This window comes from Cohnella candidum (assembly GCF_003713065.1).
Classification (GTDB): domain Bacteria; phylum Bacillota; class Bacilli; order Paenibacillales; family Paenibacillaceae; genus Cohnella; species Cohnella candidum.
In genome coordinates this window covers 4,715,858-4,943,037 of sequence record NZ_CP033433.1, presented here as the reverse complement: position 1 = coordinate 4,943,037, position 227,180 = coordinate 4,715,858, and the positions used below count along the sequence as shown (strand labels likewise).

Sequence of the window (227,180 nt, the reverse complement as noted above, 5' to 3'; positions counted from 1 at the left end):
CTTGCCGAAATGAGACTCAGCCAGCTTGTTCCGGCGATCGCGATTACCAATCCGAAAATCAATACTTTAGCGTTCCCGAATCGGGCCAAGAGCTTGGGCATGGCATACATTATCCCGAACTGAACGGCCGTGAACGGCATAATTGCAAGCCCGGCCTCCAATGAATCAAAATGAAGGACGTTCTGCAAAAATTGCGGGACGAAGAAAAAGATCGGATAATTTCCGCACACGAGCAACAGCCTCCCCAAGTAAGCTCCCGATCGCGCTCGGCTCACGAACAAGCGAAGAGGTGTAATCGGCTCTTTTGCCCGTGATTCGGTCTGTATGAAAGCCGCTAACGAAACTCCTCCAAATGCAAGCGAGCCCCATACTTCCGGTGCTCCCCATCCGTCAGACGCTGCTTGAACGAAGCCGAATGCCAGCGCCGTCATTCCGATTACCGATGTCAATGCACCCATGATATCCAGATGACCCTTTTTCGTATCTGTCTCCCGCATATATCGAGGCACCATAAGGAGCAGAGCGAGGCCGATCGGCACGTTGAGGAACATCCCGGCGCGCCAAGAAATCACGTCCGTAAGCAATCCGCCAACGATAAGGCCGACGCTTCCTCCGGCTCCCGATACAGCGCTGTAAACAGCGATAGCCTTCACCCGCTCCCGGGCTTCCGAGAAGGTAACAGACAACAAGGCGAGCGCCGACGGCGTCGCCATCGCTGCCGCCAATCCTTGCAAAGTGCGGGCGGCCAGTAGAAGCGAAGCAGACGGCGCCAAGCCTGCGAGCAACGATGCCAGCGTAAACAAGGCGATCCCCGCGATGAATGTTCTTCTCCTTCCAAAAAGGTCCCCCACTCGAGCGCCTAATAACAGGAAGCCGCCGAATGCCAAAATATAAGCGTTCTGCACCCAAGTCAATACAGCCGTCGAAAGATGGAGTGTACGGCCGATTTCAGGTATCGCGGTAGTCAAGATGGAAGCGTCGAGCACCATCATCAGTTGACTGGCGACGATCATCACCAGAATGATTCGTTTCGAATGTTCATTCAAGAGGATAACCTCCCTTTCCTATTCTAACGACATTTTGGCACGAATCGCTTTCGCGAAATAGCTCGTTCCTGCTTAAAAATTGCTCAATACTGCAAAACGTAAATATTAATCATTCGATAACCCGGTTGGTGCTCTTCGGGGTGAGGTGTATAATAGGAGGATAAAAATAAGAACGGGGGGTTGACTCCCATGCAATCGGATTTGGATCAATTGTTGGAAATGGTGAATTCTCTAAATCTTGCGGAGGGACGAACAGATACGGTTGTCCCCTTTCTTTCGCTGGTCCGGCGCAGCCAGCCGACGGCGATGATGCCAGGCGTTCTCAGACCATCTTTTTGCCTGATTCTACAAGGCACTAAGAAGTTCCATCTCGGTCAAGACACGATTTATTATGGTGCGGGCGACTATTTGGTCTCGTTGTTTGATATTCCGGCCTCCGGTCAAGTCGTCGGCGCTACGCGGCAATCGCCGTATATCGGCTTACGCATTGAATTAACGCCTGAGGAAATTTCCTCTGTCATGACGGAAGCTGAAATCAATGTGAAGCCGCCCAACCGAAAGATGGGCCCGGGAGCCTATGTAGGCAAATCCGATGAGCACTTGCAGCTCTTATTAATCCGGCTGTTGGAGCTGCGAGGCAAGCCCGAGGCCGAGATTCGCTTTCTGTCTTCGCTGATCAAACGCGAGATGATTTTCCGTTTGCTTACGGGAGATTACGGGCACTTGTTTGTCCAACGAGTCTTCATGGACCAGCAGAACGAGGGGATCAGCAGAGCCATTGAATGGATCAAGGAGAACTATAACAAAACCTTTACCATCGATGAGGTTGCGAGATCGTCCAACATGAGCGTATCCGGACTACATCACAAATTCAAAGCTGTCACGGCGATGGCTCCTCTGCAATATCAGAAGCAGCTCCGTCTCCAGGAAGCGAGACGCCTCATGCTGAACGGCTCAGCGAACGCGACGGCCGCCGCGCTGGAAGTCGGATACGAGAGCCCGGCTCAATTCAGCCGGGAGTATCGTCGGCACTTCGGGCTTCCTCCGCTTCAAGATATTAAGGCTTTTCAAAGATTACCAGTACCGGAAGCGTTCGAGACCAGCTAAAAACCTTCAATTCCGCGAAGCAAATAAAACGGCGGCATTCTAGGACCGGAAAATAAAGTCCTAGACTGCCGCTAGTATAATGAACAAGCTGATTCATATCACCAGGAATGAGTTTCATCGGATATCCGCCGCGTTCATTTTCCAGATTTCCATCACGATGACACGAACCACTCCGTTGGCTCGCAATTGAATGCCCTTACTCTCGTCCAAGGAAGGATATACCCTTGCCGACAAACAGGTATCGTCATCGACAAACACTTCTATTGTTGATCGGTCTACGTAAATTCGCAGCTTGATCGTTTCCGTAAAATCTTCCAAGTTGAGTTTGCCGGTAACGGCGGTCTTGTGCACGCCCGGGAACAAACTTGATCTCGAACGGTCGATCGCGATCGTTCCCGTCGCGAAATCCAATCGCACGTCCGTTCGTTCCCGGCCGCAGGCAGAAACGAGTACGGAAACGGACAATTCGCCCGATCCTTCGGATGGCTTCTGGATTTCCATCATGCATTCAAAGCTTGACGAGAACGCTCCTATATCCCATGCAGCCGTAGTCATGAGCAAATCCGCAAATTTGAGGCACTCGCCTCTTAACGTTTCCAACTCGGGAATCGGAGTCATCGAGATCGCGCCGTTCGGTTTCAAGTTTACGAGACGCGGCAGCGCCAATGCTCCCGTCCAGTCCAGTTGAATCGGGAATTCCGCTCCTCTTCCTTCCGGCATCCAGCCGAGCAGTATGCGGCGGCCCTGCTCGTCGACGAACCCCGTCGAAGCGTAGAAGCCTTCCCATCCGCCATAATCGACGGTTCGGGGAACGGATGCTTCCGATAACCCGCCGGCACTATACGTTCCGGAGACGTATTGAACGGGGCCGCTCGGGGAGTAAAACAGGACGGCCTTGCCGCCGAACCGGAACAAATGGGGACGAAAGCTTGTCGCGCCTTCAAACGGAATATATCGATATCATGCAGTTTCACGGCGGTTACTTAACGGAAGAAGATTATCGGCGAGTCGTCAACGACGGCCCTTTGGATGCCTTGAAGGAGTGCCGGAAGCAAGGGAAAATTCGCTATATCGGCATTACGAACGAAGTTCCGGACCATACGGTGCTTTGGGCCGTTCAATCCGGACATTTCGATCTGATCCAGATTCGATATAATCTGTTCTATCAGGGAGCCGCCGACCCCATCATCCCTGAAGCCGCGAAAAACGATATCGCCGTAGCCGTCATGAGGCCGTTGACGAGTCAGTCCTTACTTCGATTTATGAAGCGGATTGCTCCCGAGGCGCTGGAAAAGATCGACGTGCATCAAGTCGCTTTGGACTTCTTGCATTCAACCCCGGATATATCCGTCGCCATATGCGGCATGCGGAACGAAAACGAAGTTTTGAGCAATATCAGAACGGTTGAAAAGAAAGAATGGCGCTGGGACTTTAAGCTTGATCGAGGTCAAGGCGGCGTTCAGTTCTGAGCGAGCAGAAAAGAGGATTAAACAAAGGCCACCGCTCCCATGGATCTGTGCGTAATGGTTATAACTGAGACTAAAATGGCGCTAAAACTTTGGAATCTACCGGTTATTATTTAGACTTAATACAAGATCATTTGAGACTTTCCGTAAAATAGACATGTCCAATCGAGACTTTCCCAAAAATTCTCGAGATGCTAATAAGACACCAAAGTGACCGCAAATAAATCTAATTCGACAGAAATGAATTGGTTATACGGAACGGCCCGATATGAAATATAACTCAGATGTGTAGGCAGACTTCAGAATCCGCAATCGCAATAACCGCACAAGATACCATCCTTTACGTCCTCAATGTTCTCAGGATCAACGTACCGAATGATTTCTGCCAATTCCTATCTCTCCCAAGGTAGCGGTTTCGGCTATATAGAGGTATTGTTTAATGTCCTCTACGCTCATCTGGTTTCGCGCAGGCATTTGATGGAAATAGAAAAAGCCACCCGTATCCGACGGATGGCTGCATAATTGGATTCCAATTATTCTGCCTTATTCGCTCACATCCATGGCAGATAAGCCTAGCGCCAGTGCACCGCATAGACCCGCATCATCGCCTAGAGCCGGTTGAACGATGTATGGGGTTATGTTGGATAACACCTGCTCTGATCCAACGTAGCCATTTAGAGTCCTCTGCACTTCCGAATGGATTAACGGGAACAATTGCAACTGCTTCATAACGCCGCCACCTAAAATGATCTTGTTCGGGGACAGCATCAGGATGCTGCCGCAGAGCGCTTGTCCGATGTAATACGCTTGCATAGCCCAAGCCGGGTGATCGGGCGGCAATTCGCTGCATTTGACTCCCCAGCGGTTTTCGATAGCCGGACCTGAAGCCATCCCTTCGAGGCAATCGCCGTGATAAGGACAACACCCTTCATAACGATCAGCGGCATGCCGCCGAACCATGATATGTCCTGCTTCGGGGTGCATCATCCCGTGCACGAGCTTGCCTTCCGCGTAAATTCCGGCTCCGACACCTGTCCCGAACGTATAGTACATACAGTTGTCAACTCCGCGAGCAGCCCCCCATGTCACTTCGCCAAGCACCGCCGCGTTCACATCGGTGTCCCAGCCACAAGGAACGTCGAACTCACGCTTGATCACGCCAAGGATATCGTAATTCGACCATCCCGGTTTAGGCGTCGTCGTGATATACCCATAGTGCGGGCTTCCGCGATTCAAGTTTATCGGACCGAATGAGCCAATACCGATTGCCTCTACCTTCGTTTTTCGAAGAAATTCAATTACTTTACCCATCGTCACTTCCGGCCGTTGCGTCGGAAAACTGATCCGAGTCAGAATTTCCCCTCGTTCATTACCGATCCCGCATACGAATTTCGTTCCACCCGCTTCAATCGCTCCTATGACCATCCAGCCATAAATCCTCCTTGTGCGATGTTGAAATATTCAACATTTCATAAAAAAACGCCATTCGCAGGCGTTTTTTTCAGCCAATCTATCCATGTCGGAGCGCTCTTACCATCGCATTCAAGTACCCGTCGCGTGCGCGTTGACCGATTTCCGACTTCGGATTTACATGCTCGAAACCGTGGTAGCCGCCGGGATAAAGAGTAAATTCTACATCCACGCCAGCCTGCGCCAATTGGGCTACATAATGCAGCGTTTCGTCTCGAAACGGATCCAATTGCCCCACGCAAGTATAAGCGGGAGGCAATCCCCGCAGATCCGTCGCGCGGCTGGCTGCCGCATAGGGGGAAATCTCTCCGAAAGCATGATCACCGAGATACAGCTTCCAAGCCTCTACGTTATTGGCTCGATTCCACACCACGGGATACGTAATTTCGTGGCTTGAAGGCGTGACGTTGCGATCGTCGATCATCGGATACAACGGCATTTGGAAACAGACGGCCGGCCCTCTGCGATCACGTGCAAGCAGGGCCAGCGCCGCCGTCAGGCCCCCTCCCGCGCTAGCCCCTCCGATCGCGATTCTGGAAGGATCGATTTTCAAATCTTCCGCGGCCTCCGCCAGCCAGACCAAGGCGGCATAGCAATCTTCGATCGGCGCCGGGTACGGGTACTCGGGAGCCAAGCGATAGTCCGGCGAAACGACGACGCAATCGGCGGTTTTGACGAAATCTTCGCAGAGACCGTCGTCGCCGTCAGGGTGGCCGAGCACGTATCCTCCCCCATGAATCCACAGCAGTGCCGGCAACCGGCGTCCCTCTCTGCCGGCCGGTTCGTAAATTTTTATCAGCATCTCATTTTCATCCCCGCCGGAGATATATCGCACCGTCGTAAGAACGGCATCGGATTTCGCGAACGGAGGCGGGGTGAATTGCCGGGCCATCGGCAGATCGTCGGGCAGGCGAAGGGTGAGCAGCGCGTTCAAACCCTCCTGCAATTCCGGATTTACGCGACTGAGAAAGTCGTCCATGTTCCATCCTCCGTTTTTCCATGCAGGTTTAGAGAACTTCTATCGATTCCTTTTCGCCCAAGTATGAGATCTCAAATTCTTTCGTCCGGAAGTCCGCGCGAAGAGTGGTCCAATTCTCTTGGTTTCTCCAGGTAATGCCTAACTTTCCGTCTCCCGCGAATTCGTCGATCTCGATCTCGCCGTCGAAGGCCGGATACGTATTCCGGAAGCGCATGATTTCATACAACCGCCGCAACATCGGAATCTGCACCTGTGCCTCGATTTCTTCATGCGAATAATTGTGACGGTTGAGGCTTCTGGGCTCGCCAAGGCGCTTTAAGGTTTCCATGTCGTTCTCACCGGCTAATAAACCCACATAATAAACCTGGGGAATTCCCGGCGCATACAACTGCACGATCCGTGCCAGAAGATAAGAGGCATCGTCTTCGTCAAGCGCGGAGTAATACGTGGACATCAGCTGATACTGCTTGGCTTTGGCGCCGGACATCTTCACGATGCCGGGCGGCGCTTTGATGAACTTCTGGGCCTCCGCGGTTTTCTCATTGACCTTGTCCCTTACCAAGTCGATCTCGTCCTCGTCCAGCAGACCGGCTACGTCAACGACTCCTATGCCGTCGTGTGTATCCAGGGTGGTGAATTGTTTGCGAGGACAGATTTTCAGCCAATGGATCAATCGGTCCGTGCGACCGGTCATCAAGCCGTGAAGCATCAGCATGGGCAAAGCGAAATCATACACCCAATGCCCCCGCTCCGCCATTTTTAGCTGGATTTTATAGTTCTCGTGGATTTCCGGCAGCATTTCCGTCCCCAAGGCCCTCAAGGGTTTCATGCCGATATCCAATACGTCCCAAACCTCCGGTTCCACGAAGAAACAGCTCGTCCCCGGCTTCTTGGAGGCATAGGCGAACGCGTCAAAACGAATCAGGGGAACGTATTCCGCAATGCGCGTTAGATTGCGTTCATAGTATTGCTGCGTAGCAGGAGCCCATGGATCGATGTCGACCTGTTCCTCGAAGAAGGTGTTCCACAGCTTGACGGTCTTCCCGTCCTCGCGGGTGAATGACAGATATGGACCCTGCAGCTTGCGCCGATACAGGGTTTCCAGCTCCTCTTCGGTCGGCTCCCCGTTCGGCCAGAACTCCTCCCAATGGATGAAAATGTCCCGGTACGGCGATGCGTCGCCATTTTTCATGTAATCCTTGAATTCTTCGCTGCGGATGGATACGTGATTGATCATGAAGTCCGCCATCAGGTAATATTTCTCCGAGAATTTCCGGATATCTTCCCAATCGCCGAAATTCGGATCCACGCTATCGTAGTTGATGACCGCGAATCCGCGGTCGCCCGAAGAAGGGTAGAAAGGAAGGATATGAACGCCGCCGATGACGCCTTCGAAATGCTTGTCCAAAATCCCGTAAAGTTCCTTCAGATCGTTTCCCATGCTGTCCGCATACGTGATCAGCATGACCTGGTTGGTGATGTTCTTCATTGCTCTCCTCCATCTTGTTTATCTGGTAACCCCATTCTCTCAAGTCACGTTCCGCCATCATCGCCCGGTAAAGGGCATGATCGCAGTCTCCGACCCGGAAAAACACTTGGGGAAGCTTTTTCCTTCTTCCACGTTTCGTTTCGCCACGGCATATACGTCATTGACGGTCCACTGGATGTAGACAGGATCCTCCAATTTCTCCCGGATCACGCCGCCGACGGGGGTCGGAATGTTCGCATCGAAATGAATCTCGCCGTATACCGCCCGGACTATACTCGGTACTCCGGGACGATAGGACGTTCCCGACATAAACAGGACGGCCGCGAGTTTCTCCGAATGGTTCATCGCGACCTTCATGGCGCCATGAGACTCCGTGGACAATCCCGCGATGAAGGTATCTTCCCGCCGCGTGGAAAGTTTCGCAGACTCTCGGCAATTCCTCCGCGATGTAGGTAAAACAGTTGACTCCGTCGTCCAGATCGGTATAGCTTCGATGCGTTCTTTTCAGACCAGAATGTCGTCGCGAATGATGCGAGCCATGTTGAGGGAAAGCTCGGCGTCATGATCGGTAATATAGAGCACGTCTTCGCATGTCGACGTGTGATGGTTAAACAGCCGCCGGCAGACCCATTCAATCGGAACGTACAATTCTCCGTCTCTGAATACCGCTTCGCACAACATGGAATGAATCCGGTTGTCCACCACGCATCCGATACTTCCACGCGCGAATTGCAGCACACGGCCGTCCGGAAGGGCCACCTCGGCGGCAAAGCCTTCATGGGATTTCGAACAGGACGCGCCGAATACCTCTGCCACGAAGGACACCGGTACCATGAAGTAATCGCCCCTGACGATGGCCCCCCCGTTCAGACCATGATACTTGAGCTTCTTATGCCGGGTGGCCGGCCCGCTCATCGTGACAAGCCGGTTGCCCACGAAAGCCTTCGCGCTTCCGTCGGCCAATGCGATGGCAAATTCGTCCCCCTTGCGCGGAGACAGCGGTTCGCGGTTCACGATTTGGCCCTGTTCGTCCCGCCTTATGCCGGAGAACAGATAATCCCACACCAGCTCCGCATCATCGAAAGTCTGGCCGTGGTCGCGGTTCTTCACGTCGCGGAACACCAGATCGGCCTGTTCTCCCCTGTAGAAGGCGAAGTTGTCCTCGCCTTCGATCTTGAGTTCGGGCAGCCCTCCGCAACCGTTGATCCGCTTCCAGTATTCCAGGTTCTTCATGACCACGTAGTCCATATCCCCATGGAAGGTATCCTGGTCATGCTCAAGCCGGGTCTGCCACACGGCCAGCGGGCCTCCCCGATTGAGGATCTCCCCTGCTTGATCGAACAGCAGACTGGGATTGCTCGGAGCGCCGGAACCGGCCATTCCCGCAAACACTTTGCCATGGTAGCGTGCCATCTGATTCGACATCATCTCGCCCATCGACATGCCCTGGATGAATATCCGGCCCTCATCAATGTTGTACTTCTGCACCATCCGTTCGATCAATCCGAGGATGAAGTTCATGTCGTGGTTGTCAGCCGGGTCTTCAGGAGGCCGGTTCAAGTACATTCCGTCCTCGCGGGGAGCGGTAATCTCCTCGAGTTTTTCCTTCTCGATGTCGATCATCCAGAACCGTCTCCGCCCGGCGCTGGGGAACAGCACGATAAAACCTTCGCGGTCCGCCACCAACGTCCAGGACGTGTAGATCGCCTGTCCCCACCCCGTCATTAGGCCGCCGTGCATAGAAACCACCAACGGCACTTTGGTTGTCCCGTCATAAGATGCCGGCACGTACTCGTACCATGTATCCGAAATTCCGTCCGTTACGGCATCTGTATATTCGATCAATCGCTCGGGGTAGACCTGAGAGTTGTTGCCGTTCTCGTTGACGACCATATCCGAACCCTTGATCGCCTCCGGCAGGTAATGCCGGTTCTCGTCATTAGGAGACCCGGGTTGAATGAACACTTTCCTTTGCATGCTGTCTCGACCCTTTCTTCATGAATTAGTACGGGCTTGCGCCGGTATCCTTCAGGCCGAAAAATGCAAGGGCATGCTGAATGGCAAGGTCCCAGAATCTCCACTCGTGGCCGTACCCGTCAAGCGTCCAAAACTCGGCCTCGATGCCGATCTCTTCGGCATGTGCCTTGAAAAGCTTCAAGTTATCGTATATCATCGTATCCCCGGTTCCGCAAGCGAACAGGAGCCGGGGAAGCTTGCCGCTTCCCGCAAGCGAATCCATGACTCGCCATGCGTTCTCCTCGGATTGAATGAACGCGTCCAACCCGCCCGCATTCTCTACCATTCCCCGCAGCCGCCGGGATTGGATGTCGTCCTGCCGCAATTCTTCTTCTGTCAGAAGGCTGTAATTCACCGGTGCCGCGGACAGGACGGCCGCCGCGGCAAACTTGTCGGGGTGGCTGGCCGCGAACTTGATCGTTCCCCGCCCTCCCATGGACAAGCCCGCGATAAAGTTGTCCTCCCGCTTCGATGATGCGGGGAACCAGTTGTAGATCAGTGGCATGAGTTCCTCGGTCAGGTAATCGTACATGCCGAACCCCGACTTGCTCCCGTAATAATTGGAGTGATTGCTGCCGTTCCAATTGGAGTAATTGCTGTTCAGCGCGCTCGGCATGACCACGATCAGGTCTTTCTCGCATGCATACAGCTCGATGTTCGTCTTGCGAATCCAGTCCGTATGGTCGCCGAGCGTGCCGTGCAGGAGCCATAGCACCGGGTATTTCTTTCCGCTCCCGTAATAGTCTTTCGCCGGAACCTCCCGGGGCTTGTTCGGAAGAATAATGCTGATCTCGTGGTTGTTATTCAAATATTCGCTCTCAAAGTTCATCGTTACGATGGACATGCATGTCCCCCCGTTTCGCAATTTTCGTCGCTTAACCGCTCTGCTCCGACTTCGCTTTCAATTCCTTTTTCTTGAACAAATAGATGACCATCGCGATGGCGATCGGAATCGTCATGACCCGGTACATGACCGCATAGCCGAGGGTCAGATTGCCGCTATGGGTTTGCACCATGGTGGTTACCCCTCCCGCAATGGAGGGCGCGATCAAATAGCCTAGATCCACGCCGATGTAAATCGTGTTGCCCGCTACCCCGCGACGGGCGTTCGGAACGAGTCTCATACACAGAGACTGAATGACCGGCTGGCAAATGCCGTAACCGAAAGCCGATACGGCCCCCGCGATTAGAAACATCGGAAGCGTGCGGGAGTAGCTGATCATCACGAACGACAAGGCAAAGCAAACGATGCCGGGAATCAGGATCTTATCCAACCCGTATTTATCCGCAAGCTTTCCGCTGAACGGTCGCGAGAACAACAAGCAGACGGCGTATGCCGTGAAGAACAGCCCGATTCCGTCGATGCCCTCGATCCCACCATAGATCAGAATGAACGAATTAATGCTGGAGTACGCGCCGGATAGAAAAAACATCAGGATGGACGGCGTCAACACCTCGAAGGCGATGACATCGCGCAACGTGATTCTAAACTTGCCCGTCCGCATCGGCGTTTCCGTCTTTAGCCGCAAAGACATGACGAGAACCAAGGCCATCGACAAGGCGCCGATCATGAATGTCATATTATAGCCGATCAGGCGTACCAACTCGAGCCCGACCGACGGCCCGATGGCGGTCGCGATGGCCTGTCCCAGCGAGAAATATCCGATTCCCGCCGTCATTTTGCCGCTTGGCAAGGACTCACTGGCCAGCGCCAGGCTGAGCGGGGCAAGAAACCCCATCCCGATGCCGTGCAGCAATCGTCCGATGATGATCATGGGAAGGCTGTGGGCCATTCCATAGAAGAGGAAGGCCACAATAATGATGCCAATGGCAGCGGCCAACAATCGATTTTTCTTGAAATACCCGGTGGCCGGGCCCACCACGGGGCGAATCCCGAGCGCGGTGACGGCGAACATGCTGGTGATCATCCCCACGATAGCGGCCGTCGCCCCCATATCCGCCGCGAATTTAGGGATCAGTGAAGACATCATGAACTGTCCCATGTTCAATACGATGTTCACGATGAATATATTGATAAACTGCAGATTCCAAATGACGCTTGCACCGTCTGCGGATTGTTCAGGGTTTCGATCAAACTCTTGGTTGGTTTCAATGCAATGCCCCATATCTAAACCCATCCTCGTTGTGTATCCTCTCTTGCCGACTTCGAGTCATGCCCTTTCAAATTGCTTCCTGAATGTCTTATCTCAGAAACACTTGCGTTGGTTCTATGTCATATACAAGATTTCGTCGCGAATAAGCCGCGCCATGCTAACCCGTCCATGATGACATCGGTGAATTCCTTCAGCCCGGCAGGGTAGACCTGCGAGTTGTTCCCGTTCTCGTTTATGACCATGTCGGATCCCTTAATCTCTTAGGGAAGGTATTCCCTGTTCTCATCGTTCGGCGTTCCCGGCAAGTTTACGATTTTCGATGTTACGTGTTTTCATCCTTTTATAGGAATGCATGGAGATTACCCTTTGACAGCTCCACCCATAATTCCGCTGGCAAAGTATTTCTGCAGGAACGGGTACACGACCAGAATCGGCAGAATGGCCACGAATGCGATCGCCATGCGGATGGATTCCTGGGGAAGCGTCATGGCTGCGGTCTGGTTCACTAAACCGGCGTTCGAAATGACCGCCTGGATATTCTGGCTCATCTTGTTCAAGAGAACCTGAATGCTCAGCATGTTGGAATCCGAAATAAAGTACAGACCGTTCTGCCAATCATTCCAGTAACCGAGTCCTGCGAAGAGGCCGAGCGTTACCAGGATCGGCATCCCGAGCGGAATTACCATCTTGAAGAAGATTCGGGTGAACCCAGCGCCGTCCATCTTCGCGGATTCATAAATATCGACCGGAATGTTCGCGGCAAAATAAGACCTCATTAAAATAATGCTAAACGCATTGGTAAGCAAGAAGGGAAACACGTAGGCCCAGAGCGTGTTACGGATGTCCAGGCTGGTCCACAGAATATAAGAGGGGACCAATCCTCCGTTGAACAGCATCGTGAAGATGACAAAGAAACTGATGACCTTCCTTCCCGGCAGGTTCTCGATCGAGATCGCAAAGCTCATCATGGCCGTGATCAGGATGCTCAATATAGTCCCGATGAACGTCACGAAGATCGTGATTCCGTATGCGTGCAAGATCGTGGAGGAGTTGGCTATCATGTATTCATAGGCTTTGGCGCTCAGCTTGGTAGGAATGAAGGAATACCCGTTCGCAATGAGCGCGCTCTCGTCGGTGATGGATGATATAAAGAGCAACAGCAGCGGCCCGACCATGATGATCACCATGATGATCAGAACGATGTGATAGAAGATTTGGTATGATTTCTTCTCAATCATCTTGAGATCCCCCCATCCGTCTATTAGAATATCGCGTCTTTGGCACTTACTTTGCGGACGATGGCATTGGCCAGCATGACCAACAGGAAGCCGACCGCGGATTGCATAAAGCCGGTGGCGGCTGATCGTCCGATTCCTCCGGGGCTCGTCAGTGAGCTGTACACGTAAGTGTCGATGGTAGACGTTACATTGAACAAGGTGCCGGAATTTTGCGGAATCAAATAAAACAGGCCAAAATCGGAGTAGCATATTCTGCCCACGCTCAGGATGAAGAGAGTGATTACGGTCGGAATCAAGGAAGGCAACGTTATATGCCAGATTTGCTTCCATTTGCCGGCTCCGTCGATGGCCCCCGCCTCGAATAATGAGCGGTCGATGGCCGCTATGCTTGCGATAAAGATCAAGGTACCGTAACCAACATATTTCCAGCAATTGACGATGATCAGGATGAGCGGCCACCACGTCGAGTCGGAGTACCACTCGACGGGATGATGCTTTAGGATTCCGTTATTGAGCATACCGTGCTCTTGGCTCAGGAAAGCGAATACCACGTAACTGATGACCACCATCGATAACGTAAAGGGGAGCAAGACGGCGCTTTGGTACAGCTTCTTCAAACGTTTGGCCGTGACCTCGACGATCAGGATGGCGAGAAAAATTCCCACGGCGTTATTCACGATGATGAATGCGGCATTGTACAACAGCGTGTTGCGCACGATGGTTATCAGATCATGCGAATGAAACAGGTAGGTAAAGTTGTGCAAGCCGACCCAGGGACTCCCGAACATGCCGTCCGATGCCCGGAACCGCTTGAAGGCCAACACGATCCCGGACATCGGAATATAGTTGTTGATAAGTAGATAGATCGCGCATGGGAGCATCATCAGATACAGTGGGACAAAGGGCCGCAGGTTCTTCAACTTTCTATTCATGATTGCTTATTCCCCCACGTCAATGAGTTGGAGGTGACTTTGTCTCTCGACAAAGCCACCTCCGTGTAAAAGCCGGTCGGTTACTTGCCTTGTTTCGCCAACCACGCGTCGAGCTGTTTTTGTTTTTCGTCGATGACCTTCTGCAGGCCGGCGGCCTTTAATTCACTGTTCAGCTTCGCGATGTTCTCCTCGGGATCGACGGACCCGAAGCTGATGGGAGTCTCATATTTCGCCAAAACCGTATTGAGCTGAGTCAACTCGTCGGATACCGGAGTGGGATCAAAGTTAAACCCGAACGCTTTGGAGACGATCGCGTCGTCGCTGAATTGCTTGTAAATATCCCAAATGTTCTTGGGGTTTCCGGCCCATGGATGCATCAAATATTGGTTCGGATAGATGAAGCCGAAGTCTTCATGGTAGTTCACTGTCGCTGCCGTGACGCCATCCGGATAGTCCGCAAAACCATCCTTATTGACAACCCAGTCTTTTCCCGGTACTCCCCAGTTCAGCAGATCGTTGAATTCGGCATTGTTATAGGCCCAGTTCAGGAACTGGAAGGCCTTCACCTTATCACGGGATGTGCTCATGACGGCATTCATAGAACCGCTGACAACCGTCGTACTCTTCAACTTCTCGGAGACCGGGATCATGACCGTATCGTACCCGGTCTGGGACTTCATGGCCGCTTCGGCATTAGGCCCGTAGGAAGCGAAGAAGGCGAACGTTTTCCCAGCCTTCATTTTCGCTTGGCCTTGCGTCTTATCCACGACGATATCCTTAGACGAATACCCTTTGGAGAACCATTCCCGGTTCAGGTCGGCAAATTGCTTGAACTGATCCGATTCGTACCAGTTGGTGACTTTCGTGGTCTGTCCGTAGTTGTCTAAAACGCCAAAGTTGTTGCCCAAGATATCTACGTACGATACCTGATTGAGGCCCAAGGTGCGATAGCCATCGAACGGGGTGATATCGGGATATTTCTCTTTCACTTTGGCGAACAGCTGCGTCAATTGGTCGAAGCTGGAATAGTCATCCGTCGTCACGTGGAAGTCGGAGGCTTTGTAGCCCAGCGTATCGAAGATGTCTTTCCTGACAAAAAATGCCGAAGGCGCTCCCCGGGAATTCAACATCGGAAAACCGGCTTGAATATTGCCGACATATCCGGTTTTCGCATCATCGCCCAGCACTTTATAAATGCCTTCGGTGTATTGGGAATACTTAGAGGCATCCACGATATACCCTGAAGAAAGATACGTCGGCAGATCGAAAGTGAAGACGAACGAGATATCGATCGGTTCGTTGGACGCCAACATCAGAGACAACTTCTGCTGGTAAGAATCCCAGGTAAGCGGAATCAGATTTACTTTCATGTTCAATTCTTTCATCGTCAACTTGTTGACCAACTCGTTGACTTCTTTCTGATTGCCTTCTTTAGGGGCGTGATAAACGAAATTGACCGTATACGGCTCCCCTTTCTTGTCGGACGAAGCTTGGTCGGTCGTGTCATTCCCGGATGAGACCGCCGTATCCTTCTTGGCTCCTCCGCATCCAGAGAGAACCGATAAGACAAAAACCAGAATCAGCGTTAGATAAAGCGCTTTCACCTTCATGTGTATAAATCCCCCTTTTTAAGTTCCGGTCGTCACAGGTTGAATGGATGTTCTTATAACGCTGCCTAGTCTGCGTAGGTGGGCGCGTGCTTAAGAAGCATGACCTTATTCTGCTCGGCATAGCGCTCTAAGCGGGTGTATCCGCATGGAACGTATCGTCTTCACCTCCACCACGAAGTAAGTAGACAATCTGGAACTTCACCCCGGGCACCTAGGCATGCTTGTCTTCTCTCCCGGGTAAATCCGGATCCCGAAAACCCATTCCTATCGAAGCGGCAATTAAAACGAATAATCCCCAATGTCACCCAAACTCCTCGAGCGGATTCTTTGCGAGTTGCAAGGTGTCCACATAGGTTCGGATGACCCCCATGTAACTCTCGTCGATGGTAAGGATGGCGAACTCGAAGTACCCGGAAGTCTCCAACGTGACAAACCCATGGATCATGCTGCGATAGGCCCTAAGCTTCATGAGGTGATCTTGTTGATTCTCCGAGAATGGCTTCAACGCTTCGGACATCAGATTCAGAAGGACTTGCACATGTTCTTTGCCGTGAATGGAGGGCATGTTGATCACGACCTTGTAAAGTTCCGGATGCTGAACCACGTATTTGCGATAGGCGGTGGCGATCTGCATCAGGACGAGACGCTCGTCCGTCACCCCCTTCGTTGCCAGTTCTATGGCTTGGCACAACTGGGAGATCGCAAACTTGCCAATCTCCATACTCACTTGAGCGACGTTCTCGATGTAGTTGTAGAGCGAGGCTGTCTTGACCCCCAGTTTTTTCGCCAACGTATGTAAGGAGAAGTTTTCGTACCCGATCTCTTCAATCAGGGATACCGCTTCCGCGATAATGCTGTCGGAGCTCAAGCCTTTTTTAGCCATCTGCCATTCCTCCTAAGATGTTCCTAATGCTATTAATTATATTCAATAACTAACATGTATAACAAACAAATAAACACCGATAAAACACATTATCATAAGCTACTTTGTTGTTGAAAACCAAAACTAACGGTATTTGATTTTAATTATAACTAACACTATTTGTTTGTCAATATACTTCTTTATTCCCTGAAGAAAGTCGGGAACGAATACGAAAGGCACGCCCTGTCGGGCGTGCCTTTCCGAATGGTTCCGGCCAGTAGGGGGTCTTTACCGCCTGTCTTTACCGCCTGTTGCTACGATTATATCGTAATGTTAATCAACGCCTTGTCCCTTTATCCATAATGAAAAGGATTTATAAACTAATACTATTAACTCACAAAAAGCAAAGTCGCGATGAGCTTATGCTCATAGCGACTCCCTTGCATCCATGACTTTCTTTATTGTTACAGAGATCATGTGGGATAAGTAATTCTCGGTAGTCGCGAGTCTGGACTAGTCCCTGTTGGGCGATGGAGGGGGGGCAATTGGTTCAACTGCAGCCTGCCTTCTTAAACCTTGTACGCTTTCATCGCCTTCATGAGCTCTTTCACCGACGGGCGCTTGCCGTACATGAGCACGCCCGTGCGGTAAATCTTCGCGGACAGCCAGCCCAGCCCGAGGATCGCGACGATCAGGATGCCGAGCGACAAGGCAATCTCCCACCAGCCCGGGTTGGAGAGTCCGACCCTCAACACCATGAGGAACGGCGAGAAGAACGGGATGAACGAGCAGACGACGATCAGCGGGCTTTCCGGATGGGTCAAGCCGAATATCGCGATGTAGAAGCCGACCAGCGTCAGCATCGAAATCGGCAGCACAGCCTGGCCGAGATCCTCGGTGCGGCTCACGATCGAACCGACCGCCGCGAACAGCATCGCGAACAGGAAGAAGCCGGCGAGGAAGAAAACAATCGCATAGACGATCATTGCGGGATCGATCGTGTCGAGTCGGATGCCGAAGCCTTTGAGCGCATCGGAGTTCTGCGGCATCGTCAGGTTGATGACGAGCGCGCCGACGATGGCGGCGATCTGAATGACGGACACCACGAACGTTCCGATGACTTTGCCGAACATCTGAACGAGCGGAGAGACGCTGGTTACGATGATTTCCATGACGCGCGAGCTCTTCTCGGCGGTGATCTCGGTCGCGATCAGCTGCCCGGAGATCATGACGCCCATGAACAGCAGGATGACGACGACGTAGGTCAGGCCGATGGCAGTGCCTTGCTCGTCTTCGGTTTTTCCGTTCTCATTCGTCAAGCTGATTTGCTCGTTCTTCAGCTCGACCGGCGTCTGGAGATTCCGTATTTGCGTTTCCGTCAATCCGGCGTCTTTCACCAGCATATTCGTTTTAACGATTTGCAAGGTCGATGCCAGCGACGAGGACGTACCGGAGCCCAATGCGCTCTTGGAGTGGTAAGTCACGTCGGGAAATCCGTTTTCGGCATTATCTTTAAACGAAATATATCCGTTCAGCGAGCCGTCCTCGACCATTTGCTTGAGCTTCGTCTCGTCGGTAGACACTTCGAGCTTGACTTCCGTCTTGTCTTGCAACCTTTCTTGCTGGGCGTAATACATCTGCATCTGCTGCACGATTTCCGGATGCTGTCCTTCGACGTAGCCTACGCTGCTGGCTTTGTCCCCGCCGCCGAGCTTATTGATGAGATACGGCACGTTGCCGCCGACCACGACCAGCACGATCAGCACCAGCGTGGTAATGATGAAGGCCTTGCTGCGTACTTTGTTGCGCATCGTGAACCCGATGACCGTTCCGAGTTTATTCATGGCTCTCACCTACCGTTTTAATGAAGATTTCGTTCAGCGTCGGCTCCATCAGCTCGAACCGGCGGACCGGGCCTTGGGCCAGCGCGTGGCGAAGCACCGCTTGCGCGACGTCCGGCTCCCGAACTTTCATTTCATAGCTGTTCTCGTGGCGAACAACCGAAGCTACTCCGGGAATGGACTCGAGACCGGAGACTTCCCCGTCCGCTGCCAGAATGACCCGCTCCTGCGGGAACTTCTTCTTGATCTCCCGGATCGGCCCCTGCAGCACGGGATTGGACTTGTGCATGATCGTGATGTTGCGGCACAGCTCTTCGACGTGTTCCATCCGGTGGGTCGAAAACACGATGCTCGTGCCGTTGTCGCGAAGTTCTTTGACGGTCGTTTTCAGCAGCTCGACGTTAACCGGATCCAATCCGCTGAAAGCTTCGTCCAAAATGACGATACGGGGATTATGGATGACCGCGGCGATGAACTGGATTTTCTGCTGGTTGCCCTTGGACAGCTCTTCGACTTTCTTGTCGTAGTTTTCGGGCACCTGGAACTTCTCCAGCCACTTCCGCAAATTGGCCTCCGCGTCCTTGCGGGACATGCCGCGGAGCTGCGCCAAATAGAGAATCTGGTCGCTCACTTTGATTTTCGGATACATGCCTCTCTCTTCGGGCAGATACCCGAGCATGCTGAGCTGCTCTTTGCTGTAGTTCTTGCCGAAATAACGGATGTCCCCGCCATCGGGGAAAATAAGTCCGAGAATCATGCGCATGGTCGTCGTTTTGCCGGCGCCGTTCGCGCCAAGCAAGCCGTAAATTTCGCCTTCCGCTACTTCGAAGCTCAAGCCGTTCACTGCCGTTTTGTCGCCGTACTGCTTGACGACGCGTTCCACTTTAAGCGGGTTCAACGTTCGCTTCCTCCTTTGCGATCATACAGCCCAATATATCTTCCAGTTCCAAAGGCCGGTTCTCCAGCACCTGGAATCCGCAAGCCGCCAAATAAAATTCCTGCTCGCCGCGCTCGGCGCCGCTTACCACAATGCTATATAAGTCCGATCCGCCGCTCTCCATCCGGCAGCAGCCCGGGGTCCCTCTCAACTTACCGGGGTCCGCACCCGCTTCCGACCTTCGCACCAGCAGCGAGCGCCATTCCTCGAACAGCCGGTCTTTCTCGTAGAATCCGAGTGACTGCCCCCGGTGCAGAAACAGCACGTTGTCGGCAAGCCGCCTGACTTCCTCCGTCACGTGGGTGGCCAGCAGCAGCGTCCGATCGCCGTTCTCCAGGTAACTCTGCAATTCTTCCAGCCATATTTTCCAAATGAAAGGATCGAGGCCGGAAGAAGGCTCATCGAGGAGCAGCAGCTCGGGATCATGGGCCATGGCGATCGCCAGCTCCGCTTTCCTGCGCATTCCCTTGGACAGCTTCGAAAGCCTGGCGCTCACGTCGATATCGAACCTGTCGACCAAGCGGCGATAACGCTTGCGATCCCACCCGGGGTACCAGAGCGAGGCGAATTCCGCCTTCTCGGCCACCGTCATCGGATTCTCGTAGGCATGGGGATTTTCCGCCACGAAGCCGATTCTCGCTTTATAGCTTTCCTCGCCATTCGGCAGGATGGGCGAGCCAAGCACTTCCAGCCGCCCACCCGTGACCGGCTCCAGCCCGAGCAGCGTTCGGAAAAGCGTGCTCTTGCCCGAACCGTTGGCCCCGACGACTGCCGTGACGAGTCCCTGCGGGATTTCCAAATCGAGCGGTCCCAAGCGGAATTCCCCGCTCCCTGTCGTCATGCCCGCGAACCGAATCGCCGGCCGTTCGAAATCATTCATCGCGGTTCCCTCCCGACTGTCCTTCCGCTCGAGCCTTCATAACATCCCGGAAAAGCGTCTCGATCTCTTCGATGGTGCATTGAAGCTGCAAGCCGGCGTCGACGGCTTTCTCCAGCTCCTCCGCGGCCCGGCTCAAACGGTGCTTCTCGCGTTCCGTCAGATCGACGCCCGCGACGAACGTCCCCGCACCTTGCCGGGTGCGAATCAATCCTTCCGTCTCCAAGTCCTGGTATACCCGCCTGATCGTGATGACGCTGCATTTTAAAGACACCGCCAGCTCCCGGATGGAGGGAAGCGCCGTCCCCTCCGTCAACTGCCCTCCGAGAATCAGCCCGCGAAGCTGCGACTCGATCTGGTGGTAGAGCGGCTCGGGTCGCTGTTCGTCAATTTTGATCGGCAGCCACACGGGACCACCTCCTTCGCTGTACCGCATGCAAAATCGTCTTTGGCTAAAAAACCGTTAAAAAACGTACGAGCGCTCCCGCATCCTTTTCAGGGTCAACCGATAACCGGCATACAGCGCGGCCGCCGCGATCGCCAAACCCGCCGGTAATATGTAATAGTGTCCCGCGTCGATCTGAATCATCGTCTCCCGAACAAGATGGACACCGCCGAATGCCAGAATCGCGGAAACGATCATGCAAGCCGCGACGAATCCCCAATAGTACCAGACGTAGCGTTTGCCGCTGCATCCGAGCTCGAGCCAGATCAGCACGGCGTTCATGGCGAACGCGTAACACATCCAGACGAAACCGGCGGCCAGCCAACCGACAAGGGACATGCGATCGCGTAAAGCCGACGAAACCCCGTATTGCAGCAGGAGGAAAGCCAGCCCGATGATCGGAACCATGAGAAGCGCATTCAGCATCCGGGCCTTCACGATCGTCTGCAGAGGGATGGGCATCGTGCGCCAATGGGCGATTTTCTTCGTATAGACGTCATCCCGGCTGATTTTGAAAGCCGTCCGGTTCATGAGCAGGCCGAACGCCGGAAAGACCATCAGGTACATCCAATCGACCATGACGAACATGCCGGAACTCCCCGCCGGATCCGAGAGAAGCTCGTTCAGGCTGACCCCCGTCATTCCCCCGCAGTAAAGAGCGAACAAGAAAGTAAACAGCATGCCGAGCCATTCCTTTCTCCATCCGAACATCGCCATCGCCCATGCCGCTTTCCATCCGGACATTCCTCTTCCTCCTCCATGCCGTTAAACGTAAGGGACGTTAACGATTCGATCAACTGTGTATGTGTATATGCACACTATACATAAAAGAATTTTAATCGTCAATATGCGAAAAAACGATGGACCTGCCACGTTTCATAGATGACAATAATGGTTAATAGACTTAATTTTATAGAAAGGCGTGAGCTAGATTAATCGATTTCTCACTAAGTTTGTCCTTGCCGCATCTTTGTTCTCCGCAACCGTTGCTCTGCCCCATGCTCCTATAGCCGCCGTCGCCTCCGCTGCTTCCGTCGAAACGGACACCGGTCTTCCGGTCCGCACCGCCGACGAAGTCGCCGCCATGTGGCGTTCTTATATGTCACCGAAAGCCGATTACACCCATCCTTACGTCACGGCGCCGGCCGTTACCGCCCCCTACTCTGCGGGTACGCTGAAGACGGAGTATATTCAGGACGGTTTGAACGCCCTGAATTTCTATCGCTATATCAGCGGATTGCCCGGCGATGTGACCGCGACGGATGATTTGAACCGCAAAGCCGCCTATGGCTCGGTTCTGCTCGCCTCGGAAGGCAATTTCGGACATACGCCGCCGAAGCCGGCCGACATGGCCGACGATTTCTACAAGCTGGGGTACGCTTCCACGTCGAGCGCTAATATATTCGCTTCTTATGGTTACAATAATCATATCTTGTTCGCGTCTATCGAAGCCTATATGGAAGACTCCGATACTTCCAACCTGGACAGGCTCGGACACCGCCGCTGGGTCCTGAACCCGCCGCTGCAATATACGGGGATGGGACTCGCGAAGGGCAAGGACGAGTTCAGCTACACCGCTCTGCAGGTGTTCGACAAGAGCAGAAGCGAGAAGGTCAACTTCCACTACATTCCGTACCCTGCGCGCGGAGCGTTTCCGGTGGAGGTCATGCAGCCGACGACCGCTTGGTCCATCAGCCTGAATACCGCCGAATATGCCAGGCCGTCCCTGGCGTCGGTCACGGTTAACCTGAAAAGGAAAAGCGACGGACGCACGTGGCAGTTCGGAGCCTCGCAAAATACCGTCACCGAGAAGGGGAATTACTTTAACGTCGAAAACAGCGGCTACGGCACAGGTTCGGCGATTATTTTCCGGCCGGCCGGCATTTCCGAGTACCAGCCCGGCGACGTGTACGACGTGACGATCAACGGTTTGGCGGGCAAAGACGGATCGGCCAAAACGATTACCTACTCGGTCGATTTCTCAAGCGCGCTGGACCCGGCGGCCACCCTTCCGAAATTCGCGGATACCGCCGGACACTGGGCTCGCCAAACGATCGATTGGGCAGCGGGACTGAACATCGCCTCCGGTTATCCGGACGGCACGTTCAAACCCGACAATACGGTCACGGAAGCCGAGTTTCTGAAAATGTTCACGGTGGCGATGGGAGCGAATGTTACGCCGAGCGGTTTCTGGTCCGATGCCTATTACGCTTATGCGGCCGGACACGGCTTTAACCTTCAGGGGTTGAAGGACGCGAAGCTCAAGTCGAAATCGTTGAACCGTACGGCAGTGGCCGAGCTCTTCGCGTCGGCGGCCGGGCAAAAGCTGACCGGCTACGACGCCATCCGTTACATGCTCACGAACGGTTACTCGAAAGGCAAAACCGCTGCGACCGTCGTGGGCTACCGGGGAGCGGATACGCTGACTCGCGCCGAAGCCGTGCAGTTTATCAAGAACGCGCTCGACGCGAAGTACGCTCTCCCATCCGTATCGTAACTTTATCCCAGTGAGAGGAAGTCAATCCCTCGTGAAACGTCCACCATTCAAAAAAGCGCCCCCCGCGGGCGCATCCGCTAAAAGCAGCCCGACGTCTTCCCGTACCTTCACGGTGCGGGAACCGTCTGAGCTGCTTTCTTTCCTGTTCAGCCAGCATCCCGGACAGGGCCGCAACTCCGTGAAAGCGATGCTGTCTCGCGGCCAGGTGTCAGTCGGAGGCCGTACGGTCACCGCCTTCAACCATCCGTTGAAGCCGGGCGACGCAGTGGAGGTACGCAAAGGACGGCCGCCGGAAGCGGTACGCTTCGTCGGACTGTCCGTGCTCCACGAGGACGCGGACATCATCGTCATTCGCAAGGACGCCGGGCTGCTGTCCGTCGCGACGGAGGAAGAGCGCGAGTTGACCGCCTACCGCCAATTATCGGATTACGTGAAACGGGAGGATCCCCGCGCGCGGATCTTCGTTCTTCACCGGCTGGACCGAGACACGTCCGGCGTCATGATGTTCGCCCGCAGCGAGCAAGTGCAGAAGAAGATGCAGGACGCCTGGAAGGACGTCGTCACGGAACGGACGTACACGGCACTCGTAGAAGGGCAGGTCCGCGAGCCGGAGGGCAAAGTGGAGTCGTGGCTCAAGGAAAACGCCGCGATGAAAATGTATTCCAGTTCCCAGCCGAACGACGGCCAGCACGCGGTGACGCACTACAAGCTGCTCCGCTCGAGCCGCCTATATTCGCTGCTGGAAATCCGACTCGAAACCGGCCGCAAAAACCAAATCCGCGTTCACATGCAGGACCTCGGCCATCCGATTGCCGGGGACAAGAAATACGGCGCCAAGACGAAGCCGATCGGCCGCCTCGGCCTTCACGCGAGCGTGCTCGCTTTCGTCCATCCGACCACGGGAGAGCGTCTGCGCTTTAAGGCCGACGTGCCGAAGTCGTTCCTTAGCGTGTTTAAAGATCAAGAACCTAAATAAGTAAGAGCGGGTACGGAATTTCCGTACCCGCTCTTTTAACATGCCTGAACCCCACCCCCGCGTATTTAAGTAACGCTGGACTACTTAACCCTCCTCCTCGCACGCACTCTCTGGCAATTAAGTAACTCTGGTTTACTCATTACGCCACAACTTCCGTATCTCCACGCACTTAAGTAACACCGGACTACTTATCCGCCTCCTCGCACACACTTTCTCGAACTTAAGCAACTCTGGTTTACTTAACTCCCGCGCTCCAACTGGCTGTAGCATTATTGAGACTGGTCTACGGTTAGAGTTGTGTAAGAAAGTTACATATCTCCTCGCTTAGACGGGGTTTCCATCGGAATTATGCAACAAAGTTAAATAACTCCGTACCTAGACGGGGGTTCGGGCAGAATTGTGTAAGAAAGTTACATAACTCCGCGCCAAACCTCTGCTCCCAACACAAAAAAGGCTTGGAACCGAGGGATCCAAGCCTTTTCGCGCACAACCAAACTCGCTTACCCCTTAACCGAACCGCCGAGCAGGCCGCGAACGAAGTAGCGCTGCAGGCCGAAGAAGACGGCGAGCGGCATGAGCATCGACACGAAAGCGGCTGCGGTGAGCAAGTGCCAAGCATCGCCGCGGGAACCGACCATGTTGGCGATCCGCATGGACAACACCTGGACGCTTTCCTGCCCGCCCAGGAAGATGAGCGAGACGAGGTAGTCGTTCCACACCCACAGGAACTGGAAGATGCTGATCGACGCGATCGACGGAACCGCGAGCGGCAGAATCAGCCGCGTGAAAATCGTGAAGTTCGTCGCGCCGTCCATGTAGGCCGATTCGAACAGATCCTTCGGCAGCTGGCTGATGTAGGAGTACATGAAGTACGTCGCCAGCGGCAAGCCGAAGCCCGCGTGCGCGATCCAGATGCCGAGGAAGTTGCCGTTCAGCCCGAGCGCCGCGAAATCATTCGACACTGGAATGAGCGCCACCTGCAACGGAACGACGAGCAGCATGATCACCATCACGAACAGCGTTTTGCGGAACGGGAATTTGAGCCAAGCGAACGCATACGCGGCGAAGCTTGCGATCAAGATCGGGATGACCGTCGCCGGGATCGACACGACGATCGTGTTCAGGAACGCCCGCGACAGGTTACTGCCCTTCTCGGTCCGCTCGCTGCCGTCCGGCTGCACGAGCTTGTAGGTTTTGCCGGTCAGAACGCCTTTGTAGTTATCCAGCGTAAAGTCGGCGTTCATTTTCCAGCCGGGCTTCTGTATGTCAATCAGGCGAGCGCGGCGGTTTTCCCAAACCAGCGTGGAACCGTCGGGCGCCTTGACTCCTTTGCGAAGTTCAGCGTCGGTATACGTTTTGCCCTGCACTTCGATCGGCTGCCTCAAATCCGTGTCTTTCGGAAGCTGGATTTTATCCTTGGTGACGTTCTCCCGATGAGGCGCGACCGTCCACCAGCCGGTTTTTAAAATATCGCTGGCCGGGCGGAACGAGGAAACGAGCAGTCCTACCGTCGGGATGAGCCAAATGAGACAGATGACGGCGAGTATCGTGTTGACGAGCGTTTTGGAGCCCGTGCGGCGTGATTTCCTTCTTCTCATCTCAGATCTCCCCCTGTTTCCGGATCTGGCGCAAATTGAACACGATCACGGGAATGACGGCGATCAGGAGGACGATGGCAAGCGTCGAGCCGTATCCGAAGTTTTGGTACATGAAGAACTGCCGGTAAAACTGGGTCGCCACGACCTCGGTGTCATATTGACCGCCGGTCATGACCATGACGACGTCGAAAATTTTGAGCGTGAACACGATGACCGTCGTCGTGACGGACAACAGGGTTCCCGAGATGAACGGGATGATGATGCGGAAGAAAATGCGGATTTCCCCGGCGCCGTCCATGCGGGCGGCTTCCAGAATATCCTCCGGCACGCCTTTCAAAGCGGCCGACAGAATGACCATCGCGAAGCCCGTCTGCATCCAGATCAGGATCACGATGAGGAACAGATTGTTCCAAGGCTGCGTCATGCTGGTCCAAGCTTGCGGATCTCCGCCGAAGTGGACGACGATGGCGTTCAGCAGGCCGATTTGCTCATCGCCCGGCTGATAGTAGTAAATGAACTTCCAGATCACGCCCGCCGCGACGAAGGAAATCGCCATCGGCATGAAAATGATGATTTTCGCCAAACGCTCGAAGCTGCTTCGATCAGCCAGCACGGCGATCAACAGACCGAGAATGATACACGCAGTCGCACCGAACACGACCCACAGCAAGTTGTTCCGCAACGCAGTCAGCAGAAGCCGGTTCGTGAATACCGCCGCGTAGTTGGCGAAGCCGACGAATTTGCTGGAGCTCGCGTCCTGAAAGCTCATGATGAACGTGCGGATCGTCGGAATGAGCAGCAGCCAAGCCAGCAGCCCGATCGCGGGACCGATGAACAGGAACGGCTGGATTCTCCTTTTCCAGACGTCCGAATATTGCTCGATCACCCAGTTAAAGGACCAATAGATGGAATATACGCCTCCGACTCCCCACAGAATGGCCAGAATCGCGTATAAGACCGGAGGCAGCGCGCTGTCCCGCAGGAACACGAAAATGGCGGAGTGCACGGCCACGTTGAACAGAGGCACGAGAACCGACCATAAGGCGATTCGAGGCATGCTGCGTTTGGCAGCGGAAGCTGTTGACATCGCGGATCTTCCTTTCTTGTCTTTCCGATATGGCGCAAAGAAAACGGAGGGCAACACGCGTCGGATGCCCGGGAGTGCCCTCCGTTACTTTGCTTGTTTCAAAGGAATCGAATCAAATTACTTCTTCCAGCCGGCCTGGATCTCTTCCATCGCTTTGTCGAGATTGACCGTGCCGCTCACGTAGTCGGTCATGCCCTTCCAGAACGTGCCTGCGCCTACTGCGCCCGGCATGAGGTCGGAACCGTCGAAACGGATCGCGGTAGCGTCTTTCACGAATTGAGCCATGCGGCGCTCGACGTCCGTGGAGTACCAGGAAGGATCGGCATCGTTCATCGGAGCGATAACGCCGCCGGATTGGACCCAGGTCTTGATGGACTCGCCCGTCGTGAAGAATTCCATGACGGCGCGGACTTCCGGACGGTCGTTGAACATCGCGTAGATATCGCCGGAGACGAGAGCCGGAGTGCCGTATTGCGGGTCGATCGAAGGCAGCGGGAACCAGTCGTAGTCTTCCCCGGCCTTCAGGCCTTCCGGGAAGAAGCTGGTAATGAAGCCGGCTTGGCGATGCAGCCATGCTTTCGGCGGGTTGTCGAACAATACTTTCGGAGCGTCGCCGAACGCCGTCGTCACGATGGACTTGCGGCCGCCATATACGGCTCCGTCCTTAAACCAGATGTCGGACATTTTTTGAACCGCGTTTTTCACGATCGGATCGGTGAACGGAAGCTCGCCTTTGACCCACTTGTCGTAGTTTTCCGGAGTCGTCGTGCGCAGCATGATGTCTTCGATCCAGTCGGTTGCCGGCCAGCCGGTTGCCGCGCCGGATTCGATGCCGATCGCCCAAGCCGGGTCGCCGTCTTTGGCGATTTGATCGGTCAGCTTGAGCAGTTCATCCCACGTTTTCGGAATGGTGTAACCTGCTGCGTCGAATTGTTTCTTGTTGTACCAAACCAAGCTCTTCACGCTGCTGCGCGCCCATACGCCGGCCATGATTTTGCCGTTCGCGCCGTCCATGGTGGCCATGTCGAGCCAGCTCTTGTTGTACTTCTTCTCCATCGTCGCTTTGTCGAGGAACGAGTTCACGTCGATGACTTTGCCCGTTTTCGCGATGTTCGCGAGCAAGCCCGGCTGCGGGAAGTCCGCGATGTCCGGAGCGTTGCCGCCGTTAACGCGGACGGAGATCGTCGCTTCGAATTCTTTGGAGCCTTCGTAAGCGATGTCGATGCCGGTTTTGTCTTCGAAGTCTTTAATCGCGGCTTCGAACTTCACTTGGTCGACGTCCACGAAAGGACCGAACATCGTGACTTTCGTTCCTTTGAACTTGCCGGCCAGTGCGTCGGCCAATGCTCCGCCGCTTGCGGCGCTGGCGCTCGGGGAAGCGCTCGGCGATGCGGATTCGGTGCTTGCCGGCGTGCTCGCGCTTGCGCTCGCGCTCGGAGAAGCTTCGTTGTTGTCTTTCTTGCTGCCGCAAGCCGCCAGCAGCATGGAGAACGCCATGATCAGTACCAATGTGATCGCAAAACTCTTTTTCTTGATCAATCCATTCAACCCCTTGTCGCGAATAGTAAAATTCCAAAGTCTTTACGCATTGCCGTCAAATACGCTTACAATTGGAATTCCGATCCACCTCCCCACATCATTAACCTCGGCAATTGAGTTTGAAAAGCTTTTCAAACTGATGCATAAAAATTCACTTCAACCTCCGGGTAGACCCTCTTACGATGATTTCGTGAGGCACCAATTCCCTGAGCTGCGGATCGGCTTCCCCGCCGATGCGGGCGTCCAGCTTCTCGACGGCCCGGTAACCGATCTGGTACATGGGTTGAGCGACCGTCGTCAGCTTCGGGATCGTGAGGCTCGACACCCGGATGTTGTCGAATCCGATAACCGAGATCTCATCCGGGACCTGAATTCCTTTCTCGTACAGGTAACTGAGGAGCCCCATGGCGAGAACGTCGGAAGACGCGAAGACGGCGGTCAGATTCGGAGCTTGACGGAGCAGGCTCTCGGCCGCGACATACGGATCATGGTAGTATTCTTGGATGAAAAAGACGTTGTCTTTGCTGAATTCGAGGTTATGTTCCCTTAAGGCGCGGACGTAACCTTGGTACCGCGTTTGCCCCGCGATGCTGTCGCTGAGGTCGAAGCTGATCATGCCGATGCTGCGGTGTCCCGCTTCGATCAGAAAAGCCGTGGCATCGTAAGCGGCTTGCTCATCGTCGATCTTCACCGAAGGAAGCTCATACTCCATCGAATGGGTAGAGACGAGAACGACGGGCATCCGCAGCCTTTTCAGCTCTTTGTAGTAGTCGGGGAAAACGGCGTCGCTCGTGTAGAGCAAACCGTCGACTTGCTTTTCGTAGAAGGTGTTGAGGTAGGAAAACAGGCGATTGCGGTCGGCATCCGTGTTGCAGATGATCAGGCTGTAGCCTAGTTTCTTGGAGGCATCCTCCATCCCTCGGATGATTTCGGCGTAGTAGGCGTTCCGGATGTCCGGGATAACCACGCCAAGCGTGTGCGTTTTCTTGGAGATCAATCCCCTGGCGAGTGCGTTCGGTTTGTACTTCAGCTCTTCGATGGCGCCAAGCACGCGTTGTTTCTTGCTCTCCACGACGGATTCAGGCGAGTTCATCACGCGTGAAACCGTACTGATGGAGACATTCGCCATCTTGGCGACATCTCTGATGGTGGGCTTCATGCTGAACTCCATCTCCGTTTGAAAAGGTTTTCAAGTTGTTGTACGCTCATGTTACCGCTTTCATTTTGTTCTGTCAATAACTTTTTGGCCCTGCTCATCCAACTCCGATTTTGAAAATGCCGCCGCTCTGCGACACGACGTAAATTTCCCCCGCTTCATCCGCTCCGAATGACGTAATTTGCTTGCCCGTCTCCAGCAGGGTCCGGTTTTCAACGCCGCCTCCCTCTTGGCGCCGCAGTCCCCAAACCGTTCCCGTGGCATAATCGGCGTACACGTACAAGCCGGCCCACTCCGGAATGGATTCGCCTCGATAAACATAACCGCCGGTCACGGATACGCCGAGATCATGGCCATACACGTAAACGGGATCGATCAAGCCTTCGGCCGCACAGCCCTTCGCAGGCTTGTAACAGGCTTTGCCTTCGCGGGTATTCCAACCGTAATTGCCGCCCTTCCGGATGACGTCGATTTCCTCCCATTCGTTCTGTCCGACGTCCGCGGCCCAGAGCTCCCCTGTCTGGGAATCGAAGTTGAACCTCCAAGGGTTGCGGAGCCCGAAGGCGTAAATCTCCGGTGCGCCTCCCCCGCCCGCGAAGGGGTTGTCCGACGGGATCGCGTACATGCGCCCGCCTTCCCCGCGGCTCACGTCGATGCGGAGAATTTTGCCCAGCAGCGACATCTTGTTCTGGCCGTTGCCTTTCGGATCGCCCGCCCCTCCGCCGTCGCCTGTCCCAATGTACAGCAAACCGTCCGGCCCGAACGCCAGCTGGCCGCCGTTATGGTTCGCGTATGGCTGCTTGAAAGTCAAAATAACCTGCTCACTGGCCGGGTCCAGCCTGTCCTGGGAAGCAGGATCCGCATTGAACCTGGCAATGACCGTATGCGTTGCGGTCGTATAGTTGACGTACGCTTCCTCCGGTTTGGCAGGGTCAAAAGCCAGTCCCAGCAGCCCTTGCTCGTTGCCGTCGTCCTTCACGCGGTCGGTGATGTCGAGCACGACGGGAGGCTTGTCTTTCGGGCTTCTCAAGTCCAGCAGGCGGATTCGACCGGGTTGCTCCACAATGTAGGCCTTTCCCGTTGCTCCGCTTCGGAGCGCCATGCCGACGGGGCGGTCGAAGGTTCCCTCGTCGGCAGCAGCCATAAGGCGGACTTCTCCCCGGGCCTCCGATGCCGATACCGACGGAGAAGAGGAAGAAGTAGAAACGGCAGGCTGCGAATCGTTTTCCGTACCTTCGCAAGCAGACAGAAGCAAGACCAATCCGATCAATCCGCTCAAACCCCACCGTCTCATCCTCGATCATCCTCCCGATTTTGTGCTGCAAATATCGTTCTTAACAAAAGAAGCTTTCCCGGTGAGGGAAGGCTTCTTCAAACGTCTCTTATGGGCATTGTAGCAGAATCTCTGGAAGATTTTAAGCGGATCGCGATGGAGCCAGGTGATTCCGCTGCTTCTTTTTCTCCTTGAAGCATTGCAAAAGCCTTCCGATTTCCTCGACGCTCATTCCGGAGCTACGGGCGTTTTTGACCAGCTTCACCCATTCCTGGTCCATCTCGGCAACTGCCCTGACATTGGACATTTGAAATTTGACCTCCACGAACGATACATACTGTAACTGTCGCTTCTCTTAATTTAAGTTACAGTCTGTAACGTGTCAAGCGCGATTTTCATGTGGCCGGCGATAAATCCATGCCACCCTCCCGCCGCAAGCAAACCGGGACTACTAACATTTCATACATAGATTTAACATGATGACTCACGTTATTTAATCCTGGAAGTGCATATTGGATAGATAGGAGATTAAACGGAGGGATGTCATGAACGCCGCAACGCCCAAAGTATGCATCATCATTCCCGCCTACAACGAGGATAAGTCCATTTTCTCCGTCATTCGCACCATTCTCCGGCTGCAGCCGGATTTCACCGTATTAGTCATCGATGACGGCTCCGCCGACCGAACCTCCCAAGTATCCAAAGCCGCCGGAGCGCGAGTCATCCGGCTTCCTCAAAACCTCGGCATCGGAGGAGCCGTCCAGACCGGCTACCGGTATGCCGCCGCCAACGGTTTCGACATTGCCGTACAGGTAGACGCCGACGGCCAGCATAAGCCCGAGGAGCTGCCTAAAATCCTCGAACCGCTGCTCCGTAATGAAGCGGATATGGTCATCGGTTCCCGTTTCGTGGACAAGACCGACTTCCGCTCGACGGTCAGCCGCAGGACGGGCATCTACATCCTGTCCGCTCTGGTGACGTTCTTCACCCGGCAGCCGCTCAAGGACGTGACCTCGGGTTTCCGGGCCGCCAACCGCCGGGTCATCGAGCTGTTCGCCGAAGAATACTCGTCAGACTACCCGGAGGTCGACTCGCTCGTCATTGCGAAGCGGAACCGCTGCCGAATCCGGGAAGTTTCCGTGCAGATGGAACCCCGCCAAGCCGGGTCATCTTCCATCACCTCGCTTAAATCCGCTTATTATATGGTGAAGGTTTCGCTTTCCGTCATGGTTAAAAGCTTCCGCTAACGGGGAGGAAACGGTTATGGAGAGAGTACAGGCACTGTCGATCGTCCTTAGCGCAGGTCTCGTGTTCGCGGTTTTCTACTTGATGCGCCGAAGGCTGCTTCGGGAACAATATTCTCTTCTCTGGCTGTTATTCGGCCTCATTCTCTTCATTCTGTCTTTAAGCACGACTTTGCTGGAGGGCGCCGCTTCGCTTCTCGGGGTTAAATACGCTCCCGCGCTGCTGTTCCTTGTCGGGATCATGGTCTGCCTGGTGCTGATCCTGCACTTGACCGTCGTGGTTTCCCGCCTGACGGAGCGCGTCATCCGGCTGACCCAGGAGCTGGGCATGGCGAAGCACCAATTGGATCGAATCCAAGTTGAAGAGGGACAGTAACCATGGTGTATCTCGCGCTCCTGCTCAACATCGTGCTGCTCGTAGCCGGCCAAGTTGTCTGGAAAATCGGCTTGTCCAAAGCCGGCGGACTCCAACTCGAAAACGCGCTTCACGTGCTGTTTTCGCCTTTGATTATCCTGGGCGTATTCCTGTACGGCGTTGCGACGGTCATTTGGCTGTACGTGCTATCCCGACTGCCGCTCAGCTTCGTTTACCCGCTCCAGAGCTTCGCCTATGTATTCGCGCTGATCGTCGCATTCGCGCTTTTCAAAGAGAGCATTCCTCCGACCCGCTGGATCGGCACGGTCATCATTCTGGCCGGCATCGCCGTGCTCAGCTGGAAATAACGGACCGCCGATAGAGAGGAGAACGCATGACGATTTCGAAAAAATGGGTTTGGGCCGCATTCGCCGCCTTTTTCGTTCTGGCCGTCTTCCTACGCGTTGATTTTCTGAGATCGGTGCAGCATCTCGTTCCGCACGACACACTCCAATACGATAAAATGGTGCGCCAATGGCTGGATACCGGAGTTTACGGCTATAAATCGACCCAGTCGAACGCCCAAGTCACTCCCGGTTATCCGCTCATCATGGCCGCCGTTTACAAGGTCGTGGACTATCACACTCACGATCCGTATCCCTACTTGCGTTATCTCAACGTCGTGTTTAGCATGGCGAACCTCACGCTGCTCTTTCTGATGGCCCAAAGATGGGCGAACGACCTCACTGCGCTATTCGCAGCTGCGATTGCCGCCGTATATCCCTCATTCATGTGGACCAACGGCGCCGTCCTTACCGAGGTGCCCACGGCCCTCCTGTTGACCGCTTATCTGTATGTGCAAATGATCGCTTTCGAGACGCGAAAGCCGCTCCATGCGGGGCTGGCCGGCATACTGCTCGGATTAACCGCGCTCATTCGGCCGGAGTTCATGCCGCTCTGCCTGCCGCTGTACGCACTCTATTGGCTTCAAACCCGTGACAGATCCTTTTGGAAACCGTTGCTCGCGACGCTGGTCGGCCTTGCTCTCGTCATGTCCCCATGGTGGATCCGGAACGCGGTGGTCATGGATAAGCTCATCCTTACCGGCACGCAGGAGAATCCTTTCTATGCCGGAACGTTCCCGTACAAGCAATGGGGCGACGGGCTCGTGGACGAGAAGGGGAAAACCCAAAAGGAGATCGCCCTCGAGAGAATCCGGGTCGGCTTTACGGAGCACACGGGCCTCTTCCTGAAATGGTTCACGGTCGGCAAACTCGAATACACGTACGGCAGGATGTTCATGGGGGCCGGTCATATGCCGTTCTACCGGATCCTCCCCCAGCAAAATCTGTTCCACCTGGCGATCATCTTGTCCGGCTTGCTGGGCATGATTTTCTCGCTGCGGCGATGGCGGCACCCGCTCGTGATGCCGGCCGCCGTCATCGTGGTGATGTCGGGCGTCAGGCTGATGTTCATTCCGGAGTACCGGTATAATTTCACCGTCATGCCGCTCATCATCCTGTTCTCCGCCTATGCCGCAGCAGTTGTCATTCATGGGCTGACCGCCCGGTTCTCCCGGGCCGCCCCGCCCCCGCAGCGACTGGGTAATTCTTAAACAGACGAGGGCTGCCGGATTCCGGCAGCCCTCCTTTGATTTATGAAGCGACGGACTCTCTCGCCCGAGCGCCCGTGCGTTCGGCGAATTGCCGCGCCCCCGCCCCGTAGAACACGGATGCCGCGAGCACGATGACGCCCATGACGGCGAACATCACCGTGCCGTTGTAGGCGCCGAGCAGATAGCCCCCGATCCACGGACCGATGAACTGTCCCAAATTCCCGAACGTCTGCGCTCCGAAATAAGTCCCTCTCATCCCCTCCGGAGCCAACCGGTCCAGCAGCACGCTGCCGGCCGGGTAGTTCAAAATCTCTCCGAGCGTGAAAACAACCATAGCCGCGGCCAGGCCCATCCAGCTCTTGGAGAAACCGAAACCCAACAGCCCGGCGGCGAACAGCGCGTTGCCGACGTGGATGGCGAGAAGAGGCGACCTTCGTTCCGCCCAACGGCTAAGCGGGATTTGCAGCGTCACGACCGTCACGGCGTTCACCGAGATCAAGGCTGCGAACAGCCGAACCCCATTGTCGAAGCTTTCCTCCACGTATTGCGACAGCGAGAAGGTCATTTGGCAATAGCCGATGCCGACGACGATGGCGCCGAGCAGGAACATTTTGAGGCAGAAATCGCGGCGGATCACTTGCCATGCGGAAGCCAGCGTGATTTTCTCCCTCTGGTTGCCTTCGATCTGCTTGATGCCGAACGCAACGAGCAGGAAGTATAGAACGGCGCCATACAGCAAGTAAATGCATCCGGTCACGAAGAAGGGCAGCGCGCCTTTTCCCATGCCCAGCCAAGCTCCCAGCAGCGGTCCGACCGAGACTCCGATATTCGCGGCCAAATAGCGCATGGAGAACACCTTGATCCGTTTGTCGGGTGTCGTCAAATCCGCCATCAGCGCTTGCGAGACGGGCTCGAACCATGAGCGGCACAGCCCGTTCAGCATGTTCAGCAGCAGGAAGATCAGCGGCAGTTTCGCCACCGCGAAGCCGATGAAACATACCGCCCACAGGAACATGGCCGTCAGCATAATGACCCGCCGTCCGACCCGGTCCGACAGCGCGCCGCCGATGAACCCGCCGAACGTGCCGGCCAGCGCGCCCGCCCCGGAGACGATGCCGATCATGGCATGGCTCATCGTGGTGGCGTGGGACAAGTAAAGCGCGAGAAACGGCAAGCTCATCGAGGAGCCGATTCGGGATAACCCATGCCCGATAACGAGCGTCAGCACGATAGGGTGATAGGAACGGAAGAAGCGGTTGATCGGATTCATGAGGAAGTCTCCTGCAAGCATCGAATTGGTTTCATTATGTGAAACGCTGTTTCATCTTATAAGTAGACTCATTCTACATGATCATTCGAAAAATGACTAGCGGAAATTTCCCGCGCTCCCTCCTCCGCGCCCACCAATAAATAAGCACCCCGCGGATAGCGGGGTGCAATGGTGTGGACCGTAGCCGGCCCTCCTTATGAGAACAGTGCAAGATCAATCTTAACGACCGCTTTGCGGATGGCGGAAGATACCTCGCCGGGCGTGCAGCAAGGGCGGTGGATATCCTTCGGGAAAAATACCGCGAACATCCCGGGCTTCAACAGGAGGCGAGATTCATCGCTCACCTTGCCATACGCGAGCTTATCTTTCGAATCCAGCTCGTCGGCCACGATTTCGCCGCTTCCGTCATCCCTTGCCGCGAGGATCAACTCTTCGCCGCGGAGAAGCAGCTGTACGTCCGCATATTTCCTATGAGCCTCGGCCAACCGGCGTTCCGGAGGCTCGGTTTCCAAGTACTGGACCAACGCATACATGCGGCTGCCGTCAATCTCATACCGGCCGGCAGGCGTATTCTCCGTCACTTCCTTTTCCAGCCACTCCAACGCTAATCGCAAGGACGGGCTCAACCATCCAGCCTCTTGCCTCCAACTCCGCAGATCCCCGATGATCATCGCGAGAAGAACGCCTCCTCAAACTTTCAATCTCGTGCCTCCGATGTAGCGCACGCCGCCCCGCTGCTGAATCGGATCGTCTTTATCGTTGAAATAATAGGTCGCGAGGATTTCGCCCGGCCGGACTTCGACGGCACGCGGATAGCCCAGGTCGTTGCTGCCGCCGTCGTCGCGCAAAATCATTTCAGGCCCCCAGGTCAATCCGTTGTCCTCGCTGATCTTGGCCCGGATACCGAACGGGAGTCGCCGGTATCCGTATACGGCAAACAGCCTTCCGTCTTGCATCAGCGTCAAATGAACCGTGTCGCCGTGATCGTTGATGCGGGAGACGAAACGCCAGGTCAAGCCCCCGTCGTCCGACGCGTACAACTCGTCCCAGGCGGAGGTCATGGCAGGCTTCACCCGGACCGCGACCAGGATCGTCCCGTCCTTCAGGATGACGGGTGACGGGCAGATCATCCGGTATTCCTGGGCGTTCGGCATCATGGATACGAGAGACCAATTCCTGCCATCGTCGAACGATGCGAATACGACCGGCCGGTCGTGCGGATTGTTATTCGGCCGCGCGGTCAGAAACAGCAGCACGACGCCGTCCGGCCGCACGATATACGAAGGCCGTCCTTGATATCGAGGAATTCCGCAATCGGGCAGCATCACGGCCTCGCTCCATGTCTCTCCCCCGTCCCGGGACATTTTCACCCAAGGCTGCGCCCAGTCGACCGCCGAGTTCGGCGTGCACCAGCACTCCAGCAGCGTATTCTTATCTTGGAAATCGAAAGGTTCGCTGAATTCGTGCCGGCTTCCATAACGAAGCTCGTCCTGCAGGCGGATGTTATCCGCGATCTCGATCGGACCGCTCCACGTGCGCCCGCCGTCGCGGGTCCGGACGGCTTTGATTTTGCCGAACGTCTCCACGCGGTCATGATGCATCGTCCCCGGCACGGAGTAGTCGCAAGAAATATTCATGAAGCCGACCAGGATATTGTTTTCGTCGATTTTCCACATGCCCGCGTTAAACGGCCATGAACAAAACTCTTTGCCGTTTCGATAAAGCTCGATCTGCTCCATGCCCTCAGGCTTGAACGGTTTGGCATACTTCATGTTGAATCCCCTCCCGGTCTTGGATGACGCTGACCTGCTTATAAATCCGCCAACAGTCCCTTGCGCTTGTAATTCTCCACCATCTGCCGAACCTCTTGGTCGGCTGCCGGGGTGAGCGGCGCCACCGGACGTCTAGCCGGTCCTGCTTCGACCCCGATGTAATTCAGCACCGCCTTCAGGACGGAAGGCAGCGTGCCGAGCCCGAATGCGCTCCGCAAGTCGCGAAGGACCCGCTGGGCTTCCTCCGCCTCGGCGAAGCGGCCGGCTTTCCAGTGCTCGTAGATGGACGCCACCGCTTCGGGGAAGACGTTCGCCGTCGCCGCGATCGCGCCTTTGCCTCCGGCCATCAGGGTAGGCAAGATCAGGGAATCCGTGCCGGCAAGCACGGAGAACGAGTCCGGCGTCTGATCGATGTATTGCAGGATGTTGTCGAAACTCCCGCTGCTGTCTTTGATTCCGATGATGTTAGGCACTTTCGCCAACTGGCCGACCGTCTTGGGCGTCAGCGCGTTCCCCGTCCGGGCCGGAATGTTGTACAGGATCACCGGGATGGACACGGAAGAAGCGACGGTCTCGAAATGGGAGATCAGCTCCTGCTGCGTGTAAGCGAGAAAATACGGAGTAATAACGGACAGCGCGTCGACGCCGACCTTCTCCAGCCGGATGGCCAATGCCGCGGTTTCCGCGGTACCCGCGCAGCCGGCCCCGGCATACACCGGCACCTTGCCTCCGGCTTCTTCGACGATGATTTCCGCGATACGTACTTTTTCGTCGAACGTAAGGTTGAAAAACTCCCCGTTCGTCCCGAGGCAAAACAGCCCGTGTACGCCCGCCGCGACCAGCCGCCGGGTCATCGCCCGAAGAGCCGGCTCATTCAGTTCTTCCCGCTCGTTGAACGGCGTCACCATGGCGGGAATGATGCCGGTGGACAGCTCGAATGGTTTCGTCATGTTCTTCTTCCTTTCTCCACGGTCAGGTCAGTTTAAAAGCCGTATGCTTGCGTGTCGATGCCGAGTTCGTCCGCGATGCCCGCCAACTGCGCGATCAGCGCCTCCGGAATCGGCACGCCGGAAGCCTGTCGTTCGCGTGCCGTGTCCGCGCCCTTCTCGCCCGGCAAATAGATCCGGTTCGCCCCCTTGCCCGAGGAGAGCACCATACCGAGCAGATCTTCCAGCCGCTCCCCGAACAAATCAGGCGGCAGGATCCGAGCCAGGTTCAAGACGATCATGGAGCAGCCGATACCGGTAGGCACGGCGGAATCCGCCATGCGGCCGACGTTTTTACCATAATTGGAGCCGGAGAGCACGCCCGCCAGAATATCCATGATAAGAGCCAATCCGTATCCTTTATGTCCCGCGATCGGCACGAGAGAACCCCCGCCTTGGAAACCCTCATAGGGATCCTCGGTCGGGTTGCCGTTCTTGTCCAACGCCCATCCCAGGGGAATGGACTCCCCTTTGTTCTGCGCCATGACCAGCTTGCCCATCGCCACGTTGCTGCAAGCCATGTCGAGGATGACCGGATCGCGATCCTTCCTCGGCACGGCGAAGCAAATCGGATTGTTTCCCAGCACGCGCTCGGTCCCGCCGGTCGCGGCCATCAAGGCGGCGGCGTTGGACGTAACGAAGCCGATCATTCCCGCGTCGGACGCCATCTTGGCATAGGAGGACGCCGCTCCGAAATGGCTGGCGTTGCGGATGGTTACGAAGCTGATCGTATGGGAACGCGCCTTTTCGATCGCCTTCTCCATCGCCAAATGGGCCGAATAATGCCCCATGCCGTGATCCCCGTTCAACACTGCCGATTGATCGGTTTCCTGCTCCCAAACCGGATTCGGGCTTCTGTTGATGCCTCCGTCCCGGATTCGCCGGGCGTAGACGGGGAGCTGCATGATCCCGTGCGTATCCGTCCCCCGCGCGTCCGCGAAAGCCATGTGCCGGGCGGATATTTCCGCATGCAACGGCTCGAGTCCCAGACGGACCAAACACGCTTCGATAAATATCCGTACAGAGTCGACCGGAACGGTAATCATCGATCTGCCTCCTTCTTCGAATCCCGGTTACATCCCATTCACGACGGAGCGCGGGCGCAGACCGCGCACCAAGACGTCGGAGACGTTCCGGGCGCAGGCGATGCCGACGTTCGTGATCGCTTCCCGGGTATAACCCGCCGCATGGGGAGTCGCGATAAAGTTATCCAGCGAGAATAAGGAATGCTCCCGGGCGGGCTCGTGCTCGAACACGTCGAGCGCGGCTCCGGCTAAGCGCCCTTCCTTCAGCGCGTCATAAAGCGCGATTTCGTCGACCAATCCGCCCCTGGAGGCGTTGATTAGGCAGCTGCTAGGCTTCATGACCCCGAGCTCGGCGGCCCCGATCAGATGGCGGGTCGTATCTGTGAGCGGCATGTGAAGCGATATGAAGTCGCTATGCCTAAGCAGCTCCTCCAACGCCTTGAACGACACTCCGTTCTCCCTGGCGAACCCGTGATCGGGGTACGGGTCGAAGGCGAGGACGTTCATGCCGAAGCCTCCGGCACGCCGAACGACCTCTTTCCCGATCCGCCCCAAGCCGACGACGCCCAGCGTTTTCCCGCCGACTTCTCCGCCCACTACCTGCGGCCATTCTCCGGCTTTCGTGCGGCGGCTCGTTTCTTCGACCCGCCTCGCCAGCGCCAGCATGAGGCTGAACGTGAAGTCCGCTACGGCCGTCGTGTTACCGTCCGGGACGTTGGTCACCCACACGCCGCGCTTTCTCGTCGCTTCCAAATCGATGTTGTCCACGCCGACGCCGTGTTTGCAGACGATTTTCAGCCGTGGGACCCGCTTCAGCAAATCTTCGTTAATCGGCGTATAAGCCACGATCAAAGCATCCGCATCTTCAACGGCCGCCCAAAATTCCGGCCCTTCGACCTGCGGCGGAATGCGGACCACTTCGATCCCTTCCGCCTCAAGCAGCCGGATCGGTTCTTCGGAATAACGGGCGAACGTAGGAGAAGTCGAGACGACTTTCATGCGGTCACATCCCCCTTTGACTGCCTGATGGAATCCGGAACTTTACGGCCTGCCGCGGCTTGCCACTTGGACATGAGCCGCATGAAGAGCAGGCTCGCCAGCACGCCGAAGATTCCGTAGGCGACGAGCGCCATATCGATGCCGAGCCCCGACTGGACCACGGACAGCGAGGCGGACACCAAGAATCCGATGCCGGCCGACATGACCTTAAAGATGCCGAATATGGTGCCGAACTGCTGCTTGGCCATTTCGCCCAGCCACAGGCTGGTCGGCGCCATGGTCACCGTGTACAAGGCCGAGGACAGAATAAACAAAACGATCGTCAGCCACACGCTCGATTCCAGCCCCGAAGCGAAATTGCAGGCCGCACTCAGCAGCATCGGCATGGTAATGAGCCTTGACAAATGTTTCTTCATTAAAAAGCCGGCCGCGATCGTGAACAGCAGTCCGATGATCGAGCTTACCGTCATGACCCGGGTGTAATCGCGGCTGCTGACGCCGAGATCGTCCATGAGCTTCACGGGAACCAAGACAAGATTCACCATCACCGTATGGTTGAGCAGCCCGTTCATCAGCATGTACGTCAGCAAAGGCCTGTCGCGGAGCAAGGACTTCCAGCCCTCGGCCATCCGGGCCGCGGTCTGCCGGACCGTTTCCTTGGACGCTCCCGCCTCGCGCCGGTCTTGCGGGTAGAGCGACAACGCGGCCAGGCTGAAGAGCGCGATCGCGGCGAAGGCCAGGAAAGCGGCGGGAAACCCGAATCCGATGAGCAGGCCGGCCGACAGCGGACCCGCAATGGAAAACCCGATGAACGTAGAGCGGTACAACGTGTTGGACAAACCCCGAAGCTCGTCTTTTACGCCCTGAGAAAACACGTTCATGCTGACGAGCAGGATGGCGGACATGCCTCCGTACAGCGGGAAAGTCGCGAACAACATTCCTTTGCCCGGGATGGCGACCGTCAGGACGGACGCGGCGGACATCACGACGATGGCGGCCGTCGCCGTCTTTTTCTGCCCCCATGCATCCGCGATCCCGCCCATCGCGAGAATGAACGGAATGGTAACCGCAAGACGCAGAGATCGAAGCAGCGCCAAGTCCGATGCCGGCAGTTCCAAACGATTGACGGAAAATACGGTAAACGCGACATCCAAACCGCTGAATACGACGGATAACAGCGATGAAATGCCGACGATCGCCCAAAGCTGCCTGCGGGAAACCGAGTCCAGACTCTCACCCTCTTTCCTGCATGCTCCTGGAAGAGGCACGCTTGGCCATGATCGCGCCGCAGCCTACGACCGCCAAGGTCAGGACCGCGGGGACGATCGGCACGCCGTCGATCAGCACCGGCTGCAGCAAACCGTGCACCCATTCGTCTTTCACCAGCATTTCGCCGGCCGTATAGCCGAGCAGTCCGGCTCCCAGCCACACGATGAAAAGATATTTCGTCATCAAACGCATCAACAGGCTGCTGCAGAAGATGATCAGCGGGATGCTGATCGCCAAACCGATCCCGATGAGGAGCCAATTTCCATTCGCCACGCCTGCCACCGCCACGACGTTGTCCAGACTCATGACGACGTCGGCGACGATGATCGTACGGACCGCCTGGCGAATGGAGAGCCCGGCGCCGCCGTTCTCCTCTTCTTCCTCCTGGCCGGTCAAAAGCTTCACGGCGATATAGAATAGCAGAATCCCTCCGCACGCTTCCACCAGAGGCACCTTGAGCAGCCATACGGCCGCTCCGGTCAACACGAGGCGAAGCAGCACCGCCCCCATCGTTCCCCAGAAAACGGCCCGCTTCTGTTGCGCGGGTGCCAATCGGCGGCAGGCCATGGCGATCACGACCGCATTGTCGCCGCTCAGCACGATGTTGACCAGCATGATTTTCAGCAGACCGAGCAGCCAATCCCCTTCCATGAGATCCCTCCCGGTCCGGTCAGCCGGTAATCCACTGCTCGGTCAGCACGACATGCTTCATGGCCTGCCGGTTGCCGTACGCGTAAGCGGCATGGATCAATCCGTCATTCGCCTGGAAGAGCCAGGGATACTCGTATGTCCGGTTCAAATGCTTGTTGGCCTCGCCCGTAAACCCGTCGCCCTGCTCAAGCTGCCGGATGTACGGCCAGGTGCGCCCTTCGTCTTCGGACAGCGCGATCGAGACGGGGAACCGGGTTTTCGGCCAAATCGTCGCCGCGGAATCGTCCCCGGCCTGGAAATGATTGTAGATGACGGCGAGTCTGCCGCTCTGAAGCTTGATCGCACGGATCGAGGCGTTGTTGTTCGGCAGCGTCGTGCGTTCCGGCTCCGTCCAAGATCGGCCCCAGTCGTCCGAACGGCTCACGTAAATCCAGTCGGCGGAACGGCTGCGGAAGAATGCGCTGAGCCGCCCTTCACCCCACTCGATGATGTTGGGGTGAACCCGGCCCCGGCTCCCCGGGATCGGAACTTCTTGCCAGGTGCGGCCTTCGTCGCCGGAAATCCGGACCAGGCTGGTGTCGTTGCCGAACACGGTATTGCCGTCCCTGCGGCTAATCCACATCGGGAAAATCCAGTCGCCGTTGCTCAACTCCGCGATCGGCGCCCGGCAAAAAGAACCCGGCGTTTCCGAGAAGGTCTGCGTCGGCTCCCAGGTGTATCCGTTGTCCAGAGACAACCGGGAACGAATCTCCGACGTTTCCTGCCGGGTCGCCGCGTCGACGTTCGTCGCGGGATCGTACTTCTCCTTCTTGTCTTCCCGCGGCGCTTGCGCGGTATGGAGAAGCAGCAGTCCGCCGTCCTTCTTCTGGAAAAGCACCGGGTTCTGTTCCGAACGCACCGGATCTTCCGAAATCGCTACGGGGTCGGTCCATCGGGTCTCTCCCTTGGCCAGCCTCGATTGAACGATGCGGATATCGCTTCGGCCTTCCTCCGTGTCGCCCGCGAACCACACCATGAGCAGATCCCCGTTGTGCAGCTCGATCAGGCTGGGAGCGTGGTTCACGATATGGGGAGTCGGGAGAATCGCTTCGGCGGTTCCTTTCCCCGTCGAACGGAGCACCCCGTCCTTCGGCATCGGCGCGGACAGTAAATCCCTGAATGTCGTCATCTGATGAATCCCCCCGTTCACTATGATTTAAACGTTCTGTTTCGGCGCCAGTTCGACGGCCATCCGGATCGCTTCCAGCAGCGAGCCCTCGTCGGCTTTGCCGGTACCGGCAATGTCGAACGCCGTCCCGTGGTCAACGGAAGTCCGAATGATGCCGCCGTTTAATCCGACGGTAATGTTCACGCCGGCTTCAAGCCCCAGCACTTTGATCGGACCGTGGCCCTGGTCGTGGTAGCAAGCCACGACGATATCGAAATCGCCCCGCACCGCACGAAAGAACAACGTATCGGCGGGCAATGGGCCGTAGACTTCGATCCCTTCCGAACGGGCTTGTTCGATGCCGGGGATCAGCTTCTCCTCTTCTTCGCCTTCCCCGAACAACCCGTTCTCGCCCGCATGCGGATTAATGCCGCAAACGGCGATTTTCGGTTGACGGAAGCCCGCGCGGCGAAGCGTTTCGTCGGCGAGCCGAATCACCTTGTACGTGCGCTCCGGCGTAATCCGGCGGACGGCCTCGATGAGACCGACGTGGGTCGTCAAATGGATGACTTTCAGCTTCGGAGCCGACAGCATCATGGAATAGTCATCCGTACCGGTCAGGTCGGCCAAAATTTCCGTATGTCCCGGATAAAGGTGTCCGCCCTTCTGCAGCGCTTCTTTATTCAGCGGCGCCGTGCAGATGGCGTCGATCTCGTGCGCCGCCGCCAGCGACACGGCTTTCTCGATGTACCGGAAAGCCGCGTTCCCGGCTTCCGCCGAGATCCGTCCCACCGGCAAATCCTCCGGCAGCAGGGCCAGGTCGAGCACGTCGATCGTTCCGCATTCGTACGCTCCTTCGCCCGGATCCGAGACGCTCCGGATCTCCGCCTGGACGCCGGTATATTCTAGCGCCCGGCGAATGATGGCGGCATCTCCGATCACCAGCGGGCGGGAGGTGCTGTAAACCTCGTTAGACCGCAAAGCTTTGACGATGATTTCGGGGCCGACGCCGGCGGCATCGCCCATCGTAATACCAATGATAGGTCTCATCTTCACGATTCTCCCTGCATTTTTTTGAGCGCCTTCGAGAGCGCGTTGGCGGCGCCGAAACCGCCGGCTTTGGTCACGGCATAGACGGGCCAGTCTCCCCTCAACAGGCCGATCGGCATGCCGATCTCCACTTCGTCGATGAGCTGGAACTCCTTCACTCCCAAGTAAGAGCAAACTTGTTTGGCCGTGTCCCCGCCGGTCATGACCAAGGCGTTCAGCCGGAAATCGCGGATCAGGCCTGCGGCCGTTTCCCCTAGCGTACGGGAAATCCGATCGCTGACCTCCCTCGGATCCCATCCGCGGCCGGCGCCGACCCCGTTCGCCAGCGTGATATCTTCCGGATCGCCGGCCGTGTACAACACTACGTGCCGTCCCCGCTTGATCGCATCGGAGGCGAGGGTTGCGATCCTCTCCTTCTCCCGGTTGACCGTCTCTTCTTCTTGAACGGCCAGATGCGATTTCATCTGAACCCCTTCCACTCCGGGAAGTTTCAATAGATGGTCCAATTGGCTGCGGCTGTTCCGGTTGACGCTTCCGACCACCGTCAGCACTTGGGACCGGGAGTGATGATGGTACTTCTGCGTCTGCTGCCTTTTGAGATACGCCTTGCAAAGATGGTTCGCAAGGCCGGCGGAGCCGATCCAGACGACGCGGCGGCCGCTCTCCTGCACGGCGTGGACGATCAAGCGAAGATCCTCTTCCTTCATGGCATCGAAAACGACGTAAGGCGCCGATTGCCGCACGGCCTCGGCCAGCTTCTCCTGGATCTTCGAATAGCCGGACTGCAAATCTTCGGACGTGACTTGATGGATGCTTCGCCCGGATTGCGCGCGGATGATTTCCGCCACGTTCGGGGACGTGACCGGAGTCTTCGGATCGTTCGCCATTTCCGTCTCGTGCAAGAGGGTGCCGTCGAGGTAGAAATCGCCTCCCTTGACGATCCTTTTGTTCTTCGGGTACGCCGGCGCGATGATAACCAGTTCCGGCTGGAACACGTCGTACACGGCGTCGATCTCGGCCCCGATGTTGCCTCTCATGGTGGAATCGATTTTTTTATAAACGAACTCGACGGTGTAGGGCTTCAAATATTCGGATACGGATTTCACTTTCCGGTACGCATCGTCCTTCGGCAAGGAGCGGCTGTCGGTGTCGATCACGACCACGTCGAGATCCTTGGCCGCTTCCGGGTCCGGCTCGAGGAGAACGGATGCGTGCAAACCCCGCCGGGCAAACTGGACTCCCGTGTCGTTGGCCCCCGTCAAGTCGTCGGCAATGATGGCGAACTTCATGTCAAACACCTCGCTGGACGGTAATGCCAATCACCCTTTGACGGATCCGATCAACATTCCTTTGGTGAAGTACTTTTGGGCGAACGGATAAACGATCAAAATCGGCGCAACGGACAGGAAGATCGCGGCGGCCTGCAGGTTTTGCGGAAGCAATTGGACGCCGTGTACCTTGATGCTCTCCAGCGACGTTCCGTCTTTGCTTCCGCTGACGATCAGGTTGTAAAGCACGACGGTGATCGGTTTCAGGCTCTGCTTCTGCAGGTAAATCGCCGGAACCAGGTATTGGTTCCATATGGCGACCGAATAGAACACGCAGACCGTAGCGATCGCGGGCCGCGCCAGCGGGAAATAAATTTTCCACATCGTTTGCAAATCGTTGGCGCCGTCGATGTACGCCGACTCTTCCAGCTCTTCCGGCAGCGCATCCAGAAAGGAACGCATGATGATGAGCAGGAACGTATTGATCGCGTTCGGGATGATCATGACCCAGAAGGAATTGACCAGTCCCAGGCTTTTGTACACGATGAAATTGGGTATGATGCCCGCTTCGAACACGAAGGTGAACACGAAGATCAGCATGATCGTTTTGCGTCCTACGAGCCTCTTTTTGCTGAGCGGGTAAGCGGTGAGGAACGTGAGGATCACCGCCACCAGTGTTCCTACGACGGTATAGGCGAATGAATTCCACAGGCCTTGCGAGACACCCAGCCTCGGGTTGTGGAGAACGTACTTGTAAGTCTCCACGTTCAGCCCTTTCGGGATCAGATAGACCTTGGAAGCCGCCGCGTAAATGCCGTCGCTGAGCGAGACGGCCAGGATATTCCATAAGGGATAAATGCAGATGACGGATACCAAAACGAGGACAACCATGTTGACGTAATCGAAACCTCGAAGTCTGGTTTTCACGTTGTCCCCTCCTTAAAAGATTTGCGAATCCGAGAATTTCTTGGATGCGCGGTTTGCCGAAATCACCAGGATGAACGCCACGACCGACTGCATTAAACCGACGGCAGCTCCGTAGCTGTAATTCGGGAAGCCTTTGGTGGCGAAGGCTTGGCGGTAAACGTAGCTCTGGATGACGTCCGCCGTGTCATAGATGCTGGGGTTGTACATCATCAGGATTTTATCGAGATCGACGGTCATGATTTGTCCGATGGCCAATATGAACATGATAACGATCGTGCCCGCGATGGACGGTAACGTAATGTGGAACATTTTCCCGAACCGGGTCGCTCCGTCAAGCTCGGCCGCTTCATACAGATGCGGGTCGATGTTGGTCATCGCCGCCAAATAGATGATCGAGCTGTAGCCGAAGAGCTGCCACACGTTCAACATGATGTACAACGGGCGGAACCACCCCGGCTCGGCCATGAAGAAGATCGGTTCGACGCCCAACCCCTGAAGGGCCATGTTGACCAAGCCGCCTTGGGGAGACAGAAACGTGTACAGAATGCTGACCGCGACCGCCGAGGAAATGAAATAGGGGAAGAAAGTAACGGTCTGGACGAACCGCTGGACTTTCCGGAACCGCACTTCATTCACCAACAGCGCGAAAATGATCGGGATCGGAAACACGAACAGCAAATTGAAGAAAGCGAGCAGCAGCGTGTTTTTAAGCAGCTTCCAGAAATAGGCGTCGCCGAGAAACTTCTCGAAGTGGGCAAAACCCACCCATTTACTGTCGATGATGCTGTTGATGCCGCCCTTGATCACGTTATAATCCTCGAACGCGATCACCAGACCGAAAAGCGGCAGCAGCTTGAAGAGCAGCATATGGATCAGACCGGGAAGAAGAATGAGATACAGCAACCTGGATCTCCACATTTTGTGCCACACGTTGCTGCGGGCGCCTGGCGATTTGCCTTTCAGGGCGGTATGCATGACGAGCACATCCTTTGAATTCGCTTGGTTGTGTATAAAACGATCCGTCATTCCATCACGGAGACCGCATGGAATGACGGATCGGATGGGTTTACTTCTTGGCGGCGTCGTAAGCGGCTTGGTCGATCGCTACGATCTTGCTGTAGCCTTGCGCGTCCGCTTCTTTGAGGAACGCGTCCCATTCGGACATCGGGCGTTTGCCGGTAATGAATTTCACCAGGTTGGCGTCGATCACGGGCTGTACGTTCGCGATCAATTCGGAACGTTCCTTCAGCTGGTCGGTCGAGTATTTGATCTGGTACGAAACGGCGGCGTATTTGCCGAAGAAGTCCGCGGCGAACGATTTCGTAAGCGGATCCATCCAGTCATAGTAAGCAGCGTCGTTGGACGGTACCGGGAACGACAAGCGGTCCTGCAGGAAGTTCCACACCGGCGTGCCGAGCGGCTTGTTGCCTTCTTCCTCGAATTTGACGATGAATTCCTTCTTATCGCCATTCGTCTTGAAGGATTGGCCTTCCACGCCATAATCCATCAGCGTGCGGCCTTCGTCGGAGAACAGGTAATCCATGAACTTCAGGATTTGCGCCGCTTTATCCTCCGATTTGGCGTTGATGACGAACACGCGGTCTTCGCGGTAACGCTGCTCGGCCATCGGAACTTTGGACGGATTGCCTTGGGAATCGTTCAACGCGTCCATGACCTTGATGCTGTACTTCGGATCGTTCTGGGGACCGCCGTTATTCATGAACCAGGACGGACGGGTGAAGAAGTCGTAGGAGACGGCGCCTTTGCCGGTCAGCATCTTCGTCTGCCAGGATTCCTCGGTCTGCGTGCCGAGCACCCACTCCGGATCGATCAGCTTCTCGATGTACAGCGTGTTGTACCACTGGATCAGGTCCTTAAAGCCCGGCGCCATCAGGTCGTAGTTCTTGCCCACGTTGTAGATGCCGTGTACTTTGCCGTTCTCGTCGATGTTGTCTTTCGCGAGGAACGCTTCCGTGAACTTGATATAGCCGTCGCGTCCGGTGAACGGATAGAAGTCGGACGAAGGATAAGCGGCTTTCAATTTCTTGAGATCGTCCGTGAATTCCTGGATCGTCTTCGGGTTGCTCGTGATGCCCGCTTTCTCGAACATGTCGGCACGGTAGAAGGGCACGTTCGTGATGATCGGATATTGCTGCGGGAATCCGTAAATGTTTCCGTCGGAAGCCGTGATCAGCGATTTGTACGCTTCATCCGAGTCGATGAATTTTTGGATGTTGGGCGCGTCTTTCTTGATCAGATCCTTCAGGTTCAAGAACAAGCCTTGAGAACCGTAAACTTCCGCTTGGGAGAGCGTCACGATCATTGCGTCCGGAAGGTCGCCCGACATCAGCTTCGTGTCGAGGCCCTTGGAATAGGCACTGTCGTCGTCGCCGCCGTTGACCAATTCGATCTCGGCATTGGTTCTCTTCAGAGCTTCGGGGTACCACTTGAGATCTTTGAGCCAGTTGATGTACTTGCCGGCCATCATGTACGAAAACTTGATTTTCTCTTTCCCGGCATCCGTAGAGGATGAGGCCGACCCGGATGGCGAAGCCTCTGAACCCGACTTATTGCATGCCGATAAAAGCAACGTGATGGCGAGAGCTAAAATCCATATTGACCCTTTTTTCCCTGAAAACACGCTGAACTTCCTCCTTTAGAGCGGATGTGAAATGCGCCTTCAAGTGTGTTGCAAAATTAACCAAAATATCCTGTAATGCGGATATTGTTTTAGGTGTATCCGCTTACATAGGTTTATTATAGTTCATGTTAATAAATTTGCAACATTATTTTTAAACATTTTTAAAATTTTAATAAGTGTTGCATTTTTAAACAACTAGACAAAAATAATGCCCCGCGCGATCCGCCAGGATCACGCAGGGCATTGCCCGGATCTTCACTCTTCGCCTTTGACTTTGCGCCACAGCGTCGTGCGATTAATTTTGAGCCTTTTCGCGGCCTTCGACTGATTCATGCCTTCCTCTTCCAACACATACCGAATGATGTCTCTCTCGATCTCGTCCAATGACCGGTTCAAATCGAATGCCGGGATCCCGGCGGAGAGGACCGGTGTTACTGCGGCGTCCGCTTTCATCTCCACATCGACACGTTCGATATATTCGCCTTGCGCTTCGCGTACGGCCTCCTCCATTGTATCCCGAAGCTCGATCAGGTTCCCCGGCCACGTTCTCGCACGCAGCAATTCCCAAACCTCCGGACGAACGCCCACGATCTGCTTTCCATATTTCTCGTTGAACATGGAAATGAACGCCCGGACGTATTCCTCCAATTCGTTCAGCCGCTCGCGAAGCGGCTTCAACTCAATAGCGCCTCGGGAAAGCCAATCCAACACCTTGGCATCCATTCGGATTTCGAGTTTCAAGCGTTTGGGATGTTCGTCGAACGAAAAAAGGACTTTGCGCGTTTTCCCCTTGATGATGTCAGCTATTTTTCTTTGCAGGACCGCGGGGAATCGCTCGAAACCCCGAACGTGCAGCAACGCCCCCCGCTCCGCCACGGAAACCAAATGGCACAATCTGCGGAAAGCCGCTTCGTCTCCGTCGCCGATTTCGACCTCGATCACGCGGACATCCTTACCCATCAAAGCCGCGAGAGCGTCGGCAAATATGCGCTTGCCCGCCCCATGTTCCCCGCATACGGCAACGGGATCGCCGGCCTGCACCTGACTCTTCGCGTTCTGCAAGGTTTGATCCATGACCCCCGTTGCATGAAAGAAGGAAGGAAACGTATCCGCATCGCGGTTGGGATCAACCACCCGAATACCGGCCCACGGATGCTCACCATGCTCCAAGGTCAGAAGGTAGATTTCCGATCGATCGGCTGCATTCAGAAGACGAACGGTAAGTGTAATACGCCGTGCCGGTTCGTACAAGGTTAAAGGCCCGTTTTCACGGATATCCGCCGCAGCGTCTTCGAGCAGTCCGCCCAACAATCCGCCCTCTTCCACACGATAAGGAAAAGAGGTTTGGCCGCTTCTCTTTCCCCATAGGGATTGAATGCCGTCGGTCGCAAAGAGAACCTGTAAGGATCCGTCCAGAACTGCCGCCTCGCGGCCGATTTCCTTCAGCATCCGCTCGTAAATCCGGTTCGTTTTTTTATGTTCGTCCAGCGAACGGAAGATCAATTCGGCCGTCCGGAAAGCTTCGGACACCGATTCCCGGCCGGACGTGATAAGCACGCCTTGCATGCCCAGTTCGTTCGCGAATCTCACGGTGACGGTATCGCCCACGATGACTTGCACGCCGTCTCTTTTCGCTTCTACCAGCGCGTTTTCGACTTCGCTCTCACCATTGATGACCGTATAAGGAAAATCGTAATCCAGCAGGTTGGATACGGACACGAAGCTCTGGATGATGTTCGGAAATCCGATCAGCCGGATTTTGGCCTGGTGCTCTTTCATCAGCGTAAGCATCCGGAGCACGTCGAATCCGGATACTTGAATCTCCACGACCGGAACCTTGGCGTGCATCGCCAACAGCCGGGCCGTGCCCCCGCGGCTGATGACGACATCGTACCCGCCTTCCCCGAAGGAACCGATTTGATCCAAACTTTCCTGCATGTCCGCAACAATAACCTGGATATCGAACCCTTCGTATTGCGGCGTCATCTGCCTTATCAATTCGCCCAATCCTGGATAGGGCGCTACGACCAGCACTTTCATTTTTCCGGAATCTCGAATCGTCGATCTCCCCTTTCTCGGAAGAACTTGTGGGTCAGGGCAGCAACAGACGATAGACGGCTTCCACGTCCTCTACCGTCATCGCCCGCGGGTTGTTCTGCATCAACCGGGTGACCTTCATCGCCGCTTGCGCCAAGGCCGGCACGTCTTCCCCGCTGACTCCGAAAGTCCGCAGATCCTGCGGGATGGCAAGCTCCCGGGTCCATTGCTCGATTTGCCGAATGACCCCCTCGGCGTTCCGGGACGCACCTTCGAGTCCCATGGCCTCTGCCACGTCTCTCAACCGCTCGCCCGCTTCCGCCTTGTTGAAATCCATAACATGGGGCAATAGCATGGAATTCGCCACGCCATGGGGAATATTGAATTTGCCGCCCAGCGGATATGCCAACGCGTGCACGGCAGCGGTGCCAGAACCCGTAAGCGCCATTCCGCCGTACATGGAACCGAGGAGCATGCGTTCGCGAGCGGCCATGTCGCCCCCGTCCCGGTAAGCGGCCAGGATATTCCGGGAGATCAGGCGGATACTCTCGAGCGCGAATGTATCGCTAATGGGATTCGCTTTGTTGGAAATATAGGATTCGATGGCGTGGGTAAAGGCGTCCATCCCGGTAGCCGCCGTATGATGATGAGGAAGCTCTCTCGTCAGAAGCGGATCGAGGATCACCAGGCGGGGAAGCAAATAACGGCTCACCACGCCGATCTTCAGCTCCTGGTCCGGGAGCGTCACGATCGCATTCGGCGTTACTTCCGATCCCGTACCGGCCGTTGACGGAATGAGGACGGTCGGAATACCCGGTTTCTCCACCTTGTCGACACCCAGCATTTCCTCAACGTCCTGCTCGTTCGTCAGCAGCACTGAAATCAGCTTGGCCACGTCAAGGGCGCTGCCCCCGCCAAGTCCGACGATCAGATCGAAGCGGCTGTCCCTGAAACGTCCGCATAAGTCCCGGATATGATCGGCAGTCGGCTCCGGCATGACGTCGCGAATCACCGCGCATACGATCCCGCGCTTTTCAAGTTGGCTCTGCACCTGGGTCACGAATCCTTGTTTAAACATCGACGGTTGCGACATAACAAGAGCGTTTCGAACGGGAATATCCAGCCGCAAGGCTTCTCCAAGCCTGCCCAGCGCCCCGGCTCCCCCGATGATTTGCGGAGCCGTCTGAAATTGGTACGTTTGCGATGAAGCGGTCATGATGTGCGCCTCCCGATTTTTGTTTCATTTTTGAGCTTTATCTATCAATGACACACCTGATAACCTGCATAGTATTGTTATATTAAACATTTATCATAGGTGTCAATGGTGTTTTTCTCAAAAGTACACATAATTGTTTAAAATTTAAACAGTTAAAAAGCATCCCCGCCTTGCGGCAGGAATGCTTCGTCGGTGCGGGTGTCGATTAAGATTCCGCCGGAACGTCCAGACGGAGAGGAAGGGATTCGAGTTTCCCGGCAGATGTAACGGTAATTTCGATCTGACCGAAAGGAAGATTGATGTCATTGATATTCAGTGAAGAGCTGCCGGCGTTTCTCGTGGAAATGTGGTCGGTACCGACAAAATAAATCTTCACCGAGTCTCCGTTGGTTAGGCCCGCGCTGATCGCGATCGAATCATTCGTACCGTTCGGATGGTTCACGATCGTGACGTTTTCTAACAACAGGGCCGTCGACCGCTGAACCTCTGCGCCGAAATCTTTGGCCGTTTTCGGGGACTCCCCTTTGCCCGGACTGGTCACCGATACTTCGATACTGCCCGCGGAGGTCGAAGCCAAATCTAAGGAGATTTTCACGGAAGTATCGGTAGCCGTCGTCGTGTTGATGAGTGCTCCGCCTTTGTAAATCTTAACGACGTCGCCGGCTGCCAAGCCGGAGACCTTTACTTCATCGTCGCTGCCGGCTACATTGGCGACCGTAATGTTTTCGACGCTCGGCGCCGTGGAGACGGCCCCGCCTTCCGGATCGTACGATTTGCTCAGAACCGGGGATTCTTTCTTGCCGGGCGTCGTCACCGTCACGTCGATCGAACCGCCGTTCGTCGCCAAGCCTTTGACCACGAGCTCGATTTCCGTCTTGTCCTTGCCGACCTTGCCCGTCACTTTCGTGACGCCGGAGCCTGTCACGGTAATGGTGTCTCCCGCGCTAACTCCCGTCACCTTCACTTTATCCGGCAATTTGCCGGCGGCGTTCGTGACGTTCACGTTGCTATCCAAAAGTTTGGCGGTCGTCGGTTCTTCACCGATGACGACGGTAGCCGGATTCGAAGCACGTTTGTTCAGCGATGTGACCGTAATCTTAACGGTTTCGCCGGAACCGGAGATGGTGTCTTTTTTGAGAGACACCAAGGCTTCCGTTTTGTTTTTAGCAACCGCAGCTTTACCGATCAACGTCGTACCGTCGTTCCGATATACGCTGACGATGTCTCCTTGGCTTAACCCCGCCACCTTGATGGTATCCGCAAGAAGGTAGTTATTCGTGTAGGTGATGTCGACCGGCGTCGCGGATTTCGGTGCACCCAGGACGATGACTTCCGTCGCAACAGGCTCTTTGGTAACGGTCACGTAAACTTTTCCGTCCGTATTTCCGGCTCCTCCCGCTTCTTTCAACGTGACGGAAGCTTCGGTTTTGTTCTTCCCGACAACGGCTTGTCCCAGCAGTTTCCGCGAGGCTGGATCGGCTTTGTCGTAAACCCGCAGTACGCTGCCGGGCTCCAGGTTTTTCAGGACGATCGTATCGGCTTTGCCCGCGTTGTTCGTAATAATGAGATCGTTGGGATTCCATTTGACCGTAACCTCATCGTACGGCGCCGGTCCGACGTTTAAACCCAGCTTTTCGGACTCCGAACCGGCAGCGCCCTTGACGGTCGCCTGAATCGTTTCCGACCCTGCCGGCAGGTTGAGCCCTTTGATCTGGGCGGTCGCTCCGGTTGCCGTCACCGAGCCGAGCTCGGAACCGTCGGAAGCCAAGTAAATTTTGACTACGTCGCCGGCATTCAGTCCGGAAATGTCGATGGAGTCGCCCGCATCCTCTTTCACGTTGTGAATCGTGAATTGCGACGCGTCCGGTACATTCGTTCCATCCGCGCCGGCCTTCCCGGCCAGCAAAGCGATTCCGGCACCGAGCGCAATTACGGTCAGGCTTTTCGTCATCTTGTTGATTTTCATTTTCGGCAGCTCCCAGCGTTTTGGCTATTTTTGGACGATTTTTGCCATTTAGCGATATATCGTCCATGGAAAGGAGGAAATGAATAGCTTTTCGCGGAGAATGCCTAGTCGGGACAAAAGAAAAATCCCGCCTTTCCGGCAGGATTTTCGAACTTTTATTCGGGAAAAGCTCCTCCTTAAATCTGCATCGGTTCCTGCTTGCGCAAGGACTCCGGCTTCTCCCAGCTGCTGAAATGGTCCTCCCAGACGATGTGGTAAAGGCTTTCAAGAACCTCCACGACAGTGCCCCGAGAGCCGTCCGGCACGTACACCACGCGATCGCCGACCTTCAGCATGCCCTTCCCTCCCGTTATCCGAGTCGAAAGACGATTCCGTGCCCGCCTTTCGGATAAACCCACTTGATGTTCTCGTGCGGGCAGCCGATGCGGCAGCTTCCGCATTCATGGCAGCCCTCGTAACCGACGTGCATGCGGATCTCTTCCCATTTGTACACTTCCGCCGGACAGAAAATGGTGCACAGCTTATCCGGGCACTGGTCCAGGCAGACGTTCGCGTCCATCACGTGCAGGTGCGATTGCGTATCCGCGTTGAAGCGCAGCAAATACTGTTTCTCCTCGATCGTAGTCGCTTTGGGGACGGACGCGGCCTGCGCCGCCGCCGGCTCGCTCATTTCATCACCCTCCAAGCCCGGTACAGGTCGCGGGCGATTTTGAACTTCCGTTTCGCGGGACCGATCTCGCTCCAAATCTTCTTCTGCTTCTCCCGTTTGGGTACCCCGTCTACGGTCAGCATGGTGCTCGCCGCCCGGTTCATCATCGGAATATACTCCTCGAAATATTGCGGGAACTTGTCAAAATGGTGCGTCGCGTCCTTGTATTTCTTCAGGTCCTGCCCCACGAAACTATCCATTAGCTTCTGCCGGTAGGCGTCAAGGGTTGCCTCGGAGAAATCTCCGCGCTCCTTGGCCGCCACGATCGTCTCTGCCGCCAGCCTTCCGGAGGTCATCGCCATGTTGGAACCTTCCCGGTGGATGGCGTTAACGAGCTGCGCGGCGTCGCCCACGACGAGCACGCCGTCTCCGGCGACCTTGGGCATGGAGCGGTAGCCGCCTTCCGGAATCAAATGCGCCAAATATTCCTGCGGCTCGGCGCCTTGGATATACGGCCGGATCATCGGATGCGTTTTCACGTATTCCATCAGCTCGTAAGGCTTTATTTTATGCTTGATCAGGCCGGAAAGTAACGTGCCGACTCCGATGCTCAGCGTGTCTTTATTGGTGTACAGGAACCCGGTGCCCAAAATGCCTTTCGTGGCGTCCCCGAACAGCTCGATCGTGCAGCCTTGGCCTTCTTCCAGGTTGAACCGGTCCTCGATGACCTTGCGGTCCAGCTTGAGGATTTCCATCGTGGCAAGCGCCACTTCGTCGGGACGGAATTCCTTGTGGAAGCCGAGCGACTTGGCGAGCAAGGAATTGACCCCGTCGGCCAACACCACGACATCGGCATAGAGATCTCCGTCCGGACGGTCGGTGCGCACGCCGACGACTTTGCCGTTTTCGACGATGCATTCCAGCGCCACCGTCTCGCAGATGAGCAGCGCCCCCTGGTCCACCGCTTTTTGGGCGAACCATTGATCGAATTTGGCACGCAGCACGGTGAAATTGTTGTAAGGCTCCTGCGCCCACTCCATCCCTTTGTAAGAGAAGGTGATCGCGGAAGCCCGGTCCATCATCATGAAGCGCTGTTCCACGATCGGCCGTTCCAGGGGCGCTTCCTTATGGAAATCGGGGATGATCTCCTCCATCATCTTGCGGTACAGGACGCCGCCCATGACGTTTTTGGAGCCGGGATACTCTCCCCGCTCCAGCAGCAGCACGTTCACCCCGGCTTTCGCAAGCTCATACGCGCAGGCGATCCCCGCGGGTCCCGCTCCGACGACGATCGCGTCAAACTTTTCCGGCATTGGCCTCTTCCTTTCTACCCAGCGCGGTTTCGAACGCCTGGATCAGCATCGGGACGATCTCGAGCGCGTCGCCGACGATGCCGTAATGGCAGGATTGGAAAATGGGGGCCGCCGAGTCCTTATTGATCGCGATAATGAGCCCCGAGTTCTGCATGCCGACGATATGCTGTATCGCGCCCGATATGCCGATGGCGAAGTAGATTTTAGGCGTCACGGTCACGCCGGTCTGGCCGACCTGGTGGTGATGCCCGATCCAGCCCGCCTCGACGACGTCCCGGCTCGCGCCCACCGCAGCGCCGATCGTCTCGGCCAAACGATGAATGAGCTGGAAACCGGCGGGACCGCCCAGGCCTTTGCCCCCTGCGACGATGATATCGGCCTCGTCGATGCGCACGCGGCGGGTCGTCGCCCGGACGATTTCCAGTACCTTCGTGCGCACGTCCTCCTCCCGGAGGGGAATCGATTCCGCGATGATCGTGCCCGTGCGGCCGGGCTCCCTCGGGAGCGCTTTCATCACTTTCGGCCGGACGGTCGCCATTTGGGGCCGGTACTTCTTACATAGGATGGTCGCCATGATGTTGCCGCCGAATGCCGGCCGGCTGGCGAGCAGCAGTCCCGTATCCTCCTCCACGTCAAGCTGGGTCGTGTCCGCCGTCAGCCCGGTCGGCAGGTCGGTAGCCACCGCGCTGGCCAAGTCTTTGCCGGTAGAAGTCGCGCCGTACAGCAGAATTTCCGGCTTGTGCTTCTCCACGCAAGCGAGCACCGCCCGCATGTATGCCTCCGTCCGATAATGGCGGTAGATCGGATCGTCATAGACGAACACTTTGTCGGCGCCATATTCGAACGCGGATTGCGCGAGCGCGGTCACGCCTTCGCCGATCAGCACGCCGGACAACTCCGTTTGCCGCTTGTCGGCCAGTTTCCTTCCCGCTCCCAGCAGCTCCAGGGAAACCGGCGCGATGACGCCGTCCTTCTCCTCAAGAAACACCCATACTCCGCGGTAATCGTCGAAATTCAACTTCGCCCCACCTCCAGCAATTCGCGCCGTTCGAGCAGCACGTTCAGCAGCTGTTGGACTTGGTCCTGCGCCGTTCCTTCCAACATTGTGCCGCCTTGCGGTTTGGCCGGCGCCCATACGGAACTGACGATGGTCGGCGACCCTTTCAGTCCCAGCTGCGGGCGGTCGATGTCGGGCAAATCGTTCACCGACCAAATGTGCGGTTGGTACCGCGCGGCTCTCAGCATGTTCGGCAGCGGCGAATACGGCACTTCGTTGATTTCCTTCTCCACCGACAGCAGGCAAGGGAGCGTCGAGCGGATCACTTCGTAGCCGTCCTCGAGCTTCCGGTGCACGATGGCGTATCCTTCATCCTGATTGATCTCCACGACCTTATTCACCGAGGTCAGCGGTGGAATATCCAGTCTGCGCGCAATGCCGGGACCGACCTGGCCGGTGTCTCCGTCGATCGTCATTTTGCCGCAGATGATCAGGTCGATCGGCCGGATCGTCGCGATTTTCTCGAGCGCCTTCGTGAGGGCATAGCTGGTGGCCAGCGTATCGGCGCCCGCGAACGCCCGGTCCGTGATCATGTACCCTTCGTCCGCGCCGATTTCGATGCATTTCTTGATCGCCTTCACCGCGGGAGGCGGCCCCATTGTCAGCACCGAGACGACGCCGCCGTACCGTGCCCGCAGGCGCACCGCCTCTTCCACCGCGTGGGCATCGTACGGGTTTAGGATCGCGGGCGCACTGGCCCGGTCCATCGTATTCGTTTTCGGATTCATCTTGATGATTTTCGTATCCGGCACTTGCTTGATGCAGGCCACGATATGCAGCATGATGGCATCCTCCGTTTCCCGATTCCTCGATACCCTAATGTATATTAGGCTGGAGGAGCCGTGAGAACTGAGTTTGTCCTTGCGTGTAGGAGTGTAGTGGGCGTGGCTTAGGTTAACGTGAGAATGGGGCGAGTCAGCGCGTGTCACGCGCTAATTCGCCCCATTCTCAGCGTATGATTATTTTTTCACCACGGGTACCCAAAATTCTCCGTAGAATATGCCGTCGCCGTTATCTTGGCGATATGTCGCATTTGGACCGCCGATGTAAGCATAGTCCGTGATTTTAGATAAAACTTCGCCAAATGCACGGTAAGTCAGCTGATCGAACAAAGTTTCCTTGTCGCCTTTTCCCGCGACCACGATGTACTCGCTATCCGGAAACTCAATGATACGCGTTGCGTCAGCCACGGATTTGCTGGCTTCCACCGCGAAATAATTCCACGGTTTGCCTTGATATACCTCGTTGACCGACCATTCGCGATCGTCTTTCGCGGCGTTTTTAAGCTTATCGAAACGCCCGTCAGCCTTGAGCCCGCCCCAAAACTCCGCTTTTTCCTTTTGCATAGCTGCAACGTCTTGGAATTTCGACCGCATTGAAAATCCGTAAGCGGTCAATGTGAATGACTTCTTGTGTTCAAGCGTGTAATCCGCCATGTGAGCGCTCCCTTTAGCCTTCTACTTTTTTCGCGCGAAGCCACATTTCGCCGTAGAATTCACCATTTCCCGCTGCCTTGACGAATGTTGAGTTACCGGGTCCCACATATTTGTAGTCGGTGATTTCTTGCAGCATGCCCCCGAAAACTTTGCCGGTGATTTCGTCGGCAAGGCGGTCTTTGTCAGCGCCTGTGCCAGGCACGACGATGTAGTCGCCGGCGAGGAAATCGAGAACGACCGCGCCTTCCGCGTCGAACTCGCCCATCACGCCGAAACCGCGCCAACCCTTACCGCCGATGACGTAGTTGATTTGATACTCTTGCCCGTCAGCGAGCGCGAGGAGTTCGGCAAGCTTGCCGTTTTCAGTGACTTCGGCTTTTTTCGCTGCCGTTTTTGCCGCATTGCCCGCCCAATCGTTGAAGTCTTCAAGCAAAACACCGTAAGCCGTCATTTTGTAGTTTTCCGTGATCGTTTTGATGGAGTAGTCAGACATCTTATTCTCTCCTTTGAGGTTTTATTTTACAAGATTGATTCTAAATTCCGAATGTATCAAAAAATGATACCTTTTATGAAAAATCAAAGCTACAATAAAAGCATGAAGAAAACAGAACGAGTAAACCTGATCATACGCTATATCAATAACCGCGCGCATTTCACGATTGCCGAGATCCAGCGGGAGTTCAAGATTTCCCGCGCGACGGCGATCCGCGACATTAACGAGATTCAGGAGATGGGTTTTCCGCTGACGACCGAACTGGGCCGCGGCGGCGGCTACTTCGTCATGCAAAATCAGTATCTGCCCTCCGTCCGATTTACGCCTGATGAACTGAGGGCGATTTTTATCAGCTTTATCGCGTCGAAAAATTCGCAGCTGCCTTATCTGCAAAATCGCCGTTCCATCACGGAAAAACTCATCGGCATCGCGCCGCAAACCCAGCAAGACGAGCTGATCGAGCTGAATCGTATCTTGCTTTTTGAAAATACGAATCCCGCCAATCCGAATCTCCTAGAGCTGGATGACGCGGCGCCTGCGGAATTGAACCAGCTGATATCGCTTGCCATGCGGGATAAACACTTGCGTTTGACTTATGAGCAGAGCCCCGGCTGGCCGCAGTTGATGGATGTTTATTTGCTGCATATTTTCAACTCTAACGCTCAGTGGCTGGTCGAGGTTTATGATTTGGATACGGATGAGTTTCGTTATTTGCCGGTTGAAATGCTGCGGGATTCGGCCATTGCCGAGAAAGAGATGAAGGGGTCCGAGCAAGAGATTTTGAGCAAAAAATTGCTTATCGCACGTAACGCCAATCTTGTCGTGAAGCTTGATGCGAGGGGGATTCAGCGTTTTAAACGTTTGCACCCGCCGGGAATCGTTTTGTCCTTTACCGGGATGTTCCAATCGAGCGGGATTTTCAATGTTCAGTTGGATGTGACGGATGAGGAGGCGCTGGCTTATTATGCGGACTGGCTTTTGTTTTTGGGGAAAGGGGTCGCGTTTGAACGGATTCCCGATGAGCTGCGAGTGATTTTGAATGAGCGTTTAGGGGTGCCGCCAACGTTATAAGACGTTTCACAAAGAAAAAACTACCGCCAGGACAGCGCCTGCGGTAGTTTTTCAGTTCGTGATTTTAAAAGGATCGAGGGCGAGAACCGGATCTCCGTTCACCGTAACCCAGTAATAGTAGTAGTTGTAAGAGAGGCCGGTCGGGTTGATCACGTTGTTGTAGAGCGATTGTTGCGTGTTAAACGTCAGGCTGCCCGTGTCTAACTTCGGAAGAGATAAAGGAAGATTGAGATTCACGTATTTATCGCTGGAAGAAGAATACGTTGCAGCGCCGGCCATTCCCGCAAACAGCATCTGGCAAGCCAGAAGGACTGTGCCGATCAGCAGCGTGCGTTTCATTTCGTTTCACCTCCGGTTGTTCGTAAAATAAAAAGCGCCTCTTTCGACAACTGGCTGCCATTCGTCTTCGACGGGAAGGCCCTGTAGTTTTGCGCCCTTATCTTTCGATAAGTTTGCCATTATCGGGAAGTGCTCAATTCTCTCAAAGGATTACCATTACTTGCTTGTTTACTATATCGATTTTTATCGAATAAGTCAATTCGATTACGTCAATTGATCTCCTAGCGATAAAAAGACTTTGACGATTTCCGGATGAAACATCGTACCGCTGCACCGCTCGATTTCTTGCAAAGCGGCCTCCCGCGGCCGTCCTTTCTGATAAACGCGGTCTATCGTCATCGCGTCATAGGCATCGACGATCGAGATGATGGCCGCCAGCTTGGAAATCTGATCCCCCTTCAATCCGTGGGGATAGCCTTTGCCGTCGAACCGCTCATGATGCTGCTCGACCACCTCTCCGACGATTCGCAAATCGGGCATGCCCGTTTCTTGAAGCATTTCTTTGCCGAATGTCGTGTGCAGCTTCATCTGCTCGTACTCGTCATCCGTTAACTTTTCGGGTTTGTTGAGAATGTGCTCCGGGATTTGCGTTTTGCCGATATCGTGAAGAAAGCCGGCCATATTGAGGATAAAGAGTTCATAGTGGGAGAGTCCCATTTTCTCTCCGACCAGCAAAGACAGCCGTTTGATCCGATCGCAGTGGTCGGAGGTGTAGCCGTCTTTTTCTTCGATTTTCACCGCTAGATCGAAATACTTCTGGACGGAACCGCTGTAATTATGAAAATAAGGGCGTGAAACGATATAGAGAAACTCGGTTTCCGTCGAAGCGATAAACAGGGCCATTTCGGTAACCATATGAGCGGTAATGGAGTCCCCTGGCCCGAGCACGACGTCTCCGTCCGACTTCTTCCAAACCAACTCTCCGGAGAGAATATGCGCGTGTTCCAGCGCCATCCAGCCTTCCTCTGGAGCGACCCAAACTTTGTACCCGGCCTCCAGTTTGTGGTGAATGATCTCCGTACCGTCGCCGGAAGCGACCAGGGATAGGACGGCGCCTTTGGTGGATACGCTCTCGATGAATTCGCCATTCCGAATGATGCTGATCCCCATGTCCCTCACATCCTCACGGTGACTTTTTTGTTTTCAGTATAACACTCGAAGGGCGTGGGAAGGGAGATAATACAGAAATCGGGAGCGAGCGTCAGCCGTTACCGACAGGTCGGCTGTCTGCGGACCACAGCCACTATTCAACCTGGTTAAAGGTTAACGCTTCAAAACAGCGGAGCAGGTGTAAAAAAGCCAGCCTCCATAATGGAGACTGGCTTGTCCGCTAACAGCATTTTAGAAAATGGCGTCGATGACCGGCTTGGTATGTCCGCCCGGATAAAACTGATACAGCAGGAAGTACACCGTCACTCCCGTAATCGCGGTGACGAACCAGATCGTCGCGGTGACGCGGCCCCATTTGCGGTGCTTTGCGAACTTCTGGCGGAAGGCCAGCGCGATCGTCGTGATGCCGAATACCGCCGCAACTGCCGCGAGTACGATATGGAACAGCAGGAAGACGAGATAGATCGGCTTCAAACTGTCCGGCCCGCCCCATTCCGTATTCCCTACGAAGATGGTACGGGACAAATAGATGATGAAGAAAATCAGAGCTGCCGCCGCTGCCGCAAGCATGACTTTCCGGTGCGCCTCTCTCTTCTTCCGCAAAATCAAGTTCCATCCGATCGCGACCAAAATCGCGCTTAGCGCAATGAACGACGTGCTGATCGCCGGCAAAACGTTGTACCAATCCATGAGGGAACCACCCGTCCAATCGACCGATTTTCTACGACTCCCATCATTGTACAACTCCGGCCAGCCGTCCACAACGCCAAGCGGCGAAGCGTCACATATTGTTGCTTTTTAGATCGCTCCCGCCGCGTCGTCCAGTCCGGGCTGGTCTTCCTTGTCCCGCTCTTGACGGTACCATCTCATGAAGATGACGAACAACGACCCGATATTCATGAACTCCTGCAGGAATTTCATGATGATGCCGCCGAGCTGTTGGTCCTCTTGGGCCGTCATCAAGTTGAAAAATGCCGGTCCTCCCTTGAACTGGGATAGCAGCGCCGCCGGATCCCCGGACACGCAGTACCGCATCGCCTGCGCCCATACGTTAGGATCGCTGTACACGGCAAACAACGGCTCGCTCGCGAAAATAATCAGCACGCACGCCGGCGTCAGGATCATCCCGTTGGAGAAAATGTAGCCGAGCCGCCAGAGCGGGGAAAGGCGTGCCCATTCCTTGACCGGATACGTGATATGCCACCAGTTCATCATGGCGGCGACGAGCAGCGCGAAATAGAAAAATCCGTGGATCGTCGTATGCACCATGATCCAGTCGTGTACGTTCGGCATGTGGTAGAACGAGAACATCAAGTTAAACAGGAACAAACAGATGAGCGGGTTCATCAAAAATCGGAAAGGCCTCCAAAAGACCCTCGCGAACGCCCATTTCCACAGCCAGTCCGGAATCCCATAGAGCAGCATCGGCGGCACGATAAAATAGGAAACCGCCATGTCCACCATATGGAAAGTGAACATGAGATGGCCCAGCAGACTGAGCGGCCCGCCCTGCGCCAGGTACAATAAGGCAAGCCCGATCAAGAACGTAACCTGCTTCTTGAGCGGCACCGCTTCGCTGCCTTTGAAGTTTGTTCTCCACGGGCCGACCACGAACGTATATAACACTCCGACAGCCATCATGAAGACCAGCAAAAAAGGGCTCCACAACTCGCTGAAAGAGAAATATTCCAATCCCAGCATTTCGCTTTCACTCCCCTAGAAGACTTCCCGAAACTGCGCCTTTCCAAACCGCGCCATCGCCCAAGAAAAATCTCCCGCATTAAAAAAAGAGAGGCGGTACAAGGTCCGCCTCTCTTCGATTCCGACTGAGCTTACCACCAAACCCAAAACAGCGCCGTGATGATCATCGCGCATACGACGAAAACCCCGGCAATGATGCAGATGATCGGGAACAGATGCCCCCGGTCCTTCATGTGCATCCAGAACGCCAATTGAACGAAAACCTGGATGATCGCCATGAGCACCAAAATGAAATACGTGAAATTGGTGTTGATGTCGCCTGCCGCAACGGCCGCGAACGCGATAATCGTCAATGCGAGCGACAGTACGAATGCCACGATATGCTTCTGGGGTCCTTCGACCTTGTGGCGTCTCGTTTGTTCCTCCGAAGCGGAATGGTTGCTTGCCATGAGATTATCCCACCTTTCCCATCAAGTACACGACGGTGAAGATAAACACCCACACGACGTCGATAAAGTGCCAGTAAATCATCGAAAGGTAGATTTTCGGAGCGGTGACGACCGTCAGTCCTTTTTTGAACATCTGGGCGATCAGCAGCGAAATCCAGAGTACGCCGAACGCGACGTGCGCGCCGTGGAAGCCGACCAGCGTATAGAACGAGGAGCTGAAAGCGCTCGTGTTCATGCGATGGCCTTCGGCGACGTAGTTGTTGAATTCGTAAATCTCCAGGCCCAAGAACGAAAGGCCGAGGATGATCGTGACGAACAGCCAGCCGATAAGCGCCTTGACCTTGTTGCGGTGCATCGCCTGGACGGCGAATACGCTCATGAGACTGGAGGTCAACAGGATCATCGTGGCCGCGAATACCATCGGAAGCTCGAACAGCTCCGAGGCGTGCGGTCCGTCCAGCACCTGGTGGCGCAGGGCGACGAAAGCGGAGAACAAAGTACCGAACAGGACGACCTCGGCTCCGAGGAAAATCCAGAAGCCCAGTACTTTATTGCGGCCTTCTAACGTCGCTCTCTCCGGCTCGTGCGGGAGTTGTCCTTCTGCGTGTTGATGTGCGCTCATGCCTGCACCTCCTCTTCCGGATCGATGTGGAAGCCGTGATCATCGTACACCGAACGGAAGAACATGCATACGAAGGTGACGAGAATGCCGCCTGCGGCTAACCAGTGGTGGGCGTACATGAAGCCGAAGCCCGCGATGAACAAACCGACGCTCATGATGAACGGAAGGATCGACGGAGACGGCATGTGGATCGGGCCGAGCGGTTCGGCCGGCGTCATGGCCGTATTGCCTTCGGTTTTCTCTTTCCACCAAGCGTCGATGCCGCGTACGAGCGGCGTTTGTTTGAAGTTGTATTCCGGCGGCGGCGAAGGGATCGTCCATTCGAGCGAACGGCCGTCTTCCCATGCGTCCGCTGCAGCATTGCGCGGTTTGGCCCAGGTGATGATCACGTTCAGGACGAACACGATCGTGCCGATCCCCATTAAGAATGCCCCGATGGAGCTGATCAGGTTCAAGGTGTCGAAGCCTTGGTTCGGCAAATACGTCCAAACCCGGCGGGGCATGCCCAGCAGTCCGAGGAAGTGCTGGACGAAGAACGTCAGATGGAAGCCGATGAAGAACGTCCAGAACGTCAACTTGCCGAGACCTTCGTTCAACATGCGTCCGAACATTTTCGGCCACCAGTAGTGAAGGCCGGCGAAAATGCCCAGGATCAGACCGCCTACGATTACGTAATGGAAGTGCGCTACGACGAAGTAGGAGTCGTGATACTGGTAGTCGGCCGGCGCGGACGCCAGCATGACGCCGGTTACGCCTCCCAATACGAACGTCGGGATGAAACCGATGGCGAACAGGTTGGCCGTCGTGAAGCGGATGGATCCACCCCAGAGCGTGAACAACCAGTTGAAGATCTTGACCCCCGTCGGAACGGCGATCAGCATCGTGCCGATCGAGAACAACGCGTTGGCGACAGGGCCGAGGCCGGTCGTGAACATGTGGTGAGCCCAGACCATGAAGCCGAGGAACGCGATCAGGACGAGCGCGAACACCATCGAGCTGTAACCGAACAGCCGTTTGCGCGAGAACGTGGCGACGACTTCGGAGATGACGCCGAACGCCGGAAGGATCAGGATGTAAACCTCGGGGTGACCGAACACCCAGAAGACGTGTTCCCACAATACGGTGTTCCCGCCGCCGCCTACTTCGAAGAAGTTGGCTTGGAAAAGCCGGTCGAACATCAGGGCGACCAGGCCGACCGTCAGAACCGGGAACGCGAATACGATCAGGACGGACGTAATGAAAATCGCCCAGGTAAACATCGGCATGCGCATGAAGGACATGCCCGGCGCACGCATGTTGATGATCGTCGCCATGAAGTTGATGCCGCCGAGCAGCGTCCCGATCCCCGCGATCTGGAGACCGATGACGTAGTAATCGACGCCGTGGGTGCCGTTATAAGTAGGTCCCGCGAGCGGTACGTAAGACGTCCAGCCGGCATCCGGCACTTGGCCGGCGAACCAGCTGATGTTCAGCAGCAGGCCGCCGAAGAAGAACGTCCAGAAGCCGAGCGCGTTCAGGAACGGGAACGCGACGTCCCGGGCGCCGATCTGAAGCGGAATGACCGCGTTCATCAGCGCGAACAGCATCGGCATCGCCGCGAGGAAGATCATCGTCGTGCCGTGCATCGTGATCAATTCGTTAAAGGTATCCGCCGCGACGAAATCGTTCATCGGCTTCATGAGCTGGATCCGGATCAGGATGGCTTCCAAGCCGCCCACCAGGAAAAAGATAAATCCAGCGAGTAAATAAAGGATACCGATCTTCTTATGGTCGACGGTAGTCAGCCAGTCCATCAAACCCTTGTAGCGTTTGACCTCATGCCCGTGGGCATGAGTATGTGCATGTGCAGCATGTGTAGCCAAAGCCGCGAACCCCCTTCTTAAGCCGTTTCATTAATAATCGAGCTTGTAGCCGGCCAGATACTTGGCGATGCCGTCGATTTCATCCTGGGTCAGTTGGTTGTCGGCCGCGCTCGGCATTTGGTTGCCCGGCTTCACCTTCTGGGGATTCGTGATCCATGTTTTCAGGTTTTCCTCGACCGTTTTATCCTCCGATTGCGGATCTTTAACGACGTCGGAGTTGTACAGGATGCCCGCGACCGTCTGGCGGCCGCCGATACCGGTAAGGTTAGGCGCGCCGTTCGTGCCTTGGTCTCCCACGGCGTGGCAAGCGAGGCACTTGGAGCGGAACGTTTCGGCGATATGCGCGTCTGCCGGCATGACGGCCGGAGCCTTCATCGCGGCGACCCATTTGTCGAAAGACGCGGGGCTCACGGATTTCGCTTTGAAGTCCATCAAGGCGTGGGAAGGACCGCAGAGCTCGGCGCATTTGCCGCGGTATACGCCTTCCTTCGGGAATTCTAAGTACATCCGGTTGGACATGCCCGGGTTCGTATCCATTTTGCCGCCGATCGACGGAATCCAGAACGAGTGCTTCACGTCCGCGGACACGAGTTCGAAACTGATCTTCTTGCCGGTCGGTACCACCAGCTCCTGGGCGGTGGTGACGCCGAGCTGAGGATATTCGAATTCCCACCAGTACAGATGGGAAGTGACCTTGACTTGGATGGCGTCCTTGTCTTTGGAGTAGTCCTTCGCCATGCCGAACACGGATTGAATGGTCGGAACGCCAAGAATCAGAAGGAGGATCAGCGGAACGACCGTCCAAATGATTTCGAGCTTATGGTTGCCTTCGACTTGTTTCGGGATCGTCTTATCTCCCTTGCGGCGGCGGAACTTGATCAAGACGTAGATACAGATGGCGAATACCACCACGACGACAAGCGTCATGATGCTGATCGAGATTTTCATCAGATCGTATTGCCGTTGCGCAATCGGCCCTTGCGGGTCGAGAGCGGAGAGATCCGACCGTCCGCAGGCGGACAGCAGCAGCGCCATACCCGCGAGCAGCGGAAGAATGCGCTTCATCACGTTCCATCGATTCATCTTATCAACCCCAATTTTGCGTATTGGCGGAGGCCCAAAACCCAAGCGGCTCTAAGCTTTTCGCCCTCTGTACGAATGTTGGAACGACATCACGCACACGTTCATCCACACCTAACTAATATAAAGATTCGTTCGTCATTTTGTCAATGTTCACAAAGCAGTTCACAAATTGTTCTCAAAACTGTCAAATCCGCGCCGCTCTAGGGATTTTCGCACTTGACCGACGTGCGGAGAGGGACTTGAAAGCGCCTGTCCGGCACCCTTCTCGCGCAACGTTTCTCATCTCATCTTTTTGCCAATCGTGGCGCGTTTTATGTACCGGAGCGTCCGCATAGTTTCTTGCCGCCGGCAAACCCTAAGCTTACTTAAAGCGAAACAGCGAGGAGGTTCGCGCCCATGCTTTGGCTTCGGCTCGGAAAGCTGTCCGTCGTTTCGGTCGTTATAGCCGGCTGTTTGGCCGCCTGCAACTATACCGGGTATTATAAAAAATCGAGCGGTTACGACTACGGCAGCCGGGACGGCGACGATCCGAAAGTGAACCAAATCCGGTCGTACGGCGCATATTCGGCGGACTTGCAGCAACACGACAACCGGTATTTCGAATACAGCGGAGCCTTGTCCCGTCAAGTATCGTCACTTCCCGGCGTTTATACCGCCTACGTGTTTCTGACGGACCGCAACGCTTACGTCGGCATCTTGACCGACTGGTCCGCGGGCGGCACCCAGGCTCGCGGGGGCAGGTCGATGCGCGAGCAGGAGAACTCCGGCACGATGGAAGGGGTCTACAACGTGGATACCGGCAGTTCCCAATGGGACAACCGCCATGCCGCCACGCCCTACAATTCCTATTTTACCCACAAAGACGTTTCTGATTTATCGAGCAAGCTGAAACAGACGATCGCGGACGAAATTCGCCGTTCCGCTCCGGGCGTGACCGAGGTGCACATTTCGGCCAACGGAGAGTACGTCAACCAATTGGTCGAGTTCGCCAAAGAAGCTTGGGCCGGCAGGCCGCTGGCGCCTTTAACCGCCGATTTCAACCGGCTCGTCCAGTACATGTTCGCGCTGGGCAAGGATATCCCGCTCCCGCTTTATGAACGCAATCCGGGCGCCGATTCTCCCGGCGGCGTCGGGTCGGAACCGACGTCCGGCTCGAAGTGATACTTTCGAAGAAAAAGCCGGCTGCGAAATTGCAGTCGGCTTTCTTGGCTCATAAACCCGATTTGAACAGCTTGGCGAGCGAGCCGCCCTGCGTATTGATTCGGATGGCGTCGGAAATCAGTTGGGATATCGAAATCACGTGCAGCCGTTCGCCGCCCGTATCCGCATGGGCGACGGAATCCGTCACCGCGACTTCGCGGATGTGCGGATGATCGAGCAGCTCCAGCGCGCGGTTCGTGAACAGCCCGTGGCTGGCGATGACGTAACAGGGCAGAGCTCCCTCCCGCTGCATCAGATCGACGGTCGGGCGCACGGTTTTGCCGGTATCGATGATGTCCTTGATGATGATAGGCGTCATCCCTTTGACGTCGCCGACCAGCTTAAACCCTCTCGCGTCGGCGCGGTCTGCCGGGTCTCCGACCACGATGGCGAACTGCGCGTCCACGTAATTGGCCAGTTTCTCGGCCATGCTCGCCCTTCCCGGATCCGGGGACACGACGACCGGGTTCGGGATCGATCGGCTCCTCAGATATTCGGAGAAGCTGTCCAGCGAGGTCAGATGGTCCACGGGGATATTGAAGAAACCTTGGATCGCGTCCGCGTGCAGATCCAGGGTGATGATTCTCGTCGCGCCGGCCATGCTCAGCGAATCCGCGATGAGCTTCGCCGAAATCGCCTCGCGCGGCGCCCGCTTCCGCTCTTGCCGCGCGTACCCGTAATAAGGAACGACGATGTTGATCGTTTTGGCCGAAGACCGTTTGGCGGCGTCGATCATCACGAGCAGTTCCATGAAGTGGTCGTTGATCGGATGCGACAGCGACTGGATGATGAAAATGTCGCACGTGCGGATCGGTTCCTGATACGCGACGTAAACCTCTCCGCTCTTGAAACGCGAAAGTTTGACCTTGCCGAGCGGCAAACCCAATTGCTCGCATATTTTCTCGGCCAGCGGAATGTTCGAGGAACCCGAAAATATTTTGACTTTCTCTTGGTTCAAAGAAGCCGACCTCCCAAGTAGACTGCGGTTCTTCCCATTGTAACAGAGCCTGCCCCCCGTTTTAAATGAAAAATGCCCTTTCCGGCTCCTCGATGAGCGGACAAGGGCATTTTTTTCATGGTTTGGAGCTTGTCAACCAAAAACATTCTAATGGACAAATTTCGCCTATCTAAGAAACTTACCCCCTAAACAAGGGTCTAAAACAACGAAAACATCATCCAGATGGGAAAGTGAGGACATCTCGATTGTGAAAAAGTTGTTTGCCGTATTCTGCTTCTCTCTACTGTTGGCCGTGATCCTGTCCGGACATAAATCGTATGCCGCGAGCGCTTCCCCGAGCCTTTATCTCGACGGAACCAAGCTGAATCCCCCGCAGCCGTCCACCATTGTGAACGGAACGACTTTCGTGCCGGTGCGCACCATTTCGGAATCCCTCGGCTATACCGTAGGCTGGAACGGCACGGACCGCTCCATCTCCATCGTGAGCGACTCCCGAAGCCTGCTCCTTCGACTGGGCAGCGCCAAAGCGGTGATCGCCGGCAAAACCCTGGCGATGCCGTCCAAGCCGCTCATCGTGAATAACCGCAGCTTGCTGCCTCTCCGTTTCATCGCCGAGCAGTTCGGATTGCAGGTTTCATGGGACGCCAAGAAAAACGCGGTACTGCTGGTAAAGGCGCCGGCGGCTCCCGTCGTCGTGGAACCGGCACCGGTCCCCGTCGAGACGGAAAAGAACGTCATTCAAAGCGTTCTTCCTTCGTCGGATAGCAGCTTCATCCTGGCTTACGACGGCGATGTCTCTTATTCTTCTTTCTATTTGCAAAACCCGGACCGAATCGTCATCGACATGCCGAATGCCGCATTCGCGAACGGGTTTAACGGCAGCGTGAATGCCGATGATCCCGCCACGTTCAGCGGCACCATCCCGGTGAACGGTCCGCTCGTGAAACAGATCCGTTACAGCCTGTACGACGAGAAGACATCGACCACCCGATTCGTGCTGGATCTGAACGGCGCTGCGACCCTGTCCGCGGCTCAGAAGAAAGAACTTGGCCAAATCGTATTCAACGTGAAGGAGGGCACGGCTCCACAGCCGACGACTCCCGCCCCCTCCAAAAAGTTTAAAGTGGTCATTGACGCGGGTCACGGCGGAAGCGACCCCGGTGCAATCTCCGTCACCGGCAAGGCCGAGAAAACGTTCACGCTCGCCGTTGCGAAGAAAGTGCAGGCACTGCTCGCCAAAGAGAGCGGCATCGAAGTGCTCATGACCCGTACGGGCGACACTTATCCGACCTTGAACGATCGGACCAATCTCGCCAACAACACCGGCGCCGACGTGTTCGTTTCGATCCATGCGAATATCGGCCCGTCATCCGCTAACGGCACGGAAGTGTATTACCTGCAAAACAACAGCAAAACGCTGGCCAATATCATGCACGACAACATTCAGAAAATGGTGGGCTTTAACGACCGCGGCGTGAAGACGGCGAACTACCACGTCATCCGCGAGTCGGACATGCCGTCCGTCCTCCTGGAAATGGGGTTCCTCTCGAACCCGTCCGATGAGAAGAAGCTGTACACCGACAGCGTTCAGCAGAAAATGGCCGAAGCGATCGCGCTTTCCATCAAGCAATTTCTGAAGCTGGCCTAAAACAAGCGAAAGCCCCCGATGCGTCGGGGGCTTTCGTCTTTAATAATTGCGGTATACATACGGATCTTTCGGCGCGGGAATCGTCTTCCAATCCGTCACCTTCAGCACCGGGATCGTCTCCTTGAAAGGCTGGTACAGCTCGGAGCTCAGCTTGCCCGTAACATGGACCCACTGGTCGTCCGACAGCTCCGTTCCTTTCGGGAAATCCACCAGCATGCCGAACACGCCGGAATCGGCCGCGCAGTGAATGAAGCCGAAGCGGAAAATGAAATAGTGGTCGTTGTCCGCTTGCTCTCCTTTATAAGCGAAGCCATCGAACGAGATGGTCCGGTCCATGAAAGTGCCGGGGAAGTTGTAGATGACCTCCATGCCTTTCAAATAATTGTCGTCCGTCAGCGGAATTTCCCGAAGGTCCTTGAACTCGGCATAGTCTTTGTTCTTAACCTCCGCGTAGCCCTCCGCCCCGTAATACACGCTCGTGTCCGGCCTCAGGAACTGATGCTGGCCGGGATTGTCCGCCGAGACGTCAATCTGCTTGAACGAGAATCCTTTGGCCTTGACGAAGCTGGAATCGAGCGTCGCGACCGGCAGGAAGATCCCCGCCAAGATCGGGACGAACAAAATCGCGTAGCTGAGCGTCCTCTTCCATTTGACCGGACTTTCATGCGAGTGGTCGTGCCCATGCTCATGATCGTGGTCATGACCGTGATGCGCATGCGCGTGTGCATGATCATGGTCGTGCCCATGTTCATGGTCGTGCGAATGGCCCTCCGCTTCCCCGGCTTTAAGCCTTTCCGCTTCTTTCTCGGAGCGGTAGAAACGGATGAACTCGATCAAGCTCAGAACGGTGAACAGCACGATCGCGATGGTGGACAAATAACTGTATTTCGTGTTGATGTATTTGTTCAGGTTCCCTTGGAGACGAATAAACGAAAACATGAGGGCGAACCCGAATAGGATCAGAAAACGGCTCATCCGAACAACCTCCCCACGACCAAGGATCCGATCAACGTAAACAACGTAACGAGTCCGATCAGCACCGCGACGAAGCGGCCTTTGAACGTACCCAGCAGCATCAGCGTGTTTTTGATGTCGATCATCGGGCCGTACACGAGGAAAGCGGATAAAGCCCCGATCGAAAAGGTGCTGCGGAACGAAGCGGCGATGAACGCGTCCGCCTCCGAGCACAGCGACATCGTAAACGCGAGGCCGATCATGACGAGCGAGGACGTCACCGGGTTGCTGCCGAGGTGAAGCAGCGACGACGTCGGGATGTACGTCTGCATGCAGGCGGCGATGAACGCGCCCAGCACCAGGTACTTGCCGACGGAGAAAAACTCCTCGATCGCATGGGTCAGCACGCCGTACAACTGCGGCCACAGCGGTTTGCGGGGCTGCGCCGGCGGCAGTACGCCAAGCTCCGTCGAGGCCGCGGCCTGCTGCCGGTACTCCATTCCGTCGCGGAAAGGCAGTTTCGGGTACAGGAACGAAACGACGAGCGAGACGAGGAAAGCGACCGCGATGGCCGTACCCGCCCGGATCCATACGAATTTCCAATCGTTTCCGAAGGCGATGTACGTGGAAAACAGCACGATCGGATTGATAACCGGACCCGTCAACATGAAGGCGATGCCTGCGTTCAAGGGAACCCCTTTATTCAGCAGCCTTCTGGTGATCGGCACGATTCCGCATTCGCACGACGGAAACAACACCCCGACGCTGCAACCGAAGAGGGAAGCGAGAAACCGGTTGCGGGGCATGACCCGCGCGATCCACCGCTCGGTGACGAAGATCTGGATCAAGCCGGAGATCAGTACCCCGATCAGAACGAACGGGATCGCCTCCATCACCATGCTCAGAAAGATGGTGTTCATCTGCAGTAACGTTTTCAACCATTTTCACCCATTCCGAGTCTATCTTCTATGAACTCCATTATCCATCATCGAGAACTGAATTGCCACGTGGGAATAACGAAAAAAAATCCCAGCTTGTCCGGAGCGACAAGCGGGATTTTGCGGAGAATCCGATGATGATTATGCTTATTTACGACGGGTCGAGCGACGGCGGCATTTGGACTGTTTAACGATGACAATCACTTTTACTTTCTCTTTGTGACCGTGAGATCGACCTTTGGAGTGACCGCCGGAACGACCGCCTGAATGATGCGGGTGGCATTTGGGGCAATGAGGAATGCCGTGAAATTGACATCCGATCGAGTCGAATCCAAACATATCTATCACCACCTTTTCTTAGAGTTGATATAGAATATGAGATCTTAAGAAGAAAGGTATGGGACAAGGACTGGCATTTTAAAAAATGATGAAAATTACGCTGACACTTTGCCCTTTTCATCCGGTCACCGTACTTTCTCATAAAGGACATCCTTCCCGGAATATAGCTATGAAGATGAGAGATCTTCCGGGAGGTGTGAATGGGACGTGGCGAATGCTTTCGTAGCACGTTCGTTGGATGAAGTCAGATTTTGGTCTCGCATTATGAAGGAACATTCCTTGTTCCTGAGATTAGGTTTCAGGGCCGAAGATACGCAATTGATCAATGAGGCCAATCAATTTTACGCGTTGTTCGAAAACATCCAGAATCGGTCCATGGCGTTTACTTTGGATACGGATCCCCAGGTGATCGTGAGATTCAATTCGGAAGTCCATAACGCGGTTTCTCACATTTGGGTATTCAAAAGAAAAATTTTAGGATTAATACTGACTTGTCAGCTTCCGGGTGCGAACAATTTCCCCTTGTTGGTGGACCATACGAGCAGAGAAGCCAATTATTTCAGAAATCGATTGGACGAATTGAATAACGGAAAGCTCGAGCCTTTGCCCGACGCCATCATCGACGAAAACGTATTTTTCTTGAGAATCATGGCGGACCACGCCAAGTTCATCAGCCATCTGCTCGATCCGTCCGAACGAAAATTAGTGGATATGGCGAATGAATTCAGTCAGGACTTTGACCAGTTGCTGTTCCAAGCACGGGATATTGACTCCATGCGTCCCCAGTCCCAAACCGCTCCGATTCTCACTCAATTTTTGGATCAAAACAGGGTTTCCGTGAAGTCTTTGCGCGACTTTAAAAAGACGGCAAGCGATCTCATCAGCGCATGCAAAATCAAAAGCATCATTCACCCCCTGCTCGCGGATCATGTCTTTCGCGAGGCGGAAAGATTCCTGTTCATTATCGACATGTTCGAACAGCACTTAACCGGCACTCCCGTTACGATGCGTGATTTGGAGGAGCATTAAAAGAAGCGGCGACCTTTCGGGGTCGCCGCTTCTAACTGTTTCAAACTCGTTCTCAATCATGACGCAGTCATAGACCTCGTCTAAGCCGGTCAATGCAGAGCCTCCGCGACGGGGATTTTCTCTATTCCGTTTGCCGGTCGCAACCGCAGCATGGGCAGCATGATGAGCGCGCCGACCGTGAACAATCCGGCCGCGATCAGATATATGGACGATAGAGGCAAGTTCGCTTTCAAAACTCCGACCAAACTCATGTCGAGGACCATAGCCCCCATGAACAACGGGTTCAGGATGCCGTTGACCCTGCCCACGAACGCTTCGTCCGCGTTTTTGAGAATGAGCGTGTTGCACGAAATATGGATGAGCGGTCCCATCAGCCCGGCCGCGAACTGCGCGATGATGGCCGGCCAAGTCTCGTGGACCGATCCGAGCACGGCCACCGAAAGTGCGCTGACGACGAAGCCCGTCAAGAGCATCGCTTGCGGACCCGCTTTTTTGGAGAGTCCCATGGCCATCGCGCCGCCGAAGATCATGCCGATTCCGTTAACGGCCGTAAACCACTGCAAATCTTCCGATGTCAAACCGAGATTTTCCGTCACCAGATAAATGCCCAAAGGGCTAATGAGGCCCATCCCCAAACCCGCGACAAGGAAAAACGCGCCCATGAAGAGAAAAAGCTTGTTGGCAGTTACATATCGGAAGCCCATTTTCATTTCCTGCATCACGTTGGAAGACGGCACGGCCCCGGTCTTCGGGTCCGCGGGAAGAAAAGCCAGCACGAGCGCCGACAGCAGGAACGAGGTTCCCATGATCGCGATCGCCGTATCCATTCCGAAACGGAAGTAAACGAACGTTCCCAGCATCGGCCCAAGCACCATGAAGATGGCCATGATCGTCTGATACATCGACATGCCCATTTGCATTTGAGCCTCGGGCACGTGGAGCTTAAACAATTTCATGCCGGACGGTTGTGAAAATTGCGACAGGATGGACGAGACCAGGGTGGCGAAGAAGATCGCTTGCCAGCCTCCGTACACCAACGCCGCGAGCACCGCGAACACGGAGAGAGCGCTGAGCAGATCGCAGAGCACCATCGTCCTTTTCGGTTTCCAACGGTCCGCGAAGGCTCCCCCGATAAAAGAGAAGAGGAAGATCGGTGCGAATTCGGCGACCGACACGAGCGTGATCGCGAACGGATCCTTGTTCGTCTGCTCCGTCACGAAGAGCAGGATCGCGAAATTCCGTACCCAAATGCCGAGCTGCAGGAAAAGGCCGGACAACAGAATGGCTTGGATGAATCGGTTGGAGAAAAACGAGCGCATTGCAGGCGCCGCCTGATGCTTTTCTTTGGACATGGTTGAACACCTTCCACGATATTTTTTCGCCTCGATATCAGCGAACCGTGAACCCATTGTAGGGGAAGAAGGCCGGGCCGAAACCGCAAGTTTTGCACGTCCGCGCCGCAAATATTTGCGGCCTCCGCGCAGAAACAAAAAAAAGCCGGCGGACTTCAGGCTGGCGCCTTACGTCCGTCGGCTTCATCCCCGGTCAGGATGCCGGAGAATTTAATTTTACCATCTCGCGTTCCACGAGCATCGTCAATTCATCTTCATAACCACCGGTGATCCGGTATTTGCGGATATAATCTTTCACGAACTTGCGGGGGTCCTTGGGGCGGAAAATTCTAGTCAGTTCTCGCAAACTTTCTTGAACTTCATTGTGGCTGCGTTTGGCCATGCAATTCCCTCCCAGTGGAATGGATTCCGCACCGGCGCCCGGCATCTGCTTGCCGGAGCAGAGGCGATTCCCGGAGAACCCGAAGCTTCGGTTCGCCATGCAAGTTTCGATTTCTCCGCCACTCTCGGCAGAACATCATCGTGCCTGCTCTTTCCCATTATACCAGTTATCGGACGGGGATTAAAGAAAAAGTCAATCCCGGACCTCGAACCAATGGGTGCTGCCCGAGAGGGCGAAACGCTGGCCGGACCGCAGTTGGTAGCGTTTCCCCGGCTGAAGCTTCTCTCCATCCGTCAGATAGGTACCGTTGGAGGAGCCGTGGTCTTCCAAACTGAACACTCCCGACTCTTCTTCGTAGCTGAGGGTGCAATGCTTGCGGCTGACTTCTCCGATGTCCACGGGAAACACGACATGGCATACGGCAGGATCCCTGCCGATCGACAGGCGGCCGGCCGCCAGCCGGTAGCTGGCCCCGGCGAACTCCCCCGCGATTCCGCACAGCCTCGGCCCATCGTCCGAAGCCGCGATCAACGCGGCAGGCTCCGCAGGAATACGGCCGAGAGGGATCGTGTAATCCGACAATTCATGTTGGCCCTCGTCGGGATCCGGTTGCCCCTCCGGTTCTTCCCGCCGCTCCAAGCCGAAGCCGCGGCCCGACTCCTCCGGCTCTTCCGGTTCGCCATCGTGGAAGTCCCGGGGATCCCGCCCCTTGGCGGTCATCTGCAGGAAAGCGATGACGGCGGCTACAGCGATCACGATACCGATCCCCAGCGCGGCCAGCAGTGGCAACGTGCCTACGGCCGACTCGGCGGACAACGGCTTGGCGGCGAGGGACGCCGCATCGGCCGGAGACGCGGCGACAGCGGCGGCGATGATGGCTGCCGTGCCCGCGAAAGCCTTGCGGAACAGGCGCCATGCCGCTCCCGTCACGGGTTTCCCCCTTTCCCGTTTCCATAATTGTATGCGTAAAGGCAACGCTGCACCTCGACCTTCTTCCTCGCGGGCGAAATTTATTTGTAAACGCTTTCGGACTTTTTCAAAAAAGAAAGGCGATTCGTTTTCACCTTTTGTTTAGTATAGCGAATTCGTCGTCATCCATCAACGCGCAGTACCAAATTTTAGCTGATTTTAACCTTCATTTCCTTCGGTTTAATAGACTTACCGTTACTTGACATACCCTCCCGCTGCGACGACTTCCCCCGCAATGGCACGGCGTAAACCAACGGCGTCCGCAGGCTCGAAACGGAGGAGTTTCTTTAGCACGGCCAACTGCACGCGAAGGCTCTCGCCCTTGTCGACGGCCGCGAGCAGCGTCCGGGTTCGCCGGGCCGAACGCTCCACCGCCTTATCCGCGAACAACGCCGTCATCCGCGCGGCAAGGGCGGCCGCTTCCGGTCCGCGCCGTTCCCACGTTTTGCGGGTCCGCAGCACGGCGCTCTCCAAAGCATAGACGTCGATCATCACGTCGGCGAGCACCGCGACCAATTCCTGTTCCCGCTCCAGCCTCAGACCGTATTTCTGAAGCGCGAGACCTCCCGACAGCAGAAACACTTTCTTGAGCGCGGACACGATCGCCGCTTCCCTGGCCAGCGGCTCAGGCGACGGCCGGGAGATCTGCAGCGGCTTCAAGATCTCTTCCTGCGCTTCTTCCGCGCGGGCAAGCAAGGGGATCTCCCCCTTGATCCCGCGTTTAAGCAGCGTCGTCGGAATTCTCAGCCGGTTGATCTCGTTCGTGCCTTCGAATATCCGATTCACGCGGGAGTCGCGGTACAGCCGTTCTATCGGCGAACCGTGCGCGTAGCCGCTTCCGCCATGGATTTGCACGGCGTGATCCGCCACCGCATCCAGCGCCTCCGACGCGAACACTTTATTGATCGAGCATTCGATGGCGAATTCGCCCAGCCTTTCCGCGGCGGCGCGTCCGCCCGCTCCGCGAAGGCGGGAGGTCGCGCCGTCCAAATAACCGGCTGTCCGGTAGACCATGCTTTCCGTGACGTAAACCAGCGTGTTCATTTCGGCCAGCTTGGCTCCGATCAGGGGAAACGACGCGATCGGCTTTCCGAATTGCCGGCGGCTTGCCGCATAGGCCGCGGAAAGCCGGACCGCTTCCTTCATCATGCCGACGCAAGCGGCACCCAGCTTGAACCTCCCGAAATTGAGAATATTGAATGCGATGCGGGAGCCGTGATGGGCGTCTCCCAACAGCCTGTCTGCCGGCACGATCGCGTTCTCCATCTTCAGGGAGCAAGTGGACATGCCGCGGATGCCCATCATCCGTTCCTCCGGCCCGACGGAGAATCCCGGCGTGGAACGATCGAGCAGAAAAGCGCTGAACGGTTGGCCGTCGATTTTGGCATAGACGACGAACTGGTCCGCGAACCCCGCGTTCGTAATGTACTGCTTGCTGCCGTTCAGCACGTAATGGGATCCGTCTACCGAACGGGCGGCGGACGTTTTCAAGCCTTGGGCGTCCGAGCCCGCTTCCGGTTCCGTCAGGCAGTAGGCGGCGGCGCGTTCGCCGGACGCCAGCTGCGGAAGGTAAGCCGCCTTCTGCGCGGGAGTTCCGAAAAAAGCGACGGGCAGCATGCCGATTCCCGTATGCGCGAGCGCGGACAGGGCGAACGAGGTGGATGGGGCCAGCGTTTCCGCGATGAGCGCTGCCGTCGTCTGGCCGAGTCCCAGCCCCCCATCTTCTTCCGGCAGCTCGGCCGCAAGCAAGCCGAGCTCGCCCATTTGCCGAAGCAGCCGCCTCGCCAGCCCGTAGTCCGGAGCCTCTAACCGATCGTATGCCGGGGCCACGACATCTTCGCGGAACGACCGGACCATATCCGCGATCCGACGCTGCTCATCCGTGAAATCTTCGGGCGCGGCCGCGTGTTCCCATGCGGCTTCCTCGACCATGAACCTGCCTCCATACGCTTCCGCCGCCACGGGAATCGCCTCCCTATCCGTTCGATGGTTAAAATACTTCCAGTACCGCCGCCGCTCCCATGCCGCCCCATGCCCCCATCGCCGCAACGCCGAAGCCCCCGCCCCTGGCCGATAGTTCGTGGATTAACGAAACGAGCATTCGGGCCCCCGAACAGCCTGCCGGATGACCGAACGCGATCGCGCCACCGTTCACGTTGACCAGGCCGGGGTCGATTTCAAGCCGGTCAATGACAAGCAAGGCTTCGACGGCAAAGCCTTCATGGATTTCCCACTGCGCGATCTGCCCGGAAGCGAGCCCGGCTTGCTCCAGCGCTTTCGGGACAGCTTCCGCGGCGGCCAATCCCGCGGTTTCCGGAGCCGAGCCCGTCACGGCATAGCCGCGCAACGCGGCGAGCGGCCGGACCTCCAGCCGCTCCGCCAGCTCCCGGGTCGCCACGATCAAGGCGGCGGCGCCGTCTGTGGGCGGCGCCGAATTGCCGTCCGTTACCGTTCCGCCGGCGGCGAAGGCGGGCGGCAAGCTGCCCAGTTGGTCCGGTTCGGGTGCTTGAGCCAGGCATTCGTCTTCCTCCACGGAAATCCACTCGACATGGGGGTACCCCTCTTCGTCCGTGACCGTCCTGCAGGCGCCGAGCGGCGCGATCTGCCGACGGAGCTTTCCCGCCGCCGCGGCCTCTCGTGCTTTGCGGAAGCTGTCCGCCGCGTAGCGGTCCTGCGCTTCCCGGCTGATTCCCCGCCGTCTCGCGAGAAGCTCCGCCGCATGCCCGGCAGCCATGTAAGCGGATGCCATCCGGTCCAGCAGTTCGGGATTCGGCGACGGAACGGTTCGCGTGCCCGGCCAACGGCTCATGCTTTCGGCACCGCCCGCGAGCACCGTGCCGGCGGCGCCGGAAGCGACCGCCGACGCTGCGAGCGCCACGGCTTGAAGCCCGGAAGCGCAGGAGCGGTTCACCGTCATGGCAGGAACCGACACGGGGAAGCCGGCGAGCAACGAGCACGCCCGGGCGAAATGCCTAGCCGAGCCCCCGTCGGGCTCGGCACAGCCGATCAGGCAATCGTCCGGGACGTCCGATGCCCATCCCGGAATGCGCCGCACGGCTTCCTTCAGCGCGGCCGCGCCAAGGTCCTCCGCGCGCAGCTCGCGAAGCAAGCCGCTCTTGGCGCGCCCGATGGGCGTCCTGACGGCCGACAGAATGACGGCTTCCCTCATGCATCCTCCTCCCCCCTAATTCCGCAGCCGTTCGCCGGTTGCGAGCCGGTGCCGGATCCTTGCCCGCGTCAGCGGTTCTCCGCACAGGCTGAGGAACGCTTCCCGCTCCAATTCCAACAGGTACGCTTCGCTCACCGCCGTACCCGGAAACACGTCGCCGCCGGCGATCGCTTCGGCCAGCTTGCCGGCCACCTTCACGTCGTGATCGGACCAGCGGCCCTCCCGCCGTTTGAAGAGCGAACGCAGCTTCAGCCCGGCGATCGCTTCCCTTCCGGCCGCCGCTACCCTCCCGGATGGTTCGCATCCGTCGGCATTGCCGCCTCCCGTTTGGCTGGCCGCTGCCGCCAACTGCAGCACCATACGCTTCGCGGCGTCCAGCCGCTCCTCCGGTTCCACCGCCAAGTCTCCGCGGCCGAAATATCCGATGCGGCCGGCAACCGGCTGTGCACCGTAAACCTCCGCTTCCATCATCGCTTCGAACAGCGCGCCAAGCGGAACGGCGGGATCCGCCAATCCCGCCGACCGAGCTCGCCGCTCCGCCAACAGCGCGGCCGCCAAACAACCGCCTGCGGCGGGAACCAAACCCTCCTCCGTTTCCGTCAGACCAAACCGGACGTCCCTTCCAAAGACGATCCGGTCCGCCGCCAAACAGATGGCCGCGGCCGCGCCGAAGGTCCTGCCGTGAGGAGCCGCCACAACCGGCCGCCGCAAAGTCCGAATGGCAACTGCCGCGCTCTGCATCTCCCTCGCCAAGAGGTCCAGCTCATCCCAATCGCCGTTCTCCGCCTCGGTGAACACGAGCAGAAGGTTCAAGCCGATGCCGAAATCCTTCCCGTCGCCGGCGAGTACGAGACCGCGCCAATTCCGTTCGACTTCTTCCCCGGAACGGCGGATGGCCTCCGCGATCCCCGGCCCGACGGCATGGTGCGGGCCGTGGAACCGGAGGCAGGCGACCTCGCCGCCCAGGTCGACCAGACGGGCTCCGTCCCCTATCCAGACCGCGGCTTGCTTCCCTCCGGCCGGCATGCCGATCCCTCCTTGGCGTTCATCCGCTCCTGCCGCTCGTCGCCGCCCTTTTCAAGCTAAATTTATTCTTCGGGACATTCCCCGTATGCTGAAATTTCGTCTAAACGCAAAAACGCCGCCCCCAAGCGGGAACGGCGCAGCCTCTCGGCCATTTAAAGTTTTTCGTTCAAGAGAATATCGCCCGTGCCGGCAAACAGCCATTTGCCATCTTTCTTTGTCACGGGAATGAGAATCAGGGAGCGGCCGGACCGGGTTTCTCCGTCCTGCGTCACGTCGAGCAGCATGGAGGCCAGCAGCAGCGCTTGGTCCCCGGAGTACTCCACGATCGCCGTTCGCTCGACCTTGGCAGACATTCGGTAGGACGCCTGCAAGTCTTTCAAATCCGCGAGCTCCTCCGCCGCGCCGGGCGCACTCGGCACGTACGTGGCCGCGTATGCGTCGAAGTCCTTGTCGTTGATCGCTTGCAGCTGGGCGTTCAGGAGTGCCGCGACCGCTTGCTTGTCTTCGTCGGGCGCTTGGACTTCCTGGCTCCACATGCCGTTCACGTCCAGCCAATCGGAGGACACTTGAGCGATGTAGTCGACCTTCCAAGTCCCGGACGCGTCTTTGCGGAGATGATACTCGTACCGGTCGCGCCGGTCGGGGAAGAAAATCGCTCCGCCCGCTTTGCGGATTTCTTCCGTCGTCGCGACGACCGCTTCCGTCTGGGTCAGCGTCGGGATTTTCCGGGACACGTAAGTCGTCCGGATTTGCACCTGGGAAAACTGCTCCCGGATGCCTGCTTCAATGTCTGCTCTCATTTGCGCGTTCGGAAGGAACTGCGACATGTAAGCACTGGCGTCCCCATCCGCCTCGGCTTTATTCAGCTTGTCCAGCACGCCGAACAACGCGGCGCGTTCCACCGATGCCGATACGGGCGTCGTGATGACGACGATGCGGCTCTGTGCGTTCCAAGCCACGGTTTTGCCGGACAAAGTCGCAATGAAACGGACGCCGACCATCGTACGGCCGCCGATCAGTTTCAGATCGCCGTTCACCTGTTCCTTAGCCCCGTTCACCAAAGCGGTCGTGCCGCCGACTTTCATTTCGATCTTTCGCGCGTTCGATTGGGCTTTGATCGTCTTCGACGAGGCGACGTAGTCGACGGTGTAGCCGAGCGCCTTAAACAACGAGCGGAACTCCACGAACGTTTTTCCGCCGATGATCGTTGGCGGCGCTTGGAACGATAAAGCCTTTCCTTCCAGCGTGACACGGACAGCAGGCGCGTTCGCAGCAGCGGATGCCGTACCCGCTGCCGCGGAACAAACGATAAGAGCGGATAAAACGACGGTTAACCAACGCTTCAATGAGGTCACTCCCATTTGGATGTATTAAACCGTTTTTACCCTACGGCAGGCAGGGCGAACCGGCAATACTCCAAATCCCGCCAATCTACCCGAACAAATCCTTGAGGTCCGAGAGGCTCGGCTTCTGCAGCTCGACGGTCATTTCGCCTTGCCCGAACGTCACGTCTTTGATTTTCAGGGGCTTAGGGAACTCCTGTCCGAGCGGAAGCGACATATCGTCGACGGTGTCGTTCGGCAGATCAATATCCTTCAGGCGGACCGATTCCACGGTCGCCGTCAAATTCGGCGCCTTCCAAGCCAGGCGATACGTCACTCTCAGCCCGGCGGGAATCCTGTCCTTCCACAGCAGGCTCAAATCGGACACGAGCCGGTCGCCCTCCAGCGTAAAACGGGCGCCTTGCACCAAGACGTCCTTGTTTCGGTAGGGGTTTTCCGCGAGCGATTTGATAAGAACGTTATTCACGTCCTCATCGGTCAGCACCATCTTGAAGGACATGCGCTTGACCATATCAAGCGCTTTTTTATTCATGTCGACGTTCCGGTAGTCGAGGGACAGCGTCGGATCCGGCCGTACGTAATAAAGCGCGCCGACACCCCCGGCGACGGCGAGGATGAGAAGGACGATCAGGCAGATCAAAAACTTTTTCACTCGGATTCCCCCATTTAGGTGCCTTGTACGTGCTTCGCGTCATTGACTTAAAATGTAAGAAGGCGTATAAAGAATATTAACAAATTCGTTGACGGGAACAGGCCCCCGGTCATTCGATCCCCAGAGAGCCGGCGCAAGCTGCGAGCCGGCGGTCGAAGCCGCACATGGGCATCCTCCCCGAGAAGCCGCGCCGAACCGGATCCGGGTAAGCGAGGACGGAGCCCCCGTTACGGGCGTCGCGTTAGGATATACGCGCAAGAAGCGCCGCACGTTGCGCCCGCCGGGCGAACGCGCGGAACGAGGGTGGTACCGCGGATGACATCCGTCCCTTTCAGGAGGGGCGGTTTTTTTATTTCCTTAAACATTAGCTTGCTTAATGACTCGATCCCTAAACGAAAGGATGGAATTCCCATGCCGCTGTCCGATTCGCCGAACCGCATCCCCTTGGCCGACGTGCTCCATGCCCACCGGGTGCTGCAGGAAGTCATCGTGCAAACCCCGTTGCAGCCGAACCGGGGCTTGTCCCTCAAATACGGCTGCAATGTGTATCTCAAAAGGGAGGACCTGCAGGTCGTCCGTTCTTTCAAAATCCGGGGCGCCTACAACCTGATTTCCTCCCTGTCCGAGGAACAGCGCCGCCGCGGCATCGTTTGCGCCAGCGCGGGCAACCATGCGCAGGGCGTCGCTTATTCCTGCCATGCGCTCGGGATCTCGGGCATTATTTACATGCCGGCGACGACGCCCAGACAGAAAGTGAACCAGGTGGAGCTGTTCGGCGGCGAGTTCGTGGATATCCGTCTGGTCGGCGACACGTTCGACGACGCATATGAGGAGGCCGTACGGTTGTGCGAGCGGGAAGGCAAAACCTTCGTCCACCCGTTCGACCATCCGTCCATCATTGCCGGTAACGCTACGGTCGGAAAGGAAATCCTCGAAGCCGGCGTGCAGCCGATCGATATCCTCATCGTGTCCGTCGGCGGAGGCGGCTTGTCCGCGGGCGTCGCGTCCTATGTGAAGGCCGTCAGCCCCGATACGTACATCATCGGCGTCGAGCCGGAAGGAGCACCGTCGATGACGCGGTCCCTCGAAGCCGGCGAGGTCGTGACCGTCGACGAAATCGAGAAGTTCGTGGACGGAGCCGCGGTCAAACGGGTGGGAGACCTTACGTACGCGATCGGCAAGGACCTGATCGACGAGGTGATGCTCGTGCCCGAAGGCCGGGCCTGCACGACGATCCTTGACCTGTACAACCAGCACGCCATCGTGGCCGAACCGGCCGGCGCTCTTCCGGTCGCGGCTTTGTCGGCGATCGACCCTGAGCGGCTGAAAGGCAAAAACGTCGTCTGCGTCGTCAGCGGCGGCAACAACGATATCGACCGGATGCAGGAGATCAAGGAAAGATCGCTGATCCACGAAGGGCTGAAGCATTATTTCATGATCAACTTTCCCCAGCGCGCAGGCGCGTTGCGGGAGTTCCTCGACGACGTGCTCGGGCCGACCGACGACATCGTCCAGTTCGAATACACGAAGAAGCTGAACAAGGAGAACGGTCCTGCGATGGTCGGCATCGAGCTCAAAAGCCGCGACGATTATGACCCGCTCGTCGGCCGCATGACCCGCAAAGGGCTGCAGTTCGTCGAGCTGAACAAGAATCCGTTGCTGTTCAAGTTTTTGGTGTAACGGAAATTTATTCACCTTACGTAAAAACAAGAAGAGGCCGGCCCTTCGCCAGCCTCTTCTTGCTTTTACCGCTTCTCTTACCAAGCATAAGCCCGCGGGGCCTCTCCGCCGGGGCCAGGGAAAATTTCGTCGAGCCGGGCCAGCACGTCCGCATCCAGCTTCACTTCCACCGCCCGCAAGCTGCGCTCGAATTGATCCAGCGTCCGGGCGCCGAGAATCGGCGCGGTGACGGCCGGCTGGTGCAGCAGCCAGGCCAGGGCGACGGTGTCCTCCCGCTCGCCCAGCTCGGCGCACAGCTTGGAGAACGCCTCCAGCTGGCCGCGGACCTGCGCGATGCGCTCCCGCTGCGCCACGCTGCGCAAGCCGGCCTCGGGCCGAAGCGCGTTGCCGCCGAGCAACCCGGCGTCCAGCGGAGCCCAGACGGTGATCCCGATGCCAAGCCCCTGTGCGGCCGGAAGCACTTCGAGCTCCGGCAGCCGGCAGAGCAGGTTGTACTTATGCTGTTCCGACACCAGCCCCATCTGTCCGCGTGCCTTGGCTTCGCCTTGCGCGACCGCCAGATCCCAGCCGGCGAAATTGCTGGAGCCGACGTAGCCGATCTTGCCCTGGTGCTGCGCGGTCTCGAATGCTCCCCATAATTCGTCCCAGCCTACGCTGCGGTCGATATGGTGCATGATGTACAGATCGACATGGTCGGTCCCGAGGCGGCGGAGGGAACCTTCCAAATGGCGGCGCACTTTATACGCCGACAGCCCCGCTTCCTTGTTCGGACCGTCCAGCGGATCGTGCATGTGACCGTATACTTTCGTCGCGAGCACGGTTTTTTCTCGGCGTCCCCCGCCTTGGCGAAACCAGCGACCGATGATTTCTTCCGTCAGCCCGGACTTTTCTCCCCCGTAGCCGTTGGCGGTGTCAATGAACTGGATTCCCGCGTCCAGCGCCGCATCCAGGATGCGGAACGCTTCCCGCTCCTCCGTGTCCACGCCGAAATTCATCGTTCCCAAACACAATCTGGATACCCGCAGGCCCGAACGGCCCAATTTCGTATACTCCACTTCCGTTTCCTCCTCTTCCCGGGGCGATACCTCACAAATGTATGAGTTAAACCGGTCGGCACAGAACGCATGCGATTCGATTTCACCTTACGTAACTACCGGCCTAATGTGGTATTTACACAAACATCGCAGAATTGAATTATCCGCCCCGGCGCCTGCCCCGCGCTCGACCACTCCCATTTTCGGTTTGGATAAAGCTAGGGGATTGACTATAATGGAAGAGGTTTACGAAACGCCTGCTAACGGCCAACCGTATTGTTAAAAAGGAGTTCTCCCATGAAACTCGCACCGATCAAAGAGCTACTCCGCTCGGACATGCTGCTCTACATCGTGATCCTTTTTCTCGTGGAATTCGTGCGCGGAGCCGCCTTGATCAGCTTTCTTTCCATCTACGGCACCAAACATCTCGGGCTCGACCTGGACGTCATCGGCGCCGCCATCACCGCCAGTTTCGTCACCGATACGGCCGTGAAGCTGGCCATGGGTTACTTGTTGGACCGGTTTTCGATCCGTTCGGTCGTGAACACGAGCCTGCTGCTGTCGTTCGCGGGCATGCTGCTGATCGGCTTCGCGGGCGTTCCCTGGTTGTTCATTACCGGGGCCGGGCTGCTCGGCTTCGGGCTATCGCCGATCTGGATCGTATGCCTGACCCGCATTCGCGAGGAAAGCCGGGGCACGCAGATGGGCATGCTCTACACCATTTGGCTCGTCGGACTCGGTGCCGGCCCCGTCGCGACCAACTTCGTCCTGGATTGGAGCCTGGGCACGGCGTTCTGGATGCTGGCGGCGATTTCGCTTGGCTGCTGGCTGTTGTCTTTCCTTTTGTCCGGCAATCAGCAAGTTCACATCGACAGAGTCCCTTTCCGCACGCAGCTGTCGATATTAGGGTCTCGGCTGCGCGAAATGAAGGTGCTGCTGCCGGGCATGGTGCTGCAAACGCTGGGCGCGGGCATGCTGCTCCCCATTTTGCCGACGTTCGCTTCCAACAGCCTGGGCATCACGACCTCCCACTATTCCGCTTTGCTTACGACGGGCGGCGCTTTCACCGTGCTGGGCTTGATCCCGATGGGCAGGCTGGCCGACCGCTTCGGCAAAAAGTGGTTTCTCGTGACGGGTTTTCTCGTGTTCGGGGTCGTCCTTTATTTGCTTACTTTAAAACCGCCATACGGCCTTGCGTTGATCTGGGCGCTCGTGCTCGGCGTTTCCTACGCGGCCGTATTGCCCGCCTGGAACGCGTTGCTCGCGGCTTATGTTCCTCCGGGGCAGCAAGGGCTCGGATGGGGCGTTTTCTCCACGGTGGAAGGACTCGGCGGCGTGATCGGCCCTTATGTCGGCGGCGTTCTGGCCACGCAGCTGAGCGAAGCCTGGGTGGTGGGCATCGCGGGTGCCTTGTTTATTTCGATCAGCCTTTTTTACGTCTTCTTCCCTTTCCATTCGCTGCGCGGGGAACGGCAGGCCGGCGCCTAAATCCGGCCGCGTCCGCACATACTTAGAGGAGTTGCCTTATGCATATCGATAGCTGGCTGGCGTTTCGCTGGGAAGACATGACCGCGCACCTGAAAAACATCGATCTCCAAGACATTCAGGCATTGCTGGACCGTTATTCCCGGCTGGGGCCGCTGCCCGGCATCCTGCTGCCGCTGCTCGAGGCACTCATGCCTTTTCTCCCGCTCGTCGTATTCGTGGTCGCAAACGCTTCCGCTTACGGCTTATGGGCGGGTTTTCTCTATTCCTGGATCGGCGCCTGCCTCGGCGCCCTGATCGTGTTCTCGCTGGCCCGATGGTTCGGCCGACGGTACGGGGAACGGATCCGGCGCCGCTATCCGCGTACCGAACGTTTTTTTACCTGGGTCGAACGCAAGGGCTTTACGCCCATTTTCCTGCTCTCTTGCTTCCCTTTCTCTCCGTCCGCTCTCGTGAACATTTCCGCCGGTCTTTCCAAAATGCCTCTGCACACGTTCTTCACCGCGATCTTTCTGGGCAAAGCCGTCATGATTTTCATGCTGTCTTTTCTGGGATCGGACCTTCAGGCGATGGCGGAGCAGCCTTGGCGGATCGCGGCCGCGATTGCGGTGTTGGTCGTCATGTGGTACGGTGGCAAAAAGCTTGAAAAACGCTACGGAACCGACAAATGACGAGTTTTTCGGTGTGCGGATGATGAGGAGGGCTTTATCAAATGTCTGCAACCTCCATGTGGGGATACGGGATAGCCATTACGATACTGGTCGTGCTGCTCGGGGGCATGTTCTTTCTCCTGCGGGCGATGTCGGACGAGTCCGGCAAGTACGGCGAAATCAAGGAAATGCTGGACTCGTTGTTCAGCACCCCGTCCTTCCTGCGGCCGGGATCGGATTCGAAGGAAGTCCCTCCGGGCCACGGGGAAGCGGCAGCCGCCCGAACGGACGTCGAGCCGTTCGAGGACGAGTGCCCCGCCTGCCGCGCAAGGGTGACCCACGAGCATGTGGAATGCCCTTCTTGCGGGCTTCGTTTGATGGACTGAACGGCGAAGCGAGGCATAGCCGGCCGGCTTCGGTGGCACCCTAACTCGGAATCCACATTCCGGCGGACAACGACAGGGTTGACCGTTACGTTGCCCGCCACCCGAGGAGGAAGCGGTTATGTCCGGAGAACATCCTTCCGCCGCGCAAGAAGAAGCGAGTTCCGCCCAGTCCAAAGCCGACCGAACCGGCCAAGGCAAGGAGCGGTCCAGCCGCATGCAGTCCAAGGCGGACAGAGCCGCCTATCCCAAGCATGGCTTATAAAGCGAGGGGGGCTGTCCAGTGAGCGAAGAAAAACATGCGATGCTGCCGTTAAGCGGCGAGAAAATCGAAGTCGACGGCGTGTATAAAAACGAATGGGGACGCGAGCTCGAGCTGGAACGCGGCAACGTATTTCCGGCCGATCCCGTACTCGGCACGACGGAATGGGAGCTCGTCGAATTCAGCTTCGACAATCACCATGAAGGCGAGACCGATCCCCGGCTCTATCCGAAGAAAGACGAGATCGAGAAGCAGCAAGGAAAAATCACCCACCCTCGCAGGCACTTCAACCGCCAAGATCGTTAGAGACAAGAAAACCGGCCGCTCCTTGAGCGGCCGGTTTTTTGTGTGCTTGTAATCACGCCTTCTCCGCCGCATGCTCGCCTGGCCCGTTCGCCTCGCTGCGGCTCAAGTAATTTTCCATCAGCTTATCGAGGCGTCGCAGCCGGTCCTCGTACGAGAACACGGACGTCGTGACCACGAGCAGGCGCGCGCGCGCGATCGTTTCTTCTTGCACGGAGCGGTCCGCGATCATCTCGGTGAGCAGCGCCGTCGCCTCGGGAGGCGGGGCGGCTGCCGAGGCGCCCGGCTTCATATGGCCTTCCCACTTCCACATGAGCTGCTCGTGATACCCGCAGAGCGTTTCGATCTGCCGGTCCACCAGCCGGTTCCACTCTTTGGTCGTCCGTACCGCGAAATAGTGATCCTCGACCGCCATGATCAAAGAGCGGCCGAGCGCCAACGCTTCGATCATTCCTTTGTACACGACGAGCAGGCGAGCCCGTCCCATCCGCGTATTGCGGCCCCATACCCGTTCTTCCGTGAACAGCTCGTAAAACTCCTCCAGCTTGCGGATCTGCGCGCTCAGCTTCTCGAGTTCGTCCCGAAACACGTTCTCTTTCAGCTCGTTCGACACCGTCGTACGGAGCAGCCTGGACATCAACGTCTGGGCGTCCTGAACCATCTTCACGAATCGCTTCGCATGGCGGGGCGGCGCGATCGCGACGTTCACCAAGAACGCCGAGACGATGCCCGTCATGATCGAGCCCAGCCGATCGGCCGCGACCAGCCAGCCTTGCGAGCCGCCGGCTTCCATCACGACGACGACCGTGACCAGCGTCAGGCCGATCGTCTCCTCCGTACCGATCTTCAGGCACAGCAGAATCACGCAAATGGACACGAGCCCCACGGAAATCGGAGTCGTCCCAACCAGCCAGACCGCGCCGATGGCGATGGCGGCGCCCAGCAGGTTGCTCTGCACCTGCTCCAAAATCTGCTTCCAGGAGCGGTAAATCGAAGGCTGAATCGTGAATATGGCCGCGATCGCCGCAATCAGCGGCGACTTCAGCCCGATCAGCATACCGACCCAGAGGGCGAACGCGACGGCCAGCCCGGTTTTGAGTACGCGCGCTCCGATCGTCATGGCGTAAGCACCGCCTCTGCGGATGCCATTTCGCTTCCGTTCACGATAAGGGCGAGGCGATGAACGCCCGGATAATGCCGGCGGGTCGATAAATCCGCGAACGAGTGGCGCCGGACGCCGATCACGACGGAACCGCCTTCCGCGATTTTCTCGCTTAATCGGAACTGCTTCCGGTAGCTTTTGCCGCCCGGCCGGGGAAACGTGACGGCCAGCTCCAAACGGAGCTTGATCGCCTCCCCTTCCGGAACGCGCAGCTTATATCTGGCCTCGACCGAACCGCCCATCGGAATCTCGCGGTCGGACAACGCCCATTCCTCGACCTCGACGCCGGCCGCCGGAAGCAAGCCGAACCGCGCCATGATTTCCGGATGGGCGGCCCGAATCAACCCCCGGCAGCCGTGCCGCAGCACCCAATCGGTTCGGGCGTCTTCACCTTGCCACTGAATCACCCGCTCCACGACTTGTTCGGGGTGATCCTTGGAAATGTCGTTCATATTGTTCGCCACGCTTTTGCGCACGTACTCCGACGGATCCGCTTTAAGCCGCTCCAAAATCGGCCAGATCGGCGCAGGATCCCGTTTCAACTCCGGAACCCCCATCGCCCATGGCAGACGAGGCCTGCAGCCTTCGCTGGCGAGCCGCCGGACATGCTCATCCGGATGCGAACTCCACGCCAGCATCCGGCCCATCATTTTGTCCAAGTCTTTCAGCAAATAAGGGCGTACCGCGAACTCCGACGACGACATCGGAGTAAACTTCTCCAGTGCCGCGATCGAGCGGTCCCAATCGTCGAGCCCATAGCGCTCCACGAAATCCGGAAAAAACATATAGGGAAATCCGCGGCACTCCTCCGCAATATCCTCGAGCACGGTCAGCGCTTCTTCGTATTCCTTCGGGAGCGTCTCTCTGAGCCCCTCGGAAATCCGCCTCATCCGCGCCTTCAATTCGAGCTCATCCCATCCCGCGCCGAGCACGAAGTCCACGAACCGATCCGCGTCAAAAGAAGGCAGCCGTCTGCGGACGATTTGCGCGAAATCCCTTAAAAACCGTTCATGATACATCGCTTTGAGCGCTTCCGCCAAGCCGGTTCCCTCCTTGCCGTCTTCACACGCTCCATTATACCATTTTCCGCCATTGGCCCGCCTGCGCAAGGCCAAACCCTCTCCCCTGCGAAAACGCTTCCCGAAAACGAAGCCGATCTTTTATAATGTTAAACAATACATCCCCGTATGGACCCACCCGAGGAGGCCTACCCACACGTGATTTTGTTCGTGGTCAACGAAAAATCCGGCAACGGCCGGGGCAAGAAAGCCTGGCAGGCCGCGGAAAGCATTTTGCGGGAACGGGGCACTCCTTATGCGGCCATCACCGCTACATCGCCCGCCGATGCGATACTCCAAGCCAAGAGCAAGATCGAACGGGAGCCTGTGCAAGCCCTCGTGGCCGTCGGCGGCGACGGCACCGTACACAGCCTGCTTCCGCTCGCTGTGGAGTACCGGCTGCCGCTTGGCCTCATCCCCTCGGGCTCCGGCAACGATACGGCTTTGGCCTTCGGCATCCCGAAGGATCCCGCCGCCGCGCTGGATATCGTGCTGGGCGGATCCACCCGTCCTTCGGACCTGCTGGCCGCACGGCAGCCGGATGGCAGCCTCCACTACTCCCTGATCTCCGTGGCGATCGGGCTCGACGGAGCCGTGGCCGAAGACGTGAACGGGTCGCGTTACAAGCGGTGGTGCAACCGGCTGGGCATCGGCTCCGCCGCCTACATCATCGGCCTGTTCCGAATGCTCGCGGCGTTCAAACCCCAGCCGCTGACCGTCACGGTAGACGGCCGAACGCACGTCTTTCAGAAAGGCTGGCTCACGGCCGTCGCCAACCTCGCCACCTACGGGGGCGGGCTCAAAATCTGCCCCGACGCCAAGCCTTCAGACGGACTCCTCCACGTATGCGTCGTGCACGGATGCTCGGCGCTTCAACTGCTGTCCGTTTTCCCGACCGTATTGTCCGGCAAGCATGTCGGATCTAAATTCGTCACCATGCTGAAAGGAACCGACGTCTCCGTAGAGGCGCCGGTTCCTTTGCTTGCCTATGGCGACGGGGAGCCCGCCGGGCATACCCCGGTCCGCGCCTCTGTCCTGCCCCGTCAGCTGCTCATTTTCGCTTCGGCTTCGGGGTAACGGAAAGGCAGCATGATTTCGAACAGGGTCCCTTTTCCGATCTCGCTGTTCACGTAGATGCGCCCGCGATGGTTGTCCACGATTTTGTAGCTCACCATCAGGCCGAGGCCGGTTCCCTTCTCTTTGGTCGTATAGAAGGGCTGGCCCATTTTCGCGAGCTGATCCTCGCCGATGCCGGGCCCTTCGTCGTGAATGCGGATGAACACGCCGTCATTGACCCGCGAAAGCCGGATCCGGATCGCGCCGCCGTCGACCATCGCTTCGATCGCGTTTTTGATCACGTTAATGAACACCTGTTTGACCTGGTTTTCCACGCCGTACACCCATAAAGGCTCGTTCCCGTAGTCCGTCTCGATCGCGATGTTATGCAGGATCGCCTGCGTCTCCAGCAGCGTCACCGTATCCCGCATCATCATGCGCACGTCGTGGTAGGACAGCTGGTACACCTGAGGTTTGGACAGCATCAGCAGCTCGCTGACGATTTCCTCGATCCGGTCCAGCTCGGAGTTCATGATATCGTAGTAGGTGGTATTGTTTTTGCGGCCGGAAGCGATCAATTGCAAGAAGCCTTTCAGCGAAGTGAGCGGGTTGCGGATTTCGTGCGCGATGCCCGCCGCCAACTGCCCCGCCACGTACAGCTTCTCGGAATTGATGAGCAGCTCCTCGTTCTTCTTCCGCTCCGAGATGTCGCGGATGATGACTTGGACGGCCGGCTCGTTGTTGAGCGTCGTCATCGTTTCCACGATTTCCGTATTCAGCACTTTGCCGTTCAGCGTATACCAATCCTGCTCCAGCGGGCGCCCGCTCCCCGTCACCGCGAGATTGTTCAGCCGCTCCTGCACGTTCTCGTGGTCCTTCGGCGGCAGGAACGAAAAGATCGATTTTCCGAGCAGGTCCTTAGGCTCCTCCGCCTCGAACATCCGAAGCCCGGATGCGTTTACGAACCCCCACGTGTCCCCTTTCAGGATGGCGATCGTATCGAGCGAATTTTCGACCAGCAGCCGGTAGCGCTCGTCCATCTGGTTCAGACGTTTGTCGATATACCAGGTCACCAGCGTCGACAGCAAAATAAGCAAAGCGGCGATGCCGACGATAAAGCCGACCAAGTTGACGTCTTGGCTCAGCTTTTCCGTCGTGTTAACGACAGAGAATTCGATGTTCAGCGCCTCTCTGGCGAGCAGCTGCACGACGACTACGGAGACGCCCAGCGTCAGGCTGGCGAACCAGAGGCAGGCTTTGCGGTTCTGCTCGGCGAGCAGGAAAGAGCCGTACGTGCCGACGAACAAAATGACGAGCGAAGTCGTGAGCGGGGACAACTCGACCGACAGCCGCCCGATCGGCTGGCCCAGCACGCTGAAATACGTCATGAACGCGATACCGAAAGCCAAAATCGAGCTGCCGATCAGCAAGCGGTAGCGGAATACGTTATGAAACGTCAGCATGACGAAAGCCGTAAGCGAGAAGAAAATGATGAAAAACAGGCTCACGAGCATGCTCCAAGCGAAATAGAGCGGTTGTCCGTATGCCAGCACGGTCACGAAATGTTTCGCCCACAAACCGACTCCGAAAACGAAAGCGCCGCCCGCCAGCCAAAATTGCCGAAAGGTGCCGTTCGTTCGCTTCAGATTGCTGATGAAGTTGAACATCGTATAAGATGCGAGTATGCTGATCAACAAGGCCAGCAACAGGAATAAAGTCGGCCATAACGCCACGGAACCGGTCATGTTCATCCCTCGCGATCGAATGGGCTGCATTGGGAATGCTCTTTATCCTCTTCGACGATATACGCCAAATTCCCTTCCGGCTCGGTCCAATTAATGGGAGGTTTCCGATATGACAACCCCAAATAACGAACTTTTTGACATTTACGACGGTATAGGGAATCCGCTCGGCACCGCTTCCCGGACGGAAGTTCACGAGCAAGGCCATTGGCATCAAACATTCCATTGCTGGCTTGTCCGGTTGGACGGGGACGGCCGGGTGAAAATCCTGTTCCAGCGGCGTTCGGACGCCAAAGACACGAATCCCGGAGGCTACGACATCACGGCGGCCGGCCACCTTGCCGCAGGCGAAACGGTGGAAGAAGCGGTGCGGGAAGTCGAGGAAGAGCTCGGCTTGTCCGTGCCTTTCGATCGGCTTGTTTATTACGGCAACATTCGGGAAGAAGCGGAAGGCGAAGCGCAGGGCAAACGGTATATCGACCGGGAGCTCAGCCACGTATACGGCTTCGTGACCGAACAACTCCCGCGCGATTTCCGGCTTCAGGAGGAAGAAGTGGCGGGCTTGTACGAAGCGGATGCCCTTCGCCTGATCGCGATGATGGAAGGATACGAGGACTCCGTCGAGGCTGAAGGCATCGAAGTGAAGGACGGTAAGGCGCTGCCGAGCCGCGTTCGGGTCCGGGCGTCGCAGTTCGTTTCCCGGGATTATGCCTACTATGTCGGGGTGTTTCGGTTTCTGCACGGCTTGGCGGCTCGCGAATAACGTTTGCGAAATCCGCACCGATAAGGTGTTGCGAGCATCCTAACAGGAGCGACCCGCCTGGATGGGTTCCCGGCGGGTCGCTTCTTTTCGTTCCTGAAGTTCACTCCAGCGGCATGCCGGCGGCTTTCCGGACTTCGTTCGCGAGACGATGGAATTCGTCCTTGTCGGTCTTCGTCGTCGCCGCGTTCCAAGCCGCTTGGAGAAAAGCGATGATTTTCACCGCGTCTTCTTGGCTCATCGACGGAACCTCCTCCTCTATCTTCAATTGAGGGTCTTGGGTGTTCCACCAGCCTTCGCCGCCGTAGGAATGATTCAAGTCCAAGGCGACCCCGGCGACCCGGACGTCGTTTTGGTACTGAAAGACGTTGGCATGATCGCTTCTCTTCCCCCGGCTCCACGCGTAAGTCTGCCAGAAATGCCGGCACGCCTGCCGCCTGGCCATCTCCTCCACGACCGAATAAGAACCGTATACGCCGGTTTCATACCCGGTGATCCGAGAAGCCGCCGCTTTCAAGTAGGCTTCGATTTCATCGAAGTCGCTGGCCGCCGCGTCATAATCGACCGCGAAGTAGATGGCCGAGCCTTCGGGCTGACCGACCGCTCGGGCTTCCCGCATCGCCGCGGTCCCATCCGCCAGCCCGGCGGATGCACCCCCCGCCGCACGGTTCGCGGACGTTTCGTAAACGGAGATGATCTGCAGGCCCGCCGCCGTAATGGCTTCGGCCTCCGCTCGGGTCAGGCGCTTCCAAGCATACGCTGCCGGCACCAGATAACGGGCGGCGAACCGATATCCGGCTCCGGCGAGCGATCTCGCATGATCGGCGTTCAGCGGCGTGGCACAGTCGATTCCTTCGGCCACCAGGCATCCCTCGCTTTTCTGCGGTTGAATGCATTACGCATCTTCTTTTATTGAATGAGACTAGCGAGGGTTTTATGAGGGCTCTAAGAGAAATCTCATCAGCTTCCCGTAATGAAACTCGTTAAAATCGCCGCCGCGGATGCCAGGATGGTTCCCGCAATCGTGCGCCAGAGCCACCGCTGGCCTTCCTTCATGTCGTCCAAACGATGGTGCGCGGATTTCGCAGCCTGGATCGCGTGCAATGCCGTCTCTTTAGACAATTTAGCGGTTTCCCGATCCTCCCCCAAAGCCTCCAGGATGGTCTCCAGCCGGACCAGGCGCTCCCGCATTTCCGCGAACTCCCTCATTTCATCCACTTTGTCGTTTTGGCGCATGGGATGGGTTCTCATCCGTTACCCGCCTCCTTTTTCATTGCCATTTCGGTAACATCTGATACAATTATTTTTGCCATAATGGAAATTGCAACTCTATCATAAGAGCAATAACTCTCGTAGTCAACTTAAAATTTCCAAAATGGCAAAATAAAGTTTTACCAAACCGACAAACCTGCTATACTAAAGTTATCCCACTCCACTCGAAGGAAGATCGACGATGCCACTCGGACACCGCCTGCGGGAACGCAGGGAAAAGCTCGGCAAGACGCAGCTTGACTCCGCCAAAGACCTGGGTATCAGCAACGTACAATTGTCGCGTTACGAATCCGGGGATCGCAAGCCGGACCCCCAGATGCTGAGCCGATTTGCCGAATATTATAAAACGACGGCCGATTACTTGCTGGGCCGCACGGATGACCCAACCGCGGGACATCCTGAAACAGGCGATGCCGATTTCCATGCGGCATTCGAGCAATTCATCAACAATCCGGAGCATGGCGTTTTTTTCAAGGAGTACTTGGCCGCGCCGGAAGCGCGCAAAGAGGAAATGCGGAGGTTTTGGGAGTTCATCCGGGAGAAGGAACAAGGAAGGAAGCCGGGCGACCGGCAAGGCGGAGCGTAAACGAGGGCCCTCAAAGGGCTTTTCTTTTCCGGAAAAATACGAACATACATTCTCATTCAATAAAGGTGAAGCCATGAATCTGAGCTTTGCGCAAACCACGCTGGAGCAGTGGACGGAGCAGTTGTGGGACAAAGCCGGCATCCGGGCGGTCTCGCAGTTGAACATTGACGAGGTGGCCGCGCGTTTGAATGTCTGGGTCCACTATATGGACGAGACCAGCCGGGCTCTCGAATATTTAGGCATGCGCTCCATTCTCATCGATAAACGACTGGGCGCCAGGGAACAATGGGAAGAGTTCCTGCATGAGCTATGCCACGTGCTTCGCCATGCCGGCAATCAGACGCTGATGCCCAAATCGTTTTGCGAGGGGCAGGAAGCGGAGGCCAACCGGTTCGTTCTATACGCGGCGATTCCCGCCTCCATGCTGATGGCGATCCCTCTGCCCGACAGCCTGGAAGAAGCCTCGGAACTGCTTGCGGATCGGTTCGGCGTCACGCCGGCCTTGGCGCGGAGAAGGCTGGAGCAGATTCAACGCCGGATTTTCGCCCGCGCTTTGTGGGAAGAAGCGCTGGAAGCCGGTGCCTATCCTCTGCCGCGTTCCGGATTGCCGACGTGAAGAGCCCGCCATCAAGGGCGGGCTCTTCGTATTATCGGGGTGTCGAGAAATTAGCTGCGATCCCGCTCCGGATTTCTGTTGCGCATACCGGCAAGGCCGATCAGACCCAGAAGACCCAGCCATCCCCAGTCATAGTTGCGTGTCGTCGTCGTTGCCGTCGTGCGGTACCGGCCCGTGTTCGTCACGCCCGTGTTGTACCCGGTGTAGTTATTCGTTCCGTAAGTTCCGGTGCGGCCCATATTGTTGCTGAAGCCGCTGTTCGTATACGTGCCCACTCCGACGCCCGTACCGTTAATGCCGATGCCTGCACCGTGGAACGTTCCCGTGCCGTTCGTCGTACCGACGCCATTATAGGTACCCGGCGTGCCCGTATTGTTGTATGTGCCCGTACCGCTATACGTGCCCATGCCGGTACCCGTCGTGCTGTTCGTGCCTTGAGCATAGGCCGGAACGGCCAACATCAAAGACAAGCCTGCGACCATCAAACCGCTTTGGATCTGTCTTTTCATGCTGTACCCACCTTTTAAACGAGTTTTAATCCTTCATTAAGGTGTCCTCCGGTACGGCGTTTATGCTGGAAACCGCTGTATTTCACCCTCTAACTTTGGAAATAAAGATAATGATTTATTTTCAGGGATAGGGGACGTTATCATGCAAGCGTTCTGGAAAGGCACGATTCAAATTGCCCAGCTCCAGGTTCCGATCAAGCTGTATTCCGCCACCGAGGAGAAAGGCATCTCATTCCGGCAGCAGCATGCCGATTGCGGAAATCCGATCTCGCACTTGAAGTATTGCCAAAGTTGCCAGACCGAAGTGGAAAACGAAAATATCCGCAAAGTTTACGACCTTGGCGGCGGTAAGTTCGTCGAAGTGAGCGAAGAAGAGCTTCAAGCGATTGCGCCGCCTGCCGACAAAACGTTCCGCGTCCAGCACTTCGTCCGTTCGTCCGAACTTGAACCCCATTATTGGAAGAAGCATTACTTCGTAGGCGTCGACGAGGTGGGCGGGCAGGCTTTCGAGCTTCTCCGTTATTCTTTGTTGAAAATGAAACGAACCGGCATCGGTTACGTGACGATGAGATCCGTTCAGCAGCTTGCCGCCCTGTGGGCTTCCAAAGACGGACTTATGCTCACCACGCTGCACTATGCCGATGAAGTCCGAGCGTACCCGGCAGCAAACTCCTCCGCGGTACCCGAGATGACAACCGAGTTGATGCAGGCATTCGGCAGCTTGGTATCCGGCTTGTCCGTGCCTTACGATCCCGCGCTATATCCCAACGTGCATAACGAGTCCATGATCCACCTGATCGATTCCAAAATCGCCGGCCAAGTTCCCGAGGTTTCTCACCCTCTCGCATCGACGGACTCCAGCCGGCACCTTACCGATTTCATGTCGGCGATCCAAAGAAGCTTGGCGGACATCGGGCAGGAAGAGCCGGACCTCTCCGCCAAAAAGGCGAAACGGAGTAAAGCGGCGAAATGAGCCGAATATCAACCGACTATTTTCCGAAATCAGGGAATCATACAGACGGGCATTTAGCTGAGGAGGAGTGAATAATGGATCAAGAAATGCATTACGGAACGGATTACAAATTTATTCCGGCGACTTCATTGGGAAGCGGTCTTGGGTTTGAGGTATTGCCTGATTTATATGGTCACACGATCCAAATCGTCAACGTTAGTTTCGTGGGCAATCCGGCAACCGGTGATTTCGTATTAGTGGATGCCGGTATGCCTATGTCAGGGAATGAAATCATGTCCGTCGCCGAACAGCGATTCGGTGCGAATGGACGGCCCCATGCCATCATTCTAACCCATGGCCACTTTGATCATGTGGGCGGAATAATCGAACTGGTTAAGGAATGGAAAGTCCCGGTTTACGCGCATCCCATGGAGCTGCCGTTTCTCACCGGCCAAAAAAGCTATCCGCAGCCGGACTCGACAGTGGAAGGCGGCATGATATCAAAAATATCCCCGCTGTTCCCTAATGAACCCATAGACTTAGGGAATCACGTCCAAGCGCTGCCTATGGATGAAACCGTTCCCTATTTGCCGGAATTCAGATGGATTCATACGCCCGGACATTCTCCGGGGCACGTTTCTTTATTCCGTGAACATGACCGGGCCTGATCGCAGGCGATGCTTTCATAACGGTGAAACAAGAATACCTGTATAAAGTATTCACTCAAGAACAGGAAATTAGCGGACCTCCCCGTTATCTCACGACGGATTGGGAAGCCGCAAAACAATCCGTGATTCAACTGGAGGCATTGAAGCCTTCGGTCGCCATTACCGGCCACGGGATACCCATGTCCGGCGACATACTTGCCAAGAGCCTTAAAAAACTCGTCAATGAATTTGATCAAATCGCAGTCCCCGATTACGGAAAATATGTAAACTAGGCCAGAGCATGAAAACCAAAAAGGCGCGGTTCCGAAATCTTCGGAAGCCGCGCCGTTAATGTTTTTGTAAGTGGTGCTGATGAAGGGATTCGAACCCCCGACCTACGCATTACGAATGCGTTGCTCTACCAGCTGAGCTACATCAGCGAAATCACTTTTATAGAATATTGTTTTTGAAGCAGAAAGTCAAGCATTTAATGGCTGGTTTTTTTTGGCCATCATACGACGTGGAAAACGCGGTTCTCACGGGCATGCGATGGATCCGCTGCCAAGTCGAACGCCGAGCTGCCGTGCACGGATTTCGAAGTGCCGAAGCCGCTGATCATCAAATGCAGCTGGCGCTTCAGATCTACCTCGTAAGGACGGTCCAGGGCGGTTCCTTCGGGATTGCGGATGACGCGGACGATCGGGCGCTGCTTGCTGTCTTCGTCGAAGCCGGATACGACGCCGATCTCGCCGGAGCTCAGTCGGACGGTCGTTCCTTTCGGAAACAACGCCATACTGTCGCGCAAGCGGCAAACCTTCTCCATGTCGTACAAGGAGCCGGCCCCGCCGTAAATCACTTCAAGCGCTTCGTGCGGCAGCATCGGGCTGCCTTGTCCGCGTCCGTTGACCAGCGTATCGAACATATCGAAAATGCTGACCCATTGGATGAGCGGATGGATCCGGTGGCCCTGCAGGCCGAACGGATAGCCGCTGCCGTCCACGCGTTCGTGATGGAACAGCGCGCATTGGGCGGTCAGGGTCGGGAAGCCGCTGTCCCTCAGCAAACGGAAGCCCAGCTCGGCATGGTTGCCGTATTCGGCGAAATCGGAGTTCATCGCCTTGCTGTCCAACCCGTTCGGAAGCAGGAGACGGCCGATATCGTGCAGCATGGCGCCCATCGAGAACGCGTGCAGCTCTTCTCCGGACAACCCTTCTTCAAGTCCGAGCTTCGTTGCGCAAACGCCGACGTTCAGCGCATGCTCGACGAAGTGCTGCTTGTCACCGTCGGTCAGCGTCGTGCTCAGATGGACGGGCAGGCACAGGTGGTTGCGGCGCACGCGGAGATCATCCACGAGCAGTTTCGCGGAATCGTGGCAGAAGCGAACGACGGAACCCGACACGGTTTCCTTGGCGCCGGCCGACAATTCGTCCATCACGTGCGACAATGCGCCGTGCAGCACGATGAGCGTTTCGTCCCGTATAGCTTGGTCCGGCGCGATGTCCTCCGTTCCTTGTTCTTCAATATGCAGGAACGGAAGTCCCATCTGTTGAAGCTTCAGGATGGCATGCTCCGTCAACAGGAACCCTCTTCCGGCGAGCACGTGTCCTTGCTCCGTATAGATCGAGCGGCCCAGCTTCATCCCCGGACGGCATTCGCTTGTTCTCATGATAATCATACTCGACACTTCCTTTCACTCGGGGGCCCGGCATCGCGTCCCCTGTCATAGTCCTATCGTACGGGAGCCTCGCGTCATATGACCAGTGACACGCGTCAGGAGCAAAGTCACAAAAATCGCAAGAACGCGTCGAAAGCTCCATGCCAAAAAGGGACCTATGTCTTATAATGGAAATGGAAAGGGGAGTGCCGCATGCTCCGAGTATTGATCGCCGACGATCAGACCCTCATGAGGGACGGCCTGCAGACGATCCTTCAATTAGAAGAAGATATCGAGGTCGTCGCCACCGCGGAGAACGGCGAGGAAGCCTGCCGATTGGTCGAGCAGTATCGCCCCGACTTGGTGCTCATGGACATCCGGATGCCGGTCATGAACGGAATCGAAGCCGTCAAAAAGCTGCGCGGCACGATGCCCGGCACCAAAGTGCTCGTCCTCACCACCTTCGACGAGGATGAATACATTATTGAAGCGCTGGCAAGCGGAGCCGTCGGCTTCCTGCTGAAGGACATTCCGACGGACAAGCTTCTGCAAGCCATCCGCGAAGCCGCCCGCGGCGACATCATGCTGCCCTCCGCGATCGCGGTGAAGCTGGCGGCACGCTTGTCCGCAGCCGGATCCGGTGACTCCGCGGCTTCCAGGACGCGAAGCAAAGCTTCCGAAGTCAAATTCACGGAGAGGGAAATGAGCATTATCTCCCTCATGGTGGAAGGACGGAATAACCGGGAAATCGCCCAACTGCTGTTCATGAGCGAAGGAACGGTCAAAAATTACATCAGCACGATTTACGATAAGATCGGCACGAATGACCGAACGCAAGCCGTCATCTGGCTGAAAGACATGACTGTCATATGACAACAGTCACTGTGAGACCGCCTGCTTCCCCGCTACAATGAAAACACGATCGCTGTACGTTCAGGGAGGAATGGCATTTGTCTCGCAGCAGCTGGCGCCACCATCTGCCCCTATTCCGCACGATGGGCCTGCTCGTTTCCTTGCTGGCCCTGATCGGATGGGGGCTCTCTACGCTGGAGCTCGGATACGAAGGGCGCAATCCCGATCGTTCCGCCTGGCAATGGGCGCCTGCCTCCTCTTTCGAAGACGCCGCTCCCCCGTCTTCAGGCTGGATCCCGTTCGAATCGGAGCCCGACATCCATAACGACACCCGCTACTTCTGGCTCCGCCTCCCCCTTCCCGCCGACGCGCCGCGAGATCCCGCCCTGTGGATTTTCAACGCCGTATCCATCCGGGTCTTTGACGGGAACCGACTTCTCTACGATTACGATCCCGGCCGGCAAGGCCAGCGGATCAACCTGTTCACGCATTGGAATCTCGTTCCCTTGCCGACCCCGCTTCCATCCGAAGTTTATGTGCTGGCGGACAACCGCGGCGCCTCGCGTCCGGCTCCTTGGATCCAGACGGTGAGCAAAGGCGACTTATATATCGAGTTGCTCCGCAAAGACAGCTACAGCTTCGTGCTCAGCGCCCTTTTCCTGTTTACCGCCTTCACCGCGCTGGGGCTTTACATCGTCCGCCGGGACAGGCTCCAACTCTACTTCAGCCTGCTGTCCTTCTGCGGATTCTACTCTTCGCTGGTTCGCAACTACCTTCTTCAGGTGTATTGGGACCAGCCCTGGCTCGCCTATATGGATTTCGCGGTTTTCCCGCTCGGCGTCTACGCGCTCGTCAGCATCATGGGCGAAGTCTTCCCTTCCACCGGCGTCAAAATCATGCGTCGGCTGCGCCAAGTCCTCCTCGGATACACGGCGCTCACGCTGGCCGGCGGCTTGTTCTTCCGCCCCTCCTTATACGGCTGGCTGATCAGCTACCCGCTTCTTGCGGTGTTTCTCGGGACGGCCGGCATCATCTTCTGGCAGCTTCGGATCGCTTACCGGGAGCGACAAGGCCCCGACTCGGTATGGATGCTTTCCGGCTTTATCGTCGTGGCGTTCTTCTCCTTGATCCATGTGTTCAAAACGTATCTTCCCAGCGTTTTCGAGCTGGCGGCGCGGGAGGCGCCGGGTTTGAACCGGTTTCCTTTCGACCTCGTCTCCGTCGGACTGTTCCTTTTCCTGCTGTGCCTGATCCGCGTTATCCTGTACCGTTTCGGCGTCATGAACGAACGGCTTCAACACACCGGCGAATTCCTCGAAGAGAGCGTTCGGGCCCGGACCTCCGAATTGGAAGAGCGGACGAGGCAGCTTCGGGAATCCAGTACCCGGCTGGCGCAATCCACCCGGGAGACGGCCGAGACGATCGCCTCCACCATGGTGCTCGAAGAAAGAAACCGCATCACGGGCAACATCCATGACACCGTCGGCCACGCCTTGACCGCTACCATTATCCAGTTGGAGGCGGCCAAACGGCTGCTGGATCGCGACCCACGCCTCGCCTTGGACAAGCTGACCGCTTCCCAAGGGCTGATCCGCAGAGGGCTTGAGGAAATCCGGCAGTCCGTGCGGCTCCTCAAGGACGACTTCTCCCGTTACGATTTGACGGACGCGATGATCGGCCTGATCGGCGAAACGGAGCAGACGACCGATGCAGAGTTCGACGTGAAGATGGAACCGCTGCCCGATACGCTGACGACCCTGCAGAAAAGAGTGCTCTACCAGGCGCTGCAGGAAGGCATCACGAACGCCCTTCGCCACGGCGGCAGCACCCGCTTCGTCTTTACCTTAACCGTGGAAAACCCGATCGTGTTTTTCCGGCTGGAGTCGAACGGCCGCACGTACGAGCCCTCCTCCTTCGGCTTCGGACTGAAAGCCATGTCCGACCGGGTTTCAGAGCTCGGCGGCGTCATGTCGATCGAACCGGGCCATCCCGGCTGCGTGCTGCTGCTTTCGCTGCCCTATCGGGAGCCGCGGCACCAAGAATTGGTGTAGGGAGAGAATCATGAACATGTCTTTTCTGAAACGCCACTTGCCCGTTCTGCGCACGTTCACGATTATTTTGGCCTTGTTGTTCACCGTCGGAGGCGCCCTCGCCGCTTTCGAGCGGGATGCGGACGCCATCCGGCTGGATTCCTCCGGCTGGCGCTGGGCGCCGGCAACGTCATGGGACGAGTCTCCCCCAATGAACGGATGGCGGCCCTATACAGCCCCGGTGGAGGTCGCGCAGAAAATGTATTGGCTCCGGGTGCCGTTGCCGGCCGGACAATGGAAGGACCCGGCCCTCTTCATCCTCCATGCCGGCGACAATCGCGCTTTTGCGAGCGGGATCATCATTTACGAGGATATGCCGGCCCGAAAGGGCGTCCGGGTGAACAGCGGCTTCTATTGGCACATGTTCCGGCTGCCGCTGCAGCTCCCTGACCATGTCGACCTGCTGATGCGCAACGGCGAGCTCAGCACGCAAAACCCCTCGATCGAACTCGGGGAGAAAGCTTCGTTCGTCAATCGCAGCCTGCATAAAGATCTGGACAACATTATTTTAGGCGGTCTTCTGATCTTCAGCTGCTTGGTGTCGATCGGCTTTTACGTTTCCCATCGGGAGAAACTGTATCTCTATTTCGCCCTGCTGGCTTTCGCCGGAGGTTACGCTTCTTTCGTCGGCAACCAATTGATCAAATTCTTGTGGAGCAGCCCGTGGATCAGCTTTCTACAGGAAACCTCGATGCCATGGGCCACGTTCGCCGTCGTCGGCGCTTTGGAGCAGGTGTTCCCCGGCATTAACGGGCGGGCTTTGAAGACGCTTCGCCGGATCGTGCTGTGGTTTTCCGTCCTGGCGACGGCTGGCGCGTTCGTCAGCGTCTATTTCTACACGTTCTGGACTTCCTATCTGTATCTTCCGATTTTCCTGAGCATGTTCGTCATTTCTTATTGGACGATTTGGAAAGCTTACCGCACGCGCAGAGACCTGGAGTCGATCTGGGTCATGGCCGGGTTCACTTCGCTCGTCGCCATCGCGTTCGTCCATGTCATCCGTTACTGGCTGCCTCCGAACTTGTACGAGTGGTGGCCGGGGCTGCGGGATTATCTGGTCAGTCTGCCGGAAGACCTGATTTATCTGGGGCTGTTCGCCTTCGTCATTTGCCTGATCCGGATCATCATCTATAGGTATACCGCGATGAACCGGCAGTTGACGGAGCTCAACCGTTCTTTGGAGCAGTTGGTGGCGTCCCGGATCGAAGAGATCCGCGCGAGCAACAGCGAGCTGGAGATCGCCAACGAACGGCTGGCCGCTTCCCAGAAGGAGTCGGCGGAAGCGATGGCCGAATCGATGATGCTGGAGGAAAGGCACCGCATCACCGGCGCCATCCACGACACGGTCGGCCACACGCTGTCGGCCGCCATTATTCAGCTGGAAGCGGCCAGGCGGCTGCTTCCGCTCGACCGGCCGCAAGCGGAGGAGAAACTGGAGGCGTCCCAGAATCTCGCCCGGCAAGGCCTCGAGGATATCCGGCATTCGGTGCGCCTCCTTCGCGACGACTTGGGGCATTTCGATCTGCCAGGTGCGATCGGAGCGCTGATCCGCGACGCGGAACAACGATCCGGCTGCCGGGTGGATTGCCGGATCGGCCCGCTGCCCCTCACGCTGTCCGCGCTGCAGAAGCGCGTCCTTTTCCAAGCGCTTCAGGAAGGTTTGGCGCTCGGGCTGAAGCACGGTTCGTCCAAGCGCTTCGAATTCGAGCTTGAGGCCGAATCCGGCGCCATCCGATTCCTCCTGATCGGCGACGGAAAAACATTGCCGGAACACGAGCTCGGGCTGGGCTTGAAAGCCGTCACCGAGCGCGTCTCCCGCCTGGGAGGCGAGCTTCGGCTGCAGTCCTCCTCGGGCGGTGCGGTGCTGTTCTTGTCCATGCCGGCTTAGTTTCGCGAACCATCCCTCGTGCGCCCTCTTATCCGCCCGATTCGTTCGTGGTCGATGGCCATTGGGAATGGCGTCTGCATGAAGAGTTACGGAACTTGTGCGGTCGGAGTTATTGCGTTTGGGCACTAACTTCGGTAAATTCGCGGTGACCGATCCCGAATTATTGCATTCCGACACTAAAAAGGCGTCTCCACCCCCCTTTTTGGGGCACGAGCCGCCTTTTTAGTGTCCAAAAGCAATAAAACCCGCCAAGTCCGCTCACTTAATCGGAATTAGCGCCAGAAAGCAATAACTCGACGGATCACTCGTCTGCGCTATCGGAGCCTGCTACACCCGGTTTCAAGCCTGCTTGCCGACGGGTAAAGGGTGCTTACAAGGAGGGCTTGCCATGTCCATGACCATCCGATCGATTGTGCTCGCATACGACGGTTCCGAAATGTCCAAACGCGCCTCGGCGATTGCCGGCGAAATGGCCGAGCGTTTCGGTGCCTCGGTCGAGGCCGTCCATGTGTTGGAGCTTCCCCGCCCTGCGGTGACGGTCGAAGCCGCCGTACCCGCGCCTCCCGAGGTGCTGGAGGAATTCCGAGTAAACGCCAGGGACCTGCTGAATCAGGCGTACGAGTCGCTCCCGGATAACGTCGCGCGTAAGACGACCTTGCTTGAAGGATCTCCCGGACCCTCTCTCGTGGACTACGCGAAACGGGTGAACGCCGATCTGATTCTCATCGGCCACCGCGGTTTGAACGGCCTCGAGCGGTTCTTCGTCGGGAGCGTGAGCGAATATGTGCTGCGCCACGCGCACTGTCCGGTTTTGATCATGAAAGAATAAGCACGGACACAGAAAAACCCGCGATCCTCAAGAGGAGGATTTGGCGGGTTTTTCCACTTTCAAGCTATTGCCGGGTTTCTATACTCGGGGTATACTAATAGGAACATACGTTCGCTAATTATGCTGGAGGTGCCCCTTGAATCCGACCCGTTACGAACCGATCCGTCCCAAAATGGTGCTGAATCCCGTCAAAGCTCCTTCGATGCCGTTCGACTGGTCGATCAATCCTTACCGGGGGTGCCAGCACGGCTGCAGCTTCTGCTATGCTCGAAGCACGCACTCGTTTATCGGCGAATCCGCAGACGACGCTTTTCAGAAACACGTTTTTTGGAAGCAGGATGCTCCCGACGTACTGAGAGCCCAATTAACGAAAATGGGCCGGCGGCTGCCGACCCACGTGGCGGTCGGTACCGCGACGGATCCGTATCAACAATTGGAGAGCAAGGCGAAGCTGACAAGGGGGTGCCTCGAGGTGCTGGCCGAATTCGGCGTGCCCGCGAGCATCACGACGCGATCGCCGCTCGTGCTCCGCGATCTGGATTTGCTGCAGCGGATCCCTGGCTCCTCCGTCAATATCAGCTTGCATACGATGGATCCCGACATCTGGCGGACGTTCGAACCCGCGACGCCCGCTCCCCGCCTTCGGCTGGATACCGTCCGCAAGCTGAACGAAGGAGGCATCCGCGCCGGCGTATTCATGGCGCCGATCCTGCCGTACCTGTCGGACGGCGCCGAGGCCGTCGACCGCCTGCTTGACGCATGTGCCGACGCGGGCGCGGCGTTCGTCATGCCGTCTTTCCTACGGCTTTCGACCCCCGAGGTCAAAAGCTGGTTCTTCTCGACCCTTAGCCAAAGCTATCCCGAGCTTGCGGAGAAGTATGGCCGGCTCTATTGGCGGTCGGGATACGCCCCGGATTCTTACAGGCGGCCGCTTTACGACCGAATTAGAGGTCAATTGGCGGAGCATGGCCTTACGGCGTACGACGGCGACCGCGAAAGGCGGGACAAAGCTGCGACAGCCCGTCCGTCCGAACCGTCCGATTGCGCCCAAGCCCCCGTTCAGCTCACCTTATTCTAGAAACGGTCACACCGCCGTCAGCGCGGATTCCGAACGGATCGGAATCGTCAGCGTGAAGCAGCTGCCCGCGCCCTTCTCGCTGTAAACTTCCAGCCTGCCGCCCAGCAGGCCGGCGAGCTGCCGGCTGATCGCGAGACCCAAGCCGGTTCCTCCGTATTTGCGGCTGATCGAGCCGTCTTCCTGACGGAATGCCTCGAAAATTTCTTCCTGCTTCTCCGGAAGGATGCCCGCTCCGGTATCGATCACATGGAATCGCGCTTCGCTGCCGCCGTCCGAGGACGTCGCCACGGTTAACGAAAGTTCGACGGAGCCACTCGCCGTAAACTTGAAGGCGTTACTGAGCAAGTTGCGCAAAATCTGGTTCAGCCTCATCGGATCCGTCAGCGTCCAATCCGGAATTTCCCCTCCGTAAGAGACATGGAAACCGAGTCCCTTGTTGGCCGCAAGCACCTCGAATTGCTCTTCCAACGTCCGGCACACTTCCACCAGGTTCACTTTCTCGTCCGTCACGTCGATTTTCCCGGCCTCCACTTTCGTTAGATCCAGGATATCTTCGACCAAATTCAGCAGCTCGCTGCCGGATTGGTGGATCAGCCTCGCGTATTTGATGCGGTCCTCTTCGCTTGTATCCTCATCGCTTTGCAATTGGGACAGAAGCAGAATGCTGTTGAGCGGCGTTTTCAATTCGTGCGACATGTTCGCCATGAATTCGGACTTGTAGCGGGAAGCCGCCTCCAGTTGTTCGGCCTTCTGTTCCAACGCGGATTTGGCCTCGTTCAGGTCATCGGTCCGGACCCGGAGCAGCCGATTGGCGCGGACGATCTCCTCTGCTTTGAGTTGTTCGATATGGAAATCCCGAATCATGAAAATGAAAAAGTAGCTGAGCAACACGCCTAAAGGGAAAGAAATGGGAAAGACGTCCGCCATGTAGGTTTTCAGTGGGAGGACGTTAAACACCGGCGCGAGAATCACCCGAAGCGCATTGATGACAAGGATCGCGATCGTTGCTTTCTTCCAATAAGAAAGCCCTTGTCTTCTTCGGAATCCGTAGGAAATGGCGACCGCTGCCAAACCGACCAGCAGCGCGATGGTGAAACCGGAAAAACCGGCTCGGTCAAATCCGAAGAACAGCCGGCCCACGCCGATTCCCGCGCCGATAAGGAAGAGCGCCCATGGCTCCGTGAATACGAGAATTCCCAACATCACCGGGACATATCGCATGTCGAAGCGGGCCCCGCCGATCTCGAAGCTGAACATCATCGTCATACAGCCGGCCAAGACGAAAATGAGAACGGTCAGCCCGTATTTCAGCCGGAACGAGAACCGCATCAGGACGTTTTTGTACAGGAGGTTGGTCAGATAAGCGAATGTGACCAGCATGCTGATGTTGATCAGAAAAACTTTGGACAGCTCCATGGTGTCCCCTCCGGCTTGCCTGCTTTTCTATTATTTTGAACGGGAACGATAGGAAATGCAAATGAAAAGCCCCCGTTTCCGGGGGCATTGTGCGTACCTATAGTCGAATGCTCTGCAGTTTGTCGGGATTGCGGATGAGATACATTCGCTTCATCGCCTCATCCCGCCATTCGAACGCCACAATGGTCGTCCACTCGCCCGCCTCCCGGAAGGCGATCCCCCAATCTCCGTTGACGCGGACGGGCAAGGCTTCCGTGTCCGAATTGCCGTACTTGGAGATGAGCCCCAGCACGAATGCCGCCGCGCGCTCGGCCCCGACAAGCGGCCGCACGGCCGCGGATACGCGCCCTCCGCCGTCCGTCATCACGACGATATCTTCACGAAGCAGCTCCATCAAGCTTTCCATTTTTCCGCTTGCCGCCGCTTGCATGAAACGAAATACGAGCTCCTGCCCCTTCTCCGTTGAGACCGGTTCGGGGATCTCCCGGTCCAGCTTCCGGCGGACCCGGCTCATCAGTTGGCGGCAGGCCGCTTCTGTCTTGCCCAGCGCCTCCGCCGTCTCTTCGTAACCGTAACCGAACGCTTCGTGCAGCAGGAAAACGGCCCTCTCTGCCGGCGTCAGTACTTCCAACACGACCAAAAGCGCGTAGGACACGGTCTCCTCGAGCAGCATGGCGCTTACGGGCTCCTCGTCCGCGGGCCTCACTTCCGGCTCCGGCAGCCAAGGACCGACGTAGGATTCTCTTCTTCTGCGAGCCGATTTCAGAACGTCCAGGGACCGCCGGACGACCATTTTGGTCAAATACGGCCTTTCGTCGCGAATCGAGCCGTTATCCCTTACCTGCAGGTGCGCGAAAACGTCCTGCACGACATCCTCGGCGTCGGCATAAGTGCCGAGCATCCGATAAGCCACCGTATGCAAATACCGTCGATGAGCGGCATACCATTCCGCCACATTCGACGCGTTTCCGCCGTACTGCCGATCCGGCATCATCCCGCGTTCACTCCGATCGCTCTCGTTTTGACGGCCAACTCCGCCGCCGCGTCTGCGCTGTACATGGAAGCGTCCAGCAGCGACTCTTTCCCTCCGGTCCAATCCCCGGCGACGTACACCCCGTCCAACCCCGTATCCACGGAAGGACGTCCCATGGTGCCTTTCAAATCGCGTGAAGGCATGCCGTACATGACCGTGACATGCGGCATGTATCGTGCCCTGATCACCAGGTCGCGCCAGCCCGGCTGCACCCGATCCAGAAACCGCTCCAGAGAGGCACGGCCGGTGGAAATATCATCCTTCTGTTCCCCATCATACCGCATGACGTGAACGACCGCATGATCCGAATCGTCGCACAACTTTGCCCACTGCGAATGCGCCGAGAAGTACAGCGGTTGGTCCAGTCCGAGCGCGAAGGGGCGGCCTGGCTTGGGCAGCCGGCGAAGATGCAGGTCCAGCGCCGAAGCATACACCGGCTGCAGCCGTTCCAAAGACCGGAGGTATTCCGCCGGCAGCCAGCGGCCGAACCAATCGGCCACCCGCGCGGGCTCCACGGCCGCGATGACTTGGCCCGTCCTGACGTACTCACCGTCCGCCAAGCGCAAGATCCACTCGCCGGTCCCGTCTTCCGCCCGCTCCACGCCCGCAACGGAAGCCGAGGTTCGGCAGACCGCCCCCGCTTCCGAGGCTTTCGCCGCCAGTCCGTCCACGATCGTCTGCCAGCCTCCGTCGGGATAGACGACCGCGGGCTTCTGCAGTTGTCGGATCACCGTACCTGCATCCAGCAAATCCGCGTCTCCGACGTACGTGGAAAGCCGCGCCAAGGCGGAGGCTACCGCGGCAGCCCGCCCATGCAGCCCGTTCGCAGCCATCCAGGCCGCCCATCCTTGCCCCGTCGCTTCATTCGGGTTCAGCTTCCGCAAGCCGAGGAAAAATCTGAGGAATCTTCTTTTCTCCGACCAATTCAAAGTCCGCCCCAGCAGCAAACCCGCCGTGGAGACGATCTCTCCCCGGCCCTCTTCCGGCACCCAGGCGACGTTCGTGCCCGGACTTCCGCCCGGCGCCGCTACGCCGAGCTTCTCAAGCACGCGCTGGGCGCTGCCTCCGCGGTAAAGAGCATGCGCTCCGAGATTCAAGGAAGCGCCGCCCTCCCTCGACGAAGACGCGCGGCCGCCCAGCGAGCTTCCCTTCTCCAGCAGCACCACCGAACGCCCCGACCTGGCGCTCAGCGCCGCAGCCGCAAGACCGGCCGGCCCTCCGCCGATGACGGCAATGTCCCATACCCGATTCATTTTGGATCCGTTCATGTCTTTCATGAAAAAACGCCTCCTCGGTTCGCGAACCGCATTCCCGCAGGGTCGGATTCGCGTGGTTGCCAAGAAGACGACGCTGCCTTATTTTTTGTGACGCCCGGCGTAGAAAAAAAAAAATTTGTGTTTCGGGACCGGGGGAACGGGCGATGCATAGGCTGAAACAACGACGACGCCAAAGGCGGGAAAGCTGGAGATTGTCATGAACCGCACTACGTTGATGCTTCCTATTACAGTGAGAACTTTTACCGCCCCGCGCAACGTGAAAGTCAGCATTCCCGCGGTTGCGGGAGGAACCGTTCCGAGTGCCCGCGACTCCATGAACCGAGACATCGTCAGAACGATCAACGCCCAAATGCAATCGCAAGGCTACCCAGGCGGGGATATCCGGGAAATGCTCGGCTTCTTCGAGGTGAAAACCAACCAGCGAGGGGTGCTCAGCCTCTGTTTGCTCAACTACACTTATACCGGCGGGGCGCATGGCAATACGCTGCAGCACTCCCTCACTTTCGATGCTGACACGGGCCGCAAATATTCGCTCCGCGAACTGTTCAAACCCGGAAGCCCCTATGAAAAACGCCTGAACGACATCGTCCAGGCGCAAATCGCGACCCGCAAGCTTCCGCTCCTGGGCCCTTATCCCGGCTTGTCGCCGGATCAGGATTATTATATTGCCGACAAGGCGCTCGTGATTTACTTCCCCTTATATGCGCTCGTGCCGTATGCATGGGGTTTTCCTTACTTCCCTATCTCCGTTTACGATATCCAGGATCTCATCGACGAGAACGGGCCGCTGGGAGCCATGCTTTATTGAGCCAGGTCTTCCAGCAGCGCCTTCTCGTATACGAAGTAAGGCAGCTTGCGGAACGGATAACGGGACTCTCCGACTTGCCCGTATCCCGCACGCTGATACATACCGAAGGCGTGGGGGTTGCCGGAGTAAACCTCCAAACGGATCAGCGTGCCTCCGGCGCCCCGGATGAAATCTTCTCCGAACCGAAGCAAACGTCCGCCGATTCCCCGGCCCTGCATATCGGGCAAAACGGCAAGCCGGTTGATTGACCACGACGGAACAGCTCCCGGGGATGCTCCCGAACCTGATGCAGGCGATGCCCGGTCGATCACGATGGCGCCAGATACGCGTCCTTGCTCGACGATCCCGTAAACGATTCCTTTGCGAATATCGCCGCTAATCGTGAAACGGTTCGGGTAAATCCAATCCCATTGGTCGATGCCGCTGCGGCGCAGTTCTGCCGTCACGACCCGATACAGCGCGATTAAGCTTTTACGGTGCTCTTTCGTGAGCGGAATGATTTCCATGACAGGCTCCTCTCTTGCCGAATCAGCGGGAAGCCGCGGCAAGCTTGATGTCGTTAAACTTCGCGGAAGAGTGACGGCGGTAAGCGACCGTCCACAAGATAGCCGCCCCGATAAAGCCGTACAGCACCACGTTGGACAAGGCCAGGTACCTTTCAGTGGACATGTGGAACACCATGAACACCCGCACGGCCGCTTCCCCCGTCAGCATGATGCCCCACACGAGCGACATCAGGCGCATGACGAAACGGAAGTACGGGTAGCTCCAGTTGGCGGTGAAATCATTTTTGCCGATGAACCGCGCGGCGAGATGGAACATGAGCGGCTTGCCGAACAGCAGCGAGCCCAAGAACACGATGCCGACGCCCGCCGTTACGAGCGATTCGCGGACAAGCAGGATTTTCTCGCTTCCGCCGAGCATGACGAGGACGAGCGTGAGCAGAAACGTGAACAGCATGAGCGCTCCGAAAGCGTCGGGCTTGCGGTGTTTAACCAAGTGAACCAAGTTGTCGGCGAGCGGAACGAGCGTGGCGATGGTCAGCGCGGATAACGAGCTCATATGATCGGACAACCAGACGTACAGCAGCCAAGGGACGACACCGTTGATAACGAGAGTAAAGAGGACATAAGCGCGTTTAGACATTTTGGGCAGACCTTCCTTTATCGTTTATGTAGGGGGTTGGGGATTTCTTGGATTTCTTCGTCATGTAAAATTCCGCGTACGCCAGGTTGAGGACGATCGACAATGCAACGGCGACCGGGAACGTAACGCTGGACGGCGCGTCGGTGAGCAGGGATTCGATGCCAAGCACGATCCGGAACGTGACGAACACGAGCGTGACCGCGTAGCTTCTGAGCATCCATTGCCGGTGCCGGACGACGTCCTTCCTGAGGATGTACCGGACGCCTGCCGCCGTCATCGCGAGCCAGAGTACGTCCAGCACCATGAAGGCGACGGTGGACGGCGTTCCGCCGGTGGCGTACAGCGCGATGAACGGCACGACCGGAACGTTGAGGAAAATCGAGATCCCGTAAATGCGGCCCAATCGCTTGTGCAGCGCGGGATTCCGGCGGCTCCGTTTCGTCAGCTGGTAAGAACCGGTCAACAGGGCCGCGAGGCCGAGCAGGATGTGCGGGTAGAAGAAGATTTTCCACACCCGGTATGGAAAGGACGGATCGTCCATTTTGGCGGAAACCATCCCGGAATCGCTCGGGCTGTAAATCAAATATTGGAGCACGACGTAAAAGGACAACAGCGTGACCAGCACGTACAACAGGGGAAACAGCAACTTTTTATTCGTCATCGGTATTGAGTCCTCCAGCTTAAGATAGGGCCTTGGCCATGAAGCGGATCAAATCCTCCGCTTTCATGCCGGAAGGCTCTTGCAGGATCGTGTTTTGCACGCGGAGTCCGTACATGAACATCACGAGCATTTCGGCGATCCGGGCCTTGTCCGTGTCCGGGGGGATGACGCCGTGCTGCTGGCCCGCCTCGATCCACTTCGTACAAGTCTGCAGCGTATATTGATAGACTTCCTTGACGGTGGCCGCCACGGTCTCGTTGTCCATCTGGCTCAGGAGGTACAGGAAGATCCGGTTGGTCACGTCTTCATGGCTCGTGTTTCTCACCATGCCCTCGGCGATCAGCTGCAACGGATTATGCAAGCCCCGAGACTGCGGGGAGTTCACGGCCTCGGTGAAGCGGGCGTTCAACTGTTCGATGCGCGACTTCATGACCAAGCCCAGCAGTTCGTCTTTGCTGGAAACGTAGTGGTAGATCGCGCCTTTGGAAAGGCCGGATCGGCGGATAATGTCCTGGAGCGTCGTCTGGCGGCAGCCCTTCTCCCGGATCAATTCTTCCGCGGTATCCAAGATCGTTTGAAAACTCGATTTTCCTGTTTGAGGTGTCATTTCGGTTCTTCCTCTCTTTCGATCTGTCCATACCGACCGTCGGTCTGTTATGTGCCTATCTTCGCATACCGACCGTCGGTCTGTCAATGGGGTTTGGTGAAAATTTTTCCTGTTTTTTTGGGGTTGGCGTGCTTTTGACTCGTGGTGGGGGATGTGGCGGTAATAGTCTCCGTGGGAGAATGTTTCGACGGAATGGCGGAGTTGCTCGTCAAATAGTCTATGTGGGAGACTATTTAGGCGAAAACGCGGCGCAACTCATCAATTAGTCTCTGTGGGAGGCTATTTCGCGGAAACGCTGCGCAGATCGTGAAATAGTCTCTGTGGGAGTCTATTATCGGCGGAAACGCGGGCTGGTCGCAAATTAGTCTCTGTGGGAGTCTATTATCGGCGTTTCGGCGGGCGAGTGGTTTCGGGTGCGATTTAGTGATATCCAGTATCGCTAATTCGGCAGGTGGGCGGATCGGTGGCTGAGCGGGACGGCAACAAAAAAATAGCGCCCGTGAGGACGCTATTTATTGTAACCGACTTACCCGCAGCACCAGCGGACGGCTTCGCCGAGAAGCCGTTGGAAGTCGGGCTGAAGGAGCCCTTCCCTCCGGTGTGCCGGCGTCAGGCAGCAGACGCGGCCCGCGCCGAACGTGTGCCTCCAGCCGGCGACGGAGCTTCCGTCTACCGATTCCGACCGCAGAAACGTCTCCGTGCGGGCACTGTCGTACTCTACGAAGTAATGCTCGTCGAGCACCTCGAACTCCCGCGTTTCGCCTTCGAAGCCTTCTCCGGCCGGCGTGTACCGAACGGGTTGGTGCTACTCCGGGTGGTGCAGGAAATAGCCCCGGAGCATTGAAACGTACGCACCGTCGGGGTCATAGGATGCTAGCCCCGAATGCCAGGCCAGCCAGCCGCCTCCCTGCTCCACGTAATCCACGATGGCCGACGCGATTTCCGGCGCCATCCAGCGGGCGTTTCCGTCCTCTTGGGGAGCCACCCGGTCTTCCTTGAACAGGATGACCGCGTCCGGCTTCTCGGCGAGCTCTTCCTTCAGCCGGCCCGCTTCCACGAAACGCAGGCTGACGTCCGACGCACCCGCCCATGTCGCGATCGCCTGCTGAAGCGCCTCGCCGGCCTCATCTGCCGAGTGGTAAAAGTCCCCGACGACCGCCGTAATCCGTTTCATGCCGCGCACCTCCCGTTGCCTATTCCGCTCAATCGTTTTCGAGCAGCTCGATCAGCACTTTCAAATCCTTGAACGAATCCAGGTAAGCGTAGCGCCCTCCGGTGTATTCGCCCTTCTGCAGCAGCGGCATGCCGCCCTGCTCGAGCAAAGAGATCTTCTCCTGCATGCCCTTAATGACGAACGCGATGTGATGGAAGCCTTCGCCGTTCCGGTCGAGGCTCTCCCGCCAGGTGCTCGGGTTGTGATCCGGCTCGATCAGCTCCAACTGCAGCGATCCCATATCGAAAAACGCCAGCTTCGCCCGCGCTTCGGTCGGCCCGCCCCGGTACTCGGTTTGCGCCTTGTCGGCCGTGTCGGTCCAGAACCAGTTCGGTTTCTCGACTCCGAAAAAGGTGGCGTAAGCTTCGGACGTTTTTTCGATGTCGTTCACCAATAACCCGATTTGCGTGATGACGTTGTTGCCCAACGCGTTTGGCTGCATGATCCCGTCTCCTTTATTTTCAAATAGCCCGGCAGGAATCCCTGCGAATCAGGTCGTTGCGGACGCTGAACGGGGTGAAGCCCGTTTCTTCCTTCTCGATGTGGCGGATGAGCGAGACCGTCAGTCTCTCCATCATGTCGGCGAAATCGACCTTTAACGTCGTTAAGGCCGGATGATGGCGGGAGCTCAGCGGATGGTCGTCGAACCCGATCACCGACAGATCCCGGGGAACCTGCAAGCCGCGCTCATTCATCGCCCGGATGGCTCCGAAGGCGACGCTGTCGTTTGCCATGATCATGGCCGTCGGCCTCTTCGTACCGCTATCGAGGAACCTTCCCATCGCCTGGTAGCCGATTTCTTCGCTGAATCCTCCGGGCAGGATCCACTCCTGTCGGATCTCCAAGCCGAAATGACGCATGGCCGCCAGGAACCCCTCGTATTTCGACGGCCCCGAGTATCGGTTCATGTCCCCGTTGAGGGCTCCGATGCTGCGATGGCCGAGACCGTGCAAATACTCCACGGCCAGCATCATCCCGTCGTGGTTGTCGAAGTTCGCGATGATCCGGTTCGGCTCTTTGTGGTCCCGGATTTCCTGGTCCACGATGCCTACCATGAAACCCTCGTCGATCAATTCTTCGACGAACGGCTCCTCATTCGCGGCCCCGATGAAAATGCCGCCGTCAATCCGGCGTTGGTAGAAAATGTCCTTCACGCCGCGGATCTCTTCCTCGTCCTTGGCATTGCGGATAATACGCGTCAGAACGTAATACCCGTGCGAGGAAGCGTTCTCGATGACGCTGGCGAGCAGCATGTTGGACAAGATGTCAGCGGACACGTGTCCCGCCTCGATCATGAACAAGCCGATCGTTCGCGTCTTCTTGCCCGCCAGCACCTGCGCCGATGCGTTAGGCACGTAATTGTATTGGCGGATGACCTGCATCACTTTCTCCCGCGTTTCCGGCGGCACGTTGCTGTAATTGTTGATGACCCGGCTGACCGTGCTTCGCGACACGCCTGCCAGACGCGCGATTTCAACCGAATCGATCCCGGTCTTTTTCAATCGGCGATACCCTCTTCTCTCTATTGTGAACGCGTGTTTATGCCACTATATTAACAAGGATACGGCCATGCCGTCAATCCGCCGGATGCATGCTCGCAATAAGCACACATTCCAGCTCGGCACAGCGGTATCCCTGCGATTCAACCCTATTGCCAATTACCATTTGCCCGGATCGATGTCGGACGGCTTCAAGCCTGCCCATACGTTCGGGACTTCCACGGAAGAAGGATCGTCGTACACGAGGAAAGCCGTCGGCAAATAACGCTCTCCATGCGCGGCGGACGGCTTGTTGACGATCTCCCCGTCCCCGTTCACGAGCACCGTCGAGGATCCGCCGTCCAGGTTGGCCGCGATGACCGCCCCGTGCTCCAACATAATTTCCTGCGCGTCGTACAAAGTCGCCCCGATACTGTAACCGGGCTGACGTCCGTCGATCAGCAGGAACATGACGGTGCCGTCTTCCTTCTGGCCCATGACGGAACGCGGCGCGATTCCCCAGCCTTGCGCGCGGTTTTTAATGAGCCCTTTGCCGTTGACGATGATTCGAGGCGAGAACGTCACGGCTTCGGAGATACCGAGATCCATGAGCTCCTGGATCGAGTAGCGGCCGGCGATCATTTTGCCGTTCTTGTCGAGGCCCACGATCTGCGTGCTCTTGGCGTTGCCCAGCCCGTTGTAGTAGATCTTGCCTTGGCTGATGACGATGCCGATCGGCTGAAATCCGTTGCCCTGCCAATTGGGATCGGCGAAGCCACCGGCATTTACGCCGTACAGCGCCCCCGTTCGTTTCACCATGCTTGTAACTTTTTCGCCGCGGCCGGGTTTGAGCGGCACGACGAGCCGGATTTTCTTCGGATCCCGAACGCTGAGCAAGTAACCGTGAAAGCCTTCCCCGGAGACTTCCTCAACGGAAGTGAGGGGGAGATCGGCGTCCGCTTTCCCCGGCGCCGCCACGGGAATCACATGGGTATCCCGTTCTTCTCCCATTTGATCGAAACGCGCCTGATAAGCGGCGACCCTTTCCTTCAGGCCTTTCTCGCCGATGATATACTTCGCCCAAACTCTATGCTGCGTCGTGATGATCGTGTCCGCCACCATATATCGGAACGTCGTGCCCGAAGGGGTCAAATAAAACCACCCGGCAAACAAAATACAAATGATGAATACCAGCCAAAACGTATTGCGGATCAATCGCCATATAAAAGGCTTTTTCTTGGTGCGCCGGCGCGTCGTGGTTCTTGAAGGCGTACCTGCCGACCCGCTCCCCTTGGCCGGAGCGCGAGCGGTCTGTGTCGTTGCGGGAATCTCTTCCACGCTCCTTTGCGTTTACTCGTTCTACCCTTATACGACTGAAAACGCCGCCATGTTTCGGCCAAATTCTGTTTTCGCCAAACAATCTGAGAATCCGACGGGATTTCCCAGGAAATCAAGTAAAACGACCGCCCCTTATCCGAGGGCGGCCGTTTCATGCGACGGTGCGGTTTGCTCATGCTGGCGTTGATATCGCGGCAGCGTAACCAGATAAAACAGAAAGGCCAGCAGCAAAATGACGGACAACGACGCGTAAATCGTTTCGAGCGAAATCGTTCCGGGGTACAGCAAGGCGATCAAACCAAGCGCCACCGATTGGCTGAGCATGAGGAGAGGATCGTTCCAGGCGCTGACGCGTCCCATCTGTTTGGCGTCGACCAGAGACGGCAGCCAACCGCCGATCGCGATGTTAAGCGGCGCAAGCAGGACGCCTATGACCAGCACGACGGATAAATAGAACCAAGGCTCGTCGGCCGCGATCAAAGCCAAGCTGGCCAATCCGCTGCCCAGCAGCGAAACGATGATGACGCGGTGCGGCTTGAAGCGGTTCACGAGCGCAGGTCCGATGATGCCTCCCAAGAGGAAGCCGATCCCGAGAAACACGGCGAACAGCGAAGAGTAGAACGTGTACTGATCCGGCGCCAGTTTGTATTTCATCGTGTACATCGGCAATACCGCGAAGCCTCCATTCAGAAGGCCGAACAACAGGAAGCCTCCGATCAGCGACAGCAGCAGCGGAAAACGGCGGATGTAGCGGATGCCTTCGGAGAAGTCGGCCGTAATTTCACGCAGGCGGATCGAACGCCAAGTCGTCTTTCCGTTCGGCAAGGCAACTTCGGCGGGGACCTTGCAGGACCGGATAAGAAAGCCGACGGCCAGGAGGCCGATTCCGTCAATGACGACCGCGCCCAGAATGCCGAAAACGTGGTACGACAAAGCGCCCAGCGAAACGCCGAACATCATGAACACTCCCATGACCGTTTGGTTCAACCCCGAAGCCGCGACATACTGCTCGGGCGCCAAGATGCCCTGCAGCAAAGCCGACTCCGCCGGCGCGTAGAACTTCGAAACGGCGCTGCGCAGGAACAGCACGGCAAAGGCAAGCGGCAGCCATCCCCCGTAGAGGACGAGAAGTAGTACGGCTGTAAGGACGACCCTGATCCAGGCGGAGTTTTCCGCGATCCGCCGGCGGTCGAACCGGTCGGCCGCCACGCCGACCAGCCAGAAAACGAGCAAGGTCGGCAGGGAGTACATCAGCTCCGCGAGCGATGCATAACCCGGCTGCGAAGAATACCGATCGAGCAAGTAGAAAGCGAAAGCCATGTTGCCCACGATCGTGCCGAGCTGGGAAGCGATCGTCGCCAGAAACAGTCGGACGAAAATTCGGTTGCCGAAAATGTCTTTCAAGCGAATTCCTCCTTGGAAGTGACGCCGAGGCCGAGCAAATGCTTGAGACTAAGCAGCATGGCATCCGTCTGACCCGGGACGTCCACCAGATCGGCACCAAACTGGATCGCGTGGATCTGTAAGCCGTCATGGAACGAAAATACCATTTTGGCAATGTGCGCGACAGGCACCGGAGGATGAAACTCTTTCCGTCTCACGCCCTCCTCCAGAAGACCGACGAACGCATCCAGGCTGCGGTTGTACCGGCGTGCCATGAGCGTTTCGTACGCCCGCTTGCGCCACCCGGTGATGAACAGCTCGTAATAGACCGGCGCCAATCCTTGCGAGGCTTGATCCATGTCCGCCGTCATTCCCCGGATCAACCCTTCGATCACGTCCCACACTCGCACTCCGTCTTGCAGCATTTTCGGCATTTCATCGACTTCCCGGTCGCCTTCCTCGATCAGGTCGAGCATCATCTGCTCCGTGCTGCCGTAGTACAGATAGACGCCGCCTCGGCTGAGCCCGCTTTCTTCCACGACATCCTTCATCGTCGCCGCTTGGTAGCCCAGCCGGATGAATACCCGAGCCGCCGCCTCCAAGATCTGTTTTCTTCTCGCTTCTTTGTGCTCCTCCGCGACTTTGGGAGACATAAGATCACCGTTCTTTCGAAATAATAACGACACCGATGTCGTTATTATAAGCGACACGCATGTCGCTGTAAATCGGTTTACGAAAATTTCCCATCGGCGAATTTGGGTCACAAGCCCCGTCTTGGTATAATGAAAACCATGAAACCCAAGCACGAGGAGGAATTCCCATGAGCGCCGCATCCCGCTATGAAATCGCCAAATCCATGGATCAATATCCGATTCTGGAGCTCATCGACCATGAAACCGACTCCAGTGTTCTCCTGTGCCCGGATAGGGGAGGCATCGTCATCGGCGCCCGGCTGAACGGACGGGAGACGCTTTATTTGGACAAGGAAACGTTCTATGATCCCGAAGCCAACATCCGCGGCGGCATTCCCGTCCTGTTCCCGATCTGCGGGCAGCTTCGCCAGGGGCAATACGAATGGGAAGGCGTCACGTACAAAATGAAAAACCACGGCGTCGCGCGCAATCGGCCTTGGGAGACCGCCGTGACCGGAATCGACGGCTCCGCGTGGGCCACGCTCGTGCTGCGCAGTTCCCCGGACACGCTCGAGTCGTACCCGTTCGATTTTGAGCTGCGTTTTACGTATCGGCTGAAAGCAGGCGTCCTTTCCATCGAGCAGGAATACCGCAACCTATCCGACCGTTCGATGCCGATGGTGGCCGGATTCCATCCCTACTTCGCGACAGAGGGCAAAAGCCTCCCGTACGTGACGGACGCGACCCGGTACTTGGATTATAATGACGGCGTCATCAAACCGTTCGAAGGCGTGATCGACTTGACGGAAATGAAAGAATCCGCCGCCCTGCTCGACGCGACCCGTCCGGAAATCGCATTCCCCCTGTCGACGGAAGCCGCGATCCATATGTCGTACAGCGAGTCATTCCGTTATGTCGTCCTGTGGGCGGTGGAAGGAAAGCCGTTCGTCTGCGTGGAGCCGTGGACGGCGCTGAACGAGGCGCTGAACGACAACAAAGGCCTCCTCGGCGTGGAGCCGGGGGAGACCTTCAGCGCGGTGCTGCATATCGCTTGCGAAGACGCTTAAATCATCAAAGCAAGATCCGGTGCGGATGGGTGTAAATATTCATGGAGCCGCCCCGGATGAAGCCGGCGCACGTAATGCCCAGGTCCTCCGCGAGCCGGAGGGCCAGGTCGGTCGGCGCCGATTTGGAAAGCAGGACGGCGGAGCCGATTTTGGCCGCTTTGAGCACGACCTCGGAGGACAAACGGCCGCTGAACGCGATGGCGTGGTTTTTGGCCGGGATGCGATGCCGGAGGCAGTGTCCGAAAATCTTGTCGAGCGCGTTGTGCCGGCCGATGTCCGAACGCGCCTCCACGAGCTCGCCGTCCCGGCACAGCGCCGCATTATGCACGCCGCCCGTCAGGCGGAAGTCTGCAGAGTTCTCTTGAAGCAGCCGCATGTAAGCGAAGCAATCGGCCGCGGTGACGTTGATGCCTCCCGTAACCGTCTTGGCCGTACGCGCGTCGTTATGGAAGTAGAACTGGCGGCTCTTGCCGCAGCAGGAGCCGATCAGCCTTTTGGAATAGAAATCCTTGCCCGTTGATTGAGGGCGATGCAGGTTCACGTAAGCGAAACCCCGCTCCTCGTCGAGGGACATCTCCCGGATATCCTCAGCCGTGAGGATGACACCCTCGGAAGCCAGAAAACCGACCACGAGATCTTCGAGATCGCTCGGAGAGCAGACGAGGGTCGCGAATTCCTCCCCGTCAAGGCGGATCGTAAGCGGGAACTCCTCCGCGATCTCGTCTTCTCGCCGGAAGACGTCCGGTCCGTTGACCTTAATGGTCGGCCAAGCGCCGCTCATTCCGGAGTCTCCAATTCAAGTTCCGCCACGCGTTTCTCCACGTAACGGGAATCCTTCAGAGCATGGAAAGTTTCCGCCTTCTCCACGACCACGTAAGAGTTGTATTCCGGAATGCCCGCGAACGGCTCGTAGACTCCTTTGGGAAACAGCGCGTTGCTTTCCGGCCAATAGAGGCCGATATTCCCGCGCGCCAGCGGCTCGAACTTGGCCCGTCCATGGAAGATGCCGTGCCGGTTGTACGCCACGACGGCGTCTCCGTCTCCGATCCCGAGGTCCCGCGCGTCTTCAGCGGGGATCAGCACGTCATAACGTCCCGCTCCGTTAAACGGATCAATCTCCCCGTAGACCATCGAGTTGAATTGCTTGCCCCGCCGGGTCGTCGCGTAGAACCGCCCTTCCGGCTTGCGCCGTTCGGGCAGCTCGATCGGGAGCAGCCGGCCTTTACCGTCCGGCGTCGGACAGACGCCGCCTTCGCACAGCCAGGCGCCTCCCCATTGGAACACGTCGCCCCGCTTGCAGAGGTGCTGAATGCCTTCGTAGTTGGGCGCCGCTTTCGCAATCTCCTCCCGGATCGCGGCCGCGTCGCGGAAGCGGACCGCCGCCGCGTTTTCCGGCTTCACCCGCGCCGCCAAGTCCCCGTAAATCGCCCATTCCGGGCGGGCTTCTGCGATACGCGGTCCCTCGATTTCCGGGGAGAAATAGACCATCCGCTCGGTCGAAGTCGACGTACCCCCGCCCGGCTGCTCGTAACGCGTCATCGCCGGCAGCACCCATACTTCTTCCCGCGCGTCCGCGAGCGTGGAGGTGTTCAGCACGATGTCCTGGTGGATCCGGACGTCTACGTTTTCCAGGCAGCCCCGGACGAAATCCGGATCCGGCATCGTTTCGAGGAAATTGCCGCCGGACGTGTAGAAAACCTTCAGCTTGCGTTCGTGTTCTTCGGGCAGCATCGCGTTCTCCAGCGAAACGCCGACGATATCGCCCTGCCACCGCGGCAGGTCGAAGCCCCACAGTTGCTCCAGACGCTCAATGTCCCCCTCCGTAAACTCGCCTCCCGGCAAGCTGAACGGATCCGCCCCCATCTCGCCGGAGCCTTGCACGCCGCTATGGCCCCGGATCGGCATCACGCCGCAATGCTCTCGCCCGATGAAACCTCGCAGCAGAGCCAGGTTCGCCACTTGAGAGATGTTATCCGTGCCGAACCGGTGCTGCGTCAGTCCCATGCTCCACACGAACACGCCGGAGCGGGAGCGTGCGAGCAGCCCGGCGAACTCCTTCATCCGTTCCCGGGACAGACCGGAGGACCGTTCGAGCTCTTCCCATTCCTGCAAGCGAACATGATTTTTCAGCTCTTCATAGCCGGTTACGTGCTCGCGGACGAACGCATGGTCGATCGCCGATCCCGGCCGTTCTTCCTCCATGTCGAACCAGGCTTTCATGATCCCGTGCATGAACGCGATGTCTCCGCCGATATTGACCTGGTAGAAGTCGTCGGCGAGCTGCGTGCCGAACAGCGCGGACTCGGGAATGGACGGAATCCAATAGCCCTCCATGCCCGGCTCGCGGTAAGGGTTGATCACGATAATCTTCGTGCCTTTACGTTTGGCCGCGTACATGTATTTGGTCGAGACGGGCTGGTTGTTGGACGCGACGCTGCCCCAGAACACGAGCACGTCGGTGCCGATCCAATCCTTGTAGTTGCAGCTGGACGCGCCGATGCCGAGCGACCGCTTCAGCGCCGTTTTCGAAGGAGAGTGGCATATCCGCGACGCGTTGTCGATGTTGTTCGTGCCGATATAACGGGCGGCTTTGGCGGCTGCGTAATAGGATTCGTTGGTGATGCCCCGCGCCGTCAGGTAGAACGCCAGCTGCTTGGGGTCAATGCCGCGGATTTTCGCCGCGATCCGCTCTAGCGCCTCGTCCCACGAAGCACGGCGGAATGCGCGGTCCCCTTTCTTGCGGACCAACGGATAAGGCAGCCTGCCGAGTTTCCTCAGCTGCGTGCTGTCCAGCTTCCGCAGCTCTTCGATGTCGGCATGCAGGATATCGGGCTTGATCGCCGGCATTGTGTTCAGCCTAAGCACGTTCAGCCTCGTCGTGCACACATGCGGCCCCGCCAGCGTCCGGTCGTACAGCCCCGAGACGCCGAGTGCGCATCCGTCGCACACGCCTTGCGTGAGAATACGGTATGCATATGGCAGATTATCGCGGTTGTCCCACGCTACCTTAAACGTATCGCGTATATGTTTCGGTTTGATTTTGCCCAAGCCGAACGGGACTTTGCTGACCCACAATTTCGGATCCGGCCTGCCCGGCAGCTTGATCGGCCCCGTATGTTTCGTCTTCCCCATGCTGCTCCTCCATTCTCCACGCCTTCAGTCTACCAAGAAAGCGTCTTCACGAAAATGGATAAAAAACGCCAATGCGGCGCAACACTGAACTAATCCGAAACCGCGCAAAAAAGGCCGGGGACTGCGCCGCGGAATCTCCGCCGCTTTTGCCCCCGACCCCCGTACTATTCCGGATACTTCTCCTCGCTGGACGACTCGTTCTTCGTGCCGTCCTTGTCGCGCTCTTCCCTCTGCTCCATTTTGACGTCCTCTACCGGGATCGGATCGACGTTCCGCTCGCTTTCCCACATGTCGAACAAGCTCTCGTTCTCCGTCGGATACTGCTCCGGGTTGTCCCGTTCCCCGCGCGGCCACACCTTCGGCATTTTCTGCTCCCGTTCCATTTTCCGTTCATCCGACATCCCAATCGCCTCCCCCTTCTTATTCCTTCAGCATTTTGAGCGGCTCCACGGCGGGTCCCGCCTTCACGCCCCCGGTGGAGTCGAACCGCGAACCGTGGCAGGGGCAATCCCAGGTACGGTCACCTTCGTTCCAGGAGACCTCGCATCCCATATGCGTGCAGGTCGCGTCCATGATGTGCAAGCGCCCCTCCGGATCCCGGTAAGCGGCGGCTTTCTTGCCTTCGTGGCGGATCAGCGCGCCCTGGTCCGGCCCCAGGTCCTGTACCTTCTTCGTCAGCCAAGGCAGCTTGCCCTTGACGTATTGAACGGCGACGTCGGCATTGTGCGCCACCAGGGACTTCACGCCCCCTGAAGCCAGATGCCGGGTCGGGTCGAATAAATTCGCGTAGGGATTTTCGATGCCGAGAATCAGATCCCGGATCAGAAGCGCCGCGGCGGTGCCGTTCGACATTCCCCATTTGCGGAACCCCGTCGCCACGTAACTGCGCGGATGCTTCGAGGTCGCCCGCCCTGCGTAAGGCAGCTTGTCCGGCGTAATCAGATCGTGGGCGGACCACCGGTACAGGATGTCCCCCGCTCCGAACGTCTCCCTCGCGAACGCCGAGAGCGCTTCGTACCGCCCGCTTGTGCAATCGTCCTGCCCGGTATCGTGCGACTCGCCGCCGACGAGCAGCAGCTGCTCCCCGCGGTAGGTGATCGCCCGCACGGAACGTTTCGGGTCGCCGGCGCTCAAATACATGCCGCGGGGCAGCTCCCCCGGCATCCGGAAAGCGAGTGCGTAGGAGCTTACCGCATGCAGACGTGCGAAATACATCCCGCTTTCGAAAACCGGAAAATGCGAGCAAGACACGACATCAAGACAGGTCACGCGGCCACCATCCTTCGTGTGGACGACCGAGGGCTCGCCTTCCTCCACCGTTTCGACGGTCGTCTGCTCATAGACAAGGCCGCCCATCTTCTCGAATTCCTCCAACAGCTTGGTCAGATAAGGCACCGGATGGAACCGGGCTTGTCCCGTCATGGCGACCGCCGAACGCGCCGCGATCGGAAGCGGGATGCCGTCCTCTAGCCGGCAAGGGATGCCGAGCTTCAGGTAGGCCTCGTATTCCAACTGTACCAAGCGAATTTGCTCTTCATCCGCCGCATACAAGTACGCGTCCTCGACGGCATAATCGCAGTCGATATCGAGCTCCAAAATTTTGCGCCTGACGAAATCCATGCCGTCCCGGTTGGCCGCGTAATAAAACAAAGCGTCGTCCTGCCCGAAACGACGGATCAGCTCGTCGTAGATGAGATCGTGCTGCGCGGTCAGCTTGGCGGTCGTATGCCCCGTCGTTCCGCCGAGCAGCCGCCCGGCTTCGAGAAGCACGACCCGTTTGCCGGCTTGGGCCAGCAGGTATGCCGTCGTAATCCCGGCAATGCCTGCCCCGATGACGGCGACGTCCACGGTCAAATCTTTCTCCAGCTTGCCGTAGGACGGCCGCGACGACGAAGCCAGCCAGTACGATACCGGAAACCTCGGCAGCCCGCCAACGTTCCCTTGCTGTGGATTCATGTTCCGCCCCCTCCTTCTCGCACCTTTTTCGAAAACCGCATGCTTACTCCTATTTAAACGTCCGTATGAAAATGAAAATCCGGCCCTCTTGCGCAAATAGGCGCCGGGCCGGATCGGGTAACGGATCCTTATGTAGTTGTACGGCTCAGAGTCCCGGCCTAGACGTTGGCGTTACGGATGTCCGCCTCGCTGTAGGAGGATGCCGAATAACGGAACAGGGCGAATCCGAACAGCACGTACAGGATGGCGCTTACAATCGTTGACAGGCCGAGGTACTCGAAAGGAAACAGCAGGACGAACGCGTAAGCCCAAAGTCCATAAGGGAGGTATTTGACGTTTTTGGAGATCAGCGTCAGCCAAATCCCCGCGAAAAAGCCGTAGTACCCGAGCACGTAGAGAGGAATTTTGTTAAACAGCGTATCGATGGTGTGGTAGCCGGAGTAGGACACCATCTGGAGAAGAAGTTCATAGAGAAACAGGATGCCGACTCCGCCGAACAAGAGATGAAGATGATACGGCACAAAGCTGCGAATCCAGGGAATTGAGGTGAACCAAGCCCTTAATTCGCGAACCACCGAAGCAAATTGCTTCATGTTACCGCCTCCTTTTGGTTCTATGTATATCGCAGGAAAAGCGGCATCATGCAAGGATAATGGCGGTCCGTCAACCAAACTTGTAATACAGCACGAGATAGGTTGCCAAGACGAACAGGAAATTCAGCGCGACGAAGACGATTCGGTCGATGCGCGTCCGATGCATATCCACGGGAGGTTTATAGAAGCTCATTCCCTCGATGATGAACAGAATCAGAACGATATGGATCATGAAATGCCCGACGATTTCCACATAGCCGAAAAGCATCATCGTGAGGATGAAAATGCAAGTCAGGACAATGGACAGAAGCCTGTTCAAAATGCCGACCACGAGCAAGTACCCGACCACGAATTCGATGAATGCGGAGAGTACGATGAACACGGCGGGCGCCTGCTTGGCCAGCTCCTCCTTCATTTTCAGCAGGCTTTCAGCGACTTTTCATGCACGCTTCAGGAACGGGGGTTATTCTCTATATATTCAATCCAGGAGGTGAGCCTATGCGAGACCCTATTCGCAAATCGCTCCGTAAGTGGGCCGTCGGAGTCGGATGCACGTTATCCGTCGCCCTGTTGTTCAATAACGCCAAGAACAGCGACGCCTTTCAAGGCGCCGTCCAATCGATAACGAATGGAAACCATTCTTCTTCGCTTCAGCAAGACGGCTCCTCTTCCGCTCAGGATGATCCCGTCATCCAGGAATGGCAAGATCAGCAAAGCCAAGATTCTTCGAACGATTCCGGAACGTTCTCGGACGGCGGCTCTTCCGGCTTCGGAGACAGCTTCGGCGGAGGCAGGTCGAGCGGCGGGTTCCGATCCAGATCGGGGCATTCGTGATGGCCGCCCTCACTTTGACCATGGAACGCTTCAGGGCCATGAACACCGACGTAACCGTGGCGCTCGCGCTTGAACCCAGCCCCGCCGGGGAATCGGCATTCCGGGAAGCCGGAAGCTGGTTCGCCTACGCCGAGAGGGTATTCAGCCGGTTTCGGCCCGACAGCGAGCTCAGCGGTTTGAATTTATCCGCCGGCCTTCCGGTGCGCATCTCCAAAACGATGGAAGAAGTGTTGGAGTTGGCCCGCCACTATCAACGGGTGACGAACGGCATGTTCGACCCCGGCATCTTGCCGCAGCTGCTGCAGGCGGGTTATACGGTGAGCTTCGAACGCATCGCATCCCGTGAAAGGGGCATGTGGGCAGAGCAGAAGGAACGCGGCGGTTCGCGCAAGGGCGATTGGAAACTATTCGGCCCCCTGCAGACCGTCCGGCTGGATCCCGGCACCCGGATCGATCTCGGCGGCATCGTGAAAGGCTGGGCCGTTGACCGATTGGCCGACCGTTTGATCGCCAAGGGCATTGCGGCAGGCATGGTGAATGCCGGGGGCGATTTGCGGGTTTGGGGGAACGCGGACTCGCCGGACTGGGAAATCGAGATCGATGATCCCCGGGAGCCTGGCGCCTGCTTGAGCGTCGCTGCGTTGCGGAAAGGAGCCGTCGCCACCTCCAGCGTGCTGGGCCGAAGCTGGCAAACGGCGGAAGGCCGTAAGCATCATCTCATCGATCCTCGGACGGGCAAGCCTTCGGAATCGGATGTGCTGCAGTGTACCGTGGCGGGCGATACCGCAGTCGAGTCGGAAATCGCGGCCAAGACGGTCTGCATGCTCGGAAGCAAGGAAGGCGCGGAATGGCTCAGGGAAGCTTGCCCCCGCAGCGACGCGTTCCTCTTGACCCGTGACGGAGAGCGGAAACTGCTAAGAAGCGACGTTTACGCCGCCGGCACCCGGAATTGGAAAGGAGAGTGAATGCTGGATGACTGACTTGTTGCTTCAATTGCCCAGTTGGATGATCGCCCGGGTTACGGGTTTGGTCGCTTACTACCTTCTATTCGCAGGGATGTTCCTCGGTATTCTGTACGGGGCGCCCACGCTTAAAGGGCCTTGGAAAGCGCGGGTGTACCGCTGGCATACCCGGTCCCAAGGCGCCGGCATGATTTTCGTGCTGGCCCATATCCTCATTCTCGTGATCGATGCCTACAGCCCGTTTAATTGGTCGGATCTGCTCATCCCGTTCTCGACACCGGAGCACCCGATCGCCTACGGGATCGGCTCTATCTCCTTCTACCTGTCGCTCATCGTCCTGCTGACGTCGGATTTCCGGCTGCTGATGCCCAAGAAACTGTGGATTACCCTTCACATGCTGTCCTACCCGGTCTTCTTCCTTGCTTTGCTCCACGGTATCTATAGCGGCACGGATACCCAGACGCCGGCCATTTTCATCGGTTATCTGGCCAGCGCGGGCATCCTGATTCTTGTCACCTTCTACCGCGCAGCCGTCGAGACTCGAGTCGCCGCCAAGAAAGCCGCCATGTAGTCACAAGCTGCCCCTCAAAGAGCTGGAGGGCAGCTTTTTTGCGATTGTACGGTGGGTGCGTGGGCAATAGTGGGATTTACTCCCACTATTATTTCATTGTCTAAATAATCCGGCCAATTAAGGGGAAAATGTCCCACTAATTTGCCCAATACGCCTCTCTCTAACCCTTCGCACACAATATTAGTGGGAGCTTTTCCAATTAATCTTCTGAAAAACCCATTTTCTTTAAAATTAGTTGGAACTTCTCCCACTATTCCGCCTCACACCAACCGCCCCCCGCCATCCACCTCCGCAACAAACGCACCTATAGGCCACCCCTCCGACACGAAAAAAGGCACTTGCTCCGAAGAGCAAGTGCCTTTGCTTTGATCAATACAGGTGGCAAGCGACGAAATGTCCCGGCTCGACTTCCTTGAACTCGGGCATTTTCTCCGCGCACTGCGGCATCGCGGCCGGGCAGCGTGTCCGGAACGGACAGCCGCTCGGCGGATTCAGCGGGCTCGGAATCTCGCCCTTCAGAATGATCCGCTCGCGCGAGTGCTGCAGCTCCGGATCCGGAATCGGAATCGCGGACAGCAGCGACTGCGTGTAAGGATGCAGCGGCTTCGCGTTCAGCTTCTCCGACGTGGCGACCTCGACGAGTTTGCCGAGGTACATAACGCCGATCCGGTCGGAAATATGCTTGACCATCGCCAAGTCATGCGCGATGAACAGGTACGTCAGGCCGTGATCCTTCTGCAGCTTCTTGAACAGATTGACGACCTGCGCCTGAACCGACACGTCCAGAGCCGAGATCGGCTCGTCCGCGATGATGAACTGCGGCTCGATCGCGAGCGCGCGGGCGATCCCGATCCGTTGGCGTTGGCCGCCGGAGAACTCGTGGGGAAAACGGTTCGCGTGCTCTTCGTTCAGGCCGACGTCGTTCAGCAGCTGGGCGATGCGCGCTTTACGCGCTTTGGAGCCTTTATGAAGGCCGTGGATATCCAGGCCTTCACCGATGATTTTACCGACGGTCATCCGCGGGTTCAGCGATGCGTACGGGTCTTGGAATACCATTTGCATCTGCTGGTTGAACTTGCTCATTTCTTTGCCGCTTAGTTTCTGAGCGTTCTTGCCGTTGAAAATGACTTCGCCGTCGGTGGCCTGGTACAGGTTGATGATCGTACGTCCGGCCGTGGACTTGCCGCAGCCGGATTCGCCTACGAGACCGAACGTTTCGCCGCGCTTGATCGCGAAATTCAGGCCGTCGACGGCTTTCAGCGTACGATTGCCGCTCAGGTTAAAATGCTTCTTGAGGTTGCGCACCTCGAGAATATGATTGTCAGCCATTTGCGCGTCCCCCCACTTCTACCGGCCGTTCTACCTTCGGCGCGTCGGGATGCAGCAGCCAGCATGCGGCGCTGTGGGATTCGGAAGCATAGAAGTGCTCCGGATCGTGATTCAAGCAAACTTCCATGGCATACGGGCAGCGAGCCGCGAACGCGCAGCCTTTCGGAGGCGCGAACAGATCGGGCGGCGTACCCGGAATGGATTTGAGCTCGCTGCTCGTATCGCTGTCGAGACGCGGTACGGATTGCAGAAGCCCCCACGTATACGGATGCTTGGGATCGTAGAAAATTTCATCCAGGGTCCCTTGCTCCACGACTTTACCCGCATACATGACGATGATCCGCTGGGCCATTTCGGCCACGACTCCGAGATCGTGGGTGATCAAGATAATCGAGGTCCCCGTTTTCTCCTGGACATCCTGGAGAAGGTCCATGATCTGCGCTTGGATCGTCACGTCCAGTGCCGTCGTCGGCTCGTCGGCGATCAGCAGCTTCGGATTGCAAGCAAGCGCGATCGCGATCATGATGCGCTGCCGCATGCCGCCGGAAAGCTCATGCGGATATTGGCGAAGACGCTCGGCCGGGTTGGACATGCCGACCAGTTGGAGCAGCTCGATGGCACGGGCGCGCGCTTTTTCTTTGCTGCCGCCTTGGTGCTTGCGGATGCTCTCCATGATCTGCGAACCGACCGTCATCGTCGGATTGAGCGAGGTCATCGGGTCTTGGAAGATCATGCCGATTTCCGCGCCGCGGATTTTCTCCATTTCTTTCTCGGACAGCTTCGTGATTTCGTACTTGTCGTCGAACTTCACGGAACCGCCTTTGATATAGCTTGGAGGCGTAGGTACCAGCCGCATGATCGTCTGGGCGGTTACGGACTTGCCGCACCCGGATTCCCCGACGATGGCCAGCACTTCTCCTTTATTCAAGTTGAAGGACACGCCGCGAACGGCCTGCACTTCACCGGCGAACATTTTGAAGGAAACCTGCAAGTTATCGACTTCAAGGATCGGCTTGCTCATTCGTCAGCCTCCTTATCTTCTCATTTTCGGATCGAGGGCGTCGCGAAGACCGTCCCCGAGCAGGTTAAAGCTAAGCAAAATCAAGCTGAATACGATGGTCGGGAACGTCAGCCGGTGCGGATGGTACCGCATGTACTGCGCGCCGTCGCTGAGCAGGTTGCCGAGCGATGCGAGCGGCGGCTTAATCCCCAAACCGATAAAGCTGAGGAACGACTCTACGAAAATCGCCGTCGGTACGACGAACGTGATTTGAACGACCACGACGCTCAGTACGTTCGGGATCAGGTGTTTCAAGATGATGCGCCACGGCTTCGCTCCCAGCGTTTTAGCCGCGAGCACGTACTCCTGCTCTTTCAGCACGAGCATCTGTCCGCGAACCAAACGGGCCATGGTGACCCAGCCGGTGATGGCATACGCGAGAATGATCGACCAGATGCCCGGCCCCATGACCATGATGAGCAAAATAGCGATCAGCAGGTAAGGAATCGAATAAACGATTTCGATAAAGCGCTGCATGACCGTATCGACCTTGCCGCCGAAGTAGGCGGAAATGCCGCCGTACAGCACGCCGACCACCAGATCGAGCACAGCCGCTATGAGGCCGATGAACAGCGAGATTCGGGTGCCCCACCAGACGCGGGCCCACATATCGCGGCCGAAATCGTCGGTTCCGAACCAGTATTGACCGTTCGGCCTGACGTTCGTTTGCTTCAGATGCTGCGTGGAATAATCGAATTTGCCGATCAACGGCCCGAAAATGGCGAGTAAAATCAAAACGCTCAGGACGACGAGGCCGAACATGGCCAGTTTATTCTTTCTCAAGCGACGCCAAGCGTCCGCCCAATAATTCAGGGAAGGACGGACAATGGCTTCCGCGCTTGTCGTTTTCTCAGCCGGTTGGAACATATCCTTAGGAATGGCTTCCATCGGTTTACTTCCCCTTTCCCAGACGGATTCGCGGATCGACGAAGCCGTAAACGATATCGGTCAGGAACATGACGATAATCAGTACAGCCGCATAGAAAAGAGTCAATCCGGTAATCATCGTGTAATCGTTCGAGTAGATGGAAGACACGAATTGGCTGCCCAGGCCGGGAACCGAAAAGATTTTCTCCACGACCAGCGTGCCCGTAAGCACGTTAACGGCAATGGGACCCAAAATGGTCACGACAGGAAGAATGGCGTTACGAATCATGTGTTTGCCGACAATGGTAGAACGGGAAAGCCCTTTGGATTTCGCCGTCTTGATGAAATCGAGACCCATGACTTCCAGCATGGAAGCCCTCATCATACGAGCCAAAATGGCGATCGTGCCCAGAGACAAAGCGAGAGCGGGCAGAACGCGGTGTTCGGGTCCGAGCCACAGGCCCGGAGGCAGCCAGCGCAATTTAACGCCGATGAAATAGGAGAGCAGCGGCCCGATAACGAACGAAGGAATCGAAATGCCGATAAGCGCAATGATCGATGCGGTGTAATCGCCTGCTTTGTTATGCCGCAGAGCGGCGATAATGCCCAGGAAAAGACCGACGATGATCGCGAAAATCAAAGAAATGAGACCGAGTTCGAAGGAAGCCGGGAACGCGTCCTTGATGACGCTCACGACGGAGCGGGTCGGGAACGAGTAGGAAACCCCCAGATCTCCTTGAACCACGTGACCCAGATAAGTCAGGTATTGCTGCCAAACCGGTTTGTCCAAACCGTATTGCGCCTTGATAATTGCCAGGCTTTCGGGCGGCAATTTCAAAACCGCTTCACCAAAAGGATCTCCCGGCAAGAGCTTCATCAGGAAAAAGGTAACCGTTACGATGATCCACAGCGTGACCACCATGTACAGCAACCGGCGCAATGTATACTTCAGCACAAGGAAATTCCTCCCTTCCGTTTAACATGAAAGAAGCCGCCTCCCTTCAATGCAAGAACGGCTTCCTTCATGTATGGCTTTAACTTAATGATAAACGGTTGTTAATAAGTTGAAGCTTACTCGAAGTGAGCCCACTTCAGTTCGAAGTCCGGACCGTACGGCGGAAGGATCAGATCCTTCAGCTTCGGATTGATGACGAACGGAGACGAACGGAAGTACAGCGGAGTTACAGCTTGCTCGCTGAGCAGGATTTTTTCGGCTTGAACGAGTTCATCGGAACGCTTCGCCAGATCCTGTTCAACTTGCGCTTTCTTGATCAGATCGTCGTACTGCGCGTTCGTCCAGTCCTGCGTGTTCAGCGGGGAACCCTTCAGGAACATGTCGAGCCAGGTCATCGGGTCGTTATAATCCGCGCCCCACAGCGTCGATACGATCGTGTAGTCTTTCTTCAGTTCTTTGTCCAGGCGGTTTTTGTGCGGCATCGGTTCAGCCGTTACGGTTACGCCCAGGTTGGTTTGCCATTGGGAAACGAGATATTCGTCCATCTTCTTGGCGGTTTCGGTGTCGTCGGAAAGGATGGAAATCGCCGGCAGCTTGGATACGCCAGCCTCAGCCAGACCTTCTTGCAGCAATTGCTTCGCCTTTGCAGGATCGAACGCGATAGCGTCGTTGCCGGCGATTTTACGGAACTCGTTGCCGTTGCCGTCGGAGTTGCCGTTCGGCACGAAGCCGGTAGCCGGTACGGAACCGTTCATCAGAACCGTGTCGGCCAGGCCTTGACGGTCGATTGCCATGGAGAACGCTTGACGAACTTTAGCGTTCGCGAAAGCCGGAACTTTCGTAGCTTGGAAGTTCAGGTAGCCCGTAACGAGCTCGCTCTTGATTTTCAGGTCTTCTTTGCCTTCGTAAGCTTTCATTTGGTCGCCTTTGATGTCGGCATAGTCGGTAGCGCCCGTCTCATACAGGTTCAGACCGGTAGCGGTATCTTTCACGATGTTCAGCGTGACTTTCGTCAGCTTCACGTTCGCAGCGTCCCAATATTTCGGGTTTTTCTCAAGAACGAGCGTTTGGTCGTGGTCCCACTTGGTGAGCAGGAACGGTCCGCAGCCGATGACTTTGTCGGCGTCTGCGCCGTTTTTGTCGCCCAGCGGCTCTACGAAGTCTTTCTTCTGCGGGTAGAAGTTCAGGAACGCCAGCATGGACGTGAAGAACGGAATCGGGTGGTCCAGCGTGATCTCAAGCGTTTTGTCGTCGATCGCTTTGGCGCCCAGGTTCTTCTTCGCCGCTTCAACGGCAGCGTCGTCTTTCGCGCTTTGGATGTCGTTGCCGCCTTTGATCCAAGCGACGACGAACGCGTACGTTGCTGCCGTCTTCGGATCCAGCGTGCGCTGGAAGGAGTAAACGAAATCGTTGGCCGTTACCGGCGAGCCGTCGGACCAGGTGATTCCGTCACGCAGTTTGATCGTATAGGTCAGGCCGTCTGCCGAAATTTGCGGCATGTCGGCTGCGAGTGCAGGTTGAGGCTTCATATCTTTGTCCAGACGGTACAAGCCTTCGCTGACGGCTCCAAGGAACGTGAACGAAGCTGCGCTCTCCGCTTTCGATACGTCCAGAGCCGGCGGATCCGCCCGGTAGTTCATGACCAGTTCGGTTTTGCTGTTGCTGCTGTCGCCGCTTGCGCTTGCGCTTGCGCTGCTGCTGGCGCTGCTGCTCGGACTGCTGCTGGCATCGTTTCCGGAGTTCTTACTGCCGCAAGCGGCAAGAGAAGCCCCGATTAAGGTGACAGCGAAAGCAGTGGTGAGAATCTTCTTAAGCTTCATTCCTTAAACCCCTCCTAATATTTTCGTTCGACTTGCGCTAGCATCTGCCAAGCATGGGACCAAGGGTCCCGTCGCAAGGATGGCTCACATCAGGATCGAACAAATTAAATAGTACTACCATTGTTCGTGATCTGCAATCGTTTAATTTCTGTATGTTACATTACCTAACACGGTAAAGTGAAGGTAATTTACCATAATCTTACCGAAAGCGATTACACGAACGGAATTTTATGAGCGCAAACGTATAGCGCATTTTGTTGCCCGCCTCAAAAAGCCCGATAAATCAAGTTTTCCACGCAATTTAAGAATCATGCTGAAAAAGCAGAATATTTATACCGTGCATAAAAATACGGCAATGTACAAAAACTAGCCAAATTGCTTTCTGGACACGAATATGCCTGTCGACCGGCTTTTTCGTTTGTTTCATTAACAGAACTGCATGGATATGTCAGCGCATTTGACGTTTGAACTTCCCTACTATATAATGAAATATCGTAGAAAGTAACCCTCAGATTTTTCCTCGTAAGGACAATCCTCCTCTTGTCCAACCACATTCCTTGAAATCAATCGGCTGCTGGAAGGAATACACGAACTCTCACTGGAGCGGCCTAGGAGCCGCAAGAACGATGGAGAGGCAGGGCTATCGTTGTTTTCGTGCTCGTGAATGACGAAAAATCATACGGTTACGCTACCGGATCCGGACACGCGCTTTCGTTGCTGCGCCGCGGATCCCCTAAATAAAAGACCCCCGCTGGGCTTAAAGCCTGCGGGGGTCGTCCATTTTACCGGGAATTTCGCCATGCGGTTAATGCATCATTTGAATTTCGGCGGCTTGCCCGCCTTCGGACGGCCGGTACTTCGGACGGGTCAGCAGGATGCCGAGCAAGCCTCCGACGATCGCGACGTACACGAGAATGCCGAAGGTATAACCGAAGGCGTCCGCTTGGTAAGCCAAAGCCGTCTCCGGAGTCGGGGCCCCCTTCTGAATCACCATGTCGTTAAACCGGGAAGCCGAAACCGTCGTCAATCCCGCGACCGCGAACGACATGACGACTTGCTGCGTTGCGTTCGTCAACGAAGTGACGCGTCCGACCAGGTTTTGCGGAGCGGATTGCATCAAGTGCGTGTTCAGCGGCATCATGAACAGTCCCATGCCGGCTCCGAGCAATGCGAGCGGAAGCATGATCGCCATGTCGGAGGAATCCGCGGAAATGTTGGAGAGCAGGAACGCGGCGACCGTCGTGACCGTCATGCCGGCGAGCACGAGCGGTCGCGCTCCGAACTTGTCGGACAGCTTGCCGCCGATCGGCATGAAGAACGCGGAAGCCAGCGCCTGCGGGAGCATGAGCAAACCGGTCTTGATCGGCGTGTAGCCTTGCGCCTGCTGCAGGAACAGCGGAACGAGGAACATCGTGCCGAACATCGCCATTTGGGAAATCCATTGCACGATGATGCCTCGGCTGAAATTGCCGGAACGGAACACTTTGAGCTCCAGAAGCGGGTTCTTATGGCGCAGCTCGAAAACGATGAAAAGCAGGAGCGCAACCGCGCCGACGGTCATGCCGACGATCGCATCCGTGGAGGTCCACTGGGCTTTGTGCGTGAGCGGGTCGATCGATCCGCCTTCGGAAACGCCGTATACCAGCGCCGCGAAAGCGATCGGAGCCAGCAGAATGCCCAGCATGTCGAGGCCCGGCACCGATTGACGCGCGATGTTCGGAAGCGAGCGGATCCCGATCAGGATGCCGAGGACGCCGATCGGCAGATTGAGCATGAAAATCCATTCCCACGTCGCCTTTTCCACCAGCAAGCCCCCGAGAACGGGACCCAGCGCCGGCGCGAGCAGGATCGGAATCCCCATCATGCCCATGACCTGGCCGACTTTGCCGGGAGGCGCCAGCCGGTAGATGAAAGCCATCGCGATCGGAGCTACCACTCCGCCGCCCAAGCCTTGGATGACGCGAAACACGATCAGCATCTCGACCGAGTTGGCCAAGGCGCACAGCCCTGATCCGATCGTGAACATCGCGATGGAAATAAGGAAAACGCGTTTCGCGCCGAAACGGTCCGACAGCCAGCCGGCCAGCGGAATGACGGCGGCTTGCGCGAGGGCGTAACCCGTGACCGTCCATTGGACGAGCGACAGGTCCGTCAATTTGAATTCCTTCATTAATTGCGGCAACGCGACGTTGACGGCCGTGCCGTCCAGAATGACCATGAAAATGCCGATGATGATGGCCACGAGCGGGCCGAGAATCTGCCGCATGGACAAAGAGCCCTCTGCGGGTGCATTGCTTGCGTTCGCTGACATGGATATCCTCCTATCCTCCTGAAACCTGCCTCCGCGCTGCCTCTCTGCCCTAAATTGACCGTCGCTTGAGATGACGGTAAGATAGGGGTACCGGGCATCTACGGAGAAATAAGACCAAGAAAAACGGACAACTGTCCGCTTTATAATTCGATGTTACCGGACAATTGTCCGGATGTCAATCGAAAATTGCCATCGCGGAGGGACGGAACATGCCTGCTCGGGTAGAACGCAAAGACGCTGCCGAACACCGCAAACTGATTCTCCGAACCGCCGAGTGCCTCTTCGACGAACACGGCGTCACCGGAGTCAGCATGCACCAAATCGCCAAGACCGCCGGAATCGGGCAAGGAACGCTTTACCGAAGATACGCCCACAAGGGCGATTTATGCCTCGATATGATCCAGAACTACAGCGAAACCTTCTTGGAGGAAGCACAGGAGTACTTGGCGGAACATCGCGAGTCGCCGGCGGAAGAACGGCTGGGATGGCTTCTCGACTCGTGGATCGACGCGATCGAGAAGAAAGCGGATTTGATCCTGACCATCCAGGCCCATCATATCAAGGAAAGCGACGACAACCGTTCCGGCTCCTTCTTCCAGACCCCTCTCTATCTGTTTCTTCGGGACCGGATCGCGGAGCTGCTGACCGAGATCTGGGCGAAACGAGAGGAAGCCTCTCCGCCCGTCCCGCTCCTTACGGCGCATGCGCTGATCTGCGCCATGGCGCCGCACGGCCATTTTTACATCAAGCGGGAACAAGGGTATACCACTCAGCAAATGAAGAACAATTACCGGCAAATGTGCCTTCTCCCGCTTTCGGATGCGGAATCATAAAATGAAAAACGGGCTGTCCCCTTGGGGAACAGCCCGTTTTTTCGGTTAAGCGCCGTACGTTCTTTTCTGACGTTGGCGCTGACGGGAAACGCGAACCTGCGTCTCGATCACCAGCATGATCGCCAGGACGAACTCCACCAGGAGAATGCCGGCCATTGCATCGAGAACCACGTGCTGTTTCACGAACAGGGTGGACAGGATGATCAGGGACGACATGCCGGTGATGAGCGTCATGTTCCATTTGTTGCGGAAAGAGCTGGTCCACAGCAGCCTCATGACCATGTAACTCGAGAAGCAGTGGATGCTCGGGAAGCAGTTAAACGGCAGGTCCCGGTTGTAAATGAACTGGATCAGCATCGAAAACGGGTCGTCGCCGTCCACGATGGGGCGCGGCACCGTCGTCTGGAAGAACGCGTAAATGACGTAGCAGGTCAGCGCGCAGACGGTGTAAGTGACAAGCCCTTTATAGTAGAGGTTCACGTCTTTCTTGAAGAAATAGACCAAGCAAACGTAAATGTAGAAGATCCATACGGCATAAGGCAGCGCGAAATATTTGACGAACGGCATGGCCTTGTCGAAAGCCGTAACGAGCGAATAGATGTCCTGGTCCGCCCGATTCGTCCACTTGTACATCATGCCGAGGAACGGAAAAATCAGCATGAAGCCGAGCGGAGCGTACTTCCTCCAATCCAACTTGCGCAGCAAAAACACTTGATCAACCCCTTTTCTCTATATCGCCGGATTGGATTCAGTTCAGCTTGGGCAAGCTTTGAACGTACCGATCCGACATGTCTAGCAGCTTGAGCGCCCTGTTATATTGATCTTCCGTCGCATCCGATGCGGCCGGCTGCGATCCGCCGAAGCCGAGCAGCGTGCCGTCGGAAAATTTCTCGCCCGGAACGAAAATGCCTTTATTATTAATAAACGATCCTGAAGGCAAATAATAACGCTCGGGCAGCAAATTCGAGGACTGATTCAGCAAATCCTCCCCGAAATGAACCTGTGCCTTGGTTGAAACGCCCAACAAGTTGGCTACCGTGGGGAAAATATCGGCCTGGCCGCCGGTTTGCGGCATGACCTTCGGCCCCTGGATCCCCGGAACCGACAAGATAAGCGGGATATTCATCATTTCCGTCGGACGATACTCGCGCCCGATCAAGCCTTCTTCTTCCATGAGCTTCTTCTCATGGTCCGTCAGCGAATAAATCGGCAGCCCCATATGATCGCCGTAGATGACGATGACGCTGTCGTCCCAAAGCCCGCTTTGCTTGAGCTTCGCGATGAATTGTCCCAGCGCGTAATCGGCATAGTTCTGGGCTTCGATATAGTCGCCGACCAGCGTGCCTTGGAACCTCTCCGGAAGCTGGAACCGGATTTTGCGGTCCGGGATGTTGAACGGATGATGCCCGGACATCGTGATGATCTGCGCGTAGAACGGCTTATCGGCGGCATCCATCTCCGCCAGCTTGGCAGCCGTCTTCTCATACAGCAATTCGTCGGACGAACCGAAGAACACCAAATCGTCATCGCCGAAAAACTGCTTGTCGTAATACTTCCCGAAACCGAGGGCCGCGTACAGCTCTTTGCGGTTCCAGAACTTCACGTCATTGGTATGGAACGTAGCCGTGTCATAGCCGTTGGACGCGAGCAGCCGAGGCATGCTGGGCAGCAGCCGGTCCCCGAAATCCTGGGAAGCGGCGCCGTGCTTCGGCACGTACAGCGAAGTATTCACCACGAATTCCGCATCGGCCGTGTTGCCTTGCCCGACCATCTGGTAGAAATGCGGAAAGTAAACCGTGCTTCCGAGCAGCTCGTTCAAGTTCGGCGTGATAGGCGTCCCATCGATCTTGGCTCCCAGCAGGAAGTTTTGGAACGCCTCCATCTGGATGACGATCAGGTTTTTGCCTTTCGCGATTCCTTGAAATTGCGGCGTTGACGGCTCGGTGATTCCTTTCACCTCGTCGATCGCGGCCGGAGTCACGTCCACCGGCGGTTTCGGATCGGTCACCATGGCCGTGACCGCATCCTTCGTCCCCGCGGCGATTTCGACCGTCTGGTAAGGGATAATCCCCATGTTCTCCGATTTTTTCAGTTCGTTCATGCTCGCCCGGCTTTGCCATACGTTCGCGAGGCAGATCGTGATCGAAAGCAGAAACAGGCTGAGGACGATACGTCTCGGTTCCCGTCCGGCAAGCTGCATGCGCCATTGCCTGAAGCCCTTGCTCGCGGCCAAGAGGATGGCGAACAAGACGATATCGGTGAAGATCAGCAGGAAATACGGATGCAGCAGCGACATCACGCTGCCCTGTACTTCCGTGACCTGGCCGACCTGCTGCAGCGCATGATAAGTAACGACGACTCCGAAATATTTATAGTACATAATAACGGCGAAATACACACAGGTGAGGATGAGATCCGCGGCGAGATAAGCGCCGAATTTTCGTTTGGGGGCCAGCCATTCGATCAGGCAGAATACGACCCATACGGCCGGTAAATCCGTGATCAGCGGAAGCCAGTTCGATCCGTCCGCGAAGAGGACGTATTTCGCCAAATAGATTTTAAAAAGCATGATGAGGGTAAAGAACACGAATGGCTTGGCAAACCACCGAGTTCCGTGCCATTCCCGCACAGAAGCCCCCCCTTTCCAGACTCCGCCCGTTCTCTTTGTAAAGCGGCCCTATCTATTATAAAGGATGAGCGCTTCACAAGAAAGAAGAACCGTTTGGACGGGTAGTTAAAGGTTGGCTAAAGCACGGGTAGAACATATAATGTAGCAAGACGAAAGGAAGTGTCGGCATGAGCATCAAATACACGAGAGACTACGACAAAATTTTGGACGATTTATCGCGCGCCATCTCCACGATCCCCCAGTTCTACGAAACGTTCGAGATGAACGACACGGAATGGACCGGTCTCGACGAGAACGAAAAAGCCGTCTGCCTGAGGACGCTGGCCGACGACGTATTCTATGTGCTCGGATCCGACCCTTCCGCGCCCGTAGGTCCCGGACTTGCCGAGTACGACGCGGCCCACTCGGTCATCAAGATCACCGCCGGTCCTCAACTCGTTCACGTCGTCACGCTGCGCGAATAGTCAGTTGTATGCGGTTTTAACGGTTATTAGAACGTTTTTCGTCCGAGAGCTCGCCCGCAATCCGCTCGACCGTTCGCTCCAGGTCGACGTTTTCGCAGACGAGCTCGCACTGTTTCCGGTAAGTGACCTCGTCCGCGTAATGGTCCAAATAGGACTCCATCACGTCGAAACGCACTCCCTTGCTTTCCAGCCGTTCACGGACGGTAATCTTGTCTACGTAGATGAATACTCGGATGACACGGTCCCCGTACTGCCGTTTGACCGCCTCCGCTCCTTCCCGATTGAGCACCAAGCTGACGCCGTGTCCCGCCCCCAGCGCCTCTTCCATTTCCCGTTTCAATATCCCGTATCGGTGGCGGTCGATCTCCGCCGTTTGGACGAAAGCGCCTTCGCCGGCCCACCTCTCGAACGTCTCCGCGCTTACATAATGGTAGTCCGTATCGGGCCGCTCCGGATTCCGCGGCGGTCTCGTCGTCGCCGAAACGACCGGCCTCAGGCCCAACAACCCGGAAACGCGCCGGGCGATCGTTTTGCGTCCCGCCCCGCTCGTCCCCGTGAACACGATAATGTCGCCTCGGTTCATTCGCCTCTCCCCCTGTCCGTGTTTACCCGATATATCGGCAGGACAGGGACGAATTGCGATATCTCACTGCGGCAAGGGCTGAGCCGTCGTCAGCCGGCCGATCTCCCGCTCCCATTCCTCCGGCTCGATTATGCCGGACATGAAGCCGAGAAATATCGGAGCCGCGGACGGGTCGGCAGCGATGCGCCGAAGGATGTCCGCCTTCTGCGCCGGATCCGATAAGGCCTCCGTTCGCGTGCAAGCTTGGCGGAATCGGGACAGCAGCCGTTTTTCAAGCGCGGATTGGTAGACGGAGCCGATCAGCTCCCAGTTGCGGCCCCAGTGCCTCGGATGGTAATCCGACAGAACCGCGGCCAGCAGCTTCGCTCCGTATAAAGCGTCATGAACTCCTTGCCCATAACGCGGATCTCGGCAGGTCAAGGCGTCTCCCGCGAGCGCCCACCCGGCGCCCATCCCTTGGTACCAACCGTTCTCGAAGCCTTGCGCGCCCCGAACGCTCTCGATCTTCGCCGCTTTGAGACGCTTCGGCAGAAGCGTACCGCCGAACGCTTCCGCGACGAATGCCGGAAAGGCGGTTTCCGGATGGGCCGAGAAACGGGAGCACCAGACCTCGCTGCTGAGCGGAAACACGATCCGGACGGCATGCCGGCCTCCGCTCGTCGGAAACACCGCCGCGCTGCCCTCCCGGGACTCGAAAAATTCGGCCAAAGGCGCGTCATCCTGTTCATATTCCGTGACGTACGCGACATAGCAAGCAATCGGCACCGTTTCCGAATAGATCCGGGCGCTCTCCGCCATCAGCCGCACGGTAGACATGCGGCCGTCGGCCCCCACGACCAAATGGGCGGAGAAGCTGACCGCCCGGCCGTCTCGGTGCTGGCCGATGACGCCTGTCACGACCCCGTTCTCCCGCAGCAGTCCGACGACCTTGAACCCTTCCAGCATACGGACGCCTGACTGCTTTTTCGCATGGTCCAGCAGGACGTTGTCGAAGATCTGCCTGCGGACGCACAAGCAGGAGGAAGCCTCTTCTCCGCCGGGCAACAGCCCTCCGATGACCGTGCCGTCCGAATAGAATTTCGCGCGTCGGTATCTCGGGCCTCCGGCCGCGAGCAACCGGTCCAGCACACCCATTTCATGCAGCATCGCCAAAGAATCGCCGTGAAGATGGTTCACGCACAAGGTATCGCTGGGAAACAGGTTTTCGTCCAGCAGCAGCACTTCGAAGCCTTCTTGAGCGAGCTCGTACGCCAATGCGGCGCCGGCAGCTCTCGCTCCGACCACGATGACGTCGTATTCGGATTTCATCTCCGGTATGCACCATCCGTCCGTTCTGTCAATTTTGCATCCTATTTCCAATAATAGATCCCGCTTCCAGAATATGACCAGTTACATTCGTCATATGTCTGGTCACAAGTCGCGCAAACGGGATAAAAAAAGAACCGCCGAAGCGGTTCTCTCGATTATCCGACGAGCAGCGATTCCGCCCCGTCGATGTATACGGCCGTCCCCGTAATGAGCGAGGACCGGGGTGACGCGAGGAACAGAACCAACTCCGCCACTTGTTCGGGCGATCCGGGCCCGTGTTGAAGCGGATCGGAGCCTTCCGGGAAAATGACCGGGATTTTGGCTTCCTTGGCTTCGGGGGTCACGTTCGTGTTCTCCCCGATATTCGTCCGGATCGCGCCGGGGCAAATGGCGTTGACCCGGATCCGGTGCTCCGCGAGCTCGAGCGCGGCCATCTTCATGAAGGCGACCTGCCCCGCCTTGCTGGAGCTGTACGCGCTGGCGCCGATGTTGGAGAAAATCCGGTTCCCGTTCACGGAGCTCGTGATGATGACGCTGCCCCCTTCGCGTTTCAGATAGGGAATCGCGTATTTGAGCGTGAGGAAGGTTCCCCGCAAATTGATGCCGAGCGTCGTGTCCCAATCTTCCGGCGTCAGATCCTCTATCGGCGTCCACGTGCCGTTGATCCCCGCATTCGCGAACACGACGTCGATCCGTCCCCATCGTTCCGCGACCTGGGACATGCCGTGCTCCACGGCTTTCGCATCGGCTACGTCGGTTACGACGACGAGGGCTTCTCCCCCGTTCGATTCGATTTCCTCCCTGACCTTCTCCGCGTCTTCTGCCGTCCGGTCCAGCAGAGCGACGCGAATGCCTTCCTGAGCCAGCCGCAACGCGGCTCCTCTTCCGATTCCCGAGCCGCCTCCCGTGATGACGGCCACTTTACCCTTCATGTTCTGCTCGGCCATACGGATTCCTCCTTCGATTCGCGCTTGTGCGCCTCTTCGGACAGCTTTGCCTTCATCTTTATTTGGCCCCATTGTCGGGCAGTTGAAGCATGGCGATTAATAAGGCGGTCATGGGGCATACTCGTTTGAGGATGGCTTGTTGACCGGACCGCCGGAGACAGGCTTCCCCCGACGCGAGGGGAAGTCTGTCTTTTTATTCCCGGGAGGAACGAAATTGGAACATAAGAAAAAATGGGACCTTGCCTCGATCGCCACGATTCCCCTTACCATGACGCTGGCGAATTCGATGCTGATTCCGATTTTGCCCGCCATGCAGAAGAAGCTGGACATCACGCCGTTCCAAGCCAGCTTAATCATCACGGTTTACGCGGCCATCGCCATCTTTTTCATCCCCATCGCCGGATATCTGTCGGACCGCTTCGGCCGCAAAGCCGTCATTCTTCCGAGCCTGTTCATCGTCGCGGCGGCGGGTGCTCTGTGCGGATGGGCGGCCATGAGCTTGGACAAGGCATACTCCGTCATTATATGGGCGCGCCTGCTGCAGGGATTGGGAGCCGCGGGAGCCTTCCCGGTCGTGCTCCCGCTCGTCGGGGACATGTTCAAACGGGAAGAAGACGTCAGCACCGGCCTCGGCATCGTGGAGACGGCCAATACGTTCGGCAAAGTGCTGAGTCCCGTCCTGGGCTCGCTGCTCGCTTTGTGGACATGGTATATGCCGTTTTGGGCGATTCCCGTGTTCAGCCTGCTTTCTTTTTTCATGGTCATTTTTTTCGTGAAAAAACCGAAGCGCGAGTCGGACGAAAAACCGATGAGCCCCGGCGCGTTTCTCAAGTCGATCGGGGAGCTGTTCCGCGAGAACGCCCGCTGGCTGTATGGAATCTTGGCCGTCGGCGGACTGGGCATGTTCATCGTGTTCGGCTCGCTGTTCTTCCTCTCCGAGACGCTGGAAGACCGGGGCATCGACGGCGTCACGAAAGGCGCGATCCTGGCCATCCCGCTCGCCGGCCTATGTACCGCCGCTTATTTGACGGGCAAATGGATCGGGAACAAGAAGCCCCTTATGAAATGGATCAGCGTCATTGCCTTGGCGCTCGGCACCGCGGCTTTGTTCGCGATCGCGCTCATCCGCAGCGAGAGCACTTGGTGGCTGGTGGGCATTCTGACCGGCGGTTCGATCGGACTGGGAGCGGCACTGCCTTGCCTCGACGCGCTCCTGACGGAAAGCATCGACAAGAAGCGGCGCGGGACCGTCACCTCCATCTACAGCAGCATGCGTTTCATCGGGGTGGCAGTCGGCCCGCCCGTCAGCGCGCTGCTCATCAAAAGCTCGATGGAAACTTTGTTTTACGTGCTGGGAGGCGTGTCCGCGGCGGCATGTCTCATCGTGCTGATCGCCGTGAAACCCGAGAAAGACAAGGCCAAACCGAAGGCGGACAAACCTCGGGCCGGGGCCGGCGGATCGCCCGCGCCGGCACGGTAACTTGTCTAAACCGGCAGGAGCGCGAATAGGCTAATCCTAGCGAAGCTTATACGTTAGGAGGCGCGCCGTGACAAGTCCGGTTTACCGTTGGTCACTGAACCTGCTGACCGCAGGTTGTCTTATCCTTGTGTACCTCATTTTCACGCAACGCGGTTTACAATCTTCCGTCGGCATCTTCACCCTCCGCGCCGAACAATGGCAAGCGGTAAAAACCGTGTTCCTCAGCATTTTTTTGGAGGCCTTGCCCTTCATTTTGCTCGGGGTATTCGTTTCGTCGGCCTTGAATCTGTTCGTGTCGGACAACACCCTGCGCCGGATTCTTCCTTCCCATCCGGTGCCGGGCGTGCTGCTGGCCTGCCTGCTCGGCGTGCTGCTGCCGGTGTGCGAATGCGGGATGATCCCGATCGTCCGCGGCCTGATCCGCAAAGGAATGCCCGCCTATCTGGGGATCACTTATATTTTGGCCGCACCGATCCTCAATCCCGTCACCTACGCGTCCACCCACCTCGCTTTCCGCACACAGCCCGAAATGGCCTATTACCGCATGGGACTCGCTTTCGCGGCGGCCGCTGCGATCGGGTGGATTCTCTATGCGTTCGCCAAACGGGACCCGCTTCGTGCGGAAGCCGCGCATCACCCCCATCATGGGCATGATCACCATCATCATGGGCACGATTATAGCCATCATCACCATGCGCATCCCTCCCGCCGAGGAAACCGCGTTATTCAAACGCTCACCCACGCTTCCGACGAATTTTTCGAAATGGGCAAATACTTGCTGCTGGGCGCGTTCCTGACGGCGGTCATCCAGACGTTCGTAAGCCGGCAAGACCTGCTGTCCGCAGGAGGCGGTCCACTCGGTTCCCACCTGCTCATGATGGGCTTCGCCTACGTGATCTCGCTGTGCTCGACTTCCGACGCCTTCATCGCGTCCTCTTTCGCCGGCACGTTTCCGAAAGGCCCGCTGCTGACTTTCCTCGTGTTCGGGCCGATGCTGGATTTCAAAAACACGCTGATGATGCTCGCCGCTTTCCGCACTCGGTTCGTCGTCGGTTTGTCCGCTCTGATCGCGGTCGTCGTCCTGGCGGCATCCCTGCTGCTGGAGGCAACCCTGCTGTGAAGGAGGGCTATATGGAATCTTCGTCAGACCGCCGTCTTGCCATGCACCATGCGATCCGAGGCCTGATTCTGGGCGGATTCGCCTTCTACATTATCCGGCTCGTCCGGACGGACAGCCTTACGCTTTACATCGCACCCAAGATGGCCTTATACGTCAAATTGTCCGCACTCGGCTTATACGTCGTCGCCGCCGTGCAGCTTTTCCAAGCCTACCGGTTTTGGATGGGACAGAGGGAAGCGGCCGAGTGCGACTGTGGGCACCCTCCGTCGGGGCCGTTGTGGAAAAACGTCGCCGTATACGCGTTGTTCGCGGCTCCGCTGTTGGTCGGATTTTTCACGCCGGATACGACGATCGGAAGCGCGATGGCTTCCAAGAAGGGCATGAATCTGTCTGCCGCCTCGTCGGTGAAGCCCAAGAGCGGCGATGCCCTATTCCCGTCAGACGAGTACTCCGAAGCGTATGCCGACTATGCCAAACGCATCTACAAGCAACCCGCGATCGAGGTCACGGAAAAAAGCTATTTGGAAATCCTGACCACGCTGGACTTGTATTTAGATCAATTCGTCGGCAAAAAACTGACGATCAGCGGTTTCGTCTACCGCGACGATACGATCCCGGCGGGCAGCTTCGTGCTCGGCCGGTTCGCGGTGCAATGCTGTACGGCGGACGCGATGCCGTACGGCGTCATGGTATCCGGCGGGCCTGATCTGCGGGAGTACCCGAACGACACTTGGCTGCGGGTTACCGGCACGCTGGTGAAGGCCGATTATTACGGCAGCGAAATCATGGGGCTTAAGCTCGAGAAAGCCGAGAAAATCGAACCGGCGGCCGAACCGTACGTTTCCCCGGACTCGGATTTCGGCGCGGCAGCCCCGGAGTAAGCGCATGAAAAAACGCATCCCGGCGTCCATCGGACGGGGATGCGTTTTTGTTTGCGATATGTTTGCACGGATGCGGGCTGATTCAGACGACGTCGTAGCCTTGGTCTTCGATCGCTTCTTTGATGGCGCCGAGCTGCACTTTGCCTTCGTCGAATTCAACTTCCACCTTGCCGTTCGGAAGATCGACTTTCGCTTGCCCGCCCGCGCCGCGTACGGCTTTCTCCACAGCGTTCACGCAGTGGTTGCAGGACATTCCTTGCACGTTCAAGGTCACTTGTGCCATGATCGGGGACCTCCTCTTATTTCATGAGTTTGTTGACGGTAATCAACAGCTCGTCGATCACTTCGTGCTCGCCCGATTGGATCCGCTCGATGACGCAGCTCCGCATGTGATTTTCCAGCAGCAGCTTGCCGACGCCGTTCAGCGCCGATTGAATCGACGCGATCTGGTTCAGGACGTCGTCGCAATACGTATCCTTCTCTATCATGCCCTTCACGCCGCGAATCTGGCCTTCGATCCGGTTCAGCCGGCTGATCAGGTTCGTTTTCGTCTGGTTCGAGTGATGGCTTTTGCGGACTTCCCCGTTCTCGTCGGAGCAATGGTCTCCGTGGCCGGAGTGTGCGGTATGTTCCATGAGTGGCTCACCTCTATGACCATCATATTATACCCCCAAGGGGTATGTCAATCGGCATGACGCGCGAGCGCCTTATACGTATAGGTATACCTTTGTATAATCGATTCCTTCCGAAGCGGCGGCTATAGTGAGTGAAGGAACTACGATAACGCAAGGGAGAGATCGTGTCATGGCACGCTGCGAAATGGCCGTGGAAATCGACGCGCCGGTGGAGACCGTATGGGCGCTTACGCAAAATGCCGGCCGCCGGCCGGAATGGGATTATCGCATCCTGAAAGTGACGCTGTTGAACGCGGAGTCACCGGATACGGGCGTGAAGCTTCGTTCGGAGGGAAAGATGGGGAGACGCTTCCATTTGGACATGGAATACGTTGCGTTCGAACCGAACCGCCGGTCGGCCGTGAAGATGCTGAAAATCGCCGGGATGCCTTTCGCGGGCGGAGGCGGTTCGTGGAGGTACGAAGCGATCGCGCCGGGCAAAAGCCGGTTCCAAACGACGATCCAGATGAATCCGAAGCCGTCGGCGATCATGCGGTGGGCCGATAAGCGGCTGCTGGAGCCGATGCTGAAATGGATGACGAAGAGAAGCTTGAACCAGCTGAAGCTCGTGGCCGAAGCCGATGCCCGAAAAGCGTCCCACTCCGCGTTCCCGCCTGCTTCGGCGCTTGGAAGGGAGGCGTGACGGATGTTGTACACCGGTCTGCTTATCCTGCATCTTCTTTCCGTTACCCTCTGGCTTGGAGGCGCGGTTTACGAACGGGTATTTCTCGTCGGCAATATCCGCCGGCTGCGCGGCAGCGGACAGGAGCTCGGACTGATCCGCATCATGCTCTCCTCCGAACCGTTTTTTCTCGGGATCACCACCGCACTTCTCTTGACGGGCATCACCATGAGCGTCATGTCGGGCGGAGGCTTCTTCCACCTGAACTGGCTTGGCTTCAAGCAAATGGTCATGGTGCTCGTTCTTTTCGGATTCTCGCTCTATATCGGGCCGCGGATGAAGGCGGTCAAGAAGAGCATCCGGGACGTTATCTCCCTGCGCCCGGACGATTCGGAACGGATTCACGGGCAAATCGCGTCCATGACCAAAGGCTTCGACCTGATCCACCTGGGCGTTGTCGTCAACATCGTCCTCGCCGTATGGAAACCTTGAATCACGAACCGTCCCGGCGGCTCATCATGTACTGTACCAATTGGGTTTTTCCTTTGACGCCCAGCTTCGCGTAAACGTTCGCGAGATGCTTTTTCACCGTGATTTCGGACAGATACAAGCGTTTGGCGATTTCGGAGTTCGTCCATCCCTGCAACGCAAACTCGACGATTTCCTGCTCCCGCGGCGTTAATCGTCGATTTTCGGCGGCCGTTTCGGTTTCCGCCGGCATTTCCCCGTCGCTGCGGCCCCCATCCGGAAGACCCGCGAACATGTGCATCAACGGCAACCCATGTCCTCCTCGCGTGTCCAGGACGAAGGTCCGGGACGGGAACGATTCGCCGTAATCCAGATGGACGGCGGCGGGGACCTCGGCCATGCCGAGGCTTGCGCTGACGTCCTGATGCAGTTTCAACGGCGAGGAATGCACGAAGATCCCGGGTCGAATCATCCGGCCGATCGTGAATTGGAAAAATGCCGCCCGGGCGGCCGAACTGTGATCGCCCCACTGATCGACATGGTAGAGGAACCACCCCGCCGGGGCCGAAGGCGGCTGCGCCAACGCCTCCAGTTCTTTTTCCCGCAGGCTCCGGAAATAAGGCCCGGACACCGGGCTGGCCGCAAGCGACGGAAGCGAATCCCGGTGAATCGGGACGAACACGATCAACGCGACGGCTTCATGCCGATCGTTGCGGATGACCTGCACGACGTCTTCGCCGAAGGCTGCCCACTGTTTCAGGTTGAGCAGCCGATAGGCATTGCGGATATAGGCGAACGGCATGACGTTGTCGTACCCTTCGTGCGTATGAGGGTCGTAGAAATGCTGGACGACGTCCCTCTGCCCATCCAACACGCGCTGCATGTACGCCTCGGCTTCTTGCAGCCCGTCCGCGCGCAAGGGTTTCAGATAGTAGACGTTGTCGCCCGTTTCGTCGAGGAAAATCGACCGCAGCATCGTTCCGCCCAGCACGTAGATCAGATCGAGCAGCAAGAGCGAACCATCGCCGTCCGCATTCGGCTGGGCCAATTGTCGGTTCAAATAAGCCAAGCACCGGCCCAGCATGCTTTCATGCAAGAGCGGCTGCCGCCGTTTGGCTTCCCGGCTCAGCGGTCCGCGCAGCAAGTCGTGGATGAACCAGCCCCGCTTAGCGCTTCTGACGAATGACAAAGAGGTCAGGCGCTCGAAATCCGCGACGGGAATCGGCTTATCCAACATGAGTTCGAGAAGCTCCTGATTGAAAACCCGGACGATCGCGGCTGCCTCGACCATTTCCCGCAGGAAGGGGTCCTGCGCCTCCCGCAGCCAGGCGGAGGCCGCATGCCGCAGCACGTCGTGCAAGCCTTCGTCGTCCGGCGTCCCCGTCTTCCAATTCGAAAGGCCCAGCAATAAAGACAAAGTTAACGGATGCCCTTTGGTCAGCGCGAACAGCCTTTCCAGAGACTGGGCGGTCAATCCGGCTTGACCGGAAGTTACCTTCGCCGCGAAGTCCCTGCAGGTTTCCCGATCAAACGCCGTTAGGGCAATGTCGAGAACATAAGGACGCCAGTCCACCGTCATCCAACCCGGCCCGAGCGGGAGCCGGCCGGCCAGCACGAGAAGCACGCCGTCGGGCATGGCCGGCACGAACGTTTCGCGGACCCAGTCGTCGAGATCGCTCATTTCCTCGCAGGTGTCGATGGCCAGCAGAACGCGTCCGTGCGTCTCTGCAAGGTCCGCCAGCCGCTCTAAGCATAGGGCTAAACTCCCCTCCGGGGATGTCGGAGTCGGAGTTCCTCGGGGGTCGAGTATATTCAGAAGCTTCCCGCACAATCGATCCGGCGTATGCGGAAAATCGCGGCTGTCGACGATCGCATAGGGGAACCCCTGCTCGGCCGCGAGCAAGGCGAAAACGTCGAGCAGCGTGGATTTGCCGTTGCCGCCCGGTCCGTGAAGGTGGACGACCCGTTCCTCTCTTTCGGGCTGCAGAAGGAGCGAGCGGAAGAAAGAGATTTCTCTCTCCCGCCCTACGAAATGCCGCAATTTCATTCGTTTCATGCGGTCTCCCCATTTTCCTGCGGACATGTCGCGCCTCTCCTTCTACCAGGCAACTCTTTTCATTCCTATGCGCGCTCCAGCTTCAATTCGCCTGTAGCGGGATCGGCCAATACCAAGCGCGCTTCGAATTCGCCGCTTTCATCCTTCACTTTCAATTTGGCCGTTTTGCCTTTTTCGATGATCGTGCGCACCTGCGCGTCGGTCAGCGTTCGGCCGAAGCTCTCCTTCCAGATGACGAACTTGCAGCCTGTCTTGTACTCGCTGCATCCGTAGCCTTTGCGGCCCATAAAAATATGACCGCTGCAACCCGGCCGCGGACAGCTCGCGATCGTGCCGGACGGTCCTTCAGGGGCCGGCTTTTTCTCGGTGGCAGCGGGGACTGCGCGTTTGGCGCGAGTAGAGGAACCCGTTGCCGCTTTGCCTTTGGCGGCAGCGGCCGGCTTCGTTTCCGCCGCGAAAGCGTCCTTCGCCGCCTGCCGCTGGCCCCGCACGCGCTCGACGATCTGGACGGCGAACCGCTTCACGTTCTCCATGAACTTCTCCGCCGATGCTTGTCCGCGGGAGATTTCGGTCAGCCGCCGCTCCCAGTGTCCCGTCATCTCGGGAGACGCCAGCAGCTCGACGCCGGCGCCGCGGATGAGCTCGATCGCCGTCCTCCCCTTGCGGGAGATCATCAGCTTCTTGCCCTGCATGTCGATGTAACCGACCTGCTTCAGCCGCTCGATCGTCGCCGCCCGGGTGGCCGGCGTGCCGAGGCCGGAGTCCTTCATCGCGTCGCGCAGCTCTTCGTCTTCGATCTGCTTGCCGGCGCTTTCCATCGCCTTCAACAGCGTGCCTTCCGTGTAATGCTTGGGAGGCTGCGTTTCCTTGGCCTTCACTTCGGCGTCCGTACAGGCGGCGGGCAAGCCGGCGTCCAGCACGAACGGAGTCTCGATCTCCTCGGCCTCGTCCTCCCGCTCCGTCCCCGCGCCCGCGTCGTCCTTGTCCCCTTTTTTGCCGCCGCCCTTCCCTTTGCCGCCTGCGTTATCCGAAGCCTGTCCCGCATAAACGACTTTCCAGCCGTCGGACAGCTTTTCTTTGATCGTCGTTTTGAAACGTTCTTCCTCTACGACGGTCATGACGGTATGGACTTTGTACTCCGCGGGCGGGTAGTAGTGGGACAGAAAACGCCGGACGATGAGGTCGTACAGCTTCTTCTCTTCAGGACTGAGCGTTCCCGGCTTCTTGAACGTCGGCATGATCGCGTGGTGGTCCTCGACCTTCGAGGGGTTGCACACGTTCCGGTTGCCCGTATGAACCAGATTTCGATTGGCGCCCTGCACGAGAGCGTCGTATTCGGAGCCCCGCAGCGAGCCGAGCACCCGGTGCATTTCCGGTATGTTCTGTTCGGTGACGTAGTTCGAGTTCGTCCGGGGGTACGAAATGACCTTATGCTTCTCGTAGAGGGCTTGGGCGATGTCCAGCGTCTTCTTGGCGGAAAAGCCGAACTTGCCGTTCGCGTCACGCTGCAGCAGGGTCAGGTCGTACAGCTTCCACGGGTATTCTTTCGTTTCTTTAACCTCGTAGGATTCGACTTGGGCGGTGGCTCCCTTCACCTTGGCGGCGATCTTCTCCGCGCGCTCCGGATCGGTCATCCGCTCCCCTTGCCACATTCCGCGATAGACGGTGGAATCCTGGGCGAACGTTCCGTAAACCTCGTAATATTTTAACGAGTCGAAAGATTCGATTTGCAGTTGCCGGTCATAAATCAACGCCAGCACGGGCGTCTGCACGCGGCCGACCGACAGCAGCTCGCCGTGCTTCGTCGTGAAAGCCCGGGAGCCGTTCATGCCGATCAGCCAGTCGGCTTCGCTCCGGGAACGCGCCGCGATGGTCAGGTTCAGGTATTCCGTATCGTCCTTCAGCTGCTCGAAGCCTTTGCGGATCGTCTCCGGCGTCAGGTCGGAAATCCAGAGACGTTTGACCGGTTGGTTGAGGCGCAGATATTCCTTAATGAGAGAAAAGATATGCTGGCCCTCGCGCCCGGCGTCGCACGCGTTGACGAGCTCGCCGCAGCGTCCCGCCAATTCCTTGATGACGCTGAGCTGATCCTTCGTCCGCGGATTGGGAAGCAGCCGGAAGTCGCCGGGAATGATCGGCAGGTCTTGGAGGCGCCATTTTTTGTACTTCTCGTCGTAATGATCCGGCTCCGCCAGGCCGATCAAATGGCCGATCGCCCACGTGATGACGAATCGTTCGCCTTCGAGGTAAGAGCGTTTGTTCACCGCTTTCGGTTCGATGACGGCGGCGATGTTGCGGCCCATATCCGGTTTTTCGGCGATCACGAGCGTTTTCAAAGGTCTTCCACTCCGATAGGTGATGCATATTTTACGGTCCTATGTTACTTTGATTATTATACTACATGAACCTTTTATGGCGTTGAATCGTTCGAATTTCGGATTATATATGCGAATAATCATATAAGCATCGAAGAATAGGAGATGTCTGAGAAATGCCGGAAACCGCCTTAAAATACGCCCGCTCCGTTTGCCCGTTGGACTGCCCGGACGCGTGCAGCTTAAAAGTTACGTTAGATGGAGACAAGATCGTCGCGGTGGACGGCAACCCGGATCACCCCGTCACGAAGGGCGCGATCTGCAACAAGGTGCGCAACATGCCCGGACGCGTCCATCACCCGGACCGCCTGATGTACCCGTTGAGGAGAATCGCGCCAAAAGGAGTCGGAGGCCCCGAGGCATTCGAGCGGATCACCTGGGACGAAGCGTATGAGGAAATCGTCGGCCGAATGGAACGGACGATTTCGGATTACGGGCCGCAAGCCATTATGCCTTACAGCTTCTACGGCAACATGGGAATTCTAAACGCAGAAGGCATGGACCGGCGGTTTTTCCACCGCTTGGGCGCGACCCGGCTGGACCGGACGATTTGCAGCGTGGCCGGCGGCGTCGGCTTCAATTATACGATGGGCGCGGGAGCCGGCATCGATCCGGAGGAGACCATCCACTCCAAGCTGATCATCGTATGGGGAGCGAACCTCGTTTCCACGAACATGCACCAGGTCGTCTACGCCACGGAAGCCCGCAAAAGAGGCGCCAAAATCATCCACATCGACGTACACCGCAACCGCACCTCCGTTTGGGCGGACGAATTCATCGGCCTCCGGCCGGGGACAGACTCGGCGCTCGCCCTGGGCATGATGAACGTCCTGATCCGCGAGGGATTGACGGACGCGAAGTTCCTGGCAGAGCACACGGTAGGCTTCGATGAACTGGCAGCCGAAGCTGCCTTGTACACGCCGGAGCGGGTCGAGGAGATCACGGGCGTACCCGCGGATACGGTCATTCGTTTGGCGCGCGATTACGGGACGGTATCCCCCGCTTACATTCGGATCGGCAACGGACTCCAGCACCACGACAACGGGGGGATGGCGGTCCGCACGATCGCTTGCCTTCCCGCATTGACCGGCCAATGGGCCGTCAAAGGCGGCGGAGCGATCAAGAGCAACAGCCACTACACCGCCGTCAATGCGGAGCGTCTGGAACGCCCCGACCTGCTTGCGGATAAAACGACCCGTATCGTCAACATGAACCAGCTCGGAGAAGCGCTGGAGCTGCAGGATCCGCCGATCAAGTTCCTTCTCGTATACAGCAGCAACCCCGCGGTCGTCACGCCGGACTCGAACCGGGTTCGGAAAGGGCTGATGCGCGAGGATTTGTTCACCGTCGTGCACGATTTGTTTTTGACGGACACCTGCCAATACGCGGACCTCGTGCTGCCGGCGACGAGCCATTTCGAAAACATGGACTTATTCGCCTCCTACTGGCATCTCTATATGCAGCTGCACGAACCGATTGTCGCCCCGATGGGCGAATGCAAATCGAACTTCACGCTGTTTAAGGAACTTGGGTTGCGGCTGGGCTTCGAGGCCGAAGCGTTCGATATCACGGAAGAGCAAATGATCCGCGAAGCGCTGGATTATCCGGAGAACCCTTATATCGAGGGAATGACGTTCGAGGCGCTGCGGGAGAATGGGTGGATGAAAGCCAAGTTGAACGGCTTGTCCTTGTTCAACGAGCGGGTCCCGACCCCTTCCGGCAAAATCGAGCTGGTTTCGGAGCGGATGAAGCTGGCCGGATTGCCGGCTGTTCCTTCGTACGCACCGGTTAGCGAGGGCGAAGAAGATTTGCCTTTCGTGCTGGTGGCGGGACCGAACCATAACTTCCTCAACTCGACGTTCGCGAACCAGGAAAGCCTGAAGAAGCTCGAAAAACGGCCGACGCTGCACATGCACCGGGATGACGCCGCAACTCTCGGACTCGTGTCGGGCGAACGGGTACGCGTGCGCAACGGGCGCGGCGAAGTCGTCATCACGCTCGATGCCGCGGAAAACGTACTGCCGGGCGTAGTGGTGACGCAAGGCCTGTGGTGGGAAGACGGCTATGAAGGCCGGCAATCGATCAACTCGCTGACGTCCCAGCGGCTCGCGGACATGGGCGGCGGCGCCACCTTCTTCTCGTCGCGAGTGGAAGTGTTGAAGGCCGCGGCGGAGTAAGGTTGGCGCGGCGCGGGTGAGCGAGGTATCCCGTCGGCTCAGGGCCGGGCGGCGAGCAAGTTAGTCTCTGTGGGAGACTATTTCGGCGGATTCGCGGTACTGCATGCTAAATAGTCTCTGTAGGAGACTATTTCGGCGGATTCGATGGATTGTAGGCCAAATAGTCTCTGTGGGAGGCTATTTCTGCGGATTCACGGTACTGCAAGCTAAATAGTCTCCGTAGGAGACTATTTCGGCGAATTCGCGAGACTGCGAGCAAAATAGTCTCTGTAAGAGACTATTTTGGTGGATTCATTCGCAAAACACGCAAAAAGCCGGGACCCCGATCGGGGGTCCCGGCTTTCGCGTCTACGGCGTCAACTTTATATCAGGAACATCGCCACTACGGTCGTCACGACGAGGCCGATGAGCACCGGCTTCAAGTTCCTCCGCGCGAGCTCGAACGGACTCACGCCGCAGATGGCCGCGGCCGGGATGAGCGCCCACGGAATGAGCGTACCGCCGCCGACCCAGATGGCGGCCACCTGGCCGAGCGCGGTCAGCGTAGCGTTCCCTCCGACGGACAACGAGAACATGTGCGCGATCGAGCCGACGAGCGAGATGCCCGAGAAACCCGAGCCGTCCAGCCCCGTGATCGCGCCCGTCGCGGTCAACGTTGCTGCCGCCACCGCTCCGTTCATCGGAACGGTGTTCGCCAACGCGACGCCCAGATCGTTCACGATTCCGTTCGAGCCTTGCAGCGCCTGTTCGCCGAACATAGCCGTAAAGCCTGCATCGCCTAGATAGAAGAATGCGGCGATCGGAATGACGGGACCGAACACCCGGAAGCCGAATTGGAACCCTTCAATCAAGTACGACGTCGTCTCCTCCAGTCCCCGGTTCCGGTGAGCCAGCATCGTGACGCCGATCAGGATGAGCACCGCCGTCCCGCCGATCAACGCCGTCGCGTCGCCCCCCTGCAATTTGAAAGCGAACATCGCGCCGACGTCCGCCACGAACAGCAGCCCGATGATGACGGCGACCACGCGCTTCAAACCCGTCGGCAGCATCGCGCCGGACCGGATGACACCGCTTAACGCCTCGGCCGGCAGCCCTCCGCCGCCGCCCTTGCCGACGAGACCGTCCCGCCACGTTCCCTTTTTCTGGTCGCGCCGCATCATCCAATACGCGATGACGGTCGTCACCGCGCCCATCACGATCACGAGCGGAACGCTCGCCTCCATGACTAGCGACACCGGTAAGCCAGCCGCGTCAGCGGTTAACTTCGGCGCCCCTTGTATGATGTAGTCGCCCGACAGCGCGATTCCGTGCCCGAACAGGTTCATCGCCATCGCCGCCCCCAGCGCCGGCAAACCGACCCTTCCCGCCACAGGCAGCAACACCGCGCCGATTAGCGCGACGCCCGGCGAAGGCCAGAAGAACAGCGAGGCCACCAGCATGATGAAGCCGATTCCCCAAAAAGCCTGCGCAGGCGTTCTGAGAAACCGCGTCAGCGGACGGACCATCGTCTCGTTGATTCCCGTGATGATGAGCACCCGGCTCATCGCCACGATGATCGAGATGATGAAGATGGTGCCGAGCAGCTCTTTGGTCGCGTAGATGAAGCTGTTGAAAATGCCGGAAACCGCGCCGTTCAACGTTTCGGTCGCAATCAAACCGAGCGTGAAAATGCCGGCCACGCAGATCAGCGTCGTGTCCCTGCGTCTCACCAGAATCGCCAAAATAAACACGATGAAAGCCAGATATACCCAGTGCAGTGCCGTTAACCGAATGTCCACCGGGAATCACTCTCCAAGCATACAGTGTAGGTCCTACATCGTATGCCGGGCCGCGCTTGGGCGTTCGTACCGGTCCGCGTTTCTTCGCCGTTCGCCGCGGGGATGAATTCGGTTTCCGTGGAATAAACTACCCAACATGTACATTCGGAACCAAAGCAGGTGCTGCAGATGTTCCTGAACGAAAAGTTCATTGACATAACCGACGAAAACACTAGAAAAACCGTCGATCTCGTCCTTCAGAAAATCGATATCTGGAGAGAGTACGTCTTATATTCCTGGCAATGGTGGTTCGGATTATTTTTGACCATCGCACCTTGGATTTTATGGATGCTATTCAAAAGAAAGGCGGGCACGGACCGTTCCCTATACGTGGCGCTGTATGCCATCGTGATATCCGTTACGCTTGATATTTGCGGTGCCCAAATTGGCTTATGGCACTACCGGTACGAAGTGGTTCCCACGTTGCCCAGCTACTTCCCCTGGGATTTCACGCTGATGCCGGTGTCGATTCTCGCGCTGAGGCTCGTGAAGCCGCAAGCCAGCCGTTACGCGAAAGCCGCTTTCTTTGCCATCGTGACGTCGTTCGTCGGTGAACCGTTCTTTCGGTGGATCGACGTCTATTCGATGGACCATTGGCATTACGCATATTCCGTTCCGATCCAATTCCTCATTTATCTTTTTTGCGACTCCATGGGCAGGAGAAGCGGATTCGGCGCTGACACAACATCCCCCGGTGCCTCCTAATACGAACGAAAAACCGACCCGCGGAGGTCGGTTTAGCGCTCTATAATTTATTCGGCAAACGTGACGCGATGATCAGCGAGCGAGGCGACGCGGGCCAGCGATTCCACGCGGTATCCCGCTTCCGCCAATTTGGCGTGGCCGTTTTGGAACGCCTTCTCGATGACAATGCCGATCCCGGCTACTCGGGATCCGGCCGCTTCGACGATCCGCGCCATGCCGAACGCCGCTTCTCCGTGTGCCAGAAAGTCGTCGATGATCAGCACGTCTTGCCCCTCGGACAGGAACTTGCGGGAGACGGCGACTTGGGACTGCACCTGTTTCGTGAAAGAATAGACCGGCTCGACATGGAGGTCCTCTTTCATCGTCAGCGACAGTTGTTTGCGCGCGAAGATCAATGGGACCTTCAACTCCAGCGCCGCCATTAACGCAGGCGCGATACCGGACGACTCCAGCGTAAGTACAAGGTCGACGGAAGAATCGACAAAACGCTCCGCGAACGCTTTTCCGATGCCGGCCATGAGCTCGGGATCGACCCGGTGGTTAAGGAAGGAGTCGACCTTAAGCACGTTCTCGTTCAGCACGATGCCTTCCCTGACGATTTTATCTTTCAATGCTTGCATGACGATCGCTCCTTGGCCGCGGGGATAATTCTCCTATTATAGCCCAGCGTCGGAGCTTGTGTAAAAAAGGAATTACCCGCAGCATCCCGAGCCGCCTGCACCCACGCCGCAAACCCCCGTTTCCGGCAATTCCAGCTCAACGTTCGATGCGGCATCCCAATCCCCCGTCAACGCGGCCACGACGGACCGTACCTGCTCATACCCGGTCGCCATCAGGAAGGTCGGCGCCCGGCCGTAGCTTTTGGATCCGACAATGTAGAAGTCGCGCTCCGGTTGACGCAGTTCTTTCTCCCCATGAGGCCGGACCGTCCCGCAGCTGTGCACGTTCGGATCGATCAGGGGCGCAAGGGCGCTTACGCTTTCAATTGCCGAATCCATATCCGTACGGACTTCCTTCAAGAAATCCATATCGGGGCGGGAACCCGTGCTGCAAATCACCTCGTCGATCCCTTCGATGCGGATGGTTTTCCCATGGCGTTCCCCGGTCACGGTTATGCCGGAGCCCTCCTCTTTAAAACTTTCAATATGGAACGACGTCCACACCTCCGCGATTCCGGACTCCACGAGTTTCCGCATGCGTATGCCCAGTTCCCCGCGGCCGCGGAGACCGTCGTTTTCCTGTCCGCCGTAAACGGCCGCCACATCCGGTTTGCGAATGACCCACACGATGCGGGTGGCCGGCTCCTCCGCTTGGAGCCGCTCGAGGTCAAGCAAGGCCTGGATAGCGGAATGCCCGCTGCCGACGACGAGGACCTTTTGATTGGCGTAGCGTGCCCTGTCACGACCCGAAACGTCGGGAATGCCGTAGACGATCCGATCGTGCACGTACAGTTCGTCTTCCGTCCAGATGCCGCCGGAATTAGCGGGATTGGGACTTCCCCACGTACCGGAAGCGTCAATGACGGCCCTCGCTTCGATCACCTTCCGCTTGCCGTCTTGCAAGACATGCAGGACAAACGGCAAGCGTTCTCGTCCCTTCGTTACGGCTTTGCTGAGCCCTTTGCGGCCGACCGCCGTGACTTTCGCGTTAAAGCGAAGATAAGGCTGGATTGAAGGCGATCGCGACAAAGGCTCCAAATACCGTTCCACCAGCTCCGCTCCGGTAGGAAGCTCTTCCTCGTCCGGCGCCGTCCAACCCTCAGCCTCAAGGAGCATCCTCGCCGCCCGATCGATGTTATACCGCCAAGGAGAAAAGACGCGCACATGGCTCCATTCCCGAATGTTGCCGGCCACGGCCGCTGCAGACTCGAACAGGAGGAACGGTTCATTTTTCGCCGCTAAGCGGGCGGCCGCCGCCAGCCCAACCGGGCCTCCGCCGATAATCGCGACCGGTAACCCCTGACCCTTCACGCAGCATTCGCTCATTTTCAGCCACCTCATTCATCAAATTATTTTGATTAATTCAACAACAAGAAGCGCAACACGTTTCTCCGCCGTTCCCGATAGCGAGGACTGGGACAGGACGGCGTTTGACCCTCTCTGCGATCTTCCGAAGAATCGAAGTCTCCCCTCGAACTTTCGTCTCAGACTCGTACCATGCATAGCTTGCTGCCTGGTTCATTTCCTCTTGCTTTAGCAACATGAACTTCTCCATCGCGTAAGGATTCAAATGCATTCCCGATAAACCGCCTTTCTTAATCAAATTATTTTGATATATTAATCAGACGAAAGCCGCCCGTTAGCAGCAATCGCCCGGCTCGACGCCGTCCTTGCGGAAAATGCAGCATAATTCAGGTGACAGAAGCCGATTGACCTCCGAGGAGTTCAACTCGTAATAGCTCCAGGTACCTCTCGTTTCCCGGCGAATCAAGCCCGCATCCAGCAGAATTTTCAAATGGTACGACAGCTTGGATTGCGGCATCTCCACGATTTCGACCAGGTCACATACGCATGTGTTTCCCCTCTGGGTGAGCTCATACATGATTTGCAGGCGCTTCTGGTCGGCCAACGCTTTGAACTTGCTCTCGAACGCGGAGAAATCGACAGGGGGAGAAGTCCGGGGGATCACCGGGAGTTCTTTCATCATGTCTATCCCTCCGTCCATTCATCAAATTTTCTTGATGAGCACAGCTTACCATGGCAGGAATAGGAAGGCAACCTCTAAATCAAAAAAAGTTGATTATTAATTCACCTCAAAAATAATCAGCGACTAATATAAGTGTTTACTTATAATCAAAAACATGTACAATACATCTTGTCCCTACCCTGTCACGGAAGGAGAACACGATGGCCACGCTTGAAGAAATGTCCGAACAGCTGAAGCTGATGTCCGACAAAACGAGGCTGACCATCCTGGCCTTGCTGAAAGAGAAGGAAATGTGCGTCTGCGACATCGTGGAGATCCTGCAAACGACGCAGCCCAACGTCAGCCAACACTTGAAGAAGCTGAAACATGGCGGCCTCGTGAACGAGACCCGCCGCAGCCAGTGGATTTATTACTCTCTCAATACCGAAGATAAACCTTATTTACAAGAAATCATGGCGGAGCTGCCGTCCATGAAAGAACGCATTCAAGCGGCCAACCCCCAAAGCTGCGATTGATTCGGGAGGCAACATGCTGGCACTAGCAACTCTGATTTTTCTCGTCACCCTTGTTTTCGTGATCTGGCAGCCCCGCGGGCTGAATATCGGCTGGTCTGCCGGCGGCGGAGCGATCGTCGCCCTGATCGCCGGAGTCGTCAGCTTCCAAGACGTCTGGGACGTCACCCGCATCGTATGGAACGCGACGCTCGCTTTCGTTGCCGTCATTCTCATCTCCCTGATCCTCGACGAGATCGGATTTTTCGAATGGGCGGCCCTTCATATGGCCCGCTTCGCGAAAGGCAATGGCAGGCGGATGTTCGTGTACGTGATCCTGCTCGGAGCGGCGGTCGCGGCTTTCTTCGCCAACGACGGAGCCGCCCTCATCCTGACCCCGATCGTGCTCGCTATGGTTCGCGCGCTTCGGTTCGAGGACCGGATGGTCCTCCCCTTCATCATGGCAAGCGGATTCATCTCCGATACGGCGTCCCTGCCGCTTGTCGTCAGCAACTTGGTGAACATCGTTTCTTCGGACTTTTTCGGCATCGGGTTCGTCCAATACGCCGGAAGGATGCTCGTGCCGACCCTCTTCTCTATCGCTGCGAGTTTATTGGTCTTGTACCTCTTTTTGCGGAAGAGCATTCCCGGCCGGTACGATTTATCGCAGCTGAAGCGACCGGCCGAAGCTATCAAGGACATTCGCTTGTTCCGGGTATCTTGGGCGGTTCTGGCGATTTTGCTGATTGCCTATCTGTTCAGCGAATTCATCCGCATCCCGGTTTCAGTGATTGCCGGCGCCGCGGCCTTGGTTTTCTTGTTGCTGGCACGAAAAAGTCCAGCCATCCGTACTTGGAATCTGGTGAAAGGCGCCCCTTGGGCCGTCGTCATCTTCTCTATCGGCATGTACGTCGTCGTTTACGGCCTTCGCAACGTCGGGCTGACCGACGAGCTTGGCAAAGCCTTCCAACTGGCGGCCGATCAAGGCCTGTATGCGGCGACCATCGGCGGCGGCTTCATCGCGGCTATTCTCTCTGCCGTCATGAATAACATGCCGACGGTCATGATCGACGCACTCGCCATCGATGCGACGAAAACAAGCGGAGCGGTGCATGAAGCTCTGGTTTATGCGAACGTCATCGGCTCCGACCTCGGTCCGAAAATGACGCCGATCGGCTCTCTGGCCACCCTTCTCTGGCTTCACGTCCTTGCGAACAAAGGCGTCAAGATCGGTTGGGGCTACTACTTCAAAGTCGGCATCGTGCTGACGGTTCCCGTCTTGTTGATCGCCCTCACGGGGCTGTACGTATGGCTAACGATCTTATCTTCATGATCCCCTACCCCACCCAATAAGGAGAATGAAAAATGGAAAAACCGCTTGTTTACTTTTTGTGCACGGGCAATTCCTGCAGAAGCCAGATCGCGGACGGTTTCCTGAAATCGTTGGGCGGCGACCGATACGAAGTCAGAAGCGCCGGCCTGGAAGCACACGGCTTGAACCCCCGCGCGGTGCAAGTGATGAAGGAAGCGGGCGTGGACATTTCGAGCCACTCTTCCGACGTGATCGATCCCGAGATCCTGAACCGTGCGACCTACGTGATCACGCTGTGCGGCCATGCGGACGAACACTGTCCCGTCATCTCCAACCCGAACGTCGTCAAATGGCACTGGGGCTTCGAAGATCCCGCAAAAGCCACTGGCACGGAAGAGGAAATCATGGCCCAATTCCGTACGGTCCGAGATGCCATCGGAAGCCGGATCGGGAAGTTCGTCCAAGAGGGCAAGTAAGAGCTTCTGCCGACCCCGCACAAAAGAAATCCCTCGAATTAAATTCGAAGGGATTTCTTCGTTTATCCGCTTATTGACCGATCAAGAGGCTTCTTCGCTCGAACAGAAGCACGTCCCTCCACACGCCGCCCATCGCCCCGAGCTTCTCTCGCCTGCCTACCTCTCGGAAACCATGCTTTAGATGGAGCTTGATGCTGGCATCGTTTTCGGGAAAGATGCCGGATTGCAGCGTCCAAAACCCTTGTTCTTCGGAAAGCCGGATCAACTCAACCATCAACAACCCGCCGATACCCGTGCCTTTCAAAGCTTGCCTGACATACACGCTGACTTCGGCAACGCCCGCATACACGGGTCTAGAAGAAATCCGGCTTAACGCGACCCAACCCACAACGGTCTGTCCGCTTTCGCAAACCAGAGTACATCCGGGAACATGACTCTCAAACCATTGCTCTTGCGAAGGAGCCTCGGTTTGGAACGTAGCATTCCCCGTGCGGATTCCCTCTTCGTAAATTTCTTTGATCGCTTCCCAATCCCGGACCGAAGCAACTCTGACGTCATACATGGATTAGCGCTCCCATAAGTGCTGGAATATTTTCGTTTCTTGCACTCATGGTAACCCGAGCGCCGATCCGCTACAATGGGAGAATCCATGACAACAAGGAGGACCGCCCATGCCAGCCGTGAACCGCCGTCTCGTCACCGATTACGATCTGCAGGACGCCATGGAGCGCCAAATCGGAATCCGGGTTTTCGAGCACGACCATATCGTCCACTCCGGCGGAGCGATCCTCCGCTTCGACGACCGCACGGTCGTCATTCAAGCCGGGGTCAGCGACCTGTCGTATTTCAACCGCGCCGATTGTGAATTTTTCGAGCTCAAAAAAAGGTAACGAACCTGCCTGCCTCTACCGACCGCGATGGGATTTTAAGCATTTCAGCTTATAATGGATGCCCCACGCTTTCCCGTGGCTGACAATCTCCCTCAGCGCGGCATGGCTGGGAAGCTTGGTGAAGGGGCATGGATCGGGCTTCGTGTTGGCTTCGATAATCCAGGGACGGCCCTGGGTGTCCACAGCCATATCGAGTCCGATCTGCTTCAGACCGGGGTAGACGGCGTGCAGTCTTCTGACCGTCCTCAAGCTTATTCCCTTCATACGGTTGATCAGAGCCTCGCTGCCAGGCAGCAACACGCTGGCCGGGTAGATCGTCCCCCCCTGGCTTCCGTTCGTGACGATTTTGCGCGGATGGGCCAGCCGCCCCGCGATGCCCGTCACTTTCCACGGTCCGCCGGGTTTCCGCTGCACCATGATACGGAGATCGAACGGTCTGCCGCGGTACTTCTTGAGCCGGATCCCCATTTGGACCATGTAAGCTTTTCCCCCGGCAAAATCCCGGATCGCCTCGTATCCCGACGCGACATCGGGAAAGGATCTGCGCACCGTTCCCGCTTGGCACCGAATCCCCTTGCCCCGCTTCTCGACCCTCATCACCCCGACGCCCATGGAGCCGTTCACCGGCTTTACGTAGACCATGCCGTATTTATTCAACATGGAGGTCAGATTCCCCTGGGACATTTTCCTCGTCTCCGGCATATAGGCGGACAACTCCGTCGAGCTGCTCATGACTCCGTGTCTGGACCATTTGTTGCCGAATCCCACTCTTTTCACTTCCTTTCCATTAATCCATCATAGTGCGGCCAAGGCACGGATGAACCTGGCGGCTGTCCCTCCGCGTCATTCGCCCCGAACATGCCGGCCTGTCCCCTACATATGCTGAAGCAATCACCAAGGGGAGGTGCTCATCAACGTGTATGACCCAGGCAGCGTGCTGCAATTAGCGCAGGAAACCGCCGTGCGATTTCCTTGGTACGCTCGTCTCCTTGAAGAAAGCGACGACGGTATGGAAAGTCCTCCGCTGCTCACCGCCTCCATTTTGGAAAACCACTACTACTCCTCGTCCCCGGACCCTGCCATCGCCTCCGGGCTCACCTCTTATTCCACTTCCGGCACGAGCTCGGGCAAACGAAAAACGATCTATTACTCCGAAGCGGATGAACGGCGTTACGTCGACGTCAAAGCGGATATGTACCTTCATTGGCTGCTCGCGGGAGGCGTCCCTATCCACAGAGCCCTGTCCGACATGGGAACCGGACATGCGGCGGGCACGGCCCTGGACGTATTCTTCCGGCTAGGCGTGCAAGGCGAGTCCGTCTCCTTCGAGCTTCCGATCGAGCAGCACCTGGAGCGGCTGGAAGCCTTCCGCCCGGAACTTCTGTATACGATGCCTTCGATTCTCGACCGGATTATCCGCGCCGCGGGGCAACCGAATCGCTTCGGAATTCGCAAGATCATCCTGGTCGGCGAAATCGCGCCCCCTTCCTGGCAGAAGAGCGTCGCCAAAAAGTTCGGCATCAAAACGGCCGACATTCTCGACACGTACGGCTCCATCGAGATCGGAACGATCGCTTCGTTCTCCCATCGGCTGGGCAGATACGTGGTCGCCGAAGGCCTGCACGCGGAAGGCATCGGAACGGGAACGCTCCGCGAAGGTTTCGATCCCTTGCCTCCCGGCGAGCAAGTGCTCGTCCTGACCTCGTTCGTCCGCGATGCTTTTCCCGCCGTGCGTTACGTCACGTACGACGTCGTGCGGGATTTCCGCGTCATGGAAATCGACGGCGTCCCGCGCTATACGTTCGAAGGGATCGTTAAGCGGCTCGGACCGGAGCTGAAGCACGGGGAGAAAATCAGCCTGTATGACATCGAGGAAGCCATTCGCCCGTTCTCGGAAGACGCGGACATCCGCGTGGAAATGAAAGGCCGCTCGATGACGGTGACGCTCACGAGCCAGACGCTGCCCGCCGTGCTGATCCCGGCGATCCGCAGCGCCGTCGAAGAGCAGATTCCGGAGATCGGGGCGATGATCCGCGGCGGCCTGCTCGACGGCATTAAAGTGAATCTCTCCCGTTCGGAAGCGGCGCCCAAAGGCAAACCATCCATTAAAAACCGCAAAATCCATTACGTCCGCAAAGAAGAAGATACCCCATGAGCGACTCCATCCTGTCGGCGATCGGCAAAACGCCGCTGGTCGAGCTAAGGAACCTGTTCGCCAATCCGCGCGGCATCCGGGTGCTCGCCAAGCTGGAGCTCCTGAACCCCGGCGGCAGCGCCAAGGACCGTCCCGCTTCGCGCATGCTCGAAGAAGCCTGGAAAACCGGAAGGATCGGTCCCGGATCGGTAATCGTGGAATCCAGCTCGGGTAACACGGCGATCAGCCTCGCGATCGTATGCGCGCAGCGGAAGCTGCGGTTCATCTGCGTCGTCGATCCGCGGACGGCCGGGGCCAACCTCGACATTCTCCGGGCGTTCGGCGCCGAAATCGACCGGGTCGAGCAGCCCGATCCCGCGACCGGCGAATTCCTGCCGGCTCGGCTGAACCGGGTGCAGCAGCTGCTCTCGGAAATCCCGGGCAGCTTCTGGCCGAATCAATACGGGAATGACAACAACTGGCGTTCGCAAATGGGGATGATGGAGGAACTCGTGAAGGAAGCGGGAAAGGTCGATTACGTGTTCGGCGGCATCAGCACGTGCGGCACGATGCTTGGCTGCGCCCGGTACGCCCAGGAGCAGGGGCTTCCGGTCCGGATCATCGCGATCGATTCGGAGACGAGCGCCATCACGGGAGGTACGCAGGGGGTACGGCGATTTCCGGGCATGGGCGCCGGCATCGTGCCGCCCTTCGGGCAGCAGCCCTTCTGGGATGAGGCGGTCCACGTATCGGATTGGGACATGGTATCGGGCTGCCGGGCGCTTGCGCTGCATGAGGGGATCCTTGCCGGGCCCTCTTCCGGCGGAGTCATCCAGTCGGTCCGCCGGATGCTGCCCCGGCTCCCGGATCAAGCGGTGTGCGCGGTTATCGTCCATGACCGCGGGGAACGGTACCTCGATACCTTGTATTCGGACGATTGGGTGATTCGGCATTTCGGCCGCGTGCCGTCATCTGCGGAGGAGGATTTCGGGTGTTGATCTTAAACGACGGGGATATACGTTCTCTCGGCGTCAACTGGGGCACGTTGGCCGATTGCGTGGAACGAGCGCTGCTTGCGAGAGAGGCCGGCGATTACGCGCAGCCGATCAAGCCTTATTTGCGGTACGGGGATCCCCGCAACCGCATCATCGCCATGCCCGCTTACCTGGGCGGGGAATTCGATACGGCCGGCATCAAGTGGATCGCCAGCTTTCCCGGCAACCGCGATCGGGGGCTTCCGAGGGCTCACGGCGTCATCGTGCTGAATCGGGCGGACACCGGCGAGCCCTATGCCATCCTGAACGGCGGCATGGCGAACGTGCTGCGGACGGCGGCGGTGAGCGGCGTCGTGCTCGGCCGTTACTTGAAAGCCCGCCCCCGGGAGAAGCTTCGCGTCTCGATCATCGGCTGGGGGCCGATCGGGCGCGCCCACTTCGAGATGTGCGCCGCCTTATACGGCGACGTTATCGAGGGGTTCACGCTCTACGACATCGGCGGCGTGGATGAGTCCTCCATCCCCGTTCCCTGGCGCGGCCGGACGGCCGTGGCTTCGAGCTGGGAGGAAGCGTATGAACCGTGCGATGTTTTCATCACATGCACGGTGTCTTCCAACCGTTACATCGACCGGACGCCTTCCAAGGGCAGCCTGCTTCTCCATGTGTCTCTCCGGGACTATCGCGCCGAAGCGTTGCAGGATATCCAAGCCGTCATCGTCGACGACTGGGACGAAGTGTGCCGCGAAAACACGGACATCGAGCTCCTCCACCGGGAAGCCGGCCTGACCCGGCAGCAAACGCGTTCGCTCGCCGACCTCGTCTGCCGGGACGCGCTTGCGGATTTCCCGCCGGAAGAGCCGGTACTCTTCTGCCCCATGGGCATGGCCATCTTCGACCTTGCCGTCGCGGGCTGCCTCGTGAAAGAAGCCCGCTCTGCGGGAGCGGGCATAGAAGTTTAAATTTATATACCGCTGAACGTCTGGACGAACTGGATGATCGCCGGGCCGAGAAGGACGATGAACAAGCTGGGGAAAATGAAGAGCACGAGCGGGAACAGCATTTTGATCGGCGCCTTCATCGCTTCTTCCTCGGCCCGCTGCTTCCGCTGCTCCCGCACCTCCTGGGATTGGATGCGAAGCACTTGAACCATCCCGATGCCGAGCTTCTCTGCCTGCAGGATGCTGCTGATGAGTACCTTCAGCTCGTCGAGCGGCAGACGGTCTCGCACGCCGGAGAGGGCTTCGCGGCGGGTTTTGCCGAGGCGGATCTCCTCCAGGCACCTTCTGAATTCACCGGCGAGAACCCCTTCTTTCTTGGAAACCAGCTTGCCGAGCGCGGCATCGAAGCCGAGCCCCGCTTCCAGGCTGACCGTGAGCAGATCCAGCACGTCCGGCAGTTCCCGAAGGGCGAGCCGGCAGCGCGTCTTGCACTTCATTTTCAGATATTGTCCCGGCAGCCAACCGGCAGCGGCCACTCCCAGCGCAGACAGCAGCAACGCACCGCCGAATCCCGAATCCAGCAAATAAGCATAGAACAGGCAAACACCCGGCAGCAGCAACGCCAGCGTCAGCTGCGCGATCCGGAAATCCACCGGGGACATCCGAAAAGGCTGGCCCGCCTGCAGCAGTCTCAGCTCCAGCTTGGCTTCCTTGCGTTCCTCCAGCGTACGGCTGAACAAGCGGCGGAATTCCTTCCACAGAGGAAGCAGCACGCGCCCTTTCAAGCTGCCTTCCGGGGAGTTCGTGGGCGCGTCCGCAGGAGGTACCGTTTCCGTGGCGCCCGTAACGAGAGCGAGTCTCCTCTTCTTGCGCTGGACCCGTTCCTCGCGAAGGACGAAAAAGGCGTACAATACAAGCGTAACGGTCATACAAAAAGCTGCGTACAGCATGGGCCTACACCTCGATCGTCGTGATTTTGCGGATGAATAAGAACCCGATGCTGCCGGACACCAGGCCGGCCGCCACCAGCCCGATCCCGATCGGAGTATGGAACAGCGTTCCGATGTAATCCGGCTCGATGAAATAGAGCACGACGCCGAGCACAAACGGCAGACAGCCGACCACCATGCCGGACAGCCTCCCCTGCGCCGTCAGCGTGGTCACTTGGCGCTGAATGCGGGAGCGGTCGCGGATCGTCTGCACGATCGTCTCCAGCACCACCGCCAGGTTGCCGCCGATCTGCCGCTGGATGAGAATCGCCTGGATCATCAGGTCCAGATCCTCGCTCGGCATCCGCTCCTTCCACTCGGTCAGCGCGTCCTCCATAGAGCTGCCGTACTGCATATCCTTCAGCACGATTTCCGCCTCTTCTTTAACCGGGCCCTGCGATTCGTCCACGACGGTCCGCAGCGCTTGCGCGAAGCTGAAGCCGGCCCGCAGCGAGCCGATGATCGTCGTCAGCATATCCAGCAGGCCGTCGTTGAAAGCCGTCATTCTCGCCTTCCGCTTCCGGCCGATCCACATGCGGGGCAGCGCGAATCCCGCGACACCCCCAACCGCCAGCAGCAACACCTGACCCGCGATCAAATACAGCAATCCGGCGCCAAGCGCCGTACATATCCATTGAAACATGACGTATTCTTCCGGCTTCAGCGGCACGCCCGCGAGGTTCAGCATCTGCTCGAGGCGCCCGCTCCGCTTCTTCGTGAGCACGCGGTCCCGGACCGCTTGCTTGTAGACGCGAAGCTGGACGAGCAGTTCGAACTTTCGGCGCCCCAGCTGCTTGCGGTCGTTGAGCGCCAAATAGCGCCCCATCCTGCGTTCCATCCGCTTGTCCGTATGGAAGAGTAGCCCCAGAACCGCGGCGAACAACAGGAAGCTGCTCATCGCGACCATGCCCGTTAATATCCAGCTCACGGCTTACTCCTCCTCAATGAACACGCTGGCGGGAATATGGATGCCCGACGTCTCCAGCCGCTCGTAAAACCTCGGCCGCACGCCGGTCGGCACGAGATTGCCGTTGATCCGTCCGCGCTCGTCCACGCCCGTCTGCCGGAACGAGAATATGTCCTGCAGCACGATGACGTCGCCCTCCATCCCCTGTACCTCTGTGATGTTGGTAATTTTGCGCGTGCCGTCCTTGAGCCTTGTCTGCTGAATGATCAGGTCGACCGCCCCCGCGATCTGTTCGCGGATCGCCTTCACCGGCAACTCGATCCCGGCCATGAGCACCATCGTCTCCAGACGGGAAATCATGTCCCGAGGGCTGTTCGAGTGCCCCGTGGCGAGCGAGCCGTCGTGGCCGGTGTTCATCGCCTGGAGCATGTCCAGGGCTTCGCCGCCCCGAACCTCCCCGATGACGATGCGCTCCGGGCGCATCCGCAGCGAGTTGCGGACGAGGTCCCGGATCGTGATGGCGCCTTTGCCTTCGATATTCGGCGGCCGCGATTCGAGCGACACGACGTGATCCTGCCAGAGCTGAAGCTCCGCCGCGTCTTCGATCGTGACGATCCGCTCGTCGCTCGGAATGAACGCGGACAAGACGTTCAGCGTCGTCGTTTTGCCGGAGCCCGTACCCCCGCTCACGAAAATGTTGAGCCGTGCCTTTACGCAAGCCTCCAGGAAAATGGCCATGTCACGCGTCAGCGTGCCGAAATCGACCAGGTTGTCGATCGTGAACGGATCCTTCGCGAACTTCCGGATCGTGATCGTCGGCCCCTTCAGCGACAGCGGCGGGATGATGACGTTCACGCGCGAGCCGTCCGGCAGGCGGGCGTCGACCATCGGGCTGCTTTCGTCGACGCGGCGGCCGATCGGGGACACGATTTTCTCGATGATGTTCATGACATGCTCGTCGTCTCGGAACTGGACATAGGACAATTCGATCCGGCCGCCGCGTTCCACGTAGACCTGGTTCGGCCCGTTCACCATCACCTCGCTGATCTCCTCGTCGAGCAGCAGCGGGTTGATCGGCCCGTAGCCCGTCAGGTCGTGGATCAGCTCGTCGACGGCTTTCTTGCGGTCGACCTTGCCGCGGAACGTTTCGTCTTCCTGGATGATCTGGACGGCCATCGCGTCGATTTTCGGCAGGATCGTTTCCACGTCTTCGTCTTTCAGGTCGTTCAAAATCTGCTTATGCAGCTTGTTTTTCAGCTCCTGGTGTTTGGACAGCGGAGCGGGATGGCTTTTGGACAGAGGGTCGTGCCCGCGGATGCGGCGGAAGGTGGTGAGCAAATCCTTCTTTGGGGCTTTCGCCTGCTGATCTTGTTCCGCCGGTTCCGCTGCCGCCGGATCCGGCGCTTCCTGGCCGGCCCTCGCTTGGATTTTATCGAGTAGACTCATCGCGCATGGACCTCCTCAGAAGATCGAGGTAATGTTTTTCGACGTTTTATGGAACAGTTGCTGGAGGAAAGACCCCGACTTCGGCTTGAACACCGAGATTTCCCGCCGGATCACGAGCTGCTCGGCCCATTTGAACAGCGCTTTGGCGAGGTCCGTTTTGGCTTGGTTTTGAACGAACGGAATGCCCGTGTTCAGCGATTGGGTGGCGAGCTGCCACTCGTTCGGCACGAACATGGACGTCTCGTATCCCAGGATGTCCGGCACGTCCGACGCTTTGATGACGCTCTCCATCGTGGCCCGGTTGACGACCAGCTGCGTTTTGTGCCGATACCCGAGCACCTCCAGCGTCTCCAGCATCAGCTTCGTGTTTTTGATCGCCGTCATCTCCAGCGTCGTGAGCACGAAAATCTGGTCCGCTTTCTCGATGAACTGCAGCGTCTGCTCCGAGAGCCCCGCGCCGGTATCGACGACAAGATAATCGGTTTGCGCCAGCAAGAGATCGCAGACGCGGTCGATGACCGCCGGCGTCACGAGGTCCGCGAATTCCGGGCGCTCCGGCGCCGCCAGCGTCTTCACCCCGCTGCCGTGATGGATCAGGAAGCCGGACAGCGCGTAGCGGTCCATTTCCCCGATCCCCTCCACGACGTCCTTGATCGTGAAGGTCGGCTGAAGGTCGAGCGCCAGCGCGATGTCTCCGAACTGAAAATTGCCGTCCAGCAGGCCGACCTGCACGTTTTTCTTGGACAAGGCGACCGCCAGGTTCACCGCCATCACGGTCCGGCCGATCCCTCCCTTCGCGCTGCAGAGGGCGATCATCTCACCCCGTTTGGCGGACGGTTCGTTTCCGTCCGATTTCGGCGACTGGCTCATGGCTTGCTCCCTCCGTCCTCCTGAACCACGCGGCTGTGCAGCATCAAGCTGACCGGCCCCTTCTCGTCGGAGTTGATGACGGTCACCCCGTCCTCCGGCTTCACTTCGAGCGTCACGGTCGCGTATTCCACATACTCGGTCGTCGCGTCTGCCTGAACCATTCGGCGGCCGATCGCGAGTACTCGAACGTTTTCGAGAAGGATGGAGGATTGGACCTTCTTGGTGTCCGGATCCGTCTCCGTGAAGACGAGATCGACATAGTCCTCAGGCTCGATCAAGTTGGAAACCGACTGCACGAGGTTGACGCCGAGCGACACCGCCCGGTAACCATCCCGGACTTTTTTGGAGACGAATTGCGCCTCCGCCTGCTGGTCCTTGATATGGTTGGCGAGAATGACTTCCCCCGCCGCCAGGTCGCTGGCCGCCACCTTGCCTTCCGCAAGCGCCAAATCCTTGATCGTCGAGGCGTGCACCCCGTTGGCCGGAATTTGGATCGTCTGGAGCATGGCCCCGGTGATTTTCGTGTTTTCCTTGATTTCCTGCTTCGCCGCCACGACGCTGACGAACGTCTCGTTCACGGCCGCGGCCGCGTCGTATTTCTTCATGTAATTAAAGAACAGGACCGTCGTCACGATGCCCATCACGAGAGCGGCCATCAGTATGATTTTGGATCTCATCGGTTGTCACCCATCCCGCGGAAGTATGTATCGCCCTGTTATTCGATCAGCCGGATCGCGAACGCGCCTTTGTCCACCGCTCCAGTCTCGGTAAATCCCGTGCCCGTTCTTTCGATGAATTGACCGGTAATCGAGGTGTCCTTCGAGGACATCGGCTCCATGATGTAAAAATAGGCGAACCCAGTCACTTTAATTTGCTTCAGTTGGTTGGAGGATTGGTTATACGGCCGGTAAACCGGGATCAGGATGACCCGCGGGGAATCCCGGTGGGTATAGTCTCCCGGCGGATAGGGGTCGGAATCGATGCGCAACTGCACGCCCTCGCGCGTTTTGCCGGCGATGTTGCCTGTCTGCGTATCGATGATGTCGCCCAGCTTAATCTCGCTTTGGTACCCGTACTTCAAGTTATTTTCGTAAGTCGAGGCGCCCGGCCCTCCAAGGGCCAAAATGCCGAAATAGCCGGCTTCCACGCCGGAGCTGTCCACTTTGAGCTTGTATGTCTTGCCGAATTCGAGCGGGATCGATTCGTCGATGCCGAGCGGCGCGACGCCTTCCGCGGCTCCCATCGGAAGAATTTGCGCGGCCGCTTTCACTTCGACCGTCGCCGTTTCTTTGCCGAGCAGCTTGCTGAAACTTAAGGGGACTTGCTTTCGAAGGGTGATGCGGACGGTCGATTTCATCTGCACGTCCGTTCCCGTCAAGCTGGACGACTCCCCGTGCCGCTGCAGAATATCGCCGATGACCGCCCGCACGTTCGCTTCCTGCCCGGTGAGTTCTTGCGCCCCTGACAGTACGGCGGCGTTCGCCGTTTTCTGAAGGTGGCTCTTGGCCGCATACATCGTGCCCCCGTCAATGACAAGACCCGTGGCCGTCAGCAGGAGCAGGAACGACAGCCCGACCAGCACCGCCGTGCTGCCTCGCTCGTCCCTCAGTCTGTTCAACGCGGATCGTAACATGGTTCTCCTCCTATTCCACCCGAATCGTGGAGTCCGCCGAAAGAACCGGGGCCGGGATGATTTCCGTGAGGAGCGGCGTAATGAGCGGCAGCGAGTACGTCAGGGTGACCTTTACATCCTGGCCCGACTTGCGGGTTGATTCCTGCGGCGTAATGGTCACTTTCAACGTAGAGGAGCTGCCCACCCTGACGTGGTTCTTCGCGTAGGCCGCGATGTCCGCGTCGCCTTTCCCCAGTCCGCCGAGCCGCACCGTCTCCTGCGCCGTCATGTTCAAACTGACGTACGCGAACAGCAGCCGTCCGAGATCGACGATTCCGCAAATCAAGAGCAGCAGCAGCGGAAGCATCAGGGCGAATTCCACGAGCGACTGTCCCTTCTGTTCCTTGATCATGCCGCCCCCCATCCTTTCAGCGCCAGGCAGAGGACCGCACCGCCCGCGATGGCGACTCCGTACGGGTAAGTGATGGATCCGGCGGTCCCGTCACCGCCTCTCATAACCGGGAACACCTTCATCCGAAGGCAAAAACAAACGAAACCCAGATACTGCATGCGCGCGCGCAGTCCTTCGTGTAACAACCAAACCCCGATCGCGATCACGGCGCCAATCAGCGCCATGTAGACGGCGGATTCGAGCACGAAGGCCATTCCCTTCAACATTCCGACCAGCGCCAGCATTTTAACGTCGCCCGCGCCCATTCCGCCCATGAGATAGGGGATTAGCAAAATGCCCAGGCCGACGAGGAAGCCGAGCAAGCCTTCAGCCAAACCGCTCCAGCCCCGCTGGCAAGCGTGAATGAGCAGCGCGGCGGCAAGCGATGGGAAAATGACGGCGTTGTAAATTTTCCGGTTTTTCAAGTCGGTCGCCACGCAGATCGCGGCAGCCGACAGCAATACGGCATTCGTCCACACGTCCGGTCCTCCTCGGAAAATGTCGTTCCGGCGGATAAAAGAAGGCCATACGCGAAGTCACGTATGGCCTTCCGACCGCTTATCGGATCCGTTACGGCGCCGGGGACGGGGTCGTTCCCATACGCGTCACGCCGTTGTTGACCGTGGTTTCCGCGTTGTTGAACAGCGCGATGATATGGTCACGCAGCAGAATCAGAGCGGCGACGACCGCCACCGCGATCAGGCCGAGCACGAGACCGTATTCCGTCATGCCTTGTCCTTCCTCTTGCTTCAGCAATCCCATCAGTTTTTTCATCATTTTGTTTCCTCCTCGTTTAATGGGGTTAAGTAATGGATAAATCGCTAAGTTCTTCGAATATGGCGGTATGTCCCAACTGGACTTCTTCACGGGTCAGCGTACCCGCCGGCAATTCGACGACCGAGCGGGTTTTCCGGAAGGAAATCCCGATGTTGCCCGGCTTAAGGCCATGCTCCATTCCGACGATCTTGCCCTCGGCATCCAGGTGCAGCACGTCCACCGGATATTTCATGAAGAAAGAATGGACCGCCCTGCAGGGCTGAATATGAAGGCCGGATCCTTCCGACAGAGACGGCGTCAGCATCAACCCGCGAAACCTTCGGAAAAACGTGTCCGCTTTTTCGATCCGCAAGCCCAGCTGCCGTCCGGTCTCCCGGATGACCAGCATCATGCGGTTCTCGCACCTCCAATCCCACGAAAAATAACCCGCCTTTTCCCGAAAGGGGGGTTCCCTAAAATAAAGAGAGCTCCCCGGATCTTTCGGCAGCTGGCTGGCGTAACGCGCCTTCATCGCGTCCTTAGCCCCTGTAGCTTTGCGTCGCCCGCTTTCGCGGGGTTTGCCTTTATCGAGACCCGGAGGAGCTTTGAGTTCGGCTCACCGGTTCGATGTGATTTCATCATAGCCCGATACATAATCTTCCTGAAATCCGACGTAAATATCAATTTTCTGAACATTTCGATATGTATAACGACAGGGATTGCCAGCGTATTTGGAGTAGGCCTGTCGTCCTGAAAAAGCGCATTTGGACCTAGTATGATGCTTGCTTGTTGGGTATTGATGCGCAGTTTTCATCCGATAACTTATAGAATTCACAAAATATTGAATTCTAGAAAGTTTATGTTTATCTGTGACTCCAGCCCCCTCCCCACCCGGACTAGGGAACTATCGCATCGTTGCGCCGTGATTGCGCCGAAATAGTCTCCCACAGAGACTATTTTGCTCTCTGCACCATGTTCCCACCGAAATAACGCGCCACAGAGACTATTTTGCTCGCTTCACCATGTTCCCGCTGAAATAACGCGCCACAGAGACTATTTTGCATGCTGCACCATGTTCCCGCTGAAATAGTCTCCCACAGAGACTAATTTGCTCGTCGCATCGTGTTCCCGCTGAAATAAGTAAAATACGTATACTTAAACCCTCTCGCACTCCCAACATCCGCCGAATTAAGTAAATCACATTTACTTAAACCCTCTCGCACTCCCACCATCCACCCACTTAAGTAAACCACGTTTACTTATGTGTTAATCCGGACGCCCACCACTCGCATCAAACGAACAAACGTTCCGCTGTTCTCTTGACACGACCGACTCCAGCGGGTTATAGTGGACGAAAATCAATGAACGCGCACCGGGAAGCACCCGTAAGCCAGGCTCAACAGCCTCGCTTGCGGGTGTTTTTTCGTTTTCCGGGCGCGCGAAAGGAGACCTTCGCTTATGAACGTCAAGCCGCTCATCACGAAAGCCTGGATTTGGTCATCGTTCCTTTTGATTTTGGCGACTGCCTTAGCCGCCCCTCCCGCTTGGGCCGCTTCACCGGATTTCACCGACTCCCAGAAGAAGGAGTACGAACGGACGCTTGCCGCGGCTGACGATACTTGGGGACCCAAACTGAAGCAGCAGCACTTGGATTACGTGGCGTTAAAACAGTCCGCTCTGGAATGGGAGCAGAAGGTTTCCGATCTCCATTACCGCAGCGAAGAGAAGCTGACGACGCTGCGCAAACGCATCCAGCAGATTGACGCGGACAAGCTCGCCAAGCTCAAAGCGGATGCCGAGCAGACGAAGAGCAGGCACCAGAAGCTGTTCGACCTCTACCGCAGCGCCAACCAACAGCTGGCTGCCGCGCGGAAAGTGAAGAACAAGACGCTGACCGCCCTGTTCCAAGCCCAGTCCGATGCCTACAAAATCCCCGTCCAGCTCGCCCGCCAGGAAATCAAAAACAAAGACGCCGCTTACCAGCAAGCCAGAAAGGCGACGTCCGCGAAAATGAAGAAGATCCGCGACGAACTTTCCGCGGTCTCCCCTCTTCAAGTGCAGATCCGAGCTTTGAAGAGCGCACTGAAAGCCCCGAAAGACAGCCAGTCGACGGTTTGGAGAAGCTTCACTCAGTCCCTCTCCAAACGCGACGCCAAACTGTCCGCCGGCTTGCTCGGCTCCGTGAATACCGCCACGCGGCAAATCGTCGAGCAGCATCGGAAAATGTACGAGCTGGAGGGACGGATTGCGGAAGTGATCCGGAAAGCGGAGGGCATGCTGGTTTAAAAGCACTGCCAGGCCACCCTCCACCACATCAATAAAAAACGGATCAATAAGCCATACTGTACAAGAACGAGTGCCAAGCTGACTTCCGAGGTGACGAACATGACGGGACGAAACAACCATCCGGATAACGACGGGCCTGCCGCTTCCCCCTCCCGCCTGGACCAATTCGGGGACAAGCGCTCCGAGCATGCGGGTGACAGACCCAAAAAGCCGAAGCCGTCCTCTAACGCGAACAAGTGCTAACACGCTCCGACTCCCGGCCCGTTAACGGCCGGGAGTTTCGTTTTTTGGGCCATAATAAAGATATACATAGCCGACAGGGGGGCTCAGCCATGTACAATTTCGCATATGAGGCTGTGGTGGTCGTCGTCTTCGGCTTGGCCGCTCTTCGATTGGCCGGCAAAAAAGCGATCGCGGAAATGACGACGCTCGAAATGATCACCCTGCTGGCCATCGGCACCGTTATCGGACATGCGGTCTCAGAGAACGAGCTATGGAAAACGCTCGTTTGCATCGCGATTTTCGTGGCCGTCATGCTGATCTTCCAATTTCTCGCGCTCAAATTCCCGGTGCTTGAAAAGTGGCTGATCGGTCGGCCGACCCTCGTCGTCAAAGACGGTCAAATCCAGGAGCATAATCTGCGGAAAATGCGGATGACCATGGAACAGCTCGAGTTGCGCCTCCGCCGTAAAGGCATCGCCAATCTCTCCGATATCCGTACCGCTACGATTGAGATCGACGGGCGGATCGGCTATGAATTGAAGGAGTCGTCCTTGCCGCTGACGCGCGGCCAAGCCGAACAGATTCTGGCGGCGCTGAACCAACCAGTCCCGCCGCTCGGGCAAGCCCAAAGCGAACTTTTCGAAAAAATCCGGAAGCCTGGTGGCTGAGTTTGGAAGATGAGAATCGGCTCAGATTCAACATTCGCCTAGCGAGCCATGTTATAGTTTGTCTCGGCTCGAAAATACCAGACATCAGGAGGAACACAACATGAAATTTACGAAAGTGGTAAATAAATTGATCGTCGCTTCTGTCCTGGGCCTGTCCATTCTGACCGCCCAATTCGCAGGCACCGGCGCCGCAACGGCCAATGCCGCTACGGTCTCCACAACTTCCGCTGCCGTTAAAGCAAGCAAGATCATCAGCCTCGCGGAATCGCTGAGAGGGAAAGTCCATTACGTGTTCGGGGCTAACAATCCGAGCAAATTGATCTTTGATTGCTCGTCTTTCACGAAATACGTGTTCGCATCGCAAGGCGTTAACCTGAAGTGGGGTTCCCGCGCTCAAAGCCTGCAAGGAACCTACGTGTCGAAAGCCAACCTGAAGCCGGGCGACCTCGTCTTTTTCAGCGTCAGCGTAAAAGGACAAGTCAACCACGTCGGCATCTATATCGGCAACGGCCAATTCATCCACAACACGATCGGCAAAAACATCAACGGCCTCATGATCGGCGATCTGAGCAAGTACAGCACCCGTTACGTCACGGCTCGCCGGGTTCTGTAATCCGATTGACCGATTCGCCCTCATCCATGCAAAAACGCTGTCCGACTTCGCGTCGGGCAGCGTTTTTTTCGTTCAGGCCAACTTAACCAGCCATCTCCCCCGGGACTGCCCGGCAAGCATCGCGGACACGCATTCCGGAACCTGTTCCAAGGAAATCTCGGTGTACATGGCATCGAGTCGATCCGGCTTGAATTCCGAAGCCAGACGCATCCACGTTTCGAGCCGGACATCCATCGGCGCCAGCACGGAGTCGATGCCGATCAGCCGAACGCCGCGGAGGATAAACGGAAAGACGGTCGCAGGCAGCCCGCTGCCTCCCGCCAATCCGCTGGCCGCGACTGCGCCGCCGTAGCGGATACCGCCGAGAACGGCCGCCAACAGATCGCCTCCGACGCAGTCCACCGCGCCGCCCCACCGCTGTTTACCGAGCGGCCGGGACGGATCCGGCACCAGCTCGCTCCTCTCCACGATCCGGGCCGCTCCCAAACGAAGCAGCTCGCCGCGCATGTCCAGTTTTCCCGTGACGGCCTCCACTTCATAGCCGAGCTTAGCCAGCATGGCGACCGCCATGCTGCCGACGCCTCCGGTAGCGCCGGTCACCAGCACCGGCCCCCGTTCCGGCGTCACGCCGGAATGCCGCAGCTCATTCACGGACAGCGCCGCCGTGAAGCCTGCCGTACCGTAAATCATCGCTTCTTTCAGCGACAAGCCGTCCGGCAGCTTCACCGCCCAGGCCGCGGGCACTCTGGCGTATTGGCTGAATCCGCCCTCGTGCGCCACTCCGAGCTCATACCCCGTCACCAGCACTTCGTCCCCATTTTCGAAACGGTCGTCACGGCTTTCTACCACGATGCCTGCCAGATCGATACCCGGTACGAACGGATAGCGCTTCACGATATTGCCGTCCGGCACGCACGCTAAAGCATCCTTGTAGTTCAAGCTGGAGTAAGCCACCTGAATGAGCAGATCGCCTTCCGGTAAATCCCCTTCCGTCCGCGTCCGCACGCCGATCCGGAATTCCCCGTCCGCCTTGTCCACGACTAACGCCTGAAAGGGTTGCAGCATATTAAGTTTCCTCCTTCTCTCCCGAATGACCGCAATCGACGCGACTCGCCCTCATGCCCCTTCTTTCCCCCGCATATATAGGGAGAGAAAGGAGGTATGAAAGATCAAAATTGCCCTGCTCCGCATTCTGACCGTCATGCTCGCGATTTTCTTCATTCCGGTTGAGGCCCATGCCGCCCAATCCGCGACTTTGCCTGCGAAATACGCCAAATACGAGCAATTCATCGTCATCGATAAGTCCACGAACGTCCTCAGCTTCTACGAAAAAGGCAAACTGGTCAAGTCGTTCCCCGTCGGAACCGGCCGCAAAAAATCCTATACGCCGGAGGGCCTGTTCACGATCATCGAGAAAATCAAAAACAGGCCGTACTACAAGGAACATATTAAGGGCGGAGATCCGAAAAATCCGCTCGGAGACCGCTGGCTCGGACTCAAGGTGACGATTGGCGGCAAAGTGTCTTACGCATACGGCATCCACGGAACCAACAACGAGAAGTCCATCGGCAAATACGTGTCGGCCGGCTGCATCCGCATGCACAATAAAGACGTACGCTGGCTGTATGACCGTATTAAAACCGGCACCCGCGTGCTCATTACGAAATAAAGTTACCCGGGCGCTTCTAGGTCCAACCCCAGAAAAACCCGTCACGGTCCCACGCGACCCGGCCTCTATGCAGCTTTCGGAAGGCCTTCTTCACTTCCTTCGATAACGACTCGTTTCCGTTCTCATTGACGAAGACGAACGATTCGCCGAAATGGGTCCGGACGTGGGCGATCGCGTCGCTCTGATGCAGGATGCCCCGTTCCCGGATTTCGTTCACCATCCACTCGGCCACTTGCTCTGGCGTGTATTCCATTGTGCATTCCCCTCTCCCTTATCCAGAATATACGAAAAAACCCCACCGGGGGGTAGGGGTTTCAATCTTGTATGGAAATGCCCGCCTTCACATTCTTCTGATCGCTTTTCATGCCCAGGTTGACCAGCACGGGCAAGCTTCTCATGCCGCTTTCCATCGGGGAGTGGCACTTCGGACAGGTCGGCTCCGCCGAGAAGCTGAAATTGTCCCTCATCCAGCCGTTACAGTCGTCTTGGGTGCAAGACCAAATGGCGGTCATTTCTTCCGGCAGCGGTTCGAACGTTTTTTTGCGCGAGTACATGAGTAACGCCCCCTTCCTTCCTAGCATGCCCAAAAAACGAAAAAATGCCCTTAACCAGGTTAAGGGCATTTTCGCGCTTCTTACAGTTTTACGACGTTTTCGGCTTGCGGGCCGCGGTTGCCTTGAACCACGTTGAACTCCACGCGTTGGCCTTCGTCGAGGGTTTTGAAGCCGTCGCCGACGATCGCGCTGAAGTGAACGAATACGTCATTGCCGCCTTCAACTTCGATGAAACCGAAGCCTTTCTCAGCGTTGAACCATTTTACCGTTCCTTGTTGCATGTGAGAGCACCTCCTTTAAAGTTACATGAGACCTTCTTATTTCGGGTAGAAATAAAAAACTCACATATTGTACAAGGTTATCCGCTCAAACCATAACCCTCTACAATATGCGAGTTCAGGTCAAAATTTGAAGCAAAGACATCGTACCACATCCGAGCGGCAATAGCAAATCGGATTTCCCTCACAAAAACCACCGGAGCACCCAAGGCATGGAAAAAACCGTGAAAAAAGCCGTCAGGATCATGGCTATGCTGGATATCGATCCCGCGACGGCACCGAATTCGAACGCCTTCGAGGTACCCGCCGTATGGGCTCCCGTGCCGAACAATACGCCTCTGGCAACTTCGTTCCGGATTCGGCATGCCCGAATCACGGCCGGACCGAACATCATGCCGAGCAATCCCGTCGCCAGCACCAAAATCGCCGTTACGGTCGGAATGCCGCCCGTCATGCGGGAAATCGACATCGCGATCGGCGTCGTCGCCGAACGGGGAGCGATGCTCTCGATCAGCTGGTTGCTGAGGTGCAGGACCTTCGCCAGCCCCGCCGAGGTCAGGATGGCCACCGTCGAACCGAACAGCACGCTCGTGACGATGACGAAGGCATGCTTTTTGAACACGTGAAGGTTTTTGTAAATCGGCACCGCGAGCGCCACCGTCGCCGGACCGATCATGTCGCTGATCCAGTGAGCCCCCGACCGGTACGTCGGATACGGAGTCCGGCTCAGGAGCAGCACAGCCACGACGATCACCGGCGTAATGAGAAGCGGCGTCAGGTACGGTTTCGGGTGAACGCGATACAGTTTCTTTACTCCATAGTAAATCGCCAGCGTAATCAGAAAACAAATCGCCGGAAGCATCATCGCGAGGCCGCCTTCTTCCGTCCGGAAAGGCGTTCCGCCATCAGCCCGGTTGCGGCCATGACGACCAGGATGCTCACAGCCACGACGAGGAGCAGCTTTACGCCGTTGTCCCGCATCAAATCTTCATATTGCACGACCCCCACCGCCGAGGGAATGAAGAAAAGCAGCATTTCGGCGATGAGCCATTTCGCTCCGAGATCGATCCATTCAAGCTTGATGATTTTCGTTTGCAGCAACGCGAACAACAGAAGGATGCCGACGATGCTGCCCGGTATATTCAAGCCGCTGAGCGTCGTCAACGCATTAACGGACCAAGAATAGACAACGAAAAAAGCGACCTGCAAAATCCCTTTTACCCATGTAGCCAAGATGCGTCATCCCTTTCGAATGAAAAGTATACACCTCTTGTTTTCATGGGTAAAATGAAAATCCTGGTCGTTTTACCTTCCCCCTAAACGTGATTAATCCCCGTTTATATGCGGAATAAACGGGGATTAATCCTTGCTCCTGCTATTCATTTAGCGTTTTCCTGTCCTTCCGGTTTGCGGACATCGACTGTCTTGCCATTGGAATGTCCTGCCTTAAATTTTGTGTTGTTTCCAGTTTCCCGCACGCCATCCGGATGATCGGAAAAGTTGTCACGGCCTTCTCCTCCACTTCCATCCGAAACCACAAGCATGCTTCGCTAACGGTGTTCCATTGGACTATCCCCTTTGCCTTGGTAATTATTTTAACCAGCTCGGGGCGCGTCATGATCATTCCGGTGACGTTGCCCTCTTGCATGAGTGAGGGGTCTGTGCCACCCTCCTTCATCGCCCGAGACTGAGTTAAAATCCTGAGGCTAAGTGCGACGGCCGTCTGTAGTCATTATTTACCCCCTCCGCGGGAAGCGTAACGCGAGCAAGGAAGCTCGCGCCGCGTTTTATTTCCGGCCATAATCGGCCTTGATTTCTCCCCACTCGGTCGTTTCCCATTTGAGGAGCTTGTTTTTATAGGTATTGGTTTGAAGCCACTGCAGAGCCCGGTCGACGAGCGTCCACACTTCCTTCGTCGAATCGTCCCGGGGCAGGGTCGTGGCGATTTCCTTCTGCTTCACCCATTTGAGCGCGGTCCGGGAATCGCTGTAGACGGTTTTGTTGCTGCCCGCTTTCTTCAAATAGGCAAGGGCATGCACGATCGCGAGGAATTCGCCGAGATTGTTCGTTCCCTTCTTGATGGGGCCATACGAAAACAACACCTCGCCCGTGCGGGTGTCCACGCCTTTGTATTCGATCGGTCCCGGGTTCCCGTTCGTGCCGACGTCGACCGAGATGCTGTCGTAATCGATCGCGTCCGCGGAAACACCGGAAGACGCGCCCGCGCCGGCCGGCTTGGACGCTGCGGGCTTCGCCGCCGAGAAGCTTTTCTTCCAGCCCGAGCGGTAAGCTTGCTCCGCCTCGGCCCGGGAATCGAACGATTTGTATTTCGCCCCGGGGACCCCGTCCACCTGGGCTTTGCACGCCGCCCAATCTGCATAGATCCCCGGGGTTTTGCCTTCCCATACGACGTAAAATTTGCTTTTGGCCATCGTTATCCTCTCCGCGAACGGGAAAACCCTTCATCCTCAAGGTATTCCTTCGCCTCTTCGTAGGATTCGAAAGCCGCGTCCATGTTCAATCCGGCAAAGACGTACCACATGCCGTCTTCGTCGTCGAGCGTAAGGGTGAGCTCTTGCTTCTTGGCGTTCGTCCAAATTTCTTTATCCGAGCTCGGCCCTTCTGCGGAGTCATCTCCGCCGTCCCCCGACAGGGAACGGATCGACTGCTCGATGACGGCTCTCAGCTCGTCCTCTCCGAAATCGCGGATGTTGACGAAGCCCTTGTCGTCCGTCTCGTAGCCGTCCAGCTCCCCCGCATAGACGAATCCGTTGCCGTTCGGGTGCAGGTGGTACACCACCGTTTTCTTCTCATAGACACTGTTCTCATAATGGTAATTCACGCGTCCCAAGGACACCGGCTTGCGCTGCAATTCGGGAAACGAATCCGCGATCGCCAGCTTCTGTTCGAAACTCAGCATATCCGTCCTCCGTTCAGTCGGTTTGAGGACCATTGTAACATAACCGGCTGATTATGGAGCAAATACGCCAATCTACCAGGGCAGTGCGCTATTCTCGCGGAAGAACGCGGGAACTTGTGTCGGGAATTTTAGGGTTGAATCATGGGGAAAACTAACCGGGCATCTTCCACGGAAGGAGACTCGACTACGCATGCAGCAAACACAATCCGCACAACAGCAACAGGGCCAAGTGATGTCCGTTCCTCCCCAAGTCATCACGACAAAGGACTCCCAATATTTAAAGGACCAATTATCATGGGAGATCCTGGCGATGAAAAAATGCAGCCATTTCGCCAAGGAGTGCACGGATCCCGAAATCCGCACGGCCATCGACAAAGCCGGCCAAATGCATCAACGCCACTACACGATGCTCCTGAAGCATCTGCAGAACAACAACACGCAGGCGATGCAGAGCGTCCCGCAAACCCAATGACAGGAGGACAAGCATGAACCAGAACCCAAGCCAATCGATGACGATCAAGAACCCGAAGCCGGCGAACGAACCGCAGGTCAAAGGGCCGGAGATGAACGACCGCGACCGGGTCAACGATATATTGGCCTTGGAGAAATACTTAACCGACAGCTTCAACGTGGCGGCGCGGGAAGCGAGCCACACCGCCCTCCATCAGGACATCATGACCGTCTTGAACGAGACGCACCAGTGCCAATACGAGATGTTCGAGCTGATGTTCCGCAAAGGCCATTACAAATTGGAGGCCGAGGAGCAGCAGAAGCTCGATCAGGCCTACCAGCAGTTCAGCAACTATTCCACCCAGTTCCCGTATGCAAGCCCGACTCTTCAATAACGCAGCAAAAGAGCGCGAACGGCTAACCGTCCACGCTCTTTTTTTACCTTTCCGCTGCCGTCAACGTTCGGGGGAAACGGCGCTTTCCGTGCTGTATGGATCCGAGTACTCACCGTGTGCCCGCTCCCATACGTCCCCGTATTTGTCGGGATTCCGACGGAATTGGGCAAGCGCGTAGGAGCAGGCCGGCACGATTTTGCGGCCCTTCTCCCTCGCTTCTTCCACCACGAAGTCCAGCATTCGAGGCGCCAGGCTGCCTCCCCGATATTCAGGATCCAAATACGTATGGTCGAGAATCCACGTATTCACGTCCGCCAGCCGGTAGGTGATTTCTCCGACTTGCCCGTTTGGGCCGATGACCACGTATGCATTGCCTTCTTTGCGGATTTCCAACTCTTCCGCATTCGCGTTTTCGCTCACCTTCATTCCTCCTCTCGGATTAGCATGCCTTAACGGCACTACGTTTCATTACCCGGTTTACAAAAACCCCGACCTCTCGGTTAGGTCATGGCAGTCATTTCCGCTGACAGGACATGATGGATGCGCCGGATTTCCTTAACCGCGTCGTCGCCTGCGGCGTCCGCCCGGCTGGCGACCTCCATCGTCGTCGTCGCGAACTCCCCGTTGACGCGAATGGACACGCCGGTGATGTTGAAGCCCCGCCTGCCGAGAATGTCGGAAATTTCCGCGATGAGCCCGGGGCGGTCGATCGAGGTGTAGGACAACTGCCGTTTGACCATTCCCGCGTGCTCGACCAGGAAAAGCTCCATTTCCTGAACGTAATCCATCAACACGCCGTATAAGCCGTAAAAGCCTTCGGCCTCTCCCGATCCATTCCACATTTCCAGCCTTTTGCGTTCGAGCGTTCGTTTGAATGAAGCCAGTTTCGGCTTTCGACCGGCGATGGTTTTCTCCTGCATGCGGATGAGCAGCTTCAGCGCCTTCACCGTAAATGCGACTTCATTCTCGTCCATGTCGATGAGGGTCAAACCTCTGGCCATATCGTGAATGCGCGACAGCATCGTTTCGAAGGCCTGGAAAATGTTCGAGGTGTTCTTGAAGGAACTTTTGCGGAACTTGCGGTCTTCGCTGACGAGCTTGGATACTTCTTTGCCTTTTTTCAAGTATCCGTCGATTTCCCCGATCTGCTTCCGGATCATGTCGTACGGCGGCACCCGGCCCTTCTCCAGATCGAGCACCATCAGATGGAGCAGGGCCCTGAGCATCCCTTCCGACTGGCTCAGCAGCACCTCTGCCCTTTCATGATGCACGGGTTTGTATACCAGATTGATCAAGGTACCCATTCCGGTTCCGATCAGCACCAAAGCGATCGGGTTCAACACGGTCTCCCAAAACGGAAGGCCCGGCGCTCCCATCGTATTGATGGCTATGACGAGCGAGACGAGGAGGGTATTCGTCCATTGGATTCTCACGTGGAGCGCCATAAGCAGGAAGGAGACCACGCCCATGGTTAGGAAGGAACCGCCCGCCGCGAACAGCGCGACGGCGCCCAGCAAAGCGCCCATGACGGCGCTTGCCGACTGCTGCACGCCCACCCGCAAGGAGCGGTAAAGCGAAGGCTGAACGGACAACACCGCGACGATCCCGGCAAATTGGTACGTATGCAAGTGCAGGCTTTTTGCGATCCACACGGAGATCATCACGGCCAAGCAGGTTTTCATCACTCTCGCGCCAACCATGACGGTTCCCCCTCTGATGTCGTATGTGTAACATTATATAACACAAAACCGCCGACAAGATCGACGGTTTTGCGAAATTCAATATTTATGTTAGTTAACATTACACTTACCACCGAATTTGCCGGATGCATTCGTCAATCCGCTCACGGTCTGACTGCGGAATCGGCCAACTCCGGATCTCTTGCCGAATGGGTTCCAGATTTGTGTAGCCTTTAGCAAGGCCATTCAGACGCGCTGCCAACGTGGAATCATCCAGATCCTTTGTTGACGGGTATAAGCTGCTCAATCGGCGGATCGCGTCCGGGTATCTCTTCAGGTAATATTTCTGATGCCTCTCCTCGGCGGGATAGAAGATGGAATAAGGCGCAATCTCGGTATTCAGCGGCTGCCCCTTCTCGCGCTCTATTTCGTGCTTGACCCGGCGAATCGTTTGCGATTGCACTTCATCCCGGTACAAAGCCATGGACCGATACTGCCGCCCCTTGTAATCATTGATATTGTCCGGGTTGTGATGGCGCCAGAACGCGCGCAGCAGCTCGTCCAAACCGATTCGGTCCGGCTCGAAATCGACCTCCACCGTCTCCGAATGGTCCCCCATCTCCCGGTAGCTAGGCGATTCCGTCGTGCCGCCGGCATAGCCGACCCTCGTCGCAACGACGCCGGACATAGAGCCGAACAAAGCCTCGGGGCTCCAGAAGCACCCCAGTCCAAGCGTCACGGTGCGCATGCCCCCTGTCGTCATCACGACCGGAAGAATGCTTCCCTCATCATGGTCCATCGCTTCACTCCACCTCGCTTGCGCGGTTCAAAGCTTCTTCAAAAAGTTGTCGCACCAACGGATGTACAGTCTCTCGTATTCGACGCCGAACTCCACTACCGAAATGCTGGATGCGATCGGATCATCCGTTTTCCCCGGGTCTGCAATCCGCTTCAGTTCCTCGACCTTCTCCTCATAAGCGGCCAGTCGTTCTTCATGCAGCTTCCGAATTTCCTCGACCTGCACTTTCATTTTCTCCGGCTCCACGAGCCATGCATTATAAGCCTTGAGCAGGAAATCGTCTCGGACGTTCTCCACGCCGCCCGGCTCCACCGTCCAGCGGATCAAGGCTTCTTTACCCGCTTCGGTCACTTCATACAGTTTGCGCGCAGGACGGTAAGTATGCTGCTCGACGCCCTGCAGCTTGACCAGCCCCTCCGCCTCCATCTTCGATAGCTCGGGATAGACCTGATTGCTGCCTACCTTCCAGAACGGGCCGATGCGCCCGTTCATCTGCAGCTTGATATCGTAACCGCTGAGCGGCTCCCGCGCCAACAGCGACAACAGCGCGTAACGGATGGAACTCATGAGAACCTCTCCTTTATTTTGAAAAAGGTCTAAGGAATAGGTTCATTTTAATCTATAATTTGTTTTCGCTCAATATTTTAACATAGGTTAATTTTAACTTATATTTTTATTGACACATAAAAATGAGATAGGTTATATTTGACCTATGTTAAATCAACCCTAAGTGTGGAAAAGAGGACACAAGAAATGAAAACCGCAATCCTGACTTACTTGAAAAAACCGCAAACCATCATCGCCGTCGTCGTCGCCTTGATGGCCCAAATGATTTTCTGCGCCGTGTGGATGACCGCCTACGACGGGGTACTGGACCGCGTCGACCGGCTCAAAATCGCGATCATCAATGAAGACGGCGAGTTCGGCTCCAACCTCGAGAAGCAGCTGCAGCACGACTTGCCGTTCGAGGTCGCTCCCCTTACGGCTGAACAGGCGACGGACGGCTTGCTGAAACGCGACGTCCACCTCATCCTGACCATACCCGAAACGTTCGATCAAGCGCTCGCGACGCCGGGCACACAAGCCAAGCTCGGATTCACGCTGAACGAGTCCAATCCGCAACTGACCAAGAGCGTCATGCAATCCGCCATCGGGCAGATTACGGAGCAAGTGAACCGCAATGCCGCCATGCAAGGCACGGAGGTCGTCCTGGAGAAAATGCAGATGCCCGCCGATCAGGCCTCCCAAACTGCCCAAGGTCTCGTCGGCAAAGTCACTTCCGACCTGAAAGCCTTGAATCCCGTGGACGGCATGCACAACCAGATGGTCCCCATGATGCTCGTACTGGCCTCTTACGTCGGCGCCATGATGATGGCCATGAACATCCACCAGGTGTCGGAGTCGATCGGGTCGGCGCTTTCCAAGAAACAGCATTTTGCTTTCCGCTCGTTCATCATCGTCGTCGCGGCCGCCCTCATCTCCATCGCCGGCTCCTCCTTCATCGCGGCTCTCGGCGGGCAAATGGACAGCGGGTTCGGATTGTTCTGGCTGTTCCACTTCCTGACGCTGCTGACCTTCATGTTCTTTGCGCAGATGTTCCTGGTCGTATTCGGCATGGCCGGCATGTTCCTTAACATGGCGATGCTCTCGATGCAGCTCGTTACTTCAGGCACGATCGTGCCACGTCAAATGCTGAACGGCTTCTATCAAACGCTCGGACACTTCCTTCCGGCCACCTACTCGGTCGAAGGCATCATGAACCTGCAGTTCGGCGGCATCCATACGTATCGGGATGTTCTGCTGTTGCTGGCTACGCTATTCTGCAGTTTGGCAATAACGGCTGTGGTTACGGCGATCAAGAAACAGCCGGCCCCGGAGAAAACGGCCATCCCGGCTCCGGCGCCTAACTTGGCGGAGTTGTCCGCCAGCTGAGCCATCCGATGAACCCTGCGCTTAAACGAAAAATCGTCGAGGCCGCCGTACCCCTGTTCGCGTCGCAAGGCTATTACAAAACGACGACAGCTCAAATTGCGGAATCGGCAGGGGTCACGCAGCCTTATCTGTACCTCTTCTTCGATACGAAGGAGCGACTGTACCTTGCGGCGCTGGATGCGGCAGAACGGCGGATCACGGATGCGGTCTCCGCTTCCGCGGCCTTCCCCGACGATCTGCTTCAAGGAATTGAAGCCGAGTACCGGAACGACCTCCGCTTGATCCTGCAGTCCTTCGCGATCGCGGAACCGGAAATCCGGACCCGCACTTCGTCGGCCTTCAACGCGGTTTACGCCGCGGTAACGGAGCGGTTCGAACGGCAGGGATCCGCCGTACCCGACCGTGCCGCGCAGCGTCTCATCGGACAAGCCTATATCAGGTTGATCGCCCGGGTTTGAATTTGGCGTTCCGTTAATCGTCTGAGATCATGTCACCAAGTTCCAAAGGGAGAAACCCCCGTTGGAGTGGCGCTCTGGCGGACCTGGGTTACTGTAAAGGGAGATACTCCCGTTGGCGTGGTGCTTTGGCGGGCCTGGGCTGCTGTAAGGGGAGAAACTCCGTTGGAGTGGCGCTCTGGCGGGTTTTGGCCGCTGTAAAGGGAGATACTCCCGTTGGAGTGGCGCTCTGACGGGTTTGGGCCGCTGTAAGGGGAGATACTCCCGTTGCACAAGGGCCAGGCTTAGGTTCAGCCCTTGACCCTGAGTTCTTGCCATGCATGGATGCATGTGGTAATATCGTCTTACTTTCAGGAACGGAGGGTTACGTATCATAGACTACATCCGAGTTCGGTCTTTGCGCAGCTAACGGAATAGCGCCAAAGCTCTGCCTGTTCGCAGAGGACTCAGATTAGGTCTGCCTGTATACGGTAACCCGATGAATGAACCCCATATGGAAAACATGCAACGCCGGTCCGCTGCGCCGAAATATCTTCTTGCGCGGATGGATTCGCACGTATGATTTTTCCGCCTGCCGGGGCATTCTGTCGTACTGAGCTCCTTCTGTGATGACTGTGAACACAGGCAGCCTGCCTGTGTTTTTTATTTGCCAACGAGCCGTTGGAGGAGGATGATCTTATGGAAAGAATGCAGGAGAAAGCGATCGTCGTCGGAGTCAACCTGAATGACCGCCCCGACTTCGCTTATTCGATGGAGGAGCTGCGGAACCTGGCCGAGGCGTGCGACGTGGAGGTCGTGGGAGAGCTGCACCAGAACGCGGCCCGCGTGAACCCTTCGCACTATCTCGGTACCGGCAAAATCGAGGAATTGTCTGCGCTGGCCGCAGCGCAAGACGCCTCTACCGTGATTTTCAACGACGAGCTGTCGCCTTCGCAAATCCGCAATTTGGAGTCGGCTTTGGAGCGGAAAGTGATCGACCGGACGATCCTGATCCTCGACATTTTCGCGGAACGGGCCAAGACTCGGGAAGCCCAGCTTCAAGTGGAAGTCGCGCAGTTGCAATACATGCTGCCCCGGCTGGTCGGCTTGCGGGAATCGCTTGGCCGCCAAGGCGGAGGCGCGGGCTTCCGGAACCGGGGTTCCGGCGAGACCAAGCTCGAGCTGGACCGTCGGCGGATCGAAGACCGGATTTCCGTGCTTCAGCACGAGCTGGAAAGACTGGTCGCCCAACGCCAAGTCCAACGCAAACAGCGCCATAAGACAGGCGTTTCCGTCGTCTGTCTCGTCGGCTATACGAACGCGGGGAAATCCAGCCTCATGAACGCGTTGATCGACAAGTTCCATCCGGAAACGGGCAAACGGGTATTCGCCCAAGACATGCTGTTCGCGACGCTCGAGACGTCCGTCAGAAACATCGAACTGCCGGATAACAAAAGCTTTCTGTTAACGGACACGGTCGGCTTCGTCAGCCAGCTGCCCCATCATTTGATCAAGGCATTCCGGTCTACGCTGGAGGAAGTGTCGGAGGCCGATCTGCTCCTTCACGTCGTCGATTATTCCAATCCGGAGTACGAACGCCAGATTCAGGTGACCGCCGAAACGCTCAAGGAGCTGAACGCGGACGCAATTCCAACCGTCTACGTCTACAACAAGACGGACCTGACGGAAGAGGACTACCCGCGCATAGAAGAGGACCACGTCTACCTCTCCGTCCGGGAAAACCGGGGCATCGACGAGCTTCTGGGATTGATCCGCGGCCGCATTTTCGGCGATTATGTCCGTTGCGAAGTGGTGATTCCCTATGACCGGGGAAGCCTGACGTCTTACTTCAACGAGCACGCCCATGTGCTGTCGACCGATTACGAAGAAAATGGGACGCGGATGACGCTGGAATGCAAAACGGCCGATTTCGAAAAGTACCGGGACGATTTCGCGGAAACGCGTTTGCTCGAGAGTTGAGGTCGACACCGCTGCATGGAAGCGGCGGCCGTAGTTCGATTTTGCATAATTATTTATGCCTCCCCTCTCATACGGTTGCTTGTAATTCGGAATTGCACACTTAGAACCGCGATTTTCCACCGCAGGGTCAAAAAACGGCGTCTAAGTGTGCGAAACCGAACTGCAGCTCGATTTTCGGCATCTTCACCTCTGCAATTGGGCGAATCCGAGCTAAAGCGTTGTTTTAAGGAACATACTAAAGCTCAAAAAACGCCGTCCCATTCCGGGCCGGCGTTCTTTCTTTTCATAACAGTTAATAAGCAAGCAGCTTCGCCCCGATTGCGGCGGCGATACCTTTGGCGCCTTCATCCATCACCTGATCATGATTCCACACGAAAGCGGGCCTTAAAATCGGAGCCAGCGCGTTCATCCACTTTTTGTTGGCATTGACTTGCCAAACGTACCGGACATGCGTGACGCCGCCTTCCTGCGTCAACGTCCAAGCACCCCGGCCCTCAAGCTCGCCGGTCGCTTTGATCTCAAGATATCTCGGCGCTTCGATTTTCACGATTTCCGCGTCGAATGCGAGCTGATAGGGCAGCTTCGTGCGAAAGACGTAACGGTACTTGTCGCCGATCCCGTCTTGTCCCGGGTTCTGATAGATTTGCTCCGCGGTGACGCCGCGCCACCAATCCCCGTATCGGATCCCGCCGACGAGCCGCCATACTTCCTCGATATCGGCTTCGAATTTCCAGTTCGTTTCGAAATTGTACTTGTACGACGTCATGCGAATCCTCCTCCCGAGACTAATCATACCTTAAGCACGGCCCGCAGCTCTCTTCTATGCGTGTAGACGAGCAGCAGCACGTTCACGAGCCAGAATCCCCAAACTTCGCGCGGAAACTCATCCATATAGAGATAGAGAGACAGCAGCAACATGCCGAGCACGACCTGGAAGGCGTCCGACTCCGAAGAGGTCGGTTTACCTTTGTTCAGATAGCGGGCTCCCAGCAGCAAGACGGCCAGGATAACCGCATAAGCCAAAGCCGCTCGAAAAGCCGTCAGCGCGCTCCATACGCCGAACGTCACGGCGATCGCCTTCCCGCCGCGCCCTCTTAGAAAGGGAGAAAAGGCGTGTCCGAATATCGGAGCCGCCGCCGCAGGGATCATCTCATACCCGGTCAACGCGCCGGTATGGACAAGCCAAGCGACGGGCATGAACCCTTTTAGGAAATCCAACAGAATCCCGGTCAAGCCATACGGATAGCCCGCGGCTCTCCACAAATTCAGCGCTCCCGGATTACCGTCGCCCACGTCTCTCAGATTGTGGCGGGCCAATCGCCCAAGCCAATAGGAAAACATCAAAGAGCCGGAAAGAAAAGAAACCGCGGTCCAGAGGGCGATCTCGATCATCGATCCTGCCTGCCTCCTACCTGAATATGCCTTCCTTTCCAAGCCACCTGTCCCAGGAATACGACCCGGTACGCCGAGTACAGCATCACGAACAGGAAGAATGCCGTACTCAACAGGTGCAAAACGGGCATTGCCTTCCCGAAATGACCGGCATATTTGATGAAATAAAAGATTTGCAGCGTATATAACACGTACCCTGCCGCAAGCGGCAATCCCCAGGAAGTTTGCAGCAGGAACGGCGCGGTCTCCGCCAAGATCAAGCCGATCAGCCAGACGGCGACGAGCACGACCGTCCGCTTGCTGAGAACGGCCGCGCTGAGCACGGCGCCTTTGCCGAAGCCCTGAATTTCGCTGCGGATGCCGTGCGGGTACATTCGGAAAGACACCAGGCCGCGGCCGACGAAATTCGAGACGGAAATGCCGGCCGCCCGGTATCGCGCCCCGAGGTTCAGATCATCCAGGAGCTCCGACTTCACGCTTTCGTGGCCCTTGGCTTTCTCGTAATCTTCTCTCGTCGTGAGGATGCACGAGCCGTACAGCCCTTTGCCGGGATTCGTCCGTTCGAAAGGCGAGGTAAAGGCGAATATGCCGAGCACGTTCGGAATCAGCGCCAATCTCTCATACGCCTTCTCGGTTTGATGGTAGGGAACGACGGAGATGACGCCGCCTTCCCGCTCTCTCGCGTCGAGAAGCCATTCGAGCGCTAGCGGTTCCAGCCTGACGTCGGCGTCCAGGAAAGCGATGAGATCTCCCGTCGCATGGGCGTATCCATTCCACACCGCCCAGTTCTTGCCCGTCCATCCCGGAGGAAGCGGCGGATTGGCGACGACCGTCACGCCGAAACTCTCGGCGATCTCCCTCGTCCGGTCGTCCGATTCGTCGTCCACCACGATGATTTCGTCGGGCTTCCGGGTTTGGGCCAGCAAGGACTTAAGCAGAAACGGCAGATTGCCCTCCTCGTTGCGCGCCGGAATGATGACGGACAGCCTTCCTTGCCCGGCTCGCCCGGAGGAACGCGGTTCGGGAGCGGGAACGGTCATTCTCCGAAAAAGCACGAAGCCTGCCGCGCAGCCCAGCACCAACAGGATCAAGATTGCCATCCCATCCCTCCTGGAAATTTCGCCCTATGTAAATTTCGGTAATTTCATTTTAGCAAAACGCTTGTATACCGAATATAGGCTCCGTCATACAAAAAAAGAACGGCCCTCTGGCGAGGGACCGTCCTCTTCTTTACAGTTGTTTGGCGGACAGCTGCGTCTGGTTTGAGTTGAACAGCCATTTGCCGTTCACTTTCTCCAGCTCGTTGGCCAGAACGACTTTCGTTTTGACGGCCTGGGTCCCGACCTTGACGTCGGATACCAATGACCAGAGGATCGTGGCTTTATCGGTGCCGTTATACTCCACGACAATCCACTTCTCGACGGCGGGAGAGCTGTCGGCGGCTGAGAAAATTTGCTGCAGTTGACCTTTGAATGCTTCCTTCTCCGCATCGGATTTAAAGGTCATCGTGGCCAGATAAGCCTCAATGTTCTCTGTCTGGGTCGCCTTCAGCTGGTCATCCAGCAGCTTTCCGATGTCCGACTTCACGGCGTCCGGTACCGTCACCGCTTGATCAAACAATGCCGGCACATTCGTATATTCGATTCCTAGCGGCTCCAACGTATAGAGCAGCCATTCGCCGTCCGAACCCGGATGCAGCGTGTATCTTGTCTGGGAACGGTATTCGGGATAGAACCCTCCGCTGACCTTGGCGGAATCCTCGACCGTCACGAGCACCGCCTCGGTTGCGGAATACGATTCGATTCTTTTGTTCACGATGGTCGTACGGACTTTGACCTTCTCCATCTGCTTCTTGAGCTCCTCGCCGAGCCCCGCCGCGCGGAGCGGCGAATCCTCCGAGAACAGCTTCAGCGCGCCTTCCGGATCGGAAGCGGCTTCGACGAGCAGCATCTTATCAAGGATTTTGAAGACGGCCGCCTGTTGTTCAGGAGTCGGGCCATTGTCAACTAGGGCGGCTTCATAGGTTTTGGCATTCCACTTGATCTCCATACCGGAGAGCTCCGCAACGAAACGCAAGCCCACCCACACACCGTCCCCGACGATCCGCAGTTGTCCGCTGATCGGCACGGTTTTGCCATCCACGAAAGCGACGTCGGCCCCGACCGTCATTTCGATTTGGTGCATGGCCGATTGAGCCTGAATCGTCTTGGAATCTGCGGCGTATTCGACCTCATATCCGAGTTGTTCGAGCAGCGAACGGTATTCCACGTACGTTTTATTTTCGATAATCTTCGGAGCGGAAGGAAACGCAAGCTCCTTGCCGTTCAGGAGAATATGTACCTGCTTCTCTTGAGGGGCGGCTGCCGAGACCTGACCTGCGAACGCGAAAACGAGCATAAGCGTAATGAAAATGGCGGACAATCGTTTCATCGAGACACTTCCTATCTTCATAGAGTGACGGCGCTGGGTACACCTTCCATAAGATAGCATAAATATTTATGAAATTGTAAATTTTGTACAATATTTTAGGGAGAGTTTTTCTCGCGGTTTGAAGGAGGCTCCCTTCACCGCTATGATGGGAAGATACGACGAGTTGAAGGAGAGTTCGCATGAAACCGAAAGTGTATATGGCGGGATTCGAAGTGTTCCGGACGGATGCGTTGGAAGTAGGTGCGCGGATGAAAAGTCTCTGCGCGGAATACGGCTTTGAGGGAATCTTCCCTACCGATAAAGACATCCGGCCGCAGCCGGACAAGCTCTCCACCGCGAAGGCGATTTTCGAGGGCAATCTGAGGCTGATCGAAAAGGCGGATCTCATCATTGCCAACCTGAATCCGTTCCGGGGTCAAGAACCCGACCCGGGTACCGTCTTCGAATGCGGATACGGCTTCGGCCTCGGCAAAAAGCTGTACGGTTTCCTGGACGACGGACGGACGATGGCGGAGAAGCTGAGTCCCGGCATGGACGCGGAGACCGGTCTTTACGAGGACGGCATGAGCGTGGAGAATTTCGGACTGCCCGTGAATCTCATGCTCGCCGTCCCCGCGAAGATCGCGGAGGGAACGCTGGAGGATGCGCTCAAGCTAGCGCGGAAAGACATTTTAGAGGATGAAATGAAAATGTAAACCTGCTTAAATATAAGGCCGAAGCACCGTATATCCCGTCCAAACGCCGTATCCGATGAGCACGATTCCCGAAGCGAGCGGGATCAGGCGGAGCACGGCCGGCCTCGCGAACGTTTTCCCGAGGGCGGCGGCGAAGGCGAAAAGCGCGTTCGTGAAGGCGATGCCGGCGAAAATGGAGCCGATGGAGGATACTGGCGTTAGGGTTGACGGAAGCGAGCCATAGATGCCGAGCCAGAATACGAAATTCATCGGATTCGACGAGGCCAGCAGCATTCCTTTAAGGAACGAACCTACCGCCGCGGGCACTCGATGCCTGTCCATCACCGCTGGACGGACGATTCGGCTCCGTCCATGCCTGACATTTTGCAAGCCCGTGTATAGAAGTACCAGGGAGCCCGCGCAACCGACGAACAGCGGGATGGCTCCATGCGTCAGAACGGCACCTAACCCCGTCGCGATGGCGACGATTATGGCGAAATCGGCGGCCATGCCGCCGACTCCCACCAGCCATGCCGTTACGAACCCCTTCTCGACCCCCTGGCGAATCATGGCCGTGTTCACCGGCCCGATCGAAGCCGCCAAAGAGATGCCGAAAATGAAGTATTTTAGGAACAAAGGCAACGGCATTCTTTTACCCTTCCAATGCGTCCAAAATCTTTCTCGTCTTCACGATCGTCGCGAATTCCTCATGCAGGCTCACGAGCGCCAGGTTATGGATTTCCTCCGGCCCGTATCGCTTGCCGTCGAAGCTTTCCCGTTCGAAGGTGGCTGTGGCATCGGAAACCAGATAAGGATTGAAGCCGAGATTTTTGGCCATCCGGGTCGTCGTCGAGACGCAATGATCGGTGGTCAAACCTACGATGACGAGCGTTTCAATGCCGGCGTCCCGAAGATGGCTTTCCAGGTTCGTGCCGATGAATGCGCTGTTGACGCTTTTGACGAATAACGGCTCGCCCGCAAGAGGCGCGACGATATCCTTGATCTCCCGTCCCGTATTGTGGGGCAAGGAAGGGTTGCTGATATGCTGGATGTGGACGATCGGCCGGCCCGTCTGTCTCCAAGCACCCAGCAGCGCCGCCATCTTCAGTTCCGCGTCCGGGTTGTTCCGTTCCCCCCGCTCCGGTTCGTCGAAAAATTTTTGCACGTCGATCAGGATCAAGGCTGTGTTTTGCGAAATTTTCATAGGTATGGTTCCTCCTTTGGGTCGCTCTATGAGAGGATCATATGCTAGAATGAATCATTAGTAAAATTGAAATAACTGATTCGGTTATTCGGAATTTCTAATGATTCGAGGAGGGAACTCCCATCGAGGTCCGCCAATTCCAATCGTTCAAAGCCGTCGTCGAGCTGAACGGTTTCACGAAAGCCGCGCATGCGCTGCAATATTCTCAAGCGTCCATCACCTCTCATATCCAGCAGTTGGAAGACGAGATCGGCGCTCCCCTCTTCGATCGGCTGGGCAAACAAATTCAGCTGACCGCGATCGGACGGGAGCTTTACGCTCACGTGACGGAGCTGCTGACCGCCTATACGAAAATCAAGCATCTCTCCTCCGACGGCGCCGACCTGAAAGGCGAACTCCGCATCGGTGCTGCGGAGACGATGACGGTCCATAAGCTCGGCCCGGTACTGTCCCGCTTCCGGAAAGACTATCCTGGGGTGACGTTTTCGCTGGTCAACGAGAATTGCCACGTCATGCGGGAAAAGATTCATTCCGGCGAGCTTGATATCGCCATCACCATGGAACCGAAAGTCGAAGATCCTCAGCTCGTCACGGAGGTGTGCGCGGAAGTCCCTCTGGTGTTCGTCGGGGAAAGCGGCCACGTGCTTGGATCGATTGATGAAGCCGAAGGGCAATGCTTGATTTTCAGCGAAAAGGATTGCTCGCTTCGGAAGTTTTTCGAGAGGAATATGGCGGAACGGGGCATCAGTACCGCGAATCATCTGGAGTTTACCAGCATGGAAACGATGAAGCAGTGCGTGGTCAGCGGGCTCGGCATCAGCTTGATGCCTTATCCCGCCGTGGAAAACCTGTTGCGGGAAAACCGAATGAAGCTTATCCCCGCTGCCGGCGAGCAGCCGGTCTTCTATGGGCAAATCTCCTATCATAAGAACAAGTGGCTGTCCAAAGCACACCGAAGATTTATCGAAATGGTGCTCGAAGCCTAAAAGAAAACACCGTGCTCGCAGACTTACCGGGTCTGCAGGTACGGTGTTTTTGCGGTTAGCTCTGACCTTAGTACTGCTGGCGGTAATCCACGAGATTGCGAAGGGCGTCGGCTTGGCCGGCCAAGTACAGCTTCAGGTTGGAGACGAACAACTGAGTCAGCCGTTCGCGGTTCCGTTCTGTCATACCCCCTGCGTTGTGCGGGGTGAGGATGACGTTCGGCAACCTCCACAACGGATGGTCGGCCGGGAGCGGCTCCTGCTCGAACACGTCGAGGCCGGCGCCAGCCAGATGGCCGGACTCGAGCGCGCGGACCAGATCCTCCGTCCGTACGCTCGCCCCGCGACCGACGTTGATGAAGTAGGCGCCTTTCTTCATCTGCGCAAACCGTTCGGCATCGAACAGATGCCGGGTTTCGTCTGTCAGCGGCAGAATGTTAACGACGTAGTCGGCTTGCCTCAGCGCTTCTTCTAGACGGGACAGATCGTGTGTCTCATCGAATTCCGGGGATTCTCCGCCGGATCTGCGAATGCCGATGACCTTCATGTCGAAGGCCCTGGCCAGGCGCGCCGTCTCACGGCCGATCTGACCGGCGCCGACGACGGCGGCCGTGCTGCCGTTCATCTCGGCCATCGTCGCAGGACTTTCCCATCGACCGTCGGGCTTGTTCTCCATCGCGGCTGCGATACCGCGCGACAATCCAAGCATCATCGCGAGCACGGTTTCAGATACCGAGCGGGCATGCACGCCGCTGGCGTCGGTCAGGATGACGCCGCGGTCCTCCAATTGCTTCAGAGGATAGCTGTCGATCCCGGAAGAACCGCTTTGCATCCAACGGAGCTTGGCGTCTCCCTGAAGCAGGAATTCCTTCGCGCGACGATCCCAGCCGAACACGATTTCCGCTTCCCGGTAGTCGCGCTCCTCCGCCGGTTCATCCGGCGAGAAGATGATGCGGCAATCGGAGGCTTCGCGGCGGATGAGTTCCCGTTGGTCTTCCGGCAAGCTGTGCAGACACAAGATCGTTTTCAAGAGGCTTCCCCTCCGGTCAATCGCGTTTCCTATATTTTAAATGCGGACACGGCCGTATTCAATTCATCTGCAAGCTGTGCCAGCGACTGCGAGGATGCCGCCGTCTCCTCGGAGGCCGCCGCCGATTCCTCGCTCGCGGTCGCCATCGTTCCGATCGATTGCATCACTTCCGCGGTCTGCGCCGCCTGCTGTTCGCTGGCTGCCGCGATTTCGGTCACCTTCTGCGCGGATTCGTTGATTCCGCGGACGATCTCCTCGAAAGCCTGCTCCGTTTTCCGGGATTGGAGCACGCTCTCCCCGACCGCCGCGACACTCGTCTCCGTATTCTTCTGCATGCCGGAAATGATGGACGTGATCTGCCGAGTAGCTTCGCTGCTGCGCTCCGCCAACTTCCGCACCTCGTCGGCGACGACCGCGAAACCCCTGCCTTGCTCCCCGGCTCTCGCCGCTTCGATGGCGGCATTCAATGCCAGCAGATTGGTCTGGTCGGCGATTTCGTCGATCACCTCGATGATTTCGCCGATTTTACCCGAGTCTTGCGCCAGCAGTGCCATCTGCCGGTTCACCTGATCCATGCTCTCAATCGAAGCGTGCACGATTTTGCCGCCGTCGCCGGCCACGCGGACCGATTTCTCTGCCAACTCTGCCGCCTGCTCCGCATTGGAAGCCACGACGTTCATCGCGGAAGAGAGCTCTTGGAACAGCCTGTCCATGACCCCGGTCGCGTTCGCCTGCTCCGTGCTGCTGCTCGCGATCTCCTCGGAACTCGCGGAGATTTGCTGTGACGCGGCGGCGACCTGCCCGGCGTTCAGCATGATTTGACCGATGAGCTCTCTTAAGCGGGTGCTCATCTCGTTCAAATGGGTGTACATGACTCCCAGCTCATCTTTGCGTTTCGTGGACAGTTCGACGGTGAGATCGCCATGGGCAATGCTGTCCATCGCCCGCTGGATTTCTTTGATCGGTTTCTCCACGTTGCGTTTGGCGAAATAAAGCGTGCATATGGCGGCGAGGAGGAGAACGCATGCACCGATGATCAGGAACTGCACCAGGAGCTTGTCCAACTGGCGGAAATAATCCTGCTTCTCTACGCTGGCCGCCAACCAATTCCCGTTCGGCGCTTTCTTATAAGCCAAGAATCGAACGTTGCCGTTGTCCCGATATTCAAAGCTGCCATGCTCGCTGCTGAACTGGGAAGCCTCGATGCCGAGCGAGGACACGGATTTGCCGATCAGGCTTGCGTCGGGGTGTGCCAGAATGTTCCCTTGCGGATCCGCGATGAAGGTGATGCCGGTCTCCTCGTAGGCATGCTTCTTAATCATGTCCTGCAGATTGATCGCATCGACGACCTTCTGGTATTCCTGAGGTTCGATTCCGATCTGAACCGCTCCCGGTTGATCCAACCGGGCGACGCCGACATACATGAACAGCTTTTTGTCCGATCCGCGCTCGGTAGGCTCCTGAGCCATTTCGAAAGTCTTATCGGTGATGGCCGTAATAAAAGGTTTGGATTGCTCGGAAGAGGCAAAATCATATCCGATGACGGACGGAACGTTACTGACGGAGAGAATCCCCTTCTAGTCCATGATGTGGATTTCGGCGATTCCGAGCCGTTCGGCCAAGCTTTGCAGGTTCGGCTGGGTAATGTCTATGTAACGTAAATCTTCCCGGACCGCTTTCGCGAGTTTCAGGTAATCGGTCTTCAAGCTTTGCTTCAGAATTGTAAGCGTGGCGTTGCTGGAAGCGAAGTCGGATCCCAATTGGTCCGCCACGCTCGCCGACTGGGTCTCCATCTGATTCTGAAGGATCGTCCGCTGGGACTGATACGCGAAGCCCAAGAGTCCAAGTACGGTGACGAGAACGATGGCCATCGTCATGGCCGCGATTTTGTAGCCAAATTTCATTGATGTGTTTTCCCCTCTCGATGCGTCTTTGGCCTTGCAAACAAAAAAAGCCCTTCGAAAAGGGCTTTTCACAAAACGAGACAGAAGCATCCTGCAAATGCTTAACGGGCTCTTCCGTATTCGATGGATGACCATTTTCTTAGATGTGTAATCTGGTTGTGTGGGAACATCGAACTATTTCGCCTCCTAAAAATAACCTTATTTCTCCAACAAGTCAATCAAAATGTTGGAAAATGTTGATCCATGTCGAACAAAACGGCAAAAAGAAAGGCCGGCGCTTGGCGACCCCCTTTTCAGGGGCGCGGCACCGGTCTTTTATGCGTGAATGGAGCCGGCACCCGGCGTCGGTCCCTCGCGAAAACGAGGCGATAGAGTCCCAAATGCAAGCTGATCAGAAACAGGTAGATGGGGAACGAGTACAGGAACCGATAACCGTTCCTATAATGGAATTCACCCACCAGAACACCAAGCCACTCGAAACCCACGGCCAAGCCGGACCATAGGAGAATATATGGAATCGTTAGCGTTCCGCGGACCCTCAGTCTTTCCTTCCAGAAAATGAACCAGTACCCGAACGGCGCATACATCGCATAAGTGACGATGTCAAACCATTCGTATTTCGAACGGTCGCCGATGTCGTAGTAGTTCAGCGGAGGAACGTGAAGCGTATGGTCGAATATCAGCCCCAACGCGATGCCAATAAGGAAGTTGAATGTGGTCTGCAGTGGAGAAAGCGGCCGCGGAAATAATCGTATCGCCGCTGTGAATAATAGGAAAATCCCAATGACGAACCATTCGTTCCCATCGAAGTGCCGGCCATAAACGACATCTTCCATTATCTGATCCACCCCTCCCTCGCGGCCATCCGCTGCAGAATGCTTCCCACGAGCAAGGTGTACCCCATCATCAGCGCGATCATGAGCGACTCTTTCATGAAGTTCCACGACACATCGGTGAGTACGCCATTCCATCGGAGCGTGAGCCCGCTGAGAATCTGGAAAAGGAATGCATAGAGTGAAACGGCCCATCTCGCGCCGGCATGCGGAGTCAACAGAAACACGTTGGCGAAAACCAGGAGAGCGAACGTAACGGTTACGTCATTGTGCAGAATCAAGGAAAGGAACCGGAGTACGCTGTCCGTGTGGATTTTAAACCATTGCAGATTAAAGCCAATGATGGTCAACTTGTTCGTGAGCACGATGTCGATGGCCATGAACAAAAGCACATTGACAATCAGCGGCAGCTTAGACGGCAAGGTTACCAAAACCATCACGCTAAACCACGCGAGCAGGAGGAAAACAACAACGGACATACGCGCAATTCCTTTTCCCACATTTTCCACTTAACGTTCGCTTTTCTGAATCGGTTTATGCGTCAACGCAAAAAAGGCCGCCCGTAAGCAAACGAATTTGCTTAGGACGGCCTCATTCATCAAATCCTGTAAACTCGGGCTTCGTACGGCTTCAGCACAAGAGTATCAGCCTTATGGTAGTTGCGGACGATCGTCTCGCCCAACCGGGACGCAACCTCTTCCGGCAGCTCCGCTCGAACTTCCTGTTCGGAAATGTTCAGCAGGACGAACCACTTCTCGTCTCCAAGCGCGCGGAAGTAGGCGTACAACTGAGGATGATCTTCGAGAATCGGCTCATAGCTTCCGTACACCATCACTTCGTTCTCTTTCCGCAGCCGGATGAGGTTTTGATAGTAATAGAAAACGGAATCCCGATCCGCCAGCGCCTGCTTGACGTTTATCTCACTATAGTTCGGGTTCACTTTGAGCCATGGATCGCCTTCGCTGAACCCGGAGTTTGCGGATTCATCCCATTGCATCGGAGTTCTCGAGTTGTCCCGCGCCAGATGGAGCAGGCTGTCGAACACTTCCTGCGGGTCCCTACCCTTGGCCACTTCTTCCTTGTACTTGTTCTTCAAAGCGATGTCGTTGTAATCGTCGATCGACGGGTACCGCACGCCGGTCATGCCGATCTCTTCACCCTGATACACGTACGGCATTCCCGGAAGGGTATGGGTCAGCGTCGCGAAGCATTTGGCCGATTCCACGCGGTATTCGCGATCGTTTCCGAAACGGGTGACGACGCGGGTGTGGTCGTGGTTGTTCATGAACTGCGAGTTCCAGCCTTTGCCCCACATGCCGTCGTACCAGCGTTTTTGGATTTCCTTGAACTTCTTCATGTCCCAATGCGCCATGTAATCCAGCACTTCGAAATGGAACAGCGTGTTCAGCTCGCCCCGGTCCTCTCCCACGTACAGCACGCCGTCCTCCGGCGTAACGAAGGGGATCTCGCCCACGGTGAAGACGTCGTAATGCTTCAGGACGCGATCGTGCATCTCATGCAGGTACTCGTGAATGCCCGGGTTGTTGCCCAAATAGGAGATGTCGTCGGGATTTTCCGCGTCCGGGAAACCTTCCTGCTTGGCCAGCAGATTGATGACGTCCATGCGGAAGCCGTCGATCCCTTTGTCGAGCCAGAAGCGCATCATGTCGTAGATTTCTTCCCGCACCTGCGGGTTGGCCCAGTTCAAATCGGGCTGCTCGACGGCGAACGAGTGGAAATAATACTCTTCGGTCGCCTCGTCGTACTCCCAAGTAGAAGGCGTGAAGTAGGAGCGCCAGTTGTTCGCTTCCTTCCGCCAAATGTAGTAATCCCGCTTCGGGTTGTCCTTGGACGACCGGGATTCGATGAACCACGGGTGCTTGTCCGAAGTATGGTTCACGACCAAGTCCATGATCAGCTTCATGCCTCGGGCATGGACTTCCTTCAGCAGCCGTTCGAACGTGTCCATCGTGCCGGCCTTCGGCATGACGGACCGGTAATCGGAAATGTCGTAGCCGTTATCGACGTCCGGCGAACCGTAGCACGGATTCAGCCACACGACATCCGCGCCGAGCTCCTTGATGTAATCCAGCTTGCGGATGACGCCCTCGAGGTCGCCGTATCCGTCTCCGTCCGTATCGAGAAAGCTCCGCCAATAAACCTGGTAAACGACGGCTTCTTTCCACCATGTTTTCTTCATCGCGGAGGCTCCTTTACTCCTGGATTTGCAACTCGCAGCCGGTCGTGTTGTCGACGACTTCGATGCGAACCTTGCCGTAATCGTCTTGACCGGGCGTCCGGACCAGCTTGACGGTGAGATGCCCTTGCCCCACGGGCAAGCGGCTTACCGTCAGCTCGCCGAATCCTTCCGGCAGGAACGGATTGAGCGCGATCTTCCGCTCCGGCACGTTCGGGTCGATGCCGAGCATCGCCTGCACGAAAGCGAAAGACGTCGCGGCCGCCCAAGCCTGCGGCGAACAGGTCGTCGGATACGGCACCGGGCCGTCCGACTCGGAAGAACCATAGCCGCAGAACAGCTCCGGCAGCCGTCGGTATTCGAAATGGGAGGAAGCGTCGAGCAAACCGGTGATGACGCGGCCCGCTTCCTGCTTGAGCCCGAGCTTGCCGAGACCGAGCAGGATCATGCCGTTGTCATGCGGCCATACGCTGCCGTTGTGGTAGCTCATCGGATAGTAGCCCGTCGCTTGGGTACTCATCGTGCGCACGCCGTACCCGTTGAACATGTCCTCCGACACGAGCCGCCGGGCAACGGACTCCGCGCGGGAACGCTCGGGAAGGCCCGACATCAGCAGATGTCCCGGATTCGAGGAGACCGAGCGAACCTGCCGGGCATCCTCGTCGAGCGCAATCGCGTAAAACCGCTCGTCCTCCATCCAGTAGGCTTCTTCGAACCGAGCTTGCAGCGCGGCGGCTTCTTGTTCCAGCCGGTCCGCCAGTTCAACGTCCCCAAGCAACCGGAAGATCGGCGCGAGGGTTTTCTTCGCTTGATAGGCATAGCCCTGTACCTCGGAGAGCGCGATCGGGGAAGACGCATACTCGCCGGTTTCATGGACGATGGAGTTGGACGAGTCTTTCCAACCCTGGTTCGGGAACCCCTTCTCGGCTTCCTGCCGATAGCTCAGGAAACCGCCCTCCGTGCCGCCGGCGTTCTCATCGATCCAAGCCAGCGCTCGCAGCACGTTCGGCTTCAATTCCTCCGCCAGCGCGGCGTCTCCGGTCCAACGGACATACTCCCCGAGCACCACCAGAAACAGCGGCGTCGCGTCAACCGTCCCGTAATAGGGACCGAAAGGGGATTGTCCCGTTTGCACCAGCTCGCCGAAACGGATCTCATGCATGATCTTGCCCGGGCGCTCGTCCCGCCACGGGTCGGTCTTCTCGCCTTGGGTCGCCGCAAGCGTGCGCAGCGTTCCCCGCACTTTACCCGCGTTCAGCGGCAGCATGAACAGCGAAGTGATCAGGCTGTCGCGGCCGAACGGCACCGCGAACCACGGAAGGCCCGCCACCGGCACGTCGCCGTAACCAATGTCGGTCATCAGCATGCGCACGTCCGTGACGCCGCGGCGGTAGATTTCGTCGAACGCCGGCACGTCGGAAGCGACGCCGGTCGTTTCCGCCCGCCAACTGTCGTACGACTGCTCCAGCAGCGCAAGTCCATCTTCGAAGGAGCGCGCTTCCGGCACCTTTCCGGCGATGACCGGCGTCACCGTAAAGCAAATCCGCTTCGTCTCCTTCGGCGCCAGCGACACCGCGAAGTGGAAGCAGCCGTCGGGTCCGGCTTGAGCGGCCTCCGCACAATCCCATGCGACCTGAGTCTCCCGCTCGATTTCGTCCTTGCCTCGGTACCGAATGGACATGCCGCTCGGTCCGATGTCGCGGTCGACGATTTCCCCGACGTCGCCGGTCCGGTATTTGCGGACGATGAACATGTCCTGGAAGTCCGCGTCGAAAGCGGCAGCGAAGTCGAACCGGACCTCTCCGGGGAAGAAGTTCGTCAGCGATACGCGTTCATGCAGAATGCCGCCTTGAATGTAGCGCTCCCGCAGCATCTCAATGGCGCCTTCGTCTTTGCTGACCTTCATCGACCGGATGGACGCGAAATACCCTTTCGTCCCTTCCGAGGCGAGAAGCGTCGGCTTCTCCCCGTCGATCAGCATTTCCATCCGGCTCAGAAACCGGGTGTCCTGCGTATATAAGCCGTGGCCGGCTTCGTCGTTGCCGGTCACGTCCCCATGCACGTCCGTCAGGAAGAACAAATCCCCTTCTTTAATCACGCGGTAATCCATCCGTTAACGCCTCTTCCCGTGAATGATCTCGTTAGCCTTTGACGCCGGAACTGGATACGCCTTCGATGTACTGTTTCTGGAAGATGAAGAAGAACACCAGGATCGGCAAGGTGGCGAGCACGACGCCCGCCATGATGAGCGGCGTGTTCTCGAAAAACATGTCCTTCACGCTGTTCAAACCGACGACCAGCACGTACTTGGTCGGGTCGCTCGTGAACGTGCTCGGAATCAGATAACTGTTCCACGTACCGGAGAACGCGAGGATCGACATCGTGATGAGCGAAGATCTCGCCAGCGGATAAACGATCCGCCAGAACGCCCCCATTTTCGTGAGCCCGTCCAGCCGTGCGGCTTCGATGAACTCGCCCGGAATGCTGATGAAGAACTGGCGCAGCATGAAAATGTACAAGCTCTGGTACAGGAACGGAATCGTGAGCCCGAGGACCGAGTTCAACCAGCCGAGATGGGCTACGTTCACGTATACCGGGATCAGGATCATTTGGTACGGCACCATCATGGTGGCGACGACGATCCAGTAAATCCACTTCTTGCCCGCGAAATCCAGCTTCGCCAGCGCGAAGCCCGCCATCGGGTTGATGATCAGGTTGCCGACGATCACGATCGCCGTCATGGCCACGGTATTCCAAAGCCATTGCGGCACGTTATAGGCATCGTTCGTGAAGAACAATTTGTAGTTGGCCAGGGTCCATTTCGAAAAACCCGCCAAATGGTTCACGTCTTGCATCGTCACAAGGGACGTGTACAGCGTGTATAGGAATGGAAGGGCGAAAAGAACCCCAAGGACGATCAGCAGCACGTAGTTGCCGGTCAGCGCCAAGCCCTTTTTGGTTTTCATGCCCCTCACTCCTTTTCATCCAACAGTTTTTTCTGAAGGAACGTAATGATCATGATGATGAAGAAGAACAGGACGACCGCGGCGCTGCCGTAGCCGATGTTCATGTACCGGATCCCGTTCTGGTAGAAGTACGTCACGACCGTACCGGTCGCGCCTGCCGGGGATCCCAGCGCACCGTAACGGGAAATCGCGGCGATCTGGTCGAAAATTTGGAAGCCCAGAATGGTCGCGACGGACACGACGAAGAAAGTGATCGGTTTCATGAACGGAACGGTAATGTAGCGGAATGCCTGCAAGCCGGAGGCTCCGTCGATCTGCCCCGCTTCATACAGGTCCTTCGGAACTTCCTGCAGGCCGGACAGGTAGACGATCATGCTGAAGCCGACTTGCTGGAAAATGAACAATATGGCGACGAACAACAGCGCATAATGCGTGTTCGCGAACCAAGTGACATTGCCGAAACCGAACATTCCGAAGAAGTTGGTCACGAACGTCCCTTGCTTGAACAGCATCATGAACACCGTCGTTACGGCTATGGTCGAAGTAATGTAGGGGATGAAAAACAAGGTGCGGAACAAGCCTTTGCCCTTGATTTTCCGATTGACGAGAATCGCCATGAGCAAGCCGAGCAGGGTCTGCACGGGCACGGCGATCAGGACGATTTCAAGCGAATGAAGAATGGCCCGGTAGAAGGCCTGATCGTGCAGGATCTTCGCGTAGTTCTGAAAACCGATGAACTTGGCCGCGCCCAGGTCTGCGAAGTTGGCATCCTGGAAGCTGCGGATGAACGATTGCACGAACGGGTAGAAGAACCACCACGCCCATAGGATCAGGAACGGCAAGCTGAACAGCCAGCCGACGAAAAAATCGGAATCCCTCGCTTTACGGAACATCATTACCCTCCTCCTGCTAACGGGCTGAGATCACCTCGCCCGGAGATAAGAAACCCGTCCCCGTTTCTTGTGGAAACGAGAACGGGATTCGGATCGCTTACTTGAATTCTGCTTGGATGGTGTCGAGGATTTGCTGAGGCGTTTGTTTCGCGCCGCCGAGCAGCGTATTCTCCAGCTGGGTAACCAGCTCGTCCTTGAATTTCTTCGTTTCGGACGGATAAGCGAAGTCGGTGGCCGTTTTCAGCGCCGGTTCAAGCGCCTTGAATTCCGGGTTCATTTCGAAATACTTCGGCGACAAGGTCGCTACCGCGGAGTTCAGCCCGTTCTGCATGAATTCCGTTTGCGTAGCGTCGTTCGTCATGTAGTAAGCCGCTTGGGCTGCCGCCAGCTTGTCCTTGGCGTCCTTCAGCACGACGTAACCGTCGGAGATCATCGTGCTTCCTTCCGTCGTGCCTTTCGGTACCGGAATGGCCGCGTACTTCAGGTTCGGAGCCGCGTCCTTCAGGAAGCTCTTGTACCAGTAGCCGCCCGTCGACATCGCGGCCTTGCCGTTCGCGAATACTTCGCCGTCCCAGCCGTAGCCGAGGGATTTCGGGGTAACCGCGACGCCTGCGCTGTACATGTCGAAGATCGTTTGCAGCGCCTTGACGTTCTCCGGCGAGTTGATCGACTTGCCGTAGTTCCAGCCGCCGCCGTAGGTCTTGATGTAGTTCGTGATGTGGAACGGGTCGATGTTGATGACGATCCCCTTGACGTCTTTGGTGGTCAGCTTCTGCGCTGCGGCTTTCACTTCATCCCAAGTCGTCGGGTAAGCGCCGAGGCCGGCTTTTTTCCACATGTCTTCGTTGATGAAGAACATGCCCGGCATGACGCTGTTCGGGATGCCGTACTGCTTGCCGTCCACTTTCCATACGTCCAGCGAAGTCTGCGTAAAGCGGCTCATGTCAAGCTTGCCTTGCGTGGCCAGATCGTCCAACTGGGCGAACATGCCCTTCTGGATGTACTCGTACGAGCCTTCGTTCGACAGCTTGATGAAGTCCGGAGCGACGCCGGCTGCGATCTCGCCGGGCAGCTGGTTCCAGAACTGGTCGCTGCTCGGGTACTGCTTGATTTTCAGCGTGATGTTCGGGTAGGTCTTGGAGATGTTATCCGCTGCGGTCTGATACGTTTTCAAGTCCTGCGCCGTTCCCCAGAAGCCCATCGTAATGGTCGCTTTCTGGCCGGTTGCGGCGGATGCGCTGGCGGATGGCTGAGCGTTGTCGGTTCCCGCGTTGTTGTTCTTGCCGCCGCATGCCGTAAGCACGAGTGCCAGGCACAGAGCCAGCAGGAGCGGAGCCGAGTATTTCCACTTTTTCTTCATGTTTTCTAATCCCCCTCGATGGAGTGTTTCCTCTTGCTTCTTCATCCTATAGGTTCGGGGAGTTCATTCAAATTATTCAAACCGCGTTTCCTTTAATCTGATTAACTTGTTTTCACAGGCCGTACGGCGCGCTCTTGCAGGCTTTTATCGAAATTGACTTTTCTTTAACCGAATCATCCTAACTCCTTGCGGTAGTCGGTCGGAGACATCCCTTCGTACTTGTTGAATACGATCGCGAAATGGACCTGGCTGTGAAAACCGACCATTTCCGCGACTTCGTAAATTTTGTACTTGTAGTCCTTGAGCAGCTCCTTCGCCTGGCCGATCCGGACCAGGTTCAGGTAATCGAACAGGCCCCTGCCCGTCTCCTGCTTGAACAGCCGGCTGATGTAATTCGGACTGGCGTGGAACGTGTCCCCAAGCAGCGTCAGCGAAATATCCTCGCGGTAATGGCCGTCGATATACTGGACCACGTTGCGGATGAGCGGGCTGTAGTCCTTGTTTTTCCCGGCGATCCGCGTCTTCAGCATGTCGTTGAACAGCGCGTGGTAAAAAGCCGAGCATTCGGTGAAGTCGTCCAATCCGTCCGCCCTTCCGCGGCCATCCCCGAAGTCGTCTTCGTCGGCCATCATGAAGAGCAGCCCTTCGTACACCTTTTTCACGTCGTTTTCGGCCATGCATTCGCAGCTTTGGACATATTCTTCCCATTCCGCCAGCGATGACGCGAACCCTTCGTACTTTTCTTCCTTCAAGCCGTTCTTCATCGCCGCGATCAGCGTCTGGATCTTCGCCTGCGCGGCTTCGTCGTACAGGTTGCGGTTGCGGTAATAGAATAAGGGATCGTTCGGGTGATAAAACTTCATCTCAAGCGCCTGCAGGGCCTGCTCCACGGCTTGGGGCAGCTGGGAGAACGCATGGCAGGCCTCGCTGATGCCGAATACGGTCTCGATGTTCACGAAACGCTTCAGCGAGCTGTGCACCAAATAGACGAGATCGTTGACGTGCGCGAACGACGCTTGTCCGCTCTTGGATTCGCCGTGAGACGTCAGGATGGCGAACAAATTGTCCTGGAGCTGCACGTACTCCGTCTCCTGCTCCTTGGACAGCAGCTCGCCGAGCAGATTCGCTATGGTTCCCTGAAGGAAGCCCGCGTTTTCGCCCGAGTAACGCTGGAGCGTCTGGCCCAGCTTCTTGACCGAAAACAGCACGGCATACAAGTTGTTTTCTCTTAGGCGGGTTTCCGAGGCATGCTGAGCATTCCCGTTCACCATGTCGCGAAGGATCGATTCCCGCGTGGGCGCGCCGGCTCCGCCATTCGTCGCTCCAGAAGTCCGGTTCTCGCCGATGACGCTTTGCAGCTTTTGCAGCACGCCGACGATCTCCTGCACGTTCATGCTCGGTTTGTGGAAATAGTCCACGGCGCCGAGCTTCATCGCTTTCTTGACGTGGAGGAAGTCGTCGAAGCTGCTTAAAATAATGACTTTCGCGTGCATGCCGCGGTGCCGCATTTCCGTCAGGACGTCGATGCCGTCTCTTTTGGGCATTTTGATATCGAGTATGAGAACATCCGGCCGCAGCTGCTCCATCAGCCTTAGCGTTTCCTCTCCGTCCGCCGCCTCGCCGACGATCTCCATGCCGGCTTCGTTCCAGTTGTAGGAGGACTTCAGTCCGATCCTGACGAGGGGTTCGTCGTCCGCGATCAAAATTTTCACAACGGATCACCATCTTCCTGTTCCGGTTTATCGATCACGGGCACGATGATTTTCGCGGTCGTTCCGTGGTTGAGTTCGCTGTGCAAAGACAAGCCGTAACCCTGCCCAAAATGCAGCTCGATACGCTTATGAATGTTGCCGAGGCCGATGGAGTTCAGCTTTTCCGGGGCTTCGCTGCGGTCTGCGGCGATACGCTCCTCCGGCGTCATGCCCCGTCCGTTGTCGGTCACCGTCATGACGATGTCGCCGGCTTCCTCCGTAATCCGAATGGCTACTTTGCCTTTATAGGAGATCTCGTCGAACCCATGGAAAATGGCGTTCTCCACGAGCGGCTGGAGCATAAATTTGAGTATGCGGTGCTCCAAGACGTTCGGATCCACGTCGAATTCGATCTCGAACCGGTTTAAATACCGGAAGCTCAGGATCTTCGCGTAGTCGCGGATGAAGTCGATCTCTTCCTTCACGGTGACGAAATCGCTCTTGGTCGTCGCCGTGAACCGGATCACCGAGGAGAATGCCGTCAGCGCCTCTTCGATGCCGGAGGCTCCCTGGATTTTGGCCATCCATTTGATGGCGTTTAACGTGTTGTACATAAAATGGGGCCGGATCTGCGACTGCAGCGCGAGGATCTCCATTTGGCGTTTTTCTTGCTCCTCGTGGTAGATGGTGCGGATGAGCCGGCGGATTTCCTTCAGCATCCGGTCGATCGCCGTGCCGATTCTGCCGACTTCGCCCGGCCCGGCCTCTATCGTCACGTCCAGGTTGCCCTCGGTCACCAGTTTCATTTTCCGCTCCAGATTGAGCAGCGGCCTCGTGATGCCTGTCGTGATGAACACCGAAGCCGCGACGGACAGCGCCAGCAGCACGACCAAGGAAATTGCCACCGTCTCCACGATCGTGTATACGAAGCCGAACAGCTCCCTTTTCGGGATCACCGTTACCGTAGACCAGCCCGTCAGTTGCGAGGCGGATGAAATGTAATAATGGCCGGCATCCTTCTGCGGTCCGAGAATATCGTTTGCCGGTCGGCCGATTTCCGCGGCGTCCTGACTGTAGATCAGATTGCCGTGCTCGTCCGCCAAGTAAAATCTCGTGTTGTCGGTGATGTGGATGTCGCTCCACAGCGCCTTCAAATTGGCCACGTTAATATTGAAAAGGATGAAGCCGTAAGGCTCTTTGGTGAACGGATCGACGATCGCGCGGCCGAGCGAGACGACGGGAATGGGCGGGTTGGACAGCAGCTTCTCGTCATGGATGCCGACAGGGACGTAGATGCCTTTCTTGGCGATAATGCTTTGCACGAAAGGCTCTTGCGGGAATTCCGTTTCCAAATAAGCGCGGTTCAAGTAATCGAGCGAGCTGCGGCCCAGCACTAGATGGTTCGTCAGTTGGTAGATAACCGTCGAGTCGATTAGGTCCGAGTACAGCATGATGCTGTCGCGGATGATCGTGTTCACTTCGTCGAAGTCCTCCTGTCTCTCCAACAAAGGATAAGGGACCGCGTCGTAGTCCTTCTTCATCAGACGGAACAGGGCCGGATTCTGCACCGGGAACATGGATAAACGGAGGAGCGGACTCATCGAGGTATCGATGTTGCGGACGATCTGCCGGTTGTTCTCTTTCGCCGCGTCGAGCAGCATGCTGCGGTTGGACTCCACGTACAGCCACGACAAGGCGCCGCCGACGAGGAGAAGGGGGAGCAAAATGAAACAGGCAAAAGTCAGGATCAACTTTTGCCTGAGGCCCATATGAAGGAATAATTGCCGGACATGCCTCATGGTCGGTACCACTCTTTTCGGTTGATCGACTGCAGCGGTCGGCTGGGAATCTGGGAACATCCTGCCCGTTGCGCCAACAAAATATGCTACCGCTATCGGGGCGTTTTGTAAATCGGGGCTTATTTGTGCAAGGAAGGATTCTCTGGGAATTTACAGAAATAAGAATAAATGGACCTTATCGGAAAATGGAGGTCTCCAAAGTGGACGGATGCTGCTTTCAACTCTTGGGCGGTTGGAAACTGTCCATCGGCGGCGAGGATTGCACAGGTTCGGTTCCCGGCGGGAGAGCCAGGCTATTGCTGGCTTATTTGGCGCTGGCTTACGGCGAGCACCCCGGAAGAAGGCAGATCGCGTTCGCCTTCTGGCCGGATTCCTCCGAGAAGCAAGCTTTGTCCAACCTGCGGAAGCTGCTCCACGACCTGAGGGCCACCCTCCCGCGTATCGACCGTTACCTCGTGGTGACGCAAACCTCTATCCACTGGAATCCGGATGCGGGTTTCCATTGCGACGCCGGCGCGTTCATGCGGTCGGCGCAGGGGGACGCCCTGGAGGAGCTTCTTCGCGCGGAAACGTTGTACCGCGGCGAACTGCTTCCCGGCTTCTATGAAGATTGGCTCGAGCCAAAACGGGAGTCGTTCGCCCAGGCGTACGTCAACGTGCTGGAGAAACTGACGTCGATTATGGAAAATCGGCGGGACTACAAGACGGCTCTGCACTATGCGGGCAAGCTGCTGATCCATCAACGAACAAGAGAAGAAACATACCGTACGCTCATGCGGCTCCATGCCTTGAACTTGGACACGGCAAGCGTGACGAAGACGTACAGGCAGTTAGCTCGAACGCTGCAAGACGAATTGGGAATCGGCCCGTCAGGGGAAACGACGGAGCTCCTGATGGCACTGACCGAAAATGCCCGCGCGCCCTCTTTCACCCCTTCCGCGCCGGGACCGCTGATCGGCAGAATCGCGGAATGGGATGCCCTGAGTGAAGCCTGGAGACAGGCAGCGGACGGACGGCCGTCGCTGCTCGCTTTGCAGGGGGAGGCGGGGATCGGCAAGACGCGATTAGCCGAAGAGTTTCGAGGGTGGGCGGAGCGCCAAGGCATACGGACGGCGATGGCCGTCTGTCTCCCGTCTGTAAAATCGTTGTCCTACTCCCCGGTAAAGGCATGGCTGAGAAGCCTGCCGATGCCCCAACTCAGCCGCGCCCGGCTGTCGGAGTTGGCGCGGTTGCTGCCCGAGTTGCTCGATCGGTATCCCGACTTGGCTGGGCCGAATCCGATCCGGGAAAATTGGCAGCTGAACGTGTGGTACGAAGCGATCGAGCGGATGCTTCTGGACCGCCAGCCGTTGCTGCTCCTTCTCGACAACCTGCAATGGAGCGACGGCGAGACGTTGCAGCTGCTCGCTTATTTGCTTCGGAGCGATTCGAACGCCAAACTTCTCGTCATCGCGACGATGAGAACGGAAGAGTCTATGGGAGAAGCGGCAGCGCAGTTGCTGAACGCGCTGCGCATCGAACGGAAGCTGACCGAATGGACGCTTGCTCCCCTCAGCGAAGAGGAGACGAAGCGGCTGATCGCCCAATCGGCGAGCGACGCGGCGGCGGAACGACTGGGGAGCGACGTCTATGTCCAAACCGGCGGCAATCCGCTGTTTATCGTGGAGACGATGCGCGATTGGCAATCGGGAACAGGCAGCCGCAAAGCCGGACTATCGCCGGTCGCGAAATCGATCGTCGAACATCGGCTGGGCAAGTTGACGCCGGTGCAGCGCCGGCTTGCCGCAGTCATGGCGGCAGTCGGAAAACCCGCAAAACCGGCATTCCTGGCAGCCGTTGCCGACATGGAAGAAGAAACGGTCGCGGAACAATCGAACCGGCTGGCGTCGTTGAAAATTTTGCGGGAGGTCGGCGGAGGCAGCTACGATTTTACGCACGATCTCATTCGGGAAACCGCATACCGAATGCAACGGGCAGGCGTTCGACGCAAGTGCCATGGGCAAATCGCGCGTTGCCTGACCGATTCCCATCGGCGCCTGCCGGAATCCGCCGCGGCCGAGGCCGCCTTGCATTATGAACTCGCGGAAATGGATGAGGAAGCCATCCTTCACTATGAAACCGCAGCGCTGGCGGCGGAAAAACTGTTCGCCAATGAAACCCGGATCCAATACTACCGGAAGCTGATGTCGCTGCAGCCGCAGGAACCGCTGCTGCCGGTCGTGATCAAGCTCGGAGAAGCCCTCCTCACCGTCGGAGACGGCGAGGAGGCGGAGAGAACATACAGAAACTGGCTTGAGCGTTACGGATATACCGCGGCCATCCGCGAACGGTCGCTGTGCGACGTTGCGCTCGGCCATTGCCTGCGGGTTCAAGGAAGGTATGGGGAAGCGAGGTTCCATCTGGAGCGCGCGCTGGACTATTTTTCGCTGACGGAAGACCAGGCCGGTCTTAGCCTCGTCTACGGCACGCTGGGGTATTTGCATTATTTCATGGGGCAATACGAGCAAGCGCGGAATTACCTGTTGGCCCGGCTGCGGCTGCCGGAGGTCGATAATCGTACCCGGGACGACTGCCGCTTTTATCATTGCTTGGGGTTCCTGTCTTACGATCAATGTGAATATGAAGAAGCGCTCGGCTGGTTCAAGAAACAAATCCGCCTGGCCACGGACATACGGGACCGCCAGCATGTCGGAGACGCGATGGGCGGACTCGCGCTCGTGTATCTTGAAATCGACGAAATGGATCAAGCTTTCGGCCGCATCGTGGAGAAAATCGAAATCAGCCGAGCGATCGGAACGCGCGCGGGTTTCGCTACGGCGGTCGGCATGCTGGGCAAATATTATCAGATGCTCGGCTCGTATGTTCAGGCGCAGTCTTGCATTGCCTTCTGCCTGGAGGAATCCGTGCGGCTGAAGGACTGGCACATCGTGACGGTCGTGCTCGGCATCGAAGGGAGCATCCTGCTGGAACAACGCCGTTACGAGGAAGCCGCTGCAATGATCGATCGTGCGATTCGGCTGGCGAGGAAAATCATGATTCCTTTCTCCGAATGCGACGGACTCGCCCTCAAGAGCCTGCTGATGCATCGCCGGGCTCAAATCGGCAGCGCGCTTGAAGCCGCCGAAGAAGCGCTTCGAATCGCAGACCGGCTAAGTCGCAAGGATATGCAAATATCGCTTCGCGTTCGGCGGATCCTCTTAGAATCGGAGCTCGGCCGCATTACGCCTGACGAGGCGATAGACAGCCTGGAGCGGCTGATGGAGTCGGCCTCCCTCCCCCAGCGGGAAGCCGAGATTCGTTTCGCGCAGTGGAAGCTGAAACCGGAATCGCCCGATTTTCGGACGGCTTCCGTTCGCCTGAACGAGGAACTGTACCGGAAATCGGGCGGCAAGGTGGACTATCTTGTCCGCTGCCGGGAAATGGGCGAGGCCCCCGCTGCGATCGCGGCCCGTCCGATGCCGCGGTTCGCGGCGGAGGCCGCGTTGAACCGAACCGTTTCCCGCCGGGTGCTGGAGGAAATCGACCGGTATTTAAACGAGTGACGCCGTTCCTTGGTTATGGTTTCTTTACCGTCACGTAGCTGTCTTTCAAAACGTAAAGCAGCGGCTTCTCCGCCTTATTTGTTGCATCGTAAGCCGATACATAGGCAAATTGGCTGTCTTGCAGGTCGACATCCACCTCCGTAACCACGCCCTCCTTCAAGCTCATTTCCTCCGACAGCTGCTGTTTGTTCCCGTTCAGCACCCTGATCTTCATGTCCGACTGCGCGACCAGGACGAGATGCAGGGTGTTGTATTTTTTGCCGAAGTCGAGTTTCAGGTTGGGTGATCCCTCGTACCAGCCGAGCCCGACGTTTTCCGCGGAGAACGCATAGGCCCCCGTGTACTGCTTGCCTCCGAATACCAGCTGCTTTTTGTCGATCACGTCATAGGACTTCTCCGCCCAGAAGTCGGCTTTCACTTCCTTGGAGAACAGATTGACGTTAGGGCTCTCGTTCAAGCCGATCGTCGACGTACTGCCTTCCCAATTGATCGGGATATCAAATGCATCCGAAATGACCCGAAGCGGTAAGTATGTCGTTCCATTATAAGTAATCGGCAGGACCTCTTTCCCCTTGTCGTCGAGGGGCCTCCAAGGCTTGCCGTCGAGCCGGAATTTGATGCCGCCGTTCAGATAAGCTTTAATCTGGGTGAGGTTGCTGGCGGCGAACGCGCCGGTCGACAACGAGAACAGCGAAGTTGCCGCAAGCAGCAGGGCTACGGTTCTTTTCCTCATGCTTCAACATCCTTTCATTTTCATTCTATTGACCACGAGGAAGTATAGCAGGCGGAGCGCTTCAAAAGCGTTTCATGATGAAGCGCTTTTGAAGCGCAGCCCGCCATAGAATGAGAATGATGCGATATTAAAGGAGGAGTGCATGGCGTGCGCGTTTCCCGGAGAATGCTCATGCTCTTTGCGGCTTTGCTGCCGCTGCTCGCGATATGGCCCGCGCAGTCCGCTTTCGCGGCCGAGGTTTTCGGCTTCGAAGTCGACGACTACGAACACGGTTATGACGAAAGTTATTTAATCGCCGGAAAGTCGTATACGTTAGAATATTTGTCCACTGCGATGCTGGGAACCGATGAATTCCCCGAATACCGTTATAGTTTCGACGACGGTGCCTCATGGATTCCCCTGCCGAACACGAACTGCGGGTTCCACAAGGTTTGCTTCAGTCTGCCTTACACCTCGCGCGTGACTTACGTCACTTTCCGGATTGACGTGAAATTCGATCCGTTCGTCGGAACCACCACGCACTCCGGATGGACGACAGACCGGTATCGCCTCCGTCAACCGGGAACGGTGTCGGATTTCACCGCGACTCCGAACAAGGACGGATCCGTGACGCTCAATTGGAACGATAATTCGGATATGGAGTCCTATTACCGAATTACCCGCAGCGGTCCCGACGGCGATAAAACGTTTATCGTGGATCGTACGAAAGACCACTTCGGCCCGCTCAGCTATACGGACAAACAGACCGACACTTCCAAGGAAACGATTTACATGTACAGGTTAAACCCGGTGGTCGACGCCTACCCGTTATCAGAAGAAGAAGTGTTCGGAGACCAATGGGCCTTGGTGAAAACGAAAGTTCCTCCGATCGACCCTAAAAAGATTTTCATCAATCCGGGCATCGCTGTCCCTATCCCGGACTTAATCAAAGGCATTGATCCCAAAACGCCCATCAACAAAGTGGACGCCTTCCGATATCTTAAAGACTTTCCCTTGTCGGTCGGCGATCTCTCAAAACCGGCCGTTACCAGCGTCAAGCTGAGTCATAATGCGCTTGCGCTCAAAAAGGGAGAGCAGACCTCGTTGACCGCGACGGTCGCCCCTGCCGACGCGGCCAATTTGAAGGTGGCTTGGAGCAGCACCAACCCCCAAGTGGCGGAAGTGGACACCAGCGGCAAAGTGACGGCGAAATCGCCGGGCATCGCGAAGATCGTCGCCATTACGGAGATGGGCAACTTTACGGACGTTTGCGTCGTTACGGTCACTTCGCCTCCCAAAACCTCCTCCTACTCCGATCTTGCCGGCCACCCCGCCCAGGCGGAGATCGATAAGGCGGCGGAACTCGGGATCGTGTTCGGGTATGGCGACGGAACGTTTAAGCCGGACGGCAAAGTCACCCGGGCGGAGTTCGCCAGCATGCTCATCCGAGCGCTCAAACCTGCCGTCGATGGCGATCCATTGGCGTTTAAGGACAAAACCGACATCCCGTCTTGGGCGGTGAATGCGGTGCAGCAAGCGGTGAAGCTCGGATTCGTCAGCGGCAACGCGGACGGGACGTTCCGGCCGAACGCGAATATCACCCATTCCGAGATGGTCTCCATGGTGATCCGCGCTTCCGGCCTGCCCCCTTCCCAATCGCTGAAAACCGGCTTCGCCGACGACGCGGACATTCCGAAATGGGCAAAGCCCTCAGCCTCCAAAGCGCAGGAAACCGGCATCATCATCGTGGGCGGCCTTCCGGACGGCAAATTCATGCCTCTGGCGCCTACTACTCGAGCGGAAGCGGCCTCCGCGATCGTCCGCATGCTGAACGTGAAGGTTTAGTGGGCCTAGACGAGGAAAAAAGCCTGAAGTACGCCGCTTAGCGGTGATCTTCAGGCTTTTCGTTTTCCGCAAGACCGTGAGACCGTCTTCGGTAACTTCAAACTTGCTGAATCTGCTCCGCAAGACTATGAAACCGCCTTCGGTAACTTCAAACTCGCCTAATCCGCTCCGCAAGACGGTGTGACCGTCTTCGGTAACTTCAAACTCGCCGAACCTGCCCCCCAAGACGGCGAGACCGTCTTCTGTAACTTCAAACTCGCCTAATCCGCCCCGCAAGACGGTGTGACCGTCTTCGGTAACTTCAAACTTGCTGAATCTGCTCCGCAAGACTATGAAACCGTCTTCGGTAACTTCAAACTCGCCTAACCTACTATGCAAGACGGTTAAACCGTCTTCGGTAACTTCAAACTCGTCGAACCTGCCCCCCAAGACGGTGAGACCGTCTTCTGTAACTTCAAACTCGCCAAATCCGCTCCGCAAGACGGTGAAACCGTCTTCGGTAACTTCAAACTCGCCGAACCAACTACGCAAGACGGTTAAACCGTCTTTGGTAACTTTAAACTCGTCAGACCGCTTCGTAAGACGGTGAAACCGACGCAGCAGCAGGATCCTACTTATTATCGTCACATTTTGCGACGATTTTGCTTGTTCTAGCCGGCTGAGGCCCATTATCGTCACTTTTTGCGACGATTTTGATAGGTCCGGCCGGTTACGGCTCGTTTTCGTCGCTTTTTGTGACGATTTTGATAGGTCCGTCCGATTACGGCTCGTTATCGTCGTTTTTTGTGACGATTTTGATCGGTCCGGCCGGTTACAGCCCGTTATCGTCGCATTTCGCGACGTTTTTGCTGGTTCACTTCGGCCATCGAGCCAGTGCGAAAGACAGCTAGTCCATCAAGATGTCCATCAACTCCGGGGCTTCGCCGATATGAGTCGGCTGCCATAAAGTCCTATTAAATCATAGAAAGATTAAATAATTCCGCTGTTCAGGGTATATTTAATTCTCGCTGATCGTACAACGCATCCGTTAGACTGACTTACCAGAACATACACGGACATCAAGCGCGAAAATATAGTATAATTTCCTTACTTCCTCTACTGTTTAGATGAATTCGATAATCTATCTTTCACCGATGCCGGAGGTACTCCATGCGCTTCAAGAGAGCTTCAATTTTTCTTATTGCCATCATCGTAGCTGCTTATGCGCTCTCTGTTCTATATTCCAAAACGACAGCTTTGCCTTCTGAAGTCTCGGAATCCGCTGCACCCGCCGTGCAGAAGCGGCCGGCCTCCCTCAAAGTGATGGTGGATAACGTTTATCAGCCCTACATTGAGAAAATCAGTACGGAATTCGAACGCGAATACGGCATTAAAGTCGAAGTCCTCGCCGCGCCGTCGGACGATTTGCACGATGAAATCGTCAAACGCGTCGACACCGAGGTTTCCGATATCGACCTTATACAGGTAAAGTCCGAATGGACACGGGAGTTCGCGGCATCCGGGTTCCTCGAACCGCTGAACAAATTCGTGACGACCGAACTGAAAGGCAATACGATCCCGCTCGCGTACGACCAACGAGTGCTCAGCAACGAATTGTACACGCTTCCCGAATTGTATGCGTTTCCCATGAGCATGGAGGCGCATTTCCTTTTTTACAATCAGGACCTGCTGTGCAAAGTCGGGTTATACGCGCCGCCATCCACATGGAAAGAATTGATGGACGCGGTCACCTTCATGCGCGAGAAAAACCTCGTCGAACATGGCGTGATTTGGGGATGGAACGACAGCGAAGGACTGATGGACGACTACACGCTGCTGCTCAACGCCATGGGCGGACAGTACAAGGACGTCAACGGCAAATGGATTTTCAACCGGGGCGCGGGACTGAAAGCCTTGCAGTTCATGGTCGATTCGCTATACGACAACCAACTGACCGATCCGTTGTCCATCCGCGTGAACGAATCGAAAGCTTCGGAGGAATTCGCCAAAGGACGCGTTCCGTTTCTCATTGCCGGATCATACGCCGCCCTTAAATTGAAGGATTATTCCAATATCAAGGTCGCCCTCATTCCCGGCTTCGACAAGTCTCTCAAAAGCTCAAGCGTTGCAGGGGGCAGCGCCATCGGCCTCGTCCGGAACTCCCGGAACAAAGATTGGGGCTGGAAATTCATCCAAATGATGAGCGAAAAGCGTAATGACGTTATCGTCACCGACTATACCGGCGGCTTGCCGGTGTGGAACGACATGATCGACCTGGCGACGCTCCGGCAAACCTATCCGTCCATCGACATCATGAAGGAACAGTTCGAGTACGCCATCAACCAGCCGCTCACCGCCTCCTATCATTCGTGGGCACGGGACCTGCAGGCTTCCTTAATGTTCGCTCTGCAGCAAAAAAACACGCCCCAGGACGCTTTGAATCAAGCGGTCCGGCGCGCGCAGAAAGATTTGATCGACTAAAGGCGCTGCGGCGCCTTTTGTCATTCCATTACGTTTTCCTTAAATTCCGACGGGGTCATCCCGTAATGTTTCTTGAACACTTGGCCGAAATATTTCGCGTCGGTAAAACCGACCCGCCCGGCCACGCCTGCAATGGGAATGCGAGGATCCAATTCGAGCAGTTCTTTCGCCTTGTCGACGCGTTTCTTGATCAGATACTCGCTGAAATTGCTTCCCGTCTCCTTCTTGAACAGCCGGCTGAGGTGACCGTCGCTGACATGGAACGTTTCGGCCGCGAATTGCAGACTCAGGCGTGAATCCTGGTAGTTCGCGCCGATGTAATCGATCACCCGGTCCACGAGCGAAGCACTCATGTCCTTCAATTCCCGCCTCGCCTTCCGGCTTACCGTTTCGACCGTTCGTGTCAGCACGGACCGATAGTCCTTAAAGGTTCTGATCGAGGGGATTTCCGTAATCGTCTTCGTGATCAGGGCCTTCATTTCTTTGTCGGACACAAGCCGCGTCAAGCCGACGAGAAAATCCATCAAGCCGTTAAACGCGATCGTCTTGTTCTGATATCTTCGAACCTCTTGGAGAAAAGCTTCCAGATGGCGGACGGCCTCCTCTTCCTTCCCTTCGCTTATGGACTCCAGCCAGTCCGTTGAAACGGCCACGTTCACGCCGGCCTTCTGCCCGTCTGCCGTCTCGGTCGGCGCCGGCACCTCGCGCATGCCCCAGAACAGATTATCTTCGAGCATTCGGTTCGCGCTTTGATATGAGGCGTGAAGTCCCTGAAGGCCTTCGAATACCCTGCCTGCCCCGATGTTCACGTTGATTTTCAAATACTGTTCCACATGGATGCGGCACAGTTCCGTCGCTTCCAACACGCGGCGTTCGAATACGACTGGCTGGATTTCGGGATTGTATTTGATCACGGCGACATTTTGTCCTTCATGACTGAATACGGCCGCCCGGATATTCAGATTGTCGTAAGTTTCGCTGACGATATTCTGAATGGCGTACTGTAACAAGGAAGCGGTGACGGGATCCTCCTCTCGGTCATACCTTTCGAAAAGAACGGTTTGTCCCTTGCGCAGAGATAGCCCGTGCTCGTCCAGCTTTCTGACGAGAATGCCGATATCCTTGTTTCCGTTGACGATCACATTCAACATTATGCCCGATTCGACCAAAGAAGCTTTACGTGCCTCCGCTTCCCGGTTGATTTCCGTTTGTTTTCCCGCCGTTCCGATACTCGCGAGATGTTTCTTCACTTTTCGGATGCACGATTTCAAATCCTCCAGATCGACCGGTTTCAGCAAATAATCGAACACCTGATGGCGGACGGCCGCCCGGGCGTAGTCGAACTCCGTATAGCCGCTAAGCAGGATCGTCACGCATTCCGGGTAGTTTTCTTTCATGTATTGAGCCAGGTCAAGTCCGTTCATCCCCGGCATTTTAATATCGGTAATGACGATATCCGGACGGCAGCGGTCGACTAACGCTTTTCCTTCCAGTCCGTTTCCGCCGATGCCGACGACCCGGCATTCCAACTCCGCCCAGTCGATCTTCTCGCTCAGCCCGCGGCTTACGATCGCCTCATCGTCCACGATAACGACGTTGTGCATACTTGCGCCCCCTCATCCGTTGGATGCAGCCTGCTGTTCCTGTTTCGCGGGGAGAACGACCTCTACGATCGTTCCCGAATCCGGGGAACTGACGATGGACAAACCGTAGGCTTCGCCGAACAGCGTCCGTATCCTCTCGTGCACATTGTTGACTCCGCTTCCCGTTCCGGTGGCGCTTACGATGCCTGCCGGCTTGCGCTCCTCCAACAGCTCCCGCGCCCGTTGTTCGTCCATCCCGACTCCATCGTCGATGATGCGAATGGTGACCCCGTTCGTGCCGAGAGACCCTTGAATCAATAAGCTCCCTTTACCCAATTTCGGTTCCAGACCATGGATAAAGGAGTTTTCCACAAGGGGCTGCAAAACGAACCGGGGAATCAGAAGATCCATGATCCTTTCGTCGAAATGGACGGCAACGGTAATACGATGCTCGAATCGGTTTTTCTGAATGGCGAGATAGGCGTCGATCGACTCCATTTCCGTGCGAATCGGCACCATATCCTTGCTGTTCAGGCTAGCTCTTAGAATCTGGGAAAGCGAAACGGCGACTTTCTCGATTTTTTGCGTCTCCCCATACATGGCCAGCCAGCGGATCGTATCGAGCGTGTTGTATAGAAAATGGGGATTGATTTGCGCCTTCAGCGCTTTGTACTCGGACTCTTTCTGGGCAATCTCTTTCTGGTACACTTCGGAGATGAGGAAATTGATTTTCCGCATCATGTGGTTGAAGCTGCGGCCCAGCCTGCCGAACTCGTCGCGGCGATGAATGTTCGCCTGATGCTGGAAGTTGTCGACGTCGGCCAGATCCATGAGCTTCCTCAAGTCGTGGAGCGGCGCGGTCAAACGGCGTGACGCATACCAAAAGACGACGAATCCGGATAACGCCCCCAAAATGCCGATAATGGAGATCCACAATCCGATCAACTCCGGGCCTCTGGCGAGTTCCTTCACCGGAACGACCGAAACGACCCGCCATTTTCCGTATTCCGATAAACGGGTGGTCAGCAGCATGTCATGGTAAGGCGGAATTTTCACCACATGGGGCTCGCCGTTCTGCTCTTGTTTCGCCAGGGCGAACAAATCTTCCGTATTCAAGGCGGGGTCTTCGCGGCTGCCGACCAGCATCCCGCCGTTTTCGTCATAAACATAAGTAAAACGGTTGCCTTCGGATTGGAGTCGGTTACGCAGATATTCCTTGTTGATTTCGATGCTGACATAGCCGATCGTGCGCAGGGATTCCCGTTGCCGAAGCGATTTCTCCACGTAAACGGTGCCGTTGTCGATCCGCCAGGTCGTTCTGCCGATCGTATCGTACCGATATTTGTTGTAGTTCAGTGTTTGCTTATCCGGCGCGCTGCTTCCCAGGGTAAGACGGAACAACAGATCCCGGGTATTGAACAAATAGATGGCATTGAACATATCCGATGAAAAAACGGCCTTGGAAAGAAATAGATCCTCAAGCTGCCTGATCTCCGACAGCGTCGGACTTTCCGGTATATTGAGCAGCGCCTGTACTTCCGTATCCTGGGTCAGGCTGTCCATGAGCCGATTAATCGTGATAACGGTTTCATCGATGTTATCTCCGATGAACCGCACTTTCGCAGCATCGTTGGCTTTGGCGTCTTTCATCTGCAGGTCGATGGAAACGTTGTAAGTGACGATGACGATGGCGCCCACGACCAGAATGATCGTAGCCGTCACCATGAGCATCAATTCCCGCTTTACGCTGGAGAAAAAATAGTCATTTAAGTTTCGCAGCAGTTGTTTCATCATGGCAACCCCTTAAATGACGAGCAGTGCAGTCAAAGATAACGATTACCTGCAATTTTATTCCCAATGATTCTCCCGGACAAGTTTCAATAATCGCCATGTCCGGGAGTTTATCGCAGAATTGTCAGGCGCTTTCCGCCGTTTTCTTGTTTTTGGCGAAGGACCGGGAAATGAGCAGAGCGGCAATGATGATGATCAGGCCCCGTACGATCGGCTGAATATACGCCGACACGTCGAGCAGGTTCATCAGATTGAGGATCACCGCGAAAATCATGGCGCCGATAAAAGTGCCTCCGATGGTGCCGCGTCCTCCCAGCAGATAGGTGCCGCCAACGATAACGATCGCGATCGCGGTCAGTTCGAAGCTTTGACCCGAGCGCGGTTCGCCCATGCCGATCCGCGCGGTGATGAGCGCGCCGGCCAGAGCGGCCAGAATGCCGCTCAGCGTGTACACCATGAGCTTGACTTTCTCGACTTTGACGCCGAACAGCCGAGCGGTCTCTTCGCCGCCGCCGACCGCCATGACGTGGCGTCCGAAAGGCAGACGTCTCAGCAGGATATAGCCGAGAATGAAGATCACGACCAGATAAATCGCCGGCAGCGGAATGCCGAACGCATCGCCTGCAATCGCTTGATAACTTGCGGAAACGGGCTTCAGCACCGGTCCGCCGTTCGTGATCCACAAGGTAACGGCCCTGACGATCGCCATCATCGCGAGCGTGGCCATGAACGGTTCGACTCTGGCTTTGGTAATGACGAGGCCGTTGATGATCCCGATCAGCGCTCCGAGTACGACGCATAAACCAAGCACGCCGGGCACGCCCAG

At 56.9% G+C, this 227,180-nt stretch carries 224 protein-coding genes, 1 tRNA gene, 1 pseudogene and 2 riboswitches (2 of these 228 running past the window's edge); of the genes and pseudogenes, 65 read left to right on the top strand and 161 right to left on the bottom strand.

Annotation, left to right across the window (positions count from 1 at the left end; genetic code table 11):
* Positions 1-1,046 carry the 5' portion of an MFS transporter gene (locus EAV92_RS22915; RefSeq protein WP_241158365.1) on the bottom strand. It extends 364 nt beyond the left edge of the window, so 1,046 of the gene's 1,410 nt are visible here — the first part of the coding sequence; its start codon is at positions 1,044-1,046; its stop codon lies beyond the left edge, outside the window.
* Positions 1,047-1,235: 189 nt separating this feature from the next.
* Between EAV92_RS22915 and EAV92_RS22910 the strand changes: the two genes are divergently transcribed.
* Entirely contained in the window at positions 1,236-2,153 is a 918-nt protein-coding gene (locus EAV92_RS22910; RefSeq protein ID WP_123043227.1) for an AraC family transcriptional regulator, read from the top strand.
* 114 nt (positions 2,154-2,267) lie between these two features.
* On the opposite strand, the gene EAV92_RS22905 is transcribed toward EAV92_RS22910, so the two are convergent.
* Entirely contained in the window at positions 2,268-3,068 is an 801-nt protein-coding gene (locus EAV92_RS22905; RefSeq protein WP_241158364.1) for a GH32 C-terminal domain-containing protein, read from the bottom strand.
* 14 nt (positions 3,069-3,082) lie between these two features.
* Between EAV92_RS22905 and EAV92_RS22900 the strand changes: the two genes are divergently transcribed.
* Positions 3,083-3,622 (top strand): aldo/keto reductase, encoded by a 540-nt coding sequence (locus EAV92_RS22900; protein ID WP_123043225.1) that lies wholly within the window; start codon positions 3,083-3,085, stop codon positions 3,620-3,622.
* A gap of 540 nt (positions 3,623-4,162) precedes the next feature.
* On the opposite strand, the gene EAV92_RS22895 is transcribed toward EAV92_RS22900, so the two are convergent.
* The 16 genes from EAV92_RS22895 to EAV92_RS22820 all read right to left on the bottom strand — a co-directional run bounded on the left by EAV92_RS22895 (position 4,163) and on the right by EAV92_RS22820 (position 21,173).
* Positions 4,163-5,044, bottom strand: coding sequence for an ROK family protein (locus EAV92_RS22895; RefSeq protein WP_123043224.1), 882 nt, complete (start codon positions 5,042-5,044; stop codon positions 4,163-4,165).
* 85 nt (positions 5,045-5,129) lie between these two features.
* Positions 5,130-6,068, bottom strand: coding sequence for an alpha/beta hydrolase (locus EAV92_RS22890; RefSeq protein WP_123043223.1), 939 nt, complete (start codon positions 6,066-6,068; stop codon positions 5,130-5,132).
* Between the two features lie 28 nt (positions 6,069-6,096).
* On the bottom strand, positions 6,097-7,557 hold the full coding sequence (gene gtfA, locus EAV92_RS22885; RefSeq protein ID WP_123043222.1) for a sucrose phosphorylase: 1,461 nt from the start codon (positions 7,555-7,557) through the stop codon (positions 6,097-6,099).
* 57 nt (positions 7,558-7,614) lie between these two features.
* Positions 7,615-7,914: a hypothetical protein gene (locus EAV92_RS22880; RefSeq protein ID WP_123043221.1), complete on the bottom strand. Its 300-nt coding sequence runs from the start codon at positions 7,912-7,914 to the stop codon at positions 7,615-7,617.
* A gap of 147 nt (positions 7,915-8,061) precedes the next feature.
* A complete protein-coding gene (locus EAV92_RS22875) occupies positions 8,062-9,534 on the bottom strand; it encodes a stalk domain-containing protein (RefSeq protein WP_123043220.1) in 1,473 nt (490 codons plus the stop codon).
* 25 nt (positions 9,535-9,559) lie between these two features.
* A complete protein-coding gene (locus EAV92_RS22870) occupies positions 9,560-10,417 on the bottom strand; it encodes an alpha/beta hydrolase (RefSeq protein WP_123043219.1) in 858 nt (285 codons plus the stop codon).
* A 31-nt stretch (positions 10,418-10,448) separates the two neighbouring features.
* The gene (locus EAV92_RS22865; protein ID WP_164472904.1) at positions 10,449-11,699 is read right to left on the bottom strand and encodes an MFS transporter; all 1,251 of its coding nucleotides are present in this window, start codon (positions 11,697-11,699) and stop codon (positions 10,449-10,451) included.
* A gap of 347 nt (positions 11,700-12,046) precedes the next feature.
* The gene (locus tag EAV92_RS22860) at positions 12,047-12,925 is read right to left on the bottom strand and encodes a carbohydrate ABC transporter permease (RefSeq protein WP_123043217.1); all 879 of its coding nucleotides are present in this window, start codon (positions 12,923-12,925) and stop codon (positions 12,047-12,049) included.
* Positions 12,926-12,948: 23 nt separating this feature from the next.
* The gene (locus EAV92_RS22855) at positions 12,949-13,857 is read right to left on the bottom strand and encodes an ABC transporter permease (protein ID WP_123043216.1); all 909 of its coding nucleotides are present in this window, start codon (positions 13,855-13,857) and stop codon (positions 12,949-12,951) included.
* Positions 13,858-13,937: 80 nt separating this feature from the next.
* Positions 13,938-15,467 carry an ABC transporter substrate-binding protein gene (locus EAV92_RS22850; RefSeq protein WP_123043215.1) on the bottom strand — a complete coding sequence of 510 codons (1,530 nt, stop codon included), beginning with the start codon at positions 15,465-15,467 and terminating at the stop codon, positions 13,938-13,940.
* A gap of 301 nt (positions 15,468-15,768) precedes the next feature.
* Positions 15,769-16,350, bottom strand: coding sequence for a TetR/AcrR family transcriptional regulator (locus EAV92_RS22845; protein ID WP_123043214.1), 582 nt, complete (start codon positions 16,348-16,350; stop codon positions 15,769-15,771).
* Positions 16,351-16,898: 548 nt separating this feature from the next.
* Positions 16,899-18,173, bottom strand: coding sequence for an ABC transporter permease (locus tag EAV92_RS22840; RefSeq protein WP_123043213.1), 1,275 nt, complete (start codon positions 18,171-18,173; stop codon positions 16,899-16,901).
* Positions 18,166-19,068 carry an ABC transporter ATP-binding protein gene (locus EAV92_RS22835; RefSeq protein WP_123043212.1) on the bottom strand — a complete coding sequence of 301 codons (903 nt, stop codon included), beginning with the start codon at positions 19,066-19,068 and terminating at the stop codon, positions 18,166-18,168. The genes EAV92_RS22840 and EAV92_RS22835 overlap by 8 nt, the downstream gene beginning before the upstream one ends.
* The gene (locus EAV92_RS22830) at positions 19,055-19,987 is read right to left on the bottom strand and encodes an ABC transporter ATP-binding protein (protein ID WP_123043211.1); all 933 of its coding nucleotides are present in this window, start codon (positions 19,985-19,987) and stop codon (positions 19,055-19,057) included. Before EAV92_RS22830 ends, EAV92_RS22835 begins: the two co-directional genes overlap by 14 nt.
* Complete coding sequence (locus EAV92_RS22825) at positions 19,980-20,393, bottom strand: GntR family transcriptional regulator (RefSeq protein WP_123043210.1); 414 nt, start codon at positions 20,391-20,393, stop codon at positions 19,980-19,982. The genes EAV92_RS22830 and EAV92_RS22825 overlap by 8 nt, the downstream gene beginning before the upstream one ends.
* 54 nt (positions 20,394-20,447) lie before the next feature.
* Positions 20,448-21,173: a hypothetical protein gene (locus EAV92_RS22820; protein WP_123043209.1), complete on the bottom strand. Its 726-nt coding sequence runs from the start codon at positions 21,171-21,173 to the stop codon at positions 20,448-20,450.
* 355 nt (positions 21,174-21,528) lie between these two features.
* On the opposite strand from EAV92_RS22820, the gene EAV92_RS22815 reads away from it, so the two are divergent.
* The gene (locus EAV92_RS22815) at positions 21,529-22,926 is read left to right on the top strand and encodes a CAP and S-layer homology domain-containing protein (protein WP_164472903.1); all 1,398 of its coding nucleotides are present in this window, start codon (positions 21,529-21,531) and stop codon (positions 22,924-22,926) included.
* 31 nt (positions 22,927-22,957) lie between these two features.
* Positions 22,958-23,902 (top strand): RluA family pseudouridine synthase, encoded by a 945-nt coding sequence (locus tag EAV92_RS22810; RefSeq protein ID WP_241158363.1) that lies wholly within the window; start codon positions 22,958-22,960, stop codon positions 23,900-23,902.
* A 500-nt stretch (positions 23,903-24,402) separates the two neighbouring features.
* Here the strand turns inward: EAV92_RS22810 and EAV92_RS22805 are convergent, their stop codons facing one another.
* The 6 genes from EAV92_RS22805 to EAV92_RS22780 all read right to left on the bottom strand — a co-directional run bounded on the left by EAV92_RS22805 (position 24,403) and on the right by EAV92_RS22780 (position 30,862).
* Positions 24,403-25,500: a carbohydrate ABC transporter permease gene (locus EAV92_RS22805; protein WP_123043206.1), complete on the bottom strand. Its 1,098-nt coding sequence runs from the start codon at positions 25,498-25,500 to the stop codon at positions 24,403-24,405.
* Between the two features lies 1 nt (position 25,501).
* Complete coding sequence (locus tag EAV92_RS22800; RefSeq protein WP_206424258.1) at positions 25,502-26,587, bottom strand: carbohydrate ABC transporter permease; 1,086 nt, start codon at positions 26,585-26,587, stop codon at positions 25,502-25,504.
* 117 nt (positions 26,588-26,704) lie between these two features.
* Positions 26,705-28,123, bottom strand: a complete 1,419-nt coding sequence (locus tag EAV92_RS22795) for an ABC transporter substrate-binding protein (RefSeq protein WP_420888836.1) — start codon at positions 28,121-28,123, stop codon at positions 26,705-26,707.
* A gap of 154 nt (positions 28,124-28,277) precedes the next feature.
* A complete protein-coding gene (locus EAV92_RS22790) occupies positions 28,278-29,285 on the bottom strand; it encodes a LacI family DNA-binding transcriptional regulator (protein WP_123043204.1) in 1,008 nt (335 codons plus the stop codon).
* Between the two features lie 94 nt (positions 29,286-29,379).
* Positions 29,380-30,576, bottom strand: coding sequence for a PQQ-dependent sugar dehydrogenase (locus EAV92_RS22785; protein WP_123043203.1), 1,197 nt, complete (start codon positions 30,574-30,576; stop codon positions 29,380-29,382).
* A 121-nt stretch (positions 30,577-30,697) separates the two neighbouring features.
* The gene (locus tag EAV92_RS22780; protein WP_241158362.1) at positions 30,698-30,862 is read right to left on the bottom strand and encodes an anti-repressor SinI family protein; all 165 of its coding nucleotides are present in this window, start codon (positions 30,860-30,862) and stop codon (positions 30,698-30,700) included.
* A gap of 238 nt (positions 30,863-31,100) precedes the next feature.
* Between EAV92_RS22780 and EAV92_RS22775 the strand changes: the two genes are divergently transcribed.
* Genes EAV92_RS22775 through EAV92_RS22760 form a run of 4 tightly spaced genes read left to right on the top strand, consistent with a single transcriptional unit; the run spans position 31,101 to position 33,769 of the window.
* Complete coding sequence (locus tag EAV92_RS22775; RefSeq protein ID WP_123043202.1) at positions 31,101-31,802, top strand: glycosyltransferase family 2 protein; 702 nt, start codon at positions 31,101-31,103, stop codon at positions 31,800-31,802.
* Between the two features lie 16 nt (positions 31,803-31,818).
* The gene (locus EAV92_RS22770; protein ID WP_123043201.1) at positions 31,819-32,175 is read left to right on the top strand and encodes a DUF2304 domain-containing protein; all 357 of its coding nucleotides are present in this window, start codon (positions 31,819-31,821) and stop codon (positions 32,173-32,175) included.
* 2 nt (positions 32,176-32,177) lie between these two features.
* Positions 32,178-32,522, top strand: a complete 345-nt coding sequence (locus EAV92_RS22765) for an EamA family transporter (RefSeq protein WP_123043200.1) — start codon at positions 32,178-32,180, stop codon at positions 32,520-32,522.
* A 26-nt stretch (positions 32,523-32,548) separates the two neighbouring features.
* Positions 32,549-33,769 carry a glycosyltransferase family 39 protein gene (locus EAV92_RS22760; protein WP_123043199.1) on the top strand — a complete coding sequence of 407 codons (1,221 nt, stop codon included), beginning with the start codon at positions 32,549-32,551 and terminating at the stop codon, positions 33,767-33,769.
* Positions 33,770-33,809: 40 nt separating this feature from the next.
* On the opposite strand, the gene EAV92_RS22755 is transcribed toward EAV92_RS22760, so the two are convergent.
* The 24 genes from EAV92_RS22755 to EAV92_RS22645 all read right to left on the bottom strand — a co-directional run bounded on the left by EAV92_RS22755 (position 33,810) and on the right by EAV92_RS22645 (position 58,941).
* Positions 33,810-35,039, bottom strand: coding sequence for an MDR family MFS transporter (locus EAV92_RS22755; protein WP_123043198.1), 1,230 nt, complete (start codon positions 35,037-35,039; stop codon positions 33,810-33,812).
* A 194-nt stretch (positions 35,040-35,233) separates the two neighbouring features.
* Entirely contained in the window at positions 35,234-35,710 is a 477-nt protein-coding gene (locus EAV92_RS22750) for a NanQ anomerase/TabA/YiaL family protein (protein WP_123043197.1), read from the bottom strand.
* An 18-nt stretch (positions 35,711-35,728) separates the two neighbouring features.
* On the bottom strand, positions 35,729-36,811 hold the full coding sequence (locus tag EAV92_RS22745) for a sialidase family protein (protein ID WP_206424257.1): 1,083 nt from the start codon (positions 36,809-36,811) through the stop codon (positions 35,729-35,731).
* A 38-nt stretch (positions 36,812-36,849) separates the two neighbouring features.
* Positions 36,850-37,761 carry a 4-hydroxy-tetrahydrodipicolinate synthase gene (gene dapA / locus EAV92_RS22740; RefSeq protein ID WP_123043196.1) on the bottom strand — a complete coding sequence of 304 codons (912 nt, stop codon included), beginning with the start codon at positions 37,759-37,761 and terminating at the stop codon, positions 36,850-36,852.
* Positions 37,762-37,793: 32 nt separating this feature from the next.
* Complete coding sequence (locus tag EAV92_RS22735) at positions 37,794-38,843, bottom strand: Ldh family oxidoreductase (RefSeq protein ID WP_123043195.1); 1,050 nt, start codon at positions 38,841-38,843, stop codon at positions 37,794-37,796.
* Positions 38,844-38,870: 27 nt separating this feature from the next.
* A complete protein-coding gene (locus EAV92_RS22730; RefSeq protein ID WP_123043194.1) occupies positions 38,871-39,821 on the bottom strand; it encodes a phosphoglycerate dehydrogenase in 951 nt (316 codons plus the stop codon).
* Entirely contained in the window at positions 39,818-41,089 is a 1,272-nt protein-coding gene (locus EAV92_RS22725) for an MFS transporter (protein WP_123043193.1), read from the bottom strand. Before EAV92_RS22725 ends, EAV92_RS22730 begins: the two co-directional genes overlap by 4 nt.
* Positions 41,055-41,741 (bottom strand): TerC family protein, encoded by a 687-nt coding sequence (locus EAV92_RS22720; RefSeq protein WP_123043192.1) that lies wholly within the window; start codon positions 41,739-41,741, stop codon positions 41,055-41,057. Before EAV92_RS22720 ends, EAV92_RS22725 begins: the two co-directional genes overlap by 35 nt.
* A 19-nt stretch (positions 41,742-41,760) precedes the next feature.
* Entirely contained in the window at positions 41,761-42,909 is a 1,149-nt protein-coding gene (locus EAV92_RS22715; RefSeq protein ID WP_241158360.1) for a sialidase family protein, read from the bottom strand.
* Between the two features lie 27 nt (positions 42,910-42,936).
* Positions 42,937-43,938, bottom strand: coding sequence for a 4-hydroxythreonine-4-phosphate dehydrogenase PdxA (pdxA, locus tag EAV92_RS22710; RefSeq protein ID WP_206424256.1), 1,002 nt, complete (start codon positions 43,936-43,938; stop codon positions 42,937-42,939).
* A 2-nt stretch (positions 43,939-43,940) separates the two neighbouring features.
* Entirely contained in the window at positions 43,941-45,227 is a 1,287-nt protein-coding gene (locus EAV92_RS22705) for a four-carbon acid sugar kinase family protein (protein ID WP_123043191.1), read from the bottom strand.
* A 30-nt stretch (positions 45,228-45,257) separates the two neighbouring features.
* Positions 45,258-46,133, bottom strand: coding sequence for a carbohydrate ABC transporter permease (locus tag EAV92_RS22700; RefSeq protein ID WP_206424255.1), 876 nt, complete (start codon positions 46,131-46,133; stop codon positions 45,258-45,260).
* Positions 46,134-46,145: 12 nt separating this feature from the next.
* Positions 46,146-47,108 carry an ABC transporter permease gene (locus tag EAV92_RS22695; protein ID WP_123043190.1) on the bottom strand — a complete coding sequence of 321 codons (963 nt, stop codon included), beginning with the start codon at positions 47,106-47,108 and terminating at the stop codon, positions 46,146-46,148.
* A gap of 91 nt (positions 47,109-47,199) precedes the next feature.
* Entirely contained in the window at positions 47,200-48,774 is a 1,575-nt protein-coding gene (locus EAV92_RS22690; protein ID WP_164472902.1) for a type 2 periplasmic-binding domain-containing protein, read from the bottom strand.
* Positions 48,775-49,029: 255 nt separating this feature from the next.
* Positions 49,030-50,772 carry a PrpR N-terminal domain-containing protein gene (locus EAV92_RS22685; protein WP_164472901.1) on the bottom strand — a complete coding sequence of 581 codons (1,743 nt, stop codon included), beginning with the start codon at positions 50,770-50,772 and terminating at the stop codon, positions 49,030-49,032.
* A gap of 94 nt (positions 50,773-50,866) precedes the next feature.
* Positions 50,867-52,027, bottom strand: coding sequence for an iron-containing alcohol dehydrogenase (locus EAV92_RS22680; protein WP_123043187.1), 1,161 nt, complete (start codon positions 52,025-52,027; stop codon positions 50,867-50,869).
* Positions 52,028-52,232: 205 nt separating this feature from the next.
* The gene (locus tag EAV92_RS22675; RefSeq protein ID WP_123043186.1) at positions 52,233-53,993 is read right to left on the bottom strand and encodes a hypothetical protein; all 1,761 of its coding nucleotides are present in this window, start codon (positions 53,991-53,993) and stop codon (positions 52,233-52,235) included.
* A gap of 176 nt (positions 53,994-54,169) precedes the next feature.
* Positions 54,170-54,328, bottom strand: coding sequence for a hypothetical protein (locus tag EAV92_RS24675; RefSeq protein WP_164472900.1), 159 nt, complete (start codon positions 54,326-54,328; stop codon positions 54,170-54,172).
* 14 nt (positions 54,329-54,342) lie between these two features.
* Complete coding sequence (locus EAV92_RS22670; protein ID WP_123043185.1) at positions 54,343-54,663, bottom strand: ferredoxin family protein; 321 nt, start codon at positions 54,661-54,663, stop codon at positions 54,343-54,345.
* Entirely contained in the window at positions 54,660-55,955 is a 1,296-nt protein-coding gene (locus tag EAV92_RS22665; protein ID WP_123043184.1) for an FAD-dependent oxidoreductase, read from the bottom strand. Before EAV92_RS22665 ends, EAV92_RS22670 begins: the two co-directional genes overlap by 4 nt.
* Positions 55,939-56,973 (bottom strand): electron transfer flavoprotein subunit alpha/FixB family protein, encoded by a 1,035-nt coding sequence (locus EAV92_RS22660; RefSeq protein ID WP_123043183.1) that lies wholly within the window; start codon positions 56,971-56,973, stop codon positions 55,939-55,941. The genes EAV92_RS22665 and EAV92_RS22660 overlap by 17 nt, the downstream gene beginning before the upstream one ends.
* A complete protein-coding gene (locus EAV92_RS22655) occupies positions 56,970-57,794 on the bottom strand; it encodes an electron transfer flavoprotein subunit beta/FixA family protein (protein WP_123043182.1) in 825 nt (274 codons plus the stop codon). Before EAV92_RS22655 ends, EAV92_RS22660 begins: the two co-directional genes overlap by 4 nt.
* 177 nt (positions 57,795-57,971) lie before the next feature.
* Positions 57,972-58,448: a GyrI-like domain-containing protein gene (locus EAV92_RS22650; protein WP_123043181.1), complete on the bottom strand. Its 477-nt coding sequence runs from the start codon at positions 58,446-58,448 to the stop codon at positions 57,972-57,974.
* Positions 58,449-58,461: 13 nt separating this feature from the next.
* Positions 58,462-58,941 (bottom strand): hypothetical protein, encoded by a 480-nt coding sequence (locus tag EAV92_RS22645; protein WP_123043180.1) that lies wholly within the window; start codon positions 58,939-58,941, stop codon positions 58,462-58,464.
* A gap of 75 nt (positions 58,942-59,016) precedes the next feature.
* Between EAV92_RS22645 and EAV92_RS22640 the strand changes: the two genes are divergently transcribed.
* A complete protein-coding gene (locus EAV92_RS22640) occupies positions 59,017-60,012 on the top strand; it encodes a helix-turn-helix transcriptional regulator (protein ID WP_241158359.1) in 996 nt (331 codons plus the stop codon).
* 51 nt (positions 60,013-60,063) lie between these two features.
* On the opposite strand, the gene EAV92_RS22635 is transcribed toward EAV92_RS22640, so the two are convergent.
* The 8 genes from EAV92_RS22635 to coxB form a co-directional block, all read right to left on the bottom strand.
* Entirely contained in the window at positions 60,064-60,351 is a 288-nt protein-coding gene (locus EAV92_RS22635; RefSeq protein WP_123043179.1) for a hypothetical protein, read from the bottom strand.
* A gap of 42 nt (positions 60,352-60,393) precedes the next feature.
* Positions 60,394-60,479, bottom strand: a riboswitch (cyclic di-GMP riboswitch).
* A 76-nt stretch (positions 60,480-60,555) separates the two neighbouring features.
* Positions 60,556-61,461 carry an HD-GYP domain-containing protein gene (locus EAV92_RS22630; RefSeq protein ID WP_123043178.1) on the bottom strand — a complete coding sequence of 302 codons (906 nt, stop codon included), beginning with the start codon at positions 61,459-61,461 and terminating at the stop codon, positions 60,556-60,558.
* A gap of 231 nt (positions 61,462-61,692) precedes the next feature.
* On the bottom strand, positions 61,693-62,151 hold the full coding sequence (locus EAV92_RS22625; protein ID WP_123043177.1) for a DUF420 domain-containing protein: 459 nt from the start codon (positions 62,149-62,151) through the stop codon (positions 61,693-61,695).
* A gap of 108 nt (positions 62,152-62,259) precedes the next feature.
* Positions 62,260-63,162: a cytochrome c oxidase assembly factor CtaG gene (gene ctaG / locus EAV92_RS22620; protein WP_123043176.1), complete on the bottom strand. Its 903-nt coding sequence runs from the start codon at positions 63,160-63,162 to the stop codon at positions 62,260-62,262.
* 131 nt (positions 63,163-63,293) lie between these two features.
* Positions 63,294-63,611 (bottom strand): cytochrome C oxidase subunit IV family protein, encoded by a 318-nt coding sequence (locus tag EAV92_RS22615; protein WP_123043175.1) that lies wholly within the window; start codon positions 63,609-63,611, stop codon positions 63,294-63,296.
* Positions 63,612-63,615: 4 nt separating this feature from the next.
* Positions 63,616-64,233: a cytochrome (ubi)quinol oxidase subunit III gene (locus tag EAV92_RS22610; RefSeq protein ID WP_123043174.1), complete on the bottom strand. Its 618-nt coding sequence runs from the start codon at positions 64,231-64,233 to the stop codon at positions 63,616-63,618.
* On the bottom strand, positions 64,230-66,026 hold the full coding sequence (gene ctaD / locus EAV92_RS22605; RefSeq protein ID WP_123043173.1) for a cytochrome c oxidase subunit I: 1,797 nt from the start codon (positions 66,024-66,026) through the stop codon (positions 64,230-64,232). Before ctaD ends, EAV92_RS22610 begins: the two co-directional genes overlap by 4 nt.
* A 99-nt stretch (positions 66,027-66,125) precedes the next feature.
* On the bottom strand, positions 66,126-67,178 hold the full coding sequence (gene coxB, locus EAV92_RS22600; protein WP_241158358.1) for a cytochrome c oxidase subunit II: 1,053 nt from the start codon (positions 67,176-67,178) through the stop codon (positions 66,126-66,128).
* Positions 67,179-67,574: 396 nt separating this feature from the next.
* On the opposite strand from coxB, the gene EAV92_RS22595 reads away from it, so the two are divergent.
* Complete coding sequence (locus tag EAV92_RS22595; RefSeq protein ID WP_206424254.1) at positions 67,575-68,339, top strand: hypothetical protein; 765 nt, start codon at positions 67,575-67,577, stop codon at positions 68,337-68,339.
* A gap of 49 nt (positions 68,340-68,388) precedes the next feature.
* Here EAV92_RS22595 and EAV92_RS22590 read toward each other — a convergent pair whose 3' ends face one another.
* A complete protein-coding gene (locus tag EAV92_RS22590) occupies positions 68,389-69,336 on the bottom strand; it encodes a ribose-phosphate diphosphokinase (protein WP_123043172.1) in 948 nt (315 codons plus the stop codon).
* Between the two features lie 247 nt (positions 69,337-69,583).
* Between EAV92_RS22590 and EAV92_RS22585 the strand changes: the two genes are divergently transcribed.
* Positions 69,584-70,984, top strand: a complete 1,401-nt coding sequence (locus EAV92_RS22585) for an N-acetylmuramoyl-L-alanine amidase family protein (protein ID WP_123043171.1) — start codon at positions 69,584-69,586, stop codon at positions 70,982-70,984.
* Between the two features lie 39 nt (positions 70,985-71,023).
* On the opposite strand, the gene EAV92_RS22580 is transcribed toward EAV92_RS22585, so the two are convergent.
* Positions 71,024-71,959: a TIGR03943 family putative permease subunit gene (locus EAV92_RS22580; RefSeq protein WP_123043170.1), complete on the bottom strand. Its 936-nt coding sequence runs from the start codon at positions 71,957-71,959 to the stop codon at positions 71,024-71,026.
* Positions 71,956-72,858 carry a permease gene (locus tag EAV92_RS22575; protein WP_123043869.1) on the bottom strand — a complete coding sequence of 301 codons (903 nt, stop codon included), beginning with the start codon at positions 72,856-72,858 and terminating at the stop codon, positions 71,956-71,958. The genes EAV92_RS22580 and EAV92_RS22575 overlap by 4 nt, the downstream gene beginning before the upstream one ends.
* Positions 72,859-73,422: 564 nt before the next feature.
* On the opposite strand from EAV92_RS22575, the gene EAV92_RS22570 reads away from it, so the two are divergent.
* Complete coding sequence (locus EAV92_RS22570; RefSeq protein WP_123043169.1) at positions 73,423-74,244, top strand: DUF2935 domain-containing protein; 822 nt, start codon at positions 73,423-73,425, stop codon at positions 74,242-74,244.
* Between the two features lie 89 nt (positions 74,245-74,333).
* Here the strand turns inward: EAV92_RS22570 and EAV92_RS22565 are convergent, their stop codons facing one another.
* From EAV92_RS22565 to EAV92_RS22530, 8 genes are all read right to left on the bottom strand, one after another.
* A complete protein-coding gene (locus EAV92_RS22565) occupies positions 74,334-75,653 on the bottom strand; it encodes an MFS transporter (protein ID WP_123043868.1) in 1,320 nt (439 codons plus the stop codon).
* Between the two features lie 136 nt (positions 75,654-75,789).
* Positions 75,790-75,978: a hypothetical protein gene (locus EAV92_RS22560; RefSeq protein WP_123043867.1), complete on the bottom strand. Its 189-nt coding sequence runs from the start codon at positions 75,976-75,978 to the stop codon at positions 75,790-75,792.
* 192 nt (positions 75,979-76,170) lie between these two features.
* Positions 76,171-76,908, bottom strand: a complete 738-nt coding sequence (locus tag EAV92_RS22555; RefSeq protein ID WP_123043168.1) for an FHA domain-containing protein — start codon at positions 76,906-76,908, stop codon at positions 76,171-76,173.
* A 234-nt stretch (positions 76,909-77,142) separates the two neighbouring features.
* A complete protein-coding gene (locus tag EAV92_RS22550) occupies positions 77,143-78,909 on the bottom strand; it encodes an acyl-CoA dehydrogenase family protein (protein ID WP_338134382.1) in 1,767 nt (588 codons plus the stop codon).
* Between the two features lie 28 nt (positions 78,910-78,937).
* The gene (locus EAV92_RS22545; RefSeq protein WP_123043167.1) at positions 78,938-80,116 is read right to left on the bottom strand and encodes a thiolase family protein; all 1,179 of its coding nucleotides are present in this window, start codon (positions 80,114-80,116) and stop codon (positions 78,938-78,940) included.
* 15 nt (positions 80,117-80,131) lie between these two features.
* A complete protein-coding gene (locus tag EAV92_RS22540) occupies positions 80,132-81,142 on the bottom strand; it encodes an enoyl-CoA hydratase-related protein (protein WP_123043166.1) in 1,011 nt (336 codons plus the stop codon).
* 152 nt (positions 81,143-81,294) lie between these two features.
* Complete coding sequence (locus tag EAV92_RS22535) at positions 81,295-82,488, bottom strand: stalk domain-containing protein (RefSeq protein ID WP_164472899.1); 1,194 nt, start codon at positions 82,486-82,488, stop codon at positions 81,295-81,297.
* A gap of 85 nt (positions 82,489-82,573) precedes the next feature.
* Complete coding sequence (locus tag EAV92_RS22530; protein WP_123043164.1) at positions 82,574-83,137, bottom strand: hypothetical protein; 564 nt, start codon at positions 83,135-83,137, stop codon at positions 82,574-82,576.
* A 405-nt stretch (positions 83,138-83,542) separates the two neighbouring features.
* Here EAV92_RS22530 and ilvA point away from each other — a divergent pair, with 405 nt between their 5' ends.
* A complete protein-coding gene (ilvA, locus tag EAV92_RS22525; protein ID WP_420888835.1) occupies positions 83,543-84,817 on the top strand; it encodes a threonine ammonia-lyase IlvA in 1,275 nt (424 codons plus the stop codon).
* A gap of 77 nt (positions 84,818-84,894) precedes the next feature.
* On the opposite strand, the gene EAV92_RS22520 is transcribed toward ilvA, so the two are convergent.
* Positions 84,895-85,872, bottom strand: a complete 978-nt coding sequence (locus EAV92_RS22520) for an aldo/keto reductase (RefSeq protein WP_123043162.1) — start codon at positions 85,870-85,872, stop codon at positions 84,895-84,897.
* Positions 85,873-86,148: 276 nt separating this feature from the next.
* Here EAV92_RS22520 and EAV92_RS22515 point away from each other — a divergent pair, with 276 nt between their 5' ends.
* The 5 genes from EAV92_RS22515 to EAV92_RS22500 all read left to right on the top strand — a co-directional run bounded on the left by EAV92_RS22515 (position 86,149) and on the right by EAV92_RS22500 (position 88,937).
* Positions 86,149-87,339 (top strand): MFS transporter, encoded by a 1,191-nt coding sequence (locus EAV92_RS22515; RefSeq protein WP_123043161.1) that lies wholly within the window; start codon positions 86,149-86,151, stop codon positions 87,337-87,339.
* A 38-nt stretch (positions 87,340-87,377) separates the two neighbouring features.
* Positions 87,378-88,007: a TVP38/TMEM64 family protein gene (locus EAV92_RS22510; protein WP_206424253.1), complete on the top strand. Its 630-nt coding sequence runs from the start codon at positions 87,378-87,380 to the stop codon at positions 88,005-88,007.
* Positions 88,008-88,048: 41 nt separating this feature from the next.
* A complete protein-coding gene (locus EAV92_RS22505; protein WP_123043160.1) occupies positions 88,049-88,372 on the top strand; it encodes a hypothetical protein in 324 nt (107 codons plus the stop codon).
* Between the two features lie 118 nt (positions 88,373-88,490).
* Entirely contained in the window at positions 88,491-88,634 is a 144-nt protein-coding gene (locus EAV92_RS24670) for a hypothetical protein (RefSeq protein ID WP_164472898.1), read from the top strand.
* A gap of 39 nt (positions 88,635-88,673) precedes the next feature.
* Positions 88,674-88,937 carry a transposase gene (locus tag EAV92_RS22500; RefSeq protein WP_123043864.1) on the top strand — a complete coding sequence of 88 codons (264 nt, stop codon included), beginning with the start codon at positions 88,674-88,676 and terminating at the stop codon, positions 88,935-88,937.
* A gap of 52 nt (positions 88,938-88,989) precedes the next feature.
* Here the strand turns inward: EAV92_RS22500 and EAV92_RS22495 are convergent, their stop codons facing one another.
* Positions 88,990-90,054, bottom strand: coding sequence for an FUSC family protein (locus EAV92_RS22495; RefSeq protein WP_123043159.1), 1,065 nt, complete (start codon positions 90,052-90,054; stop codon positions 88,990-88,992).
* The gene (locus EAV92_RS22490) at positions 90,051-91,136 is read right to left on the bottom strand and encodes a DNA alkylation repair protein (protein ID WP_123043158.1); all 1,086 of its coding nucleotides are present in this window, start codon (positions 91,134-91,136) and stop codon (positions 90,051-90,053) included. The genes EAV92_RS22495 and EAV92_RS22490 overlap by 4 nt, the downstream gene beginning before the upstream one ends.
* Before the next feature lie 177 nt (positions 91,137-91,313).
* On the opposite strand from EAV92_RS22490, the gene EAV92_RS22485 reads away from it, so the two are divergent.
* A complete protein-coding gene (locus tag EAV92_RS22485) occupies positions 91,314-92,231 on the top strand; it encodes a diacylglycerol/lipid kinase family protein (protein ID WP_164472897.1) in 918 nt (305 codons plus the stop codon).
* Here EAV92_RS22485 and EAV92_RS22480 read toward each other — a convergent pair.
* The gene (locus EAV92_RS22480; RefSeq protein WP_164472896.1) at positions 92,198-93,955 is read right to left on the bottom strand and encodes an ATP-binding protein; all 1,758 of its coding nucleotides are present in this window, start codon (positions 93,953-93,955) and stop codon (positions 92,198-92,200) included. The genes EAV92_RS22485 and EAV92_RS22480 overlap by 34 nt on opposite strands.
* 109 nt (positions 93,956-94,064) lie before the next feature.
* On the opposite strand from EAV92_RS22480, the gene EAV92_RS22475 reads away from it, so the two are divergent.
* A complete protein-coding gene (locus EAV92_RS22475) occupies positions 94,065-94,715 on the top strand; it encodes an NUDIX hydrolase (RefSeq protein WP_123043155.1) in 651 nt (216 codons plus the stop codon).
* A gap of 100 nt (positions 94,716-94,815) precedes the next feature.
* On the opposite strand, the gene EAV92_RS22470 is transcribed toward EAV92_RS22475, so the two are convergent.
* Entirely contained in the window at positions 94,816-95,574 is a 759-nt protein-coding gene (locus tag EAV92_RS22470; RefSeq protein WP_123043154.1) for a DUF1906 domain-containing protein, read from the bottom strand.
* A gap of 98 nt (positions 95,575-95,672) precedes the next feature.
* Positions 95,673-95,963 carry a hemolysin XhlA family protein gene (locus EAV92_RS22465; RefSeq protein WP_123043153.1) on the bottom strand — a complete coding sequence of 97 codons (291 nt, stop codon included), beginning with the start codon at positions 95,961-95,963 and terminating at the stop codon, positions 95,673-95,675.
* Positions 95,964-96,165: 202 nt separating this feature from the next.
* On the opposite strand from EAV92_RS22465, the gene EAV92_RS22460 reads away from it, so the two are divergent.
* Positions 96,166-96,570 carry a helix-turn-helix domain-containing protein gene (locus tag EAV92_RS22460; RefSeq protein ID WP_123043152.1) on the top strand — a complete coding sequence of 135 codons (405 nt, stop codon included), beginning with the start codon at positions 96,166-96,168 and terminating at the stop codon, positions 96,568-96,570.
* 73 nt (positions 96,571-96,643) lie between these two features.
* On the top strand, positions 96,644-97,186 hold the full coding sequence (locus tag EAV92_RS22455) for an ImmA/IrrE family metallo-endopeptidase (protein WP_123043151.1): 543 nt from the start codon (positions 96,644-96,646) through the stop codon (positions 97,184-97,186).
* 50 nt (positions 97,187-97,236) lie between these two features.
* Here EAV92_RS22455 and EAV92_RS22450 read toward each other — a convergent pair whose 3' ends face one another.
* Complete coding sequence (locus tag EAV92_RS22450) at positions 97,237-97,695, bottom strand: WGxxGxxG family protein (protein ID WP_123043150.1); 459 nt, start codon at positions 97,693-97,695, stop codon at positions 97,237-97,239.
* Between the two features lie 142 nt (positions 97,696-97,837).
* Between EAV92_RS22450 and ku the strand changes: the two genes are divergently transcribed.
* Together ku and EAV92_RS22440 are read left to right on the top strand one after the other, a co-directional pair.
* Positions 97,838-98,668, top strand: coding sequence for a non-homologous end joining protein Ku (gene ku, locus EAV92_RS22445; RefSeq protein ID WP_123043149.1), 831 nt, complete (start codon positions 97,838-97,840; stop codon positions 98,666-98,668).
* A 74-nt stretch (positions 98,669-98,742) separates the two neighbouring features.
* Positions 98,743-99,587: pseudogene (locus tag EAV92_RS22440) on the top strand (MBL fold metallo-hydrolase).
* Positions 99,588-99,658: 71 nt separating this feature from the next.
* Here the strand turns inward: EAV92_RS22440 and EAV92_RS22435 are convergent.
* Positions 99,659-99,734: transfer RNA gene (locus tag EAV92_RS22435), tRNA-Thr, on the bottom strand.
* 71 nt (positions 99,735-99,805) lie between these two features.
* On the bottom strand, positions 99,806-100,969 hold the full coding sequence (locus EAV92_RS22430; protein ID WP_123043148.1) for an HD-GYP domain-containing protein: 1,164 nt from the start codon (positions 100,967-100,969) through the stop codon (positions 99,806-99,808).
* Between the two features lie 192 nt (positions 100,970-101,161).
* Between EAV92_RS22430 and EAV92_RS22425 the strand changes: the two genes are divergently transcribed.
* The 5 genes from EAV92_RS22425 (at position 101,162) to EAV92_RS22405 (ending at position 107,685) form a co-directional block, all read left to right on the top strand.
* Positions 101,162-101,821, top strand: coding sequence for a response regulator transcription factor (locus EAV92_RS22425; protein ID WP_123043147.1), 660 nt, complete (start codon positions 101,162-101,164; stop codon positions 101,819-101,821).
* Between the two features lie 77 nt (positions 101,822-101,898).
* Entirely contained in the window at positions 101,899-103,851 is a 1,953-nt protein-coding gene (locus EAV92_RS22420) for a sensor histidine kinase (RefSeq protein ID WP_123043146.1), read from the top strand.
* Between the two features lie 16 nt (positions 103,852-103,867).
* Positions 103,868-105,778 (top strand): sensor histidine kinase, encoded by a 1,911-nt coding sequence (locus tag EAV92_RS22415; protein WP_164472895.1) that lies wholly within the window; start codon positions 103,868-103,870, stop codon positions 105,776-105,778.
* 388 nt (positions 105,779-106,166) lie between these two features.
* A complete protein-coding gene (locus EAV92_RS22410; protein WP_123043144.1) occupies positions 106,167-106,607 on the top strand; it encodes a universal stress protein in 441 nt (146 codons plus the stop codon).
* A 136-nt stretch (positions 106,608-106,743) separates the two neighbouring features.
* Complete coding sequence (locus tag EAV92_RS22405) at positions 106,744-107,685, top strand: SPL family radical SAM protein (RefSeq protein WP_241158356.1); 942 nt, start codon at positions 106,744-106,746, stop codon at positions 107,683-107,685.
* A 6-nt stretch (positions 107,686-107,691) separates the two neighbouring features.
* Here the strand turns inward: EAV92_RS22405 and EAV92_RS22400 are convergent, their stop codons facing one another.
* From EAV92_RS22400 to EAV92_RS22390, 3 genes are all read right to left on the bottom strand, one after another.
* Positions 107,692-109,101, bottom strand: coding sequence for an ATP-binding protein (locus EAV92_RS22400; RefSeq protein WP_123043143.1), 1,410 nt, complete (start codon positions 109,099-109,101; stop codon positions 107,692-107,694).
* Positions 109,102-109,198: 97 nt separating this feature from the next.
* Positions 109,199-110,095, bottom strand: a complete 897-nt coding sequence (locus tag EAV92_RS22395) for an RNA polymerase sigma-70 factor (protein ID WP_123043142.1) — start codon at positions 110,093-110,095, stop codon at positions 109,199-109,201.
* A complete protein-coding gene (locus EAV92_RS22390; RefSeq protein ID WP_123043141.1) occupies positions 110,092-111,411 on the bottom strand; it encodes an FAD-dependent oxidoreductase in 1,320 nt (439 codons plus the stop codon). The genes EAV92_RS22395 and EAV92_RS22390 overlap by 4 nt, the downstream gene beginning before the upstream one ends.
* Before the next feature lie 196 nt (positions 111,412-111,607).
* Here EAV92_RS22390 and EAV92_RS22385 point away from each other — a divergent pair, with 196 nt between their 5' ends.
* Positions 111,608-112,219, top strand: a complete 612-nt coding sequence (locus EAV92_RS22385) for a DUF3298 and DUF4163 domain-containing protein (RefSeq protein ID WP_123043140.1) — start codon at positions 111,608-111,610, stop codon at positions 112,217-112,219.
* Here EAV92_RS22385 and EAV92_RS22380 read toward each other — a convergent pair.
* The 11 genes from EAV92_RS22380 to EAV92_RS22335 all read right to left on the bottom strand — a co-directional run bounded on the left by EAV92_RS22380 (position 112,213) and on the right by EAV92_RS22335 (position 120,698).
* Entirely contained in the window at positions 112,213-112,725 is a 513-nt protein-coding gene (locus tag EAV92_RS22380) for a GNAT family N-acetyltransferase (protein ID WP_123043139.1), read from the bottom strand. The two genes, EAV92_RS22385 and EAV92_RS22380, sit on opposite strands and share 7 nt — an antisense overlap.
* A 22-nt stretch (positions 112,726-112,747) precedes the next feature.
* Entirely contained in the window at positions 112,748-113,365 is a 618-nt protein-coding gene (locus EAV92_RS22375) for a VC0807 family protein (RefSeq protein WP_123043138.1), read from the bottom strand.
* On the bottom strand, positions 113,358-114,026 hold the full coding sequence (locus tag EAV92_RS22370; RefSeq protein ID WP_123043137.1) for a DUF2306 domain-containing protein: 669 nt from the start codon (positions 114,024-114,026) through the stop codon (positions 113,358-113,360). The genes EAV92_RS22375 and EAV92_RS22370 overlap by 8 nt, the downstream gene beginning before the upstream one ends.
* A 19-nt stretch (positions 114,027-114,045) precedes the next feature.
* A complete protein-coding gene (locus EAV92_RS22365) occupies positions 114,046-114,633 on the bottom strand; it encodes a TetR/AcrR family transcriptional regulator (RefSeq protein WP_123043136.1) in 588 nt (195 codons plus the stop codon).
* Positions 114,634-115,159: 526 nt separating this feature from the next.
* Positions 115,160-115,375 (bottom strand): ThuA domain-containing protein, encoded by a 216-nt coding sequence (locus EAV92_RS24985; protein ID WP_241158355.1) that lies wholly within the window; start codon positions 115,373-115,375, stop codon positions 115,160-115,162.
* 63 nt (positions 115,376-115,438) lie between these two features.
* The gene (locus tag EAV92_RS24980) at positions 115,439-115,807 is read right to left on the bottom strand and encodes a ThuA domain-containing protein (protein WP_241158354.1); all 369 of its coding nucleotides are present in this window, start codon (positions 115,805-115,807) and stop codon (positions 115,439-115,441) included.
* 28 nt (positions 115,808-115,835) lie between these two features.
* The gene (locus EAV92_RS22355) at positions 115,836-116,288 is read right to left on the bottom strand and encodes a VOC family protein (RefSeq protein WP_123043135.1); all 453 of its coding nucleotides are present in this window, start codon (positions 116,286-116,288) and stop codon (positions 115,836-115,838) included.
* A gap of 19 nt (positions 116,289-116,307) precedes the next feature.
* On the bottom strand, positions 116,308-117,348 hold the full coding sequence (locus EAV92_RS22350) for a LacI family DNA-binding transcriptional regulator (protein WP_123043134.1): 1,041 nt from the start codon (positions 117,346-117,348) through the stop codon (positions 116,308-116,310).
* Positions 117,349-117,504: 156 nt separating this feature from the next.
* Positions 117,505-118,476, bottom strand: a complete 972-nt coding sequence (locus EAV92_RS22345) for a phosphodiester glycosidase family protein (RefSeq protein WP_420888792.1) — start codon at positions 118,474-118,476, stop codon at positions 117,505-117,507.
* Between the two features lie 318 nt (positions 118,477-118,794).
* The gene (locus EAV92_RS22340) at positions 118,795-120,066 is read right to left on the bottom strand and encodes an MFS transporter (protein WP_123043133.1); all 1,272 of its coding nucleotides are present in this window, start codon (positions 120,064-120,066) and stop codon (positions 118,795-118,797) included.
* The gene (locus tag EAV92_RS22335; RefSeq protein ID WP_164472894.1) at positions 120,063-120,698 is read right to left on the bottom strand and encodes a TetR/AcrR family transcriptional regulator; all 636 of its coding nucleotides are present in this window, start codon (positions 120,696-120,698) and stop codon (positions 120,063-120,065) included. Before EAV92_RS22335 ends, EAV92_RS22340 begins: the two co-directional genes overlap by 4 nt.
* A 167-nt stretch (positions 120,699-120,865) precedes the next feature.
* Here EAV92_RS22335 and EAV92_RS22330 point away from each other — a divergent pair, with 167 nt between their 5' ends.
* The gene (locus EAV92_RS22330; protein WP_123043132.1) at positions 120,866-121,744 is read left to right on the top strand and encodes an aldose epimerase family protein; all 879 of its coding nucleotides are present in this window, start codon (positions 120,866-120,868) and stop codon (positions 121,742-121,744) included.
* 4 nt (positions 121,745-121,748) lie between these two features.
* On the opposite strand, the gene fdhD is transcribed toward EAV92_RS22330, so the two are convergent.
* The 6 genes from fdhD to EAV92_RS22300 form a co-directional block, all read right to left on the bottom strand.
* Positions 121,749-122,525, bottom strand: a complete 777-nt coding sequence (gene fdhD / locus EAV92_RS22325; RefSeq protein WP_123043131.1) for a formate dehydrogenase accessory sulfurtransferase FdhD — start codon at positions 122,523-122,525, stop codon at positions 121,749-121,751.
* Positions 122,522-124,876 (bottom strand): FdhF/YdeP family oxidoreductase, encoded by a 2,355-nt coding sequence (locus EAV92_RS22320; RefSeq protein WP_123043130.1) that lies wholly within the window; start codon positions 124,874-124,876, stop codon positions 122,522-122,524. The genes fdhD and EAV92_RS22320 overlap by 4 nt, the downstream gene beginning before the upstream one ends.
* A 164-nt stretch (positions 124,877-125,040) precedes the next feature.
* A complete protein-coding gene (locus EAV92_RS22315; protein ID WP_123043860.1) occupies positions 125,041-125,259 on the bottom strand; it encodes a hypothetical protein in 219 nt (72 codons plus the stop codon).
* A gap of 37 nt (positions 125,260-125,296) precedes the next feature.
* On the bottom strand, positions 125,297-126,832 hold the full coding sequence (locus EAV92_RS22310) for an FAD-dependent oxidoreductase (protein WP_123043129.1): 1,536 nt from the start codon (positions 126,830-126,832) through the stop codon (positions 125,297-125,299).
* A gap of 158 nt (positions 126,833-126,990) precedes the next feature.
* Positions 126,991-127,425, bottom strand: coding sequence for a hypothetical protein (locus EAV92_RS22305; protein WP_123043128.1), 435 nt, complete (start codon positions 127,423-127,425; stop codon positions 126,991-126,993).
* Between the two features lie 70 nt (positions 127,426-127,495).
* Positions 127,496-127,840, bottom strand: a complete 345-nt coding sequence (locus tag EAV92_RS22300) for a hypothetical protein (protein WP_123043127.1) — start codon at positions 127,838-127,840, stop codon at positions 127,496-127,498.
* An 83-nt stretch (positions 127,841-127,923) separates the two neighbouring features.
* Here EAV92_RS22300 and EAV92_RS24665 point away from each other — a divergent pair, with 83 nt between their 5' ends.
* The 3 genes from EAV92_RS24665 to EAV92_RS22290 are packed head-to-tail and all read left to right on the top strand — an operon-like array spanning position 127,924 to position 129,792.
* The gene (locus tag EAV92_RS24665) at positions 127,924-128,259 is read left to right on the top strand and encodes a hypothetical protein (RefSeq protein WP_164472893.1); all 336 of its coding nucleotides are present in this window, start codon (positions 127,924-127,926) and stop codon (positions 128,257-128,259) included.
* Positions 128,259-129,224, top strand: a complete 966-nt coding sequence (locus EAV92_RS22295; RefSeq protein ID WP_164472892.1) for an FAD:protein FMN transferase — start codon at positions 128,259-128,261, stop codon at positions 129,222-129,224. Before EAV92_RS24665 ends, EAV92_RS22295 begins: the two co-directional genes overlap by 1 nt.
* Before the next feature lie 7 nt (positions 129,225-129,231).
* The gene (locus tag EAV92_RS22290) at positions 129,232-129,792 is read left to right on the top strand and encodes a ferric reductase (RefSeq protein WP_123043125.1); all 561 of its coding nucleotides are present in this window, start codon (positions 129,232-129,234) and stop codon (positions 129,790-129,792) included.
* A gap of 369 nt (positions 129,793-130,161) precedes the next feature.
* Here the strand turns inward: EAV92_RS22290 and EAV92_RS22285 are convergent, their stop codons facing one another.
* From EAV92_RS22285 to EAV92_RS22260, 6 genes are all read right to left on the bottom strand, one after another.
* Positions 130,162-131,121, bottom strand: coding sequence for an ABC transporter ATP-binding protein (locus EAV92_RS22285; RefSeq protein ID WP_123043124.1), 960 nt, complete (start codon positions 131,119-131,121; stop codon positions 130,162-130,164).
* The gene (locus EAV92_RS22280) at positions 131,114-132,142 is read right to left on the bottom strand and encodes an ABC transporter ATP-binding protein (RefSeq protein WP_123043123.1); all 1,029 of its coding nucleotides are present in this window, start codon (positions 132,140-132,142) and stop codon (positions 131,114-131,116) included. Before EAV92_RS22280 ends, EAV92_RS22285 begins: the two co-directional genes overlap by 8 nt.
* Before the next feature lie 12 nt (positions 132,143-132,154).
* Positions 132,155-133,069, bottom strand: coding sequence for an ABC transporter permease (locus EAV92_RS22275; protein WP_123043122.1), 915 nt, complete (start codon positions 133,067-133,069; stop codon positions 132,155-132,157).
* A 4-nt stretch (positions 133,070-133,073) separates the two neighbouring features.
* Complete coding sequence (locus tag EAV92_RS22270) at positions 133,074-134,003, bottom strand: ABC transporter permease (protein WP_123043121.1); 930 nt, start codon at positions 134,001-134,003, stop codon at positions 133,074-133,076.
* Between the two features lie 116 nt (positions 134,004-134,119).
* Positions 134,120-135,823, bottom strand: a complete 1,704-nt coding sequence (locus tag EAV92_RS22265; RefSeq protein ID WP_123043120.1) for a peptide ABC transporter substrate-binding protein — start codon at positions 135,821-135,823, stop codon at positions 134,120-134,122.
* Between the two features lie 805 nt (positions 135,824-136,628).
* The gene (locus tag EAV92_RS22260) at positions 136,629-138,134 is read right to left on the bottom strand and encodes a DHA2 family efflux MFS transporter permease subunit (protein ID WP_123043119.1); all 1,506 of its coding nucleotides are present in this window, start codon (positions 138,132-138,134) and stop codon (positions 136,629-136,631) included.
* A gap of 209 nt (positions 138,135-138,343) precedes the next feature.
* Between EAV92_RS22260 and EAV92_RS22255 the strand changes: the two genes are divergently transcribed.
* Positions 138,344-138,967 (top strand): TetR/AcrR family transcriptional regulator, encoded by a 624-nt coding sequence (locus EAV92_RS22255; protein ID WP_123043118.1) that lies wholly within the window; start codon positions 138,344-138,346, stop codon positions 138,965-138,967.
* A gap of 45 nt (positions 138,968-139,012) precedes the next feature.
* Here EAV92_RS22255 and EAV92_RS22250 read toward each other — a convergent pair whose 3' ends face one another.
* Together EAV92_RS22250 and EAV92_RS22245 are read right to left on the bottom strand one after the other, a co-directional pair.
* A complete protein-coding gene (locus EAV92_RS22250; protein WP_123043117.1) occupies positions 139,013-139,678 on the bottom strand; it encodes a phosphatase PAP2 family protein in 666 nt (221 codons plus the stop codon).
* Positions 139,679-139,715: 37 nt separating this feature from the next.
* Positions 139,716-141,596 carry an LTA synthase family protein gene (locus tag EAV92_RS22245; RefSeq protein ID WP_338134381.1) on the bottom strand — a complete coding sequence of 627 codons (1,881 nt, stop codon included), beginning with the start codon at positions 141,594-141,596 and terminating at the stop codon, positions 139,716-139,718.
* A 167-nt stretch (positions 141,597-141,763) separates the two neighbouring features.
* Here EAV92_RS22245 and EAV92_RS22240 point away from each other — a divergent pair, with 167 nt between their 5' ends.
* Positions 141,764-142,060 carry a hypothetical protein gene (locus EAV92_RS22240; protein ID WP_123043116.1) on the top strand — a complete coding sequence of 99 codons (297 nt, stop codon included), beginning with the start codon at positions 141,764-141,766 and terminating at the stop codon, positions 142,058-142,060.
* A 16-nt stretch (positions 142,061-142,076) separates the two neighbouring features.
* On the opposite strand, the gene EAV92_RS22235 is transcribed toward EAV92_RS22240, so the two are convergent.
* The 3 genes from EAV92_RS22235 to EAV92_RS22225 all read right to left on the bottom strand — a co-directional run bounded on the left by EAV92_RS22235 (position 142,077) and on the right by EAV92_RS22225 (position 144,898).
* The gene (locus tag EAV92_RS22235; RefSeq protein WP_123043115.1) at positions 142,077-142,643 is read right to left on the bottom strand and encodes a guanylate kinase; all 567 of its coding nucleotides are present in this window, start codon (positions 142,641-142,643) and stop codon (positions 142,077-142,079) included.
* Between the two features lie 63 nt (positions 142,644-142,706).
* Positions 142,707-143,951 carry an NAD(P)/FAD-dependent oxidoreductase gene (locus tag EAV92_RS22230; RefSeq protein WP_123043114.1) on the bottom strand — a complete coding sequence of 415 codons (1,245 nt, stop codon included), beginning with the start codon at positions 143,949-143,951 and terminating at the stop codon, positions 142,707-142,709.
* 155 nt (positions 143,952-144,106) lie between these two features.
* Positions 144,107-144,898 (bottom strand): SDR family oxidoreductase, encoded by a 792-nt coding sequence (locus tag EAV92_RS22225; RefSeq protein WP_123043113.1) that lies wholly within the window; start codon positions 144,896-144,898, stop codon positions 144,107-144,109.
* A gap of 214 nt (positions 144,899-145,112) precedes the next feature.
* Between EAV92_RS22225 and EAV92_RS22220 the strand changes: the two genes are divergently transcribed.
* The 3 genes from EAV92_RS22220 to EAV92_RS22210 all read left to right on the top strand — a co-directional run bounded on the left by EAV92_RS22220 (position 145,113) and on the right by EAV92_RS22210 (position 148,379).
* The gene (locus EAV92_RS22220) at positions 145,113-146,378 is read left to right on the top strand and encodes an MFS transporter (RefSeq protein ID WP_123043112.1); all 1,266 of its coding nucleotides are present in this window, start codon (positions 145,113-145,115) and stop codon (positions 146,376-146,378) included.
* Positions 146,379-146,445: 67 nt separating this feature from the next.
* A complete protein-coding gene (locus EAV92_RS22215) occupies positions 146,446-147,498 on the top strand; it encodes a permease (protein WP_123043111.1) in 1,053 nt (350 codons plus the stop codon).
* An 11-nt stretch (positions 147,499-147,509) separates the two neighbouring features.
* Positions 147,510-148,379 carry a TIGR03943 family putative permease subunit gene (locus EAV92_RS22210; protein WP_123043858.1) on the top strand — a complete coding sequence of 290 codons (870 nt, stop codon included), beginning with the start codon at positions 147,510-147,512 and terminating at the stop codon, positions 148,377-148,379.
* 82 nt (positions 148,380-148,461) lie between these two features.
* On the opposite strand, the gene copZ is transcribed toward EAV92_RS22210, so the two are convergent.
* Positions 148,462-148,662 carry a copper chaperone CopZ gene (gene copZ, locus EAV92_RS22205; protein ID WP_123043110.1) on the bottom strand — a complete coding sequence of 67 codons (201 nt, stop codon included), beginning with the start codon at positions 148,660-148,662 and terminating at the stop codon, positions 148,462-148,464.
* A 16-nt stretch (positions 148,663-148,678) separates the two neighbouring features.
* Positions 148,679-149,014, bottom strand: a complete 336-nt coding sequence (locus tag EAV92_RS22200; RefSeq protein ID WP_123043109.1) for a metal-sensitive transcriptional regulator — start codon at positions 149,012-149,014, stop codon at positions 148,679-148,681.
* A gap of 169 nt (positions 149,015-149,183) precedes the next feature.
* On the opposite strand from EAV92_RS22200, the gene EAV92_RS22195 reads away from it, so the two are divergent.
* Both EAV92_RS22195 and EAV92_RS22190 read left to right on the top strand, forming a co-directional pair.
* Complete coding sequence (locus tag EAV92_RS22195; RefSeq protein ID WP_123043108.1) at positions 149,184-149,696, top strand: SRPBCC family protein; 513 nt, start codon at positions 149,184-149,186, stop codon at positions 149,694-149,696.
* 3 nt (positions 149,697-149,699) lie between these two features.
* Complete coding sequence (locus EAV92_RS22190; RefSeq protein ID WP_123043107.1) at positions 149,700-150,167, top strand: hypothetical protein; 468 nt, start codon at positions 149,700-149,702, stop codon at positions 150,165-150,167.
* A 1-nt stretch (position 150,168) separates the two neighbouring features.
* Here EAV92_RS22190 and EAV92_RS22185 read toward each other — a convergent pair whose 3' ends face one another.
* Together EAV92_RS22185 and EAV92_RS22180 are read right to left on the bottom strand one after the other, a co-directional pair.
* Complete coding sequence (locus tag EAV92_RS22185; protein WP_123043106.1) at positions 150,169-152,226, bottom strand: helix-turn-helix transcriptional regulator; 2,058 nt, start codon at positions 152,224-152,226, stop codon at positions 150,169-150,171.
* Positions 152,227-152,264: 38 nt separating this feature from the next.
* A complete protein-coding gene (locus EAV92_RS22180) occupies positions 152,265-154,535 on the bottom strand; it encodes a type IA DNA topoisomerase (protein WP_123043105.1) in 2,271 nt (756 codons plus the stop codon).
* Between the two features lie 155 nt (positions 154,536-154,690).
* On the opposite strand from EAV92_RS22180, the gene EAV92_RS22175 reads away from it, so the two are divergent.
* A complete protein-coding gene (locus tag EAV92_RS22175; protein ID WP_123043104.1) occupies positions 154,691-156,751 on the top strand; it encodes a molybdopterin-containing oxidoreductase family protein in 2,061 nt (686 codons plus the stop codon).
* A 362-nt stretch (positions 156,752-157,113) separates the two neighbouring features.
* Here EAV92_RS22175 and EAV92_RS22170 read toward each other — a convergent pair whose 3' ends face one another.
* On the bottom strand, positions 157,114-158,529 hold the full coding sequence (locus tag EAV92_RS22170) for a hypothetical protein (RefSeq protein ID WP_123043103.1): 1,416 nt from the start codon (positions 158,527-158,529) through the stop codon (positions 157,114-157,116).
* A gap of 168 nt (positions 158,530-158,697) precedes the next feature.
* On the opposite strand from EAV92_RS22170, the gene EAV92_RS22165 reads away from it, so the two are divergent.
* Positions 158,698-159,273: a CBO0543 family protein gene (locus EAV92_RS22165; protein ID WP_123043102.1), complete on the top strand. Its 576-nt coding sequence runs from the start codon at positions 158,698-158,700 to the stop codon at positions 159,271-159,273.
* A gap of 47 nt (positions 159,274-159,320) precedes the next feature.
* Here the strand turns inward: EAV92_RS22165 and EAV92_RS22160 are convergent, their stop codons facing one another.
* From EAV92_RS22160 to EAV92_RS22145, 3 genes are all read right to left on the bottom strand, one after another.
* Positions 159,321-159,893 carry a xanthine phosphoribosyltransferase gene (locus tag EAV92_RS22160; RefSeq protein ID WP_123043101.1) on the bottom strand — a complete coding sequence of 191 codons (573 nt, stop codon included), beginning with the start codon at positions 159,891-159,893 and terminating at the stop codon, positions 159,321-159,323.
* 72 nt (positions 159,894-159,965) lie between these two features.
* Positions 159,966-161,258, bottom strand: coding sequence for an NAD(P)-binding domain-containing protein (locus EAV92_RS22155; protein WP_123043100.1), 1,293 nt, complete (start codon positions 161,256-161,258; stop codon positions 159,966-159,968).
* A gap of 313 nt (positions 161,259-161,571) precedes the next feature.
* Positions 161,572-161,916, bottom strand: coding sequence for an ArsR/SmtB family transcription factor (locus EAV92_RS22145; protein WP_123043857.1), 345 nt, complete (start codon positions 161,914-161,916; stop codon positions 161,572-161,574).
* 203 nt (positions 161,917-162,119) lie between these two features.
* Here EAV92_RS22145 and EAV92_RS22140 point away from each other — a divergent pair, with 203 nt between their 5' ends.
* From EAV92_RS22140 to arsC, 3 genes are read left to right on the top strand one after another with little or no spacing between them, the layout of a single operon-like run.
* Positions 162,120-162,434 (top strand): ArsR/SmtB family transcription factor, encoded by a 315-nt coding sequence (locus EAV92_RS22140; RefSeq protein WP_123043098.1) that lies wholly within the window; start codon positions 162,120-162,122, stop codon positions 162,432-162,434.
* A 13-nt stretch (positions 162,435-162,447) separates the two neighbouring features.
* Entirely contained in the window at positions 162,448-163,743 is a 1,296-nt protein-coding gene (locus tag EAV92_RS22135; protein ID WP_123043097.1) for an arsenic transporter, read from the top strand.
* A 32-nt stretch (positions 163,744-163,775) separates the two neighbouring features.
* Positions 163,776-164,198 carry an arsenate reductase (thioredoxin) gene (gene arsC, locus EAV92_RS22130; protein WP_123043096.1) on the top strand — a complete coding sequence of 141 codons (423 nt, stop codon included), beginning with the start codon at positions 163,776-163,778 and terminating at the stop codon, positions 164,196-164,198.
* A 70-nt stretch (positions 164,199-164,268) separates the two neighbouring features.
* Here the strand turns inward: arsC and EAV92_RS22125 are convergent, their stop codons facing one another.
* On the bottom strand, positions 164,269-164,760 hold the full coding sequence (locus EAV92_RS22125; protein WP_123043095.1) for a GNAT family N-acetyltransferase: 492 nt from the start codon (positions 164,758-164,760) through the stop codon (positions 164,269-164,271).
* 109 nt (positions 164,761-164,869) lie between these two features.
* Between EAV92_RS22125 and EAV92_RS22120 the strand changes: the two genes are divergently transcribed.
* Positions 164,870-165,088, top strand: a complete 219-nt coding sequence (locus EAV92_RS22120; protein ID WP_123043094.1) for a hypothetical protein — start codon at positions 164,870-164,872, stop codon at positions 165,086-165,088.
* Positions 165,089-165,103: 15 nt separating this feature from the next.
* Here the strand turns inward: EAV92_RS22120 and EAV92_RS22115 are convergent, their stop codons facing one another.
* Entirely contained in the window at positions 165,104-165,856 is a 753-nt protein-coding gene (locus tag EAV92_RS22115) for a YheC/YheD family protein (RefSeq protein ID WP_123043093.1), read from the bottom strand.
* Between the two features lie 148 nt (positions 165,857-166,004).
* On the opposite strand from EAV92_RS22115, the gene EAV92_RS22110 reads away from it, so the two are divergent.
* The 3 genes from EAV92_RS22110 to EAV92_RS22100 are packed head-to-tail and all read left to right on the top strand — an operon-like array spanning position 166,005 to position 169,176.
* A complete protein-coding gene (locus EAV92_RS22110) occupies positions 166,005-167,243 on the top strand; it encodes a phenylacetate--CoA ligase family protein (protein ID WP_241158353.1) in 1,239 nt (412 codons plus the stop codon).
* Positions 167,240-168,220 carry a 2,3-diaminopropionate biosynthesis protein SbnA gene (sbnA, locus tag EAV92_RS22105; RefSeq protein WP_123043092.1) on the top strand — a complete coding sequence of 327 codons (981 nt, stop codon included), beginning with the start codon at positions 167,240-167,242 and terminating at the stop codon, positions 168,218-168,220. Before EAV92_RS22110 ends, sbnA begins: the two co-directional genes overlap by 4 nt.
* Positions 168,214-169,176 carry a 2,3-diaminopropionate biosynthesis protein SbnB gene (locus EAV92_RS22100; protein WP_123043091.1) on the top strand — a complete coding sequence of 321 codons (963 nt, stop codon included), beginning with the start codon at positions 168,214-168,216 and terminating at the stop codon, positions 169,174-169,176. Before sbnA ends, EAV92_RS22100 begins: the two co-directional genes overlap by 7 nt.
* A 2-nt stretch (positions 169,177-169,178) precedes the next feature.
* On the opposite strand, the gene EAV92_RS22095 is transcribed toward EAV92_RS22100, so the two are convergent.
* The 10 genes from EAV92_RS22095 to EAV92_RS22050 form a co-directional block, all read right to left on the bottom strand.
* Positions 169,179-170,084, bottom strand: coding sequence for a type II secretion system F family protein (locus EAV92_RS22095; RefSeq protein ID WP_241158352.1), 906 nt, complete (start codon positions 170,082-170,084; stop codon positions 169,179-169,181).
* Between the two features lie 25 nt (positions 170,085-170,109).
* Complete coding sequence (locus EAV92_RS22090) at positions 170,110-171,072, bottom strand: type II secretion system F family protein (RefSeq protein WP_241158351.1); 963 nt, start codon at positions 171,070-171,072, stop codon at positions 170,110-170,112.
* A 3-nt stretch (positions 171,073-171,075) separates the two neighbouring features.
* On the bottom strand, positions 171,076-172,497 hold the full coding sequence (locus EAV92_RS22085) for a TadA family conjugal transfer-associated ATPase (RefSeq protein ID WP_123043088.1): 1,422 nt from the start codon (positions 172,495-172,497) through the stop codon (positions 171,076-171,078).
* A gap of 15 nt (positions 172,498-172,512) precedes the next feature.
* Complete coding sequence (locus tag EAV92_RS22080) at positions 172,513-173,367, bottom strand: CpaE/TadZ family protein (protein ID WP_123043087.1); 855 nt, start codon at positions 173,365-173,367, stop codon at positions 172,513-172,515.
* Complete coding sequence (gene cpaB / locus EAV92_RS22075) at positions 173,364-174,044, bottom strand: Flp pilus assembly protein CpaB (protein WP_123043086.1); 681 nt, start codon at positions 174,042-174,044, stop codon at positions 173,364-173,366. Before cpaB ends, EAV92_RS22080 begins: the two co-directional genes overlap by 4 nt.
* 38 nt (positions 174,045-174,082) lie before the next feature.
* Complete coding sequence (locus EAV92_RS22070) at positions 174,083-175,000, bottom strand: pilus assembly protein TadG-related protein (RefSeq protein WP_123043085.1); 918 nt, start codon at positions 174,998-175,000, stop codon at positions 174,083-174,085.
* Positions 175,001-175,010: 10 nt separating this feature from the next.
* Positions 175,011-175,391 carry a TadE/TadG family type IV pilus assembly protein gene (locus EAV92_RS22065; protein WP_123043084.1) on the bottom strand — a complete coding sequence of 127 codons (381 nt, stop codon included), beginning with the start codon at positions 175,389-175,391 and terminating at the stop codon, positions 175,011-175,013.
* Positions 175,388-175,909, bottom strand: coding sequence for an A24 family peptidase (locus tag EAV92_RS22060; protein WP_123043083.1), 522 nt, complete (start codon positions 175,907-175,909; stop codon positions 175,388-175,390). Before EAV92_RS22060 ends, EAV92_RS22065 begins: the two co-directional genes overlap by 4 nt.
* A 91-nt stretch (positions 175,910-176,000) precedes the next feature.
* Positions 176,001-176,207 carry a Flp family type IVb pilin gene (locus EAV92_RS22055; protein ID WP_123043082.1) on the bottom strand — a complete coding sequence of 69 codons (207 nt, stop codon included), beginning with the start codon at positions 176,205-176,207 and terminating at the stop codon, positions 176,001-176,003.
* Between the two features lie 25 nt (positions 176,208-176,232).
* Positions 176,233-176,598, bottom strand: coding sequence for a DUF192 domain-containing protein (locus tag EAV92_RS22050; RefSeq protein ID WP_123043081.1), 366 nt, complete (start codon positions 176,596-176,598; stop codon positions 176,233-176,235).
* An 88-nt stretch (positions 176,599-176,686) separates the two neighbouring features.
* A riboswitch (cyclic di-GMP riboswitch) is annotated at positions 176,687-176,779 on the bottom strand.
* An 865-nt stretch (positions 176,780-177,644) separates the two neighbouring features.
* Here EAV92_RS22050 and EAV92_RS22045 point away from each other — a divergent pair.
* The 4 genes from EAV92_RS22045 to EAV92_RS22035 all read left to right on the top strand — a co-directional run bounded on the left by EAV92_RS22045 (position 177,645) and on the right by EAV92_RS22035 (position 179,975).
* A complete protein-coding gene (locus EAV92_RS22045) occupies positions 177,645-178,472 on the top strand; it encodes a hypothetical protein (RefSeq protein WP_123043080.1) in 828 nt (275 codons plus the stop codon).
* A 99-nt stretch (positions 178,473-178,571) separates the two neighbouring features.
* The gene (locus EAV92_RS24660; RefSeq protein ID WP_164472891.1) at positions 178,572-178,715 is read left to right on the top strand and encodes a hypothetical protein; all 144 of its coding nucleotides are present in this window, start codon (positions 178,572-178,574) and stop codon (positions 178,713-178,715) included.
* A gap of 89 nt (positions 178,716-178,804) precedes the next feature.
* Complete coding sequence (locus EAV92_RS22040) at positions 178,805-179,362, top strand: DUF421 domain-containing protein (RefSeq protein ID WP_123043079.1); 558 nt, start codon at positions 178,805-178,807, stop codon at positions 179,360-179,362.
* A gap of 100 nt (positions 179,363-179,462) precedes the next feature.
* On the top strand, positions 179,463-179,975 hold the full coding sequence (locus EAV92_RS22035; RefSeq protein WP_123043078.1) for a C40 family peptidase: 513 nt from the start codon (positions 179,463-179,465) through the stop codon (positions 179,973-179,975).
* A 72-nt stretch (positions 179,976-180,047) separates the two neighbouring features.
* On the opposite strand, the gene EAV92_RS22030 is transcribed toward EAV92_RS22035, so the two are convergent.
* Positions 180,048-181,040: an oxidoreductase gene (locus EAV92_RS22030; RefSeq protein WP_206424252.1), complete on the bottom strand. Its 993-nt coding sequence runs from the start codon at positions 181,038-181,040 to the stop codon at positions 180,048-180,050.
* Positions 181,041-181,176: 136 nt separating this feature from the next.
* On the opposite strand from EAV92_RS22030, the gene EAV92_RS22025 reads away from it, so the two are divergent.
* On the top strand, positions 181,177-181,644 hold the full coding sequence (locus tag EAV92_RS22025; RefSeq protein WP_123043077.1) for a L,D-transpeptidase: 468 nt from the start codon (positions 181,177-181,179) through the stop codon (positions 181,642-181,644).
* A gap of 16 nt (positions 181,645-181,660) precedes the next feature.
* Here EAV92_RS22025 and EAV92_RS22020 read toward each other — a convergent pair whose 3' ends face one another.
* The 7 genes from EAV92_RS22020 to EAV92_RS21985 form a co-directional block, all read right to left on the bottom strand.
* Complete coding sequence (locus tag EAV92_RS22020; protein WP_123043076.1) at positions 181,661-181,897, bottom strand: DUF6953 family protein; 237 nt, start codon at positions 181,895-181,897, stop codon at positions 181,661-181,663.
* Positions 181,898-181,958: 61 nt separating this feature from the next.
* Positions 181,959-182,198 carry a cold-shock protein gene (locus EAV92_RS22015; protein WP_123043075.1) on the bottom strand — a complete coding sequence of 80 codons (240 nt, stop codon included), beginning with the start codon at positions 182,196-182,198 and terminating at the stop codon, positions 181,959-181,961.
* An 80-nt stretch (positions 182,199-182,278) separates the two neighbouring features.
* Entirely contained in the window at positions 182,279-182,479 is a 201-nt protein-coding gene (locus tag EAV92_RS22010) for a cold-shock protein (protein WP_123043074.1), read from the bottom strand.
* 181 nt (positions 182,480-182,660) lie between these two features.
* Positions 182,661-183,338 (bottom strand): LrgB family protein, encoded by a 678-nt coding sequence (locus EAV92_RS22005; protein ID WP_123043854.1) that lies wholly within the window; start codon positions 183,336-183,338, stop codon positions 182,661-182,663.
* Positions 183,338-183,709: a CidA/LrgA family holin-like protein gene (locus tag EAV92_RS22000; protein WP_123043073.1), complete on the bottom strand. Its 372-nt coding sequence runs from the start codon at positions 183,707-183,709 to the stop codon at positions 183,338-183,340. Before EAV92_RS22000 ends, EAV92_RS22005 begins: the two co-directional genes overlap by 1 nt.
* A gap of 554 nt (positions 183,710-184,263) precedes the next feature.
* On the bottom strand, positions 184,264-184,908 hold the full coding sequence (gene rnhA, locus EAV92_RS21990) for a ribonuclease H (RefSeq protein WP_123043071.1): 645 nt from the start codon (positions 184,906-184,908) through the stop codon (positions 184,264-184,266).
* A 2-nt stretch (positions 184,909-184,910) separates the two neighbouring features.
* Positions 184,911-185,396, bottom strand: coding sequence for a hypothetical protein (locus EAV92_RS21985; RefSeq protein WP_123043070.1), 486 nt, complete (start codon positions 185,394-185,396; stop codon positions 184,911-184,913).
* Between the two features lie 190 nt (positions 185,397-185,586).
* Between EAV92_RS21985 and EAV92_RS21980 the strand changes: the two genes are divergently transcribed.
* Together EAV92_RS21980 and EAV92_RS21975 are read left to right on the top strand one after the other, a co-directional pair.
* Positions 185,587-185,868 (top strand): ferritin family protein, encoded by a 282-nt coding sequence (locus EAV92_RS21980; RefSeq protein WP_123043069.1) that lies wholly within the window; start codon positions 185,587-185,589, stop codon positions 185,866-185,868.
* 13 nt (positions 185,869-185,881) lie between these two features.
* Complete coding sequence (locus tag EAV92_RS21975) at positions 185,882-186,241, top strand: spore coat protein (protein ID WP_123043068.1); 360 nt, start codon at positions 185,882-185,884, stop codon at positions 186,239-186,241.
* A 60-nt stretch (positions 186,242-186,301) separates the two neighbouring features.
* Here EAV92_RS21975 and EAV92_RS21970 read toward each other — a convergent pair whose 3' ends face one another.
* The 4 genes from EAV92_RS21970 to EAV92_RS21955 form a co-directional block, all read right to left on the bottom strand.
* Complete coding sequence (locus tag EAV92_RS21970) at positions 186,302-186,661, bottom strand: GNAT family N-acetyltransferase (RefSeq protein ID WP_241158350.1); 360 nt, start codon at positions 186,659-186,661, stop codon at positions 186,302-186,304.
* An 80-nt stretch (positions 186,662-186,741) separates the two neighbouring features.
* Complete coding sequence (locus EAV92_RS21965; RefSeq protein WP_123043066.1) at positions 186,742-187,941, bottom strand: aromatic acid exporter family protein; 1,200 nt, start codon at positions 187,939-187,941, stop codon at positions 186,742-186,744.
* Positions 187,942-188,047: 106 nt separating this feature from the next.
* Entirely contained in the window at positions 188,048-188,719 is a 672-nt protein-coding gene (gene msrA / locus EAV92_RS21960; protein WP_241158349.1) for a peptide-methionine (S)-S-oxide reductase MsrA, read from the bottom strand.
* 27 nt (positions 188,720-188,746) lie between these two features.
* Entirely contained in the window at positions 188,747-189,286 is a 540-nt protein-coding gene (locus EAV92_RS21955) for a PadR family transcriptional regulator (protein WP_123043065.1), read from the bottom strand.
* 186 nt (positions 189,287-189,472) lie between these two features.
* On the opposite strand from EAV92_RS21955, the gene EAV92_RS21950 reads away from it, so the two are divergent.
* From EAV92_RS21950 to hflX, 3 genes are all read left to right on the top strand, one after another.
* A complete protein-coding gene (locus EAV92_RS21950) occupies positions 189,473-190,651 on the top strand; it encodes a YhgE/Pip domain-containing protein (protein ID WP_123043064.1) in 1,179 nt (392 codons plus the stop codon).
* Between the two features lie 8 nt (positions 190,652-190,659).
* Positions 190,660-191,109 (top strand): TetR/AcrR family transcriptional regulator, encoded by a 450-nt coding sequence (locus tag EAV92_RS21945; RefSeq protein ID WP_123043063.1) that lies wholly within the window; start codon positions 190,660-190,662, stop codon positions 191,107-191,109.
* A gap of 675 nt (positions 191,110-191,784) precedes the next feature.
* Positions 191,785-193,065 carry a GTPase HflX gene (hflX, locus tag EAV92_RS21940; RefSeq protein ID WP_123043062.1) on the top strand — a complete coding sequence of 427 codons (1,281 nt, stop codon included), beginning with the start codon at positions 191,785-191,787 and terminating at the stop codon, positions 193,063-193,065.
* A 292-nt stretch (positions 193,066-193,357) separates the two neighbouring features.
* Here hflX and EAV92_RS21935 read toward each other — a convergent pair whose 3' ends face one another.
* From EAV92_RS21935 to EAV92_RS21920, 4 genes are all read right to left on the bottom strand, one after another.
* Positions 193,358-193,831, bottom strand: a complete 474-nt coding sequence (locus EAV92_RS21935; protein WP_123043061.1) for an SRPBCC family protein — start codon at positions 193,829-193,831, stop codon at positions 193,358-193,360.
* Positions 193,832-193,854: 23 nt separating this feature from the next.
* Positions 193,855-194,457 carry a glycerol-3-phosphate acyltransferase gene (locus tag EAV92_RS21930; RefSeq protein ID WP_123043060.1) on the bottom strand — a complete coding sequence of 201 codons (603 nt, stop codon included), beginning with the start codon at positions 194,455-194,457 and terminating at the stop codon, positions 193,855-193,857.
* Positions 194,454-195,557: a glycosyltransferase family 2 protein gene (locus EAV92_RS21925; protein WP_123043059.1), complete on the bottom strand. Its 1,104-nt coding sequence runs from the start codon at positions 195,555-195,557 to the stop codon at positions 194,454-194,456. Before EAV92_RS21925 ends, EAV92_RS21930 begins: the two co-directional genes overlap by 4 nt.
* Positions 195,558-195,687: 130 nt before the next feature.
* On the bottom strand, positions 195,688-196,887 hold the full coding sequence (locus EAV92_RS21920; protein ID WP_164472890.1) for a copper amine oxidase N-terminal domain-containing protein: 1,200 nt from the start codon (positions 196,885-196,887) through the stop codon (positions 195,688-195,690).
* Between the two features lie 179 nt (positions 196,888-197,066).
* Here EAV92_RS21920 and EAV92_RS21915 point away from each other — a divergent pair, with 179 nt between their 5' ends.
* On the top strand, positions 197,067-197,582 hold the full coding sequence (locus tag EAV92_RS21915) for a nucleoside 2-deoxyribosyltransferase (RefSeq protein WP_123043057.1): 516 nt from the start codon (positions 197,067-197,069) through the stop codon (positions 197,580-197,582).
* 6 nt (positions 197,583-197,588) lie between these two features.
* On the opposite strand, the gene EAV92_RS21910 is transcribed toward EAV92_RS21915, so the two are convergent.
* Together EAV92_RS21910 and EAV92_RS21905 are read right to left on the bottom strand one after the other, a co-directional pair.
* The gene (locus tag EAV92_RS21910; RefSeq protein WP_123043056.1) at positions 197,589-198,209 is read right to left on the bottom strand and encodes a LysE family translocator; all 621 of its coding nucleotides are present in this window, start codon (positions 198,207-198,209) and stop codon (positions 197,589-197,591) included.
* 4 nt (positions 198,210-198,213) lie between these two features.
* A complete protein-coding gene (locus EAV92_RS21905) occupies positions 198,214-198,765 on the bottom strand; it encodes a cysteine hydrolase family protein (RefSeq protein WP_123043055.1) in 552 nt (183 codons plus the stop codon).
* A gap of 122 nt (positions 198,766-198,887) precedes the next feature.
* Between EAV92_RS21905 and EAV92_RS21900 the strand changes: the two genes are divergently transcribed.
* On the top strand, positions 198,888-199,751 hold the full coding sequence (locus tag EAV92_RS21900) for a LysR family transcriptional regulator (RefSeq protein ID WP_123043054.1): 864 nt from the start codon (positions 198,888-198,890) through the stop codon (positions 199,749-199,751).
* A gap of 67 nt (positions 199,752-199,818) precedes the next feature.
* Here the strand turns inward: EAV92_RS21900 and EAV92_RS21895 are convergent, their stop codons facing one another.
* The 12 genes from EAV92_RS21895 to EAV92_RS21840 all read right to left on the bottom strand — a co-directional run bounded on the left by EAV92_RS21895 (position 199,819) and on the right by EAV92_RS21840 (position 214,421).
* A complete protein-coding gene (locus EAV92_RS21895) occupies positions 199,819-200,778 on the bottom strand; it encodes a D-2-hydroxyacid dehydrogenase (RefSeq protein ID WP_123043053.1) in 960 nt (319 codons plus the stop codon).
* A gap of 29 nt (positions 200,779-200,807) precedes the next feature.
* Entirely contained in the window at positions 200,808-202,100 is a 1,293-nt protein-coding gene (locus EAV92_RS21890) for a methyl-accepting chemotaxis protein (protein ID WP_478210236.1), read from the bottom strand.
* 255 nt (positions 202,101-202,355) lie between these two features.
* Complete coding sequence (locus tag EAV92_RS21885; RefSeq protein WP_123043051.1) at positions 202,356-202,682, bottom strand: hypothetical protein; 327 nt, start codon at positions 202,680-202,682, stop codon at positions 202,356-202,358.
* 293 nt (positions 202,683-202,975) lie between these two features.
* Entirely contained in the window at positions 202,976-203,518 is a 543-nt protein-coding gene (locus tag EAV92_RS21880) for a hypothetical protein (RefSeq protein ID WP_123043050.1), read from the bottom strand.
* Positions 203,518-203,994, bottom strand: a complete 477-nt coding sequence (locus tag EAV92_RS21875; protein WP_123043049.1) for a hypothetical protein — start codon at positions 203,992-203,994, stop codon at positions 203,518-203,520. The genes EAV92_RS21880 and EAV92_RS21875 overlap by 1 nt, the downstream gene beginning before the upstream one ends.
* Positions 203,995-204,113: 119 nt before the next feature.
* Positions 204,114-205,715: a glycoside hydrolase family 13 protein gene (locus EAV92_RS21870; protein ID WP_123043048.1), complete on the bottom strand. Its 1,602-nt coding sequence runs from the start codon at positions 205,713-205,715 to the stop codon at positions 204,114-204,116.
* Between the two features lie 13 nt (positions 205,716-205,728).
* Positions 205,729-207,822: an amylo-alpha-1,6-glucosidase gene (locus EAV92_RS21865; protein ID WP_123043047.1), complete on the bottom strand. Its 2,094-nt coding sequence runs from the start codon at positions 207,820-207,822 to the stop codon at positions 205,729-205,731.
* 31 nt (positions 207,823-207,853) lie between these two features.
* Positions 207,854-208,678, bottom strand: coding sequence for a carbohydrate ABC transporter permease (locus EAV92_RS21860; RefSeq protein WP_123043046.1), 825 nt, complete (start codon positions 208,676-208,678; stop codon positions 207,854-207,856).
* 5 nt (positions 208,679-208,683) lie between these two features.
* Complete coding sequence (locus tag EAV92_RS21855; RefSeq protein ID WP_123043045.1) at positions 208,684-209,574, bottom strand: carbohydrate ABC transporter permease; 891 nt, start codon at positions 209,572-209,574, stop codon at positions 208,684-208,686.
* 94 nt (positions 209,575-209,668) lie between these two features.
* Positions 209,669-210,931, bottom strand: coding sequence for an ABC transporter substrate-binding protein (locus EAV92_RS21850; RefSeq protein ID WP_123043044.1), 1,263 nt, complete (start codon positions 210,929-210,931; stop codon positions 209,669-209,671).
* Between the two features lie 173 nt (positions 210,932-211,104).
* Positions 211,105-212,643, bottom strand: coding sequence for a response regulator transcription factor (locus EAV92_RS21845; protein WP_123043043.1), 1,539 nt, complete (start codon positions 212,641-212,643; stop codon positions 211,105-211,107).
* A complete protein-coding gene (locus EAV92_RS21840) occupies positions 212,640-214,421 on the bottom strand; it encodes a cache domain-containing sensor histidine kinase (protein ID WP_123043042.1) in 1,782 nt (593 codons plus the stop codon). Before EAV92_RS21840 ends, EAV92_RS21845 begins: the two co-directional genes overlap by 4 nt.
* A 200-nt stretch (positions 214,422-214,621) precedes the next feature.
* On the opposite strand from EAV92_RS21840, the gene EAV92_RS21835 reads away from it, so the two are divergent.
* Positions 214,622-217,963, top strand: coding sequence for an ATP-binding protein (locus EAV92_RS21835; RefSeq protein ID WP_164472889.1), 3,342 nt, complete (start codon positions 214,622-214,624; stop codon positions 217,961-217,963).
* A gap of 13 nt (positions 217,964-217,976) precedes the next feature.
* Here EAV92_RS21835 and EAV92_RS21830 read toward each other — a convergent pair whose 3' ends face one another.
* Complete coding sequence (locus tag EAV92_RS21830; RefSeq protein WP_123043040.1) at positions 217,977-218,696, bottom strand: stalk domain-containing protein; 720 nt, start codon at positions 218,694-218,696, stop codon at positions 217,977-217,979.
* A 147-nt stretch (positions 218,697-218,843) separates the two neighbouring features.
* On the opposite strand from EAV92_RS21830, the gene EAV92_RS21825 reads away from it, so the two are divergent.
* Both EAV92_RS21825 and EAV92_RS21820 read left to right on the top strand, forming a co-directional pair.
* Positions 218,844-220,520 (top strand): Ig-like domain-containing protein, encoded by a 1,677-nt coding sequence (locus EAV92_RS21825; RefSeq protein WP_123043039.1) that lies wholly within the window; start codon positions 218,844-218,846, stop codon positions 220,518-220,520.
* A 1,149-nt stretch (positions 220,521-221,669) separates the two neighbouring features.
* A complete protein-coding gene (locus EAV92_RS21820; protein ID WP_123043038.1) occupies positions 221,670-222,980 on the top strand; it encodes a sugar ABC transporter substrate-binding protein in 1,311 nt (436 codons plus the stop codon).
* A 20-nt stretch (positions 222,981-223,000) separates the two neighbouring features.
* On the opposite strand, the gene EAV92_RS21815 is transcribed toward EAV92_RS21820, so the two are convergent.
* The 3 genes from EAV92_RS21815 to EAV92_RS21805 form a co-directional block, all read right to left on the bottom strand.
* Positions 223,001-224,584 (bottom strand): response regulator, encoded by a 1,584-nt coding sequence (locus EAV92_RS21815; RefSeq protein WP_123043037.1) that lies wholly within the window; start codon positions 224,582-224,584, stop codon positions 223,001-223,003.
* A gap of 12 nt (positions 224,585-224,596) precedes the next feature.
* Positions 224,597-226,357 carry a sensor histidine kinase gene (locus EAV92_RS21810; RefSeq protein ID WP_123043036.1) on the bottom strand — a complete coding sequence of 587 codons (1,761 nt, stop codon included), beginning with the start codon at positions 226,355-226,357 and terminating at the stop codon, positions 224,597-224,599.
* A 121-nt stretch (positions 226,358-226,478) separates the two neighbouring features.
* Positions 226,479-227,180 carry the 3' portion of an ABC transporter permease gene (locus EAV92_RS21805; RefSeq protein WP_123043035.1) on the bottom strand. The gene runs 237 nt beyond the window's last position, so 702 of the gene's 939 nt are visible here — the last part of the coding sequence; the start codon falls outside the window, past its right edge; its stop codon occupies positions 226,479-226,481.

Excerpts from the sequence above, each read along its gene's own strand:
- EAV92_RS22910 (WP_123043227.1), top strand. The coding sequence starts at position 1,236 with ATGCAATCGGATTTGGATCAATTGTTGGAAATGGTGAATTCTCTAAAT.
- EAV92_RS22895 (WP_123043224.1), bottom strand. The coding sequence starts at position 5,044 with ATGGTCATAGGAGCGATTGAAGCGGGTGGAACGAAATTCGTATGCGGG.
- EAV92_RS22890 (WP_123043223.1), bottom strand. The coding sequence starts at position 6,068 with ATGGACGACTTTCTCAGTCGCGTAAATCCGGAATTGCAGGAGGGTTTG.
- gtfA (WP_123043222.1), bottom strand. The coding sequence starts at position 7,557 with ATGAAGAACATCACCAACCAGGTCATGCTGATCACGTATGCGGACAGC.
- EAV92_RS22880 (WP_123043221.1), bottom strand. The coding sequence starts at position 7,914 with ATGAAGGTCGCGATGAACCATTCGGAGAAACTCGCGGCCGTCCTGTTT.
- EAV92_RS22875 (WP_123043220.1), bottom strand. The coding sequence starts at position 9,534 with ATGCAAAGGAAAGTGTTCATTCAACCCGGGTCTCCTAATGACGAGAAC.
- EAV92_RS22870 (WP_123043219.1), bottom strand. The coding sequence starts at position 10,417 with ATGTCCATCGTAACGATGAACTTTGAGAGCGAATATTTGAATAACAAC.
- EAV92_RS22865 (WP_164472904.1), bottom strand. The coding sequence starts at position 11,699 with ATGGGGCATTGCATTGAAACCAACCAAGAGTTTGATCGAAACCCTGAA.
- EAV92_RS22860 (WP_123043217.1), bottom strand. The coding sequence starts at position 12,925 with ATGATTGAGAAGAAATCATACCAAATCTTCTATCACATCGTTCTGATC.
- EAV92_RS22855 (WP_123043216.1), bottom strand. The coding sequence starts at position 13,857 with ATGAATAGAAAGTTGAAGAACCTGCGGCCCTTTGTCCCACTGTATCTG.
- EAV92_RS22850 (WP_123043215.1), bottom strand. The coding sequence starts at position 15,467 with ATGAAGGTGAAAGCGCTTTATCTAACGCTGATTCTGGTTTTTGTCTTA.
- EAV92_RS22845 (WP_123043214.1), bottom strand. The coding sequence starts at position 16,350 with ATGGCTAAAAAAGGCTTGAGCTCCGACAGCATTATCGCGGAAGCGGTA.
- EAV92_RS22840 (WP_123043213.1), bottom strand. The coding sequence starts at position 18,173 with ATGAATAAACTCGGAACGGTCATCGGGTTCACGATGCGCAACAAAGTA.
- EAV92_RS22830 (WP_123043211.1), bottom strand. The coding sequence starts at position 19,987 with ATGAATGATTTCGAACGGCCGGCGATTCGGTTCGCGGGCATGACGACA.
- EAV92_RS22820 (WP_123043209.1), bottom strand. The coding sequence starts at position 21,173 with ATGTCCGGATGGAAAGCGGCATGGGCGATGGCGATGTTCGGATGGAGA.
- EAV92_RS22815 (WP_164472903.1), top strand. The coding sequence starts at position 21,529 with ATGTCACCGAAAGCCGATTACACCCATCCTTACGTCACGGCGCCGGCC.
- EAV92_RS22805 (WP_123043206.1), bottom strand. The coding sequence starts at position 25,500 with ATGAGAAGAAGGAAATCACGCCGCACGGGCTCCAAAACGCTCGTCAAC.
- EAV92_RS22800 (WP_206424258.1), bottom strand. The coding sequence starts at position 26,587 with ATGTCAACAGCTTCCGCTGCCAAACGCAGCATGCCTCGAATCGCCTTA.
- EAV92_RS22790 (WP_123043204.1), bottom strand. The coding sequence starts at position 29,285 with ATGAAGCCCACCATCAGAGATGTCGCCAAGATGGCGAATGTCTCCATC.
- EAV92_RS22785 (WP_123043203.1), bottom strand. The coding sequence starts at position 30,576 with ATGAGACGGTGGGGTTTGAGCGGATTGATCGGATTGGTCTTGCTTCTG.
- EAV92_RS22780 (WP_241158362.1), bottom strand. The coding sequence starts at position 30,862 with ATGTCCAATGTCAGGGCAGTTGCCGAGATGGACCAGGAATGGGTGAAG.
- EAV92_RS22775 (WP_123043202.1), top strand. The coding sequence starts at position 31,101 with ATGAACGCCGCAACGCCCAAAGTATGCATCATCATTCCCGCCTACAAC.
- EAV92_RS22770 (WP_123043201.1), top strand. The coding sequence starts at position 31,819 with ATGGAGAGAGTACAGGCACTGTCGATCGTCCTTAGCGCAGGTCTCGTG.
- EAV92_RS22765 (WP_123043200.1), top strand. The coding sequence starts at position 32,178 with ATGGTGTATCTCGCGCTCCTGCTCAACATCGTGCTGCTCGTAGCCGGC.
- EAV92_RS22760 (WP_123043199.1), top strand. The coding sequence starts at position 32,549 with ATGACGATTTCGAAAAAATGGGTTTGGGCCGCATTCGCCGCCTTTTTC.
- EAV92_RS22755 (WP_123043198.1), bottom strand. The coding sequence starts at position 35,039 with ATGAATCCGATCAACCGCTTCTTCCGTTCCTATCACCCTATCGTGCTG.
- EAV92_RS22750 (WP_123043197.1), bottom strand. The coding sequence starts at position 35,710 with ATGATCATCGGGGATCTGCGGAGTTGGAGGCAAGAGGCTGGATGGTTG.
- EAV92_RS22745 (WP_206424257.1), bottom strand. The coding sequence starts at position 36,811 with ATGAAGTATGCCAAACCGTTCAAGCCTGAGGGCATGGAGCAGATCGAG.
- dapA (WP_123043196.1), bottom strand. The coding sequence starts at position 37,761 with ATGACGAAACCATTCGAGCTGTCCACCGGCATCATTCCCGCCATGGTG.
- EAV92_RS22735 (WP_123043195.1), bottom strand. The coding sequence starts at position 38,843 with ATGATTACCGTTCCGGTCGACTCTGTACGGATATTTATCGAAGCGTGT.
- EAV92_RS22730 (WP_123043194.1), bottom strand. The coding sequence starts at position 39,821 with ATGAAAGTCGTCTCGACTTCTCCTACGTTCGCCCGTTATTCCGAAGAA.
- EAV92_RS22720 (WP_123043192.1), bottom strand. The coding sequence starts at position 41,741 with ATGGAAGGGGATTGGCTGCTCGGTCTGCTGAAAATCATGCTGGTCAAC.
- EAV92_RS22715 (WP_241158360.1), bottom strand. The coding sequence starts at position 42,909 with ATGACGACATTCAGGGATTTACTGTCCGCGCCGATGCCGAAGGACGGG.
- pdxA (WP_206424256.1), bottom strand. The coding sequence starts at position 43,938 with ATGAGACCTATCATTGGTATTACGATGGGCGATGCCGCCGGCGTCGGC.
- EAV92_RS22705 (WP_123043191.1), bottom strand. The coding sequence starts at position 45,227 with ATGAAGTTCGCCATCATTGCCGACGACTTGACGGGGGCCAACGACACG.
- EAV92_RS22695 (WP_123043190.1), bottom strand. The coding sequence starts at position 47,108 with ATGCATACCGCCCTGAAAGGCAAATCGCCAGGCGCCCGCAGCAACGTG.
- EAV92_RS22680 (WP_123043187.1), bottom strand. The coding sequence starts at position 52,027 with ATGACCGCTTCATCGCAAACGTACCAATTTCAGACGGCTCCGCAAATC.
- EAV92_RS22675 (WP_123043186.1), bottom strand. The coding sequence starts at position 53,993 with ATGAAAATCAACAAGATGACGAAAAGCCTGACCGTAATTGCGCTCGGT.
- EAV92_RS24675 (WP_164472900.1), bottom strand. The coding sequence starts at position 54,328 with ATGCTGAAGGTCGGCGATCGCGTGGTGTACGTGCCGGACGGCTCTCGG.
- EAV92_RS22670 (WP_123043185.1), bottom strand. The coding sequence starts at position 54,663 with ATGAGCGAGCCGGCGGCGGCGCAGGCCGCGTCCGTCCCCAAAGCGACT.
- EAV92_RS22665 (WP_123043184.1), bottom strand. The coding sequence starts at position 55,955 with ATGCCGGAAAAGTTTGACGCGATCGTCGTCGGAGCGGGACCCGCGGGG.
- EAV92_RS22655 (WP_123043182.1), bottom strand. The coding sequence starts at position 57,794 with ATGCTGCATATCGTGGCCTGCATCAAGCAAGTGCCGGATACGAAAATC.
- EAV92_RS22650 (WP_123043181.1), bottom strand. The coding sequence starts at position 58,448 with ATGGCGGATTACACGCTTGAACACAAGAAGTCATTCACATTGACCGCT.
- EAV92_RS22645 (WP_123043180.1), bottom strand. The coding sequence starts at position 58,941 with ATGTCTGACTACTCCATCAAAACGATCACGGAAAACTACAAAATGACG.
- EAV92_RS22640 (WP_241158359.1), top strand. The coding sequence starts at position 59,017 with ATGAAAAATCAAAGCTACAATAAAAGCATGAAGAAAACAGAACGAGTA.
- EAV92_RS22635 (WP_123043179.1), bottom strand. The coding sequence starts at position 60,351 with ATGAAACGCACGCTGCTGATCGGCACAGTCCTTCTGGCTTGCCAGATG.
- EAV92_RS22630 (WP_123043178.1), bottom strand. The coding sequence starts at position 61,461 with ATGGGGATCAGCATCATTCGGAATGGCGAATTCATCGAGAGCGTATCC.
- EAV92_RS22625 (WP_123043177.1), bottom strand. The coding sequence starts at position 62,151 with ATGGATTGGTACAACGTTTTGCCGGCGATCAGCACGTCGTTCATTGCG.
- ctaG (WP_123043176.1), bottom strand. The coding sequence starts at position 63,162 with ATGCTGGGATTGGAATATTTCTCTTTCAGCGAGTTGTGGAGCCCTTTT.
- EAV92_RS22615 (WP_123043175.1), bottom strand. The coding sequence starts at position 63,611 with ATGGCAAGCAACCATTCCGCTTCGGAGGAACAAACGAGACGCCACAAG.
- EAV92_RS22610 (WP_123043174.1), bottom strand. The coding sequence starts at position 64,233 with ATGAGCGCACATCAACACGCAGAAGGACAACTCCCGCACGAGCCGGAG.
- ctaD (WP_123043173.1), bottom strand. The coding sequence starts at position 66,026 with ATGGACTGGCTGACTACCGTCGACCATAAGAAGATCGGTATCCTTTAT.
- coxB (WP_241158358.1), bottom strand. The coding sequence starts at position 67,178 with ATGAATCGATGGAACGTGATGAAGCGCATTCTTCCGCTGCTCGCGGGT.
- EAV92_RS22595 (WP_206424254.1), top strand. The coding sequence starts at position 67,575 with ATGCTTTGGCTTCGGCTCGGAAAGCTGTCCGTCGTTTCGGTCGTTATA.
- EAV92_RS22580 (WP_123043170.1), bottom strand. The coding sequence starts at position 71,959 with ATGAGCCGTTTTCTGATCCTATTCGGGTTCGCCCTCATGTTTTCGTTT.
- EAV92_RS22575 (WP_123043869.1), bottom strand. The coding sequence starts at position 72,858 with ATGAACACCATCTTTCTGAGCATGGTGATGGAGGCGATCCCGTTCGTT.
- EAV92_RS22565 (WP_123043868.1), bottom strand. The coding sequence starts at position 75,653 with ATGGGTTCACGGTTCGCTGATATCGAGGCGAAAAAATATCGTGGAAGG.
- EAV92_RS22560 (WP_123043867.1), bottom strand. The coding sequence starts at position 75,978 with ATGGCCAAACGCAGCCACAATGAAGTTCAAGAAAGTTTGCGAGAACTG.
- EAV92_RS22545 (WP_123043167.1), bottom strand. The coding sequence starts at position 80,116 with ATGAGGGAAGCCGTCATTCTGTCGGCCGTCAGGACGCCCATCGGGCGC.
- EAV92_RS22540 (WP_123043166.1), bottom strand. The coding sequence starts at position 81,142 with ATGCCGGCCGGAGGGAAGCAAGCCGCGGTCTGGATAGGGGACGGAGCC.
- EAV92_RS22515 (WP_123043161.1), top strand. The coding sequence starts at position 86,149 with ATGAAACTCGCACCGATCAAAGAGCTACTCCGCTCGGACATGCTGCTC.
- EAV92_RS22510 (WP_206424253.1), top strand. The coding sequence starts at position 87,378 with ATGCATATCGATAGCTGGCTGGCGTTTCGCTGGGAAGACATGACCGCG.
- EAV92_RS22505 (WP_123043160.1), top strand. The coding sequence starts at position 88,049 with ATGTCTGCAACCTCCATGTGGGGATACGGGATAGCCATTACGATACTG.
- EAV92_RS24670 (WP_164472898.1), top strand. The coding sequence starts at position 88,491 with ATGTCCGGAGAACATCCTTCCGCCGCGCAAGAAGAAGCGAGTTCCGCC.
- EAV92_RS22500 (WP_123043864.1), top strand. The coding sequence starts at position 88,674 with ATGCTGCCGTTAAGCGGCGAGAAAATCGAAGTCGACGGCGTGTATAAA.
- EAV92_RS22495 (WP_123043159.1), bottom strand. The coding sequence starts at position 90,054 with ATGACGATCGGAGCGCGCGTACTCAAAACCGGGCTGGCCGTCGCGTTC.
- EAV92_RS22480 (WP_164472896.1), bottom strand. The coding sequence starts at position 93,955 with ATGACCGGTTCCGTGGCGTTATGGCCGACTTTATTCCTGTTGCTGGCC.
- EAV92_RS22475 (WP_123043155.1), top strand. The coding sequence starts at position 94,065 with ATGACAACCCCAAATAACGAACTTTTTGACATTTACGACGGTATAGGG.
- EAV92_RS22465 (WP_123043153.1), bottom strand. The coding sequence starts at position 95,963 with ATGAGAACCCATCCCATGCGCCAAAACGACAAAGTGGATGAAATGAGG.
- EAV92_RS22460 (WP_123043152.1), top strand. The coding sequence starts at position 96,166 with ATGCCACTCGGACACCGCCTGCGGGAACGCAGGGAAAAGCTCGGCAAG.
- EAV92_RS22455 (WP_123043151.1), top strand. The coding sequence starts at position 96,644 with ATGAATCTGAGCTTTGCGCAAACCACGCTGGAGCAGTGGACGGAGCAG.
- EAV92_RS22450 (WP_123043150.1), bottom strand. The coding sequence starts at position 97,695 with ATGAAAAGACAGATCCAAAGCGGTTTGATGGTCGCAGGCTTGTCTTTG.
- ku (WP_123043149.1), top strand. The coding sequence starts at position 97,838 with ATGCAAGCGTTCTGGAAAGGCACGATTCAAATTGCCCAGCTCCAGGTT.
- EAV92_RS22430 (WP_123043148.1), bottom strand. The coding sequence starts at position 100,969 with ATGATTATCATGAGAACAAGCGAATGCCGTCCGGGGATGAAGCTGGGC.
- EAV92_RS22425 (WP_123043147.1), top strand. The coding sequence starts at position 101,162 with ATGCTCCGAGTATTGATCGCCGACGATCAGACCCTCATGAGGGACGGC.
- EAV92_RS22415 (WP_164472895.1), top strand. The coding sequence starts at position 103,868 with ATGTCTTTTCTGAAACGCCACTTGCCCGTTCTGCGCACGTTCACGATT.
- EAV92_RS22410 (WP_123043144.1), top strand. The coding sequence starts at position 106,167 with ATGTCCATGACCATCCGATCGATTGTGCTCGCATACGACGGTTCCGAA.
- EAV92_RS22400 (WP_123043143.1), bottom strand. The coding sequence starts at position 109,101 with ATGGAGCTGTCCAAAGTTTTTCTGATCAACATCAGCATGCTGGTCACA.
- EAV92_RS22395 (WP_123043142.1), bottom strand. The coding sequence starts at position 110,095 with ATGATGCCGGATCGGCAGTACGGCGGAAACGCGTCGAATGTGGCGGAA.
- EAV92_RS22390 (WP_123043141.1), bottom strand. The coding sequence starts at position 111,411 with ATGAAAGACATGAACGGATCCAAAATGAATCGGGTATGGGACATTGCC.
- EAV92_RS22385 (WP_123043140.1), top strand. The coding sequence starts at position 111,608 with ATGAACCGCACTACGTTGATGCTTCCTATTACAGTGAGAACTTTTACC.
- EAV92_RS22380 (WP_123043139.1), bottom strand. The coding sequence starts at position 112,725 with ATGGAAATCATTCCGCTCACGAAAGAGCACCGTAAAAGCTTAATCGCG.
- EAV92_RS22375 (WP_123043138.1), bottom strand. The coding sequence starts at position 113,365 with ATGTCTAAACGCGCTTATGTCCTCTTTACTCTCGTTATCAACGGTGTC.
- EAV92_RS22370 (WP_123043137.1), bottom strand. The coding sequence starts at position 114,026 with ATGACGAATAAAAAGTTGCTGTTTCCCCTGTTGTACGTGCTGGTCACG.
- EAV92_RS22365 (WP_123043136.1), bottom strand. The coding sequence starts at position 114,633 with ATGACACCTCAAACAGGAAAATCGAGTTTTCAAACGATCTTGGATACC.
- EAV92_RS24980 (WP_241158354.1), bottom strand. The coding sequence starts at position 115,807 with ATGAAACGGATTACGGCGGTCGTCGGGGACTTTTACCACTCGGCAGAT.
- EAV92_RS22355 (WP_123043135.1), bottom strand. The coding sequence starts at position 116,288 with ATGCAGCCAAACGCGTTGGGCAACAACGTCATCACGCAAATCGGGTTA.
- EAV92_RS22335 (WP_164472894.1), bottom strand. The coding sequence starts at position 120,698 with ATGTCTCCCAAAGTCGCGGAGGAGCACAAAGAAGCGAGAAGAAAACAG.
- EAV92_RS22330 (WP_123043132.1), top strand. The coding sequence starts at position 120,866 with ATGAGCGCCGCATCCCGCTATGAAATCGCCAAATCCATGGATCAATAT.
- fdhD (WP_123043131.1), bottom strand. The coding sequence starts at position 122,525 with ATGAGCGGCGCTTGGCCGACCATTAAGGTCAACGGACCGGACGTCTTC.
- EAV92_RS22320 (WP_123043130.1), bottom strand. The coding sequence starts at position 124,876 with ATGGGGAAGACGAAACATACGGGGCCGATCAAGCTGCCGGGCAGGCCG.
- EAV92_RS22315 (WP_123043860.1), bottom strand. The coding sequence starts at position 125,259 with ATGGAACGGGAGCAGAAAATGCCGAAGGTGTGGCCGCGCGGGGAACGG.
- EAV92_RS22310 (WP_123043129.1), bottom strand. The coding sequence starts at position 126,832 with ATGAATCCACAGCAAGGGAACGTTGGCGGGCTGCCGAGGTTTCCGGTA.
- EAV92_RS22305 (WP_123043128.1), bottom strand. The coding sequence starts at position 127,425 with ATGAAGCAATTTGCTTCGGTGGTTCGCGAATTAAGGGCTTGGTTCACC.
- EAV92_RS22300 (WP_123043127.1), bottom strand. The coding sequence starts at position 127,840 with ATGAAGGAGGAGCTGGCCAAGCAGGCGCCCGCCGTGTTCATCGTACTC.
- EAV92_RS24665 (WP_164472893.1), top strand. The coding sequence starts at position 127,924 with ATGCGAGACCCTATTCGCAAATCGCTCCGTAAGTGGGCCGTCGGAGTC.
- EAV92_RS22295 (WP_164472892.1), top strand. The coding sequence starts at position 128,259 with ATGGCCGCCCTCACTTTGACCATGGAACGCTTCAGGGCCATGAACACC.
- EAV92_RS22290 (WP_123043125.1), top strand. The coding sequence starts at position 129,232 with ATGACTGACTTGTTGCTTCAATTGCCCAGTTGGATGATCGCCCGGGTT.
- EAV92_RS22285 (WP_123043124.1), bottom strand. The coding sequence starts at position 131,121 with ATGGCTGACAATCATATTCTCGAGGTGCGCAACCTCAAGAAGCATTTT.
- EAV92_RS22280 (WP_123043123.1), bottom strand. The coding sequence starts at position 132,142 with ATGAGCAAGCCGATCCTTGAAGTCGATAACTTGCAGGTTTCCTTCAAA.
- EAV92_RS22275 (WP_123043122.1), bottom strand. The coding sequence starts at position 133,069 with ATGGAAGCCATTCCTAAGGATATGTTCCAACCGGCTGAGAAAACGACA.
- EAV92_RS22265 (WP_123043120.1), bottom strand. The coding sequence starts at position 135,823 with ATGAAGCTTAAGAAGATTCTCACCACTGCTTTCGCTGTCACCTTAATC.
- EAV92_RS22260 (WP_123043119.1), bottom strand. The coding sequence starts at position 138,134 with ATGTCAGCGAACGCAAGCAATGCACCCGCAGAGGGCTCTTTGTCCATG.
- EAV92_RS22255 (WP_123043118.1), top strand. The coding sequence starts at position 138,344 with ATGCCTGCTCGGGTAGAACGCAAAGACGCTGCCGAACACCGCAAACTG.
- EAV92_RS22240 (WP_123043116.1), top strand. The coding sequence starts at position 141,764 with ATGAGCATCAAATACACGAGAGACTACGACAAAATTTTGGACGATTTA.
- EAV92_RS22235 (WP_123043115.1), bottom strand. The coding sequence starts at position 142,643 with ATGAACCGAGGCGACATTATCGTGTTCACGGGGACGAGCGGGGCGGGA.
- EAV92_RS22230 (WP_123043114.1), bottom strand. The coding sequence starts at position 143,951 with ATGAAATCCGAATACGACGTCATCGTGGTCGGAGCGAGAGCTGCCGGC.
- EAV92_RS22225 (WP_123043113.1), bottom strand. The coding sequence starts at position 144,898 with ATGGCCGAGCAGAACATGAAGGGTAAAGTGGCCGTCATCACGGGAGGC.
- EAV92_RS22210 (WP_123043858.1), top strand. The coding sequence starts at position 147,510 with ATGGAATCTTCGTCAGACCGCCGTCTTGCCATGCACCATGCGATCCGA.
- copZ (WP_123043110.1), bottom strand. The coding sequence starts at position 148,662 with ATGGCACAAGTGACCTTGAACGTGCAAGGAATGTCCTGCAACCACTGC.
- EAV92_RS22200 (WP_123043109.1), bottom strand. The coding sequence starts at position 149,014 with ATGGAACATACCGCACACTCCGGCCACGGAGACCATTGCTCCGACGAG.
- EAV92_RS22195 (WP_123043108.1), top strand. The coding sequence starts at position 149,184 with ATGGCACGCTGCGAAATGGCCGTGGAAATCGACGCGCCGGTGGAGACC.
- EAV92_RS22190 (WP_123043107.1), top strand. The coding sequence starts at position 149,700 with ATGTTGTACACCGGTCTGCTTATCCTGCATCTTCTTTCCGTTACCCTC.
- EAV92_RS22185 (WP_123043106.1), bottom strand. The coding sequence starts at position 152,226 with ATGTCCGCAGGAAAATGGGGAGACCGCATGAAACGAATGAAATTGCGG.
- EAV92_RS22175 (WP_123043104.1), top strand. The coding sequence starts at position 154,691 with ATGCCGGAAACCGCCTTAAAATACGCCCGCTCCGTTTGCCCGTTGGAC.
- EAV92_RS22165 (WP_123043102.1), top strand. The coding sequence starts at position 158,698 with ATGTTCCTGAACGAAAAGTTCATTGACATAACCGACGAAAACACTAGA.
- EAV92_RS22160 (WP_123043101.1), bottom strand. The coding sequence starts at position 159,893 with ATGCAAGCATTGAAAGATAAAATCGTCAGGGAAGGCATCGTGCTGAAC.
- EAV92_RS22155 (WP_123043100.1), bottom strand. The coding sequence starts at position 161,258 with ATGAGCGAATGCTGCGTGAAGGGTCAGGGGTTACCGGTCGCGATTATC.
- EAV92_RS22145 (WP_123043857.1), bottom strand. The coding sequence starts at position 161,916 with ATGAAAGAACTCCCGGTGATCCCCCGGACTTCTCCCCCTGTCGATTTC.
- EAV92_RS22140 (WP_123043098.1), top strand. The coding sequence starts at position 162,120 with ATGGCCACGCTTGAAGAAATGTCCGAACAGCTGAAGCTGATGTCCGAC.
- EAV92_RS22135 (WP_123043097.1), top strand. The coding sequence starts at position 162,448 with ATGCTGGCACTAGCAACTCTGATTTTTCTCGTCACCCTTGTTTTCGTG.
- arsC (WP_123043096.1), top strand. The coding sequence starts at position 163,776 with ATGGAAAAACCGCTTGTTTACTTTTTGTGCACGGGCAATTCCTGCAGA.
- EAV92_RS22125 (WP_123043095.1), bottom strand. The coding sequence starts at position 164,760 with ATGTATGACGTCAGAGTTGCTTCGGTCCGGGATTGGGAAGCGATCAAA.
- EAV92_RS22120 (WP_123043094.1), top strand. The coding sequence starts at position 164,870 with ATGCCAGCCGTGAACCGCCGTCTCGTCACCGATTACGATCTGCAGGAC.
- sbnA (WP_123043092.1), top strand. The coding sequence starts at position 167,240 with ATGAGCGACTCCATCCTGTCGGCGATCGGCAAAACGCCGCTGGTCGAG.
- EAV92_RS22095 (WP_241158352.1), bottom strand. The coding sequence starts at position 170,084 with ATGACCGTTACGCTTGTATTGTACGCCTTTTTCGTCCTTCGCGAGGAA.
- EAV92_RS22085 (WP_123043088.1), bottom strand. The coding sequence starts at position 172,497 with ATGAGTCTACTCGATAAAATCCAAGCGAGGGCCGGCCAGGAAGCGCCG.
- EAV92_RS22080 (WP_123043087.1), bottom strand. The coding sequence starts at position 173,367 with ATGAGCCAGTCGCCGAAATCGGACGGAAACGAACCGTCCGCCAAACGG.
- cpaB (WP_123043086.1), bottom strand. The coding sequence starts at position 174,044 with ATGAGATCCAAAATCATACTGATGGCCGCTCTCGTGATGGGCATCGTG.
- EAV92_RS22070 (WP_123043085.1), bottom strand. The coding sequence starts at position 175,000 with ATGTTACGATCCGCGTTGAACAGACTGAGGGACGAGCGAGGCAGCACG.
- EAV92_RS22065 (WP_123043084.1), bottom strand. The coding sequence starts at position 175,391 with ATGATCAAGGAACAGAAGGGACAGTCGCTCGTGGAATTCGCCCTGATG.
- EAV92_RS22055 (WP_123043082.1), bottom strand. The coding sequence starts at position 176,207 with ATGATGAAAAAACTGATGGGATTGCTGAAGCAAGAGGAAGGACAAGGC.
- EAV92_RS22050 (WP_123043081.1), bottom strand. The coding sequence starts at position 176,598 with ATGATGCTGGTCATCCGGGAGACCGGACGGCAGCTGGGCTTGCGGATC.
- EAV92_RS22045 (WP_123043080.1), top strand. The coding sequence starts at position 177,645 with ATGAACGTCAAGCCGCTCATCACGAAAGCCTGGATTTGGTCATCGTTC.
- EAV92_RS24660 (WP_164472891.1), top strand. The coding sequence starts at position 178,572 with ATGACGGGACGAAACAACCATCCGGATAACGACGGGCCTGCCGCTTCC.
- EAV92_RS22040 (WP_123043079.1), top strand. The coding sequence starts at position 178,805 with ATGTACAATTTCGCATATGAGGCTGTGGTGGTCGTCGTCTTCGGCTTG.
- EAV92_RS22035 (WP_123043078.1), top strand. The coding sequence starts at position 179,463 with ATGAAATTTACGAAAGTGGTAAATAAATTGATCGTCGCTTCTGTCCTG.
- EAV92_RS22030 (WP_206424252.1), bottom strand. The coding sequence starts at position 181,040 with ATGCTGCAACCCTTTCAGGCGTTAGTCGTGGACAAGGCGGACGGGGAA.
- EAV92_RS22025 (WP_123043077.1), top strand. The coding sequence starts at position 181,177 with ATGCTCGCGATTTTCTTCATTCCGGTTGAGGCCCATGCCGCCCAATCC.
- EAV92_RS22020 (WP_123043076.1), bottom strand. The coding sequence starts at position 181,897 with ATGGAATACACGCCAGAGCAAGTGGCCGAGTGGATGGTGAACGAAATC.
- EAV92_RS22015 (WP_123043075.1), bottom strand. The coding sequence starts at position 182,198 with ATGTACTCGCGCAAAAAAACGTTCGAACCGCTGCCGGAAGAAATGACC.
- EAV92_RS22010 (WP_123043074.1), bottom strand. The coding sequence starts at position 182,479 with ATGCAACAAGGAACGGTAAAATGGTTCAACGCTGAGAAAGGCTTCGGT.
- EAV92_RS22005 (WP_123043854.1), bottom strand. The coding sequence starts at position 183,338 with ATGCTTCCGGCGATTTGTTTTCTGATTACGCTGGCGATTTACTATGGA.
- rnhA (WP_123043071.1), bottom strand. The coding sequence starts at position 184,908 with ATGGCCAAAAGCAAATTTTACGTCGTATGGGAAGGCAAAACCCCGGGG.
- EAV92_RS21985 (WP_123043070.1), bottom strand. The coding sequence starts at position 185,396 with ATGCTGAGTTTCGAACAGAAGCTGGCGATCGCGGATTCGTTTCCCGAA.
- EAV92_RS21980 (WP_123043069.1), top strand. The coding sequence starts at position 185,587 with ATGCAGCAAACACAATCCGCACAACAGCAACAGGGCCAAGTGATGTCC.
- EAV92_RS21975 (WP_123043068.1), top strand. The coding sequence starts at position 185,882 with ATGAACCAGAACCCAAGCCAATCGATGACGATCAAGAACCCGAAGCCG.
- EAV92_RS21965 (WP_123043066.1), bottom strand. The coding sequence starts at position 187,941 with ATGGTTGGCGCGAGAGTGATGAAAACCTGCTTGGCCGTGATGATCTCC.
- msrA (WP_241158349.1), bottom strand. The coding sequence starts at position 188,719 with ATGGACCATGATGAGGGAAGCATTCTTCCGGTCGTGATGACGACAGGG.
- EAV92_RS21955 (WP_123043065.1), bottom strand. The coding sequence starts at position 189,286 with ATGAGTTCCATCCGTTACGCGCTGTTGTCGCTGTTGGCGCGGGAGCCG.
- EAV92_RS21950 (WP_123043064.1), top strand. The coding sequence starts at position 189,473 with ATGAAAACCGCAATCCTGACTTACTTGAAAAAACCGCAAACCATCATC.
- EAV92_RS21945 (WP_123043063.1), top strand. The coding sequence starts at position 190,660 with ATGAACCCTGCGCTTAAACGAAAAATCGTCGAGGCCGCCGTACCCCTG.
- hflX (WP_123043062.1), top strand. The coding sequence starts at position 191,785 with ATGGAAAGAATGCAGGAGAAAGCGATCGTCGTCGGAGTCAACCTGAAT.
- EAV92_RS21935 (WP_123043061.1), bottom strand. The coding sequence starts at position 193,831 with ATGACGTCGTACAAGTACAATTTCGAAACGAACTGGAAATTCGAAGCC.
- EAV92_RS21930 (WP_123043060.1), bottom strand. The coding sequence starts at position 194,457 with ATGATCGAGATCGCCCTCTGGACCGCGGTTTCTTTTCTTTCCGGCTCT.
- EAV92_RS21925 (WP_123043059.1), bottom strand. The coding sequence starts at position 195,557 with ATGGCAATCTTGATCCTGTTGGTGCTGGGCTGCGCGGCAGGCTTCGTG.
- EAV92_RS21920 (WP_164472890.1), bottom strand. The coding sequence starts at position 196,887 with ATGAAACGATTGTCCGCCATTTTCATTACGCTTATGCTCGTTTTCGCG.
- EAV92_RS21915 (WP_123043057.1), top strand. The coding sequence starts at position 197,067 with ATGAAACCGAAAGTGTATATGGCGGGATTCGAAGTGTTCCGGACGGAT.
- EAV92_RS21910 (WP_123043056.1), bottom strand. The coding sequence starts at position 198,209 with ATGCCGTTGCCTTTGTTCCTAAAATACTTCATTTTCGGCATCTCTTTG.
- EAV92_RS21905 (WP_123043055.1), bottom strand. The coding sequence starts at position 198,765 with ATGAAAATTTCGCAAAACACAGCCTTGATCCTGATCGACGTGCAAAAA.
- EAV92_RS21890 (WP_478210236.1), bottom strand. The coding sequence starts at position 202,100 with ATGATTAAGAAGCATGCCTACGAGGAGACCGGCATCACCTTCATCGCG.
- EAV92_RS21885 (WP_123043051.1), bottom strand. The coding sequence starts at position 202,682 with ATGAAATTTGGCTACAAAATCGCGGCCATGACGATGGCCATCGTTCTC.
- EAV92_RS21880 (WP_123043050.1), bottom strand. The coding sequence starts at position 203,518 with ATGGAAGATGTCGTTTATGGCCGGCACTTCGATGGGAACGAATGGTTC.
- EAV92_RS21875 (WP_123043049.1), bottom strand. The coding sequence starts at position 203,994 with ATGTCCGTTGTTGTTTTCCTCCTGCTCGCGTGGTTTAGCGTGATGGTT.
- EAV92_RS21870 (WP_123043048.1), bottom strand. The coding sequence starts at position 205,715 with ATGAAGAAAACATGGTGGAAAGAAGCCGTCGTTTACCAGGTTTATTGG.
- EAV92_RS21865 (WP_123043047.1), bottom strand. The coding sequence starts at position 207,822 with ATGGATTACCGCGTGATTAAAGAAGGGGATTTGTTCTTCCTGACGGAC.
- EAV92_RS21860 (WP_123043046.1), bottom strand. The coding sequence starts at position 208,678 with ATGAAAACCAAAAAGGGCTTGGCGCTGACCGGCAACTACGTGCTGCTG.
- EAV92_RS21855 (WP_123043045.1), bottom strand. The coding sequence starts at position 209,574 with ATGATGTTCCGTAAAGCGAGGGATTCCGATTTTTTCGTCGGCTGGCTG.
- EAV92_RS21850 (WP_123043044.1), bottom strand. The coding sequence starts at position 210,931 with ATGAAGAAAAAGTGGAAATACTCGGCTCCGCTCCTGCTGGCTCTGTGC.
- EAV92_RS21840 (WP_123043042.1), bottom strand. The coding sequence starts at position 214,421 with ATGAGGCATGTCCGGCAATTATTCCTTCATATGGGCCTCAGGCAAAAG.
- EAV92_RS21830 (WP_123043040.1), bottom strand. The coding sequence starts at position 218,696 with ATGAGGAAAAGAACCGTAGCCCTGCTGCTTGCGGCAACTTCGCTGTTC.
- EAV92_RS21820 (WP_123043038.1), top strand. The coding sequence starts at position 221,670 with ATGCGCTTCAAGAGAGCTTCAATTTTTCTTATTGCCATCATCGTAGCT.
- EAV92_RS21815 (WP_123043037.1), bottom strand. The coding sequence starts at position 224,584 with ATGCACAACGTCGTTATCGTGGACGATGAGGCGATCGTAAGCCGCGGG.
- EAV92_RS21810 (WP_123043036.1), bottom strand. The coding sequence starts at position 226,357 with ATGATGAAACAACTGCTGCGAAACTTAAATGACTATTTTTTCTCCAGC.